This window comes from Kordiimonas gwangyangensis DSM 19435 = JCM 12864, from assembly GCF_000375545.1.
Taxonomy (GTDB): domain Bacteria; phylum Pseudomonadota; class Alphaproteobacteria; order Sphingomonadales; family Kordiimonadaceae; genus Kordiimonas; species Kordiimonas gwangyangensis.
Genome location: NZ_AQXF01000002.1, coordinates 115,203 through 345,888, shown reverse-complemented (window position 1 = coordinate 345,888; position 230,686 = coordinate 115,203). Strand labels below are relative to the sequence as shown.

At 55.4% G+C, this 230,686-nt stretch carries 228 protein-coding genes, 2 tRNA genes and 1 pseudogene (2 of these 231 only partly in view); 135 read left to right on the top strand and 96 right to left on the bottom strand.

Annotation, left to right across the window (positions count from 1 at the left end):
• Positions 1-564: the 5' end (the start) of a tyrosine--tRNA ligase gene (tyrS, locus tag B150_RS0106625; protein WP_020399113.1), read on the bottom strand. It extends 687 nt beyond the left edge of the window; the window shows 564 of its 1,251 coding nt (coding positions 1-564); the start codon lies at positions 562-564; its stop codon lies off the left edge, out of view.
• A 140-nt stretch (positions 565-704) separates the two neighbouring features.
• On the opposite strand from tyrS, the gene B150_RS0106620 reads away from it, so the two are divergent.
• Positions 705-1,871, top strand: a complete 1,167-nt coding sequence (locus B150_RS0106620) for an anhydro-N-acetylmuramic acid kinase (protein WP_020399112.1) — start codon at positions 705-707, stop codon at positions 1,869-1,871.
• A 50-nt stretch (positions 1,872-1,921) separates the two neighbouring features.
• Here the strand turns inward: B150_RS0106620 and B150_RS0106615 are convergent, their stop codons facing one another.
• Positions 1,922-2,569, bottom strand: a complete 648-nt coding sequence (locus tag B150_RS0106615; protein WP_020399111.1) for an alpha/beta hydrolase — start codon at positions 2,567-2,569, stop codon at positions 1,922-1,924.
• Between the two features lie 153 nt (positions 2,570-2,722).
• Between B150_RS0106615 and B150_RS0106610 the strand changes: the two genes are divergently transcribed.
• From B150_RS0106610 to B150_RS0106600, 3 genes are read left to right on the top strand one after another with little or no spacing between them, the layout of a single operon-like run.
• Complete coding sequence (locus B150_RS0106610) at positions 2,723-3,856, top strand: cysteine desulfurase family protein (protein WP_202899724.1); 1,134 nt, start codon at positions 2,723-2,725, stop codon at positions 3,854-3,856.
• Positions 3,857-3,858: 2 nt separating this feature from the next.
• The gene (locus tag B150_RS0106605; RefSeq protein ID WP_020399109.1) at positions 3,859-5,019 is read left to right on the top strand and encodes a cysteine desulfurase family protein; all 1,161 of its coding nucleotides are present in this window, start codon (positions 3,859-3,861) and stop codon (positions 5,017-5,019) included.
• Positions 5,016-5,354, top strand: coding sequence for a ferredoxin family 2Fe-2S iron-sulfur cluster binding protein (locus tag B150_RS0106600; protein WP_020399108.1), 339 nt, complete (start codon positions 5,016-5,018; stop codon positions 5,352-5,354). The genes B150_RS0106605 and B150_RS0106600 overlap by 4 nt, the downstream gene beginning before the upstream one ends.
• Here the strand turns inward: B150_RS0106600 and B150_RS0106595 are convergent.
• Entirely contained in the window at positions 5,351-6,955 is a 1,605-nt protein-coding gene (locus tag B150_RS0106595; protein WP_020399107.1) for a glycosyltransferase family 61 protein, read from the bottom strand. The genes B150_RS0106600 and B150_RS0106595 overlap by 4 nt on opposite strands.
• Positions 6,956-7,125: 170 nt before the next feature.
• On the opposite strand from B150_RS0106595, the gene B150_RS0106590 reads away from it, so the two are divergent.
• Complete coding sequence (locus B150_RS0106590) at positions 7,126-7,380, top strand: hypothetical protein (protein WP_020399106.1); 255 nt, start codon at positions 7,126-7,128, stop codon at positions 7,378-7,380.
• Between the two features lie 38 nt (positions 7,381-7,418).
• Here B150_RS0106590 and B150_RS0106585 read toward each other — a convergent pair whose 3' ends face one another.
• The 4 genes from B150_RS0106585 to rpsF form a co-directional block, all read right to left on the bottom strand.
• Positions 7,419-8,945 carry a replicative DNA helicase gene (locus tag B150_RS0106585; protein ID WP_020399105.1) on the bottom strand — a complete coding sequence of 509 codons (1,527 nt, stop codon included), beginning with the start codon at positions 8,943-8,945 and terminating at the stop codon, positions 7,419-7,421.
• Between the two features lie 252 nt (positions 8,946-9,197).
• Entirely contained in the window at positions 9,198-9,803 is a 606-nt protein-coding gene (rplI, locus tag B150_RS0106580; protein WP_020399104.1) for a 50S ribosomal protein L9, read from the bottom strand.
• Positions 9,804-9,827: 24 nt separating this feature from the next.
• The gene (gene rpsR, locus B150_RS0106575) at positions 9,828-10,058 is read right to left on the bottom strand and encodes a 30S ribosomal protein S18 (protein ID WP_020399103.1); all 231 of its coding nucleotides are present in this window, start codon (positions 10,056-10,058) and stop codon (positions 9,828-9,830) included.
• The gene (rpsF, locus tag B150_RS0106570) at positions 10,058-10,435 is read right to left on the bottom strand and encodes a 30S ribosomal protein S6 (RefSeq protein ID WP_020399102.1); all 378 of its coding nucleotides are present in this window, start codon (positions 10,433-10,435) and stop codon (positions 10,058-10,060) included. The genes rpsR and rpsF overlap by 1 nt, the downstream gene beginning before the upstream one ends.
• A 265-nt stretch (positions 10,436-10,700) precedes the next feature.
• Between rpsF and fabD the strand changes: the two genes are divergently transcribed.
• The 7 genes from fabD (at position 10,701) to gmk (ending at position 16,947) form a co-directional block, all read left to right on the top strand.
• Positions 10,701-11,639 carry an ACP S-malonyltransferase gene (fabD, locus tag B150_RS0106565; RefSeq protein WP_020399101.1) on the top strand — a complete coding sequence of 313 codons (939 nt, stop codon included), beginning with the start codon at positions 10,701-10,703 and terminating at the stop codon, positions 11,637-11,639.
• Between the two features lie 16 nt (positions 11,640-11,655).
• Positions 11,656-12,393, top strand: a complete 738-nt coding sequence (gene fabG, locus B150_RS0106560; protein ID WP_020399100.1) for a 3-oxoacyl-[acyl-carrier-protein] reductase — start codon at positions 11,656-11,658, stop codon at positions 12,391-12,393.
• A 241-nt stretch (positions 12,394-12,634) separates the two neighbouring features.
• Entirely contained in the window at positions 12,635-12,868 is a 234-nt protein-coding gene (locus B150_RS0106555) for an acyl carrier protein (protein WP_020399099.1), read from the top strand.
• Positions 12,869-12,975: 107 nt separating this feature from the next.
• On the top strand, positions 12,976-14,247 hold the full coding sequence (fabF, locus tag B150_RS0106550) for a beta-ketoacyl-ACP synthase II (protein WP_026168240.1): 1,272 nt from the start codon (positions 12,976-12,978) through the stop codon (positions 14,245-14,247).
• A gap of 150 nt (positions 14,248-14,397) precedes the next feature.
• Positions 14,398-15,297, top strand: a complete 900-nt coding sequence (gene mltG / locus B150_RS0106545) for an endolytic transglycosylase MltG (protein WP_162139667.1) — start codon at positions 14,398-14,400, stop codon at positions 15,295-15,297.
• A gap of 83 nt (positions 15,298-15,380) precedes the next feature.
• On the top strand, positions 15,381-16,268 hold the full coding sequence (locus B150_RS0106540; protein WP_020399096.1) for a YicC/YloC family endoribonuclease: 888 nt from the start codon (positions 15,381-15,383) through the stop codon (positions 16,266-16,268).
• Positions 16,269-16,287: 19 nt separating this feature from the next.
• Entirely contained in the window at positions 16,288-16,947 is a 660-nt protein-coding gene (gene gmk, locus B150_RS0106535; RefSeq protein WP_020399095.1) for a guanylate kinase, read from the top strand.
• A 6-nt stretch (positions 16,948-16,953) separates the two neighbouring features.
• Here the strand turns inward: gmk and rsmA are convergent, their stop codons facing one another.
• The 4 genes from rsmA to B150_RS0106515 form a co-directional block, all read right to left on the bottom strand.
• Positions 16,954-17,811, bottom strand: a complete 858-nt coding sequence (gene rsmA, locus B150_RS0106530; RefSeq protein ID WP_020399094.1) for a 16S rRNA (adenine(1518)-N(6)/adenine(1519)-N(6))-dimethyltransferase RsmA — start codon at positions 17,809-17,811, stop codon at positions 16,954-16,956.
• Positions 17,808-18,827 (bottom strand): 4-hydroxythreonine-4-phosphate dehydrogenase PdxA, encoded by a 1,020-nt coding sequence (pdxA, locus tag B150_RS0106525; protein ID WP_051078140.1) that lies wholly within the window; start codon positions 18,825-18,827, stop codon positions 17,808-17,810. Before pdxA ends, rsmA begins: the two co-directional genes overlap by 4 nt.
• Positions 18,828-18,834: 7 nt before the next feature.
• A complete protein-coding gene (locus B150_RS0106520) occupies positions 18,835-20,121 on the bottom strand; it encodes a peptidylprolyl isomerase (protein WP_155859962.1) in 1,287 nt (428 codons plus the stop codon).
• Between the two features lie 88 nt (positions 20,122-20,209).
• Positions 20,210-22,450: an LPS-assembly protein LptD gene (locus B150_RS0106515; RefSeq protein WP_238322563.1), complete on the bottom strand. Its 2,241-nt coding sequence runs from the start codon at positions 22,448-22,450 to the stop codon at positions 20,210-20,212.
• Between the two features lie 245 nt (positions 22,451-22,695).
• Here B150_RS0106515 and B150_RS0106510 point away from each other — a divergent pair, with 245 nt between their 5' ends.
• From B150_RS0106510 to B150_RS0106495, 4 genes are all read left to right on the top strand, one after another.
• The gene (locus B150_RS0106510) at positions 22,696-24,159 is read left to right on the top strand and encodes a leucyl aminopeptidase (RefSeq protein WP_020399090.1); all 1,464 of its coding nucleotides are present in this window, start codon (positions 22,696-22,698) and stop codon (positions 24,157-24,159) included.
• A 5-nt stretch (positions 24,160-24,164) separates the two neighbouring features.
• The gene (locus B150_RS0106505) at positions 24,165-24,614 is read left to right on the top strand and encodes a DNA polymerase III subunit chi (RefSeq protein ID WP_020399089.1); all 450 of its coding nucleotides are present in this window, start codon (positions 24,165-24,167) and stop codon (positions 24,612-24,614) included.
• On the top strand, positions 24,611-25,072 hold the full coding sequence (locus B150_RS0106500) for a GNAT family N-acetyltransferase (RefSeq protein WP_020399088.1): 462 nt from the start codon (positions 24,611-24,613) through the stop codon (positions 25,070-25,072). Before B150_RS0106505 ends, B150_RS0106500 begins: the two co-directional genes overlap by 4 nt.
• Positions 25,073-25,224: 152 nt before the next feature.
• Positions 25,225-26,106, top strand: a complete 882-nt coding sequence (locus tag B150_RS0106495; protein WP_020399087.1) for an alpha/beta hydrolase — start codon at positions 25,225-25,227, stop codon at positions 26,104-26,106.
• Here the strand turns inward: B150_RS0106495 and B150_RS19980 are convergent.
• Positions 26,018-26,884 carry a DUF417 family protein gene (locus B150_RS19980; RefSeq protein ID WP_020399086.1) on the bottom strand — a complete coding sequence of 289 codons (867 nt, stop codon included), beginning with the start codon at positions 26,882-26,884 and terminating at the stop codon, positions 26,018-26,020. The two genes, B150_RS0106495 and B150_RS19980, sit on opposite strands and share 89 nt — an antisense overlap.
• Before the next feature lie 61 nt (positions 26,885-26,945).
• Positions 26,946-28,844, bottom strand: a complete 1,899-nt coding sequence (locus B150_RS0106485) for an ABC-F family ATP-binding cassette domain-containing protein (protein ID WP_026168238.1) — start codon at positions 28,842-28,844, stop codon at positions 26,946-26,948.
• Positions 28,845-28,994: 150 nt separating this feature from the next.
• Between B150_RS0106485 and ndk the strand changes: the two genes are divergently transcribed.
• Positions 28,995-29,417, top strand: a complete 423-nt coding sequence (ndk, locus tag B150_RS0106480) for a nucleoside-diphosphate kinase (protein WP_020399084.1) — start codon at positions 28,995-28,997, stop codon at positions 29,415-29,417.
• Positions 29,418-29,496: 79 nt separating this feature from the next.
• Here ndk and purN read toward each other — a convergent pair whose 3' ends face one another.
• Together purN and purM are read right to left on the bottom strand one after the other, a co-directional pair.
• Positions 29,497-30,150, bottom strand: a complete 654-nt coding sequence (gene purN, locus B150_RS0106475) for a phosphoribosylglycinamide formyltransferase (RefSeq protein ID WP_025896871.1) — start codon at positions 30,148-30,150, stop codon at positions 29,497-29,499.
• Between the two features lie 5 nt (positions 30,151-30,155).
• Positions 30,156-31,262 (bottom strand): phosphoribosylformylglycinamidine cyclo-ligase, encoded by a 1,107-nt coding sequence (gene purM, locus B150_RS19975; protein WP_211205927.1) that lies wholly within the window; start codon positions 31,260-31,262, stop codon positions 30,156-30,158.
• A 195-nt stretch (positions 31,263-31,457) separates the two neighbouring features.
• On the opposite strand from purM, the gene B150_RS0106465 reads away from it, so the two are divergent.
• Genes B150_RS0106465 through B150_RS0106445 form a run of 5 tightly spaced genes read left to right on the top strand, consistent with a single transcriptional unit; the run spans position 31,458 to position 38,096 of the window.
• The gene (locus tag B150_RS0106465) at positions 31,458-32,507 is read left to right on the top strand and encodes a DUF2066 domain-containing protein (protein ID WP_162139665.1); all 1,050 of its coding nucleotides are present in this window, start codon (positions 31,458-31,460) and stop codon (positions 32,505-32,507) included.
• A gap of 21 nt (positions 32,508-32,528) precedes the next feature.
• Positions 32,529-33,641 carry an AI-2E family transporter gene (locus tag B150_RS19970; RefSeq protein WP_020399080.1) on the top strand — a complete coding sequence of 371 codons (1,113 nt, stop codon included), beginning with the start codon at positions 32,529-32,531 and terminating at the stop codon, positions 33,639-33,641.
• Positions 33,634-34,302 (top strand): HdaA/DnaA family protein, encoded by a 669-nt coding sequence (locus tag B150_RS0106455; protein WP_020399079.1) that lies wholly within the window; start codon positions 33,634-33,636, stop codon positions 34,300-34,302. Before B150_RS19970 ends, B150_RS0106455 begins: the two co-directional genes overlap by 8 nt.
• A 54-nt stretch (positions 34,303-34,356) precedes the next feature.
• A complete protein-coding gene (locus B150_RS0106450; protein ID WP_020399078.1) occupies positions 34,357-36,573 on the top strand; it encodes an RNA degradosome polyphosphate kinase in 2,217 nt (738 codons plus the stop codon).
• Between the two features lie 5 nt (positions 36,574-36,578).
• Complete coding sequence (locus B150_RS0106445; RefSeq protein WP_020399077.1) at positions 36,579-38,096, top strand: Ppx/GppA family phosphatase; 1,518 nt, start codon at positions 36,579-36,581, stop codon at positions 38,094-38,096.
• Here the strand turns inward: B150_RS0106445 and rnd are convergent.
• Entirely contained in the window at positions 38,093-39,277 is a 1,185-nt protein-coding gene (gene rnd, locus B150_RS0106440; protein WP_020399076.1) for a ribonuclease D, read from the bottom strand. The two genes, B150_RS0106445 and rnd, sit on opposite strands and share 4 nt — an antisense overlap.
• Positions 39,278-39,450: 173 nt before the next feature.
• Here rnd and aspS point away from each other — a divergent pair, with 173 nt between their 5' ends.
• The 16 genes from aspS to cutA all read left to right on the top strand — a co-directional run bounded on the left by aspS (position 39,451) and on the right by cutA (position 57,027).
• Complete coding sequence (aspS, locus tag B150_RS0106435; RefSeq protein ID WP_020399075.1) at positions 39,451-41,235, top strand: aspartate--tRNA ligase; 1,785 nt, start codon at positions 39,451-39,453, stop codon at positions 41,233-41,235.
• A gap of 89 nt (positions 41,236-41,324) precedes the next feature.
• Positions 41,325-42,872 (top strand): glutamine-hydrolyzing GMP synthase, encoded by a 1,548-nt coding sequence (gene guaA / locus B150_RS0106430; RefSeq protein ID WP_020399074.1) that lies wholly within the window; start codon positions 41,325-41,327, stop codon positions 42,870-42,872.
• Positions 42,873-43,037: 165 nt separating this feature from the next.
• Positions 43,038-43,838, top strand: a complete 801-nt coding sequence (locus B150_RS22200; RefSeq protein ID WP_020399073.1) for a phytanoyl-CoA dioxygenase family protein — start codon at positions 43,038-43,040, stop codon at positions 43,836-43,838.
• 174 nt (positions 43,839-44,012) lie between these two features.
• A complete protein-coding gene (locus tag B150_RS0106420) occupies positions 44,013-45,971 on the top strand; it encodes an LTA synthase family protein (protein WP_020399072.1) in 1,959 nt (652 codons plus the stop codon).
• Positions 45,972-46,124: 153 nt separating this feature from the next.
• On the top strand, positions 46,125-46,958 hold the full coding sequence (locus B150_RS0106415; protein ID WP_020399071.1) for a class I SAM-dependent methyltransferase: 834 nt from the start codon (positions 46,125-46,127) through the stop codon (positions 46,956-46,958).
• A gap of 10 nt (positions 46,959-46,968) precedes the next feature.
• The gene (locus B150_RS19960; protein ID WP_020399070.1) at positions 46,969-47,754 is read left to right on the top strand and encodes an FkbM family methyltransferase; all 786 of its coding nucleotides are present in this window, start codon (positions 46,969-46,971) and stop codon (positions 47,752-47,754) included.
• 166 nt (positions 47,755-47,920) lie between these two features.
• The gene (locus tag B150_RS0106405) at positions 47,921-48,310 is read left to right on the top strand and encodes a hypothetical protein (RefSeq protein WP_020399069.1); all 390 of its coding nucleotides are present in this window, start codon (positions 47,921-47,923) and stop codon (positions 48,308-48,310) included.
• A gap of 197 nt (positions 48,311-48,507) precedes the next feature.
• Entirely contained in the window at positions 48,508-49,359 is an 852-nt protein-coding gene (gene panB / locus B150_RS0106400; RefSeq protein WP_020399068.1) for a 3-methyl-2-oxobutanoate hydroxymethyltransferase, read from the top strand.
• 178 nt (positions 49,360-49,537) lie between these two features.
• Entirely contained in the window at positions 49,538-50,275 is a 738-nt protein-coding gene (locus tag B150_RS22195) for a tetratricopeptide repeat protein (RefSeq protein ID WP_020399067.1), read from the top strand.
• Complete coding sequence (locus B150_RS0106390) at positions 50,272-51,618, top strand: PQQ-like beta-propeller repeat protein (protein WP_020399066.1); 1,347 nt, start codon at positions 50,272-50,274, stop codon at positions 51,616-51,618. Before B150_RS22195 ends, B150_RS0106390 begins: the two co-directional genes overlap by 4 nt.
• A gap of 50 nt (positions 51,619-51,668) precedes the next feature.
• On the top strand, positions 51,669-53,114 hold the full coding sequence (gene der / locus B150_RS0106385; protein WP_020399065.1) for a ribosome biogenesis GTPase Der: 1,446 nt from the start codon (positions 51,669-51,671) through the stop codon (positions 53,112-53,114).
• Between the two features lie 71 nt (positions 53,115-53,185).
• A complete protein-coding gene (locus B150_RS0106380; protein WP_162139664.1) occupies positions 53,186-54,130 on the top strand; it encodes an ABC transporter substrate-binding protein in 945 nt (314 codons plus the stop codon).
• Between the two features lie 3 nt (positions 54,131-54,133).
• On the top strand, positions 54,134-54,862 hold the full coding sequence (locus B150_RS0106375) for an ABC transporter ATP-binding protein (RefSeq protein ID WP_020399063.1): 729 nt from the start codon (positions 54,134-54,136) through the stop codon (positions 54,860-54,862).
• Entirely contained in the window at positions 54,859-55,611 is a 753-nt protein-coding gene (locus B150_RS0106370; RefSeq protein ID WP_020399062.1) for an ABC transporter permease, read from the top strand. Before B150_RS0106375 ends, B150_RS0106370 begins: the two co-directional genes overlap by 4 nt.
• A 52-nt stretch (positions 55,612-55,663) precedes the next feature.
• Positions 55,664-56,695, top strand: coding sequence for a COX15/CtaA family protein (locus B150_RS0106365; protein ID WP_020399061.1), 1,032 nt, complete (start codon positions 55,664-55,666; stop codon positions 56,693-56,695).
• Positions 56,692-57,027 (top strand): divalent-cation tolerance protein CutA, encoded by a 336-nt coding sequence (gene cutA / locus B150_RS0106360; protein WP_020399060.1) that lies wholly within the window; start codon positions 56,692-56,694, stop codon positions 57,025-57,027. Before B150_RS0106365 ends, cutA begins: the two co-directional genes overlap by 4 nt.
• Here the strand turns inward: cutA and B150_RS0106355 are convergent.
• Positions 57,024-58,160, bottom strand: a complete 1,137-nt coding sequence (locus B150_RS0106355; RefSeq protein WP_162139663.1) for a nitrilase-related carbon-nitrogen hydrolase — start codon at positions 58,158-58,160, stop codon at positions 57,024-57,026. The genes cutA and B150_RS0106355 overlap by 4 nt on opposite strands.
• Before the next feature lie 11 nt (positions 58,161-58,171).
• Positions 58,172-59,182, bottom strand: coding sequence for an NADP-dependent oxidoreductase (locus tag B150_RS0106350; RefSeq protein WP_020399058.1), 1,011 nt, complete (start codon positions 59,180-59,182; stop codon positions 58,172-58,174).
• A gap of 279 nt (positions 59,183-59,461) precedes the next feature.
• On the opposite strand from B150_RS0106350, the gene rplM reads away from it, so the two are divergent.
• The 6 genes from rplM to B150_RS0106320 all read left to right on the top strand — a co-directional run bounded on the left by rplM (position 59,462) and on the right by B150_RS0106320 (position 63,404).
• The gene (gene rplM / locus B150_RS0106345) at positions 59,462-59,920 is read left to right on the top strand and encodes a 50S ribosomal protein L13 (RefSeq protein ID WP_020399057.1); all 459 of its coding nucleotides are present in this window, start codon (positions 59,462-59,464) and stop codon (positions 59,918-59,920) included.
• A gap of 5 nt (positions 59,921-59,925) precedes the next feature.
• Positions 59,926-60,402: a 30S ribosomal protein S9 gene (gene rpsI / locus B150_RS0106340; RefSeq protein WP_020399056.1), complete on the top strand. Its 477-nt coding sequence runs from the start codon at positions 59,926-59,928 to the stop codon at positions 60,400-60,402.
• A 212-nt stretch (positions 60,403-60,614) separates the two neighbouring features.
• Positions 60,615-61,277 carry a YiaD family glycine zipper/OmpA-like lipoprotein gene (locus B150_RS0106335; protein WP_020399055.1) on the top strand — a complete coding sequence of 221 codons (663 nt, stop codon included), beginning with the start codon at positions 60,615-60,617 and terminating at the stop codon, positions 61,275-61,277.
• Positions 61,278-61,375: 98 nt separating this feature from the next.
• Positions 61,376-62,065: an acetyltransferase gene (locus B150_RS0106330; protein WP_020399054.1), complete on the top strand. Its 690-nt coding sequence runs from the start codon at positions 61,376-61,378 to the stop codon at positions 62,063-62,065.
• Between the two features lie 115 nt (positions 62,066-62,180).
• Entirely contained in the window at positions 62,181-62,735 is a 555-nt protein-coding gene (locus B150_RS0106325) for an aspartyl/asparaginyl beta-hydroxylase domain-containing protein (RefSeq protein ID WP_020399053.1), read from the top strand.
• Between the two features lie 84 nt (positions 62,736-62,819).
• On the top strand, positions 62,820-63,404 hold the full coding sequence (locus tag B150_RS0106320; protein ID WP_020399052.1) for a hypothetical protein: 585 nt from the start codon (positions 62,820-62,822) through the stop codon (positions 63,402-63,404).
• A gap of 33 nt (positions 63,405-63,437) precedes the next feature.
• Here B150_RS0106320 and def read toward each other — a convergent pair whose 3' ends face one another.
• Positions 63,438-64,061: a peptide deformylase gene (gene def / locus B150_RS19950; protein ID WP_020399051.1), complete on the bottom strand. Its 624-nt coding sequence runs from the start codon at positions 64,059-64,061 to the stop codon at positions 63,438-63,440.
• Positions 64,062-64,172: 111 nt separating this feature from the next.
• Between def and B150_RS0106310 the strand changes: the two genes are divergently transcribed.
• The 3 genes from B150_RS0106310 to B150_RS0106300 all read left to right on the top strand — a co-directional run bounded on the left by B150_RS0106310 (position 64,173) and on the right by B150_RS0106300 (position 65,649).
• The gene (locus B150_RS0106310) at positions 64,173-64,709 is read left to right on the top strand and encodes a PAS domain-containing protein (RefSeq protein WP_020399050.1); all 537 of its coding nucleotides are present in this window, start codon (positions 64,173-64,175) and stop codon (positions 64,707-64,709) included.
• Positions 64,710-64,789: 80 nt separating this feature from the next.
• The gene (locus B150_RS0106305) at positions 64,790-65,152 is read left to right on the top strand and encodes a cupin domain-containing protein (RefSeq protein WP_020399049.1); all 363 of its coding nucleotides are present in this window, start codon (positions 64,790-64,792) and stop codon (positions 65,150-65,152) included.
• A gap of 71 nt (positions 65,153-65,223) precedes the next feature.
• Positions 65,224-65,649: a DUF4399 domain-containing protein gene (locus tag B150_RS0106300; protein WP_020399048.1), complete on the top strand. Its 426-nt coding sequence runs from the start codon at positions 65,224-65,226 to the stop codon at positions 65,647-65,649.
• Between the two features lie 40 nt (positions 65,650-65,689).
• On the opposite strand, the gene B150_RS0106295 is transcribed toward B150_RS0106300, so the two are convergent.
• Positions 65,690-66,259, bottom strand: a complete 570-nt coding sequence (locus B150_RS0106295; protein ID WP_020399047.1) for a hypothetical protein — start codon at positions 66,257-66,259, stop codon at positions 65,690-65,692.
• Between the two features lie 182 nt (positions 66,260-66,441).
• Between B150_RS0106295 and B150_RS0106290 the strand changes: the two genes are divergently transcribed.
• The 10 genes from B150_RS0106290 (at position 66,442) to B150_RS0106245 (ending at position 78,019) form a co-directional block, all read left to right on the top strand.
• Positions 66,442-66,783 carry a 5-carboxymethyl-2-hydroxymuconate Delta-isomerase gene (locus B150_RS0106290; RefSeq protein ID WP_020399046.1) on the top strand — a complete coding sequence of 114 codons (342 nt, stop codon included), beginning with the start codon at positions 66,442-66,444 and terminating at the stop codon, positions 66,781-66,783.
• A gap of 29 nt (positions 66,784-66,812) precedes the next feature.
• Positions 66,813-68,216 (top strand): M28 family metallopeptidase, encoded by a 1,404-nt coding sequence (locus tag B150_RS0106285; RefSeq protein ID WP_020399045.1) that lies wholly within the window; start codon positions 66,813-66,815, stop codon positions 68,214-68,216.
• A 186-nt stretch (positions 68,217-68,402) separates the two neighbouring features.
• The gene (locus B150_RS0106280; protein ID WP_026168234.1) at positions 68,403-70,487 is read left to right on the top strand and encodes a protein-disulfide reductase DsbD family protein; all 2,085 of its coding nucleotides are present in this window, start codon (positions 68,403-68,405) and stop codon (positions 70,485-70,487) included.
• A 1-nt stretch (position 70,488) separates the two neighbouring features.
• Positions 70,489-71,106, top strand: coding sequence for a redoxin domain-containing protein (locus B150_RS0106275; protein WP_020399043.1), 618 nt, complete (start codon positions 70,489-70,491; stop codon positions 71,104-71,106).
• A gap of 157 nt (positions 71,107-71,263) precedes the next feature.
• The gene (gene motA, locus B150_RS0106270) at positions 71,264-72,133 is read left to right on the top strand and encodes a flagellar motor stator protein MotA (RefSeq protein WP_020399042.1); all 870 of its coding nucleotides are present in this window, start codon (positions 71,264-71,266) and stop codon (positions 72,131-72,133) included.
• A gap of 99 nt (positions 72,134-72,232) precedes the next feature.
• Complete coding sequence (gene argC / locus B150_RS0106265; protein ID WP_020399041.1) at positions 72,233-73,360, top strand: N-acetyl-gamma-glutamyl-phosphate reductase; 1,128 nt, start codon at positions 72,233-72,235, stop codon at positions 73,358-73,360.
• Positions 73,357-73,947: a gamma carbonic anhydrase family protein gene (locus B150_RS0106260; protein ID WP_020399040.1), complete on the top strand. Its 591-nt coding sequence runs from the start codon at positions 73,357-73,359 to the stop codon at positions 73,945-73,947. Before argC ends, B150_RS0106260 begins: the two co-directional genes overlap by 4 nt.
• A gap of 137 nt (positions 73,948-74,084) precedes the next feature.
• Positions 74,085-76,214, top strand: coding sequence for a TonB-dependent receptor (locus tag B150_RS0106255; protein ID WP_020399039.1), 2,130 nt, complete (start codon positions 74,085-74,087; stop codon positions 76,212-76,214).
• An 18-nt stretch (positions 76,215-76,232) separates the two neighbouring features.
• Complete coding sequence (locus B150_RS0106250) at positions 76,233-77,300, top strand: PepSY-associated TM helix domain-containing protein (protein ID WP_020399038.1); 1,068 nt, start codon at positions 76,233-76,235, stop codon at positions 77,298-77,300.
• A 110-nt stretch (positions 77,301-77,410) separates the two neighbouring features.
• On the top strand, positions 77,411-78,019 hold the full coding sequence (locus B150_RS0106245) for a superoxide dismutase (RefSeq protein ID WP_020399037.1): 609 nt from the start codon (positions 77,411-77,413) through the stop codon (positions 78,017-78,019).
• 93 nt (positions 78,020-78,112) lie between these two features.
• Here B150_RS0106245 and B150_RS0106240 read toward each other — a convergent pair whose 3' ends face one another.
• Positions 78,113-78,700 (bottom strand): urate hydroxylase PuuD, encoded by a 588-nt coding sequence (locus tag B150_RS0106240; RefSeq protein WP_020399036.1) that lies wholly within the window; start codon positions 78,698-78,700, stop codon positions 78,113-78,115.
• A gap of 162 nt (positions 78,701-78,862) precedes the next feature.
• Between B150_RS0106240 and B150_RS22190 the strand changes: the two genes are divergently transcribed.
• The 3 genes from B150_RS22190 (at position 78,863) to B150_RS0106220 (ending at position 81,297) form a co-directional block, all read left to right on the top strand.
• Positions 78,863-79,693 (top strand): phytoene/squalene synthase family protein, encoded by an 831-nt coding sequence (locus B150_RS22190; protein ID WP_020399035.1) that lies wholly within the window; start codon positions 78,863-78,865, stop codon positions 79,691-79,693.
• Positions 79,694-80,053: 360 nt separating this feature from the next.
• Positions 80,054-80,920, top strand: coding sequence for a tetratricopeptide repeat protein (locus B150_RS0106225; RefSeq protein ID WP_162139662.1), 867 nt, complete (start codon positions 80,054-80,056; stop codon positions 80,918-80,920).
• 95 nt (positions 80,921-81,015) lie between these two features.
• Entirely contained in the window at positions 81,016-81,297 is a 282-nt protein-coding gene (locus tag B150_RS0106220) for a chorismate mutase (protein WP_020399032.1), read from the top strand.
• A gap of 17 nt (positions 81,298-81,314) precedes the next feature.
• On the opposite strand, the gene B150_RS0106215 is transcribed toward B150_RS0106220, so the two are convergent.
• From B150_RS0106215 to B150_RS0106200, 4 genes are all read right to left on the bottom strand, one after another.
• Positions 81,315-81,647 carry a TraR/DksA family transcriptional regulator gene (locus B150_RS0106215; protein WP_020399031.1) on the bottom strand — a complete coding sequence of 111 codons (333 nt, stop codon included), beginning with the start codon at positions 81,645-81,647 and terminating at the stop codon, positions 81,315-81,317.
• A 170-nt stretch (positions 81,648-81,817) separates the two neighbouring features.
• A complete protein-coding gene (locus B150_RS0106210; protein WP_020399030.1) occupies positions 81,818-82,903 on the bottom strand; it encodes a ferritin-like domain-containing protein in 1,086 nt (361 codons plus the stop codon).
• Between the two features lie 183 nt (positions 82,904-83,086).
• Positions 83,087-84,421 (bottom strand): ammonium transporter, encoded by a 1,335-nt coding sequence (locus tag B150_RS0106205; RefSeq protein ID WP_020399029.1) that lies wholly within the window; start codon positions 84,419-84,421, stop codon positions 83,087-83,089.
• Between the two features lie 12 nt (positions 84,422-84,433).
• On the bottom strand, positions 84,434-84,772 hold the full coding sequence (locus B150_RS0106200; RefSeq protein WP_020399028.1) for a P-II family nitrogen regulator: 339 nt from the start codon (positions 84,770-84,772) through the stop codon (positions 84,434-84,436).
• 246 nt (positions 84,773-85,018) lie between these two features.
• Between B150_RS0106200 and B150_RS0106195 the strand changes: the two genes are divergently transcribed.
• On the top strand, positions 85,019-85,597 hold the full coding sequence (locus B150_RS0106195) for a glutathione S-transferase family protein (RefSeq protein ID WP_020399027.1): 579 nt from the start codon (positions 85,019-85,021) through the stop codon (positions 85,595-85,597).
• Here the strand turns inward: B150_RS0106195 and B150_RS0106190 are convergent.
• The 3 genes from B150_RS0106190 to B150_RS0106180 all read right to left on the bottom strand — a co-directional run bounded on the left by B150_RS0106190 (position 85,594) and on the right by B150_RS0106180 (position 87,398).
• Positions 85,594-86,052, bottom strand: a complete 459-nt coding sequence (locus B150_RS0106190) for a hypothetical protein (RefSeq protein WP_026168231.1) — start codon at positions 86,050-86,052, stop codon at positions 85,594-85,596. The two genes, B150_RS0106195 and B150_RS0106190, sit on opposite strands and share 4 nt — an antisense overlap.
• 90 nt (positions 86,053-86,142) lie before the next feature.
• On the bottom strand, positions 86,143-87,243 hold the full coding sequence (locus B150_RS0106185) for a 2OG-Fe(II) oxygenase (protein WP_020399025.1): 1,101 nt from the start codon (positions 87,241-87,243) through the stop codon (positions 86,143-86,145).
• 65 nt (positions 87,244-87,308) lie between these two features.
• Positions 87,309-87,398: transfer RNA gene (locus tag B150_RS0106180), tRNA-Ser, on the bottom strand.
• 238 nt (positions 87,399-87,636) lie between these two features.
• Here B150_RS0106180 and gyrA point away from each other — a divergent pair.
• Positions 87,637-90,423 carry a DNA gyrase subunit A gene (gyrA, locus tag B150_RS0106175; RefSeq protein WP_020399024.1) on the top strand — a complete coding sequence of 929 codons (2,787 nt, stop codon included), beginning with the start codon at positions 87,637-87,639 and terminating at the stop codon, positions 90,421-90,423.
• A 63-nt stretch (positions 90,424-90,486) separates the two neighbouring features.
• Here gyrA and B150_RS0106170 read toward each other — a convergent pair whose 3' ends face one another.
• Positions 90,487-91,122: a LysE family translocator gene (locus tag B150_RS0106170; protein ID WP_020399023.1), complete on the bottom strand. Its 636-nt coding sequence runs from the start codon at positions 91,120-91,122 to the stop codon at positions 90,487-90,489.
• Between the two features lie 133 nt (positions 91,123-91,255).
• Here B150_RS0106170 and coaD point away from each other — a divergent pair, with 133 nt between their 5' ends.
• From coaD to tgt, 4 genes are all read left to right on the top strand, one after another.
• Positions 91,256-91,777 carry a pantetheine-phosphate adenylyltransferase gene (gene coaD, locus B150_RS0106165; RefSeq protein ID WP_035921971.1) on the top strand — a complete coding sequence of 174 codons (522 nt, stop codon included), beginning with the start codon at positions 91,256-91,258 and terminating at the stop codon, positions 91,775-91,777.
• A 53-nt stretch (positions 91,778-91,830) separates the two neighbouring features.
• Positions 91,831-92,322, top strand: coding sequence for a peptidylprolyl isomerase (locus B150_RS0106160; protein WP_202899711.1), 492 nt, complete (start codon positions 91,831-91,833; stop codon positions 92,320-92,322).
• 85 nt (positions 92,323-92,407) lie between these two features.
• A complete protein-coding gene (queA, locus tag B150_RS0106155) occupies positions 92,408-93,445 on the top strand; it encodes a tRNA preQ1(34) S-adenosylmethionine ribosyltransferase-isomerase QueA (RefSeq protein WP_020399020.1) in 1,038 nt (345 codons plus the stop codon).
• A 3-nt stretch (positions 93,446-93,448) separates the two neighbouring features.
• Complete coding sequence (gene tgt / locus B150_RS0106150) at positions 93,449-94,591, top strand: tRNA guanosine(34) transglycosylase Tgt (RefSeq protein ID WP_020399019.1); 1,143 nt, start codon at positions 93,449-93,451, stop codon at positions 94,589-94,591.
• Positions 94,592-94,596: 5 nt separating this feature from the next.
• On the opposite strand, the gene B150_RS0106145 is transcribed toward tgt, so the two are convergent.
• The gene (locus B150_RS0106145) at positions 94,597-96,066 is read right to left on the bottom strand and encodes an alpha/beta hydrolase (protein WP_020399018.1); all 1,470 of its coding nucleotides are present in this window, start codon (positions 96,064-96,066) and stop codon (positions 94,597-94,599) included.
• Between the two features lie 165 nt (positions 96,067-96,231).
• Between B150_RS0106145 and B150_RS0106135 the strand changes: the two genes are divergently transcribed.
• From B150_RS0106135 to B150_RS0106085, 11 genes are all read left to right on the top strand, one after another.
• A tRNA-Lys gene (locus B150_RS0106135) sits at positions 96,232-96,307 on the top strand.
• 169 nt (positions 96,308-96,476) lie between these two features.
• Entirely contained in the window at positions 96,477-97,610 is a 1,134-nt protein-coding gene (locus B150_RS0106130; protein ID WP_020399016.1) for a lytic murein transglycosylase, read from the top strand.
• A gap of 9 nt (positions 97,611-97,619) precedes the next feature.
• Positions 97,620-98,411 (top strand): septal ring lytic transglycosylase RlpA family protein, encoded by a 792-nt coding sequence (locus tag B150_RS0106125; RefSeq protein WP_026168229.1) that lies wholly within the window; start codon positions 97,620-97,622, stop codon positions 98,409-98,411.
• Positions 98,412-98,434: 23 nt separating this feature from the next.
• Positions 98,435-99,619, top strand: a complete 1,185-nt coding sequence (locus B150_RS19940) for a D-alanyl-D-alanine carboxypeptidase family protein (RefSeq protein WP_020399014.1) — start codon at positions 98,435-98,437, stop codon at positions 99,617-99,619.
• A complete protein-coding gene (tmk, locus tag B150_RS0106115) occupies positions 99,616-100,263 on the top strand; it encodes a dTMP kinase (RefSeq protein ID WP_020399013.1) in 648 nt (215 codons plus the stop codon). The genes B150_RS19940 and tmk overlap by 4 nt, the downstream gene beginning before the upstream one ends.
• The gene (locus tag B150_RS0106110) at positions 100,260-101,369 is read left to right on the top strand and encodes a DNA polymerase III subunit delta' (protein WP_020399012.1); all 1,110 of its coding nucleotides are present in this window, start codon (positions 100,260-100,262) and stop codon (positions 101,367-101,369) included. The genes tmk and B150_RS0106110 overlap by 4 nt, the downstream gene beginning before the upstream one ends.
• Before the next feature lie 30 nt (positions 101,370-101,399).
• A complete protein-coding gene (metG, locus tag B150_RS0106105; RefSeq protein ID WP_020399011.1) occupies positions 101,400-102,953 on the top strand; it encodes a methionine--tRNA ligase in 1,554 nt (517 codons plus the stop codon).
• On the top strand, positions 102,953-103,768 hold the full coding sequence (locus B150_RS0106100) for a TatD family hydrolase (protein WP_020399010.1): 816 nt from the start codon (positions 102,953-102,955) through the stop codon (positions 103,766-103,768). The genes metG and B150_RS0106100 overlap by 1 nt, the downstream gene beginning before the upstream one ends.
• On the top strand, positions 103,765-104,520 hold the full coding sequence (locus tag B150_RS0106095) for an MBL fold metallo-hydrolase (protein WP_020399009.1): 756 nt from the start codon (positions 103,765-103,767) through the stop codon (positions 104,518-104,520). Before B150_RS0106100 ends, B150_RS0106095 begins: the two co-directional genes overlap by 4 nt.
• Before the next feature lie 74 nt (positions 104,521-104,594).
• A complete protein-coding gene (locus B150_RS0106090; RefSeq protein WP_020399008.1) occupies positions 104,595-105,344 on the top strand; it encodes a retropepsin-like aspartic protease family protein in 750 nt (249 codons plus the stop codon).
• An 85-nt stretch (positions 105,345-105,429) separates the two neighbouring features.
• Positions 105,430-107,283: an ABCB family ABC transporter ATP-binding protein/permease gene (locus B150_RS0106085; RefSeq protein WP_020399007.1), complete on the top strand. Its 1,854-nt coding sequence runs from the start codon at positions 105,430-105,432 to the stop codon at positions 107,281-107,283.
• Positions 107,284-107,405: 122 nt separating this feature from the next.
• Here B150_RS0106085 and B150_RS0106080 read toward each other — a convergent pair whose 3' ends face one another.
• Positions 107,406-107,696: a helix-turn-helix domain-containing protein gene (locus B150_RS0106080; RefSeq protein ID WP_020399006.1), complete on the bottom strand. Its 291-nt coding sequence runs from the start codon at positions 107,694-107,696 to the stop codon at positions 107,406-107,408.
• Between the two features lie 564 nt (positions 107,697-108,260).
• Between B150_RS0106080 and ssb the strand changes: the two genes are divergently transcribed.
• From ssb to B150_RS0106065, 3 genes are all read left to right on the top strand, one after another.
• Positions 108,261-108,734, top strand: a complete 474-nt coding sequence (ssb, locus tag B150_RS0106075; RefSeq protein ID WP_020399005.1) for a single-stranded DNA-binding protein — start codon at positions 108,261-108,263, stop codon at positions 108,732-108,734.
• Positions 108,735-108,744: 10 nt separating this feature from the next.
• The gene (locus B150_RS0106070) at positions 108,745-108,942 is read left to right on the top strand and encodes a hypothetical protein (protein ID WP_020399004.1); all 198 of its coding nucleotides are present in this window, start codon (positions 108,745-108,747) and stop codon (positions 108,940-108,942) included.
• 247 nt (positions 108,943-109,189) lie between these two features.
• Positions 109,190-110,377, top strand: coding sequence for a hypothetical protein (locus B150_RS0106065; RefSeq protein ID WP_020399003.1), 1,188 nt, complete (start codon positions 109,190-109,192; stop codon positions 110,375-110,377).
• 32 nt (positions 110,378-110,409) lie between these two features.
• Here the strand turns inward: B150_RS0106065 and B150_RS19935 are convergent, their stop codons facing one another.
• Positions 110,410-110,784: a DUF6173 family protein gene (locus tag B150_RS19935; protein WP_020399002.1), complete on the bottom strand. Its 375-nt coding sequence runs from the start codon at positions 110,782-110,784 to the stop codon at positions 110,410-110,412.
• Between the two features lie 193 nt (positions 110,785-110,977).
• On the opposite strand from B150_RS19935, the gene B150_RS0106055 reads away from it, so the two are divergent.
• From B150_RS0106055 to B150_RS0105930, 25 genes are all read left to right on the top strand, one after another.
• Entirely contained in the window at positions 110,978-111,244 is a 267-nt protein-coding gene (locus B150_RS0106055) for a hypothetical protein (protein ID WP_020399001.1), read from the top strand.
• Complete coding sequence (locus tag B150_RS0106050) at positions 111,234-111,611, top strand: hypothetical protein (protein WP_020399000.1); 378 nt, start codon at positions 111,234-111,236, stop codon at positions 111,609-111,611. The genes B150_RS0106055 and B150_RS0106050 overlap by 11 nt, the downstream gene beginning before the upstream one ends.
• Positions 111,592-112,314, top strand: a complete 723-nt coding sequence (locus B150_RS0106045; RefSeq protein WP_020398999.1) for a hypothetical protein — start codon at positions 111,592-111,594, stop codon at positions 112,312-112,314. The genes B150_RS0106050 and B150_RS0106045 overlap by 20 nt, the downstream gene beginning before the upstream one ends.
• On the top strand, positions 112,307-112,984 hold the full coding sequence (locus B150_RS22185; protein ID WP_020398998.1) for a hypothetical protein: 678 nt from the start codon (positions 112,307-112,309) through the stop codon (positions 112,982-112,984). Before B150_RS0106045 ends, B150_RS22185 begins: the two co-directional genes overlap by 8 nt.
• A gap of 241 nt (positions 112,985-113,225) precedes the next feature.
• Complete coding sequence (locus tag B150_RS23225) at positions 113,226-113,363, top strand: hypothetical protein (RefSeq protein ID WP_020398996.1); 138 nt, start codon at positions 113,226-113,228, stop codon at positions 113,361-113,363.
• A gap of 25 nt (positions 113,364-113,388) precedes the next feature.
• On the top strand, positions 113,389-114,300 hold the full coding sequence (locus B150_RS0106025; RefSeq protein WP_020398995.1) for a hypothetical protein: 912 nt from the start codon (positions 113,389-113,391) through the stop codon (positions 114,298-114,300).
• 3 nt (positions 114,301-114,303) lie between these two features.
• On the top strand, positions 114,304-114,774 hold the full coding sequence (locus B150_RS0106020) for a hypothetical protein (RefSeq protein WP_020398994.1): 471 nt from the start codon (positions 114,304-114,306) through the stop codon (positions 114,772-114,774).
• Between the two features lie 2 nt (positions 114,775-114,776).
• On the top strand, positions 114,777-114,986 hold the full coding sequence (locus B150_RS0106015; protein WP_020398993.1) for a hypothetical protein: 210 nt from the start codon (positions 114,777-114,779) through the stop codon (positions 114,984-114,986).
• Positions 114,959-115,360 carry a hypothetical protein gene (locus B150_RS0106010; RefSeq protein WP_020398992.1) on the top strand — a complete coding sequence of 134 codons (402 nt, stop codon included), beginning with the start codon at positions 114,959-114,961 and terminating at the stop codon, positions 115,358-115,360. The genes B150_RS0106015 and B150_RS0106010 overlap by 28 nt, the downstream gene beginning before the upstream one ends.
• Entirely contained in the window at positions 115,353-116,171 is an 819-nt protein-coding gene (locus B150_RS22180; RefSeq protein WP_020398991.1) for a hypothetical protein, read from the top strand. Before B150_RS0106010 ends, B150_RS22180 begins: the two co-directional genes overlap by 8 nt.
• An 8-nt stretch (positions 116,172-116,179) precedes the next feature.
• Positions 116,180-116,452, top strand: a complete 273-nt coding sequence (locus B150_RS0106000) for a hypothetical protein (RefSeq protein WP_020398990.1) — start codon at positions 116,180-116,182, stop codon at positions 116,450-116,452.
• Positions 116,453-116,455: 3 nt separating this feature from the next.
• The gene (locus B150_RS0105995; RefSeq protein ID WP_020398989.1) at positions 116,456-117,541 is read left to right on the top strand and encodes a hypothetical protein; all 1,086 of its coding nucleotides are present in this window, start codon (positions 116,456-116,458) and stop codon (positions 117,539-117,541) included.
• Positions 117,541-118,749 carry a phage tail fiber repeat family protein gene (locus tag B150_RS0105990; RefSeq protein WP_020398988.1) on the top strand — a complete coding sequence of 403 codons (1,209 nt, stop codon included), beginning with the start codon at positions 117,541-117,543 and terminating at the stop codon, positions 118,747-118,749. Before B150_RS0105995 ends, B150_RS0105990 begins: the two co-directional genes overlap by 1 nt.
• Positions 118,749-119,066, top strand: a complete 318-nt coding sequence (locus B150_RS0105985) for a hypothetical protein (RefSeq protein WP_020398987.1) — start codon at positions 118,749-118,751, stop codon at positions 119,064-119,066. The genes B150_RS0105990 and B150_RS0105985 overlap by 1 nt, the downstream gene beginning before the upstream one ends.
• Before the next feature lie 11 nt (positions 119,067-119,077).
• Positions 119,078-119,557 carry a hypothetical protein gene (locus B150_RS0105980; RefSeq protein ID WP_020398986.1) on the top strand — a complete coding sequence of 160 codons (480 nt, stop codon included), beginning with the start codon at positions 119,078-119,080 and terminating at the stop codon, positions 119,555-119,557.
• A 61-nt stretch (positions 119,558-119,618) separates the two neighbouring features.
• On the top strand, positions 119,619-120,038 hold the full coding sequence (locus B150_RS19920; RefSeq protein WP_020398985.1) for a cell wall hydrolase: 420 nt from the start codon (positions 119,619-119,621) through the stop codon (positions 120,036-120,038).
• A complete protein-coding gene (locus tag B150_RS23220) occupies positions 120,038-120,208 on the top strand; it encodes a hypothetical protein (RefSeq protein WP_020398984.1) in 171 nt (56 codons plus the stop codon). The genes B150_RS19920 and B150_RS23220 overlap by 1 nt, the downstream gene beginning before the upstream one ends.
• Positions 120,205-120,429, top strand: a complete 225-nt coding sequence (locus B150_RS0105965) for a hypothetical protein (RefSeq protein ID WP_020398983.1) — start codon at positions 120,205-120,207, stop codon at positions 120,427-120,429. The genes B150_RS23220 and B150_RS0105965 overlap by 4 nt, the downstream gene beginning before the upstream one ends.
• Positions 120,429-120,596 (top strand): hypothetical protein, encoded by a 168-nt coding sequence (locus B150_RS23215; RefSeq protein ID WP_020398982.1) that lies wholly within the window; start codon positions 120,429-120,431, stop codon positions 120,594-120,596. Before B150_RS0105965 ends, B150_RS23215 begins: the two co-directional genes overlap by 1 nt.
• Positions 120,593-120,787: a hypothetical protein gene (locus B150_RS0105955; protein WP_020398981.1), complete on the top strand. Its 195-nt coding sequence runs from the start codon at positions 120,593-120,595 to the stop codon at positions 120,785-120,787. Before B150_RS23215 ends, B150_RS0105955 begins: the two co-directional genes overlap by 4 nt.
• On the top strand, positions 120,777-120,920 hold the full coding sequence (locus B150_RS23210) for a hypothetical protein (RefSeq protein WP_020398980.1): 144 nt from the start codon (positions 120,777-120,779) through the stop codon (positions 120,918-120,920). The genes B150_RS0105955 and B150_RS23210 overlap by 11 nt, the downstream gene beginning before the upstream one ends.
• Entirely contained in the window at positions 120,920-121,318 is a 399-nt protein-coding gene (locus tag B150_RS19915) for a 3TM-type holin (RefSeq protein ID WP_020398979.1), read from the top strand. Before B150_RS23210 ends, B150_RS19915 begins: the two co-directional genes overlap by 1 nt.
• Before the next feature lie 108 nt (positions 121,319-121,426).
• Positions 121,427-122,548 carry a hypothetical protein gene (locus B150_RS0105940; protein WP_020398978.1) on the top strand — a complete coding sequence of 374 codons (1,122 nt, stop codon included), beginning with the start codon at positions 121,427-121,429 and terminating at the stop codon, positions 122,546-122,548.
• Positions 122,549-122,601: 53 nt separating this feature from the next.
• Entirely contained in the window at positions 122,602-123,108 is a 507-nt protein-coding gene (locus B150_RS0105935) for a hypothetical protein (protein ID WP_020398977.1), read from the top strand.
• 86 nt (positions 123,109-123,194) lie between these two features.
• Positions 123,195-123,893 carry an SOS response-associated peptidase gene (locus B150_RS0105930; RefSeq protein ID WP_020398976.1) on the top strand — a complete coding sequence of 233 codons (699 nt, stop codon included), beginning with the start codon at positions 123,195-123,197 and terminating at the stop codon, positions 123,891-123,893.
• Here B150_RS0105930 and B150_RS23205 read toward each other — a convergent pair.
• The 7 genes from B150_RS23205 to B150_RS19910 all read right to left on the bottom strand — a co-directional run bounded on the left by B150_RS23205 (position 123,890) and on the right by B150_RS19910 (position 131,580).
• Positions 123,890-124,339 (bottom strand): helix-turn-helix domain-containing protein, encoded by a 450-nt coding sequence (locus B150_RS23205; RefSeq protein ID WP_155859959.1) that lies wholly within the window; start codon positions 124,337-124,339, stop codon positions 123,890-123,892. The genes B150_RS0105930 and B150_RS23205 overlap by 4 nt on opposite strands.
• Before the next feature lie 311 nt (positions 124,340-124,650).
• A complete protein-coding gene (locus tag B150_RS0105925) occupies positions 124,651-126,348 on the bottom strand; it encodes an AAA family ATPase (RefSeq protein WP_020398975.1) in 1,698 nt (565 codons plus the stop codon).
• 78 nt (positions 126,349-126,426) lie between these two features.
• Positions 126,427-127,188 carry a trypsin-like peptidase domain-containing protein gene (locus tag B150_RS23200; protein ID WP_155859958.1) on the bottom strand — a complete coding sequence of 254 codons (762 nt, stop codon included), beginning with the start codon at positions 127,186-127,188 and terminating at the stop codon, positions 126,427-126,429.
• A gap of 169 nt (positions 127,189-127,357) precedes the next feature.
• Complete coding sequence (locus tag B150_RS0105920) at positions 127,358-128,347, bottom strand: ComEC/Rec2 family competence protein (protein WP_020398974.1); 990 nt, start codon at positions 128,345-128,347, stop codon at positions 127,358-127,360.
• Between the two features lie 693 nt (positions 128,348-129,040).
• On the bottom strand, positions 129,041-130,114 hold the full coding sequence (locus B150_RS0105910) for an IS110 family RNA-guided transposase (RefSeq protein WP_020398972.1): 1,074 nt from the start codon (positions 130,112-130,114) through the stop codon (positions 129,041-129,043).
• Positions 130,115-130,340: 226 nt separating this feature from the next.
• Complete coding sequence (locus tag B150_RS0105905) at positions 130,341-130,718, bottom strand: hypothetical protein (protein WP_155859957.1); 378 nt, start codon at positions 130,716-130,718, stop codon at positions 130,341-130,343.
• 145 nt (positions 130,719-130,863) lie between these two features.
• Entirely contained in the window at positions 130,864-131,580 is a 717-nt protein-coding gene (locus tag B150_RS19910) for an SOS response-associated peptidase (RefSeq protein WP_162139661.1), read from the bottom strand.
• 198 nt (positions 131,581-131,778) lie between these two features.
• Here B150_RS19910 and B150_RS0105895 point away from each other — a divergent pair, with 198 nt between their 5' ends.
• Positions 131,779-132,936, top strand: a complete 1,158-nt coding sequence (locus tag B150_RS0105895; RefSeq protein WP_020398969.1) for a site-specific integrase — start codon at positions 131,779-131,781, stop codon at positions 132,934-132,936.
• Between the two features lie 532 nt (positions 132,937-133,468).
• Here B150_RS0105895 and B150_RS23610 read toward each other — a convergent pair.
• From B150_RS23610 to B150_RS0105880, 4 genes and pseudogenes are all read right to left on the bottom strand, one after another.
• Positions 133,469-133,813: pseudogene (locus tag B150_RS23610) on the bottom strand (TniQ family protein); the annotation flags it as partial.
• Positions 133,758-134,645 (bottom strand): TniB family NTP-binding protein, encoded by an 888-nt coding sequence (locus B150_RS0105890; protein ID WP_020398968.1) that lies wholly within the window; start codon positions 134,643-134,645, stop codon positions 133,758-133,760. The pseudogene B150_RS23610 and the gene B150_RS0105890, both read right to left, overlap by 56 nt.
• A gap of 9 nt (positions 134,646-134,654) precedes the next feature.
• On the bottom strand, positions 134,655-136,295 hold the full coding sequence (locus B150_RS0105885) for a Mu transposase C-terminal domain-containing protein (protein ID WP_020398967.1): 1,641 nt from the start codon (positions 136,293-136,295) through the stop codon (positions 134,655-134,657).
• A gap of 558 nt (positions 136,296-136,853) precedes the next feature.
• Positions 136,854-137,225, bottom strand: coding sequence for a hypothetical protein (locus B150_RS0105880; protein ID WP_020398966.1), 372 nt, complete (start codon positions 137,223-137,225; stop codon positions 136,854-136,856).
• 64 nt (positions 137,226-137,289) lie between these two features.
• On the opposite strand from B150_RS0105880, the gene B150_RS0105875 reads away from it, so the two are divergent.
• On the top strand, positions 137,290-137,499 hold the full coding sequence (locus B150_RS0105875; RefSeq protein ID WP_020398965.1) for a helix-turn-helix domain-containing protein: 210 nt from the start codon (positions 137,290-137,292) through the stop codon (positions 137,497-137,499).
• 629 nt (positions 137,500-138,128) lie between these two features.
• Here the strand turns inward: B150_RS0105875 and B150_RS22175 are convergent.
• Positions 138,129-138,680, bottom strand: a complete 552-nt coding sequence (locus B150_RS22175; RefSeq protein WP_162139659.1) for a thermonuclease family protein — start codon at positions 138,678-138,680, stop codon at positions 138,129-138,131.
• Between the two features lie 133 nt (positions 138,681-138,813).
• On the opposite strand from B150_RS22175, the gene B150_RS0105865 reads away from it, so the two are divergent.
• The 3 genes from B150_RS0105865 to B150_RS0105855 all read left to right on the top strand — a co-directional run bounded on the left by B150_RS0105865 (position 138,814) and on the right by B150_RS0105855 (position 141,881).
• The gene (locus B150_RS0105865; protein WP_020398963.1) at positions 138,814-139,914 is read left to right on the top strand and encodes an MrcB family domain-containing protein; all 1,101 of its coding nucleotides are present in this window, start codon (positions 138,814-138,816) and stop codon (positions 139,912-139,914) included.
• 236 nt (positions 139,915-140,150) lie between these two features.
• On the top strand, positions 140,151-140,660 hold the full coding sequence (locus tag B150_RS19900; RefSeq protein ID WP_020398962.1) for a YybH family protein: 510 nt from the start codon (positions 140,151-140,153) through the stop codon (positions 140,658-140,660).
• A 48-nt stretch (positions 140,661-140,708) separates the two neighbouring features.
• Positions 140,709-141,881 (top strand): alpha/beta fold hydrolase, encoded by a 1,173-nt coding sequence (locus B150_RS0105855; RefSeq protein WP_020398961.1) that lies wholly within the window; start codon positions 140,709-140,711, stop codon positions 141,879-141,881.
• On the opposite strand, the gene B150_RS0105850 is transcribed toward B150_RS0105855, so the two are convergent.
• Positions 141,878-143,584 (bottom strand): N-acyl-D-amino-acid deacylase family protein, encoded by a 1,707-nt coding sequence (locus tag B150_RS0105850; RefSeq protein ID WP_211205926.1) that lies wholly within the window; start codon positions 143,582-143,584, stop codon positions 141,878-141,880. The two genes, B150_RS0105855 and B150_RS0105850, sit on opposite strands and share 4 nt — an antisense overlap.
• A gap of 191 nt (positions 143,585-143,775) precedes the next feature.
• Between B150_RS0105850 and B150_RS0105845 the strand changes: the two genes are divergently transcribed.
• From B150_RS0105845 to B150_RS19895, 9 genes are all read left to right on the top strand, one after another.
• Positions 143,776-145,404 carry a TldD/PmbA family protein gene (locus tag B150_RS0105845; RefSeq protein ID WP_020398959.1) on the top strand — a complete coding sequence of 543 codons (1,629 nt, stop codon included), beginning with the start codon at positions 143,776-143,778 and terminating at the stop codon, positions 145,402-145,404.
• A 38-nt stretch (positions 145,405-145,442) separates the two neighbouring features.
• Positions 145,443-146,804 (top strand): TldD/PmbA family protein, encoded by a 1,362-nt coding sequence (locus B150_RS0105840; protein WP_025896201.1) that lies wholly within the window; start codon positions 145,443-145,445, stop codon positions 146,802-146,804.
• A gap of 91 nt (positions 146,805-146,895) precedes the next feature.
• Positions 146,896-147,600 (top strand): DUF4159 domain-containing protein, encoded by a 705-nt coding sequence (locus B150_RS0105835; RefSeq protein WP_020398957.1) that lies wholly within the window; start codon positions 146,896-146,898, stop codon positions 147,598-147,600.
• A 34-nt stretch (positions 147,601-147,634) separates the two neighbouring features.
• Complete coding sequence (locus B150_RS0105830; RefSeq protein ID WP_020398956.1) at positions 147,635-148,630, top strand: AAA family ATPase; 996 nt, start codon at positions 147,635-147,637, stop codon at positions 148,628-148,630.
• A gap of 54 nt (positions 148,631-148,684) precedes the next feature.
• Positions 148,685-149,545: a DUF58 domain-containing protein gene (locus B150_RS0105825; RefSeq protein WP_202899356.1), complete on the top strand. Its 861-nt coding sequence runs from the start codon at positions 148,685-148,687 to the stop codon at positions 149,543-149,545.
• Complete coding sequence (locus B150_RS0105820) at positions 149,546-150,850, top strand: BatA domain-containing protein (protein WP_020398954.1); 1,305 nt, start codon at positions 149,546-149,548, stop codon at positions 150,848-150,850.
• A complete protein-coding gene (locus tag B150_RS0105815) occupies positions 150,843-153,077 on the top strand; it encodes a DUF4175 family protein (protein ID WP_155859955.1) in 2,235 nt (744 codons plus the stop codon). Before B150_RS0105820 ends, B150_RS0105815 begins: the two co-directional genes overlap by 8 nt.
• Positions 153,074-154,924, top strand: coding sequence for a hypothetical protein (locus tag B150_RS0105810; protein ID WP_020398952.1), 1,851 nt, complete (start codon positions 153,074-153,076; stop codon positions 154,922-154,924). The genes B150_RS0105815 and B150_RS0105810 overlap by 4 nt, the downstream gene beginning before the upstream one ends.
• A 75-nt stretch (positions 154,925-154,999) precedes the next feature.
• Positions 155,000-156,214 (top strand): chondroitinase-B domain-containing protein, encoded by a 1,215-nt coding sequence (locus B150_RS19895; protein WP_162139658.1) that lies wholly within the window; start codon positions 155,000-155,002, stop codon positions 156,212-156,214.
• A 482-nt stretch (positions 156,215-156,696) separates the two neighbouring features.
• Here B150_RS19895 and B150_RS19890 read toward each other — a convergent pair whose 3' ends face one another.
• The 3 genes from B150_RS19890 to B150_RS19880 form a co-directional block, all read right to left on the bottom strand.
• On the bottom strand, positions 156,697-157,599 hold the full coding sequence (locus B150_RS19890) for an NTP transferase domain-containing protein (RefSeq protein ID WP_162139657.1): 903 nt from the start codon (positions 157,597-157,599) through the stop codon (positions 156,697-156,699).
• 149 nt (positions 157,600-157,748) lie between these two features.
• Positions 157,749-158,381, bottom strand: a complete 633-nt coding sequence (locus tag B150_RS19885; RefSeq protein WP_020398949.1) for a phosphatase PAP2 family protein — start codon at positions 158,379-158,381, stop codon at positions 157,749-157,751.
• Positions 158,381-159,334, bottom strand: coding sequence for a glycerophosphodiester phosphodiesterase family protein (locus tag B150_RS19880; RefSeq protein ID WP_020398948.1), 954 nt, complete (start codon positions 159,332-159,334; stop codon positions 158,381-158,383). The genes B150_RS19885 and B150_RS19880 overlap by 1 nt, the downstream gene beginning before the upstream one ends.
• 113 nt (positions 159,335-159,447) lie before the next feature.
• On the opposite strand from B150_RS19880, the gene mazG reads away from it, so the two are divergent.
• Positions 159,448-160,248, top strand: a complete 801-nt coding sequence (mazG, locus tag B150_RS0105785; protein ID WP_020398947.1) for a nucleoside triphosphate pyrophosphohydrolase — start codon at positions 159,448-159,450, stop codon at positions 160,246-160,248.
• A 3-nt stretch (positions 160,249-160,251) separates the two neighbouring features.
• On the opposite strand, the gene hflX is transcribed toward mazG, so the two are convergent.
• From hflX to dusB, 9 genes are all read right to left on the bottom strand, one after another.
• On the bottom strand, positions 160,252-161,625 hold the full coding sequence (hflX, locus tag B150_RS0105780) for a GTPase HflX (protein WP_020398946.1): 1,374 nt from the start codon (positions 161,623-161,625) through the stop codon (positions 160,252-160,254).
• The gene (gene hfq, locus B150_RS0105775; protein ID WP_020398945.1) at positions 161,626-161,871 is read right to left on the bottom strand and encodes an RNA chaperone Hfq; all 246 of its coding nucleotides are present in this window, start codon (positions 161,869-161,871) and stop codon (positions 161,626-161,628) included.
• A 173-nt stretch (positions 161,872-162,044) separates the two neighbouring features.
• Positions 162,045-163,484 (bottom strand): TrkH family potassium uptake protein, encoded by a 1,440-nt coding sequence (locus B150_RS0105770; protein WP_020398944.1) that lies wholly within the window; start codon positions 163,482-163,484, stop codon positions 162,045-162,047.
• Between the two features lie 6 nt (positions 163,485-163,490).
• Positions 163,491-164,864: a Trk system potassium transporter TrkA gene (gene trkA, locus B150_RS0105765; RefSeq protein ID WP_020398943.1), complete on the bottom strand. Its 1,374-nt coding sequence runs from the start codon at positions 164,862-164,864 to the stop codon at positions 163,491-163,493.
• A 37-nt stretch (positions 164,865-164,901) separates the two neighbouring features.
• Entirely contained in the window at positions 164,902-166,293 is a 1,392-nt protein-coding gene (gene ntrX / locus B150_RS0105760) for a nitrogen assimilation response regulator NtrX (protein ID WP_020398942.1), read from the bottom strand.
• A gap of 21 nt (positions 166,294-166,314) precedes the next feature.
• Entirely contained in the window at positions 166,315-168,678 is a 2,364-nt protein-coding gene (locus B150_RS19875; protein WP_020398941.1) for a sensor histidine kinase NtrY-like, read from the bottom strand.
• A 71-nt stretch (positions 168,679-168,749) separates the two neighbouring features.
• On the bottom strand, positions 168,750-170,204 hold the full coding sequence (gene ntrC, locus B150_RS0105750; protein ID WP_025896189.1) for a nitrogen regulation protein NR(I): 1,455 nt from the start codon (positions 170,202-170,204) through the stop codon (positions 168,750-168,752).
• Positions 170,191-171,294, bottom strand: coding sequence for a two-component system sensor histidine kinase NtrB (locus B150_RS0105745; protein WP_020398939.1), 1,104 nt, complete (start codon positions 171,292-171,294; stop codon positions 170,191-170,193). The genes ntrC and B150_RS0105745 overlap by 14 nt, the downstream gene beginning before the upstream one ends.
• The gene (dusB, locus tag B150_RS0105740; protein WP_026168226.1) at positions 171,294-172,280 is read right to left on the bottom strand and encodes a tRNA dihydrouridine synthase DusB; all 987 of its coding nucleotides are present in this window, start codon (positions 172,278-172,280) and stop codon (positions 171,294-171,296) included. The genes B150_RS0105745 and dusB overlap by 1 nt, the downstream gene beginning before the upstream one ends.
• Before the next feature lie 50 nt (positions 172,281-172,330).
• On the opposite strand from dusB, the gene B150_RS0105735 reads away from it, so the two are divergent.
• From B150_RS0105735 to B150_RS0105720, 4 genes are read left to right on the top strand one after another with little or no spacing between them, the layout of a single operon-like run.
• Positions 172,331-173,548, top strand: coding sequence for a bifunctional 2-C-methyl-D-erythritol 4-phosphate cytidylyltransferase/2-C-methyl-D-erythritol 2,4-cyclodiphosphate synthase (locus B150_RS0105735; protein WP_020398937.1), 1,218 nt, complete (start codon positions 172,331-172,333; stop codon positions 173,546-173,548).
• Entirely contained in the window at positions 173,548-174,066 is a 519-nt protein-coding gene (locus tag B150_RS0105730) for a phosphatidylglycerophosphatase A family protein (RefSeq protein WP_020398936.1), read from the top strand. The genes B150_RS0105735 and B150_RS0105730 overlap by 1 nt, the downstream gene beginning before the upstream one ends.
• On the top strand, positions 174,066-175,070 hold the full coding sequence (locus tag B150_RS0105725) for a YeiH family protein (protein WP_020398935.1): 1,005 nt from the start codon (positions 174,066-174,068) through the stop codon (positions 175,068-175,070). Before B150_RS0105730 ends, B150_RS0105725 begins: the two co-directional genes overlap by 1 nt.
• Positions 175,070-175,564 (top strand): CinA family protein, encoded by a 495-nt coding sequence (locus tag B150_RS0105720; protein WP_020398934.1) that lies wholly within the window; start codon positions 175,070-175,072, stop codon positions 175,562-175,564. Before B150_RS0105725 ends, B150_RS0105720 begins: the two co-directional genes overlap by 1 nt.
• Here the strand turns inward: B150_RS0105720 and B150_RS0105715 are convergent.
• The 11 genes from B150_RS0105715 to eno all read right to left on the bottom strand — a co-directional run bounded on the left by B150_RS0105715 (position 175,561) and on the right by eno (position 185,845).
• Positions 175,561-176,001 (bottom strand): type II toxin-antitoxin system RatA family toxin, encoded by a 441-nt coding sequence (locus B150_RS0105715; RefSeq protein ID WP_020398933.1) that lies wholly within the window; start codon positions 175,999-176,001, stop codon positions 175,561-175,563. The two genes, B150_RS0105720 and B150_RS0105715, sit on opposite strands and share 4 nt — an antisense overlap.
• A 57-nt stretch (positions 176,002-176,058) precedes the next feature.
• The gene (locus B150_RS0105710) at positions 176,059-176,688 is read right to left on the bottom strand and encodes a DUF3667 domain-containing protein (RefSeq protein ID WP_162139656.1); all 630 of its coding nucleotides are present in this window, start codon (positions 176,686-176,688) and stop codon (positions 176,059-176,061) included.
• Between the two features lie 190 nt (positions 176,689-176,878).
• A complete protein-coding gene (gene lipA, locus B150_RS0105705) occupies positions 176,879-177,793 on the bottom strand; it encodes a lipoyl synthase (RefSeq protein WP_020398931.1) in 915 nt (304 codons plus the stop codon).
• On the bottom strand, positions 177,793-178,404 hold the full coding sequence (locus tag B150_RS0105700) for a DUF5655 domain-containing protein (RefSeq protein ID WP_020398930.1): 612 nt from the start codon (positions 178,402-178,404) through the stop codon (positions 177,793-177,795). Before B150_RS0105700 ends, lipA begins: the two co-directional genes overlap by 1 nt.
• Positions 178,405-178,413: 9 nt before the next feature.
• On the bottom strand, positions 178,414-179,811 hold the full coding sequence (gene lpdA, locus B150_RS0105695) for a dihydrolipoyl dehydrogenase (RefSeq protein WP_020398929.1): 1,398 nt from the start codon (positions 179,809-179,811) through the stop codon (positions 178,414-178,416).
• Positions 179,812-179,814: 3 nt separating this feature from the next.
• Positions 179,815-180,174, bottom strand: a complete 360-nt coding sequence (locus B150_RS0105690; RefSeq protein ID WP_020398928.1) for a cupin domain-containing protein — start codon at positions 180,172-180,174, stop codon at positions 179,815-179,817.
• Positions 180,175-180,201: 27 nt separating this feature from the next.
• Positions 180,202-181,509, bottom strand: a complete 1,308-nt coding sequence (locus B150_RS0105685; protein WP_020398927.1) for a pyruvate dehydrogenase complex dihydrolipoamide acetyltransferase — start codon at positions 181,507-181,509, stop codon at positions 180,202-180,204.
• Positions 181,510-181,520: 11 nt separating this feature from the next.
• Positions 181,521-182,924 (bottom strand): pyruvate dehydrogenase complex E1 component subunit beta, encoded by a 1,404-nt coding sequence (locus B150_RS0105680; RefSeq protein WP_020398926.1) that lies wholly within the window; start codon positions 182,922-182,924, stop codon positions 181,521-181,523.
• A 14-nt stretch (positions 182,925-182,938) separates the two neighbouring features.
• Positions 182,939-183,970 carry a pyruvate dehydrogenase (acetyl-transferring) E1 component subunit alpha gene (pdhA, locus tag B150_RS0105675; protein ID WP_020398925.1) on the bottom strand — a complete coding sequence of 344 codons (1,032 nt, stop codon included), beginning with the start codon at positions 183,968-183,970 and terminating at the stop codon, positions 182,939-182,941.
• A 158-nt stretch (positions 183,971-184,128) separates the two neighbouring features.
• On the bottom strand, positions 184,129-184,452 hold the full coding sequence (locus B150_RS19870) for an FtsB family cell division protein (protein WP_162139655.1): 324 nt from the start codon (positions 184,450-184,452) through the stop codon (positions 184,129-184,131).
• A 118-nt stretch (positions 184,453-184,570) separates the two neighbouring features.
• Positions 184,571-185,845, bottom strand: coding sequence for a phosphopyruvate hydratase (eno, locus tag B150_RS0105665; protein ID WP_020398923.1), 1,275 nt, complete (start codon positions 185,843-185,845; stop codon positions 184,571-184,573).
• Between the two features lie 150 nt (positions 185,846-185,995).
• Here eno and B150_RS0105660 point away from each other — a divergent pair, with 150 nt between their 5' ends.
• Complete coding sequence (locus B150_RS0105660; RefSeq protein ID WP_020398922.1) at positions 185,996-187,522, top strand: M20/M25/M40 family metallo-hydrolase; 1,527 nt, start codon at positions 185,996-185,998, stop codon at positions 187,520-187,522.
• Here the strand turns inward: B150_RS0105660 and B150_RS0105655 are convergent, their stop codons facing one another.
• From B150_RS0105655 to tpiA, 4 genes are all read right to left on the bottom strand, one after another.
• Positions 187,523-188,311 carry a hypothetical protein gene (locus tag B150_RS0105655; RefSeq protein WP_020398921.1) on the bottom strand — a complete coding sequence of 263 codons (789 nt, stop codon included), beginning with the start codon at positions 188,309-188,311 and terminating at the stop codon, positions 187,523-187,525.
• 111 nt (positions 188,312-188,422) lie between these two features.
• Positions 188,423-190,054, bottom strand: a complete 1,632-nt coding sequence (locus B150_RS0105650; RefSeq protein ID WP_020398920.1) for a CTP synthase — start codon at positions 190,052-190,054, stop codon at positions 188,423-188,425.
• 120 nt (positions 190,055-190,174) lie between these two features.
• A complete protein-coding gene (secG, locus tag B150_RS19865) occupies positions 190,175-190,501 on the bottom strand; it encodes a preprotein translocase subunit SecG (RefSeq protein WP_020398919.1) in 327 nt (108 codons plus the stop codon).
• A 146-nt stretch (positions 190,502-190,647) separates the two neighbouring features.
• A complete protein-coding gene (gene tpiA, locus B150_RS0105640) occupies positions 190,648-191,400 on the bottom strand; it encodes a triose-phosphate isomerase (RefSeq protein WP_020398918.1) in 753 nt (250 codons plus the stop codon).
• Between the two features lie 253 nt (positions 191,401-191,653).
• On the opposite strand from tpiA, the gene B150_RS0105635 reads away from it, so the two are divergent.
• Both B150_RS0105635 and trpE read left to right on the top strand, forming a co-directional pair.
• Positions 191,654-193,579, top strand: a complete 1,926-nt coding sequence (locus B150_RS0105635) for a SurA N-terminal domain-containing protein (RefSeq protein WP_020398917.1) — start codon at positions 191,654-191,656, stop codon at positions 193,577-193,579.
• Between the two features lie 21 nt (positions 193,580-193,600).
• A complete protein-coding gene (gene trpE, locus B150_RS0105630; RefSeq protein ID WP_020398916.1) occupies positions 193,601-195,106 on the top strand; it encodes an anthranilate synthase component I in 1,506 nt (501 codons plus the stop codon).
• Here trpE and B150_RS19860 read toward each other — a convergent pair.
• Complete coding sequence (locus B150_RS19860) at positions 195,103-196,062, bottom strand: Gfo/Idh/MocA family protein (RefSeq protein ID WP_081611338.1); 960 nt, start codon at positions 196,060-196,062, stop codon at positions 195,103-195,105. The genes trpE and B150_RS19860 overlap by 4 nt on opposite strands.
• Positions 196,052-197,050 (bottom strand): divergent polysaccharide deacetylase family protein, encoded by a 999-nt coding sequence (locus tag B150_RS19855; protein ID WP_162139654.1) that lies wholly within the window; start codon positions 197,048-197,050, stop codon positions 196,052-196,054. The genes B150_RS19860 and B150_RS19855 overlap by 11 nt, the downstream gene beginning before the upstream one ends.
• A 224-nt stretch (positions 197,051-197,274) precedes the next feature.
• On the opposite strand from B150_RS19855, the gene B150_RS0105615 reads away from it, so the two are divergent.
• The 6 genes from B150_RS0105615 to lexA all read left to right on the top strand — a co-directional run bounded on the left by B150_RS0105615 (position 197,275) and on the right by lexA (position 202,272).
• On the top strand, positions 197,275-197,850 hold the full coding sequence (locus B150_RS0105615) for an anthranilate synthase component II (RefSeq protein WP_020398913.1): 576 nt from the start codon (positions 197,275-197,277) through the stop codon (positions 197,848-197,850).
• Between the two features lie 4 nt (positions 197,851-197,854).
• Entirely contained in the window at positions 197,855-198,892 is a 1,038-nt protein-coding gene (gene trpD, locus B150_RS0105610; RefSeq protein WP_020398912.1) for an anthranilate phosphoribosyltransferase, read from the top strand.
• A complete protein-coding gene (gene trpC, locus B150_RS0105605) occupies positions 198,885-199,679 on the top strand; it encodes an indole-3-glycerol phosphate synthase TrpC (RefSeq protein ID WP_020398911.1) in 795 nt (264 codons plus the stop codon). Before trpD ends, trpC begins: the two co-directional genes overlap by 8 nt.
• 127 nt (positions 199,680-199,806) lie before the next feature.
• A complete protein-coding gene (gene moaC / locus B150_RS0105600; protein WP_026168223.1) occupies positions 199,807-200,283 on the top strand; it encodes a cyclic pyranopterin monophosphate synthase MoaC in 477 nt (158 codons plus the stop codon).
• A 13-nt stretch (positions 200,284-200,296) separates the two neighbouring features.
• A complete protein-coding gene (locus tag B150_RS0105595; RefSeq protein WP_025896174.1) occupies positions 200,297-201,490 on the top strand; it encodes a molybdopterin molybdotransferase MoeA in 1,194 nt (397 codons plus the stop codon).
• Positions 201,491-201,585: 95 nt separating this feature from the next.
• On the top strand, positions 201,586-202,272 hold the full coding sequence (gene lexA, locus B150_RS0105590; protein WP_020398908.1) for a transcriptional repressor LexA: 687 nt from the start codon (positions 201,586-201,588) through the stop codon (positions 202,270-202,272).
• A 68-nt stretch (positions 202,273-202,340) separates the two neighbouring features.
• On the opposite strand, the gene B150_RS0105585 is transcribed toward lexA, so the two are convergent.
• Entirely contained in the window at positions 202,341-204,404 is a 2,064-nt protein-coding gene (locus B150_RS0105585; RefSeq protein ID WP_238322440.1) for a ComEC/Rec2 family competence protein, read from the bottom strand.
• A gap of 301 nt (positions 204,405-204,705) precedes the next feature.
• Here B150_RS0105585 and gltX point away from each other — a divergent pair, with 301 nt between their 5' ends.
• Both gltX and B150_RS0105575 read left to right on the top strand, forming a co-directional pair.
• On the top strand, positions 204,706-206,109 hold the full coding sequence (gltX, locus tag B150_RS0105580; protein ID WP_020398906.1) for a glutamate--tRNA ligase: 1,404 nt from the start codon (positions 204,706-204,708) through the stop codon (positions 206,107-206,109).
• Positions 206,110-206,166: 57 nt separating this feature from the next.
• The gene (locus B150_RS0105575; protein WP_020398905.1) at positions 206,167-207,453 is read left to right on the top strand and encodes a citrate synthase; all 1,287 of its coding nucleotides are present in this window, start codon (positions 206,167-206,169) and stop codon (positions 207,451-207,453) included.
• 169 nt (positions 207,454-207,622) lie between these two features.
• Here the strand turns inward: B150_RS0105575 and fabZ are convergent, their stop codons facing one another.
• From fabZ to B150_RS0105470, 21 genes are all read right to left on the bottom strand, one after another.
• A complete protein-coding gene (fabZ, locus tag B150_RS0105570) occupies positions 207,623-208,060 on the bottom strand; it encodes a 3-hydroxyacyl-ACP dehydratase FabZ (RefSeq protein WP_020398904.1) in 438 nt (145 codons plus the stop codon).
• A gap of 27 nt (positions 208,061-208,087) precedes the next feature.
• The gene (locus B150_RS0105565) at positions 208,088-208,678 is read right to left on the bottom strand and encodes an OmpH/Skp family outer membrane protein (RefSeq protein WP_020398903.1); all 591 of its coding nucleotides are present in this window, start codon (positions 208,676-208,678) and stop codon (positions 208,088-208,090) included.
• Between the two features lie 23 nt (positions 208,679-208,701).
• Positions 208,702-211,203, bottom strand: a complete 2,502-nt coding sequence (bamA, locus tag B150_RS0105560; RefSeq protein ID WP_020398902.1) for an outer membrane protein assembly factor BamA — start codon at positions 211,201-211,203, stop codon at positions 208,702-208,704.
• 109 nt (positions 211,204-211,312) lie between these two features.
• The gene (gene rseP / locus B150_RS0105555) at positions 211,313-212,422 is read right to left on the bottom strand and encodes an RIP metalloprotease RseP (RefSeq protein WP_020398901.1); all 1,110 of its coding nucleotides are present in this window, start codon (positions 212,420-212,422) and stop codon (positions 211,313-211,315) included.
• A gap of 38 nt (positions 212,423-212,460) precedes the next feature.
• Positions 212,461-213,633, bottom strand: a complete 1,173-nt coding sequence (locus B150_RS0105550; RefSeq protein WP_020398900.1) for a 1-deoxy-D-xylulose-5-phosphate reductoisomerase — start codon at positions 213,631-213,633, stop codon at positions 212,461-212,463.
• 10 nt (positions 213,634-213,643) lie between these two features.
• Positions 213,644-214,456: a phosphatidate cytidylyltransferase gene (locus tag B150_RS0105545; RefSeq protein WP_020398899.1), complete on the bottom strand. Its 813-nt coding sequence runs from the start codon at positions 214,454-214,456 to the stop codon at positions 213,644-213,646.
• Positions 214,457-214,467: 11 nt separating this feature from the next.
• Positions 214,468-215,211, bottom strand: a complete 744-nt coding sequence (locus tag B150_RS0105540) for an isoprenyl transferase (RefSeq protein ID WP_020398898.1) — start codon at positions 215,209-215,211, stop codon at positions 214,468-214,470.
• Between the two features lies 1 nt (position 215,212).
• A complete protein-coding gene (gene frr / locus B150_RS0105535; protein WP_020398897.1) occupies positions 215,213-215,776 on the bottom strand; it encodes a ribosome recycling factor in 564 nt (187 codons plus the stop codon).
• Between the two features lies 1 nt (position 215,777).
• Complete coding sequence (gene pyrH, locus B150_RS0105530) at positions 215,778-216,503, bottom strand: UMP kinase (protein WP_020398896.1); 726 nt, start codon at positions 216,501-216,503, stop codon at positions 215,778-215,780.
• A 225-nt stretch (positions 216,504-216,728) separates the two neighbouring features.
• Complete coding sequence (gene tsf, locus B150_RS0105525; RefSeq protein WP_020398895.1) at positions 216,729-217,655, bottom strand: translation elongation factor Ts; 927 nt, start codon at positions 217,653-217,655, stop codon at positions 216,729-216,731.
• A gap of 103 nt (positions 217,656-217,758) precedes the next feature.
• Complete coding sequence (rpsB, locus tag B150_RS0105520) at positions 217,759-218,553, bottom strand: 30S ribosomal protein S2 (RefSeq protein ID WP_020398894.1); 795 nt, start codon at positions 218,551-218,553, stop codon at positions 217,759-217,761.
• Positions 218,554-218,708: 155 nt separating this feature from the next.
• Entirely contained in the window at positions 218,709-219,482 is a 774-nt protein-coding gene (locus tag B150_RS19850; RefSeq protein WP_020398893.1) for an NUDIX hydrolase, read from the bottom strand.
• Between the two features lie 3 nt (positions 219,483-219,485).
• Complete coding sequence (dnaE, locus tag B150_RS0105510) at positions 219,486-222,995, bottom strand: DNA polymerase III subunit alpha (protein ID WP_020398892.1); 3,510 nt, start codon at positions 222,993-222,995, stop codon at positions 219,486-219,488.
• Between the two features lie 67 nt (positions 222,996-223,062).
• Entirely contained in the window at positions 223,063-223,743 is a 681-nt protein-coding gene (locus B150_RS0105505; RefSeq protein ID WP_020398891.1) for an ABC transporter ATP-binding protein, read from the bottom strand.
• Positions 223,736-224,983, bottom strand: coding sequence for a lipoprotein-releasing ABC transporter permease subunit (locus B150_RS0105500; RefSeq protein ID WP_020398890.1), 1,248 nt, complete (start codon positions 224,981-224,983; stop codon positions 223,736-223,738). Before B150_RS0105500 ends, B150_RS0105505 begins: the two co-directional genes overlap by 8 nt.
• A 27-nt stretch (positions 224,984-225,010) precedes the next feature.
• Positions 225,011-226,321, bottom strand: a complete 1,311-nt coding sequence (gene proS, locus B150_RS0105495) for a proline--tRNA ligase (RefSeq protein WP_020398889.1) — start codon at positions 226,319-226,321, stop codon at positions 225,011-225,013.
• Positions 226,322-226,763: 442 nt separating this feature from the next.
• Complete coding sequence (locus tag B150_RS0105490) at positions 226,764-227,567, bottom strand: phytanoyl-CoA dioxygenase family protein (protein WP_020398888.1); 804 nt, start codon at positions 227,565-227,567, stop codon at positions 226,764-226,766.
• Between the two features lie 145 nt (positions 227,568-227,712).
• Entirely contained in the window at positions 227,713-227,967 is a 255-nt protein-coding gene (locus B150_RS0105485) for a DUF1467 family protein (RefSeq protein WP_020398887.1), read from the bottom strand.
• A gap of 5 nt (positions 227,968-227,972) precedes the next feature.
• Positions 227,973-228,377 (bottom strand): methylmalonyl-CoA epimerase, encoded by a 405-nt coding sequence (gene mce / locus B150_RS0105480; RefSeq protein WP_020398886.1) that lies wholly within the window; start codon positions 228,375-228,377, stop codon positions 227,973-227,975.
• Positions 228,378-228,387: 10 nt separating this feature from the next.
• Positions 228,388-230,070: a ribonuclease J gene (locus B150_RS0105475; protein WP_020398885.1), complete on the bottom strand. Its 1,683-nt coding sequence runs from the start codon at positions 230,068-230,070 to the stop codon at positions 228,388-228,390.
• 8 nt (positions 230,071-230,078) lie between these two features.
• Positions 230,079-230,686 carry the 3' portion of a type III pantothenate kinase gene (locus B150_RS0105470; protein ID WP_020398884.1) on the bottom strand. It continues 166 nt past the right edge of the window, so the window shows 608 of its 774 coding nt (coding positions 167-774); its start codon lies beyond the right edge, outside the window; the stop codon is at positions 230,079-230,081.

Below are 230,686 nucleotides of genomic sequence, written 5' to 3'. Positions count from 1 at the left end.
GCCAAGCTCCATGAAGTCGTAGGCTTGCAGGATCATGTAGTTGAACTCGAGGAAGGTGAGCGGCTGTTCACGGTCAAGGCGCAGCTTCACGCTATCGAATGTCAGCATGCGGTTGATGGTAAAATGGGTGCCGATATCCCGCAGGAACGAGATATACTTGAGGCTGTCCAGCCATTCGCCGTTATTCACCATCATGGCGTCAGACGGGCCGTCACCAAAGGTGAGCATATGATCGAACGGCTTGCGGATGCCAGCCATGTTGTCAGCGATGATCTCATCGGTCATCAGCTGGCGGCTTTCGTCACGGCCCGACGGGTCACCAATCTTGCTGGTGCCGCCACCCATGAGCGCAATCGGCTTGTGGCCGGTTTTCTGCAGCCAGCGCAGCATCATGATCTGCACAAGGCTTCCCACATGGAGGGAGCGCGCCGTGCAGTCAAAGCCGATATAGGCAGCGATCGGGCCTTCATACATCTTGGCGTCCAGTGCTTCGAGGTCTGTCGCCTGATGGATAAACTCACGTTCGGTGAGGATTTGAAGGAATTCCGATTTTAGCCCTGTCATTTGATTTTGGTCCAGTTGATGACGGACACAATTTATTGCGTCCGGGTTACAGAAATTCATTTAAGAGCGGGCTGATGTAGCATAGGGTGGCCGCAAGGCAAAGCCTATACAGTCTCATACTATAGCGAAACGGGTAATAAATGGCAGTTTTGGGTGAACCGGGTGACGTGAAATGCGCCATCGGGCTGATGAGCGGTACGTCCATGGACGGCGTCGATGCGGCGCTGATTTATACCGACGGTGTGCGGGTCGAAAGGCTCGGGCCGTCACTGACGCTTCCCTACACCCCTGAAATGCGGGAGCAGATCCGCGAAGGCCTCCGCCTCGCTACCTCCTGCACCAACAACACGCCAGTTCCCGAGGCTATCAAACAGCTTGAGCAAGACCTGACCGACTGGCACGGCGACGCGGTTGAGGAACTGCTGACCGTTACCGGCCATAAGCCTGATGAGGTTGATGTCATCGGTTTCCATGGCCAGACGCTCACGCACAGGCCTGACCGGCGCTGGACATGGCAGATCGGTGATGGCGGGCGACTTGCTGGCCGCACCGGCATCAAGGTGGTGAATGATTTCCGCACGGCTGATGTTGCCGCAGGCGGGGAGGGTGCGCCCTTGGTGCCGCTATACCACGCAGCACTGCTCGCACGCTCCCGCCGGCAGGATGTTGTGGCACTTCTCAATATTGGGGGTGTTGCGAACGTTACCTGGGTGTCCTTCAAGAATAACCCGGCTGAGCCCGAGATCATTGCCTTCGACACTGGCCCCGGCAACGCCATGATCGACGACTGGGCCGAAATTCATACTGGTAGCCCGGTGGATACAGACGGCGTGCTGGCATCCCGCGGCCTCAACCATGAAGAAGTGGTGATGGGGCTGATGGCGTCACCATACTTCGATGAACGGCCACCCAAGACGCTGGACCGGGACGATTTTAATATTCAGGCCGTGCGTGGCCTATCCGCCGAGGATGGTGCTGCAACGCTGACAAATTTTGTTGTCGAATCAATCGTTTCCGCACAAAGCCATTTCCCAAGCCCACCTGAAGCCTGGTATATCACCGGTGGTGGCCGCCATAACCCCACGCTGATGCGCCGCCTGCGCCGCCGGATGCCTGTGCTCGTGGACCCCATCGAAGTATTGGGCCTGCGTGGCGACGCCATTGAAGCTGAAGCCTTTGCTTTCCTCGCTGTGCGCTCGGTGCGTGGCCTGCCGCTCAGCCTGCCTGAGACGACCGGCTGCACCGCGCCCACGACCGGCGGGGTGTTACACAAGCCAAGAAAGCGCAAAGCAGGTTGGCGTACCTAACAAAAAAGGGCACCGCTGGTGCCCTTATTCATATCTGATGTTGGCGGTGATTAGTCGCCAGCGCTCAAGCGCATGTTCATATAGCCGTTCACCGAAGCCATGAGATGGTTTAACTCATTTTCAAAGAAGTGGTTCGCCCCTTTGATATTGTCATGGTGGATGGTGATGGCTTTTTGGGTTTTGAGCTTCTCAACCAGTTTCTGGATCGAAATCGGCGTCACCAGATCGTCCTGATCCGCCTGAATGATCAGGCCAGAGGACGGGCAGGGCGCGAGGAAGGAGAAGTCATACAGGTTCGCTGGTGGCGCGACCGAGATGAAACCTTTTATCTCCGGGCGGCGCATCAGAAGCTGCATGCCAATCCACGCACCGAAGGAGAAGCCGGCAATCCAGGTGCCGGTCGAATTCGGGTTCATGGACTGAAGCCAATCAAGCGCGCTCGCAGCATCCGAGAGCTCGCCAATACCTGCGTCGAACTCGCCCTGACTGCGACCAACGCCGCGGAAGTTGAAACGAAGCGTCGCAAATCCGCGGTGCGCAAATGCGTGATACAGATAGTAGCTGATCTTCTCATCCATCTTGCCGCCATATTGCGGGTTGGAGTGCAGGACGAGAGCGACAGGCGCGGTTTCGGTTTTGCCGGGCTGATAACGGCCTTCAAGACGGCCGGCCGGTCCACTGAAAATAATTTCGGGCATCTGTGATCTTTTTGCGCTTTAGGTTAATTGTGCATGATATGGGCAAGGCCCACGATGGGTATTGAAACCCGTATATAGAATTTTGACACCGAATCGCAAGCAAACTCGTGCACGCACGTGAATTTAGAATTGAATGCGGCTAGGATGAAGCTTATGTCAGGCGCTATGAAAAGCATGATTTATCTTGATTATAACGCAACCGCGCCGATCCGCGAAAACGTGATCGCTGCTGTGGCTGGTGCTATGGCCACGGTGGGCAATCCTTCTTCGGTGCACGGCATGGGGCGTGCAGCGCGAGCGAAAGTCGAAGAGGCCAGAGCACAAGTGGCTGCGCTTGCAAATGCGCGCCCGCGTGACGTGGTGTTCTGTGCAAGCGGTACCGAAGCCAGCAATACGGTGATTCGCGGCGCAGGGGCAAAAAGTCTTATCCTGTCGCCGATTGAACACGACTGTGTGCGTGCCGCCGCCAAGGAAAGTGGGCTTCCTGTTTTTAAACTCAAGGTAAATGCGCACGGTGTTGTTGATCTTGCCGACCTCGCTCAAAAGCTCGAGGAGGCACCAAAGCCCGCGCTGGTCTCTGTCATGCTTGCCAATAATGAGATGGGCACAATCGAGCCAGTGGCTGAAATCGCAGAGATCGCCCACGCACATGGCGCACTTGTGCATACGGATGCAGTGCAGGCGGCTGGCAAAATGATGCTCGACCGCAAAGCGCTGGGCGCTGATTACCTGACGCTTTCCGCACACAAGATTGGTGGCCCGCAAGGGGTAGGGGCGATTATCCTCGCGCCGACTGCCCCGCTCAAAGCGCTTATTCCCGGCGGCGGGCAAGAGCTGTCCCGCCGGTCGGGGACCGAGAATGTGGCCGGTATTGCGGGCTTTGGCGTCGCCGCGCTCGAGTGTATGGCGGATATCGGCCGAATGGCGGAGCTTGGTGCCATGCGCGACCGGATCGAGCGCGAAGTGAAAGCGTACGGCAACGATGTGGTAATTGTGGGGGAGGGCGCGCCGCGCTTGCCGAACACCATCTGCATCGCCATGCCTGGCGTGAAGGGTGAAACCCAGGTCATGCATTTTGACCTGAACGGGATTTGTGTGTCTTCTGGCTCAGCGTGCTCCAGCGGTAAGGTGAAAGTCAGCCATGTGCTGACCGCGATGGGATACGGTGCCGATGTTGCTGAAGCGTCAATCCGCATCTCGCTCGGTTATGGCACCAAGGAAAGTGATGTTGATGCCTTCCTGAAGGCATGGACATCGCTCTACGACCGTATCCGGTCACGGAGGTAAGCGTGACGGTTAAAACCCCGGTATATTTGGACTATCAGGCAACCACGCCGCTCGACCGCCGCGTGCTTGATGCCATGATGCCCTATCTGACCGAGGTTTTTGGCAACCCGCACTCCAGCACTCACGCTTTTGGTTGGCAGGCGGAAGCCGCGCTTGATATCGCCCGCGAGCAAGTTGCGGGGGTTATCGGTAGCGCGCCAGAAGAGATCTATTTCACTTCCGGTGCCACGGAAGCCAACAACCTCGCACTCAAGGGCATCATGGACGTCTGGGGCAAAAAACGTCCGCATCTGGTGACTGTTGCAACCGAACATAAGTGCGTGCTTGAAGCCGCAGCGGCATGTGAACGTGCCGGTTACCGGGTGACGGTGCTACCGGTGGGGGCGGGTGGCCTCATCGACCTGGATCAGCTCTCAGCGGCGGTATCGGACGAAACCGCGCTGGTGTCGGTGATGGCCGTGAATAACGAGATTGGCGTCATTCAACCACTTGCTGAGATTGGGCAAATCGCCCATGCGCATGGCGCGCTTTTCCACACAGATGCCGCACAGGCGTTTGGCAAGGTACCACTGGATGTAGACGCCATGAACATCGACCTGATGAGCATTTCGGGGCACAAAATTTATGGGCCCAAAGGCATCGGGGCGCTTTATAAACGTAAAGGGCGCCAAACCGCGCTGACACCACAAATGAGTGGTGGAGGGCAGGAAAGCGGCGTTCGTTCGGGCACCCAGGCACCAGCGCTCGTTGCCGGCCTCGGCAAAGCGGCGGAAATTGCGGCCAATGAGATGGCGCAGGAACAAGGCCGCCTCGCGCAACTGATGCAGGGCTTCAAGTCGAAACTCGTGGCCGCGATACCAGACCTGATCATCAATGGTGATGAGGATGCACGATGGATCGGCAACCTGAACATCACAATACCGGGCGTGGACGGCGATTTGCTGCTCGCCAGCGTCCGCACGCTTGCGGTTTCAAGTGGTGCGGCCTGCGCCTCTGCGGTTAGCGGCCCATCCTATGTGCTTGCAGCCCTCGGTCGCACCGATGCTGAGGCACAAGCATCGCTCAGGATCGGTATCGGCCGTTTTACCACGGTAGAAGAAATGAACTATGCCGCTGATACACTTGTGTCAGCCATCACGAAGCTGAAAGGACAAGCTGCATGAGCCAGGTAACCGTGACGTTCATTCACGCCGACGGCAAGGAGCAGGCGGTAACGACCGAGGCTGGCGCAACCGTACTTCAGCTCGCCCACGAAATCGGGCTTGAGATGGAGGGCGCATGCGAAGGCAATATGGCGTGCTCAACCTGCCATGTGATTGTTGACGATGCTGACTTTGACAAGCTGCCTGAGGCCAGTGAGGAGGAGGAAGAAATGCTCGACCTTGCGCTTGGCCTCACGGCGACCTCCCGCCTTGGATGCCAGGTCGTCCTCACGCCAGAGCTTGACGGTCTTCGGCTGCACATCCCGCAAGCAACACGGAATATGATGGGCTTCTAGTCCGCCTCGAGGATCTTTTCAAACTGCTCGTTGATGATTTTGGCGATGCTGTTCAGTGGCTTGGTCATCAACTGTGCGCGGAAATCATCACCCGACATATCCATATCACCATGGATTGGCTTGTGCATATGCCGTGTCGCACGCCAGACCACGACGATGTCTGAGCTGCGCACACGCGCCATGCCCACGGTGGGGTAATCATCATAGAGCCGTGCAAGAAAGCGTTCGTTGGTGTTTGAGCCGCCCTCAATGATCCAGAAGCTCTTTGGTGTGGACAGCGTAAGACTGGCGTTGAACGCGCGCACCATCTCATCAAGCTTGTCGTGGGTGCGGAAACAGAAAAGCGAGATGGAGCCGCCCACGGGACGCGTGGTCAGGAACTGATCAGCGGTCATCTCCATGCGGCTGATCCCGGCTTTCTCAAGCGGTGCAAGGTCAAAGTCCATGCGCTCGCCCACAACAACGGCGCGCGCGGGTTTGGCGTGCACCGTCATCGAATTGACGGACGGCCAGAATTCCACGCAGGTGCGGGGCCTGTAAAAACCGGCGATCGATTTTGTGATATTCTCAAGGCTGCGGGGCAGCTCCTGCCACGGCTTGTTCAGCCGTTTTGCGCCCAGCTCTTCGAGTGGCTGGTCGAAGTTCGCCCACACCCAGTTGGCTTCCCATTTCATCAGGCCAGAAGACCATTGCAGGCGCTTGGGCCCAAGAATGCGCTGCTTGAGGTTCAGCACGTCAGCGATGAGGCAGTAGTCGAAATTCACCTTGTCGGCGCGCCCCATGATGGTCACACGCCCCTGAAATTCAGGGATCAGGACAAGTGTGTGCAGGGCGGAGCCTTCGATGCCAGCGATATGCTCAGCGTCTGCCAGCATATCGACCTGTTCGCGGATGGAATGTTCCTGCGGGTGGTAAAGGGTCCAGCCGTTGAGCTCCAATATACGCTCGAACTCAGGCTCGTTGAACACAATGCCTTTGTCGAGCTTGGTGCGCGACAGCCAAACCTTCTTGCCTTTCACGGGCGCACAGGCACCACGCACTTTAAGTGCTTTGGTCTGCGGCTCAGTATAGCGGGTGTGGATGATGTAGCCGTCGTGCGGCACGAACAGTTCCTCAACGCTCGTTTGCTCTGTGATGATGTGCATCGGGTTTTTGACGCCCAGCAGATCAAAGAGCTCGCGCTGCATCGCGTTGAATTCACCCTGATTGTGAACGCCAAGCCACAGGATGGGCAGGTCAGGGTTTTCCTTGATGTACCAGAGCCGTGACAAGCTCTCGAGCAGGAAGTGACCATAGTGCGGGAACAGATAGCCCGCAAAGATGTATTGGCCTTTGAGGTGATGCTTGGTCTCGCCAACCTCACGTGGCAGGTTCATGCGCGAGGTATTGATTTCGGTGCCCGTTTTACGGTCCCAGTCACCATTGATGAGCACAGCACCTTGCCTGTACTGACGGATCAGGAACGCGTGTTCAATAGGCTGATGATCCCGGTCGAACACACCACCCTTGGCACCGCCCGCAAGAAATGCCTGGTCCTCACAACCGTGCAGTGGCAGCAGGATCGCGTCAGTGTAACAGGGGGTGTCAGGTGTGGTCGTCACGGCAAACTCATGCAATCAGTTGTCAGGTGTATGTGTGAATATGGAACATTGCCGGGCTTGGCAAGACATCAGCGTCTTTAATCTTGAACCCACAATATTGAAATTGCCGTTGCACGAGTGCATATTCTCAAAGTGCGGAGTTAAAAGAAATAAAAACGCGAGGAATGACCATGACAAGGAATATGATTTTCGGCGGCGTGCTTGTGGCAGTGGTGGCCATGATGGCGATCAGCTATCTGTTTTCGCCTAAGGACACCTCCAGCAGTGATGGCTGGGGCATGAAGGTCACTGTATCGGGGGACGATATCGTGATTGAAGAAAATACCGTGCGCACGTCAAACGGCGACGTGAATTGCCGTAAAAACGGTGGTACGGTTACCGTCACCCGCGAAAGCGGTCAGGAAGTGACCATCATTTGTGATTGAGTGATTGCACAGTCTGCCCAAACAGTCTGCCCTGAGCGCTATTCAAAGCGCTCGGGCAGGTGATCGTCGTCCACAAGGTCGGTAAAGCGGGTGCATTCTTTCTCGAACGCAAGGTGCACGGTGCCTACCGGGCCGTGACGCTGTTTACCAATGATAACCTCAGCCTTGCCGTATAGCGCCTGCATCTGCGCTTGCCACTCGGCATGCTTGGTCTGCTCGCCTTCGCCCGGCTGTTCCTTTTCCTTGTAATATTCTTCACGGAACACAAACATCACCATATCCGCGTCCTGCTCGATGGAGCCGGATTCACGAAGGTCAGACAGCATTGGGCGCTTGTTCTCACGCTGCTCCACCGTACGGCTAAGCTGTGAAAGGGCGATAACCGGAACATGAAGTTCTTTCGCCAAACCTTTGAGACCACGGGTAATTTCCGAAATTTCCTGCACACGACTTTCGCTCGCGGTACCTTTGCCAGACCCACGAAGAAGCTGAAGGTAATCGACCACGACAAGGCCCAGGTTGTGCTGGCGCTTGAGCCGTCGCGCTCGGTTCCTCAGTGCTGCGATGGTTAGCGCAGGCGTGTCATCGATAAAGAGTGGCGTGTCCTCAAGCTCAATTGCGGCCCGCGCAATGGCTTCGAACTGGTCTTCCTTCAAGTGACCCTGACGCATCTTGTGTGACTGGATCGGCTCCGGGCCATTATAGTTACGGTTCGCGACATCTGAGAGAATACGGGAGGCCAACTGGTCGGCAGACATCTCGAGGCTGAAGAAACACACAACCGCACCCTTTGAACGTTCGTGCGGGATACCTTCACGTTTGTCTTGCGCGTAGCGTTTGGCAGCATTGAAGGCGATATTGGTGGCCAGTGCCGTTTTACCCATAGCGGGACGACCGGCAAGAATCACAAGGTCAGAGTTGTGCAGGCCGCCAATTTTCTCGTTGAGGCGCGTGAGGCCCGTGTCGATACCCGACAGGCTGTCTGGGTCCTTGTACGCATTCTCGATGTTCTCAACCGCGGTGCGAAGCGCGCGGGAGAAGGGCTGTGCACCGCTCTCAGCTTGGCCAAGTTCGGCGAGGTCAAAAAGCTGCTTTTCAGCGTCTGAAATCTGCTCGCTCGCTTCGGCATCAACCGGCGCATCATAGGCGTCGTTGACCATTGTCTCACCAATCTGGATGAGCGCGCGGCGAAGCGCGAGATCATAGATGGTACGGCCATAGTCTTCGGCGTTGATGATGGTGGCGGCAGATGCCGCAAGGCGAACGAGGTAGCGCGCGCCGCCAACGTCCTTGAGCGCCTCGTCATTTTCGAAATAGGGTTTCAGTTTAACCGGATCTGCGATCTGGTTTTTGTCCATCAGCTTAAGGACTGCAGAATAGATGCGCCCGTGAACCGGCTCATAGAAATGCTCAGGCAGCAAAAAGCCCTGTACCTTCTGGGCAGCTTCATTGTTGACGAGGATCGAACCCAACAGTGCCTGTTCCGCCTCGAGGTTATGGGGCGGTTGGCGGTAGGTCATCGAGTCTTGTTCGTCGTTGGCAGCGTCAGATTTGAGCGCTTCCATGGGTAAGCCTCCGTTGGTGGGCGTTTCTTCCTGAGCCCGGGATTTATTCATCTGCGAGTCTGTGCCGCTGTCCCGGATGTGGCGGGCACCATCGCACAGGGCAGGGTATCACAAAACAGCTAATTCGGGTTATCCACCGGGAAGTTTTCCACAGGGGTATAACTCTGGGGATAACTTGGGGATGCCATGTCTTCGGGCAAAGAAAAAGGCGGCCAGAAAGCCGCCTTTTCCTGAATTTGATGTGCGAGAAGCTTACGCGTCAGCTTTGTCAGCGTCTGCAGCTACTTCTTCAACCGCTTCTTCCGGAGCTTCGTCTTCGAAGAGTTCTTCAACGTCGTCTTCTTCAACGAAATCTTCGTCGTCAGCGAGGCCGGTTACAGCCGAACCCGTTGCGAACTGGGTCTCAGCTTCAGCGTCACTGCGTGCGATGTTCACAACAACCGTTTTCGAAACTTCCGGGTGCAGACGGATTACAACGTCGTGCAGGCCGAGGGTTTTGATTGCGCGGTCAAGAACAACTTGGGTACGGACAATTGCAACACCAGCTTCGGTAACAGCTTCAGCGATATCACGGCTCGAAACCGAACCATAAAGCTGACCGCTTTCACCAGCAGCGCGAACCATGACGACCTTGAGGCCTTCCATTTTCGCAGCAACGGCTTCAGCGTCTTTGCGGCGCTCGAGGTTTTCTGCTTCCAGGCGAGCCTTGTCGGCTTCGAACGCAGCTTTGTTCGACGCGGTAGCGCGAAGAGCTTTGTTCTGCGGCAGCAGGAAGTTACGGGCAAAACCGTCACGGACAGTTACGATATCGCCCATCTGGCCGAGTTTCTCGACGCGTTCCAGCAGGATGACTTCCATTTTATGTCTCCTTGGGGTGAGCGATTAGCTGACGATGAACGGCAGCAGGGCGATGTTACGGGCGCGTTTGATCGCTTTAGCGAGCTCACGCTGTTTCTTTGCGGAAACAGCCGTAATACGGCTCGGAACGATTTTGCCGCGCTCAGAAACATACTTCTGAAGCAGTTTTACGTCTTTGTAATCAATTACTTGTGCGTTTTCGCCGGAAAACGGGCAGGTTTTGCGACGACGGAAAAATGGACGACGAGCAGCCATTAGCGGGGTTTCCTTTCGCCACGAGGCTCGCGCGGACCGCGGCGCTCTTTATCAGCTTTAGCGCGAAGAACGATGCTTTCGCCTTCTTCGAGTTCATCAACGCGGATGGTCATGAAACGAATAACGTCTTCATGAAGGCGTGCTTGACGCTCCATCTCAGCGACCGCAGCGTGCGGCGCATCAATGTTCAGAAGAACATAGTGGCCTTTGCGGTTTTTCTTGATTTTGTAAGCGAGGTTCTTGAGACCCCAGTATTCGGTCTTAGCGACCTTGCCGTCATTCTCCTCGATGATCTTGGAGAGATCGGCCGTGATGCCTTCCACCTGCGAGGCGTTTACGTCTTGCCGCGCGATGAAAACATGCTCGTACGTAGCCATGTTTTGCTCCTGTATGCTGATCGTTCACCGGTCGCGATGACGGGTGCCTCCAGCTTTCCTTAACAAACATCCTGTGCCATAAAGCGTGCGAATAAACACATCAGCCCAGACTCAGGACGCGCCTCTATAACGCTGCATATTGCCAAATGCAAGGGAAAGCCTGCATTTTGCGAATTAATTGCTGTAAAGTCTTGCGTGGACGCTACGGCTTATGCCATTTGGCCCTAGATCACAGAAGATCAGAAGGGCAATTGGAGGTGCTGATATGACCCGTGCACTCGTGTTCCCTGGCCAGGGCAGCCAGTTTGTGGGAATGGGTAAAGCGCTCGCGGACGCTGAAAAAGCGGCGAAGCTTGTATTCGAAGAGGTAGATGACGCGCTTTCGCAGCATCTCTCCAAATTGATGTGGGACGGGCCTGAAGAAGATCTGCGCCTGACCGAGAACACCCAACCAGCCCTGATGGCCTGTTCGCTCGCGGTTATCCGCGTGCTGGAAGCCGGTGGCGTGAAGGTTGAAGATATCGCGAGCCATGTGGCTGGCCACTCCCTTGGCGAATATTCCGCATTGGCAGCAGCCGGTGCATTCTCCGTTGCTGATGCTGCGCGCCTGCTGAAGCGCCGCGGCCAGGCCATGCAGCGCGCTGTGCCGGTGGGCGAAGGCGCGATGGCCGCCATCCTTGGCCTGAGCCTCGAAGATGTGAACGCTGTTGTTAAAGAAGCCGCTGGCGATCAGGTTTGTGTTGCTGCAAACGACAATGCTGACGGGCAGGTCGTTGTGTCCGGCCACAAGGAAGCTGTCGAACGCGCGATTGAAATTGCAAAAGCAAAGGGCGCCAAGCGTGGCCTGCTGCTGCCTGTGTCTGCACCATTCCATTGCCCGCTGATGAAACCAGCGGCTGATGAGATGAAGGAAGCGCTCGCGGACGTGACGGTGAACCGCCCGGTTGTGCCGGTAATCGCGAACGTGATTGCAGCGCCGATCAGTGAGCCTGAAGGCATCCGTACACTTCTTATTGAGCAAGTTACGGCAAGCGTGCGCTGGCGTGAAAGCGTTGCCGCCTTCTCGTCACTGGGCGTGCATGAAGTTGTTGAAGTTGGTGCCGGCAAGGTACTCACGGGCCTCGTGCGCCGTATTGATAAAGAACTGGCTTGCGTAAACCTGCAGGACCCGGCGGATATCGAAGCCTTTACGGCAACGCTCTAAGATCAGGGGAATTTGAATGTTTGACCTTACAGGCAAAAAAGCGCTCGTAACTGGCGCGACCGGCGGCATTGGCGCCTCAATTGCCCGCACGCTTCATGCAGCAGGCGCTGAAGTTGTCATCTCTGGAACCCGCGCAGAAAAGCTGCAGGATCTCGCCGCTGAACTTGGTGAGCGGGTGCATGTGATCGCGGCGAACCTTTCGGACCGTGCGAGCGTGGACCAGCTTGCAAAAGAGGCTGCAGACGCCATGGGTGGCATTGATATCCTCGTGAACAACGCTGGTATTACAAAAGATACGCTTGCCATGCGCATGAAGGATGAGGACTGGGACAGCGTCATGCAGGTCAACCTCGAAAGCTCCTTCCGTCTGATCAAGGCAACCATGCGCGGCATGATGAAATCCCGCTGGGGCCGTGTGGTGAACATCACCTCGGTTGTTGGCGTGACCGGCAACCCGGGTCAAGCGAACTACTGTGCATCCAAGGCCGGTATGATTGGTATGTCGAAAGCACTGGCGGCTGAGCTTGCGAGCCGCGGCATTACTGTGAACTGTGTTGCACCCGGCTTTATCGCGACCCCGATGACCGACGTACTCACGGACGAACAAAAATCTGCCATCACTGGTGGCATCCCTTCGGGCGAGCTTGGCACGCCGGAAGATATCGCAACCGCAGTCTTGTATCTGGCGTCACCAGAGGCCAAATATGTGACCGGTCAAACCCTCCATGTGAATGGCGGATTGGCGATGATCTGATCTTGTCCGTCTTTATGCCATTTTTGATTGGCAGGATGAGACGGAACTTGATAGTGGTGAGGGCTGAGGCGCTTGCCACAAAAACATAACAGAGTCTTCTCAAAGAGGGGAAACTGTGTTACTAGCGCCCTCGATGCGGGCGATCTGGCGCAAGATTGCTAGGATTTCCGCAACACGAGGGGGCTTCATAAACTAGGGACTGTCCCCTTACATTTCGGTGTAGAAAACGAGGAAAAAAGCAATGAGCGATATCGCCGACAAGGTGAAAAAGATCGTAGTTGAGCACCTTGGTGTTGACGAAGACAAAGTAACCGAAAACGCCAGCTTCATTGACGATCTGGGCGCAGACAGCCTTGATACGGTTGAACTGGTCATGGCGTTCGAAGAAGAATTCGGCATCGAGATCCCGGATGATGCGGCTGAGAAAATCCAGACCGTGAAAGACGCGATCGACTTTATTAGCGCGAATTCCTAAGCTGGATCTGCTATTTCATGGGGGCAACAGCCGAGCCGGTTGAGGTTGGCTGTTGCCCTTTTTCATTTTCTGTCTTTTTGGGCTGGTTATAAATTGAGGATCGACAGATGAGACGAGTGGTTGTGACAGGTCTGGGAATGGTGTCGCCGCTGGCAAATGGCGTCGATGAAACCTGGAGCCGACTTATCGAAGGTCAATCTGGCGCAGGTCAAATCACACAGTTTGACGCAAGCGATTACCCTTGCCGCATCGCGTGCGAGGTTCCGCTTGGCGACGGGTCGAACGGCACTTTCAATGCTGACGACTGGATGGCGCCGAAGGATCAGCGCCGCGTTGATACATTCATCGTATTTGGTATGGCCGCGGCCATGCAGGCAATCCGCGACGCTGGCTGGGAAGAGCCGGGCGAAGAAGAACTGCTGCGCACCGGTGTCATGATCGGCGCCGGCATCGGCGGCCTGAAGTGGATTTCCGAATCCTCCATCCTGCTGCACGAGCGCGGCCATCGCCGCATCAGCCCGCACTTTATCGCGGGTTCGATCATTAACCTCGTGTCCGGCAACGTGTCGATCAAATACGGTTTCAAAGGTCCGAACCACGCGGCTGTAACCGCATGTTCGACCGGCGCACACTCCATCGGCGACGCTGCACGCCTCATCATGCTTGATGATGCGGACGTAATGGTCGCGGGTGGTGCAGAAGCCTCGATTTGTGCAATTGGCATGGCGGGTTTTGCCCAGGCTAAAGCACTGTCGACCAAATATAATGACACGCCTGAAGCGGCATCCCGCCCGTGGGACAAAGGCCATGACGGCTTTGTCATGGGCGAGGGCGCAGGCATCGTTGTGCTTGAAGAGCTTGAGCATGCGAAGAAGCGCGGCGCGAAAATCTACGCTGAGATCGTCGGTTACGGCATGTCCGGTGACGGCTATCATGTGACCGCGCCGGCGCCAGACGGCAACGGTGGTTACCGTTCGATGCAGGCTGCACTGAAGCGCGCGGGCCTCAATCCTGAGGATCTCGATTATATCAACGCGCACGGCACCTCAACGCCGGTTGGTGACCCGATCGAGTTTGGTGCAGTGAAACGTCTGCTCGGTGACGCGGCGTCCAAAGTTGCCATGTCCTCGACAAAGTCGTCCATCGGTCACCTCCTGGGTGCCGCTGGTGCTGTTGAGGCCATCTTCTGCATCAAGTCGATTGAGACCGGTGTAATTGCGCCGACACTCAACCTGCATGAACGCGCAGAAGGCTGTGACGGCATCGACCTCGTGCCGCTGGTGGCGCAGGAGCGCAAGGTGAAGGCCGCATTGTCGAACTCGTTCGGCTTCGGCGGCACCAACGCTTCGCTCGTGGTGCGGGAATACAACGGCGACTGATTTTCGCCCTGAAAGATAAAAGACCGGCTTTGGTGTTGGTGGGAAGGCTGATAGGCTAACTCCATGACCCAAAGCCGGTTTTTATTTGTCCTGAGCCTAGCTATAGCGCTGGCCCTGATCATGGGTGGCGTGGCAGTTGGTGTTGTCCGCATGATTCTCATCGCGGATATCCCGGCTACCCAAACAGAATATTTCTACATCAAACGCGGCAGCGGCCTGTTGCGCGCCAGTTATCTCGCTGAAGAGCAGGGGCTGGTGAAAGCCCGCTGGCACTTCTTGGCAGCTGCAAAGACTCTGGGTATGGAGCGGAGTCTGCAGGCCGGCGAGTATGAGGTGCATCCGGGCATGTCGCTTAAAGCCGTGTTTGAGAAAATCGCCCGCGGTGAGCGCTATATGCGCCGCATCGCAATCCCTGAAGGACTGAGCGCCAAAGAGGTTGACCAAATCCTGCGTGACAGCTTCGGGCTGGAGCTTGAGAGCTTGTCACTTGCCGCAGAAGGGCACCTTTTGCCTGACACCTATTTTTATGAGCGGGGTGACAGCGCAACGACTGTCCTGAAGCGCATGAAGGACAAGCAGAATGAGCTGCTGACCAGGCTTTGGGAGGAACGCGCGCCCGATTTGCCGCTCGATAGCATGGAAGACGCTATCATCCTCGCCTCCATCGTTGAAAAAGAAACCGGGGTGCCGTCTGAACGCGGGAAGGTCGCTGCGGTTTTCATCAACAGGCTCAAAAAAGGTATGCGGCTGCAATCCGACCCTACCGTCATATATGGCATCACCGAAGGCCTGCCGCTCGGGCGGGGGCTAACGCGCGCTGAACTCAATGAAGTAACACCCTATAACACTTACCGGGTTGCAGGCCTGCCGCCGACGGCCATTGCAAACCCCGGCGCTGAGGCAATCCGCGCGGTGCTGAACCCAGATGATGTGCCGTATCTCTATTTTGTTGCTGACGGCACCGGTGGCCACGCCTTCGCGACCAGCCTTGAAGACCATAACCGCAATGTTGCGCGCTGGCGGGCGTATGAGCGAAATTCGCGTCCCTGACCATTTCATCAGGATTTTGGGGTGCCGTTTCACGCATTGCTCGACTATAGTGCGTGGCTAAATGTTCAGTGGAAGGAATATATATGCCGCTTAGCAGCATGACCGGATTCGCCCGCAGCGCAGGGGAAGGCGCAGGGTTCCGGTGGAACTGGGAAATCAAAAGCGTTAACAACAAGGGACTTGAGATTCGGTGCAAGCTGCCGCAGTTCCTTGACGGCTTTGACCTTCAGATCAAAAAGATCGTATCCGCAGCGCTCTCGCGCGGCTCGATCTTCATTTCGCTGTCGGCCATTCGTGACGGCGACGAAGCAACCTTCGAGATCAACGAGGAACGCCTGAAGGCCCTCATCGATGTTGCGGCTAAATACGGCGGGCAGGGTGGCATTGCACAGGCCAGCATTGACGGCCTTCTGGCGATCAAGGGCGTGGCAGACCTTACGATCAAGGAACTTAAGGAAGAAGAGCGCGAAGCCCTTGAGGCAGCGCTCGAAGGCTCCCTCGCGGCGCTGCTGACTGACCTCAAGCGCGCGCGTGACGACGAGGGCACGCGCATGGCAAGCGTGCTCAAGTCACAGCTTGAGGGTATTGCGCGGCTTTCGAATAAGGCACGTTCTGTGGCCGGCGACCGTGTGAAAGCAATGGAAGAACGATTCCTCGCGCAATTGGCGCGGCTCCAGAATACCGACAAGCCGGTATCGGATGAACGCCTGGCGCAGGAAATCGCTATACTTGCTGTCAAAGCGGACATTCAGGAAGAGCTGGACCGCCTGGATAGCCACGTTGAGGAAACCTACAATCTGCTCGCGAGCGACAAGCCCGTGGGCCGTCGGCTTGACTTCCTCTGTCAGGAATTTAACCGTGAAGCGAACACTTTATGTTCCAAATCCAGCGATTCGGCATTGACGAAGATCGGCCTAGACCTTAAGGCACTGATCGACCAATTCCGTGAACAAGTTCAAAACATTGAATGACAGGTGACAGGCAAGCCCTATGACCGCAAAATCAGTCTATTCCCGTCGCGGGCTTATGCTCGTTATCTCCTCGCCGTCTGGTGCCGGTAAAACCACGCTGACGCGCCGTCTGCTCGAGGAAGACAATGAAATTGTCATGTCGGTGTCAGCCACCACGCGTGAGCCGCGCCCGGGCGAAGAACACGGCAAAGACTATTATTTTGTCACCCATGAACGCTTCAAGGAAATGATCGAGCAGGACGAACTGCTGGAGCACGCTGTGGTGTTCGGCAACCGCTACGGTACGCCCCGCGGCCCCGTGATGACTGCGCTCGGTGACGGAAAGGACGTGATTTTTGATATCGATTGGCAGGGTGCCCAGCAGCTTGATTCGAGCACACGTGCCATTGACCTTGTGCGGATATTTATTCTACCGCCGTCTGTTCGTGCACTCGAAGATCGCTTGAAGAAACGCGGTCAAGATACTGAAGAAACTATCAAAAAGCGTATGGCACAGGCGGAAGCCGAGATCAGCCACTGGGCAGAATACCAGTATGTCCTGATCAATGACGACCTGGATGAAACGTTTGAATCGCTCAAGAGCATTATCCGTGCAGAACGCCTGCACAGGGAACGTCGGCCGGGCCTCTCGGAATTTGTGCGTAATCTTCAGGCGGAACGCCGCGGCGACGCTGAATAATCCGGCCTATGCGTCCCGCATCTCGGCGTAGGTGCGAGCGAGGCGGACATACTCTTCCACACTCACATCTTCTGCGCGGCGGGTTTCGTCGATATCCGCCTTGGCCAAAAGCTCGCCCGCGTTTACGGGCAGGCTTTTAAGGCTCGCGCGCAGCATCTTGCGGCGCTGGCCAAAAGCACGCTCCACCACAAGCTCAAGATCTTTGAGTTTCACGGTCGCGTCCAGCGGCTCACTTGGCTCATAGTGAATGACGGCGCTTGCCACCTTGGGGGGTGGCGTGAAGGCTGCCGCGGGCACATTGACGGCGATACGCACCTTGCCGCGCCACTGTGCAAGGACCGAGAGGCGCCCATAGGCTTTGCTGCCCGGTTTTGCGACAATACGTTCCGCCACTTCGCGCTGAAACATCAGCGTAAGGCTTGCGAACCAGGGCTTCCACTCATCAAGCGTCAGCCATTTGATGAGAAGCATTGTGCCCACATTATAGGGCAGGTTGGACGCAATACGCAGTGTCTCGCCCGGTTGCGGCGCCAGCAGCGTGGGCTCGTCCATATCCAGCGCGTCACCTTGGTGCACGGTCAGGCGACCGTCGTAAGCCCTTGATACTTCCGCGAGCGCGGGCAGGCAGCGTTCATCCATTTCAACAGCGACGACCCGTTTGGCGCCTTCTGCCAATAGGCCGCGTGTCAGGCCGCCGGGGCCGGGGCCGACCTCATAGACAACACTATCCGCAAGGTCGCCAGCGACGCGCGCAATCTTGCGTGTGAGGTTGAGGTCGAGAAGGAAGTTCTGGCCAAAAGACTTTTTGGCCCGCAGGTCAAACTCGCGAATAACCTCACGAAGTGGTGGTAAGGCATCACTCATACGGAGGTCTCGTTTTTCGCCATCTGCCAAGCCGTGCGAATGGCAGCGAGCATGCTGTCTGTCCGGGCTTCGCCTTTGCCTGCCAGCGGCAGCGCCGTACCATGGTCAGGTGAGGTGCGGATGATGGGTAATCCGAGTGTGACATTCACGCCGCCCCAGAAATCCAGTGTCTTGATCGGGATAAGTGCCTGATCGTGATACATGCACAGCACCACATCGTATTTTTTGCGCGCGTCGGCATGAAACAGCGTATCGGCGGGCTGAGGATCAGTGACATCAAGCCCTTCATCGCGCAGAGCCCAGACGGCCGGCATGATATGTGTGCCTTCTTCCATGCCCATGGCACCGCCTTCACCCGCGTGAGGGTTGAGAGCCGCTATTGCGATCCGCGGTTTCGTGATACCAAACCGGCCGCGAAGATCATGGGCCGCCACCATGCCAGCATGCGTAATGGCACCTGCCGTGAGGTGCTTGGGCACATCTTTCAGCGCAACATGGATGGTAACCGGGATTACCCGCAACTCGTCAGTCGCCAGCATCATGACGGAAGCCTTGTCATCCAGCCCGCAGCGCCGCGCGAGATACTCGGTATGGCCCGGCGCGGAAAATCCCACTTGGTAAAGCGCTGCCTTGTGAATGGGTGCAGTCACCACGGCCGACACGTCGCCATCAAGGGCAAGCGAAACAGCGGTATCTATCGCTTCAACTACAGCAGCACCATTGGCAGGGTTCAGTGTTCCGGGTACGACGGCTTCAGCGATGGAGACCGGCAACACAGGTAAGCTTTTTGCAAAAATGCTGTCAGCGTCACTAGCACGTTCGATCCTCGTAATTGGCAAATCGGCATCGACAGCATGCAATGCCTCAGGCGCGCCTACATAAACGAACGGCGGCAAGCCAATTGCTTCGCGCTCACGCCATAGGCGTGCGATCAACTCGGGCCCAACCCCTGCGGGCTCTCCCATTGTGATGGCAAGAGGAGCAGGGCCGCGCTTATCTGTGGTTGCCCGGCTCATGGTACGATTAGCGGTAGTCGATGATGGCTTTCCTGCGCAGGTCACGCAGGTAACGACGGCCCATCATGGACAGACGCTGCTGTTCCATCTGGCTGTAGATGTCATCGAAGTTTGGTTCCTGAACCGTAGGCTCCGTGCGGCTACAAACAAACAGCACACGCATGCCGTCGTCCATGGTTATGACCTCGCTTGCCTTGCCAACTTCAGCATTTTCAACAACGCCACGGATTTCCGGCTGGAGGTCACGCAGGCGCAGGTTGCCGATCTCGTTCCTGCCATCAGCACCGGACTCCTCAGCATAGCGCGGAACATCCGCACAGCTAGTTTCCTGATTGTGCAGGCCCTCGACAACTGACCGGAATTTGCTCGCGGCAGCTTCGTCCTGCATCTTTTCTGTCGTCAGGTGCACCTGACGAAGCGTTAATTGCGTATCAAGCGGGTCGGCCGTAAGGATACGACGACGGTCACGCTGTGCCAGGATCACATAACCACCAGCAGTACGGATTGGTGCCGACACGTCACCCACCGGCATTTCGTTGATTGCCGTCGCATAGGCCGGATCCATGTCTTCAGCCGTGATCCAGCCGAGGTCACCACCAACTGCGGCGGTTGAGGAGGCGGAAAGCTGCTGCGCCAGATCCGGGAAGGATGCACCTTTTTTGATACGGTCCACGAGCTCTTCTGCGTTCGCGCGAACACTGGCTTCCTGCTCAGGGTTGTCAACCAGCAGAACAATTTCCGCGAGACGGTATTCAAACTTGCCGCGGTTGTCATAAATGCGCTGGATGTAAGCTTCTACTTCTTCATCCGACACGTTCACGAAAGAGCCGAGGCGACCCTGCACGAGCTGGGACCAAGCGATCTCAGCTTCCATCTGGTCAAGCATGGTCTTTTTACTGGAGCCAATACCGCGAAGCGCTTGCTCAAGCTGTTCTGGTGTCTGGTTGAGACCTTGCGCGCGGCGACGGAAGAATTCCTCGAGCTGCGCGTCCTCGATTTTCATCTCAACGGTTGCAGCTTCCTGGATCTGGAGCTTCTCATCCACCATGGAGCGGATAACCTGCTCACGAACCTTAAGGAATTCCTGCTCGCTCGAGACACCGCCGGCAACTGCGATCACAAGGCGAAGACGCTGGTTGATGTCAAAGCTGGAAATTGGTTCGTCGTTCACCAGCACCTCAATGCTGTTGATCGCCTGCTGGCTCATGGCCGAGCCTGCGAGGAGTGCTGCCAAGCTTACGCCAGCAACACTGTTGCGAACCAGTTTCCGTGTTTTCTCAATAAGTCTCGCCATGCCCAAACTTTACATCTCAAAAATTTTCAAATCGGGCCACTCCCGCCCTTTGTATGGATAGCCTTTTAGACGCTTTCAAGGCGCGGTTCTAGCCCAAATTCTTCAATTTCAACCGGAACATAATGGAAGTGCCCGGTTCTACGTCACGGTCACGCGTGAAGGTTTCCCGCCAGCGCAAGCCCAGCTCAATACATTCGTTGTTGTAGGAGACGCCCACGTCATAGCGAACGCCGCCATCATTCTCGACCACATATAGAGGGTTGCCGGTGCCTACATCAACCGTTCTAACCGTCGCACCCGAGAGACGATGGGTGAAGCCACCGTCAAGGCGCCAGTTGCTGTTGATGTTATAATAGGCGCTGGCGCGGATTTCCTCACGGTCCTCGCGCGTCACGATATTCATGTCGCGGTCTAGTTTGAGGTAACCGGCTTGCATACCCACAACATTGCCGCGCATGGCAAGCATAAGCTCGTTGCGGCGAACCGCGAAGCTTTGCTCATCAACACGGTAACGGTGTTCGAACTGCAGCCAGTCTTTGTAGCTTACCCGCGTGCGTCCAACGATGTTGGAAACGTCACCCTCAAGGCCGGCGCCGTCAGCAAATACAGTGTCCGTACCGGTAATACGCCAGGACTGGCCGAGCATCACATCGGTCGACCATTCCTGGCCGTCGTAGCGCCACTGCATACCGTAGGTCACGCGGCTGCCTTCTTCCCACAGGTCATAGCCAGACGCCCGGTCAGCCGAGAAGAGGTTGAGGTCATTGAGCTCAAACGCCCGGCTATCCTCGTTCACGATGTTATCCGGCGTGCCGCGGCGCGGTGATACCGTCACTTCCACGATGGGTTCGATGGTGTGGCTGCTGCCACTTTCCATGAACTTCACCAGCGGCCAGGTGACGCTGACAGTACCGCGCACAAGATTGCGCCACTCGCTGCCGTCGCCCGTGCCGCCAAAGGTGCCACCAAAGACCGGATCGTCTGGCCGGTCAATGTCACCAAGATTGTAGGCGTCGGTGCGGGCGTAGGCTTCGAGGTCAACCACAAAGCCCTTCGGGGTGATATAGCGTCGCTCCCAACTTGCGGACAGCGATGCCCGTTGCGTGTCAAGGCCGTCACTGCGGCGCAGCGCGAGCGCATTGCCCTTGATACTGATGGTGCCGCCAAAGGGCGCGAAATCAGGAATGTATTCCGCGTCAAGCAGCGGCAGGGCGTGACCGGTCAGGCCCGAAATATCCTCAACCCGCAGGCCTTGGAAACCGACCGTGCGTACAGACACGTAGGAGCGGTCGTAGAAGCCCTCGAGCTTGTATTCGCTGACGAGAGTATCCGCATCGGAAAATTCATAGCGCCGCAGATAGGTATCGTCCGAGGCCCAATTGACCTGGTAGGTCGAGCGCCAGCGTTTGGAATGGTTGAAATAGCCATCCGAGCTGAAATGGCCGCGGAATTCGTGTTCGCCCGTCTGGTTACCATTGTCGTCCCGGCTATCGGTATAGGTGACGCTGCCGTCCATTTTATATTGGCCGAACCCAAGGTGGTGGCGATATTCGCCCGCAAGCACAAGACCTTCCTTGGTGGTAAGGATCGGTGTAATGGTCGCGTCCTGACTATCATTGAACACATGATAATAGGGCAGGCCTACAACAAAACCGAGGTTCCGTGTGGTCTGGATATCAAGCGGTAGCAAGCCGCTCGCACGGTCAACAGTTGGATCGGGGTGCGAAAAATAGGGTGTCCACAGGATCGGCACGCCGAATACTTCAAGCGATGCGTTCTTATAGTACAGCCGCTTCTTTTCCTTGTTGTGGACCACACGCACGGCCTTGATCTGCCAAAGCGGTGCCTTGCCGCTGCCGTCCGCACAGACTTCGCACGGACTGTAGACCGCGAGGTCAAGGGTCGTGGTACCGGTTTCGCCGTCACGCACTGCATCAGCCGCCGCGACTTGCGCGCCGTCTTTCATCAGCAGCCGAACGTCTTCCACAAAAGCATCACGGAGCGAATCTGACAGTATAACACGGGGGGCGATGATGCGTTCACCGGTTGGTGTGGTCATCTCGACGGCGCCGGAGGCTTCGGCCGTACCCGTGCGCTCGTTATAGATGACCTGGCCGGCTTCGAGGGTAAAGCCGTCGCGCTTGAGGAGGACACGGCCCGTCGCGATAACGCTGCCGGTTTCGGCATCATAGGTGAGGCTATCGGCAGAAAGCTCGACATTGTCTTCAGCTGGTGCATCGTCCTGCGCGCGCAAAGGTAGCGACAACAGTATTGTCGACCCCATCAGCCCCGCAAGGATGAGCGACTTTCCCGAAACAATATTCCTCATAAGCACCGACGCGGTTCCACCGTTATTTTGTGTCTTGATAGCGGTTGCGCATTGGCTGCGCAATAATGAACGTCCATCCCCCGGCTTCTGCGCCGAACTTTCCTGCTGGATCGACCAAAAATGTGGCGATTTCACGAGCACCACTTGAACAAAAGCGCGGGAAGGGGCATTAGGTTGGGTGAGGTCGGCCCGGGCACGTCTCATGGGCCGGAAGTAAATGAAATTCAAAAAGAATAGAGGTTCCCATGCAAATCTCCTTTGCTGCACTTGAAATGCCGGTTTCTGGCGCTGTTGCGCTTCTTGTAGAGAAGGACAAGCCGCTTGCCGGTCTTGCGGCGGAAGCAGACAGCAAAACCGGTGGTGCGCTCTCAAAAGCGATGAGCGCATCGCGTTTTGACGGTAGCGCAGGACAAACGCTCGACATCGTCGCCCCGAACGGCCTGTCGGTGGACCGTATTCTTCTCGTGGGTCTCGGCACCGCGGCAGACAAAAACACGCAAGACTGGACCGAAGTTGGCGCCGCAGTTGTGGCTGCCCTTCTTGGTTCCGGCAGTGCTGCGGTTACGGTCCTCGCCGAAGCAGGCGCGGATGCTGTTGCGATGGCCGAAGGCGCGCTTCTCCGCTCCTACCGGTTCGATAAATACCGCACCAAAGAGCCTGAGAGCAAAAAGCCGACCCTGAAGGCTGTCACTTTCGCCACGGACAGCAAGGATGCAGAGAAAGCATTCGCGCCGCGCAAAGCAGTTGTAGACGGTGTGTTCTTCACCCGTGACCTGGTGTCCGAACCGGCCAACATCCTGCACCCCGAGAGCTTTGCTGACCGCATTGGTGAGCTCAAGGACCTCGGCGTTGAGGTTGAAGTGCTTGGCGAGAAGGAAATGGCCGAGCTTGGCATGGGCTCGCTTCTCGGCGTGGGGCAGGGCTCCATCCGCGAGAGCAAACTGGCCATCATGGTCTGGAACGGCGGCAACAAGGGCGACGCGCCTATTAGCTTTGTCGGTAAAGGCGTGACTTTCGACACCGGCGGTATTTCGCTCAAGCCGGGTGAGGGCATGGAGCAAATGAAATGGGACATGGGCGGTGCCGGCACCGTTGTTGGCCTGATGAAGGCGCTCGCGGGCCGTAAGGCGAAAGTGAATGTGGTTGCCGTTGTTGGCCTTGTTGAGAATATGCCGGACGGCAATGCCCAGCGCCCGGGCGACGTAGTGACCTCTATGTCTGGTCAGACAATTGAAATCCTGAACACGGACGCCGAGGGCCGCCTCGTGCTCGCAGATGCGCTCTGGTACACGCAAGACCGTTTCAAGCCGAAGACCATGATTGACCTTGCAACACTGACGGGCGCGATCATCATCACCCTCGGTCATGAGCATGCTGGCATCTTCACCGATAATGAAGAGATCGCTACACAGCTCAGCAAAGCTGGCCTCGATACCGGCGATAAAGTCTGGCGCCTGCCACTTCACAAGAATTACGACAAGATGATCGACTGCCCGACGGCGGATATGAAGAACATCGGCGGGCGTGCCGCTGGTTCGATCACTGCTGCGCAGTTCCTGCGCCGGTTCACCAACGATGTTCCGTGGTGCCATATCGATATCGCTGGCACGGTCTGGTCTGAGAAAGACCTGCCGCTTTCCGAGAAAGGCGGCACCGGCTACGGCGTACGTCTTCTCGACCGCTTTGTCGCTGACAACTACGAAGGTTAATCAGCGTGGCTGAGATCCGTTTCTATCACCTGCAGAACCAGACGCTTGAGGAAGCCCTCCCCAAGCTGATGGAGCGCGTGGTGGACGCGGGTTTCAAGGCTGTCGTCAAGCTACCTGCAAAAGGGTTGATGGAAACAGTGAACAAGGTCTTGTGGGATTACGATCCCGCAAGTTTCCTGCCGCATGATATCGAGGGCTGCGAAAGCCCCGAAGAGCAAACCATCTTCCTCACCACCGGGGACGAAAACCCGAACGGCGCCACCGTTCTCGTGCTGGTGGACGCAGTTAAAAGCCCCGACATCAGCAAATATGATCGTTGCCTTTATATGTTCGATGGCCGTGATGAAGGCATCGTGGCTGAAGCCCGGTCTGACTGGAAAGCCTTCAAGGATTTTGGCGCAGAGATGTCATATTGGCAGCAGCGCGAAATGGGTGGCTGGGAGCAAAAAGCGTGACGAGCGCACCTGTGCGGCACGAAAGCCTGCCGTATTATATCTCGACAGACATTACCGAGTTTGACTTTGACCGCGTACATGCGTGGCTTGCGGCCAGCTACTGGGCCAAAGATATTCCCATGGACATATGCCGCCGTGGGTTTGAAAATTCGCTTTCCTTTGGCTTGTTCCATGAGCACGACGGCCAGATGGGCTGCGCCCGTATGATCACCGACCGCGCCACTTTCGCTTACCTCGCGGATGTTTATATTTCCGCAGAAACACGCGGCCAGAAGCTCGGCCGCTGGATGATGGATGTGGTCATGGCGCATCCGGACCTACAGGGCCTGCGCCGTATGATGCTTGCCACGAGCGACATGCACCCGCTTTACCGTCAGGTGGGCTTCACTGACCTCGCCAAACCAGAGATCATGATGGAAATCACGGTGCCGGATATCTACACACGCAAGAAAGACTAGCGTTCAACCGTTCGTCTTGATGCTTTCATTATATCCCGCCAATTCCATTCCTACCGCTTTTTTAGCCGCCTCCTTCTAACCTGATAGTGAAGCAAAGCCACAAAGGGCTTTAGCGACAATCAGGCGGGAAGCCCTTCGTGGAGGCAGTGGCTATGAAAAGATTTCTGAAATGGTTTGTTGGCAGTTTGCTTGCGGGATACGCCATGGTGATGGGCGCGGCATATGCCTTCCAGGAACATCTGATGTTCTATTTCGAGCCGGTCGCAGACGACTATGAATATCACTTCACCCTCCCGCATGAAGAGGTCTTCCTGAGCGCTGATGACGCGCAGTTGCACGGCATTCTGTTCAAGAACGAGCTGATCAGGACAGGCAGCCGCCAGCAACGTGATCTCGTGATTTACTATAAAGGTAATGCCGGGAACGTTGGCAGCTCGGAGAAGCCCGCAAAAATCTTCCTTGATATGGGCTATGATGTGCTGTCGATGGACTACCGCGGTTTTGGTAAAAGCCGGGGTGAGCTTTCGGAAGCCAACCTGCTTGCGGATGCTGAGGAATGGTATGATTGGGCCGCCGCTCGCTATGGCCACAACCACATACGTGTGGTGGGTTATTCGTTCGGTACAACGTTCGCAAGCCATATTGCGGCAGCCCGGAACGTTGAAAACGTCATGCTGTTCGCCCCGATGAAATCCATCGCGGATATGGCTGTGCGTCGCTATCCGTTCCTGCCAGAGTTCCTGACCAACTATCCGCTCAGGAGTGATGAGAAACTGAAAGCCGCATCGGGCCATATCGTCATCTATCACGGCACCGCGGACGAAGTTGTGCCCTTTGCATCAGGTGCCGGCCTCAAGGAGGTGCTGGGTGAGGATGACGAGTTCCTCGTGATCAAAGGGGCGGACCACTATAATGTCGCGCTCCAGCCCCAGGTGCTGGCGGACGTTAATGCCCGCTGGTCGCTGCGCCGCGCACTGACAGCACAAAACATGCAGCCAGGAGCGGCAGGTCTTTCAGAAGAAACAGCCCGCTAGAGGCCAGGTACGGAAAACCACCCATCTTCGCGTTCCATGCGGGCGCGAAGGTGACGAGGAAGCTGAGCGTGACAACAAAAGTGAACGCCGCAAGCAAATAGCCTAGCGTGAAGAGCTTGCGGTTCCACCAATAAGCACTCAGCAGCAGCACGGTCACCAGCTCAATCACGCCGATCACATTCGATGCGCCTTGTTTGCTGAAATGCTCGGTCAGCCACCAGTTAAATACCGGGCTGGTTTTCAGGAGCGGTTCGACACCAGCCGCTTCAGGCGCGGTGAACTTCATGCCACCAATCCAACCCAGCACCAGAATAAGACCCAGAAGCATGACGGTTTCGGCATGGCGAATGCCCAGCCGCCATAGCGCGAGGCCAAGCAGCGTGACATATTTGATGATGCCTTGTCCCGAGCCGATCGCCGGGAATCCGCCAAGGCTATCAATCCAGACGTTATTGGTGAACATCAGGCTGAGCGCGCCAAGGCTATAGGCTACCACGAACCAGTAAGCGATGCGCTTGACCCGGTCTGGAACTGAATATAGCGCGATCAGCAGGCCGGAAAGCGCCTGAAGGCCGCCCAAGCCCCACATGATATACTGTTTGTGCTTGAGCAGACTGCCAAGGAAAGCATGCCCGGTGAGCCAGCGTTCCACAACCGGCGCGCTCGCGCCCGAGATGTTCATCAGGCCGAACCAGATGAGCAATACCGCGAGCGATAGCGTGACAAAAACTTCGGTGAATGTGCGACCGGGCCGCAGGCGTTCTGCAAGTGCAAACAAGGATGCCCCCTTGGGTAATAAATTTGCCGCAGTAGGCCGCAAGCTTACGGGTGGGTCAAGCCTATGACGCGTCGTTCACAGCGTCTTGAGCTTCCGTGTAGGCTTCCTCCGCCAGCATCCAGGCTTCTTCCGCTTCTGCAATCTGTGCGGTCAAATCGCCCGCGAGTTTTGAAAGCTTCGCCACCTTGTCTTCCTGACCGGGTTCATAGAGGCGGGGGTCGGCAAGGCGCGTGTCCACACGGTCTTTCTCGGCCAGCAGCTTTTCAAGCGCGGCTTCAGCCTTCTCGGACGCACGTTTGAAGGGCGCAAGCTGGCGGCGCAGTTCAGCGGCGTTCTGGCGGGCTGCCTTTTTCTGGTTCTCAAGTTTGGGGCCGCGCCTGTCAGCACGTTCGCCGGAGCGTTCCTTGAGGAGATGCTGGCGGTAATCCTCAATATCGCCCTCAAAGCGCTTCACATCACCTTTTTCCACGATCCACAGCCGGTCCACGCAGGCCTCAACAAGGTGACGGTCGTGGCTGATCAGAAGCACCGCACCGTCATAATCGTTGATGGCATGGATAAGCGCTTCGCGGCTGTCCACATCAAGGTGGTTGGTCGGTTCGTCAAGGATGATGAGCTGCGGCGCTTCGAAGGTGGCGAGCGCGAACATCAGTCGCGCTTTTTCGCCGCCCGACAGCGATTCGACCGGCCTGTCCGCCTTGTCGGCACCAAAACCGAAGGCACCAAGGCGGGCGCGCACTTTGGCTTCAATCGCATCCGGCATCATCTTCTGCAGGTGATCATAGGGCGATGCTTTGGCGATAAGCTCGTCAAGCTGGTGCTGGGCAAAATAGCCGACCTTCAGCACGCGGCTCTTGCGCATCTTGCCTTCCATTGGCTCCAACTTGTCAGCCAAGAGCTTTGCGAAAGTGGATTTACCATTGCCGTTCGCGCCCAGAAGCGCAATGCGATCATCCATGTCGATGCGCAGGTCAAGTTTCTTGAGGATCGGGTTGCCGACCTCATAGCCCACGCTGGCTTCCTCAAGCGCAATAAGCGGGGAAGAGAGCGGGTCTGGCTTCGGAAATTTGAACGGGATCGTATGTGCCTCGACCATCGTGGCGATGGGTTTCATTCTCTCAAGCGCCTTGAGGCGACTTTGTGCCTGCTTGGCCTTGGATGCTTTAGCCTTGAAGCGGTCCACAAATGCCTGAATATGCCGGCGCTCGGCTTCCTGCTTGGATTTGAGCGCCATCTGGCGCTCCATCAGCTCGTGCCTGAGTTCCTCAAACCGGTCATAGCCGCCGGTATAAAGGTTCAGTTTCGACTGCTCCAGATGCACGATATGCGTGACGGCCTTATTGAGAAGGTCACGGTCGTGGCTCACGATCAGCACCGTATAGGGGTAGGTGCGCAGGAAATTCTCAAGCCAGATCACGCCTTCGAGGTCGAGATAGTTCGTTGGCTCGTCAAGCAGCAGCAGGTCAGGCTCGTTGAACAGCACACAGGCAAGTGCGACCCGCATGCGCCAGCCGCCCGAATAGCTGGAACAGGGCCGCGCTTGGGCCTCGGTGTCGAAGCCAAGGCCGGAGAGGATCGTAGCAGCGCGGGCTTCTGCCGTGTGCGCGCCAATATCGGCCAGCCGGTTGTGAATTTCCGCCACACGCGCCGGGTCCGTCGCGGTTTCAGCTTCAGCCTCAAGCGCTGTCATCTCATGATTTGACTGCAGCACAGTCTCAAGCAGCGACTGCGGGCCACCGGGCGCTTCCTGCCCCACATGGCCGATGCGCGCCCGCGGCCTGATCTTGATCTCGCCGGATTCGGGGCCAAGCTCACCAAGGATCATCTTGAGGAGCGTTGATTTGCCCGCACCGTTCTTGCCAACAAAACCCACCTTGTGCCCGGCAGGAATATGCACGGTCGCGCCGTCAAACAAGAGGCGGTCAGCAATACGGAAGGTTATGTCATTAATGTGCAGCATGGCGCGCGGAGTATCACATGGCTGGCGCGCAGGCAATGGCACAAAAGTGGCACAGTGCGCGCACATGCACGCAACGCTTGGCTTTCCGTGCATTTGCAGCTATAAGGCCCGCGAATCTGTTAAACCCCATTATAAAAGGGATTAGTCACAATGGCTGTGCAACGTACTTTTTCGATCATTAAACCGGACGCTACCAACCGTAACCTGACCGGTGCTGTAAACGCGAAGCTTGAAGCTGCTGGTCTGCGCATCGTAGCTCAGAAGCGTATCCACATGACGCAAAAACAAGCTGAGACTTTCTACGCTGTTCACTCCGAGCGTCCGTTCTTCGGTGAGCTCGTTGAGTTCATGACCTCCGCACCGGTTGTTGTGCAGGTTCTCGAAGGCGAAGACGCAGTTGCGAAAAACCGCGAAGTTATGGGCGCGACCAACCCGGAACAAGCTGCTGAAGGCACGATCCGTAAAGAGTTCGCTCTCTCGATCGGCGAAAACTCCGTACACGGTTCCGACAGTGAAGAGAACGCAGCGATCGAAATCGCTCAGTTCTTCGCTGGCAACGAGATTGTTGGCTAATCCAGCCAGGGAATTCGTTTGCGAATACAGAAAGGCCGGGAAACTCCCGGCCTTTTTTGTTGTCTGGATATGATGCGCGTCAGGCGAGGGGGCTGATGAGGCCTTCCGTGGGCAGCGCCACGTCTTCCTTCACAATCACCTTGTTGCCCGACACACGCGCCTTTCCCTCGGCAATCAGCTTTACAGCGGCCGGATACATACGGTGTTCGTACGTGAGTGTTTTGGCGATCAGGCTTTCTTCCGTCTCATCTGCCGCAATCGGAATAGCGGTTTGCATGATGATGGGGCCGTTGTCCATCTCGGGGCGCACGTAGTGGATGGTGCAGCCAGCGAACTTCACCCCATCCTCAAGCGCACGGGCATGCGTGTGCAGGCCTTTGTATGACGGCAGCAGCGACGGATGAATGTTGATCATACGGTCTTTCCAGCGGCCAACAAAGTCAGCGCCCAGAAGGCGCATGAAACCGGCGAGGCATACAAGCTGGACCTTATGGTCCGTCAGGCAGTTGTGCACCGCATCCTCAAACACCGCGCGGTCGTCATAACCCTTGTGGTCAATGCAAACGGCCTTGAGGCCAGCATTGCGCGCGCGGTCGAGGCCTTTGGCGTCAGGACGGTTCGAGATCACAACCTCGATCTTCGCGGGATAATCAGCCTGCGCGCAGGCGTCAATCAGCGCCTGCAGGTTGGTGCCGCTGCCTGAGATCATTACACCAAGACGAAGTTTGCTCACGTGCTTCAAGCCTCTGCAGTGATGGCGGACCAGTCCACCTTGGCACCCCAGGTACCAGCCTTGCCGGTCACGCGGCATTTTGGTGAGCCGGAACCCGCGACGATCTTGCCGATGGTGTAAACGGTCTCGCCCTCAGCTTCAAACAGCGCTTTGGCAGCGTCTGCATGCTCGGGCGCGACCACAACAACCATGCCGATGCCGCAGTTGAACGTGCGGGACATCTCAGCCGTGGCAATATTGCCTTCGCTCTGCAGCCAGCCGAATACGCCGGGCAGGGCCCAAGCGCCGCTGTCGATTTCGGCCAGAGTGTCCTTCGGCATTACGCGCGGTACGTTTTCAAGGAAACCGCCGCCAGTGATGTGCGACAGCGCCTTCACATAACCCTTGCGAACGCCTTCAAGGCAGCTTTTCACATAAATCTTGGTCGGTGCGAGTAGCGCTTCACCAAGGCTCAGGCTGTCGTCAAACGGTGCCTTGTCAGCATAGTTAAAGCCCTTGTCGCCAACAATGCGGCGGATGAGCGAATAGCCGTTCGAGTGTGTGCCGTTCGAGGCAAGGCCCAGAAGCACGTCACCTTCCGCCACCGTGGAGCCGTCAATCATGGTGCCGCGCTCGGCCGCGCCCACGGCAAAGCCTGCGAGGTCATAATCCTTGTCGTGGTACATACCCGGCATTTCAGCCGTTTCACCACCGATCAGCGCACAGCCAGCCTGGCGGCAGCCTTCAGCAATACCGGCGACAACGTCCGTCATCTGCGCGACGTCAAGATGGCCTGTTGCCATATAGTCAAGGAACAACAGCGGCTCAGCGCCTTGCACAACAAGGTCGTTCACACACATGGCCACGAGGTCGATGCCCACTGTGTCATGTTTGCTGGCATCAATGGCGACCTTCAGTTTGGTGCCCACGCCGTCGTTGGCAGCAACGAGGATCGGGTCCTGAAAGCCTGCCGCGCGCAGGTCAAAAAGACCGCCAAAACCGCCGAGGGAAGCATCAGCGCCGGAGCGGCGGGTGGATGCCGCAAGTGGCTTGATGTTTTCGACAAGTGCTTCGCCAGCGTCAATGTCCACGCCAGCCTGTTTATAAGTGTAGGATTGAGTATCTTGTGCCACGATGAGACCTGTCCTGCCGCAATAAAGGCAAATTTGACTGCCAGCCTAAGAGCACTGGCAATTGCCTGCTCAGTTGCTATAAGGGGGCGTTATAGGGGCGCCGCGCCGGTTATGAAAGACTTTATGCATAACTATTTCAAAAATAGCACAGTTTTCCATCATGCTTTTGCGTTAATTCTGGGAATTATGCTCTGTGTGGCGCACGCGCCGCAGAATGCGCGGGCAGCGGAAGATGTGACCGACCGCCTATTCACCATCCGCGATATCAAGGTTGATGAGACATCCTCAACTGCCAGCCGCGCGCGGGAGACCGCGCTGGAGAAGGCTGAACTGCAAGCTTATCAGACCCTCTTGCGCAAGCTGGTTCAGGAAGAAGGTCGCGCTAAGCTGCCTGTGCTGAACCGCAACCAGATTCAGTCTCTCATTACAGCCATTGAAGTGGTTGATGAGCAGTCGTCTTCCCGCCGCTATCTGGCGACCCTGAATGTACGTTTTGAGCCGGGCCTTGTGAGCCAGTTTCTGGCTGACAACAATGTGCCGCACGTTCTCAGTACAGGGCAGGGTATCCTTGTGCTTCACGGTCACCGTCGCGGCCTGACCGAGATTCTGTGGGAACAGGACCCCGTGATCATGACCGCGCGCGATAAGGTGGACTGGGTTAACCGGATTCGCCAGTATGTTTTTGCCCGTGGCGAGATTAGCGAACGCGCCGCCATCACCTTCCGTGAAGTGCAGTCGCTTCAGGCCAAACAGGCAAGGGAAGTCGCTAAGATTTACGGGGTGCGCGACGCGCTGATGATCGCAAGTGACTGGTACCGCACGCCTTATGGACCCGTGCTCGCCTACCGCTACCTTTCGACCGATGGGAACATGGAAGGCGAGGGCCGGATTGAAGAGGTGGACAATGAAGCTGAGGCCGTTGCCGCCATGTATGAAGCGGTGCTTGATGCCATCGACACCGCTTGGCGCGGCCAACTGCTTGTGGATACCGGTGTTGAAGGGCATCTTGAGATGCTGGTGCCGACCACAAACCTCGCTGTTTTGACCGAGGTTCAGCGTAAACTGGAGGAGGTCTCGCTGATCCGCGCTGTGCACACCATTGAGATTGGCTTGCCGTTCAGCCGCATAGCGTTTGACTACACCGGACGCGAGGAACAGTTGCAGCTTGCGCTGCGCTACGCCGGGCTGACACTTGGGTTTTATGGGGATGAAAGGTTACTCGCGCCGAAAAGCGACGACGAGTAACCGGTTTTAAGGGGGGCAAACATGAACAAGTGGTTCTGGATTGGCGGTATCGCTGTCACCGCGCTGTTTTTTTACCTGACCAGAGGGATATTGCTGCCGTTTCTCGCGGGTCTTGCCGTCGCCTATTTCCTTGATCCGCTCGCTGACCGGCTTGAGGCGCGTAAGGTACCGCGCAGTGCGGCTGCGGCTATCGTTATCACCATCTTTTTCCTGCTGATTCTGGCGGTGATCATCGCCTTCTGGCCGATCATGCAAAGCCAGATTGTGGCGGCGTCGAAAACGCTGCCAGAGACACTGGCCACCCTCAAACCCAAGTTCAATGAGTGGATGGATGCGATTGCCACCCGCTTCAATCTCGATATGCCGCATGATGTTGATGGCCTTGTCTCCACCTTCTCCGACGAGATTCTCGTCAAGGTGCGTGAAGCCGCGACGGGGGCTATCAAAGGCAGCATCGCGGTATTCAACATTCTCTCCCTTGTCCTGATTACGCCGGTGGTAGCCTTCTATCTGCTGCGCGACTGGGACCGCATCATCGCCAAGATCGATAGCTGGCTGCCTGAACCGACAGCGAAAACCGTGCGTGAACAGGCCGAGAAGGTGGATACGGTACTTGCGGGCTTCGTTCGTGGGCAACTGCTGGTAAGTAGCTGCCTTGGTATTCTTTATGCTGTTGGTTGGGCCATTGTCGGGCTTGATTTCGCCATTGTACTCGGCCTGCTCGCGGGCGTTATGTCCTTCATTCCCTTTGTGGGTGCGCTTTTCGCCGGTGTTGTGGCGGTTGCCATGGCCATCGGCCAGTGGGGCTTTGACCCGGTGAATATCGCACTCGTGATCGGCGTGGTGCTTGTAGTGCAAACTCTTGAGGGCAGCGTAATATCACCCAAGCTTGTGGGGGACCGTGTTGGCCTTCACCCGGTGTGGGTTCTGTTTGCGGTCTTCGCCGGTGGTGAGATTGCTGGTTTTGTCGGTGTATTGGTGGCGGTACCTGCCGCGGCCGCAATCGCCGTGCTCGTGCGCTTCTATATAGATCACTACCTTGATCACTATGAACTGCAGCCTAAGGCCTCCGTGCCGCAAGCGAGCGAACAACCGGCCCATGTGATTGTTGAGAGTAAGGATACCGATGGCTGAGGAAATTTCCCAGATTCCGCTGGAACTGCCGCACAAACCCAGTTTTGCCCTAGAGGATTTTGTTGTTTCCAGTTCAAACGAGGCGGCATTCGCGCTCCTTGAAAGCTGGCCGGAGTGGCCTTCGCATGCGTTTGCGCTTGTGGGGCCCGCATCGTCAGGTAAAACCCACCTCGCGAGCGCCTGGGCACAGCGTAGCGGAGCCACGACTGTTGATATCAGCAAGCCGCTTGATGAATTGCCAACCGGCAAGCCGGTGCTGGTTGAAGATGCGGACCAAGCAGGCCGTGATGATAACAGTCTCTTTCACCTCTATAACTGGACAAAAGAGCAGGGCACCAGCCTGCTGGTCACCGCAAAATCGGCTCCCAACCTCTGGGATGTGGCCTTGCCGGACCTGCGCTCCCGCCTCGCTACTTTTACGGTGGCTGAACTTCATGAGCCGGACGATCATCTGCTTATGGTTCTTCTGGTAAAATTGTTTTCAGATAGGCAGTTACAGGTCGATCTTTCAGTGATAGGTTACATATTGCCGCGGATTGAACGCTCCTACGAGGCTGCCAAACAGCTTGTGGACGAGATCGACCGCAGCGCGCTCGCGGAAAAGCGCAAGATCACCCGCCCGCTCGCCAAGGCTTGCCTTGAAGGGCAGGCGCGGCAATAATTGTAACAAAGCTAAGCTAAGGCAACGCATTCCCTTGAATGCAGGAGCAAAATCATGGCCGACGGCGACCAGAAGCAAAAAGTAGAAATCGAAGCGAAAAGCGCTGATAGCTTGCCGTCACGGGAAGATATTCAAGCAGCTCTTGCCGCAACGCCGAAGTCAGAACGCTTCCTGAACCGCGAACTTAGCTGGCTTCAGTTCAATATGCGCGTGCTTGAAGAAGCAGAGAATATGCGCCATCCGCTCCTCGAGCGGCTGCGCTTCCTGTCGATCTCAGGTAACAACCTTGATGAATTCTATATGGTGCGCGTTGCGGGCCTTAGGGGCCAGACCGACCTCAAGATCGAGGTGTGCTCGGACGACGGTCTTACGCCATGGCAGCAGCTTCAGCAGGTCAATGACCTCGCGGAAACCCTGATGGCCAAGCAGCAGCAAGTTTGGGCGCACCTCAAGGAAGAAATGCGTGACAACCGCATCCTCGTGCTTGACGGTGACAGCCTTGATGACGGTGATCATGAATGGATCGAGAGTTATTTCCTTGAGAACATTCTACCTGTACTGACCCCCATCGCGGTCGATCCCGCACACCCGTTCCCGTTTATCCCCAACCTTGGGCTGACTATGGCGCTCACCATGGTGCGCAATACGGATAACAAGGCTATGGTGGCACTGTTACCGGTACCTAAGCACGTGCAACGCTTCATCCGCCTGCCGGGCCAAGGTGATGTGCGTTTTATTCCGCTCGAGCGCATGATGGGCCTGTTCCTTGACCAGCTTTTCCCCGGTTACCGCTGTGAGGGCAGCGGCGTGTTCCGCGTGGTGCGTGACAGCGACATCGAGATTGAGGAAGAAGCGGAAGACCTTGTACGCGTTTTCGAGAGCGCGCTGAAGCGCCGCCGCCGCGGCAAGGTTATCCGTCTCAAGATCGATTCGGGCATGCCTGAGAAGCTCCGCAACCTTGTGATTTCCAAACTCGACGCCGACGCTGAGACAGTTGTGCTTGTGGACGGCATCGTGGGCGTGAACGACACCAGCGAGCTGATTGTTGACGATTTCCCCGAGCTCAAGTTTGTACCCTATAACCCGCGCTATCCTGAGCGTGTCCGCGACTTTGGTGGCGACATTTTTGAAGCAATTGCAGCAAAAGACTTCGTCGTTCATCACCCTTACGAGTCGTTTGAAGTGGTGCACCATTTCCTGCGCCAAGCCGCGCATGACGACAATGTGGTTGCTATCAAACAAACGCTATATCGCGCGGGCTCGCAGTCGCAGATCATCCGCGCGCTGATTGAAGCAGCCGAAGCTGGCAAGTCCGTTACCGCTGTGGTGGAACTCAAGGCGCGGTTTGACGAAGAACAGAACATCAAGTGGGCGCGTGACCTTGAGCGCGCCGGTGTGCATGTGGTCTTCGGCTTCATTGACCTAAAGACCCACGCGAAAGTGTCAATGGTGGTGCGGCGCGAGAACGGCAAGCTCCGGAGCTACTGCCACTTCGGTACCGGCAACTACCATCCGGTCACCGCGCGTATTTATACCGACCTGTCGTTTTTCACCGCCGATCCCGCCATCGCGCGGGACGCCAACAAGATGTTCAACTATCTGACCGGCTATGTGGAGCCAGTGGGGCTTGAGAAGCTTATTCTGTCGCCGTTCGCACTCCGTGACCGTTTGATCCGGCTGATTGATGCCGAGATTGAAATCGCCCGCAGCGGCCGCCCCGGTGCCATCTGGGTGAAGCTGAATTCACTCCTGGATGCCAAGATCATCGACAAGCTCTATGAGGCCTCCTGCAACGGCGTGAAGATCGAGTTGATCATCCGCGGTATCTGTACATTGCGTCCCGGCATCAAGGGGCTTAGCGAGAATATTCGCGTGCGTTCCATCGTGGGGCGCTTCCTTGAGCACGCCCGTATCTGCTGCTTCGGCAATGGCCATGGCCTGCCGTCACGCCAAGCCAAGGTTTACATCTCATCCGCCGACTGGATGCCGCGGAACTTTGACCGCCGTGTTGAGACTTTGGTGCCGATTGAGAACCCTACGGTTCATGACCAGATCATGGGGCAGGTAATGGCCGCCAACCTCAAGGACAACGCACAAAGCTGGACGATGAATTCAGATGGCTCCTTTGACCGCGTTGTGCCAAAAGAGGGCGATAAAGAATTTATTGCGCACCACTATTTTATGACCAACAGTTCGCTTTCTGGTCGTGGTAAAGCCCTTGGCGGCGACCGCAAGATCGAGCCGGTCATCGCGTATGACGTTAAGGAATAGAGTATATGTTTGAAGCCGTTGCGCACGTGGACCAGTATCTGGCGGTAATCGATATTGGCTCCAACTCCGTGCGGCTTGTGGTCTTCTCCGGCCTGCGCCGGGTGCCGGATACCATTTTCAACGAAAAGATGATGTGTGGCCTGGGCGCTGAAGTTGGCGCGACCGGGCGCATGGGCAAGGACGCCATCAAACTCGCCATCTCGACGCTCAAGCGCTTCAAGGCACTCTGTGACCAGATGGAGGTCAAACATATTCACGCGCTGGCTACAGCCGCCGTACGGGACGCGAAAAACGGACCTGCCTTTGTGCGTCAGGTCAAACGCGAGTGCGGGCTTGAGATCACCATCATCGACGGTACGGAAGAGGGGCGTTATTCGGCACACGGTGTGCTGTCGGGCGAACCGCGCGCAACCGGCCTGATGGGTGACCTTGGTGGCGGCTCGCTTGAACTCGCTCAGATGAAGGACGGTCAGGTGCTGAACACCGTCAGTCTTCCCATCGGCCCGCTACGGCTCATGAGCAAATTTGGCACGAACCGGCAGAATATCAGACGGTACCTGAGGCAGCAGTTTGCAGGGATCGACTGGTTACCACAGTGTACCGGCCAGAACCTTTATATGGTGGGTGGTGCCTGGCGGAATATCGCCAAGCTGATGATGCGCGAAAAATCGAACCCGCTGCCCATCCTGCACGGCTATCGGTCCAGCAGGCGGGAGTTCACCGACTATTGCCGCAGGCTCAGCCGCCTCAGACCGCAGGATATCCCGTTTGGTGGTTCACTCACCGAAGCGCGGCGCGAAGTGCTGCCGGTTGCCAGCATCATTATGGCTGAAGTTTTGGCTGCCATCCGCGCCAAGGCTGCAGTGGTGTCCACTTATGGTCTGCGCGAAGGTTTCCTTTTCGACATGCTTGATGAGGATGCCAAGGCGATGGACCCGTTCCTATTCACCTGTCATGTTCTCTCAGCCGAACGCTGCCGTTTCCCTGAACACTCAGAGACCATCTACCAGTGGACACGCCCGCTATTCCACCGGAAAACCGCAGACCCTGAGCACCGGGACAAATTGCATCACGCCATTTGCCTGCTCGGCGATATCGCGTGGCGCGGCCATCCGGACTTCCGCGCTGAAAAGGCTGTAGAAACTGTACTCCATGGCCATTTTGTCGGGCTGAGCCACCGGGACAGGGCGTATCTCGCCGTTGCACTCAATCAGGCGTATGGTGCCGCGATCGATGCGCCGCATGTGGCGCATATCCTGCCGCTCCTGAATATCAGCGAGCTCTTGGAAGCAAGGATGATGGGGGCAGCACTCAGGCTCGCTCAGCGGCTTTCGGGCGGTGCGGTTACAGCGCTGACTGTCTCACGCCTGCGCCTTAGCAAAAGCAAGCTCTATCTGGGCGTGCCGCGCGCGTACAAGGACATCACCAACGATGTGGTGTTAAAGCGCCTGACGCAACTCTCGCAACTGATGGGCCGCCGGCCGGTGATTGAGTTCCCGAAGGACTTGAAGGCGCCGTCTTAAGCGCCTTCACCGTCCTCAAGCTCTTCTTCAGCCACCAGTTCCACCACGTCGATATCGCCGTCACGTGCGGTGAGGCCAAGGTTGCCTTGCATGAGTTTGACGGCATCAGCGCCGAAAATCTCATAGCGCCAGCCATGCATGGCCTTGATGTCGGTTGTGTCTGGTTCCGCGGCCCAATTCTCGAGGTCCTGCGCGTTAGCAACCATACGGGCAGCCACCTTGGCATCCTGACATTTGATCTTGAGCAGAACCTTCAGAAGGTCGGCCATCGGCGGTGTCGCAGGGCGCGGCTTGGCGCGCTCGATCTGTGGCAAGTCCTTGTCCGGTATGTTCATGCCTGCCTCAAGCGCTTCCATCAGGCTTTTGCCTGCGCGCGAACGGCTGAAGCCTTTGGGCACGCCGCGGATACGGTCAAGCGCTGCTTCGTCCTTGGGCGGGTGCGCGGCGATCTCGAACAGCGTTTCATCCTTGGCGACACGGTTGCGCGGTAGGTCACGCTCCTGCGCCTGACGCTCGCGCCACGCCGCCAGTTCCTTCAGAAGACCGAGGAAACGGGGTTTATTGGTGCGAACCTTGAGGCGCTGCCAGGCGTCTTCGGGCTGGATTTCATAAATGGACGGATCGCGCAGGATCGCCATTTCCTCATCCACCCAGCGCTCACGGCCGGTGGCTTTCAGTTCCTTCGAGAGGCGGCGATAGATGGTGCGCAGATAGGTTACATCACCAAGCGCATACTGGAGCTGCGTTTCTGATAGCGGGCGCTTGGACCAGTCGGTATAGCGCGCCGATTTATCAAGCTGTGCCTTCGCGATTTTGGTGACCAAAGTCTCGTAGCCAACCGAATCGCCGAAGCCACAAACCATCGCCGCAACCTGTGTATCGAAAAGCGGGGAGGGCAGCTTGCCCATCATCTGGTAAAAAATCTCCAGATCCTGGCGGCATGCATGCAGAACCTTGAGAACTTTTTCGTTCATCAGCAGGTCCATCAGCGGGCTCAGGTCGAGGCCTTCCGCCAGCGGATCAATCGCATGTGCGCCTTCATCATCGGCCACTTGCACAAGGCAAAGCATGGGGTAATAGGTGTTGTCGCGAAGAAACTCGGTATCGACTGTGACAAAGTCGGCCTTGGAGAGACGCTCACAAAGGGCCTTTAGTTCATCGGTGTCCGTTATCGGCAGCATGCAAATATCCGTTGTTGTTTGCGGCATCTAATACACAAGGATGGCGCAGCCGTCACCCTTTCTCTACAATCCTCATATCGTGGTCTTGACATTCGGGGCCATTCATGCGCTTTTCCGGGCCAAATTTGTACGTATTTTCGTACTCAACAAAGACTAAAAGATCGTAGGACAACATGCACGCATATCGTTCGCACACCTGTAACGAACTTCGCCACGCCAACGTGGGCGAAACTGTCCGCCTTTCTGGCTGGGTACACCGCAAACGGGACCATGGCGGTCTCCTTTTTATCGACCTGCGCGATAATTATGGCATCACCCAGCTCGTGTTCGATACCGATAGCGCTGCTTTCGCTGGCGCCGAAACCGTGCGGTCGGAAAGCGTGATCCGTATCGATGGTCGTGTGAAAGCCCGTACAGCTGAGACAGTCAACAAAGACCTCGCCACGGGCGAAGTGGAAATCTTCGTTGATGACCTTGAAGTTCTGTCTGCGGCTGGTGACCTGCCGATGCCGGTGTTTGGCGATACCGAATACCCGGAAGACATCCGCCTCAAGTACCGCTTCCTCGACCTGCGTCGTGAGCGTCTGCACAAAAACATCATCATGCGTTCGGGCGTGATCAACAGCCTGCGCCGCCGCATGATCGAACAGAACTTTACCGAGTTCCAGACCCCGATCCTGACGGCGTCCAGCCCTGAAGGCGCGCGTGACTTCCTCGTGCCGGCACGCCAGCACCCGGGCAAGTTCTATGCGCTGCCGCAGGCACCGCAGCAGTTCAAGCAGCTGATCATGGTTTCCGGCTTCGACCGCTACTTCCAGATCGCGCCTTGCTTCCGTGATGAGGATGCGCGCGCTGACCGTAGCCCGGGCGAGTTTTACCAGCTCGACGTCGAGATGAGCTTCGTGACCCAGGATGACGTGTTCAACGCGATCGAGCCTGTGCTCGTTGGCGTGTTCAAGGAATTCTCCACGAAAAAGATCACCGAAGCACCGTTCCCCCGCATCGCTTATAAAGACTCGATGCTCAAATACGGTAACGACAAGCCTGACCTCCGTAACCCGATCGAGATCCAGGACGTGACCGAGATTTTCCGCGGCTCCGGCTTCGGCATCTTCGCGAACATGGTTGAAAACGGCGCTGTTGTCCGTGCAGTTCCGGCCCCTGAGGCTGGCCTGCAATCGCGTAAATTCTTTGACGGCATGAATGACTGGGCAAAACGCGAAGGTTTCGCGGGCCTCGGTTACATCAACATCAAGGACGGCGTACCGGGCGGCCCGATTGCCAAGAACCTCGGTGAAGAGCGCACGAAGCAGCTTCTTGACCAGCTTGGTCTTGGTGCCAACGACGGTGTCTTCTTCGCTTGCGACAAGGAAGCCGGTGCTGCGAAACTTGCAGGTGTTGCGCGCACGAAAGTGGGCGAGGACCTCGGCCTCATCTCTGACGATGAGTTCAAGTTCTGCTGGATCGTCGACTACCCGATGTTCGAGTATAACGAAGACGAAAAACGCGTCGACTTCTCGCACAACCCGTTCTCCATGCCGCAGGGTGGCATGGAAGCCTTGGAGACGATGGACCCGCTCGACGTGCTCGCATACCAGTACGATATCGTTTGTAACGGTGTTGAGCTGTCGTCTGGCGCGATCCGGAACCACCGTCCGGACATCATGATCAAGGCCTTCGGCATTGCGGGCTACGATGAAGCGACCGTAGAAGCGCAGTTTGGCGGCATGCTGAACGCGTTCAAATACGGCGCACCGCCACACGGCGGCCTCGCACCAGGCGTTGACCGTATGGTCATGCTGCTGGCGGACGAGCCGAACATTCGTGAAGTGATCCTTTTCCCGATGAACCAGAAGGCGGAAGACCTGATGATGGGCGCGCCGTCCACTGTCAGCGCCAAGCAGCTCCGGGAGCTACACATTCGCTGCGTCGAACCGGCGAAAAAGGAAAACAGCTGAGTTTACGAGATGGGGCCCACGCGGCCCCATCTTGCCATTAGGGCAGGGCGCAAGGCCCACCTTCACCACCACCAGAACGAGACCGGTTGATGAACGATAAAATCCTCATTCTCGATTTCGGTTCACAGGTAACCCAGCTTATTGCGCGCCGCGTGCGTGAAGCCGGTGTTTACTGTGAAATCGTCCCCTTCAATAAAGCCGATGAAATCATCGACAGCTTCGGTGCTGCCGGTGTCATCCTCGGTGGCGGCCCTGCAAGCGTTACCCATGAGGATACGCCGCGTGCGCCGAAGCGCCTGTTTGAGATGGGCCTGCCCATCCTCGGCATCTGTTATGGCCAGCAAACGATGGTGGCGCAAATGGGTGGCAGCGTTACAAGCTCCGATCATCAGGAGTTCGGCCGCGCCTTCGTTGACGTAAAGGAACCCTGCGCGCTGTTTGACGGTGTCTGGAACGTTGGCGACCGCGAACAGGTTTGGATGAGCCACGGCGACCATGTGGACCGCCTGCCGGAAGGCTTCAAGGTTGTTGCAACGTCGGAAGGCGCGCCTTTTGCCGTTGTCGCCAACGACGAGAAACGTTTCTATGGCGTACAGTTCCACCCTGAAGTGGTACACACCCCGCACGGTGCGCAACTGATCCAGAATTTTGTTAAGAAAATCTGTGGCTGTTCTGGCGAATGGACCATGGCCAGCTTCCGCGAAACCAAGATCAAGGAAATCCGCGAGCAGGTTGGCGACAAGAAGGTCATTTGTGGCCTCTCCGGCGGCGTCGACAGCTCGGTCGTTGCCGTGCTCATCCACGAAGCCATCGGCGACCAACTGACCTGTGTGTATGTCGACCACGGCCTGATGCGTCAGGGTGAGAGCGATCAGGTCGTGAACCTGTTCCGCGAGCACTACAACATCAACCTTGTGCACAAGGACGCGTCTGAGCTGTTCCTCGGCGCACTTGCGGGCATCAGCGACCCTGAGACCAAGCGCAAGACCATCGGCAAGCTCTTCATCGATGTGTTCGAGGAAGAAGCCAAGAAAGTGGGCGGCGCGGACTTCCTCGCGCAAGGCACGCTTTATCCTGATGTGATCGAAAGTGTTTCCTTCATTGGCGGCCCCTCGGTGACCATCAAGTCGCACCACAATGTGGGCGGCCTGCCTGAGCGTATGAACATGGCGCTCGTGGAGCCGCTCCGCGAACTGTTCAAGGACGAAGTCCGCGCGCTTGGCCGTGAACTTGGCCTGCATGAAGACTTTGTTGGCCGCCACCCGTTCCCGGGGCCGGGCCTCGCTATCCGTATTCCGGGCGAGATCACGCGCGAGAAGGCTGATATCCTCCGCAAGGCTGACGCCATCTACCTTGAGGAAATCAGGAACGCCGGTCTTTATGACACCATCTGGCAGGCATTTGCCGTGCTGCTGCCGGTCAAGACCGTTGGCGTGATGGGTGACGCGCGCACTTACGACCACGTTTGTGCCCTGCGTGCAGTGACCTCCACGGACGGCATGACGGCGGACTACTACCCGTTCCCGCACGACTTCCTCGGCCGTGTTGCCACCCGCATCATCAACGAAGTGCGCGGCGTGAACCGGATTGTGTACGACATCACGTCGAAACCACCGGGAACCATTGAGTGGGAATAAACTCAATAAGAGGGCGCACCATCCGGTTGCGCCCTCTTTTTTGTCCTGCAGGCCCGTGTGTAATATGCAACAAATGCCATAGCATCATGGCCTTTGCTTTTTATTCGAGCGCAACTTATATGTTTCCCCAGTGGAATAGGCAGCAGTGCTGCATATTTAGGGGGAATGTTCGAGATGTCGTTTTGGCCGGTGTTTTCCCGGGCGCAGGTCCGCAGCTTTCATGAGCGCGGGTTCCTCGTATTCGATCCCGGTATCAAACAACCGGATATCGACGCCATTATCAAACGAACGTGCGAACTCTATGAGCCAAGTGAAATAAGTTCACAGGGGCAGGGTGGCTATAAACACGGAACGCGTTTAACCGACGTCCATTACGGAATTGCGGCAGCTCGGCGCATCGCGACGGCACCAAAGGTGTTGCGTGGCCTGAAACAGCTTTTCGGGCGGACGGCTCTGCCGTTCCAGACTTTGAATTTCCCGACAGGCACCGAGCAGATGGCTCATTCGGACACCATCCATTTCAATAGCATGCCCAGCGGCTATATGGCAGGTGTGTGGGTGGCACTCGAAGACATTGACGAAGATAATGGACCACTTGTCTATTATCCCGGCAGCCACAAGTTGCCGGAATACCGAATGCAGGATTTTGGCCTGCGCTCCAGCTATGACGATTATTGGCTGTATGAGCAAGGGATTGAAAGGCTGGTGCAAAAGCATGACCTTCAGCCTGAATATGGCCTGATCAAAAAAGGTCAGGCAATCATATGGCACGCCAATCTGCTGCACGGCGGTGCGGCGCAGCGGGACAATAGCCGTAGCCGCCATAGCCAGGTCACGCATTATTTCTTTGAGGGCTGCCGTTATTATACGCCAATGAACAGCACGCCTGACGCGCCGGATTTCAGGACACCCGAGTGGATCCCGCGTCAGCCCAACAGGCTGGACAGGCTTAAAGCGTTCTTTTAGCTCGCGCTTGAAATCGGGGCCGGGGATATTTCCCATACAACCGGAGTGTCGGATGCACATTGCCTGAGGGTGTGTGTTGGGGCAGCAGGAAACGCGAAACACCTTATTGCCTCTTTGTACACAAACAGCTACGCATTTCGAGGGGCTAGTGCTGAATGCGGAGAGGAAACCAACGTGCGATCCGGCTTACACAATAAATTCTGCGTCATTCTGGTGATGGCCTGTTTTGGGCCGCCGGCACTTGTCTCCGTGCTTGGCACCATTCACTATGTGGACCGGACGAATTTTGGCCTGCTGGATAATCTGCTCCTAATTTCCCCGCAAGTTGCCTCCTACCTTGTGCTCGCCGTCGGTGCGCTCTTGAGCGCGCAACTGCTTTGGCCCGGTGCCACCCGAACGGCGAAACTGACTTGGGCAATGCTTTGCATTTTTCTGTCGCTCAATGCCCTGATGCTCGAACTCAATGGCCTTGCATATAAGCTCACCACCGGGGCAAATGATTTTGACTATTCGCTGGTGTTTCATTCCATACGGAACATGGATGACCTCTGGCCGGTTTTTTCAAGCGTTATCAACCCGGCACTCGTTGCAGTTCTCGCCGCGCTCGGTGCGCTCTACATAGTTGCCCTGATCTGGATCTCCGTGAGGTCGGTTACCGAAGGTCCGGTGCACCCGCGTGCGGTGCACCTCGGCGGCGGAGCTTTACTGGTTGCCGCTGTGGCATGTGCCATAGGTATATACGGCCATACTTTCCCCGGGCGGCCGGGGCGACTAACGATCTCCGCAGCCCCGCCGCCAATTGCACTATCGGCAGTGATGCGCAGTTTTGCCAAGGTTCACGCGCTCTCAACCGATCAGGACACCGCGCCAATTCGCTCACAGTTTCCCACCGATATGGGCCTCAAGCTGCCTGACGAGAAAAAGGCACTGCCAAATATCGTGCTGATCATTGGCGAAAGCACCGGGTACAAACATACGCTCGGCCTTGATATGGAAGAGACCCATACGCCTTTCCTCAAAACACTCGCGGCGGCCGGCACGGAATTTGTGAATACCTATTCCTATATTCCGCATACATCCAAATCGATTGTCAGCATCCTTTGCAGCATTGAGCCGTCCTTCAACCTGCCGGTTATCGCAGGCAAGCTCAAAGGCGGGTTGCCGGTGCGCTGCCTGCCAAAACTGCTTGGCGATGTTGGATACAGAAGCGTGTATCTTTCGACCGTCACAGGCGAGTTCGAATATCGCAAACGTTTCGTTGAGAACGCAGGTTTTGACGTGAGTTATATGGAAGATGAAATTGCGTCGCCTGAATATGAGAAGAACAATTATTTTGGCTACGAGGAAGATGCGTTGCTGCCGCATACCGCCAAAGTGTTTGCGGACACGAGCGGCGAACCACTGTTCATGACGATCCTTACGCTGACACCACACCATCCCTATATCCCGCCGTCACATTTTGAGGCCAAGCAGCTGTCAGACGATGAGGAAAAAAATGGCTACCTGAACGCCCTCAGGTACCAGGATGTGTTTCTCGGCAAATTGTACCAACAGGTTGAAGAGGCTGGCCTCAAAGACAATACGGTGTTTGTCTTTGTTGGTGATCACGGCGAGGCCTTTGGTGAACACGGCTTGAAGCAACATGACGCTGTGCCGTTTTTTGAGACACTAAGGGTGCCTTTTGTAATTGTGGGCGCCGGTATCGAAGCGGGGTTGAGGGTCACCAAGAATGTCTCGCTCCTCGATGTTTTGCCAACTTTGGTAGATATCTCTGGCGCCGAGCCAACCGGCAATTTCGACGCATATGCCGGAACGTCGGTATTTTCCCGCCCCGCGGATCAACCCGTATTCTCCTACTGCTACCGAGAAAAATACTGCGCGTCCATGGTTCAGGGGCGCTGGAAATACGTGCATTATTTTGGATACGCGCCAAACCTATTTTTTGACCTTGAGACTGATCAGTTGGAGCTTTTGCCGCTTGCCGTTGAGGGGAACGAAACAGCCGAACGCATGGAAAAAGAACTCATTGCGTATGTCGACGCCGTGGAAGCCTACCAGCGCGCATTTCTCAGCCAGAGTAGTTGGTGGAATGTAAACGCGTCTAACCCGCCGCCAGCTACCCCAGCAAATTAGTCAGTGTAACGCCGCGCGCATGATCTGAGATGTGCTCGGTTCCAAACGACCCAGCTTTGGGATGAGCTTTTTCATGCGCACTGCGGTTTTAGATTTCCCGCGGGGGATGCGCGCGCTAGAAAGAACCATATCTAGCTGGGAGCCGAGAGACTAATGGACTTGAACGCAATAAAGGACATTCGCGAAAAATTTGCCACACGTGGCTATGGAACCATTCATGCCGAAGAGGCCATTTTCATCCGGTCTTTGATTGAGGAGCATCGCCCAACCAACTTCCTCGAACTGGGAACAGCGTCTGGCCTTTCGTCAGGTTATATCTGTGCGTTCATGGAAGAATTTGGCGGCGAAAGTTTCACCACGGCTGATTTTTCTGACACCTTTTTTGGTGACCATTCGAAGGAGATCGGCTTTCTGATGCACGAGGGCTACAAGGGGGGCAATCTGCAGATAGCCAAGCGGCCATTTACCATTTCCCTCGACATCTACGATGAAGGTCGCTCTTACGACATGATGTTCGTGGATGCCAATCACATGCATCCGTGGCCAACGATCGACACCGCTGTGCTTCTGCCACGTCTTGGCCGCAGCCGCATAATGATCCACCATGACTATCTGCTGTTTGCGCTTCAGAAGCAGGTCAAGGGTATTGGCCCCAAATATCTCTATGATCAGTTTGCGCCGGAGCACCGCCATTTAGCCCATAACTCCGGCGGCAATATCTTTTATCTCCGCGCATCTGAGGAGGTTAGCGAGCACAGCAAATCGTTGGCGGAGAGTTTCCTGCTGCCTTGGTCCATCAACGATGATCCCTTCTCTCCCAATGTGAAGAATGCGGTTTTTAACGGCCTGAAAGACCGTTTCGAGGCGATCCTCAGCCGCCACTACGATAAAGTTGTCCTCGAGGCTTTTCAGGAGGGTTACGCCCGGCATACGGAGCGTTTGGCGAACCGCCAGCAACTTATCCGCATGGTGCGGACCGTGGTATAGGGAGGCTGGCATGACGGGACAACCACCCAAGAAGCCTGAAAAGACCATTCTTGAGACAGTGAACCACTTTCTCACGAGCCACCCCGAGCTTGTGGCTCCTGTTCAAACCATCGTTTCGGAGAAATGGGGCAGGCACCCCTACGATGTCAATTTCATCTATGAACTGAATAAAAGCCTGCTCGCAAAATCTGAAGCCCAGTTGCGGCAGGATATTTTTGTGCTGCATCACCTTGGTTTCAAGCGGGATGGTTTTTTTGTCGAGTTCGGCGCAGCAAGCGGTCGTGCGCTCAGCAACACCTACCTGCTGGAAAAAGAATTCAACTGGTCTGGCATCGTTGCGGAACCTGCTCGGCACTGGCATGAGATGCTTGCCGCGAACCGGAGCTGCCATATCGAGACAGCGTGCGTCTGGCATACCAGTGGCGAGCGGTTGATGTTCCTTGAGGTGGCGAATCCGGAGCTCTCCTCCATTGATCATTTCGCCGACGCAGACAGCCACGCAAAAGACCGTAGGGAGGGTCACAACTATGAGGTCGAGACCATTTCCCTCATGGACCTTCTGGAGAAGTATGACGCCCCAAAGCGGATTGACTATCTCTCGGTCGATACGGAGGGCAGCGAATTTGAAATCCTGCAGGCGTTCGACTTTGGCCGCTATGATATAGAGGTCATTACGGTAGAGCATAATTTCACAGCACAACGGGACGAGCTCTATAGGCTGCTCACCAGCAATGGCTACGTCCGTACACTGGAGCATATCTCACGTTTTGATGACTGGTACATAAAGCGCACCTAGCGGCGACACGCCTGCAATATCGGCCTTGCATTCTTGCCCTTTACCATTAAACCTTTTGGGTGAATTTAATGATGGCGCTAACAAGGGAAATTTCATGCGAGTGTTGGGACTTCTGATCATTCTTTTGGTCACAACTGTTAGCGCCGCAGGCGAGGGAGACAAACCAGTGTTCAACGAAAAAGACTTCGAACAACTTCGATTTCTGGAAGGTCGCTGGGTTGGCACCGCGCCCGACGGCACCAAGTTCTACGATCAATATGATTTTGAGAGCGCTACGACCATACGGTCGCGTCGCGCGACAGATGACAGCTTCAGCGCGTTTTCGGATGGCAGCACTGTAACACTGTCCGATGGAGAGATCCTCTCAACCTGGGGCGAATTTATCTGGGCCGCGACTGCCGTGAGTGCTGACGCAGTGAAGTTTGAACCACGCAATGCGCCAAGTTCCTTCTCGTGGCTTCACAAGTCTGACAGTGAGATTGAAGTCGTACAGGAATGGACCGACGAAAAAGGCCAGGAACAACGCTATTCGATCACCCTCGGCCGGATGGAATAGAGATACACGCATTGTAGCCTGCGATATCGGCGAACACTACGGCAACAGCCGTATATACCGCAGCAGTTAGAAAAGCTTGCGCACGCTTATGCTGGACTTTTAGGCCCATAAACCAATATGTAGGGGCAAGTTTAGTTTTACGCCATAACGTAGGGACGCACCGTCCGGTCGGGCGGTGCCTCTGGAAAGCGAGTATCATGTCGACCGAGCCCAAAGACACCGTTATCGACGCGCGCCCAAAGCGGCAGCAAACTGCCAAAAACATTTCCAAGATGAAAGGCGGCACGCCCATCGTGTGCCTCACCGCCTACATCACGCCCATGGCAGCGCGGCTTGATAAATACTGTGACCTGCTTCTCGTGGGCGACAGTGTGGGTATGGTTCTTTACGGCCTTGAATCCACGCTTGGTGTCGATGTGGAGACCATGATCCGCCATGGCCGCGCAGTTTGCCGCGGTGCCAAACAGGCCCTGGTGGTGGTCGATATGCCCTTTGGCTCCTATGAAGAATCGAAAGAACACGCCTTCCGCAATGCAGCACGCATCCTGTCCGAGACTGGTGCTGGTGCAGTCAAACTTGAAGGCGGTGTGGAAATGGCGGAAACTGTGCGTTTCCTCACACGCCGCGGTGTCCCGGTGCTTGGCCATGTCGGCCTGATGCCGCAGTCTGTGAACACCAACGGCGGTTATGGCGCTCGTGGTCGCAGTGTCGACGAATGGCAGCCCATTATTGATGACGCAAAAGCCATTCAGGATGCCGGTGCCTTCGCTGTGGTGCTTGAGGGCGTTGCAGAACCGTTGGCCCGCAAAGTGACTGAGGTACTGCATGTACCGGTCATCGGCATCGGTGCCTCGAATGCGTGCGACGGCCAAATCCTCGTGACCGAAGACATGCTCGGCCTCTTTGCTATCAACCCCAAATTCGTCAAGCGCTACACAGAGCTCGCGGCGGGCATTGAAGAGGCTGTGGACGCCTACGCACGCGAAGTGCGCACCCGCGCCTTTCCGGGCGAAGAACACACCTACAAAATGCGCGGTTCAAATAGCTGAACCACTGCCGAAAAAAGACCATAATTCGCTGCGCAGGTAATTAGTGTTTTCTGGGTTTGCGTCTGGCTTCCGCTTTGGCTATTGTAGCGGCCAAATCGCGAGGCCTAGGCCTGAATTTTAATGATTAATAGACGCTGTCTCCACCCAACGAGAGGCGGCATTGTCTGGGGAGTATAGTGTGTCGGACCTGAATTCCGATCTTCTCACGCAGGAAGTCGATGACGAGGTGCGCCGTGAGCGCATGCTCAATCTTTGGAAAGCTTACGGCAAATTTGTGATCGGTGGCGCTGTCGCTATCGTTGCCATTGTTGCAGGTAACGAAGGCTATAAGGCCTATGTCACGTCGGAAGAGCAAAAGAACTCAACGGCTTTTGAAGCTGCTGTCGAGGCCGCTGGCCGCGACGGTGCCGATGCCGTGAAGGTGTGGGAAGATGCCGCCCCAACGCTTGGCAGCGGTTATGGTGCACTTGCCAAACTTCAGCTGGCCGCCGCCGCAACCGAAGCCGGTGACCTAGACCGCGCCATTGCGGCCTATGACGCCGTCGCGAGTGATAGCAGCACGGATGAAGCCGTACGCGCCTTTGGTGACCTGCAGGCAGGCATGCTGCTCGCGGGCAAGAAGGGTGACCTCGACGGCGCCAAGGCTCGCCTCTCCACAATCGCGCAGAAGGGCAACGCCTGGTATTACAGCGCGCAGGAGCAGCTTGCGCTGATTGACATTCAGCAAGGCAACCTTGACGACGCTCTGTCCAAATTCACGCTTCTTGCCGATGATGCGGAAACACCGCAATCAATCCGTGGCCGGGCAGGCGAATTCCGCAGCTTTATCGAAGCCAAGCAAGGCATTGCCGTGCCTGCAATGGAAGCACCCGCCGACGAAGCTGAAGCAGCAGCAGAAGAAGGGGATGCACAATGAGCACGCCGATGAAAACCGTGCTGCGTTACAGCCTTCTTGGTGTGATGACCGTGGCACTTGCGGCCTGTAGCGGCGGCAACAAAAAGCCACGCGGCAAATATGACGACGAGGGCCGCGAACGTATTCCGATCCTGACCTCGACACAGATTCTTGACGCTGACAGCGCGATCTCAAGCCTGCCGGTTGTACTGCCACGCCCCTACACCAATGGTAACTGGGCACAGGTTGGCGGCAACGCGGCGCACCGCATTCAGCACCTCGCCCTTGGCGATACGCTCAAGGTTTCCTGGCGCCGCAAGATAGGCCCGGCAAACGAGAAATATGAGCGTGTTGTCAGTGGACCGGTCTCGGCCAACAACACGGTATTTGCTGTTGACGTGAAAGGCGGCGTGACCGCTGTTGCGCTCTCGGACGGCCGTGTGCTGTGGCAAAACAAGCTCGAAAACCTGTCGGACGAGCGTAGCGATGTCGGCTTTGGCGGCGGCGTTGCTTACGCGGACGGCAAAGTATATGTCACGAGCGGTTACGGCGTTGTCGTAGCGCTTGACGCGGCCTCAGGCCGTGAGGTCTGGCGCTACAAGGGCATGATCCCGTTCCGCGGCGCACCGACAGTTGGCGGCAACAAGGTATTTGTTGTCACGCACGATAACCAGATGCTTGGCCTCAACGCCGCTGACGGTTCCGTCCTATGGGAGCAGGTTGGCATCGCGGAAAGCGCGGGCATGCTTGGTGCGGCGAGCCCGGCTTTTGACGGCACGGCGCTTATCGCAGCGCTGTCATCGGGTGAACTTATTGCACTCCGGGGTGGTAACGGTCGTATCCTCTGGCAGGATGCGCTCTCGAGCTCCACACGTCTGACGCCACTGGCATCACTGTCGGACATCGACGGCGAGCCGGTGATTGATGGCGGCAAGGTTTATGCGGTCAGCCATTCCGGCAGCATGGTTGCGATTGACATGCGCACGGGCGAACGCTCGTGGGAAGCGGATATCGCTGGCGTGAACATGCCGTGGGTTGCGGGCGACTTTGCCTTTGTATCCACCATTGACGGTCAGGTTGTTGCCGTAGCCCTTGGTGATGGGCGCGTTCGCTGGGTTGCCCAGCTTCAGCGCTTCGAGAACCAGGAAAAACGCCGCGACCTGATCAAATGGAACGGCCCTGTACTTGCAGGCGACCGCCTTTTGGTGACCAGCAGCCACGGCTATGCCGTCAGCCTGTCGCCTTATACCGGTGCAACGCTCAGCGCGGTTGAAATGCCTGCGGGTAGCTCAACGGCACCAATTGTTGTAAACGGCACATTCGTTGTGCTGACAGATGAAGGTGAACTGGTAGCCTACCGCTAGGCTGCCAGATACCGTGAAGCCCCAAGGGGCTTAGCCGAAAGTAAAAAGTCATGGGCTTTACCATTGCCATTGTTGGTCGTCCCAACGTTGGGAAGTCGACGCTGTTCAACCGTCTGGTTGGCAAGAAAATCGCTATTGTCGACGATACGCCGGGCGTCACGCGGGACCGCAGGCGCGCCGAAGGCAACATTGCCGACCTCGAATTTGAGGTGATCGACACCGCAGGGCTTGAGGAGGGCGACGAAGACAGCCTTCAGGGACGCATGCGCAAACAGACCGAGATCGCGCTCAAGGAAGCTGATATCGCGCTGATGCTTTATGATGCACGCGCGGGCGTCACCTCGATGGATGAACACTTTGCCCTGTGGCTGCGCCGCGGCAACAAGCCGGTTATCCTCGCCGCCAACAAGTGCGAAGGCAACGCGGTCATCGACAATATCTACGAAGCCTATGCGCTTGGTCTTGGCGAGCCGATTGGCCTTTCGGCTGAACACGGTGAAGGCCTTGGCGAGCTGTATGCTGCCATTGTCGCGACGCTCAAGGAACTTGGCATCGACCCCTATGAGGGCGAAGAGGATGAATTCGCTCACGGGCGCCCCAAGAACCTCGACCTCGGCCCGACCGAAGGTGACATGGCCTATGAGTTCATCGACCCCGAAGACGAGGAAGAGATCAAACCACTTCGCCTCGCCATCGTAGGCCGCCCGAACGCCGGTAAATCCACGCTCATCAACGCGCTTGTCGAAGATGACCGCCTGATCACCGGCCCGGAAGCTGGGCTCACACGCGATTCGATCGCGGTTGATTGGGAATGGGAAGGCCTGCCGGTCAAGCTGTTTGATACCGCGGGCCTACGCCGCCGTGCACGGGTGACTGAGAAGCTCGAAAAGCTCTCGGTCGCCGATACGCTGCGCGCCGTGCAGTTCGCTGAAGTTGTTGTGCTGCTTCTGGACGCGGAACTGGGCATCGAGCGGCAGGACCTCAAGATCGCTGAGAAGGTGGTTGAAGAGGGCCGTGCCCTTGTGATCGCGCTCAACAAATGGGACGCGGTTGACGACCGGCTTGAGACCCAGCGCCAGCTCAAGGATGCGCTCACGCGCAGCCTGCCGCAGCTTAAGGGCGTGCTGGTGGTCAATTTCTCCGCGCTGACGGGTGCCGGTATTCACAAGCTTATGCCTGCGGTTGCGGAAGCTTACGAAATCTGGAACGCGCGTATCCCGACAGCAGCCTTCAACCAGTGGCTGGCAGATACGCTCGAGAAGCACCCGGCACCGTCGGTGGCTGGCCGCCGAATCAAAATCCGCTACGGCGCACAGATCAAGACCCGCCCGCCAACCTTCCTGATGTTCTGTAACCGCCCGGACGACCTCCCGGACAGCTACAAACGCTATCTGGAGAATGAACTCAGGCGCGACTTCAACCTGCCGGGCGCACCGATCCGTATTCTGCTCAAGAAGGGCAAGAACCCGTATGAGAGCAGGCGCAAGAAACGCTAGGCGCGTTCAAGCTTTATTTTGACGTTGGCAAAAGCCGCATTATGATCATGGTCATGAGGCGGCTTTTTCTTATGATATCCATGGTGGTGTTTGCCAGCACGCTCGCGCGCGCTGAGGAGACCGCCATTGTTTTTGCGACCGACTGGAAAGCGCAGGCGGAGCACGGCGGCTTTTATCAGGCGCTGGCCAAAGGCTTCTACAAGAAGCGCGGCCTGAACGTCACCATCCGCCCGGGTGGCCCGCAGACCGACAACCCACGCCTGATGGCCGCCGGTGCGCTTGATATCGCCATGGCGTCCAATAACTTCCAGCCACTGAACCTGATGGCAGCGGGAGCCGAAGTGAAGGTGGTGATGGCCTCGTTCCAGAAGGACCCGCAGGTCCTGATGGTGCACCCCCATGTGGAGGCGAGCAGCATCGCCGACCTTAAAGGCATGCCGGTCTTTATCTCCGACAGCGCGGTTGCCACCTTTTGGCCGTGGCTCAAAGCCAAGTTCGACTTTCAGGATGGCCAGATCCGCAAATACACCTATTCGCTGGCGCCGTGGCTTGTGAACAAAAACACCGTGCAGGAAGGCTATTTGTCGTCCGAACCCTTCACCGCGGCTGAGAACGGTGTCGAACCCAAGGTGTTCCTGTTCGCTGACGCTGGATACCCCGGTTATGCGGGCATGGTGATGGTGCGTGATGCTTATATGGTTGAACACAAGGACGCCGTACGGGCCTTCGTGGCCGCCAGCATTGAAGGCTGGCAGGACTATCTGTGGGGTGACGCAAGCGCCGGCAACGCGCTTATCCTCAAGGACAACCCGGAAATGACACCAGAGCTGATCGCCTTCGCAATCGGCATGATGCGCGAGAATAATATGCTGGGGGACAAAGATACCGTCGGCCAGATGGATGCCGCGCGCTGGCAGCGTTTCTATGACGAGATGTCCGCGCTGGATATCGTCGACCGGGGGCTTGATGTCAGCAAAGTCTACACCCTTGAATTCCTGCCAGGGCAGGGCGAATAGCCAATGCTCAGCGCCACCGACCTTCATTTCACTTATGCTGAAAGCGACAGGCCGGTCATCCGGGGCATCTCATTTGATTTGAAGGCAGGCGAGATTGTCTCGCTGCTGGGACCGAGCGGTTGTGGCAAATCGACCATTCTGCGGCTTGTGGCGGGCCTTCTCAGCCCCGAAAGCGGAATGATTACGTGGCCTGCAGGCGAGAAACGGCTTTCCTTCGTTTTTCAGGACGCCGCACTGATGCCATGGGCCACGGTAACAGAGAATGTGCTGTTGCCGCTGAGCCTTAAAAACACTGTCGGCGAGAGCGATGTTGAAAAAGCCCATGATATGCTGGCAGCCGTGGGGCTTGAAGGGTTTGACAAGCGTTACCCGCATAAGCTCTCAGGGGGGCAGCGCATGCGGGTGTCCATCGCCCGGGCATTGATCGCACACCCGGAGTTGTTGCTTCTTGATGAGCCTTTTGCAGCGCTTGATGAAATCCTGCGATTCCAGATGAACGAAATGCTGCTCAAGCTACGCCGAAAACAAGGCTGGAGCGCACTGTTTGTGACCCATAGCGTCTATGAGGCAGCCTATCTTTCTGATCGCGTTTTCATCATTAAAAATGGCACGATAGAAGGTGAAGTTAAGCCATCACTTAATCGAGATTTGCCATCATTCGAGCAGCGTGGCTCGCCCGAATTCTCCAAAGCTGTATCGCGTATCTCCAAACTGTTGGAGGCGCGGCGATGAAACGGGTTTTACTGCCACTTCTGGCTTTGTCAGCCATTATCCTCGCTTGGCATCTTTGGGTCGCCTCCGGCAATGTGCCGAAGTTCATTCTTCCCGCACCGGGCGCGGTCGCTGGCGCACTTATTGACAACTTTGGCCCCTTCATGCTGGCAGCGGCGTCAACGTTCAAGGTCACGCTCATCGCGCTTACGGCGGCAGTGATCAGCGGTGTCGCGCTCGCGCTGGCGTTCAGCCTCAGCCGCACCGTTGAAATGACCGTCTACCCATTTGCTGTCATCCTGCAGGTCACGCCCATCGTTTCCATCGCGCCGCTGGTGCTGATCTGGGTTGGTATTGATAATGTGGAGCGCGCGCTGGTGATTATCGCCTGGCTTGCAGCCTTTTTCCCGATCCTCGCCAATATGTCGGCGGGCCTGCGCGCTGTGGACAAGAATTTGAGCGAGCTGTTCACTTTGTACGGCGCCACACGCTGGCAGCGTTTCTGGCGGCTTTTGTGGCCCACAGCCATGCCGTATCTGCTCGCGAGCCTCAAGGTTAGCGGCGGTTTTGCACTTATTGGCGCTGTGGTGGCGGAGTTTGTGGCCGGTTCTGGCGGTGCGACCGGCCTAGCGTGGCGCATTCTTGAGGCAGGCAACCGGCTGCAAACAGAGAAAATGTTCGCTGGCCTCATCCTTCTCAGCGTTATGGGCGTATGTATTTTCTATAGCTTCGCCGCCCTTGAACGCTGGCTCCTCGCGTACCGGCGCTGACGCGGCACAATGTCACTTGCCCACGCACGCGGAAGAGGGTAGCAAACCAACCATGATGTTCCAGACAAACGACAGGGACCGCAAGGCGGTCGGCATATGGCTTCTATTCATGGCGACAATCGTTTTCGCCATGGTGGTTGTGGGCGGCGCAACGCGCCTGACGGAAAGTGGGCTTTCGATTGTTGAGTGGAAGCCCGTCACGGGCGCCTTGCCACCCATTGGCGAGGCTGAATGGCAGGCTGAGTTCCAGAAATACCAGACAAGCCCTGAGTATAAGCTCAAGAACTACGGTATGAGCCTTGAGGAATTCAAAGGCATCTTCTACTGGGAATGGGCGCACCGGTTGCTTGGCCGCCTGATCGGCCTGTTCTTCTTTGTGCCTTTTGTCTGGTTCTGGGTGCGGGGCCGCATTCCAGCAGGCTACAAACCACGCCTGATTGTGCTTTTTATCCTTGGTGGCCTTCAGGGTGCACTCGGTTGGTATATGGTCAAATCCGGCCTTGTGGACGAGCCTGCGGTGAGCCATTACCGGCTAACGGCGCACCTATCGCTCGCGCTGTTGATATTCGCGGCGCTGTACTGGACGGCGCTGTCGCTACTCAATCCGCAGCCTGAGCGCACGAGTGGCGCGCTCAAGAAGCTGAGCCACAGTTTCATGGCGGTTCTGGTGCTGCAGATCGTGATGGGCGCGCTGGTTGCCGGGCTGAAGGCGGGCCACATCTTCAACACATGGCCGCTGATGGGGGACACTTTTGTGCCCGAAGGGCTTTTGGTGATGGAGCCGGTATGGCGCAATTTTCTCGACAACGCGGTTACCACACAATTTGACCACCGGATCGGCGCCTACGTGTTGACTGCGCTGGTGTTGGCGCTGCTCTACATGGCGCGTGGACAGAGTTATCGGCTCAAGAAAGGCGTTTATGCCTTGACGCTTGCTGTTGCCGTACAAATGTTTCTAGGTATAACGATGCTTCTCAAAGAAGTACCTGTCAGTTGGGGAACAGCCCACCAGGGTGGCGGTGTCCTTGTACTGGCAGCAACAATATACCTGATGCATATGCAACGCGGGAGGACAGCGAAGTGAGTGAAAAACAAGAATATGTAACCATTTACATGATGGCAGAGAGCGAAGATGTGGCCGTTCACATTGCAACGGCACTGGTCAAGGACCGCATCGTTGCCTGTGCAAACGTAAACCCGGGGACACGTTCGATCTATGAGTGGGATGGTATCATCCAGCTCGATAACGAAATTACCGTCTTCATGAAAACCACGGCCGAAATGGTCGAGCCTGCCATGAAGGTGATCAAGGAAATGCACAGCTACGAAGTGCCGTGTGTAACCGTTTCACCAATTGTGGATGCCAATCCGGACTATCTGGACTGGATCAGCCAGCAGGTTGGCGAAAAGAACTAGTCAAGCCACAGGTTATAAAGGGCGGCACCGTCATCGCCGCCCCTACCCACATGCAGGGTGCCATCTTGCCAAATAAGTGCGCGGCCCGCGCCTTTTTGCCCCCACATATTCCCTTTCAGAAATACATTCATGCCAAAGCGGATGTTATGCTTAGCAGCTTTTGCGGGCAGGGCGTATTTTATCCAGGCCTCACCTTCCGTGATGCTGCCAACATCTGATTGCCAGCCGTGCGTTTGCGGCATGTCGCCCTGATAGCCTTGCCACGGCGCGTCCCATGTGGTGCCGGTCAGGAAACTGGGCACGAGCAGCAGGTCAACGCCGCTTCCTGCCAAATAAGCTGTGGTGTCTTCAAACCAGCTGTCCGCGCACACGAGCACGCCGAGGGTACGGCCAGCCACAGGGAAGGTGGGCAGAAACTCAGCTTTCGACGCTTTAGTGAAGCCAATCTCGCTCGGAACAGGGTGCACCTTGCGCACGGCATCCTCAATCGGCTTGCCATCTGGCGTAAAGACAAAGCTGGCGTTGAAGATGGGGCCATGGCCATAGCTCAGGGTATCCGGGTAGATGCCCGGCGTCATGATGGCTGACGAGCCTGTGACGAGTGTAACGCCAAAACGCTTTGCGAGGCTTGAGTATACGTCATAAAGCGCTGCCGCTACCTCAGGCGTACGGGTACGAATGAGGGCTGCTTCCCACTGGCTTTCATCATCAAATATGAACAGGTTTTTCACCATGCCGACAAGGTTATGGCTCATGATCGGCAGCATGGCGGCTGACGTGTCCTTGGCTTCATACACGCGGCTTTTCTGGCCCATAGCCAACAGCCATGTCCCGATATGTTCCGGCAATAGCACGATGGTATTCTCACCAATCCAGCCCTGGTGTGCTGCGATCTCAAGATAGCCCGCGAGCTTGGCCTCGAACCGCGCTGGCGTCGCGTAGTCGAGCGGCTCCATATAGGGTTCGATGCCCACAACGTTGCCGCGCCCCTGGTCAGTACCGAAGCTCGCAGACACTTTCATGTATAGGGAAGGGGTAGCCGAAAGGTCGGGCTTGAAGCCCGGCCAGAAAAGGTAGAAAGCGGCGACCATAGTCACCGCCAGAAGTACCAGTGTCTTTTTATATTTCAGCATCACCATCCTGATCAGGCGTCAGAAAGCTTGACCACCTGCTTTCCGAAGTTGTTGCCCTTGAGTACGTCGATAAAGGCTTGCGGCGCATTCTCAATACCTTCAGCCACGCTCTCGCGGTACTTCAGCTTGCCTTCCTTGAGCCAGCCGGCACCAACGCCAATCCACTCTTTGCAAAGCTCGGGGTAGTTGGAAACGATGAAACCCTGCATCTTCACGCTGCGGCCCACAAGCACAAAGAGGTTGCGGGGGCCAGCCGGCATATCATCAAGCGTAGAGTTATAGGCAGAGATAAGGCCACATAGCGCAACCCGGCTGTTGAAGTTGAGGTTGTTGATCGCCGCCTCGAGAATCGGGCCGCCAACATTCTCGAAATATACATCAATACCGTCCGGGTTCGCGGCACGCACGGCCTTGTGCACATCTTCCGTCTTGTAATTGAAGGCGGCATCGAAACCGAGGTCGTCCTTGAGGTAAGCCACCTTGTCGTCCGAGCCCGCGCTACCAGCCACATGGCAGCCCATGTTCTTGCCAATCTGGCCAACGACCTGACCCACGGCGCCAGACGCGGCCGAGACAAAAAGCTGCTCACCTTCCTTGAGGCCAGCCACGCCCTTGAGGCCGACATACGCTGTCATGCCCGGCATGCCAAGAATGCCGAGATAATAGGAGAGGGGGGCAAGCTTGGGGTCAACCGGCTGGAAGCCAGCGCCGTTTGTCGTCATATAATTGGCCCAAAGACCCATGCCTGTCACATAGGCGCCTTCCGGGAACTTGCCGCCGTTCGACTTGATCACCTTCGCCACGACACCAGCTTGCAAGGGCTCGCCAATCTGGAACGGGGGTACATAGCTTTTGGCGTCGTTCATACGGCCGCGCATATAGGGGTCGACCGACATATAGACCGTCTGAAGCAGCATTTCGCCTTTTGCGGGCTCCGGCACGTCCGTCTCATGAAGTTTGAAATTCCCGGGTTCAACCCAGCCATTTGGGCGGCTCGCGAGAAGGATTTGCTTGTTGCTCATGGTGTCTTGTCCTCCAGTTTTTGCTTTAGGCATGATATGGGGCAGGCAGGCAGGTGGGCAAGGCGGGGCAAAAACAGGCAAAAATGATGGGGTATTTATATACCGTTTTATCAAGCTGTTGTTTTTATTATATTATTTCGCGAAAAGCCTGAAACAAAGCATTTGACAGCGCTCAAAATATGCATATATTCCCGGCCAATGCGCAGCGATCCCCTGTATTCGGGCTCGTGTGCGTTTGAGTTTAACACCGGATTTCCGGTAACCGAGGCAAAAATTGCGATGAAAACTTATTCCGCAAAACCTTCGGAGATCGAGAAGAAATGGCTCGTAGTTGACGCACAGGACGTAGTCCTCGGTCGTCTGGCACAGGCCATTGCTGTTGTTCTTCGCGGGAAACACAAGCCCACGTACACCCCGCACATGGATTGCGGTGACAACGTGATTGTTATCAACGCTGAAAAAGTAAAGCTGACCGGCAAGAAACTTGCTGACAAGGTTTACTACCGTCACACTGGCCACCCTGGTGGTATCAAGTCCGCAACTGCTGGTGAAATCCTCACCGGTCGTTTCCCGGAGCGTGTGATCGAAAAAGCTGTTGAGCGCATGATCCCGAAAGGCCCGCTGGGCCGCCAGCAAATGCGCAACCTGCGCGTCTATGCCGGTACCGACCATCCGCACCTTGCGCAAAACCCCGAGGCTCTCGATGTTGGCGCAATGAACCCGAAGAATAAGAGGTAAGCGACATGGCCGACCTTCAGGATCTCAAAGAAATCACTGGTGCAGCTGACGCTGCTCTCGCCGCAACCGAAGAGCGCAAGCCGGTTGTTGACGACCAGGGCCGTTCCTACGCAACCGGCAAGCGTAAAGACGCTGTTGCTCGCGTATGGGTTAAACCGGGCTCCGGTAAAGTGACCGTAAACGGCCGCGACCAGGAAGTGTACTTCGCACGTCCGACGCTCCGTCTCATCGTGAACCAGCCCTTCCAGGTTGCTGGCCGCGAAAACCAATATGATGTTATCGCTACCGTAAAAGGCGGCGGTCTTTCCGGCCAGGCTGGCGCGGTAAAGCACGGCATCTCCAAAGCGCTTCAGCTCGCTGAGCCGGAACTGCGCGGCGCCCTCAAGGCTGCTGGCTTCCTTACTCGCGACAGCCGCGTTGTTGAACGTAAGAAGTACGGCAAGGCAAAAGCCCGCCGGAGCTTCCAGTTCTCCAAGCGTTAAGCGCACACGAGTTTTTGTTCCGAGTATCAGTTTCGAGTACCACGATATTCTGTTCAGAGTATCAAAAGGCCGTCCCCCGGGGCGGCCTTTTTGCATTTGGCGAGACGTTTGCCATATTTATCACTTCTTTACGCGTCAGCATTTCTCTTAGGGCCGAATGTTTATGAGGATGAGGCTAGCATCCGACAAAATGTTGATCTGAGGAGCGCAAGATGCACAGGAACATGAAAACCATCAGCCTTCTGCTGGGCAGTGTCTTTATTGTACAGGCTTGTACGACCGACCCCTATACGGGTGAGAAAAAGGTATCCAACACCGCAATCGGTGCCGCAATCGGCGCAGCCGCGGGTGCCGTGGGCGGCGTGATTGTTGGTGGGTCCAACAAGCGTAAGGCAGCGCTGATTGGCGCCGGCATCGGTACCGTTGTGGGTGGCGGTGTTGGGTTCTACATGGACCAGCAAGAGAAAAAATTGCGCCAGCAGCTTCAGGGTACAGGCGTGCAAGTGGTACGTGACGGGGACAATATCATCCTCAATATGCCGGGCAATATTACCTTCGATACCGATAGCAGCGTGGTGAAGGCGGACTTCATGGATGTGCTGCACTCGGTCTCCCTCGTGCTGGATGAATATGAAAAAACCTATGTGGATGTGATGGGTCACACCGACAGTACGGGCTCCGACAGCTATAACCTTCAGCTTTCGCAGAACCGTGCCGAGGCTGTCGCCAGTGTGCTGACCTCAAAGGGTGTTGAGCCAGTACGCCTTGTTGTGCGCGGCTTTGGTGAGCAGTACCCGATCGCATCAAACGATACGCCGAGCGGTCGCGCGCAGAACCGCCGTGTCGAGATCGCGCTGTCGCCGGTTGTGGAATAACGTGCGCAAGGCCTCGCTCATATCGAAGGCTGGCATGCCCTGCCGATCCTGTTATATGTATCAACCGAGATACATGAACGAGGGGGCAGGGCATTCCCATGCGGCAATTTCTGGCAGCGAACGACATCGAAAACGGAGCGGTCCTTGGCATCTATGGCGCGGGCGGCTTCGCCCGGGAAGTCATGCCAATCCTGGCGCGCAGGTTTAAGGACACGGGCCACGCGCTGAAACTCGTTTTCATCGAGACAGAACCAAAGGCCTCTCAGGTCAACGGCTATCCAGTCGTCTCTGAGGAGGCCTTTTTTGCCCTTGATGCCAGCAAACGCTATTTCAACATCGCCATCGCGGATTCAAAAGCGCGCGAGACGATTGCCGAGCGCTGCATCAGCCGCGGCGCAGCACCGCTGTCCCTCGCATCACACAGTGCCGACTTTCTGGACGCGAATACCATCGGTGAAGGAGCACTCTTTTGCGCGAACACGGTTGTCACGTCCAACGCTCGCATCGGCCGCTTCTTCCACGCCAATATATATTCCTATGTTGCCCACGACTGCGTAATTGGTGACTTTGTCACCTTTGCCCCGCGCGTCAGCTGCAATGGCAATGTACATATTGAAGACCATGCTTATATCGGCACAGGCGCCGTGCTCAAACAAGGCAGCCTTGAGAGGCCGCTACGTATTGGCAAAGGCGCCATCGTTGGCATGGGTGCCGTGGTGACAAAAGACGTGCCCGCTGGTGCCGTTGTCGTGGGCAACCCGGCACGTCCGCTTGAGCGAAAAGGCTAACGTCCCTTCGTCGGCACTAAACCAGTTATATATCATTGGTTTATATCCTTCGTTGACTACCCTGCCAGATTATGGAGAATGACCGCTGTTGTGTCGTACAGAGAGGTAGTTTTCCATGGATATCGGCGTACCGATCCGGGAGCTTGGCGCAGTTGAATGCCAGGCGCTTATTTCACACGTTCAAACGCTGAAACCTGAGGTGTGGGACCTCTGTGATATTCGCCAGAAACGCTTTGACGTGCACCGACACACCAAATCCATTGTGATGATCTTCTCCGAAGGCTGGCCAGACATCCGGCTGGCCCGTTATCCGGGCTGGGACGTGGTGGCTCATCTTGCCATGCCTATCATCGAGAAAATTGTACGTGATCATTACCCGCCGGGCGGCGCGATCATCCGCGCCATGGTGGCAAACCTTGTCAAAGGTGGCGTCATTGAAGAGCACTATGATGCAGCACCTTCATTTGCGGTTGGCCACCGTATCCATGTACCGCTTCAGACTAATGACGGCGTTGTGTTCACCATTGACGGCGAAAATTACAAACTTGAGGTCGGTCAGGGCTATGAGCTCAACAACCTTCTCGACCATAGCGTTGTGAATGAGGGCGGCGCTGACCGCTATCACCTGATCTTCGACTATGTGCCGCCACAGGACGGCTTCATCCAGTAGCTTTCACAGCCCAGTCTTTACAGCAAAACTGATGCTCAGTACCGTCAGCGCCAATCACAATAATGGGCATGCGAGGAGACTGGTATGAAGAGAGCGCTCATAAGCGTTGCAATGATGGCCGCCATCAGCTTTGGCGCGGTCGCCACAGAGCTTGAGATCACGACAGAGAACAACCACGAGCGCGAGATCGCGACGGGCGAGGCCATTCAAGACTTTGTCGACAGCCACGATGTCTCAAGCTGGATGTTCACGAACAGGCTTCATGTCGATCTGCGCACCATCCCGCACAGCCACCCGGTGCTGACCCTGCACACTCGCAACCTTGAGTACCTGCCCAGCCTCTATTCCACCTACCTGCATGAACAGATCCACTGGCATCTCACCGCCAACCGTGATGCGACAGAAGCCGCCAAGGCCGAGATCGCCAAGCTTCTGGGCCCGGCAAAAACCGGCTTTCCTTATGGCTCAGACGACGAAGATGCCACCTACATGCATGTGATCGTCTGTTATCTGGAGATTGACGCCATGAGAAAGATCTTTGGCGATGACACGGCTGCCGAGGTCCTGGCCTATTGGCAGAAAGATCACTACACGTGGGTATATGAACAAGTGGCGGCGCACCGCGATGCGCTGGGCGCGATCATCGACCGCCACGGTCTGCGCATTTAAAAGTACTCACTGGCCGCGAGCGACCCACGACCTCTAATGGTCGTGGTCACAGTCCGGGCCATGCACATGACCGTGATCATGGTCATGATGGTGGTGGTGGTGGTGATGATGATCGTGACCATGGCTGCAGCCTGGGCCGTGCACATGGAAGCCTGACTGCTTCACATATTTCTGCATCTTGCGGATAAGCACGTCGCGCTTCATTTTTGAGAGATGGTCAAGGTAGGTGCGGCCATCGAGATATTCCATTTCATGCTGCAGCACGGTAGAGAGCCAGCCGTCACAATCGAGCGATTGTTCATTGCCCTCGAGGTCAAGATAGGTAACACGCACGGCATCAGGGCGCGTCACTTCCGCCGAAATGCCGGGAAAGCTAAGCGAGGCCTCTTCACGCGTCGTCGTCGCATCCGATTTCCAGACAATCTCCGGATTGATGAAGACCATTGGCTCACGTTTGCCTTCAAGCTGCAGATCAAGCACCACAATGCGTTTCAGAAGGCCGACCATGTTGGCGCCAACCCCGATGCCCCGGTTCATATACATGATGTCCAGCATCTGCCGGGCAGCATCGCGGATTTCATCATCCACTTTGGCAACAGGCTCAGCCTTTTTGCGGAAAATCGGGTTAGGGGCGATCACAAGCTCAAGGGTCGACATAAATAGAGTGCTTTCTGGTAAGATCATTTTAACGTCCGGCACATTACGCTCAATCTCGGGAGTTGAACAGCCGCCTTTTAGCGCTGTCATGTGTAAAGTGTGGGAGTGGGAATGTCGTCATTCCAAAGTAGCGTATCGGGTAAAATCAATCACGGACTTGCGGGTTTTGATGTCACGCCGCTGGGCGCTGGTGAAAGCGCCAGCTTGAGCGATGACGCTGCGTGGCTCTTGGACTATATTCATCGCCGCACCGGGGACGGCATGCGTTTTGCCGCGCGTGCGGCGCTCAATCCGGCAGAGATGAAGCGCATGCTGCCCTATGTGCTGATCCTTGAGCCTAGCCGTTCTGCCACCGGGACACTGCTTGATATCAAGGTCCGACTGATGGGCACCAAAGTTTCCTGGTTTTACGGCGAAGCAGGCGGCGGCACCGTACGCAATTTCGCCGACCATGTAGCCGCGAAACGCGCACTTGAGCTCGCCAACATATGCCTCGACACCATGGGGCCGGTCGTTGGACGCTCCCACCGGAAGGATCCTTCAGTGCCGTATTTTGGCGTGACTGTGCTCATGGTACCGCTCGCGGATGACGGGCATATCATCAGCCACTTCTTCGCCCATGTGCATATTGATAGTGTCGAAAAATAGCAATGTGATCACATTTTTCTTGCGCTTTATCTCGGCAAAGGCGAACGTCACCACATCCAGACATAAACGCGGCAAATCCCATGTCGGCACACGGCGTACTCAATATTGACCAAACTAAAGCAAACATCGACGAAGACCCCGTGGCCGCAGAGAAGCTGATCGCCGGCTCTCCGCAGCAGCGGACGGAAAACCACTTCACCTCGGCGGACGAGAAGTTCTTCACCGGCTTCTGGTCCTCAACGGCTGGTAAGTGGCGCGTGGACTATACCGGCGAAGAAGAGTTCTGCCACTTGCTTGAAGGCGAGGTTGTTCTGACGGACGAGAAGGGTAGCGAAAGCCGCTTCGTTGCTGGCGACCGCTTCACCATCGCGGAAGGCTTCAAAGGGACGTGGGAGACGGTAAAAGACTGTCGTAAACTCTACGTTATTGCTTTGAAGGGCTAACGTGCCCACCTAGCCATTAACCATGAGATATGAAATAGTAGGGCGTTATCAAAATTGCTCGGAGATGTTTCATGAAAAAAATGCTGATTGCTCTTGCCCTTGGCGCGTTCATGCCAGCCGCAAGTGCACTTGCCAATGATGCGACGCCGTCAGCCGAAGGTGCTGCGGTTTATTTCATCACCCCGCAAGACGGCGACACAGTCAAAGGCCCTGTGACAGTGCGTTTTGGCCTTAAAGGCATGGGTGTTGCCCCTGCGGGTACGGACAAGCCGAATACCGGGCACCATCACCTGATTATCGATACGGATTTGCCGCCGCTGGATGAAAACATCCCGATGGATGAAAACCACATTCACTTTGGTGGTGGTCAGACCGAAACCACAGTCACGCTTGCGCCGGGCACTCATACGCTCCAGCTGCTTCTGGGGGATATGAACCACATCCCGCATAATCCAGTGGTCAGCTCCAAGAAGATCACCATCACCGTCACGGAATAGCCTTCCGTAACGGTAATGATATAGCTCTACGGTGCGCCGCTTACCTGCCGAAGGTTGGCGGCGTTTGCTTCTGAACGGTTACTGGTTCAGCGAGGCGTTGCCGTGTGACCGACCCCAGTGGTGACTGGAAGGAGCCATTGCGGTCAAAACATTGACGCAGCATTTGGTCAGCGCGAGTGCAACGGGTCTGCATGCGCGCGTTGACAATATTGCTGGTTTTGAGCTTTGCCTGCGTGGCATTGGCGCGCTGTTCAAACTGCAAAAGCTCGGCGTTCAAGAGCTCGTATTGTGCTGCGAAGTCAGCGTCATGCGTTGCAATCGTTACAGTTTTGGCGTCGCCTTCCGGCATGTCATCCAACTGATATTGAAGTGAGACTGACAGTGCCTCGCTACACGTAAGCCAAGCATCCACATCGCGCAGGAACGCCTTGCCTTTGCGGGTCAGCGCCTCGGGGCGAGACGCCTGACGTACTTTAGCTGGCGCCTCCGGGACAGCACCACACACAGAGGTGAGGCCAGCATCATCCATGGATGCAGGTTGGACAGGGCTTGCGGCATAGATTGGTGCACCAAGAACAACAGCAAGCGTGAAACTGTACAAAGATTTCATGTCAATCACTCCTTGTGTCTATACAACCCCATGGTACCGCAATTGCGAATCATTACAAGGTAGGAATCGTTCTTGTTCTTGAAGTGCCAGGTGCAACTGAACGCGGAAAATACTGTTTGCGCCATACGCGCCCCTCAGTATGGTAGCGGGCATCATGTAATTGCTTTCAAGGGACGGGCCACATGCCACATCTGGTGATTGAGTATAGCGATGCCGATTTTGACGCCAAAGCAGTGGAGCAAATGATGCTTGCGGCCCACAAGGGTGCGCTGGCGTCTGGCCTTTTTGGTGAAGATGACATCAAAACCCGCGCCTATGCCTGCAGTCATGGCCTTGTGGGCGGCAAGCCCGGCAGCTTCATTCATGTCACCGTGTATCTGCTGTCTGGCCGTGATCACGCCACGCAGAAACTGCTTGCCAACACGCTTCTGGATCATATGACCGCCGCCGGCTTTGCGCCTCACTCACTGAGTGTTGATTGCCGTGACATGGACAGGGCGGTCTATAGCAAGATAACCAGATAACCGACCATAAACACAAAAAGGGGGGACTGATGAAATTCAAACAGTCTGTTTTCACCGCGGCTGGCATTCTGGCGCTCTCGGCGTCCGGCACACTGGCCGATGACCACCTTGATCCGCCAACCGAAGTCCAGCGCTTGCACACAATGGTGGCTGAAGTTTCGGCTGGCCGCATTGAGGCGGATATCCGCAAGCTCGTTTCCTTCGGCACCCGCCATTCACTGTCCGATACCAAGTCGGAAACCCGGGGCATTGGTGCGGCACGCCGCTGGATTGAGGCGGAGTTCAAGCGCATCAACGAGGGCTGTACCGCCAAGCTTGAGGTTTACACCATCTCTGACACCGTCACCGGCCGGCGTGTACCGGAACCGACCGAAATCGTGGACGTCATCGCCGTTCAGCGCGGCATCCTTGACCCCGACCGTGTTGTCATCATGTCGGGCGATATCGACAGTCGTGTGTCTGATCCGCTCAATTTCACCGATGACAGCCCCGGCGCGAACGACAATGCCTCAGGCATGGCTGGCACTATGGAAGCCGCGCGTGTGCTGTGCCAGACCAAATTCCCGGGCACCATCGTCTATGCAGGCCTCTCGGGCGAAGAGCAGGGGCTTTATGGCGGCCGTATCCTCGCCGACCACGCCAAGGAAAAAGGCTGGCGCATCATGGGCGTGCTCAATAACGACATGATCGGCAATATCGAAGGCATCAACGGTGTGGTCGACAACACAACCGCGCGTGTGTTCTCCGAAGGCACCCGCGATAACGAAACCGCGGAAGAGGCCCGCATTCGGCGCTTCTCGGGCGGCGAGGTTGATAGCCCAAGCCGCAATATCGCCCGCCTTGTGGACCGTTTGGCGGACGACTATATCCCCAACCTCGATGTCATGATGATCTACCGGCTGGACCGCTTCAGCCGTGGTGGGCACCACCGTCCGTTAAACGAAGCCGGCTGGCCCGGCGTTCGTATCATGGAAACCAACGAGAATTATAACCGCCAGCACCAGGACCTGCGTACCGAGAACGGCATCAAATACGGCGACGTGATCGAGGGCGTGAACTTTGACTATGCCCGCAAATTGACCGCACTCAACGTTGTGACCTTGGCTTCCATGGCCGGCGCGCCGCCATTCCCTGCGGATGTGAAGCTTTCGGGCGCGGTTCAGCCGTCCACCACCATCAGCTGGGATATCCGCGGTGACGAGAAAGAACGCGCGAACCTCAAGGGCTTCCGCATCTACTGGCGCCTGACCACCGACGCCCAGTGGCAGTGGAGCCATTTTGTACCCGCCGACACGCGCACCCATACGCTCGAGAATGTTGTCGTAGACAACTATTTCTTCGGCGTGGCATCGGTCGCTAATGATGGCCTCGAAAGCCCGGTCGTATTCCCGGGCCCCATGGGCGCATTTGACAGCGTCAAAGCAGCCGAGTAAAATTGCTTTTAGAGTAAACGAGGCCCGTGCATACCCTTGTGCGGGCCTCGTGATTTTTCCGCACAAGTTCCGCGCATTCCCCGCACAGATCCCGCACACTTTTCGCACACTTCTGACACAGATGTGACGTGACGAAATTCAGCCGCGTGCTATACATCAATCTCACCAATCACCAGTGAGGTTCCTGTGCTAAAGCGACTGATTTCCTTGATGTTCTGCCTGTCACTGTCTCTGGCTGCGCCGATTGCGGTTCATGCTGCGACACCACTTGCCGAAGCGTCGGATAGTCATAGCACCATGCGTGTTTATGCCGAACGGAATGGGCTAAAACCATCGTCTTCTCAATGGCTTGCGGTTGAAATTGAACCCCGTGAGGGCTGGCATTCCTACTGGCAGAACCCTGGCGACAGTGGCGCCGCACCCATTCTTGACTGGCAGTTGCCGGCGGGTGTCACGGCGGGTAAGCCTTTGTTTTCAGTACCGGAAATCATTCCCGTAGGTCCGCTCGCGAACTATGGTTATCACGGTGCGTCTGTCATGCTGGTGAAGCTTGAAACCGGTGCGCAGATCGAAGATAAGCCCTTGATTTTAGAGGCTGAATGGCTGATCTGCGAGGTCGAGTGTGTACCGCAGTTCGCCACGCTCACGTTGGACCGCACACAGGGCAGCGGTGACAAAGTCACTGAAAACACTGAGCTTTTTGTCAAAACTCGCGCAAAACTGCCGGAACCGTCCTACTGGTCATCCTCGCTTGAAGTCGACGATGAAGCTTCCATCCTCACCGTCTTCATGACACAGGGCGATGTGGAGGGCATTGAAAGTACTCACTATTTCTCAGGTCAGGACGGTGTCGTTGCCTATGCAGCGCCACAGTCATGGAAGTGGGCTGATGATGGCCTCAAGCTCTCCATGCCGCGCGAAGAAGGTACCGCAACTCCTTCAAATGCAAGCGGAATTCTGGTTCTGAATTTGGCAGGTGACCGGCGTGTTGGCTTCGAGATTGAGCCCAAACTGACCACCATGGCAACCGCGCCAGATAGCCAGACAGTCATCCTGCCGGATGCCGCCAGCATGCCACTTTGGCAAGCCGCGCTTTTTGCGCTGTTTGGCGGACTGATCCTGAATTTGATGCCGTGCGTGTTCCCGGTCCTGTCGCTCAAGGCCTTCGCTTTTCTGTCAGCCAACTATAAAACCGAGGCAAACCGCCGTCTTGAAGGTGTTGCCTACACCCTCGGCATTTGGGTCAGCTTTATGGTGATAGTGGGCGTGCTGGTAGCGTTAAGGGCAGGGGGCGCAGCCATCGGTTGGGGCTTCCAACTGCAGGAACCGCTGTTTGTCGCGCTGATGATGGTGCTCATGACCTTCGTCGCGCTGTCTCTCTCCGGCTTCTTTAACATCAGCTTTGGTGCAGAAAGCGCCGGCCAAACGCTCGCCGCCCGCGAGGGAATCCAGGGCGCCTTCTTCAAAGGTGTACTCGCCGCACTGGTCGCCACGCCTTGCACTGCGCCACTGATGGCGCCAGCCATCGGTTTTGCGCTTACCCAGCCGCTTATTACCGTGTTTGTGGTGTTCAGCCTGCTAGCCATTGGCCTTGCGCTGCCGTTCCTAGCCCTGTCCTTCATTCCCGCCTTCGCGCGGTTGATGCCAAAACCCGGCGCTTGGATGGAGAAAATGAAGGAAGCACTGGCGTTCCCGCTTTATCTCACGGCTGCATGGCTCCTCTACATCTTTGACCGTCAGGTCGGCGCGGTCGCTACGCTTCTGCTGCTTGCGGGACTTATCACCAGCATTTTTGGCATCTGGCTCTCCAAACAAGGCGAGGGCAAAGTATTACGCGCTTTCGCTATTCTGTTTGTGTTGGGTGGCGTGGCGTTTATTGCCAGCAAGCCTTGGGGCGACCTCACGGAACAAGCGGCGGAGGTCGCAGAAGATAGCCAGCCCTATAGCGACCAACGTGTTGCGGAACTGGTGGACGAGGGCAAGCCAGTCTTCGCCTATTTCACCGCCGATTGGTGCATCACCTGCAAAGTGAATGAACGTGTCGTGCTCGCAACAGATGAAGTTCAGGCGGCATTCAAAGGTGGTGGCATCACTGTGCTGAAGGGCGACTGGACCAACAGGAACGCAGAAATTGCCGCAGTGCTGGCGCGCTATGGCCGTGCAGGTGTGCCGCTGTACCTCTATTTCCCGGCAGGCAGCGGCGAAGCCGTAGTGCTGCCGGAACTACTGACCAAGGGCGCTGTATTCAGCGCAATCAACGGGAGTGAATAGAATGAAAAGCTCTATATCAAAATTACTTGTGCTGTTTTCCTTGAGTGCTGGTTTAACTTTTGGTGCCCTCGCTGATCCGGTCGTCGGCAAGGAAGCACCGCTCTTTGAGGGCACCACAAGTGGCGGGGCCACCATCAGCCTTGAGGACTTTCGTGGCAAGCCGGTCATGCTTGAATGGACCAACCACGAATGCCCCTATGTGAAGAAACACTATAACAGCGGCAACATGCAGCGCACGCAGGCAGCGCTAACCGAAGATGGTGTTACGTGGATTTCCGTTATCTCCAGCGCACCAGGCCAACAGGGTTATGTGAGTGCGGACGAAGCCAATGACCTAAGCGAAAGCCGCGGCGTATATGCGGATTACATCGTGCTGGACCCCGACGGCACCATCGGCAAGCTCTATAAGGCCAAAACGACACCGCATATGTTCCTGATCGATGCTGACGGCACGCTGCAGTACATGGGCGCCATTGATGACCAGCCATCCGCGCGCGAATCCTCACTCGAGGGCGCCAAAAACTACGCGCTTGCCGCATGGGAAGCGTTGAAGGCTGGCGAAACAATTGCTGAAACCAGCACCAAGCCTTACGGCTGTTCAGTCAAATATGCGGACTGAAAACGTCCCATTGCGGAACACATGCCCTTAATTTCATGAAGTTACATGGAATTAAGGGTGTGTTAAGCCTATTGATTGAGACTGAATGCACTGTAAGATGCATTCATCCGGCACTTCGGATGGGGCTTGAATTTATAACGCGGGGCAATCACACCGTATGTTCCTGATAATTGGTCTAGTTGTCGTCCTTGTGATGGTATTCGGCGGGTTTGCCCTTGCGGGCGGCAAGTTTGGTATCATCGTCAAAGCGTTGCCGTTTGAGCTGATGATCATCTTCGGCGGCTCCATCGGCGCATTCATCAGTGCCAACTCGACCGGGGTTATCAAGAAGTCGCTTGGCGGCATCGGCAAGGTGATGAAGGGGCCACACTGGAAAGCGGATGACTACCGCGACCTTCTGTGCCTCATGTTCCTGCTTTGCAAGACCATCCGGACAAAGGGTGTCGTCGCGATCGAGGCGCATATCGAGAACCCCGAAGAATCCAAGATTTTCCAGCAGTTTCCGCGCATCGTTGAGGATCACCATGTTGTTGAGTTCATTTGCGACTATGTGCGCATGCTCACCATGAACTTCGATGATCCGAACCAGATGGAAGACGCGATGAACGCGGACATCGAAAAACACCACGCCGAAGAGCACGAGCCGCAGCACGCGCTGCAAACCATGGCCGACGGCCTGCCGGCAGTAGGCATCGTCGCGGCGGTTCTGGGTATCATCAAAACCATGGCGGCGATTGCTGAGCCTGTGGAAGTGCTCGGCGGTATGGTCGGTAGCGCGCTTGTTGGTACCTTCCTTGGTATTTTCCTCTCATATCTGATGATTGGCCCGATTGCCGGTCGTCTTAATCAAATCCTGCAGGAAGACGGGCAGTTTTTCACGATTATCCGTATCGTGCTTGTCTCGCAACTTCAGGGCAACCCGCCGCAGATTTCTGTGGAACTGGGCCGACGTAACGTGCCGTCGCACCTGATGCCAACATTTGTTGAGCTGGAGGAAGCGATTGCAGAGTTGCCGCCAGACATCTGATATTTTACAAAAAAATCAATGACGTCAGCGCGGCCATGCCTCAAAATGGTCGCGCTTTTCGCTATATAGTGTGCATCAAACATGCAAAGGGTCGATACAATGCTTGAAAGCAAGAAATTCCGGGTCGGTATTCTAGGTGCCAGTGGCTACACGGGGGCTGACCTCGTACGCCTTCTTGTGCGTCACCCCAATGTGGAGATCGCGCTGATGACGGCAGAGCGAAAGGCCGGCATGCCGATTGGTGACGTATTCCCGCACCTGATGAACCTTGACCTGCCGGACCTTATCGGCATTGACGAAGTTGAATGGCCTGCGGTCGAGCTTGACGTGGTATTCTGCGCGCTGCCGCATGCCACGAGCCAGGAAGTTATCAAAGGCCTACTGCACGCGACGAATCATAGCCTCCTTGACGAGATGATCGTTGAAACACGGGCTGACCTCGCATCCTCGTTCGAAGGGGAAGTAAAAGTTGTCGACCTGTCAGCCGATTTCCGCCTGCGCAACGTTGACACCTACGCCGACTGGTATGGCCGCGAACACGGCGCACCTGAGCTGCAGCCCAAGGCTGTTTACGGTCTGCCGGAGCTGAACCGTGAGGCAATCCGCGGTGCGGCACTTGTAGCATGCCCGGGCTGTTACCCGACGGCAGCGCTGCTGTCGCTCGTGCCGCTCCTGCGCGGCAAACGCATCAAGGGTGAGGATATCATTATTGACGCCAAGTCGGGCGTGTCAGGTGCGGGTCGTTCGCTCAAGGAACCGAACCTCTTTGTTGAAGTGTCTGAGGCTATGCACCCATACGGTGTCGGCCATCACCGCCACATGCCAGAGATCGAGCAGGAGCTTTCGCTTGCTGCAGGCACAGAGGTTTCCATCAGCTTCACGCCACACCTCGTGCCGATGAACCGGGGCGAGCTTGAGACCATCTATGTGAAACTTGAGGACGGCCAGACAGCCGCCAGCATCAAGGACTATCTGGTAGACTTCTACAAAGATGAGCCGTTTGTTTCTGTGCTGCCTGAGAAGGTTATGCCCGCCACCCGTATGGTTCGTGGCTCCAACGGCTGCGTGATCAACGTGTTTGAAGACCGGCTGAAGGGCAGGGCAATTGTGATTGCCGCGATCGATAACCTTGTGAAAGGCTCGTCCGGTCAGGCAATCCAAAACATGAACCTCATGCTCGGCCTGCCAGAAGGCACAGGCATCGAACAGGTTGCCATGTTCCCATGAGTGGGGGTCAGCGCCCACTTTATAAGGAAACTGCACTTGGGGGGCGGCTCACGCCCTTCAAAGGCATGTGGCCGCGTGTTGCGGGCGATGCCTACATCTTCCACGGCGCCCAAGTGGTTGGGGACGTGGAAATTGGCCCAGGTACAAGCGTCTGGCACAACTGCGTGCTGCGCGGCGACGTAAACTCCATCCGCATCGGTTCGCGTTCCAACATCCAGGACGGCACCGTCATCCATGTCAGCACACGCACCTTTCCCACAACCATTGGCAACGACGTGCTGGTGGCGCATATGGCCATGCTCCATGGCTGCACACTCAAGGACAATGCCTTTGTCGGCATGGGCGCAATTGTGATGGACAATACGGTTATTGAGAGCGACGGCATGCTCGCGGCCGGTGCCATGCTCACGCCGGGCAAAACGGTGGGAGCAGGGGAGTTGTGGGCAGGCTCACCAGCCAAGTTCATGCGCAAGGTCACCGACGCAGAGCTTGAGAAGAATCGCAGCATGGCCGAGCATTACCGCAGGCTCGCGGACCAGCACCGGCTTGATAGCTTAGGCGAGAGCGCAGACAAGCCGTATCCCTGACAGACTGTGGTCATTTTGTCTCAGGTGCGGCTTTCCTGTATTCACGCTATTGCAAAGCATTCGCATTATTAGTAATTGACGCTTCAGATAAAGGCTGAAGGCGCACAAGCGCCAATAAGGTTCAGAGGAGCGTTACCATGGTTTCCAACCATAATCTGTTTGTGTCGGCACTGCTTTCGAGCGTGCTGGTTGCCCCTTATGCTGTGGCAGAGGAAGTTAGCCCGGTTGAAGAAGTGCTGGTGTCAGCAACACGCACACCGAAGCCGGTGAGCAGCATCCCCAACATGGTGACTGTGATCAGCGCGGAAGACCTTGAGGAGCAACTCACGCTCGCGACAGACACGTCCGGCATCCTCGCGAATCTGGTGCCCGGCTTCTCACCAAGCCGCCAGAAACTGAGCGGTTTTGGTGAAAGCTTCCGTGGTCGCAGCCCGCTTTACCTGATTGACGGTGTTCCGCAATCGAACCCGCTGCGTGATGGCTCCCGCGATGGCTATACCATTGATATGGCGGTGGTTGAGCGTATCGAGGTTATCCACGGCGCGAACGCCATCCAGGGTCTTGGTGCCACGGGTGGTATCATCAACTTTGTCACCAAAAAGCCGGATGATAGCGGCGACCTGAAACTCGGCATTCAGGCAGGTATCACCACGACTGACGATTTTGAGAGCGATGGTTTTGAATACCGCGGCAGCGTGTACGCGACGCAGAAAATCGGCAAGTTCGATTATCTCGCCTCTGTCAGCTACCACAAACGCGGCGTGATGTATGATGGCGAAGGCCGCACCATTGGTGTGGACCAGACGCAAGGCGACCTTGGCGACAGTGAACAGCGCGACTTTTTCGCCAAACTTGGTTTTGAGCCAACAGAAGACCAGCGCATCCAGTTCACCATCAACGACTTTGAACTCTCGGGCGACGGTGACTGGGGCACGGTGGCCGGCGACCCGGCCACGGGCACACCGGCGACGGCCGCCAAAGGCGCGCTTGAAGGTGAGCCTGCGACCAACGATGTGACCACCATGTCGCTCGACTATAGCAACAAGGCTGTTGCGGGCGGCACGCTGACCCTGCAGCTGTATGCGCAGGACTTCCGCTCCAGCTTCGGTGGCGGCACCTTTGGTAGCTTCCAGGATCCGGCCATTGCGCCGGTTGGCACACTGTTCGACCAGTCGGAAAACAATTCCGAGAAGAAAGGCGCACGCCTGACATGGGACAAGCAGAATATCGCGGACAGCGGTGTGAACATGTTCACCGGTGTCGACTATCTGCACGATAAAACCTTCCAGCGCCTTATGTTCACCGACCGCAACTGGGTGCCAGAAACCAAGTTCGAGAATATCGCACCGTTTGTGCAGGCTGAATTCCCGGTGAGCGAGATGATCACCGTATCTGGTGGCCTGCGCTACGAGAATGCCAAGCTGAATGTGGACGACTACCAGACACTTGCCGGCAACCGCAGTGATTTCCAGGTACTGACCGTTGGTGGTGGCAGCCCGTCGTTTGATGACCTGCTGATCAACGCCGGTGTTGTGATTGAGCCCGTGGCTGGCTGGACCTTCTATTCGTCCTACTCCGAAGGTTTCACGATGGCCGATGTTGGTCGTGTCCTGCGCGGTATCAATACTGAAGGTGTGACGGTCGATGACCTCTTTGACCTCAAGCCGATCAAGGCCGACAATATCGAGCTAGGCACCACCTTCACGTCTGACCGCTTCTTCGCACAGGTCAGCGTGTTCCAGTCCAAATCTTCGGAAGGCGCACGTTATGTGGCTGATGCGGACGGTTTCCTGCGTGTGCAGCGCGAGAAAACCCGCATCCGTGGCCTTGAAGCGCTGGCTGAATATGCGGTGACGGAAGAGTTCCGCGTCGGTTCGAACCTCGCGGTCCAGAAAGGCCGTGTGGACACCAACGACGATGGCGTACTCGATGCCGACCTTGATGCGGTAAACATCGGACCGAACCGCCTGAATGTGTTCGCAACCTATGCCTACGGCGACTGGTCGGGCCGGGTGCAGCTCTCGCACCTCTTTGACCGCGACTTCACCAATGCGGCAGACGCACTTGCTGCAGAATTCAACGGCTACAGCCTTGTAGATCTGTCCATGTCCTATCGCATGGAGGCAGGCAAGCTGCAGCTTGGTGTCCAGAACCTCTTTGATAAGCAGTATATCACGTATTATTCGCAGGCTGGCACGACCCGTGGCGACCGCTATTTCGCAGGCCGTGGCCGCGCGATCACGCTGTCTTACCAAGCTGATTTCTAAGCTCGGGTAGCCTGGAACATGCGCCGCACGCTCAAACGTCTTCACCAGCTCGCCGGTCTCCTGATCGCCGTATATATGCTGGTGATGGCAGGAACTGGTGCGGCGCTGACCTATAAAGACCAGATCCTCGCGCGGTTCATTCCTGAAGTGCGCGGGGAGGTCGTCGCCTTGTCGCCCGAAGCTCAGGCGGCAAAACTGGCGGAGATTGAAGGTCAGTATGCCATAATTGGTGTGCGTTCGGTCAAGCTGCCGCGCCCCGGCATGAATGCCTACAAGGTCTACCTCAAGGACAAACAGGAAATCCTGTTGAACGCCGATAGCCTTGTCCCGGTGAATGATCCGCTGGGCATGGTAGGCTTCTTTACTGTGCTTTTTGATATTCACCACCGGTTGGCGGCTGGTGAGACCGGCGAGGAGATTGTTGGTATCCTCGGCATCGTCGCCACGCTGATGCTCTTGAGCGGGGTATATCTCTGGTGGCCGTGGCGAAAAGGCTTTCGCATCCGCAATGTCATTCCGGCAAACGGCAAAGCGAGCGCGTACCGACTAAGCCACGTGACATTGGGCGCGATCGTCGCGCCACTCCTGGTCCTGAACACCATCACTGGTGCCGCGATGATCTACTCCACGCCTGTGCGGAATGGTCTGACAGCAATGTTTGGCGGTGAAAAGCCGACCCGCACTCAGGTGGTGGAACTCGCAGCGGAACCAAAGCGCGCACTGTTCAGTGGCAAGGCTTCGGAATTCCCCGATGCCCTCGCCACCATCTACATTCCAAAACGCACGGAAGAGGGGCCTTATAGCCTGCGTCTGCAGATGCCGCGTGAATGGCACCCCAATGGCCGCAGCACAGTTACAGTGAACCCTCAGGCTGGGACGGTCAGTTTTTACGACGCACCCGAAGCCGGCCTTGGCCACAATATCGCTGACAGCATCTACCCGCTGCATTCTGGTAAAACCGGTAGCGCTATCTGGCAGTTCATTGTTGTGCTCACGGGGTTGGGCGGCTTTTTCCTCGCTTATGCCGGGGTCAGCGCTTACCTGAAGCGCAAACGCGCACGCCGCGTGGTGGCTGCCACCAAATAATAATGAAATTTTGATGCCTGTGGCATTGATTTTGCCCCCTTGTTTCGATAGCAAGACATCCCAACTTATTGCCCACCAATGTTTTTTGCTAAAACGAGAGGTATAGAATCATGAGTTTTGAACTGCCTAATCTCCCCTACGCGCAGGACGCACTCGAGCCGCATATTTCGGCGGAAACCCTGGGCTTTCACCACGGTAAACACCACAATGCCTATGTAACCAACCTGAACGGACTTGTTGCAGGCACCGAGTTTGAAGGCAAAAGCCTTGAGCAAATCATGGTCGCTACAGCGGGCAAAGCCGACAAAGCCGGTATCTTCAACAACGCCGCACAAGTGTGGAACCACACTTTCTACTGGCACTCCATGGCGCCAAATGGTGGTGGCGAGCCAACCGGCGCGCTGGCTGAAAAAATCAATGCAGATTTTGGCAGCTATGCTGATTTCGTGGACGCCTTCAAAAAAGCTGGTGCAACACAGTTCGGGTCCGGTTGGGCTTGGCTTGTGCTCAATAAAGACTGCAAGCTTGAAGTCACCAAAACGCCAAATGCTGAGTGCCCGCTGACCGATGGTCACACGCCGCTTCTGACGATGGACGTTTGGGAACACGCTTATTACCTCGACTACCAGAACCGGCGTCCGGACTATATCGAGACTTTCCTCGGTAAGCTGGTGAACTGGCAGTTCGCGGCTGCAAACCTTTCTGCTGCTAAGGCATAAGGGCGGCCCGCCAGGCTGAGAGAAGAGCGCCGATGCAATGAAAAAGGGCCGGGGAGATTTCCCGGCCCTTTAAATTTGATGAGTAGTGAGGCTTTACCAGCCAGCGCCACCGTTCTGGCCGCTCACCATGCAATAGAGCATGGGGATAGACAGAAGCGTGTTGGTACGGCTGAACAGCATGGCTTTGCGCGCTGCAGCCGGTTTGGCAGCTGCATCAGCTTCCACGATACCTAGGGCCACCTTCTGGTTCGGCCAAATCACAAACCAGACGTTGAACCACATGATGATGGCGAGCCACATGCCGATACCGATCGGGCGGAAGTTCTCAGACAGCGAAAGCGCGTCAACCACATAGCCATTGGCTGTCGCGAGCCATAGGCCGCTTGCAAGTGTGAACATGGCGCCCCAACGGAACCACCAAAGTGCTTTTGGAGCGATATGTTTGCCAATAGCAGGTTTAAGCTCGTCCGGGATGGACGGCATGGTTGGTATTTGAACAAAGTTGAAATACCAAAGGAGACCAATCCACATCACGCCCGAGAGCACGTGAATATAGCGCGCAAAAAACGCAGGATCAAAAGCGACGCCGGCAAAACCCTTCGTCATTATTGCAATAATGACAACGACCAGAATGAAGCCAGCGATGACCGTATTCTGAAGTGAACCCAGAATTTTATCCATTTCCTAACCTCCCCATTGCGAATGCAATTCCCTAAATGGAACCTAAATCTTACTGCTGAGGTCATGTTTTAACAAGCAAAACGAGTTTCGGCCCAAACGCGTGCAGACTTCACGCAGCAAAAGCCTGTTGCTTTTGGCCCGCCAAATCGCCATCTTCCGCGCATGCAAAACCTGACCGACATTACCGAATACTGCCGCGCCATGACGCGCGAGGATGATCCCGAACGCTATTATGTGAGCCTGTTCGCGCCCGCAAGCGCGCAGCCACATCTTTGGGCGCTGTTTGCCTTCAATCAGGAGGTGGCAAAGACGCGTGAGAGTGTCTCTGAGCCCATGATTGGTGAAATTCGGCTGCAATGGTGGCGTGAAGCGCTTGAGGGTATAACGGCAGGCACACCGCGGGAGCACCTCGTTGTTCTCGGCCTGAATGCTATTCCAAATTTCAGCACTATCAGGCCGCTGCTGGATACGGTCATCGACGGCCGGGCGAGGGACCTTGAGATGGAGGTTGAAACCGGCATCTCAACGCTTGAAGGTTATGCCGATATGGTGGGGGGCGCGCTTCATGAAGCAGCAGCCCGCATAATTGTTAATGATTTGAATGAGACCGATGCCGAACTCGTGCGCGCCAGCGGACGCGCTTGGGCGATGCTCGGGGTCCTGAGGGCATTACCGTACCAAATCGCAGATACAAAGGCTTTCTCAGTCACGGGTGCTACCACGCAGGGCCTGACAGGTCGGAGCGCACAAGAGCTTGAAGAACAGCTGGAACCACTATTGACACCGGCCAAGACCTATGTGGACCGGGAAATCATGTACGCTTCCGGCAAACCGACCGATAAATCTGTCAGGCCAATGCTCGCGATCAACGCGCTCACACGCAGGCACCTGAAAGCCCTCAAGCGGGCCGGCGGCAGCCCGTTTAGGATGGCGGACCATGAAGATGGCAACCTGCGCAAACTTGTCGCGTTGGCCGCATATCATATTTTCTAGAAACACTTAAAGCCCGCAAAGCTGAACTTTGCAGGCCAAATGATTATATGGCAAGCGCTAGGCTTGGATGTCTACTTTTTCACCCACGCCAGGGCCGGTCGAGGACGGCTCAACCTCTTTGCGTTCAACAGCAGAATCCTCTGCAGCTTTACGCTCTGACGCAGCTGACTCAAGTGACCCGGATCGACCAGCCGAAAATACTTCAGCACTGCTCGCCGTGGATGCGCCTTGAATATCCATATTATTTGCTCCAACAGCGTGCGTTTACCCATGACACACGCTCTCTCAACACTTAAGACTATACCCTATATGGGCATAAAACCCAAGAATTAAAGGATTCGCGCTTTTCAGGGGAAAATGATGCGTTGTTTCAAACCTCTATGCACTATCGCGATGTCGCTTACGATGCTCTCGGCCTGTACGACTGGCCCATCAAAGCATGCAAACGAGGGTGTTGGCCCAGTCTCGGTAGAGGCGCGCAACAATCTCGCCAGCAACAATCCCGAAGGCTTAGTGAAGGTTGGCGAGGGCTTCGAGCGGGCGGGGGATTATGCTGGTGCGCTGGCGCTTTATGAACAGGCGCTTGCAGCAGCACCGGACCTCGTTAGTGCGAAGATAGCGCTCGCGCGCGTGCTCATTCCGCTTGGTAAGGCGAGTATCGCCATCGCGCAGCTCAAAACACTGCTTGAGCAGCACCCGGATTCCCGCGAAGTAAGAGCTGAATATGTTGAGGCACTGATCGCGAACGGCCAATACGTTGACGCAAGTGAAGCATTTGCACCACTTCTTGGCGCTGGCGCTGCACGTCCTGAGATGCTGGACCTCGCAGGAAGGCTTGCGTTTGTGGGCGGTGAGAAAGAGGCCGCGCGGCAATATTTCGACCTTGGGCTCCAACAAAACCCTATCCAGGGCGACCTGCTTAATCACCTTGCACTTTCCTATGCCATTGACGGAGAATTTGAGACGGCCGTTGCCATATTAAAGAAAGCTATGGACCGACCTGAAGCACAGCTGAGCGCGCAAAAAAGCCTCGCAAGCATCTACGCTCTTTCGGGCCAGAAGGATGCCGCCCTGCATATCGCCCGTGGAGCCATGACCACCGAAGAAGCAAACAGCTTGCGCTCTTTTTTTGAGCTGTTGCCAAAGTTGAACGCGCAGGAACAGGCTGAAGCCTTGATGTTTGACCGTATCCCCAAGTCAGCACTGGAACGCCTTAAACGTCCGTGAGGCAATTTGCCCCTTGTCGGGAAAGTCGCATCGCGCTAACAACCCCTCGCAAGCAAGTTCACAAGTGGATGAAGTCGTTGAAACAGTGCCAGAACATGAGCGAAGTCAGGGAAGAGATCGACCGCGTTGACCGGGAGATCGTGCCGCTTCTTCTGGAAAGGCTTGAGTATATCAAGCAGGCAGGTCACATCAAATCTGACCGCGGCACTGTGCGTGACGAATGGCGCATTGAAGATGTGGTCAATAAGGCCAAAGCCAAAGCTGCCGAACATGCGGGCAACGAGAGCTACATCGAAGACATTTACCGTCACCTGATCGAATGGAGCATCGCGCACGAATTTGTCGTATGGGACAAAGTGAACTCCAACGACAAATAATCACGCGCGGTCTGTAATCACGCGCGCTCTGACTGGCAGCGTGTGCAAAAGAGCGTGGTGGGATCAATTTCCAGACGCCTTTCAGCGATAATATCGCCGCATTCCTGACAGTAGCCGAATTCGCCATCGTCCAAGCGCGCGAGCGCGGCATCAAGCCGCACAAGCATCTGCTGACGGCGCGCGCCAATAGCCTGGTTCATGGCCTGACCCTGCAGCGCATCCATGCGCGACAGGCGACCGACACGGCTCTGGTCAAGTTCGACAGCACCACGGCCTTCACGCGCCGCAGCTTCAAGATCAAGCAGTTCCTGCCTGAGCGATAACAGTCTTTCTCGCCAAGAGTTGGTCATGTTGAAGATTCTATAAATAGTGTAGGGGTCTTGCCAAGAAGAGGCGTAACAATAATTAGGTTTATTTTGACTTGCGCAGGCGTATACTCAGCGGGAGTAATCCATGTCCGATGGCATGGCATTGCTTAACCCAGAGGGCTTACCCCCATCGCCCTCTGGGTTTTATTTGCCTATTCTGCTGCAGCAGTTTTCCCGAGCTCAACCATTTCATCCACATGACCACGACGTGCGTCATGCTCATCCGCCACCGCCATATCCTTAGCTTGCATCGCGTCAATGTCGATATTGGCAAAGCCGAGAATACCCATGTCGCCATAGGCACTCTGGATTTTCTCACCCCATAGGCCGATGTCTTTCACGACAGGCACAATGCGGCTGAAAAGGTTGGTGCGGAACATTTTCATGGTGTCGCTGTTCTCGAGAAACGCCAAACATTCCTTCACCGGATACCCCAGCGTTTCCCAAACCTCTGCGTTCTGGAAACGGTCCCGCATCAGGTAGCAGGCCTCAATCAGGAATTCCTCGCGCTCATTGCGCTCATACTGCGTCAGCTCAGGATAAAACTCACGCAGGGCAAGACGACCAAAGGCAACGTGACGTGCTTCATCTTGCATCACATATGCGTTCACTGCCGAGGCGAGGGGGTCCTTGCCGTTATCGCGTATATTGGCGAATGCCGCCAGCGCGAGTCCTTCAATCACCACCTGCATACCAAGGTAGGTCATGTCCCAACGGCTGTCGCGCAGCACCTGATCAAGCAATGTTTTCAACGGGCCGGTGATCGGGTAGGCAAGGCCGATCTTGTCTACGAGCTTCTTGTAGCTCTCAACATGCCGCGCTTCGTCCATCACCTGCGTGGCAGCATAAAACTTGGCTTCTGTGTCAGGTACGTTGGTGACGATCTTGGCGCTGCAAATAAGCGCGCCTTGTTCACCGTGCAGGAACTGGGAATTGCTCCAGGCGGCTTGGTGCCGTAGCGCTTCACCCTGTTCCTTGGCGGACATCTTCATGAAGAAGTCAGCGCCATAGAGAGGGAAATACTCAATTGGAATACCAAGCGGGTTGTCCGGGTCCATCTCATGGCTCCAGTCAATCCGGCTATCAGTATCCCACTGCATGGTTTTGCCTTTGGAATAAAGCCCTAGCAGATCTTTCCGGTCGTCACTGTATTGCCAGTTGAAAAGGGCCTCAAAATCCTGAGGCACCTCCCAAGCGGAATCTTCAAGCGCATTCACATAAAGCGGATCTAAAGCCATGAAACTCCCTCCCGGCCACACACTGGTAACGATACACGTTATAGTCTAGGGAATAAACGCGGGAGCGGCAAGAGCATTGACAATCCTATCAATAGGTCAAAGACAAATAAAAAGGCAGCCGCGCTAGGCGGCTGCCGAGTTGACCAGGGAGAGAAGGGCTCCGAGGTTGATTTGTGTTTGGTCCTACACGCTCAGCTTCTGTGAGCCGCGACCAAATTCCGGATAAGCTTCGAGGCCAAGTTCAGCGAGGTCGGAACCAACTTCCTCTTCCTCTTTGGAGAGGCGGATACCGATGGTGAACTTGAGCGCGAACCATACGATGGCACTAGTTACCAGCACAAAGGCACCGATCGAGACAACGCCGAGCGCCTGTACACCGAAGCTTGCATCAGCGTTCGTAAGCGGCACAGCCATAGTGCCCCAGATACCGCAAACAAGGTGTACGGAGATCGCGCCAACAACATCGTCGATTTTCAGCTTGTCAATTGCCGGTACCGCGAAGACCACCAGCACGCCACCAACAGCGCCGATAAGTACCGAGAAGACTGGGCCTGGGGTATCCGGGCCAGCAGTGATGGACACGAGACCCGCAAGCGCGCCGTTCAGGACCATCGAAAGATCGACCTTCTTGTAGACGAGCTTGGTCACGATCATCGCAGCAACCACACCGCCAGCAGCGGCCATATTGGTGTTTACGAAGATATTGGACACAGCGGCGGCATCAGCGGCAGAACCAAGCGCAAGCTGGGACGCGCCGTTGAAGCCGAACCAGCCGAGCCAAAGAATGAACGTACCAAGCGTTGCGAGCGGCAGGCTTGAACCCGGCATCGGACGAGCACGGCCATTAGCATCGTATTTCCCAATACGCGGACCGAGGACGATGGCACCCATGAGCGCTGCCCAACCGCCGCACGAGTGCACGATGGTGGAACCGGCGAAGTCGACGAAGCCGGCTTCAGAAAGCCAACCGCCGCCCCACTGCCAAGCACCCTGAATCGGGTAAATGATGGCGGTCAGCACAACCGTAAACAGCATGAACGGGAAGAGCTTGATGCGCTCCGCGACCGTGCCGGATACGATGGATGCTGCCGTCGCGACGAACACCATCTGGAAGAAGAAGTCGGAAGCAGAGGCATAGCCTGCGTCAAAGCTTGCACCTTCTTCTGCCAGAGCGGCGCCGTCATCAATAAACCAAGTGGTAAAAGAACCGATATAACCGCCGTCCACGCCATCATACATCAGCTTGTAGCCCACAAGCAGGAACATGATGCACGCAACCGCATAAAGCGTAACGTTCTTGAGGCAGATTTCCGCAACGTTTTTGGAGCGGACGAGGCCAGCTTCGAGCATGGCGAAACCCGCAGCCATCCACATCACAAGGAAGCCGCCGATCAGGAAGAGCAGAGTATTAAAAATATAGACCGATTCAGAGGATACCTCTGCGGACGCTGGAACCGTCAGCATGGTCGCCCCTAGGCCGGCCAGTATGAGTTTTTTGGGCATGAATTTATCAACCATGAGTTAGCTCCCTTAAAGCGCTGCAGCGTCGGTTTCGCCGGTCCGGATACGGATGACTTGGCCGAGGTCGAGCACAAAGATCTTGCCGTCGCCGATCTGGCCCGTGTGAGCTGCCTGTTGCACAGCTTCGACAACCTGGTCGGCAATCGCATCATCTGTTGCGATTTCAAGTTTCACTTTCGGCAGGAAATGCACTTCGTATTCAGCGCCGCGATAGATCTCTTTTTGGCCCCTTTGACGGCCATAACCTTGCACTTCGGTGACGGTCATGCCGTTGATACCGATCTCGGCAAGCGCATCACGGACAGGATCAAGCCGGTGCGGCTTAATAATGGCTATGACATATTTCATAATCGCTCCCTATGGCTGGACGTGGTTCAGCCTTATAGAGCAGCTTCTGTGCCAGATTTTTATTTCCATATATTTCAGGTATTTAGGTTAGAATTGACCAAATATGTCAAAAGCAATATGCCTAAAAAATAGCATCTGCACAAAATTTAATCACAAAGGAAAACTTGGCCAATGCCCCGGAAATACTGACGCAGGCACAGAGAGGTTTCGTGATAGTTTCGCCATCATCTTAGCGAGGGACGATATATGAAGGTTTATGGCGATATGCGCTCAGGCAACTGCCTGAAGGTCAAATATGTGGCGGACAAGCTGGGCATTACACATGAGTGGCAGGAAGTTGACGTGCTGTCCGGCTATACACGGACGCCAGAATTTCTGGCATTAAATCCAGCAGGCCAAATCCCGACGGTGATCTTCGGCGAGGGGCAGGTGCTGGCACAGTCCAACGCTATCATGCGCTACCTAGCCAAGGGTAGCGCGCTTATTCCGACCGACACGTGGCAGCAGGCTCAGATGGATCAATGGTTGTTTTGGGAACAATATAGCCACGAACCAACGATTGCCGTAGCCCGCTTCATTCGCGCCATTAAAAATCTGCCGGCGGATCAGGTCCCGCCCGGCTTGATGGACCGCGGCAATGCGGCCCTTGATGTGATGGAAAAACATCTGACTGAGCGAAACTGGTTTGTTGGCGATGCGTGCACACTCGCTGACATTGCGCTTCTGGCCTATACCCAGTTCGCGGAAGAGGGCGGCTTTTCGCTGGAAAACCGCCCCAACATTACCAATTGGATTGCAAGAGTGCGTGCCGAACTGGCGGCTTAGTTTTCTGGCTGGGGTTCGCTTTGAACGGCTTTGCGCTGGTTTTCAACGATGCGCTCAGGCCCGGTTTCACTGCACCCACGATAAAGAACCGAGAAAACCTCCTGCGGCGTCGTTGCCTGACCTGTCATCACAAGCTGGAACGATAGAAAGCCGGCTGATGCACCGAGGTGCTCAGCCGCATCATCACCAATCTTTTTCATGGCGGTTTTCACGCGAACATTACCGACGCCTTCGACGGTTTTGTTCATCTTCTCGAGCAGCGCCTCATCGCGGCCACTGATCAGGTCCACGACCTGTTGCAGCTTCAAGGGCAACAGGAACTCTACCGCAGCTGCGCCCACGTTGCCGTAGTAAAGGCAGATTTCCTTATCGTCTTCAGCGTCGGCAGTTGCTGAGGAGGGAAATATCGTCGCCGTCGTGAGAAGGCTGGCTGTAAGCAAGGCAATTTTTTTCATCTTTTCCTCCGCTCGGATCATGGTGCGAGAATAGTTCCCGTGATCTGAACTCAAGCTGAACATAAATTGCGGCTTTTTGAAAGCAATGCGCTAACGCTGCACACCGACCACGTTCGCCCGGTTTTGCAGGCGCACTTCCGCGTCCGCATCACCATAGAGGAATGGCAGCGTCGCGTAACGTGTTCCAGCGGTTACTGGCATGGCCTCATGAAGCAGTGAGCAGGAAAACACAACGGCACCGCCAGTGGGCGCTTTATAGGTTCGCATACCGAACTCAGGGAAACGAAGCTCGCCGCCCTCAAAATCTTCGGCATTCAAGTTGATGGTGACGGCAAAGCGCCGATGAGCCGTGCCGCTCGTTGTATTGTCCCGGTGAGGCTTGAAGAAACCCTGGCTTTGACTGTCGTAACAGGCAACGATATAGCGCTCAATGCGCGTTGCCTCATATTGGAATGCCTTCTTGAGTTCAGGCACAAGGCGCGTCACAAGCGACGATCTGAGCCCAACTTTGAGCCGCTCATCGACAATATTGACGTCCATCCGGCGTTTGAAGCTTGGGTCCGTCATGCCGACAGTTTTATTGCCCTCTGCGCGCATAAAACCGCTCTCCTGAGCATCGCCAGCTTTATAATAGTCAATCAACGCACGACAGAAGGACGGTGACAGAACACGCGGCACCATCAGAACCGGCGCCCATGGGTCACTGGTGGCTGAGGCGTGCTGACTTGGGGCTGGCAAGCGATCCATCTCCGCATAAAAGCGGTCAAACTGAGTGAAATCCCCGTGCGAATATACCCTGAGCGTGGGGTCAAGCACATACCAGCGCGGTTTGAAGCGTAGTTGGCCGTTCTCAGCATCCCGCGTCAGCACACCGTAGGACCTGGCAATATCCCAGTTCTCATCGTGAAAAATGCGGGCAGGGCGAAACGCCTCCAGCACAGAGTTATCTTCCCAATCTGCTTTTGAGTTGGACACACCAAACATAACGCAGCGGTCGTCCGGCCAGCGTTTTACTTTTGTGGACATCTCTTTCAGGCGGTCGCGCACACCAGGCAGGTCAGCATTGCCGAAAAACACCAGGACAACAAAACGACCGCCAAGGGAGGAAAAATCAAAACGTGGGTTAATGGGTGCGGGAGCAACAAACCAAGGCGCAGCTTCGCCCCATTCAACAAGCTTGGAAGTGTTCATTTGAAGGCCGCGTCCCCAATCGTGTGACGCATTCGCGTCTGTAACAGCCATCTAGGAGATTCGTGTGGCGGGCAGGGTGGGATTCGAACCCACGAAGGGCTTGCACCCTTGCCGGTTTTCAAGACCGGTGCATTCAACCGCTCTGCCACCTGCCCGGTGTACACGAACGCTAGGATCAGGCGAGGGTTTTAACGACAGTTTCCGCGTTCGTCCAGCCCAATTATCCTCTTAAAAAATTTGGTGACCAAATTCGTTGCCTCATGCCTTGCACCACACAGCCGGAGTTGGTAGACAGGTCTATCTTTCCTACAAGATTTCGGGGGTTCATGAGATCTAGTAGGCTATATGTTCTGGTTTGAAGCCGAAAAGGCTGATTAAGACAAGGGGCTGCTGGTGAGCGACAATACACCCATTACGCCGGAAGAGCGGGACATCCAGCCAATCACCATCGAAGAGGAGATGAAGGCGTCCTATCTTGATTACGCGATGAGCGTAATCGTCTCCCGGGCGCTTCCCGATGTGCGTGACGGCTTGAAGCCGGTTCACAGGCGCATTCTCTACTCGATGCATGAAAATGGCTACGAATGGAATAAGCCGTTCCGCAAGTCCGCGCGTATCGTCGGGGACGTGATGGGTAAATACCACCCGCACGGTGACAGCGCGATTTATGACGCACTCGTGCGTATGGCGCAGGACTTCTCTATGCGTGCGCCGCTTGTAGACGGCCAGGGCAACTTCGGTTCGATGGACGGCGACAGTGCTGCGGCCATGCGTTACACTGAAGCCCGGATGGATAAAGTATCTTCGATGATCCTCGCGGACATCGACAAGGATACGGTCAACTTCCAGGCCAACTATGACGAAAGTGAGCACGAACCTGTTGTGCTCCCGGCGCGATTCCCGAACCTCTTGGTGAACGGCGGCACCGGTATCGCTGTCGGCATGGCCACGAACATTCCGTCTCACAGTCTCGGTGAAGTCATCGACGGTGTTTGTGCTGTCATTGATGACCCTGAAATCGACACCCTTGGCCTGATGCAGCATATCCCGGGGCCGGATTTCCCGACCGGCGGCATTATCCTTGGCGCTGGCGGTATCCGCCAGGCGTATGAGACCGGCAAGGGCTCCATCATCATCCGCAGCCGGAGCCATGTGGAAGAGATCCGCAAGGACCGCTGGGCGATTGTGATCACCGAGATCCCGTATCAGGTGAATAAGGCATCAATGATCGAAAAGATTGCCGAATGTGTGCAAACCAAGCGCATTGAAGGCATCTCGGACATTCGTGACGAATCTGACCGTGACGGCGTGCGCGTTGTTGTTGAGTTGAAGCGCGATGCGGTGGCAGACGTTGTTCTCAACCAGCTTTACCGTTTCACGCCCGTGCAAACGAGCTTCGGTATCAACATGCTCGCGCTCAATGGCGGCCGTCCGGAACAACTTTCGCTCAAGCAGGTACTGCAGGCCTTCATCGATTTCCGTGAGGAAGTCATCACCCGCCGTACCAAATATGAGCTGAACAAGGCGCGCGACCGTGCGCACATCATGGTTGGCCTTGTTACTGCTGTCGCGAATATCGATGAGGTTGTTGCAACCATCCGTCAAGCCACTTCACCTGCGCAGGCGCGTGAAGCGCTCGCGGCCCGTAAGTGGGACGCGGCGGAAATCCTGCCGTATCTTGAACTGATCAACGAAGCGGGCAATGTGAATGACGACGGCACCTACCAGCTGTCCGAAATCCAGATCAAGGCAATCCTTGACCTGCGCCTGCACCGCCTGACTGCACTTGGCCGGGACGAAATCGGCGATGAGCTTGAAACGCTCTCCGCTGCTATCCGTGAATACCTCTCTATCCTGCAATCGCGTGAGAAACTCTATGAAGTGCTGCGTGGCGAACTTGACGCCGTACGTGCTGAGTTTGCTGACGAACGCCGGACAGAGATCGACGTCAACGCCATTACCGGCTTCGACGACGAGGACCTGATTGCACGCGAAGACATGGTGGTGACGGTAACACAGACCGGTTATATCAAACGTGTGCCGCTTTCGACCTACCGCGCGCAGCGCCGCGGCGGTAAGGGCCGTTCGGGCATGCAGACGAAGGATGAGGACTTCCTTTCCACCGTCTTCGTGGCTGATACGCACACACCTGTACTGTTCTTCTCGAACCTTGGTCAGGTCTATAAAATGAAAGTCTGGCGCCTGCCGCTTGGCACGCCGCAGTCCAAGGGCAAAGCGGTTATCAACTTGCTGCCGCTCAAACAGGACGAAACCATTGCGACCATCCTGCCACTTCCGGAAGATGAGGCAAGCTGGGACGAGTTGCAGGTCATGTTCGCAACGGCTTATGGCAACGTACGCCGCAACAAGCTCTCCGACTTCTCAAATGTGATGTCGAACGGCAAGATTGCCATCCGTTTTGCAGACGAGAGTGACAAGCTGATTGGTGTCGGTGTTTGCACCGAAAACGACCACGTGCTTCTGGCGGCCAAAGGTGGCCGTGCGGTACGCTTCAAGACCACAGACGTTCGTCTGTTCGCGGGCCGTACATCAACCGGTGTACGTGGCATGCGCTTTGGTGAGGGTGACGAAGTTGTTTCCATGCACATCATCAACGGCACAGACGCCACAACGGAAGAGCGGGATGCCTACCTGCGCGCTGCTCCATGGAAATCTTCGGCAGATGCGGATGATACCGCAGCGGAAACACCCGCGGACACTACCGTCCTGTCGCCGGAACGCATGGCCGAACTGGAAGCGTGTGAGCAGTTCATCCTCACGGTCACCAACAAAGGCTTCGGCAAGCGCACCAGCAGCCATGAGTACCGCCTAACCAACCGTGGCGGGCAGGGCATCTGGAACGTGCCGTCGAAGGATCACCTGCGCGAGCAGATCGGCGATGTGGTGGCCGCGTTCCCGATTACGGCTGACGAACAGATCATGATGGTGACAGACCACGGCAAGCTTATCCGCACACCTGTGCATGATGTGCGCATTGCAAGCCGCAACACCAAAGGTGTAACCCTCTTCAAGGTTGCTGACACTGAGCAGATTGTGTCTGTTGCCAAGCTGCAGGAAACCGATGAAGACGAAGAAGCCGATGAGGCGCTGGAGGGTGCCGTCGACGCTGATGTGGCCGCCCAGGGTGCTGTCGCAGAAGAAGGCGACACTGAAAACTAAGCGTTAGCTTTAGGCGCGAACGAAATAATGGCCCGTCCGGTGCAAACCCGGCGGGCCATTCCTTTATGTGTTGAGCAGGATCAGTCCAACAGCGCCGAGCGCCAGAATGGTGCCTGATATCCGGTTGATAAGCTGCATGGTGCCCTTTTTCTGCAAAAGGCGCTTGGCAGCGCTCGCTGCCAATACCCAGCAGCAGTCCAGAAGCGGCGCGACGATTGCAAACGTCACGGCGAGCATAATCAACTGCGGCATAGTGTCCATCTCGGGCGAGATAAACTGCGGGAAAAACGCTGCAAAAAACAGGATGGCCTTCGGATTGGTTGCCGCCACCAGAATGGACGCCCTGAATGCCTTCATCGGCGTGCGAGCGATTGGCTGGCTGTCAGCGCCCGTCGCATCACGGGACTTCATGAAAGATTTTGCTGCGAGATATATCAGGTACGCCGCCCCTGCATAACGGATCGCGAGCAGAATATCGTCTGAGAAAAAGCCAATCACCGCACCAAAGCCGGCGGTATAAATTGCTAGGTAAACAACAGCCACAGAAGCCGCACCCAACACCACAGCAAAGCCGTGCCTTGCGCTCTCATTGAGGGTTTCAGCAATAACGAGGCTGACAACAGGGCCAGGCGTAAGCACCAGAATGAATATAGCGCCGATGAAGAAGGCATATAAAACGGGATCAACCGGTAAAAGCATGAATTTCCTCGCGTGCTAAAAGCCTTGCGGCACTTCGGTCTTGTCTTTTGATGTATATTCGGGGATGTTGCAGCAAAGTTTTACACAAGCAAACTCTTTCCGTCACGCATGGAGGGGGTTTAGGGGAGGTATCGTGGGTAGAAAGCGCGTTGGTCTTTATCCCGGCACATTTGATCCAATCACCAATGGGCATCTGGATATTATAAAGCGAGGGTTGCGCCTCGTTGACCGGCTTGTCATTGGCGTCGCCACAAACCCGAGCAAAGACCCGCTGTTCTCGCTTGATGAGCGCGTGGCGATGGTTGACCGGGAAGCTCGGCCTCTGGCTGAAAGCCTGGGCGTCGATTTTGAGGTTGTTCAGTTTGACGAGCTTTTGATGCATTTTGCTGCCCGCGTTGGCGCAGATATCATCATCCGTGGCCTGCGCGCCGTTGCCGACTTTGAATATGAATTCCAGATGACCGGCATGAACTATCAAATCAACCCGGAGATCGAGACAGTGTTTCTGATGGCTGACCCCAAGTATCAGACCATCGCATCGCGTCTCGTCAAAGAGGTCGCCCGCTATGACGGTAAAATCACCAGCTTCGTACCACCAGAAGTGGCGCAGGCGGTGGTGAAACGTGTAGCCGAGCGTAAACAACGTCCTGAATAGGCATCGTAACAATGAAGCGTTTTTTTATAGTACTTCTGACAATGGTGGGTCTTATGAGCGAAAACACGGCAGCCTTTGAGCTGGATAAGGAAAACACTCTGTATCTTGATCTCGAGGCAGGGCGGGTCGTTATTGCCATGCGTCCTGACGTGGCACCGAACCATGTGGCCCGTATCAAGGAACTGGTGCGCGAAGGTTTTTACGACGGTGTGATTTTCCACCGTGTGGTATCCGGCTTTATGGCGCAAACTGGCGATCCGACCGGCACGGGCCTTGGTGGGTCTGGCAAAAACCTGGAAGCCGAGTTTAATAACCTGCCGCACATGCGTGGAACTGTTTCCATGGCGCGGGCAACGGACCCGAACAGTGCCGACAGCCAATTCTTCATCTGTTTCAACCGCTCCGCATTCCTCGACGGCGATTATACCGTCTGGGGCCGTGTGGTCAGCGGCATGGAATTTGTCGATACCATCGCGGTTGGCGAACCGCCGGCTGAGCCGAGCAAGATCGTCAAAATGCAGGTCGCGGCAGACGTCAAAGAATAGAGCGCGCAGCCTATAAACGGTTCAAAGGCACCTTCGGGTGCCTTTTTCTTGTGAAGCGCCCCCGATTTGAGTAAAAGCCCGCCTCATGAACGTAGAGCTTTTTGATTTCGACCTTCCGAAGGAAAACATCGCCCTTAGGCCCGCAAGCCCGAGGGACGCTGCACGCATGCTTGTCGTGCGCCCTGGTCAGGCACCTGAGCACGCTGGCGTCATAGACCTCGCTTCATTCCTGGGGCCCAATGATGTGCTTGTATTCAACGACACGCGGGTTATCCCGGGGCGCCTTACAGGCAAACGCGGCGAAGCCAAGGTTGAACTGACCCTGCACAAGCGAGAGAGCGATACAGTCTGGCGCGCGTTCGCGCGTCCCGCACGCAAATGCCGGCTTGGTGACCTGCTGGATTTTGATGGTCTGCAGGCCGAAGTCATTGCGGTTGGGGACGAGGGGGAGCGTACGATCCGTTTTGAGGTCGAGCAATCCTCGATGACCAAAGCGCTTGAAAGCCACGGCGTTATGCCCTTGCCACCTTATATCGCCAGCCAACGTGCTGTGGATGAGCAGGACAAAAGCGATTATCAAACCGTTTTCGCGCGCAACGATGGCGCGGTTGCGGCACCGACCGCAGGCCTCCACTTCACAGATCGGCTACTTAAATCACTTGATGACAAAGGCATTCGCCGGCTTGGTGTAACGCTCCATGTAGGTGCGGGAACATTCCTGCCGGTAAAGGTTGAAAATACCGACGACCACAAAATGCACAGCGAGTGGGGCGAGATCACGCCAGAAGTTGCGCATACGCTGAACGAGGCCCGCGCAAACGGCGGGCGTATTGTCGCCGTAGGCACGACGTCACTGCGCCTGCTTGAGAGCGCTGCAGATGACGACGGCATCATTCATCCGTTCTCAGCAGACACAGACATCTTCATCACGCCCGGCTACCGCTTCAAAGCGGTTGACGTGCTGATGACCAACTTCCACCTTCCGTGTTCAACGCTGTTCATGCTCGTTTCGGCTTTTTCGGGCCTTGAGACCATGCAAAACGCGTATGATACCGCAATCAAGGACGGCTATCGCTTCTATTCCTATGGCGACAGCAGCCTTCTGTTCCCGGCTAAAGGATAATCCATGAAACCGCGTTTCCAGTTTGATATTCATGCGACGGACGGCGCAGCCCGCACCGGCGTCATTCAGATGAAACGGGGTGAAATCCGCACGCCAGCCTTCATGCCTGTGGGCACAGCGGGCACAGTGAAAGCGATGCTCCCCGAGAACGTGCGTTCCACGGGCGCAGATATCCTCCTTGGCAATACCTACCACCTGATGCTGCGGCCGACAGCCGAACGCGTGGACCATCTGGGCGGGCTGCATAAATTCATGAACTGGGACCGGCCGATCCTGACCGATTCCGGTGGCTTTCAGGTAATGTCGCTGACTCAGCTCCGTAAGATGAGCGAAGAGGGTGTCACCTTTCAGTCGCATCTGGATGGCCGCAAGATTCTGCTGTCGCCTGAACGCTCAATGGAAATCCAACGCCTGCTTGGCTCCGATATCGTGATGTGCTTTGACGAGTGTACGCCGTTCCCTGCGACATACGATGAAGCCAAAAAGTCCATGGAGCTTTCCATGCGCTGGGCGAAACGCTCCCGGGATGGCTTTGATAGCGGCGCAGACCACGCGGCGCGGTCAGCCCTCTTTGGTATCGTTCAGGGCAGCGTGTATGACGACCTTCGTTTCCGCTCCATTGATGCCCTTCAAGAAGTAGGCTTTGACGGTTATGCGGTAGGTGGCCTCGCCGTAGGTGAGGGGCAGGAGACCATGTTCAAGGTCCTCGACTTCACCATGCCGCGCATGCCGAAAGAAACACCGCGCTACCTGATGGGTGTCGGCAAACCTGATGACATTGTTGGTGCCGTTGAACGCGGTATCGATATGTTTGACTGCGTGATGCCAACACGGTCTGGTCGCACGGGGCAGGGCTTCACCTGGGGCGGTGCCATCAATATGAAAAATGCGCGGCACAAGGACGACCCACGCCCCATCGTGGAAGGCTGCGCTTGTGCCGCCTGCAAAAACTACAGCCGCGCCTATGTACACCACCTTATCCGGGCTGGCGAGATCCTGGGCGCCATGCTGCTGACGTGGCATAACCTGCAATTCTATCAGGATCTAATGGCAAACCTGCGCGCCGCCATCGCTGAGGGCAAGCTCACGGAATATGCCAACAAGTTCCGCACGGATTATGTGAGCGGCGACATAGACCCCATTTAGGAGGCCTACCGCCGCATCACAGGCGTGTAGAACTTGAGCTCCAGTTCCTTTTTGCTGCAGGATGTTTCCGGCAGCACGCCATCTGCAATAAAATGCGCCACATCTTGCAGCACGCAATTCCGCTGACTGTGCACGATGTGCCCAAGCGGCTCATATGTCTGATGGCGCATGCCGGGAAACGCCGCTGCAACCACATCATAAGGTGTTACCGGGTCCAGACCACCGGAGAGGACGAGCGTGGGCACCTCGTGCGGCATGGCCGGCACTGGCAATACATCGGGAGCACTGAGCCCCAGCGCATCACAAACATACCTTTGGCGCCATTCCAGATAATCGACAAATGGCGAAAGCGCGGGGTAGCTGGCGCTGTCCGCTTCCAGAGCAGCATACCACGCTTCAAGCGGCAGTTCCGAACACCTTACTGCGTGGTGGAAACCTACGTTCAAGCTTCCCCCGGGCCTAAGAAGCTGGCTCAGCAGCAACCCAAAACGTTTCTTGAGAGTTTCATCATTGTTGGACGCCGCAATATACGGCAGCAGCTCCATACGGTCCGGCGAACGCATGGCCATGAATGTGGTAATCAGCAACTGCTCCTGCGTTGGGCGCGCATATGCGACCACTTCACGGCTATAAAGGTCTCGCAGCGCGAGGGGTTCAACACCGTCACGCTGGAACAGTGCAATCTGTTCCGGCAGTTTGCTTTCCATATGGATACGCAGAGCAGGGCACAGGTACTCATCACGGCAAAGCTCGCTCAAACGTGTCAATGCCTCGTGAAAGTTTTTGCCGGTGTGCCAGAACTTCAGAACCCAGGGTGTTTCAGGCGAATCAAGGATCAGTTTTTCGATGGCATGGCGGTCCTTCTCGCTGAGAGAAAGCGCAACTCTAGCGCCGTATGATTCGGCCATAACAGCCCATTTTGAAATACCAAGCGCTTCCCTGAGCTCCTTCAACCTCGCTGCTTGCGCCTCGGTAGAAACCGCAGTCTTTACCGCTTCCCCGACAAAGACTTGAGCGAGACAGGCTTCAAGCCGCGCCTCCTGCAAGGGCCGCGTATAGAATGTTGCATCTCCGGGCGCGCGAGCGACGCCCCACTGCGCATCATCAAGGTCAGTCCGGCGGCAATCAAGCGATGGGAAACTATCCGCAGTGTCCGGCAACAAAACCGCACGCCCGAACGTATTTGCCAGCAATCCCATGTGGGGAATATGAATTTCGGCGCGCCCACCGGGCCCACCGAGCAGATAAAGTAGCGGCGGAATTTTTTTTGTCCCCTCGGGACCGGGAATCAAAATCAGCTTGATCCGATTTTCGGACCACACACAGCGCGTAACCGCATTCAAATCATTATAAATAAGCTCGCTGCATTCTTTTTCATCAGCAGTTGGGGCAACCGCGTCATTGCTTCTCACGGCGCCCGCCGAAGGGAGCGTGAAAAGGGTGACAGCCAGCAGCTTTGTTATTATTTTGTTCATCGGTAAGGGCCTATTATTCCTCGCTGAAAATCATGTTTTCAGCATAGCGAAAGATGGCCGTCAGAAAAAATTCATTTTCTTTGACACTTTTGCTTGACGGTCCGGAATGATGGCCCTATGGTCCGCCGCGTTCCCGGGGAAGACCCCGGAAATCCACTGAAAAGTGGGCCCGTAGCTCAGCTGGTAGAGCAACTGACTTTTAATCAGTAGGTCACAGGTTCGAACCCTGTCGGGCTCACCATTTTAAAAAGGCCGGTGCCATTGTGCACCGGCCTTTTTCAATTTCCGCACAAGCATACATCTCTTTCGGTTACGCCCTCAAATTGCCTCCTTTCTAGCCTTGTTTTTCAAGTGTGGTACGGCCTAAAGTAGGTCCGTATTTTGTTCCCTGGGAGAGGAGTTCACACCACATGCAGATCGGGCGTGGGTTTTGCCATATTTTGTTAATGCTTGGCTTGTCAGGCGGGCTTTCGGGATTTTCCGTTGCTTATCAGGAGAATCAGCCGGCACCAGCAACAAGCGAACAGAATATATCGGAGCAAGCCGCCCCAAGTGGTGAAGACACCGCCGCCGCGCAGGCTGAAGCCGCAGAGGCCGCGGCTTTTAAGGAATGGCTAGACGGTGTCGAAAAAGAGGCGCTTGAGCGTGGCATCCGTGCCGAGACGCTTCAGCAGGTTCTCCCGCATATCACCCCGATCAAGCGCGTGATTACGAACGACCGTAACCAACCGGAGATCAAGCAGCCCTATGCGGCTTATCTCAACGCTCGTGTCAGCCAGTGGCGCAAGGACAAGGGTGCCGTAATGATGGCCGAACATTCCGAGGCCCTTCAGTCCGCCGCGCAAAAATATGGTGTTCAGCCGCGCTTCATTGCGGCCATATGGGGTATTGAGACCAACTACGGTACCGTCCCGCTCAGCTACTCGGTGTTCGATGCTGTTGCTACGCTGGCCTACGATAAACGTCGCGCTGCGCGGTTCCGCAGAGAGCTTTTTGCCGCGCTCGAAATTCTCGACAAAGGTTATGCTTCCTATGACCTGATGAAGGGTTCCTGGGCCGGCGCCATGGGACAGCCACAGTTCATGCCCGAAGCGTACCTTCAATATGCTGTTGATCATGACGGTGACGGCATGCGGGACATCTGGGAAAGCAAAATCGATGTTTTTGCCTCGATCGCGCATTACCTGAAATCCTACGGCTGGGACGAGGGCAAGACATGGGGCCGCAAGGTCAAGTTGCCGAAAGGCGGCGAAAAAACACTTCAGGGTGCGCAAGCCGATGGATTGACGCCAGCGAAATGGTGTCAGGCCTATAAAACCCTGGGCGTTTGGCGCGACCTGCAGGAATGGCAAGAGCTTGGCGTTCGCCGCATCACCGGCAAAGACCTGCCAGAACGGTCGATCCCTGCCGCACTTGTTGTTGCGGACGAGGGAGACGATGAAGGCTATCTTGTATACAGTAACTTCTGTTCGGTTATGCGCTATAACCCGTCGTTCAAATACGCACTCGCTGTCGGCCTCCTGTCCGACGCAATCAGCAAGTAGGGCATAGTGATGCGGATACTTCTTGTTTGCTTGGTCTTTGCACTCGCGGCGTGTTCCTCAGGTTCACGCGAAGTAGGGCCAAAGGGCCGTATGCCGCAAGACGGCGAACTGCCTGTCGGTGACCAGGGCGTAAAGCGCAAAGTAGGTAACCCCTACAAAGTGGCGGGCGTCTGGTATCATCCCAAGGAAGACCCATACTATGACGAGACGGGCTATGCCTCCTGGTATGGTCCGGACTTTCACGGCAAGCGTACGGCAAACGGCGAACAGTATAATATGAACGCAATGACCGCAGCGCATAAAACCTTGCCGCTGCCGACGTTTGTCAAAGTCACAAATCTTGAAAATGGACGGTCCATTGTACTCCGTGTCAATGACAGGGGGCCCTTTGTTAAAAGCCGTATCATTGATGTCTCGCGCCGGGCAGCGCAGCTACTTGGCTTTGACCAGCAAGGTGTCACCAAGGTGCGGGTGCAGGCGCTCGATGAAAATGGTAAAATCGCCAAACGGAAAGAGGGGGGCGAGCCAACTTATGCGGACACTCCTTCAAGCACCACTGACGGCGGGCACTTTGTACAGGTTGGCGCCTACAGCCAGCGAGAAAACGCTGAAGTTCAGATTAAACGCCTTGAGGCACGCGGGCATGAAGCCAAGCTTGACCGGGCGGTGACCAACGGACAAAGCCTCTGGCGCGTACGGATTGGCCCCTTTGCTGAGAAATTGCTCGCGCAGGAGAAGCTTGACCGCGTCATGGCCGACGGGTTCTATGAAGCCCGCATTTTTACAGAAACCGGAAGATAACCCAGTAAAACCAAGGGAATACCATGCAGTTCAAGCTGAAAGCGACACTGACAACACTTCTCCTGAGCGTATTCGCACTGACGTCGCCTGTCGCGAGTCAGATGTCTACGCCGGCGGAACATGCAATCCTGCTCGACGCCTCGACCAACAGCGTTCTTTTTGAAAAAGATCCTGACGCGCCGTTCCCGCCGGCATCCATGAGCAAGTTGATGACTGTCTATCTCGCGTTTGAGGCTATCAAAAACGGCACCATGCGCCTTGAGGATGAAGTGGTTGTTTCGGACCAGGCATGGCGTGATTGGAACAACCGGGGTTCCACGATGTTCCTGCGGGCGCGGGACGTGGTAACCGTAGCAGACCTTCTCCGCGGTATTATCGTGCTTTCCGGCAATGATGCATGCGTGGTGCTGGCTGAACATATGGCTGGTTCACACGATGTGTTTGTTGAGTGGCTGAATGCCAAGGCCAAAGAACTTGGCATGACCGGCAGCCATTTTGAAAATGCCAATGGCTGGCCTGAGGAGGGGCATGTTATGACTGCCCGGGACCTTGCGACACTCTCGCTTCACCTTGCGACTGACTTCCCGGACCTCTATCCAATTTTTGGTGAACGCGAATACCTCTACAAGGATTTCGAGCGTAACAAATATAACCGCAACCCACTGCTTGGTCGCTTCCCGGGCGCAGATGGTCTGAAAACGGGCCACACTGAAGAGGCGGGCTATGGTCTTGCTGCTTCCGCAGAGCGCGATGGACGCCGACTTGTACTTGTTGTGGCGGGCTTGACCTCACAAAACGAGCGCATGCGCGAGAGCACGCGCCTGATGCAATATGGCTACCGTAATTTCGATCACTACCCGCTGTTCCGTGCCGGTGAAACGGTTGATTACGCCGAGGTTTGGCTCGGTCAGGAAGCCACCGTGCCCATGGTTATCGGCCAGGACGTTGCGATTACAATGTCACGCAGCCAGCGCGCACAAATGGAGGTAAAGATCGAGTACAGCAATCCGGCACCGGCCCCGATCAAAAAGGGCGACCAGATTGGCGAACTCGTGATCGAAATGCCGGACCGTGGTGCATTCCGTGCACCGCTCCTAGCAGGTCAGGACGTTGCAGAAGTTGGCGGTCTTGGCCGCATTGGTGCAGCATTTGAATATCTGCTCTTTGGCTCGTCGGGCTCCAAAACACCGGAACCACAGCCACAATGACGCAAGCTGCAAGGTTTATCACCTTTGAAGGCGGGGAAGGGGCTGGAAAATCCACCCAGATCCGCCTTCTTGCTTCGTGGCTAGAAAGCCATGGTATAGAGGTCTTGCTCACGCGGGAGCCCGGCGGCTCTCCAAGTGCGGAACTCATTCGGGGACTGCTTCTTAAGGGTGATGTTGATAAGTGGCTACCAATCAGCGAAGCACTACTTTTGGCAGCCGCACGCGCCGATCATATCGAACGCACCATCAAACCTGCGCTCGCCGCCGGTAAATGGGTCCTGTGTGATCGGTTTTACGATTCCAGCATCGCCTATCAGGGCGCGGCTGGGGGCCTTGGCATTCAGCGCGTGAGAGACATTCAGCAAATAGCCTTTGGTAATATGCGCCCAGACCTCACAGTCATACTGGATCTATCCATTGAAAAAGGACTAGCGAGAGCCTTGTCGCGCGAGGGGGCAAAGTCCGATATGGAAGACCGGTTTGAGCGTATGGACAAATCCTTCCATGAAACGCTGCGACAAGCATTCCTGGATATTGCGGCGGAAGAACCAGAGCGCTGCTGTGTGATTGATGCCGACAACACGATTGAGCATATTCAGCACAGCATCAGATCCATCCTTGAAAAGCGGTGTAAACTTGCATGAGCGATGAGACTACAAAATCGCTGTTCCATCCAAGGGCCACAGAACATCTTTTTGGCCATGAGGCCGCCGAACGGCAGTTCCTTGAAGCGTTCAACGGTGAGCGACTACACCATGCGTGGCTGATCACTGGTCCCAAAGGTATTGGCAAAGCGACACTTGCGTGGCGTATTGCGAAGTTCCTTGCTGCTCAGCCTGCAGAAGACGCTGGTGCAGGCCTGTTTGGCGAAGCACTCCCCACTCTCGCTGAAAGCCTTGTTACAGACAGCCAGAACCCTGTGATCCAGCGGGTCGTGTCTGGTGGACACGGCGGTATTATTGTTGCCGAGCGCACTGAGAATGAGAAAACAGGCAAACTGAGGAACGACATCGTCATTGATGATATTCGTAAACTCATCGGCTTCTTCTCGCAAACAAGCGCGGAAGGTGGCTGGCGGGTTGCGGTCGTCGACGCGGCGGATGAAATGAACGTTAATGCGGCCAACGCGCTCCTCAAGCTTCTTGAGGAGCCTCCTGCCAAATCGATCCTTATCCTTGTGGCTCACTCGCCGGGCAAACTGTTGCCCACCATTCGCAGCCGCTGCAGGACGCTGAAGCTGAAGCCATTAGGCGAAGACAGTGTTCGTGCGGTGCTCGCACTGCAGCATCCAAGCCTTTCGCCCGAGGAGCTGACCGCACTCGCACGCCTTTCCAATGGGGCACCGGGCAGGGCGATGGAACTCGCTGCGCTCGGCGGAGTAAATCTATACAAACAAATGGCAGGGTTCCTGACCTCCTTGCCAAGGATTGATATCCCTGCGCTCCATACATTGGCGGGCCAACTAGCGGCCCCAAAAGCCGATCAGGAGTACCGCCTTTTTGTCGCCATGCTGCTGGATTGGCTTGAGCGTTTGATCCGCCAAGCGGCGAGTGGTGTGGCCACGACGGACGTGATGGCAGGTGAATCCGCCGAAATGATGCGAATTTCCACGCTCACCGGGCTTGATCAGTGGATGGACCTGTGGGAAAAGATGGGCCGTTTAATCGCGCGGGCTGACGCCGTCAACCTTGACCGCAAGCAGGTACTTGTTCACCTGTTCAGCTCCCTTGGAACGCTTGCACGCGCGTAAATCAGTTCAAAAGCAATTGAGAAGACAATTATGACCGGCCGCCCGACCTATTATGTCACGACCCCCATCTATTATGTGAACGACAAGCCACACATTGGCCATGCGTACACCACGCTTGCCTGCGATGTGCTTGCGCGCTTCAAACGCCTCGATGGTTTTGACGTAATGTTCCTGACGGGCACCGATGAACACGGCCAGAAGATTGAACGTTCCGCCGAGAGAGCAGGTGTGGATCCGCAAACCTTCTGTGACCAGGTATCGCTGAAATTCAAAGAGCTCACCGAAGCCATGAATTTCTCCAACGACCAGTTCATTCGCACGACGGAAGAGCGGCATAAAAAATCGGTCCAGCACCTCTGGAAGGTTCTTCAGGAGAAGGGATTCATTTACGAAGACCGTTATTCTGGCTGGTACTCCGTCCGAGATGAGGCATTCTATGCGGAAAGCGAGCTGATCGAAGGGCAGGGCGGCGAAAAACTGGCCCCGACTGGCGCGCCGGTTGAGTGGGTCGAAGAACCCAGCTATTTCTTCAAGCTCTCTGCATTCGAAGACAAACTGCTTGAGCTTTATGACAACAATCCAGACTTCGTGATGCCCAAAAGCCGTTTGAACGAGGTACGCAGCTTTGTCAAAGGCGGCCTTGAAGACCTCTCGGTCTCGCGTACCACGTTCAACTGGGGTGTTAAGGTGCCAGATGCGCCAGGGCACATCATGTATGTGTGGATCGATGCGCTTGCGAACTATTTGACAGCTGTCGGGTACCCGGACACGGCAGCCGCGGACTATCAGAAGTTCTGGCCCGCGAACGTACATATTGTTGGTAAAGATATTCTGCGCTTCCACGCGGTATACTGGCCGGCGTTCCTCATGGCGGCCGACCTGCCGCTTCCGAAGCGCGTGTTTGCGCATGGCTGGTGGACCAACGAGGGCCAGAAAATCTCCAAATCGCTCGGGAACGTGATCGACCCGTTCGAGCTCATTGAAGAATACGGCTTGGACGCCACCCGCTTCTTCCTGCTGCGCGAGGTACCCTTCGGCAATGATGGTGATTTCTCACGCCGTGCATTTGTGCTCCGCTGCAACGCCGACCTTTCGAACGGGCTTGGCAACCTAAGCCAACGCACACTATCGATGATTCACAAAAATTGCGACGAGGCGCTCCCTGTACCAGGTGATTTTAGCAGTGAAGACAAAGAGTTGCTTGGCAATATTGAGAAAACACTTGATGTTGTCCGCGGTCATATCGACAATCAGGCATTCCATCTGGCGCTTGATGCGATCTGGACCCAAGCAAGCGCTGCTGACAGCTATATTTCTGTTCAGGAACCCTGGAAGCTTAAGAAGACCGACCCTGAACGCATGAATACTGTGCTCTATGTGCTCGCGGAAGCCATTCGCCAGCTTGCCATTCTCGCCCAGCCTATCATGCCTCAATCCACTGATAAGCTGCTGTCCCAAATTGGCGTCAGTGAACGTGGCTTCGACCAGATCGGCCAAGCAGGGCGCCTTAAACCCGGGATTGCTATCCCCAAGCCGGAAGGTGTGTTCCCACGGTTTGAATTGCCGGAAGAAAGCACCGACTAATGCCGGAATACGGATATATCGTCGATAGCCACTGCCACCTGAACTACAAGGGTTTGCGAGAGGACGAGGCTGGTGTGATTGAACGAGCCCGCGCAGCAGGTGTTGGCTGCATGCTGGCGATCAACACCAAGCTCAAGGAATATGACGAAGTCCGTATCATCGCTGAAAAATACGATGACGTGTTTGGTACCGTCGGTATTCACCCCCACGAAGCTGAGAATGAGCCCGACGTGGCGGTGCAGGAGCTAATAAAACGCGCCGCACACCCGAAGATCGTCGGTATCGGCGAAACAGGGCTGGATTATTATTACGACAACGCCCCGCGCGACATGCAGAAGGTCAACTTCTGTGCCCATATCTCGGCAGCCCGCGAAACAGGTCTTCCGGTGATAGTACACACGCGTGATGCAGATGACGACTGCATCAAGATGCTCTCCGACGAAATGGCAAAGGGTGACTTCAAAGGTGTGATCCACTGCTTTACTGCAAGCCAGCGACTGGCGGATGCATGCCTTGAGATGGGTCTCTATATTTCCATTTCCGGTATTGCGACCTTCAAGAGCGCGCGCGACCTGCAGGAAACCGTGAAAACACTCCCCATGGACCGCCTGCTGGTGGAGACTGATTCTCCATTCCTCGCACCGGTACCGCATCGCGGCAAGACATGCGAGCCGGCTTTCGTCATGAACACGGCAGAGTTTGTCGCTGACCTGAAGGGTGTCTCATTCGCTGAGCTTCAAGAAGCGACAACGGCAAACTTCTTCCGGCTCTTTGACAAGATCACCCCACCCAAATTAGCGGGCAAGGCAGCATGAAATTGACCATCCTGGGCTGCGGCACTTCAGGTGGTGTTCCCAAAATGCCCGAATACTGGGGTGCGTGTGACCCCAAAAACCCAAAAAACCGTCGCCGCCGGGCAAGCGTACTTCTGGAAAGTGGTGGAAAGACAATCCTGTTCGATACGACGCCCGACCTGCGGGAGCAGATGCTGTCCGCAAAAGTAGGGATGATCGACGCGGTATTCTATACCCATGATCATGCGGACCATACCCATGGCATTGATGACCTGCGTGGTTTTTATCAGACCAGTGGCGAGCGGGTACCAGTGTATGCGGATGCGCAGACCCTATCCATTCTAAGGCACCGGTTTGACTATATTTTTCGCAGCCAGAATAACTATTCCGCAATTTGCAAGGCGAACACAATCACCGGGCCTGTATCGGTCGGTGACATGAAAGTCATACCGTTCGAACAGGGACACGGCGGTGGCATCAGCCTTGGCTTCCGCGTGGGCGATTTTGCCTATTCGACTGACCTGAACAGGCTCCCAGAATCTGCCTTTGACACACTTGCTGGCGTCAAGGTCTGGGTTGTAGATGCCTTGCGCTACAAAGAGCATCCGACACACTCGCACCTCGCACAAACGCTTGAGTGGATTGAACGCGTGAGGCCTGAACGCGCGATCCTGACGCACATGACGTGGGACATGGATTACGAAACACTATGTCGCGAGCTTCCAGCAGGTGTCGAGCCCGCATATGACGGCATGACCGTCACGCTTACGTGACCGCGTCCGCTACAAAGTAGCTTGGCCTAAGCGCCTGCATCTTTTATGTTTCTAGCTCCGAAACGGAGTAGACGATGCGGCGCGACCCTTGGCAGGTACCAGATAGTGAGCGAGAGCAGGGCAACCATCCTGCGGATCGTGATTATCACGCCAATCCGTCTCGCTGGCTCAGGCTTATCGTTTTTGTTGCCGGCATGGCCATGCTTCTTTTTGGGCTGTCGCTCGCGTTCCCTGTGGATATGTCGATGGACCCCTATCTTGTTAGAGGATTGATCATCATCTTCATATTTGGCGGCGCAGCGGCATTCTGGAGCCGCTCGAGCATTGCACGCATCGCAAAGTTCGCTGGGATCTGGGCGTTAATCATCGCAGGTATCGCCGTCTTCTACCTGTACCGTTCGGATCTTGGCACACGCTTCATGAGTGCAATTGACCCTAGCGGGGTAATGGTCACAAGCGAAGGCATGATGCTTCACCGGGCACAAGACGGCCACTTTTGGCTTCGGGCTGACGTAAATGGCGTTCCAGTGCGTTTCATGATCGATACAGGCGCCTCAAATGTCGTGCTAAGCCCGGAAGATGCTCGCAGGGTAGGGATCAACACGGGACTTCTCGACTTTAGCGGCATTGCAAGCACAGCGAACGGCAATGTTAAGTTCGCCCGCGCAACAGTCTCGCAGGTCAATGTGGGGGATGCCGTGTTTTACGATGTGCCTGTAACAGTGAATGGCGCTGATATGCAGGGTTCGCTACTCGGAATGTCAGTCTTGCGCCATTTCGGTAGTATCGAATTTCGTGGCGACACGCTGATCTTGCGGCAATAAATCCTAATCAGCGGTTGAACTTGCCACGGCCAATGCCATATTTTCTAAATTAAATTATTTCAAAAATACACCTTAAGGCGCAGGAATGAAAGAAGAGCAGGCCGCAGCGACAACAGCGCGGAAAAAAGACAATCACTGGAAAACTGTGAAGAGCCTGCTGCCTTACCTCTGGGTTGCTGGTCGTGGTGATCTTAAAGTACGCGTCGTTGGCGCGTTGGCACTGCTCGTACTCGCCAAATTGCTTGGTGTCTACGTTCCATTTCTTTTCAAAGACGCAGTCGACGCTTTAACCGGGGGAAAAGGCGACATAGACGCGAGCACAATTGCGCTTGCGGTTCCCACCGGCCTTATTCTGGGCTACGGCACCGCACGTGTTCTAAGCCAGTTATTTGGCGAGCTGAGGGACGCGGTTTTCGTTAAAGTCGGTCAGCATGCGTTGCGGCAGATCGCACTCTCAACCTTCCGGCACCTTCACGCATTGTCGCTTAAATTTCACTTGGAACGTAGAACGGGCGGGCTGAGCCGTATCATTGAACGGGGAACCAAGGGGATCGATTTCCTGCTCCGTTTCATGCTGTTCAACATTCTTCCAACATTACTCGAAATAGCGCTGATTTCTGCCATTTTTTGGCTAAAGTTTGGTTTTTTGTACGCCCTTATTACGTTTGTCTGCCTTGCAAGTTATATCTATTTCACCATCGCCATCACCGATTGGCGGCTCAAATTTCGCCGTGAAATGAATGACCAGGACACTAAAGCGAACACCAAGGCGATCGACAGCCTGCTCAATTTTGAGACGGTCAAATATTTCACCAACGAAGAGCATGAGGCCCGCCGGTTTGACACCGCGCTCGCGGCCTACGAACAGGCCTCAGTCCGTAGTCAGCTATCGCTCACATTGCTGAACGTCGGGCAGGGCATTATCATATCCCTTGGTCTTGTGGTTGTACTGTGGATGGCGGCCCAAGGTGTGATCGACGGTCGGTTCACAATCGGCGAGTTTGTCCTCGTGAACTCACTTCTGATACAGATTTATATGCCGCTTAACTTCCTCGGGTTTGTGTACCGCGAAATCAAACAGTCTCTGGTGGATATGGAGAAAATGTTTGAGATTATTGCGACTGAATCCGACGTGCGCGACGGCGATAGCCCAGAGATCTTGAACGTCGCGGGCGGTGAAATCACATTCGAGGATGTTCATTTCCGCTATCACAAGGATCGTCCGATCTTGAAAGGCATTTCGTTCCGGGTGCCGAGCGGAACGACAACAGCCATTGTGGGGCCGAGCGGTGCTGGCAAATCGACTATTTCCCGCATTCTTTTCCGTTTTTATGACATTGCTTCGGGCAAAGTCAGCATTGATGGACAGGACGTGGCAGACGTTAGCCAGGTTTCGCTGCGCAGCAAAATCGGAGTGGTTCCACAGGATACAGTGCTTTTCAACGACACCATTCGCTACAACATCCGCTACGGACGTCCGGAAGCAAGTGATCAGGAAGTCGAAGAAGCGGCCAAGCTGGCCCACATCCACGATTTTATTGAAAGCCTGCCTGAAGGTTACGACACGGAGGTCGGCGAGCGTGGCTTGAAGCTCTCAGGTGGCGAAAAGCAGCGCGTCGCGATCGCGCGCACGATACTGAAAAACCCGCCAATCCTTTTGCTCGACGAAGCAACATCAGCGCTGGATGGGCATACCGAGCGCGATATTCAAGCGTCACTTGACCGCATCTCTGAAGGACGCACAACACTGGTCATTGCGCACCGGCTTTCAACAATCGTGAACGCCAATGAAATTCTGGTGCTTGATAATGGCAAGATCGTCGAACGCGGAAACCATCAAGCGCTTCTGAAATTGAAAGGACGATACGCCGACATGTGGCAGCGTCAGCTAGAGGCGAACGAGGCAGAACAGAAGCTGATCGCACTTGAGGAAGCCTAGGCGATTGTATCATAAGCATAATTTATATTTCCCATAATATAAATTGGTATGGGAAACGATGGCACTTTGTACTTAAAACGTTCTTCCTGTTACGTCTTAATCAAAACCGCAGAAATCTGCCGCTAAGCTGCCATATGAGAGTGGTGTTGAATCAACTTTTGATAGGTTGTCGCGGCAGCGTGTTCATTGCGGCTAACTGACCGCCACCAGCCCAATTCGAGTAGGGCAATTTCGGCGTCCATGCCTGCAAACTCAGCTAATTTGACCATACTTTCCTCAGAGGGGATTGCACGTCGAGTGCGCCAAGAACCCACGGCGGCTAGTGATAATCCAAGTGCGGTTGAAAGCTGTCTATCGGACTTAAAGCGCTTTTTCGTCAAAGCCCTATCTACATAGTCATCAATAGAATGCATTTCTAAATCTCCTCTTCACCATCAACAAATAGCATGAGTTGACAGATGCCGCAAATTGTGGCGGTCAATAGTGCGTAACGACAAATGATGTTTGTTGTTGCAACTCCCCCATCGGAACGGGGCCGGGCGGTACCTCCTCTTCACAAAAGGCCGCCCGCGCTTCGGGAGAGCGGGAGAACGGGCACGATACGGGGACGGTTATGACTACAGGCTCAACACGTCATTCAGGTGGCGTTCATCAAATCGAAGCGGGCGATTGCTCGCAGTTTTTCCAGAATTCTTTCGTCGCGGTGTTGTCTGAGCCTGACACATCGCAGACCGGGCAGCCGAACGCCCCCCGGCTGCCCGGTCATCCTTACGCTCAGACGCCATCAAGGTCGGTGGCGTGTGACCGTATGGGCTGGACACCTATGCGGGCTGTGACGAAGCAAGGGCGGCCACTGGTGGCATTTAAAGCTGCTAGTGGCCGTTCTTCTCAAATCTAAACCCCTTGCTTTTGAACAGCCCTTGTCCCCAAGCCGCGAAGCGGCGCGGAGCTTCAACCACAGCAACGGAGAACAATCCATGTCAGGTAGTGTTAATAAGGTAATCCTAGTCGGCAATCTTGGGCGCGACCCAGAAGCGCGCACGATGAATGACGGCGCACTGGTCGTTAACCTCTCAATCGCGACCGGTGAACAGTGGACCGATAAGACAAGCGGCGAGAAGAAGGAGCGGACAGAATGGCACCGCGTCGTGATCTTCAACGAACCTCTTGCAAAAGTCGCACAGCAATACCTGAAAAAAGGCTCGTCCGTTTACATTGAAGGCCAGCTTCAAACCCGAAAGTGGACTGATCAGCAGGGCATTGAAAAATACACCACTGAGGTAGTGTTACAGCGCTTTCGGGGTGAATTGACCATGTTGGGTAGTAGTGGCAAGGGCGGGCCGGGTTTTGCCGGTGACGCTGACGCATACGGCACCACTACGACCAAGAGCCAAGCCGGTGGTGGCTTCGGCGGTAACCGATCTGACCTTGACGACGAAATCCCCTTCTGAGGCGTGAGCGATGAAATCCACCTCACAGCTTCACCAATGCCCGACCTGTGACCGTATTGTTCGCGGGCCGGGCTTCTTTCAGCATGTTCGCAAGTGCCGGAAGCAAACGGACCTTGTGAACCAGCTACAGCACGCGCCGGTCAACCGCTACACCATTTCAGGCGGCAAGCTTTACCACAGCACTGGCAGGGAAGTGGGCGCTGTATGAGCCGCGACTTATTCCCATGCCCAGTGAAGGACTGCCCCGGCTTGAGAGATGCCGGGGCGCACTTCTGCCACTCACACACCCTTAAAACGCCACGGACGCATCTTAGCGACCTCGCATGGTTCAACCGTGTTGGGGCAACAGATAGCTATACCCGCGCCATTAAAGCCGTTTCCGCTATCCTAAAAAAATCTGACACCCCCGCCCCCCTAACAGGGGGTGTCAGACGTACAGAACCCCGGAAAACAGCGTGAAGGAACGGAATGCACCACAGATCGGACTTGCTCCCATACCGGAAGGATATGGGAGGCTTTTGGTGCATGGTTTTGACTGGTGGCAAGAGTGCCTGAATTTGCGCTTTCCGGGTGATCTTTGGGAACGCCTGAAAAAGCAAAAACAGCGGGCGGCGGAACTGGACGATAGGCGTAAAACGCCGATTGCATTTGATCTTGCGGAAACGACGTTTCAGCTAATGCCGACCGGTGCCAAGGGTGGCAAGGAATTTATCCTCGTAAATGACGATTTCCGAATTGAGATAGGTTCTCCAAAACGGGAATGGTCCTTTACGTGGCGCGCCACCTCAGCCGCGATATGGTCAAAGGGTATCGCTGCCTTAAGGCAAGAAATGTATGGAATGCTTGAATATGCGGGCTGTATGCCTCAAGACCCGGCAGATTTTCAACGCCTCACGCGGGTGGACTACTGTTTTGATATCCATAGCAGGCGGTTCACAGGTGAAATGTACCCGCGCATTGCAAAGCAGACAGTATGCCCAAAAGAAACAAAGGTTCGGGGAGACTGGGTAGTGCAGGGCGATCAGGTTGAAACGCTGACCATAGGCATGGGCGCAACCTGCCAAGTGCAGATATACGACAAAACAAAAGAGATCACTGAGGCCAGTAACAAAACGTGGCTCTATGATACGTGGGCCTTAAATCCTGAAACCGGTGAAATTGAAGAACGCGACGAATGGCGCGACGTGTGGCGGGTGGAGATCAGGTTGCGCGGTGACTGGTTGAAGGACCGGAAGGCAAACACCCCCGAAGCGTTCTTAAAAGACCGTTGGAAGCTTCTGTCAGATGCGCTCTATAACCGCCGCTTATGCCAGCCCACTAAGGATAGCAACCGGCGACGGTGGCCGCTCCACACGCTTTACAGCATGGTATTACGTGAAATTGGCAACCCTACAGAATTCAAACCCATTGACCGGCGCGCTATGGGACGTGCAGACGTACTTGACAAGCAAATGCTTCAAAACCTTGCGGGCACATGCCGTTCCCTCGTAATGCTGCGCTTGAGAGAAAACGGCGCATTTGATGAGCAAGAAGCAGATGACGTATTAGCCCAGGCACTGAAATTGATGCTTGGAGATCGGGAACATGCGGAGAAGATTAGGCGCGCTTTAGAGCGGTACGCCCTTGTTGATGCTCCGGTATGAAGTTGACAGATCAGAAACTAGTTTTTCGCCAGCTATTCTATCTCAAAGCCGACCTTGAAGGGCTCTTCTGCTAGGCTTTCAACTGCAACTAAGGCCACATTTAATTGGCTCACATGCTGCACGAGCCTGACCCGGTTACCCTCCGCACTTAGGCCATCAAAGATAATCAAATGGGGGTTGGAATACGTGATTGTGCGAATATGAATAGGCTCGCTGCTCATGTGGGCGAGCATTCGCATACCCACTTCTTTTCCATGTTCAAGCGTCTCTTCAAAGTCCCGCAACCATACCTCCAAATCGTCAAATATGGTTTGTGCCGGGTTGTTTCTCCGTGCCGACGCTCTGGTGATTTCTTCCAAATCATTTTTCATTGTCCGGCTGAGTGCCTCAAGATCATATCGGCTCATTGAATTTCCTTCCATTCCACCAGACAGATCATCACCTAGTCCCTTAGATTAGAGCAAGTACTTTGAATGCTCAAACCTTGAGTATGCACTTAGTCGGCGATCTTTCTTAAACTGATTGCATTATTTTACGATTAAAGTAATATTTCGCTTCCGAATGGGGGATTTTATTCAAGCTTAAGCGAGATAAAATCCCATGCACAAACACCCTATCGACTTTCAACTTCCCCTCAATTTGGGGCGTATCAAAGCCCTTATTGAGCACAAGCCACTCGATGCTGAACATATCCTGCTGATTGTTCACATTGAGCATGTGCCGCCAGCCTTAAAGCTTTTCGTTCCCAAAGAATTCAAAGACGGCCCGATCACAAAACCGGTGAAGCGTTCGCTTATCCGGCAGATATGCGGGCAGGGTATTGAATGGGCCAATGAACCGGCTGAGGGCGCGGCCAATGCTGAGTGATTGGCTTATCCCTTTGCCGCCTGACGCGACCGCACCGGCTGCGCGTGGCAACACTAAACGGGCTATTGGCCTGTATCCCTGTATCAACAGCGGCCACTGTGGCGAGTTCATCTTGGTCAAGTTGGACAACCGCGGCTGTCCCTATGGCACTTGCTCTCCGGAAGAAATCACCGTCAAGGGGTGCCGCAAGCGTTCCGTCAAGGGTGCGCCTGAGGACATACCGCCCCAGACCTATGAAGCCTATCAGGCGGCGCTAGAGCGCGTGCAGGGGCTGCATGAGGTGCCGGAAAGTTATATCCGCTATCTGGAAGCCGAGTGGAACCGGTTCGAGAAGGGGAGGGCTACCGATGCAAGCGAATGCGCTTAAGCTCGTTCCCACAGCCAACCGGGCGACCAGTACCGGTCCCGACCTGTCGGCACCGGTCGAACCGGTTGAACCGGTCGCAAAACCGGTATTTGAGGCACCAAAGCCCGCCAATGACCCGTTTCTGGGGCTGATCAGTGGCACCGCGCCTGACCCGTCAACCGAAATCCCGACCGGTCCCGAACCGGCGCGACCGGTTGAAGATGTCGAGGCCGAGCCATGGCAACCCAAGGTACTGGACCTAGACAGCGCCCGCGAAGATACCGGCCCCAAATATCTGGACTATGACCAGCGGACCGGCACCGTGAGCGTGAGCAATATGGCCGAGGCCGAGTTCGTAGAATGGTGGGCCATTGATGTTTGGGAAGCTATCGCCGCCATAGGTGCCTTTGTCCCGGCTTTGGGGCTGGACCTGTCGGAACTGCGCACCAATGAAGCCGACTATGACCAAGCCCGGCAGGCTGCAAGGCACCTCTATAAAATCGCGCTCCGCAATCCCAAATGGCTGGGCTGGATGATCTCAGAAAATACCGTGTCATTCGGTGACTGGATTTTCTGCGTCAGCTTCTTTGGCGGCAAGGGCCTTGCCGTGCTTTCCATCATCATGGAGAAGAAACGCGAGTGGGCCGAACGCAGGCGGGCCAAGAAATACTGGTATGATGACCGGTCGGGACCGGTAGAGGCGAAAGGGGGCGAGCATGGCTAAGTTTGGCCGTATCGGTCTCTTTGGCCGCTCGCAGTCCGGTAAATCCACTATGATGGACCGGATTTTGCGCCATCACCGCCGCGTCATCCTGTTTGACGCGCTCCCGGCTCGTGCTGCCAATGCCGCGCAAGAGGGTTACACTCAGATCACCAGCGTTTCGGACCTGATAGAAGCCGTGCAGGCGAACTATTGGGACGGCTTCCGCTACTGGTTCAAGCCCGACGACGACGAGGATTATCTAGTCCTGTCCCTGTCGGATATTTCCAAGTTCATGGTGGACCACCAGAACCAGAACGCGGACCGGTACGGGTTCGACAATATCCCCGAGCTAACGCTTGCCGTTGATGAAATGGCCGACTGTTTCCCAAACCATAACCTATCCAAGAAGCTCAACGGCTTCTCGCGTATGTGCCGGTCGGGGCGTCATAGCCGTATTCATCTGGTGGGAGCCACACAGCGCCCGGCTGAGGTGTCCACCAAGTTCCGGGGCCAGCTTGAAAAGCGCTTCCTGTTTAACCTCACTGAACCGGCAGACCTTCGGGCCGTCGCGGAAATGGGGGCGGCAAGAGGGCGCGAACTGGCGGACGCTGTGAGCCTTCTCAAGCCCCTTGAATATATCCGCATGGAGAACGGCGCGTACACACGCGGCAAGCTCTCATTCCCCGGCTGACCGGTCACAACCGGTTCTCACCGGTCGGGACTGGTTTTTTCGCCGGTCCCGACCGGTTTTTTCCCCGACCGGTCGCACCGGTTTCATCTGTTCTAATCGCCATCGACTTCAACTGAGGAGCGCGAAAAGTGGCCTTGTCTAGCGACAAACTAATTCAGGCGATCATTGTTTCTGTCGTCGTTTATGCACTGACCAAGCCTTTCACGCTCTGGATAGACCAAGCATTTGAAAGGACAGACAAGTGAAGTTCACCAAAAACGATACCAAGACGCTGATTATCGTCATTCTGGCGGTCCTCATCGTTGGCGGTCTCCTCTGGGTTGGCGACGAATATGATGTGCCAGTCCTGAAAGACCTTCACGAAGCCTTTGGCGGTTAACCCTTCAACTTAAGGAGCAACAGCCATGGCAGGCTTTAAAGAATACCGCCGCAATCCAAAATCCATGTCGGATGTGGCACCAAACGGCACCCCCATTGTGAATTTCCCGACTTCGGTGGGGCAAATTGATCATTTTGATCTTGTTCACTCGCTGGGCGGCACCCTGAGTTCGCAGGCGCTGATCGAAGCCAATATCATCAGCTATGAACTGATGTTTGGCGGTGACAGCTTCGGCACCTACAAGCCCGCAAACGTGAACATGCTGAACGCCTTCTATGGCCGCGCATTTGAAACGGGTTTCCTCACGCACTTCTTCACCGAAGAATGGCGGCAAAACACGGCGGAAGCCGAAATTTCCGCATTCGTTCCGGGCCTCTTTGTTGACCCGGCGCTTCGCCTTGTTCTGGGCAATGGCGCCAGCCCGGCAATCACGCACTGGCTGCAAACCGAGGGCCTTGGCGCCAAAGGTCGCCAAAGTGTGAGCGTGGCACCGGAAGGCGTTGCAACGACGCTTGAGAAGCGTGGCTTCCCCGGCCTCATCAAGCACCTTGAACAGCATGTGGATATTCAGGCGTCTGGCGCGACTGAAACCGACTTCTTCTTTGAGCGGTCGGCAAACGTCATTCGCGGTTGGCACTTCAAGGGCGCGAACATTACCGGCATTCGTATGCTGGTGGATGAGCAAGAAGTGCTGAACTTCGCCACCAAACGCGCCCTTGACCACAAGCTTGAGCGCCGTGGCTTTGTGCCTCAAGACGACGTGTGGTCAATCGTGCCGGAAGCCCTTGCAGGCTCCGCGCTCGCGCACTTCCGCAAGGACTATGGTTCGGCGCCGAATGAAGTGCTGTTCAAGATCAAAACCAGCGACATGACCGACGCGAATTTGCTCGTTGAACAGTATGAAATGCCGCCGCTCCGCAGCAACATCGGAGGCTAGACCATGCCTGATGAATTTTCCATTGGCGGCAGCTTTGCCAAAGAGCCGGGCTACGAGTTTGGTGGCCTGCTCGGTGGCGGGTTGGGCAGCCTCGCGGGTTCGTCGGGCAGCTTTGGGCTGGGGGTGGGTTCGCTGAACCCATCCTACACCTACTCGGCTGACCCGGTAGCAACCAGCGTCCCGAAAACCACCACGTCAAGCGGTTCTTCCTCAAGTAGCGGCTCGGGCCTTGGTGGCATCCTGTCAACGGCGCTCGGTACGGCCACCAACTGGCTTGGCAGTATCGCGACACTCGATATTTTCGGGCGCGCTCAGGACAAGGGCTTGGCAGGCGGCGGCACGACGGCCACCGGCACCACGACCACCACGCAACAACCGGTCATGACCGGTAGCGGTTTGCCTTCTTGGGCAATTCCGGCAGCGATTGGCGGCGGCGTTCTCCTCATCCTGCTTGTTCTCATGATGAGGAAATAAAAATGTTTCCGGGCATCGGCGTAGGCGAGAACGGAAGCTTTTCACTTGGGGCCGATGGCGGCCCCATCAATAGCAGTGACCGGTTCACCAATAGCTTCGACACCGGGAACTTCTCTTTGCGCGGTGACAGCGCATTCAACCAAGCAATGCTTGTACTTGTCGGCGTGGCCGTAGGGATTTTGATATGGCAATTCGTTTCCAACCGCTCCTAGCTTTCGATAACCGGGCCAAGCAAGGCTTTGCCCGAATTGAGAAGGGCAGCACGCTTTCGTTTTATATCGCGGAACATGCGGCAGGCCGCGCCGCGCTCTTTGCCGTCATGGACGGTGACAAGCGCGTGGGTTCACTTCTCCTGAGTTCTGAAGCGAAGCCAACGAGCGGCGAAAAAATCCTTGCGGTCATGGCCGCGAGCCTTGAAGGCAAGGTTGACAAGATTATCAAGGAAGGCCGCGCTTTCCTGAATGATTACGCCAAGCGCACAGCGCACCACACGGTCAAATATTACACCAGTTCACCGCGCCTCGCGGCGGCGTTCCTGCAATCGGGCGCTCGCGCCAAAATCACGTGGAACCCCTATAATGGGTAGCACGCGCCGCAGCCAAGAAAACACGACGAACCAGATTGATAGCCGTCAAATCCATGAAACGGTGAACAATACGGAAATCGACTATGAGCTTGACGTTGATAACTCCCAAGAGGACAGCAACAACGGCAACATCTTGGCTCAAGGTAATGTGACCATTGAGAGCGAGGCGGCGGCTGTTGCGGCCAGCGAGGCGGCAGCGGCGAGCGCCGAGGCAGCCGCCCGCGCCGCCGAAGAAATCTTTGAGAGCGCAGCCCGCGCACAGGAAACCCAAATCCGCGCCATGGCCGAAGCCTCTGCCGGGAACGCGGCGGCAGCGGAACGGCTGGCCGAAGAAGCCCGCCGCCTTGGCGAAGGGGCGTTTGCGAGCGCGGAACGCCTTAGCGAACAAATGCGCGAGCTTGCGGAGCATTCCAACAACAGCGTGACCGACACGGCGCGGGACGCCATTGACGCTGCGCTCTCTGCATCGCGTGAAGCAATTGACGCGGCTGTGGCGATGAACCGGGAAGGCGCGGAGCTTACCGAAGCTGTGAACGCGGCCAGCCTAGAGGCAAACGAGCGTGTTGTAGAGGATGCGCTGTCATCCGGTAGGGCTAGCCTTGAGCGGGCGCTTAAGTTCGCGGACGACGCGGCGGACGGCAACCGGGAAACCCTCAAGGATGCGTTTGAACTGAACTCGTTCGCCCTTGGCAAATCGTTTGAAAGTACCATTGGCGGCTTTGCCGAAACGCAACAGAAAACCCTCCTGATTGGCCTTGGTGTCATCGCCTTTATGGGCGTGCTCATCGCCTTCATGACTAGCCGGAAATGAGGTCACCCATGATCAAGCTTTCAAGCGCCAAAAACGTAACCGTGCGATCTGACCGCGCCGTCATTCTGGTGAGCGCAAACCCGCGCCGGAAGGTGTTGAACGTTACAGCCGGTGACTTTGATGTCTGGGTCGGGCAGGTGGACGTTCGCCCGGATACTGAACAAAATAAAATCCCGGCAGGCACGCGGGGCGTGTTCAAAGATATCCAGTCTGAAATCTGGGTCATCGCGGGCGGTGAGAACATCGGCAAAATCAGCTTTTCCGAAGAAGTCGAGGTCTAACCCATGGCGGAGATTTACGACGGCATCACAGGAGAAGAACTGGCGGCAGCGCTGGCCGGTAAATCTGACGCCGGCCACACGCACGGGCAATACCAATCTCAGGCGCAGGCCGATGGCCGCTATTACCAGAAAGGCGAAGTTGATACCGCACTGGACGGCCTCACCTCCGAACTGAACGGCATCAGTTCCACGCTGGGCAACATCAACGCGGAACTTGACGCGGTTGGCGGCGCTCTTGCGAGCAAAGCAGAGGCGAACCACGGCCACACACTCGCGAGCCTCACAGACGTAGGCGAAGAAGCTCCGGCAGACGGCGAAAGCCTTGTCTGGCACGCGGGAGTTGGTGAGTGGCGTCCCGCGCTCTTGGCCGGTGGTGGTGGTAGTGGCGGCGTGACTGACCACGGCGCATTGACCGGGCTTGGTGACGACGACCACCCGCAATACCTGAACGCGACGCGGGGCGATGCTCGCTATTATGTGCGGGCCTATATCGACACCAATTTTTATACCAAAGCGGCCATTGATACTGCGCTCGCAGGCAAAGCAAGCGCGAGCCACGGCCATACGCTCGCAAGCCTCACGGACGTGGGCGAAGAAGCCCCGGAAGACGGTGAAAGCCTTGTCTGGCACGCAGGCGTTGGCGAATGGCGCCCGGCGACGATCTCAAGCGGCGGCGTGACCGATCACGGTGCGCTTTCGGGCCTTGGTGACGACGATCACCCGCAATACCTGAACAGCACGCGGGGCGATGCCCGCTATTATACCAAAGGGCAGGTAGACGCAGCACTGGCGACGAAAGCCCCGGCGATTTCGCGCGTGCGTGTCACGGCCAACCACACAGCGCAGCCAGAGCAAATCATTGCCGCAGATAGCGACGTGGGGCCAATCACCATCACCGCCCCGGCGAACCCGGCCGATGGAACGTTCTTCTTTGTCGGTGACGCGGGCGGCAATGCGGCCCTCAACAACATCACTGTGAACTTCGGCGGTGAACAGTTTGACGGCGCGGTGCAAACGTTCGTGATCAACGTGAACACCTTTAGCACTGGCTTCCTCTATAACGGCAGCGAATGGGAGCTTTTCGGCTAATGGCTAAGGCGAGCGACCTTTTTGCAAGTGGCGTATCCAATCACGCGGGCCTGACCGGGCTGGGCGCTGACGACCACCCGCAATACCTGAACAACACGCGAGGCGATGTCCGTTACTACGGCAAGGCCGCGATTGATACGGCACTGGCAGGCAAGGCAAACGCCAGCCACGGCCATACGCTCGCGAGCCTTTCTGACGTGGCGATTTCGGCCATCGGAGACGGCGAAGTTCTGGTGTGGAGCGTGTCTGGCTTCATTAACCGCACCTTGACTGAGGCAGGCATTGCAGCCGCGAACCATAGTCATGCTTGGAGCGCCATCACCGGCAAGCCTTCCACCTTCACACCGACCGTTCACAGCCACGCCATTGCGGATGTGACCGGGCTACAGGCAGCCCTTGATGCCAAGGCGGCCAGTACACACGGCCATGCCGTGGGCGACCTCTCAAACGTGACCATTACGTCAATTGCGGCGGGTGAAGTGCTGCAATGGGACGGCTCCAAGTTCATCAACCGCACTTTGGGCGAGGCAGGCATTGCAGCCGCGAGCCACAGCCACACCAAGGCGGATATTGGCCTTGCGAACGTGGACAATACGTCGGACGCAGACAAGCCCGTTAGCACGGCCACACAGGCGGCACTGGATGGCAAGGCAGCCACGAGCCACAGCCACGCGATTTCAAACGTGACAGGCCTTCAGGCGGCACTGGACGGCAAAGCGGCATCGAGCCACGCGCACACCTTCGCGAGCCTGACCGGCAAGCCCACGACCTTGAGCGGCTACGGCATCAGCGACGCGGCGACAGCGAGCCACTCACACACTTGGGCGGCCATCACAGGCAAGCCCTCAAGCTTCGCGCCTTCGGCTCACAGTCACCCGATTTCGGACGTGACCGGCTTACAGGCAGCACTGGACAGCAAGGCCACTCATAACCGGGTAGTGGTTACAGCAGCCCACACCGCGACGAATGAGCAAGTGGTTGCTGTGAATAGCAGCGCCGGGGCGATCACGATCACCGCCCCGGCCAGCCCCGTGACAGGCACCTATTTCTATGTCGCGGACGTGGGGGCGAACGCGGAAAACAACAACATTACTGTCGATTTTGGAGCGCGGAGTTTCAACGGTTCCGCTCAGGACTTTGTTCTTGATGTGAGCGAGTTCGGAACGGGCTTCATCTACATCGGCTCAACTTGGAGGCTTTTACGGTAATGGCGAAAGCAAGCGATCTCGTTGGTGGTGGCACCGACTTTACCATTCCTACAGACGCGAGTTACGGCACTGGCGACGGCTGGCTCATTGACCCCGCGCTGAATACCAGCGGCGTGCTCATTTACACGCTGACGGCTCGCGGTTCGGCGGTATCGACCGAAGGCCATATCGGCAGCAACAAGGCCAACTATCTAGCCAATCCCAAGGTGTGGAGCGACGTAGACGGGTCGGTGGTTCTTTCGAGCCTCAAGCTCGCACCGGGCGTAGGCCTATACACCACTAACAGTTGGACCTTTGTCCTGTTCAAATATCTTTGAGGCGCGAGACTATGAAAAAGACACGGGAAACCCTTAACCGACTGCCAGACAATACAGTGATTGCCCTCCGGGTTTACACCGATGGCGAAACCCAACGCCTCTATATGTGGCAGCAAAGCGCTCAGGGCATTGTCACGCTCAAGGTCGACGGCGCGGAACCGGTGCCGGTGTCTGCCATTTTTGATGGCGACACCGAAGAAACCTCAACACCGGCCACGCTCTCCAAGGTTGCCTTTATGGATATGGCTTACCCGCTTCTGGGCGCTGGCCTCGCTGGTGTGCAGCGTTACGGCGAAGTGCTGACGCAAGCGAAGGCGAGCGCGGCCCCGCTCGTGGTTGCCGCCATGGAGCGCTACACCCACGCGACCGAGTTTGAGCGCGACGATGTAGCGGCCTTTCTTGACATTCTGGTGGCTGATAGCGGCGTGGACCTGACCAGCGCCGAACGGGACACGGTAGTGGGCGGCTGGCCCGATGAAACCGCAGCTTAAACTTATTCTAGCTGTCGGCTTCCTCTTGGTAGCTGGCGGCGCTCTAGCTTGGAGAAAACTTGTGCGCAATATTGAACTTCCCGCCCGTATCGCATGGGGCGAGGCCCGCGACCAAGGCCGCGACGGTATGCAGGCGGTGTTGAATACCATCGACAACCGCACGCGCATGGACCTGTTTAACGACAACCGCGACGACTGGTGGGGCGAGGGCTACGCCAATGTAGCCACCAAGGCAGCACAGTATTCGGCATATAACGAGAATGACCCGAACCGGGCCAAGCTTGAGGCCGTGACCGACGCTGACCCGATTTTTGCGGAAGCTGTTGAGCTGGCGTCCCTCATGGTGCGCGGCCAACTACCTGACCTCACGGGCGGTGCGACGCATTACCACAACAACAAAATCAAGCCTCCGTTCTGGACCAAGAACGCGACGGTGACGGCCATCATTGGCAACCACATCTTCTACAAAGGGGTGGCCTAATGCCCGCGCTTCTTCTCTTGTTCGCCGGTGGTGGAGTAGGGGCGTGGCTTGGCTCCCAAGCTGATGATGCCATTGAAACCGTGACCGGCGAGCGCGGCGGCATCCCTTGGCTGCAAATGCTTCTCCTCGCGGCTGTCGCTTTCTATCTCTGGAAATGGACCCGGAAATGAACGGCTTTTACTATGTAAGTACCTATATAGCCGACCAAATCCGCGACCTTTTGGGGATGGAAAGCGACACCGCGACGGTGACGACGCGCACGCTTTCAGGCGATCAGGCCGGGCAAACCGCTATCAAGGTGACCGAAGGCAACCGCGAGCCATGGCTTTGGGCCATCATCGCGCTTTTGGTCGGGGCGCTGATAGCGCTGGCCGTGAAAGGTCGCGGCTAATGACCATTGAACAGCTTCTAATCATCGCATTTGGCACCCCCACAATCGGGCTTCTCACCGGAATATTCTTCCGCATGGGAAAGCTCGAAGTCAGCACCGCAGGGCTGAAAGAAGACAACAAGGCAATCTGGGTTGAGATCAACCGGCTTAAGGAGAAACTTGCATGAAACTCTATCAACGGAAAAAGCGCATTCAGGCAATGTCACAAATCGCCCAGGCGCAACCAAACCCCTATGAGGCCATGAGCCACGACGAGCTTGTTCAAGCTGGCCGTGCGGCGGGCCTTCCACCCTTCTGCGGCGGCTGGCCGCGGGAAACCATCATCAACAAAATCATGGAGACTGCACATGGCAACTAAACGTAAAACCACCAGCCGCCGCACGACGGCACTCAAACCCGGTACGCGCCGTGTGAAAGGCCGCGTAGTGCCGAAGAAAGGTTATAAGTTCGTCAAGAATGGCGGCGGGCGCGCAATTAAGGCTCGGGGCTAATGGGTATCCCGATACTGGATACCATTCTGGATGTGGTCAGGGGTCCGCTTGATAAGCTGGTCCCTGACAAAAACCAGAAGATGCAGCTTGAACACGAGGTCACCATGGCCGTGTTGAGTTCGGGTTTGTCACAAATGGAAGTCAACAAGCAGGAAGCCGCCCACCGGTCGGTATTTGTTGCAGGCTGGCGCCCGGCTGTCGGTTGGGTCTGTGCAGCCGCGCTCGCTTGGCACTTTATGCTCTATGACCTTGCGGCGTGGCTCCAGCTTGCGTTCTTCCCTGAGACACCGCCGCTGCCAGCCCTGAGCGGCACCGGTGAGCTGGTGACCGTGCTATTTAGTATGTTGGGTCTCGGTGGGCTCAGGAGCTTTGAGAAGATGAGGGGACTCACAAGGTAAGACCGTCCTCGTACATTGAACACTATTGACCTGAAATGGTAATCGCTTAATAGTGTTACCAATTATCGTTACAATTGTTCAGTTTAACTAGTTCCATGGGGGTGGGCGTTGAGCAAAATCGACCTAAACACAAGGTTTATCTCTGAAAACCACAAAGTATTTGTTTTGCATCCGGGTAAACGGAAGCGATTTTACGAAGACTTTGCTGAGCGCAATGCCGTATTTCTGGACATTCCCGGTACTCAATTACCTCAGAACCTTGATCTGGAGAATGTGCGCCATCGAGCAGCGATTTATATGGGAAGGCACATCGGCCAGTGGTATCGGAATTCACAATCCACCAAAAATAAGCCGTCCTCACAAATTTCAGCCTATTTGAACAAAGTCGCTCAGCAATCCACCATCCCGCGCTACATGTCAGAGGCAAAAGCTCTGTATCGTACCGCGAAACCCGGTGATCTGGTCGTTGTTCCGGGCAGCGGATATATGTCGCGCGTATTTATTGGGGAATTTACAGATACGTTCGACCCGGCACATAGTGTTGCCGCTCGGATTTATCCTGCCGACCCCATTCCAGCAAGAAATGTGAAATGGATACATACACGCCAGATCAAAGCCCATTTCTCTGATCGCTTGATTAAACTCATGCAAAACCGGCAAGCGTTGATCGAAATTAGCGATATTGCAGAGAAAAAGGAAATCTATGATCTGTGTTATAAAGAGTACAATCTCGGTGACGAGGCGCAAGGTAGGATCAGAGTAACCAAGTCTCATATCGACCTTCGGGACATGGTCGATGCAAATGATTTTGTTTCTTATTTCGTAGCAATGTACTCTGCCAAACTGCGTGGCGAACTGCCTGAGTTTATGGGCCTTGATTGGAAGGCCGCAGCAGAAGAATTTTACGATAGGGACTTATTAACTGATACCAGCTATAGTATTAACTCGCCGGGTTGGTTAAAGCTACGCAGTTCCAAGTTTGTGTTGCCCGCTTTTGTAGGCGTATTGTTAACGCTGGCGTCCTCGGGGGCAACTCTGGATCAGGCTAAACAGATAGAAATTTCTAACAGTAGTATGGTCACCAACAATGAGTGTGTACTTGAGATTTCTCAGACGGTGCGCGAAACCCTAGAAATGATGAATGCTGGGGAGTGGGAGCGTATATGTCGGGAAATGAAGGAACTCGAAAAGAATGTGGGCTTGGAAAGTACCATGACTTTGAAGCCCTAACTGACTTTTGGGTTCTCTGATGCCCTTCTTTAGGCGACCGAAAGGCACTTGTGATGTCTGGCGATAGAAAAAATGGAAATGGTGGTTCGGGAATGTTGTCCAAACTGGACATATCCAATCTTATCTCAGGTGCACTGGGTAGTCTTATCGTACTTTTAGCTACATTTCTTATGCAAGCAGACCAGCGACAAAAGGACAGTTTGGAGAAAGAGATTGTCTATGCAGAAAGAATGTCGGCTGACCTAACAAATGAATTTGCGAAACTCACCCTGCGTGTCGCTGAAACTAGGGGAATTCCTCAAGTGGATAAAATGACTGCGCTCGACAAGATGTCAGAGCTTTATCAAGCAGTTGGTCGGGTCGAAAGTCGCATTACGGTTGTTCCTGTAGAACTTCAGGAATATAAGTCCGCACTCAACCAGCTTCGATCTACAATGGTTTCTGCCGACAATTTCATGGAATTCAAACCAGTCTTAGAGGCAATGGGCTCGGTTAAGGAGGCGGAAATTCGCGCCTTTTCTTGGTTGGCGACGGAAGCTGCAATAAAAAGATCCAGCTAACCTCCTACGTAATATCCAATTGATTTACTCTACATGTTCCTGATATGTTCTCATTCAAGAATGGGAACATTAAGATGTGTGGACGGATGCAGCTCGAAGAGCCACCAACGTGGGAACAGCTTCACGGCTATTACAGCACCTTTGCTGGTCCACAGTTTAAGAATAAACGAACACCGGGCGACGTGGCACCCACAGACCGTGCGCCAATCATCGCTTTACGAAATGGCGAGCGGCGCATGGCCGAAGCTCGTTGGTGGCTTGTGCCTGAGTGGGCGAGGGACCTCAAGCAGACCAAGCACCACATGTTCAATTGCCGGGACGACAGGCTCCGGGAAGCCCACGAGGAGTTCAAACGAACAAGGCGCGTGAACGGTCCGTTCCTAAAGCCCTTTCTTCAAGGCAGGCGCTGCCTGATCCCTGTGAACGGCTACTATGAATATTTTCAGGGTAAGCCTGTCCAGTTCGTCATGAAAGACCAGCCCATATTTGCCCTTGCTGGAATATGGAACTGGAACCCAAATATAAAGACGCCTGATTGGCCGGGCGGTGTCGTATCCTTCACTATGGTCACGACCGAACCCAATCGCCTGGCCAAAATGTTTCACCACCGTATGCCGGTCATTCTGGACCCATGTGACTATAATCAGTGGCTAAGTCCCAACACGCCAGCCTATGAAGCTTTGGCTATGCTCAGACCGTATCGAGGGACGGGGTTGAAAGTGAAACCCTTTGAACCCGTTGACGACGGGCAGGCGGACTTGTTTGCTGATGAGCGAAGGGGCTAACGCCCCTTGCTAACTTCAAGTAATCTATTAACTGTACGCACGCTACAATTGAGTTTTCTAGCAATTTCGCCATTTGAATAGCCGTTCCTGCGCATGCGCCGTGCCGTTGTTCGCCTCGCGCGTAATTGCGAACGTTCAACTCGTGGCTTGATTTCCCGCCACAGAAAGCGGGAGTGTTCATCAGGCACACCATAGTGGCGCAGTTCGCAAATAGCCTGATCTAATGATTTGCCATGTTCAATCATCATCGCCACAAGCACGTCCACGTGTCGGCGGTGTGTTATTGCAGCAACAGTTTCTAGTTTTTTGCGCTTTTTTTCTTCGGCTGAATTTTCTAATTGACGGGCCAAATCAGAAAAAACTTTGCTCATGAAAATAGCCGCGTCAGGATGAATATCAGTGATAAGAAGCCGCCCATCAGGCGACAGATTAAAATACTCGTTCATACAAACTCCCCAATAGTGGGAAGAGCATTTTCAAGTTCTGTACCATCACGGGGTCACAAATAGTTTAGCTGCGACACGGACTTATTAATATTTCCCATAATATAAATTATGCGCTTTATGTTGTTACGACTACCTTCCAACTTGAAGCCCTTGCCATTGTGACGTGTCACTAAACTTGTCACTGGTGTGTTGTGACGTGTCACTAAACTTGTCACTGGTGTGTCACAGTTGTGTCACCTTGCGTAAATGTGCAATTTTCGGAAAGAACATTGAGAATCGAAAGCTTAACTAACTTTCGTAATATTGCTCTGCTAATGGCCTGATAGCACACTTCGCACAAATTGCCGTATCTGGCTGAATTCTTCTTCATCGAGCGAAAATTGTTCAAGAACTCTTTGGACAAATTTAGGCCCATGACCGCCAACATCTTGAAAAAAATTTTCAATCTCGCCTACCCGCACAAGGTGAATGCCAATACCTCTTAGATAACATTCTATCTTATTATAGGAATCTTGACCCACACCTTGTGGTATAACTGCGTGTCCACCCTTCTTGACAATTTGCCAAGGTTTATTCTGGCGAAGCAGATCGTTGATTTCTCCTTTCGGTAACTCCTGTCCAGCAGTTGCCGTCAGGAGTGATCCAATGTCGCACCTAATCTCGTCAGCCGTTTTGGCAGAAACTCCGTCCCGAACAACCGTGTCGAGTTTCTGCCAATCTGTTTCGATATCCGCCCACTTGCCCCCAAAGGAGCTAACTGTTCGCTTCAGGTGTTCCTTATCCGCTAGCAAATCAATATCTAAGATACCACTTGTTTCCACCCCCAGTTTCCTCATCGAGGCTGCGGCTTTTGTAATGCCCGATTTGCCATTACAGGGAAAGAATGCGACGTCTATCGAGATTTCGCCAAGTTCACGCAGGAACTCTGCAACTATATTGTATAACTTGCAGTCGGCGTCCGCTTCACACAGTACCGCTAATTCATGGAATATACCGTCCATTATGTTTGAGTATCTCAACTCTGGCGTTTTCCTTAGCTCAAAGACTTCGCTCGGGTTTATTTCATGTGGGTGGTTTTGATGAGCTCCACGTGTGATCCTTATTATCCGTACCTTTGATGTTTCCTGATCCAAAAGCCCCTTCAATAAGTCGATGCTATGGGTTGCCAAGATCATTTGATTTGGCGCTTCCTGGCCAAACATTGTACCTAGCCGTCGAGCTTGTGGGGGGTGTAAAAATGCCTCTGGTTCGTCTATCAATGTAATATCGTGTCTTGTGACTAGAGTTTCCAAAAGCAATCCTGCAAAACAGCGCATCCCGTGGCCCTGTTCTTGCAACGATGGTAACTTACGTACCTTTTCGACGTAGGCTGGATCTATAACTTGTTGATTGGCTTCTAACTCTGGCTTAACGCCAACATGAATGGGAATTACCGATCCGCCCTTATAGTCAAGCACCAAATCCTCGCCAAAAACTGACTTAAATAAGATAGACGTTTGGGCAAGCAGCTCGTTGCTGTCATACAAAAAATGGCTAGGCTTCTCACCTTGCTGGTTGGGTTGGACATGTTGTTGATTCTTGGTTGAGTCTAACCTGGAATCTGCATCGATTAGCTTACAGCAGAAAGGTGCCAGCTGACCCAAAAATTCAATCTCATCTTTTGCTAGGTAGCTTTCAGCCCAATCAACGACAATTCTATATGGACCTGCCATCAAGGTATTGGCAGACCCTTTTCCCAATTGGAAATTCTGTTCCCAGGCCGTCTTGAAGTTAGTCGCATCAGAAGTTCGGCCAATCGAAATATTAGTTACACAAATCGCATTAATGTTATCGGTGAGATTAGACCTATGAATAAGATTTCGGATGTCCATTAATGCTCGCGACTTCCCTGCATTATTGGGGCCAACCATTACAACGATTTCTTCCGATTCAAGTTCTATCTTGGTGCCATCAGAAAAGCTGATTTCCCTTATAAAGACTTTGGGGATCACTTCCTTTTCTTGCTGCATTGTGGTCACCGCCCCGCTGGAAGTTGACTTCTAAAATTATTGCCAGAGTGTCGATTTAATGAGGTCTCAGAAAACTCCCTAATCGGATATTTCAATATCGTCGAGCAGTTCCAAAATTGCACTGGCTTTCCATACTATTCCTAAATCAGACTCTGGATTTATGCGACCGCTATATATTCCCAAGAAACGGGCAACTGGTCCATTAAAGGCAACAGTGCTACCATCTTGCATTGACACCATTCCGCCTGAACGATGCGCAATTACAGCCGACCCAGATTGGCCTGGCCTAGACCTACAATCAATCAAGAACGTTGGGAGGTCGGCGTAATCTACAAAATGCTCAGTTGCCTGGAATCCAGTAGCCCAAATTGCGAGAGACCCTCCCCCTCTCAAACCGAATGGAAACCCAACTACACTCACGGTGTCAGCTGGTCCTACAAATATATCTGGACCAGGATCTTGCAAGCTATATGGATATATTGCCACGTCCTCCAATTCGGTTAGCTCTAGCGCTACGAAATCCGCTGTGGCCTCCAACGTTGGATGTTCAAACCATAACGGTTGACCTTCTTCATCTAGAAGGCGTTCGGTTTTTGGTGACCAGCTCCCTAGTCTATTATGCACATTATGCATAATGATTACTTCGTTTGGAATACCACCAGTTGGCGATAGCGGTTGTCCATTATCTTGTCGACGACCAGTTACATTGTGGCGATTGGTAATAAGAAAGTTGACCCCTTCTTTTTCGACCACAAAGCCACTGCCAGTAGCAAGAGGTTGCCCATTGAAACACATCTGTATGAACAGCGATTTTACGGAAAATTCTGAGATTGCAGGCATGTTGGTTTCACCTATTTGGCACCCAAAGAGAGAAATTTATGCAACCTATACAATAATAACACGGTCTAGTTAAAGCCCTTACTTTGAGGGCATCTTAGTGACTTCGCAATCATCAGCAATTAAGTCTTTTCAATTTACTATCGATAACTATCACTTATCGATACGTGCATCACCATTCCAGCAGGTAATTATCGCATCCGCCAGGGCGATCCTCATCGCGCCCAAACCTATCCGCAACCGCGCATCCAGCCGCGTCGCTTGCGTCCGTACGCAGAACCCGAATCCCCTCACCTTCCAGGAAAGACACAATCTCTGCGTCCGGCAGGGTGACAGTCTGATACTTTTTCGGCCCACCAGAAATCAGCGCAATCTCGGGCGACACATGGCGCACGAACTCAGCCCGGGAGGAAGTCTTGCTGCCGTGGTGGCCCACTTGCAGAATGTCCGTGTCGATGAGTGCCGGGTAATGCTCGACAAGATGCTTCTCCACATCGCCAAGAGCCGCAGACGGCAGCTCGCGCGGACCAGACTCTGCGTCTCCGACCAGGAGAAGCGACTTCGATCCGAGGTCCATGCGGATCACGATTGAGTTCTCGTTGAAGTCACCACCTGCATGACCGTTGGCGTGGAGGATGGTGAAACTGGCCGTATCATCAAGTTTGATCACATCACCCTCGGCAAACTGCCGCCAGGTGTGGCCGGAGAGGTCATGGTTTTTCCGGACCTTGATCTGAGGCGGCTGGGGCGGCGCAACGGCGGTGTTGTAAGCAAGCCCCTGCTCTGCAGCTACCCGTTCGATGATGCGGTCATAAAACACGGTGTCGTTGATAGCACCACTGTCCCACATATTCGCGACTGCATAGCAGTCGAATACATCATCCATGAGGGAACCGTGATCGTCGTGGGGGTGTGATAGCACCATATGGTCAATGCGGCGCTCCGGGAGGTTTGCGACCGGCCAGGGGTCACTGTCCGGCACACATTTCTTGGCGCCAGATGGGCCCAGCGCAGCATAGAGATAGGCTATAACTCGACTTTTGCTGCGGCCGCTCGATTGGTTGCCAGACTTATCGTCGGCAGACCCTGCGTCATAGAGCAGATTCCAGTCGTGGCCTTGAACGAGCACCGATAGCCCTGTTCCAACGTCAATCAGATGCAAACGGTAGTGCCCCGCATCTGGCGGTGTTGCAGATAAATCTGATGCGCTCGATACTTGCCTAACTTGAATGGCTTGAGCGTGAACTAGTGATTGGCATGCCGACAAGCTCAGTGCCAGCGCCAAGCCACGGACAATATTCCGCAAACCATGAGAGTTCATCGTTAGCCCCCTTCTCCCTCTAAGGCGGCATAGTAGCAAAACTCTCTTTAATCGCGAACTAGAAATAGTTTGGGTGACAAGAAGCCTGCTGGGGCAGGCCGGACGCGCACGCGTTCATCGGCTTTTGGTTAGCCTGACTGCTGATCGCGGCAACGGCGAGCCTTTGTAACGAAGCCACTGACGAGCAATTGGCGGTTTCGTTCGAGGGTGCGGTAGACCCTGTTCTCCACCGTGATGCTGTCGCCGTTCTGGGCCACATATGTAATGGCAGCGGGACTGTGCTCCATTCGCCCCTCAACGAACTGGATTGCATCTCTATATGCCGCCAGATGCGCCGCACATTGTTTGGGAGGTACGTTGAGTACATGCTCCGGCGCCTTGGGCGCTGTGCCTTTCGCATTAGCCGCCGGTACCGTTAGAGATCCGCAAAAACAGAGAAGAACTGCTGACATGAAGACGCACGTGCGCATAGACATCTCCCTCAATCACTGAGGTAGTGTAGCATGCATTCGCGAAATGGATAGGATTACGTTTCTATTGGAGGTGGCGCTGACAACCTTCCACCAAGCGCGCAAAATTGACCGCCGAGAAGTCGTCGACAGGCTTACCCGATTTCAGGGCATAATAGATGAAACACAACAGTTTGCGCGCGGCAGCCGTTCGGGCCTTTCGGTAACCTTTTCGGCCCTTGATGCGGTCATAAAAGGCCCTCAAGCTGACATTATGCACGAGTGTTCGATTAACGGCCATGACCAGGGCCGCCCGCGTCCGCGTGTCACCTGCTCGTGTGATGCTGCCCGACTTGAAACGGCCAAACTTGTCCCCTTTGGCCGGCTTGCCATCAGACAGGCGGGTGCGTGGCACTATGCCCAAAAACGAGCATAGCGCTTTGGCACTGTCAAAATGCTCGACGCCATCAATATTGCTTTGTAGGAGCGCTACAGTGATCGGGCCAAAACCTGGGATTGCGTTCAAGATTGCGTAGCCAGGCATTTGCTGGCTGCATCGATTGATCTCGGCATCCAGAAGGTGAACGTTCTCTACAAGATGATCCAGCTGCCCACAGTAGCTTTCATAGGCCAACCGGTCGCCTATCTCGAAGTCCTCAAACGGCTGTGCCAAACGGGCTTTCCGCGCACGCAACACGCGGCGTTCGATGTGGATGCCATTCAGTGAGAGGAGGTTATGAAGGTGCACGAGAAACGCCACCCTGTGCCGGATCAAAAGCTCACGGGCAATAACAAGGGACCGCAATTGCATTGCAGCGTCGCTGCGAAACCGGGCCACAGGCAAGATGTCTTTCTCAAGGCCATATGCCAGCATCCGCGCATCATGCCGGTCGGTTTTCTTGATGGAGCGGGTGATGAGAGCGTACCCATTGGCGTTCACATCAACGAAGCGGCGCACTTTTTGCTGTAGTTTTTTGGCCAGAACTCGGCTCATGCCCATGGCCTCAAGGGCGACTTCATCAAAACAGCTTACAGTCTCGAGGAACGCAGTTTCGCCGTCTGGTGTGCTGGGAAATTCCCGCACACAGTCGCCGCCGTCAACGGAACGATAACAAACGGTGAACTGCGCTTTGTGATAGTCAATGCCAATATATGCCATTTGTCGCTCCGGGTTTGCAGGAGCGGGCTGATCACACCAATGGGCAACACGAATTTTATTCAATCTTTGACCCGGTAACGCGTCATCGCTAGTCGTGCTGGCGGAGGTCCCAACGAAGCCGCAGCGTATTGCGTTCTACGAAATGCAGGCGATCAGCCCATCCCATAATACCGAAACTGCAACCATATGTCTCTTGTTGATCCGGAAACTGGCTTTGAGCAGCCGATCAAGGCTGCTGGCCAGTGTCCTTGCATCCGCTGGACAGGGCAGTGATCTGGGCGCTGAGGCGGCTGACGTCCGGGTGGCGTTCCTGTAGCCCGAGCTTTTTCAGGTTGTCGCGTTCATTTTCAAGCCGCTCGATGCGAACGGCACAGTTGCCGTCTTGCGCTGCTACAGTCGCCGCAAGGGGCATGAGCTTTTCGTCAACGAGCTTGGTCAGCGCATCGAGCTTGCCGCTGAGAACGGCATTTTCTTTCTTGAGCAGCAACACCTCATTTTCAAGCTTCACGACGCGCGCCGCCGTTTGTTCGGGCGTTTCAGCGACAGCAGATGCTGCTGCCGAGAATGAGAGCACTAAAAATACTGTGGTGATATGTGTCCGCATGGTCATCTCCCCCTAAGATCATCCGGCGCCCCAACGCCGCTTTTGGTGATCGTATCGCTCATCCGCAGATCGAGCCCCGAGCATAAATCCATGAAAGTCACTTGTCTTGGTTTTTTAATCCGGGGAAAAGTGCCCTGCCCGTTCTCTAGAACATGCTGGGCTGCAAGGTGTCATAGCGCGACAAGGGCGGCGCGACCGCCCGAACCGCAAAGTTATCGCCGTCATAGGGCCGCATCAAGGCAATCACCTCTTCCATGTCACGTTTGGGATCAAGCCACACATCATAATCTTCGGGCCTGACGATCACCGGCATGCGGTCATGAATGGGCGCAGCAATGGCATTGGGTTCCGTGGTGATCATGGTGCAGGAAATCACCCCTTTCGGCCAATCCGGCGTGCGCACCTTGGGGGCCCACTCCCAGAGGCCCGCGACCGAGAAGATCCACTGGTCGGTGAGCGTGAACAGATAGGGTTTGCCGTTCTTGAACTCATAATAGCCATTGACCGGCATCAGGCAGCGCCGCCCTTCCTTGAACGGAGCAAGATAGGCTGATCCCTTATGCAAGCTGAGCGAAGGTGGCAGGGCCTGCCACCAGCGATACTGCTCGATCAGATTGTCCGCCCGGGCATTGAACATTTTATAGCGGCTCTTGAGCTCAGTCGCGAAACTGGGCACCAGCCACCAGCGTGCTGTGGTGATACGGTGCTCACCGTCCCGGAGCGCCACAATGGGCACAGGATCACCCGGATTCATATCACCCGGTCGCCAGTCCGGGTGGCTCCTCTTGATGGTGAAAGCGCTATAATAGGCGTGTATCTCCGCCCAGGTCGGCGGGTTCTTGCTTTGCATGCGTCCACACATGATCTGGCTCCTCATTTCAGGAGAGAACATATCAAGAACAAATGGTAAAATCGACACACTTATTACGATTACCGTAATCTATCATCGGTATTGGGTCTGATGGGTGGTCCAGTTGGTTGGTCCGGGTATGGTTTTTCGGCTTTTGATTTTATGTCCGATAACTTGTGCTTATCGGCCATAAATGTGGTAAATTGCGCCATGGCCCAGGCTCCAAAATCGCCGAAATCGGGCAAAAAGCGCCCGCCATCGCCGAAACGTCAGGCGGTGCCTCAAAATGCACCCTTTGGCGCGGCTGAAGAAAATGCTGCGCTCCTCATGGGTTGGCTGCCGGTCCAGCAAGCGCTCAAGCAGGACCTCGATGCGGTCTATGCTCGGGCGCAGAAACTCACCCAAATGGCGCGCTCGGAAAACACTCGCCGCGCCTACCGGACGGCGTGGCGCCAGTATGAGGACTGGTGCAAGGGTGTCGGCGTTGAACCGCTTTCTGGTGATCCCGGCACCGTGGCGCTCTATCTCTCGCACTTATCCATCAAGGTCCAGCCGGTCACGCTCAAAGCACGTCTGGCCGCGATCTCGGTGGCGCACCGGCTTGCAGGCCGTACGCTCGATACCCGCCACGAAGCCATCCGGCTGATCCTGCGGGGCGCATCTCGGGAGAAAGGGCTCGCCCCAAAGCGGCAGGCCCGACCGCTCCACTACAGCGCCCTGCCCGCCTTGATGGATACCTTCGACAGAACGCCGCTCGGCATTCGAGACAAATGTCTGGTGCTCATTGGCTTCGCAGCGGCGCTCAGACGCACCGAGATCGCCGATCTCGACATCAAACATGTCACCATAGCCGCAGAGGGCGTGACGATTACCCTGCCCCGCGCCAAGGGCGACCGGCTCGGGCGCGGCGAAAGCGTTTTTGTCTCGCGGCACGATGACGACCGGCTGTGTCCTGTCAAAGCCCTGGAGGACTGGCTGGACTATTGCGGATCAGCCCCCGGCCCGGTTTTTCTGCGCGCCAACAGAAACAATACTTTCCGCAGCACCGGCATCAGCGAGAAAACCGTCAACAGGATCGTGAAGGCGCATGTTGGCACACTCGGCCTGGACGCCTCAGATTATAGCGGCCATAGCCTGCGCGCGGGCCTTGCCACGTCTGCTGCTGAGGTGGGGTGCGACCTCAAGGCAATCATGATCCAGACACGGCTGAAAAGCGCGCGGCAGGCGATGATTTACATTAGGGATGCGGAACGACGGCGCCGGAGTGTGACGAAACAACTGTTTGCGTCAGGGGCTGTAGCTGAGCCAGGTGCCCCGGCTGCCAGCACTTGGCACGCGCCATCAACCAGGACCACGCCGGATCACTGAAACAAGAGCGAAACGGGTGCTCGTGCGCACCCCAATGGCCAAGGACCAAAAGCCCTGCCACCAGATAAAAGCGCCGGTCAGCCACTGATACTAAGTCGCTCATGCGCAGAAAATCCTTGGGGCCCTCACCATATGCATAGAATCTGCGTTGCTCACGCTGGAAGAAATACGGTGCCTGCGAAGCCCAAGGGCTGACTGTGTCTAGAAGGAAACTGACATCCTTCCCCGCGGTAAATGCCGGAAGCTGTGTAAAGTTCCGAAAAAGAGCAGTTGCCACATCATCAAGAGGATCAAAACAGGCTGGCACCACTGTATCACTCTCGCGATGAAGGGATAAAAGCTGAACAGACAAGTTACTTAGAAGTCCCAAGAGAGATTGATAGGCTTTAGTGGTTGTCCGATACCGATCATGTTGATGGTCCCGCACCAAACGCGAGAGCGTTATTAGCGACGCTTTGGCGGGCCAGTCGTGAAGCGCTACCCCGTGGTCGTGGCAGATTAAACTAGCCCAGTTAGCCCAGATTTGGCGACCATAGACTTTATCCCTGCCCTTCGCCAGATCCTCAGTCCAACATTCAAAGCAATAAATATCATACCGGTCGCAGCAAATGCCGCCCCTACTGGCAGCCTCCATTGCTTGCAAGGTTTCAAAAGGTATATCCGTCAGACTGGACAATTGCGCAATATGATCGTGGGTCATCGCACCACCCAAGATATCTCGGTCACATAAACCACTATCCTGAAATATGGTCGCTAAAAATGTTCTCCGGTCATGCTCATTGGCTTCAGCTAACCGCTCTAACCATGAAAGCAGGGTTTCATCAGGTAGAGGGCGGCAGGCGAAAGTGACGGGTGCGACTGATCCTTGCTGTAACATTGAGAACCCGGGCCGTGGTGAGATATTCCTCGCCTTCACGCAAGGCTTCTTTCGTTGCATCCTGGAGCGCCGCAAGAATACCGCCGGTAACTCCTTCTCCGAATCTGATGAGCTCATTGACGATCTCCATATCTTGGTAAATAGCTTCGCTATACCCCTCCCTTAGAGGCATGTTTTCCAATATGCTGTGCACTAGCTGCTGGGCTTCGCTGTCAGGCTGCCACACTGGCAGCTCGAACTTTCGGAAGCGCCGCTGTAGCTGTGAATCCCGTTGAAAATATGCCTGTAATTCCGGCGTGCCGGAAACCACCACTGGACGCCTCAGCAATCCACTGATCAGCTTGGCTACTTCGAGGGTCTGGCCGCACTCCTTACTTGTGCTTTCCTTAATCCGTTGCAACTCATCGAGGAGGACGATCAGGATGCCAAGGTTTGGCAATTGTTTTGCTGCATAGCGAACCATGCCGCCCAAACTAGTATCCGATGGCACCAGCCCAGCCTGACACAAAATTTCGTACATCAGCTCTTCCGGTGTCGGCGGGATCGGCGTTTCTACAAATAAGACCGGTTTTCTCAGCGTGCCAGTTGTCGCATCTCGCGCTGGCGGATGGCGATGCAGCAGTTCCTTCAAGATCCGCGTTTTGCCGATGTTACTCTCGCCAACAAGAAGGATGCACCGCGGTCGATCATCGTCTGGCATGGCCATCAGGTCTTCGAACTCGTTTAGCGCCTGTATTGCGTATTTCAGAGGCCACCAAACCGCCAAATGGAGATAATAAATACGCTCTGCGACTGAAAGTTTGAGGACAGTATTCCAGCTTTTGTCAGTCACCCTACCCTCCTATGATCGATGAAAAATGATTGCTGGCCGAACATGTCGCGAGTCTCGCGGTAGCGGCGAGGCAGTATAAGGGCGCGCAGATGACCTCTCTGCTTGAGGCTGCAAACGCTCTTCCCGTTGAGCCTGCTGACCTCCGTTAAGGTCGGGGAGCGCGAGCTGCGCCTCCAAAAGGTCGGCAGCCAATTCAGTCTGACGTTGGTCCTCGTGAGGCCTACCTTTGCGTGCTCTAGTCTGGTTCCAGACCTCCCAATACCGGCATGACGTTTCATACGGGGCCAGCGGGACTTCGAGATGATCAAAGGTCCCATCAAGACTGACGAAAATCCGACTAAGGTCATTGTCTTGCCAACCAACCAGCACTTTCTGGCCAAGGTAAGGAGCAAGTCTGTCGCAATGATACCAGCGGTGTTTGAGTACGATGCCAGCGGGCCGCACATCGCGTTTGTCCCGTTTAAGAAAGGCCCTCTGTGCCTGTAACCTTAGATCGTGTTTTGGTACGGAGACGATATTTTCCTTAAGCCGACAGAACTGGTCATAAGGACTGCAACCCAGCTCGTGGTGAACGGTCATATGATATCGCAAGATATTGAGTGCAATCCAGGTTTCGAAGGCGTCGATGGACATCACCGCCTTTTTCTCGGCTGGATAGTCCTTGCGCTGAACCACATTGCTGAAGGTGGTCCCAGGCAACATGTGGACATTCGCCATGAAGCGTCCAATAACGCGTTCAATATGGCCCCCATAGTGGGGCGAACCGATAGGACGAGGGATACCCTTCATGCCGAGATACATTAACCCTCTTTGAAAACGCGGTGACAAAAACTCCCGCGCATTGTCAAATCTGACAAACCGAGCCCCACCGTACAGCGGCCAGGGGTCAACAATTCCTTTCTCAACGAAAGGTTCAAGAGAGATTCCCAAACGCTCCAAAACGATCTTTTTAGGGGTACACCCCATGAGGATTGTCAGTGCACAGGCTTCCACATTGGGTTTGGTAAGGCTAAGATAATAGCCGTAGATACAACGGGTTGCGACATCGATGGCTAGAGTCAGCCAGGGACGTCGGATGCCTAAACCGAACTCTCGAAGGTCGCACATCATATCAACCATCGTATGGTCAATCTGGATATGCTCGAGCGGTGTCCTCGTGACAAGTTTGCCTGGAAGCATCTTCTGACGCTTGGCTCCTGATTTGTCGCGCCTGGTAGCATTCTTTTCGGACTGCGGGAGATCATTTAGGCGCCGGTAGAGGGTGGAGAGTGATATCTCCGACGTGTTTTTCTCGCGGCAGGCCTTGTTGATCAGCATCAGGATCTCTGTCAGCGATAGATCCTCCGGACGCTCAATGTAATAACGCAGCAAATAGTCCCGAATGATTTCCTCGGTTTCTTGTGGGACGCGTCCTTGTCGCTTGTGACATATGGCCTGATATTTTCGCGGTAAAAAGTGTTCAACCGACATATCTGGCCTAAACTGGGACAGTTTGCGGTAGATCGTGCGCTTGTCATAGCCCAAGCCTAGACCAACGGCTGCCGCCAGACCCTTGGAAACAGTTGGTTTCGCATATAGTTCCTGAATAGAAAGATAGACTCTGTATGCCCGCTCCAGGACTCTTGTTGGTATTTTCTCTACGCTCGACATGGCTACTCCTTTTGGCAAAGGCATGTAAAAACCTGCGCCACGAAACGAATTAATTCCGTGATTTGAGCACTGTGAAATGTTGTTGCGGATAAGAAACGCGGCTAGCGTCGCTACTGAAAACCGATCTCAAGGAGTGCGGTTATTAGCGAACGGCCTGCTTACACGCCATGGTATTTTGTATTGAAACTATTCCCATACGACCTCCTGTGTGTCGCTGTGTCGGAATATTTGAAGTCAGTGTCCGGAAGCATGTCAAGCATGCTTTGGTCGCAGCTGATAGTATTGGGATATATCAGGCACTTACAGGTCAAACTTAAACTACCTGAATCGGCGCCTATCTGAGTTCAATATATTGAAAACGAAGCCGACTCAACCAACCAGATATGGCCAAATACTATATATTTCATATAGTTAGTTCATACAGCGTACTATGCCTGAATTTTTTGCATTATGTATTCTGGCGTACTTTCCAATGTGACCTTAGAGAGATTGAGACGCCATGGAACCCGGCGAGCGGAGCAAAAAGAATGAGCGACGACTAACGCTCATGCGGCGTGCTTACCAACGGTACCCTTCATCTACTTCAAGAGCTTTGATCTCTTTAAAAGCGTCATAATGCTCGGCAATAAATGCTTCAGCAGCAACTTGGTTTCTGTATGTGCTGCCTGATACGTTAAGCTCCAACGTCTTCGCTATAACAGCGACAAAACGGGCTTGCGCAGGCGTCGGAGCACGAAACTCTTTCCTGAGAGCTGAATTGAGAATTTGATCTAACGCATCCCAGGACTTCGCTGACAACTCAAACGAGAAGCCTTCTTTTATTTGCATCGCAATGTTCTCAGCCAAAACACGACGAACGGAAACGTATGCCGTGGCGTCAGCAACCATCATAGGCACGCTAACTCTAGCCAATGCCTTTCGAGTGTTCATCAGCGCCCCCTTTTGTGGACTATCGTCCGTGGTGTTATAGTCTACAAACTTCACAAATGCACGTATGGAAATACATGCTGCACTTGCTAGAAATGTCAGAAAACGCAGAACCGAGCTGGGGCTGTCGCAGGAAGCCCTTGCAGATGCAGCAGGCCTTGACCGCACTTACATCAGTGGCATTGAACGAGGGCTTAGAAACCCGACCATTGAAGTCGTTTCCAAACTGGCATCGGCACTCCAGCAGCAGCCCGCCGCCTTACTTGTCATTAAATGACAGCCCGCACCTTACCAGGTAAAATCGATTGACATGTTCACGTTCTACGATATCGTCAGCTTCGCTAGGCGGTGAGCTTCGTGAGCTAACGCTTCCCCTCGCCGTATTGTGCGAAAGGCCCGCTGCATGCGGGCCTTCTGCATAACAGCCAAAACTCCATTCTGCCAACCTGAGACGCTCCCGCTACCATTCGGTCAGTGAAGTCATGGAGGTCATACACCTCTCTTGCAAATCTCCGCGCGAAATACGAGTGGCGCCTTTGGTTCGAGTTTAGCAAAAAGCTAAAATCACAAACAAGATAGCAGTCTATCGCTCTTCTGTGTTGTTGCCCTATTGTTGAATTGCATCTGGAAAGCGCACTCACCCTTTATGGGGCGCCACCGAACCCTTAAGTGCATCTACACCTGCTTTTGCTTGACTCCCTTTTGCCAACCACCAGTTCTTGAATTGGCTTAGACTATTACAGCTAAAAAGGCCTTCAATATGGCTATAATAAGTATCCAGGTCCTGTCGATAGAACAGTGCCTCCTGGTCAATAACGACATTTGTAAGATCAATTGATGAGTGGTTGCTGACGTCAGGCAATAGCCTCACATCGCTCGAGAAGGGCCGTCCATTTACGTCGAGTGCTAGGAGCACCAACCTTCGCGGTAGCCGCCGTCGTAGCGCCGGGCCTTGCCTTCGCTCAACATGATTTGGTTTAAATTTGTGCCATTTTCATCGAACACGACGCCTAGGATTCTGCCGTAGCGGTCTTTGCCGTGTTCTTCGATGCTCACGCGAGGGCCGACAAGCGAACGCAATAGGTCGCGCTGTTCAAGGGCTAGCTCATGTTCATAGGGACATTCGGCTGTTTTGAGCTCAGCTGTATCTATGCCGAGAAGCCTGACACGTTGTTTAGTTTTTTGGCCGTCGGAGTTAGGGACAAAGATTGTGAGCGTATCGCCATCATAGACATGATCGACCTCATACACGGTGGAGTCGTAAGAGGAGAAGGAAAAGCTTTCCCGGTAGACAGAGCTTGCAATGACGCCGGCCGTAACAATGGCCGCGAGCACAATGACCTTTGAAGGACGCCAAGGTGATTTTAACCGAGCGGGGTGTGACCACGTTTCATAGACGTGGCGTTTCTGTGCCCGTGACACACGATTGCGGCCAAAACTATTTCGTTTGATAGCCAATGATCGGAAGCCCACCCCAAAGTACAATTATGACGGACACAATAACAGCTGTATATTGCGGATCAAAGGAACCCATAAAATTGCAGCAAATGTAATGTTTGGGCTTCCGTTAGACCAGAATTAAGGGGGTAGTGTGAATATTCTTCTCGATGTTTTTGAAAATTACGAAGCGACAAAAAAGGCGACAAAGGGAAAAACAAATTCGATCGGGGCTCCAGATCAAATCGCGCTAAAACAGCTGATACCTGATTATTTTCAGGAGCTTCTGTCTCAGCTGGGTAGGGCTGATGAGTTTGCTGTCAAAGGGTCGTTTGGAAATTCAAACATGGCACGTGTGCCGTGGGTTGGGGTCTTCAACCTCAAAGTTACCAACACCGCACAGCAAGGGTTTTACATCGTTCTGCTGTTCTCCGAGGATATGCAGTCTTGCTACCTGAGCCTCAATCAGGGGTTCACTGCCTTTATCAACGCCTACTCGGCTTCAACGGCAAAGCGGAAGATTGCAGAGGCCGCCAGACTAGCACGGCGTTCTATTGATATAGCGGAAGGAGCAACACCGGGCGTCATTGACCTTTCTGCCACGGGTAATCTGGGTGAAGGGTATGAAAAAGGTGCTATCGAGAGTTTCTGGTATGAACGGGACAGCTTGCCAACCGCTGCCCAACTAGCTCGGGACTTTGGTATTCTGCTTGAGCACTATGACGCCCTGACAACTGTCGTAGAGACCTCGCTTCAAGAGCTCTTACCAGCCAATGAGGATACCTACCAGCAAGCTGTGCTCGAGCGAGCGGCGTCCAAGCGGAAGAAAAAGGAAGATGTCGAGGCCAGCAAGCCTGTGCCTCGTTTGAATTCTAATAGGATTCAACAATATGCGCGGAGCCCGTCAGTAGCAGCAGAAGCGATTGAGCGGGCAGACTTTAAGTGTGAGGTTGATCCATCCCATAAGACCTTTGTTTCCAGTTCGAAAAGTCGGCCTTATGTTGAGGCACATCATCTTGTGCCCATGAGCACCCAATCAAAGTATGAAGTGTCACTGGATGTCGTCTCAAATATCGTAGCACTCTGCCCTTTGTGTCACCGTTCACTTCACCATGCACGGGCCGACGAAAAGAAACAACCGCTCTCACAGCTCTATCAGGCGCGAGCTTCTCAACTACAGGCGCAAGGCATAGTTATTAGCTTTGATGTTCTTCGAAGGATTTACAGCTCTGATCTTATAGACACTGAGGACTGACATATTGATTTACTCTGCCTACAGCGTCGCGACCTTTTCATTTAAAATGTCACTATCCACAGTGACATTTTAAATGCACAACTGTAGCAAGAATTGATGAGAATTGTTGTTTTGGGCTGGTGACAGTCAATAATAACTAATTGAATGAATTAATGTTACGGTGACATCGTTAGGGAGGCGTCACAGCCATATTGTATACGCTTGCCTCTCAATCGTTGTATTCGAGGAGCGAAACCATGATGAAACGCCTATCGGCTGTGACAGCGGCTGTATTTGTCTTGGCGGCAACGTACAGCGTACAAGCCACACAGGTCCCATCCGAGGTTGAGGCACAAGCAAAGACGGAAATCCTCGCTGTCGTTACCGCAATGGAACATGCTTGGAACAGCGGCGATTTCAAAGGCTACATGAACGGCTTTGAAAACCCTGGTGTAAGGTTCGTTTCCAAAGGACGCATAAAAGGCGGATGGCAAGACGCACTAGATAATTACGTGAAAAACTATGGTGGCGCGCCTGACGGACGTGGCGAGCTGCGTTTCTACGATATGACCGTTGAGGTCTATGCACCCGACGCTGCGCTTCTGATCAGCCACTACCATCTTGAGCGCGCGGATCACCCACAAGAAGGCATCAACACCCGCCTTTTTCGGAAAATAGACGGACGCTGGGTGATCAGCATGAACCACGTATCGTCGTTTGAAGCCCATGCGGGCGAGCCCGGCACAGAGGGTGTGCCTGAGCGCTGATATGCACCCTATTCTGCGCCAAGACCACCCAATCAAGGAACTACGAACATGTTATCAATCATCCTCGCTGCAGCACTACAGGTATCAAGCCCCACCAATTCGGCTATAGACCAGTTTAAAGAGACCGGCACGCTGACGGCGCCCAGCCCAACGTCGGAAGGCGATTTTCCACCCGCATTGCAGCCCGCGCCCGAACCTGCCCCACAAAGCCTTGATTGGCCCACGAGCGAAGGGGATTACACTGTTCGTGATTTCAAATTTCGGAGCGGCGAAAGCCTTGCAGAAGTGCGCCTTCATTATACTACGCTCGGCCAACCACACCGTAATAAAAATGGTGAGATAGACAATGCAATCATGGTATTACATGGCACAGGTGGTAGCGGTAAGCAATTTCTGGTGCCGCAATTCGCAAACTTGCTTTATGGGCCGGGTCAGCCTCTAGACATCACAAAATATTGGATCATCCTGCCGGACAATATTGGCCACGGTGCATCAAGCAAACCTTCGGACGGCCTGCGTATGGCTTTCCCCAGATATGACTATGACGACATGGTCGAACTGCAACATAAATTGCTGACAGATGGCTTGGGTCTCAAGCATATCCGTTTAATTTTCGGAACGTCGATGGGCTGCATGCATGGCTTTATTTGGGGTGAAACCTACCCCGACTTTCCGAAAGCACTGATGCCAATGGCCTGTATGCCCACGCAGATCGCGGGGCTGAACCGCCAATGGCGACAACTGACGATGGACGCTATCACAAGCGACCCTGCATGGATGGGCGGCGACTATAAAACGCAGCCAGTTCAGGGCATTCGGACCGCCTCCTCCATCCTGTTCCTTGCAGGTTCCCGGCCGATCAACAATCAGGCGCTGAACCCAACGCGAGACCAGGCGATAACCTCGGTGCGTAAAGCGATCGAGTTTGATATGGCCCGCCGTGACGCCAATGATTTCCTCTACCAGTTCGATAGCTCGCGGAATTATAATCCTTGGCCAGAGCTTGAAGCAATCAAGGCACCCACGATGTGGATCAACTCGGCCGACGATTTTATCAATCCCCGCAACTTCCCCTACCCGGAATGGGCTGTGGAGCGAAATCCAATCATCGAGTTCCGCCTAATCCCCGAAAGTACCGAAACCCGGGGCCACGGCACCCATACGTGGGCAAAGTTCTGGATTGAGGACCTGAAGGCATTGCTGGCGCGTACGGCGGACTAGTCCTCGCACTTTTCTTTCCTACGTAAGGTTTCGCCCGCCAAGACGTTCATATCGAGCGAGCCTTCTTTAACGACGAGTTTGCCGTTTACCAGGAGGAATTGCACGCCCGTTGACAGTTCCTCCGGTGCAGCATAGGTCGCATTAGAGCGGAAAGCGAGGGGGTCAAAGGCGACGATGTCCGCCTTGTGGCCCACCTTCAGAAATCCGCGGTCCTTGAGCCCAAAACTGTCAGCAACGAGCCCCGTGTTCGAACGGATGAACTGAGCCTCCGAGAGGACCTTCTCGTCACGCACATAGGTTTGGTATTTCTCCGGATACGTCCCAAATTTCCGAGGGTGCCCGGTGCTGCCATCTGAGCCTGTCATGACCCAAGGCTGACGCATGAAATTGCGAATATCCGCTTTATCCATATTGAAGGACGCAACTGCGGCATCCCCTTCCCTGATGATGCGCAGTGCGGCATCAATATAAGACATTGCCCAACCGTTGGCGATTTCCTCTAGCGTACGCGCTTCAAGCGCCTCTACATCACCGACAATAAGAAGACTTGCCGCACCGCCACGCCGGCGCAGGTTTTCTGCCATTTCATGTTTGATATCTACAAGCGTTGTTGGGTCGTCAAACCGACGGAGCATGGCGTCTCTTCCGCCGGCAAGCGCCCAGCGTGGCATGAGGCTGGCAGCGATGCTCGTCCCGGACGCGGCCCACGGATACTGATCAGCAGTGACGTCAATGCCATTTTTTCGCGCAGCTTCAACGGCTTCTATAACTTGAGCGCTTTGGCCATGTACATCCACGCCCAGCGCCTTGATATGCGAAATATGTGCAGGAATTCCCGCCTCGCGTCCGACCGCAATGGCCTCGTTCACAGCGCCAACGAGACCTATAGTGTATGTGCTTTCATCACGAATATGGCTGTCATAAACCCCGCAATATGGCTTTGTTGCCTTTGCGAGCAGCACAACTTCGTCCGTCGTTGCGAAGCTACCTGGCGCATAATAGAGCCCTGAGGAGAGCCCCAAAGCGCCCTCCTCCATCGCCTTCTCCACAATCGCCGACATTCTCAGCAGTTCATCGTGGGTCGGTGCGCGGTTCTCCATGCCAAGAACCGCACGCCGAACGCTACCATGACCAACATAAAGCGCTACATTTGTGCCGATGCCTTGAGATTGAAGTGTGTCAAAAATTTCGCCAATATTGATTGGTCCGCCACCGTCGTTCCCTGCAAAAACTGTGGTAACACCTTGCGTTAAGTAATTGATATTTTGATGTTTATCGAGATTAAGCAGATCATCAAGGCTATGGGTGTGCGGGTCAATGAAGCCGGGCGCTACAATGAACCCATCGGCGTGCAATATATGTTTACTGCGCGCGAGTATGTCATCGCTCGCAGGCCCAACATAAGCGATCTTATCGCCTGATGTGGCAACCACATAGGATTGGGCCCCGCCCGCGCTACCGTCATAGACATTACCGCCTACAATGAGAAAATCAAAGGAATGCTGCGTAGCATCAGCTGGCAATGGCACCATAAGGGAACAATACATTGCAGCGACGAGGCCGAAAGCCGCATATGCCCAAGCGCGCCGCGTTCCGTATGCATTCATTTCCGTCTCCCATCCCCTCAGTCCGATAAATCGTTTCACCGCACGACAAAGTGCGTTGATCGAATTTTTGTAGCCGCCCAACGCACACTTGTTCAACTTTCTTTCGCCTTGACGACTTGAAGAATAAAAAACAGGCTAAGTCTTGGCACTGCGTTGGGGGGTGGAAAGTCATTTACTCACATTACCACTCTGCCTACCATCGCGTGTACTGGCGGGCGACACCGGGGAACGTCAACACCCCTATCGTCCGCTCCGGGGAACTGAAACGCAAACAAAAGGCATAAAAAATGGACAGACGGCAATTTATCAAAATCGCTGGCGCTGGCATGGGGGCGATGATGCTGCCAATCAGCGGGCGTATGGTCTCGGCTGAAGCACTGCTTGAGCCCGGCGTTGATGTCGCAGTCAAGAAGCGCATGGCTAACATCGCGCTCAACGCGGCAACCGCCAAAGGCGCAAGCTACGCAGACGCCCGCATTGGGCGCTATCTGAACCAATTCATCACGGCGCAGGAAAAACGTGTAGACAACATCGTAAACACTGAATCATACGGTATCGGTGTTCGCGTAATTGCGAACGGCACATGGGGTTTTGCATCCACATCGGACATGACAGACGATGGCATTGCCAAAGCAGCTGAAGCCGCAGTTGCTGTCGCAAAAGCAAACTCCAAATTCCAGACCGAGCCCGTACAGCTCGCACCTGTGAAAAGCTACGGTGACGTGGCCTGGAAAACGCCAATTGAGAAAAATGCGTTCGAGATTCCCGTGAAAGACAAAGTTGACCTCCTCATGGAAGTCAACAATGCAGCGCTGGACAACGGCGCGAATTACATCACCTCGATCCTTTTCCTCGTAAACGAGCAGAAATATTTTGCGTCGACCGAGGGCTCCTATATCGACCAGGACGTGCACCGTCTTTGGGCGCCTTTCTTCGCGACTGCGGTGGGCCAGCAAGGCTTCAAGCAGCGCCAAAGTCTCGGTAACCCGGTGGGCCGCGGCTTCGAATATCTTGACGGCCGCCCAGAAGACAAGATTGTCATTCAAGGCGCCAACATCGGCTACCGCGACACCTACGACATGGTCGAGGATGCGCGCGAAGCCGGCAAGCAGCTGCAAAAGAAACTTGCTGCCAAGTCTGTAGAGCCAGGAAAATACGACCTCGTGCTCGATCCGCACCACCTGATGCTGACCATCCACGAAAGCGTCGGCCACCCGCTTGAGCTCGACCGTGTGCTCGGCTACGAGGCCAACTATGCGGGCACCAGCTTCGCCACGCTCGACAAATGGAAGAGCGGCACGTTCGAATATGGCTCCAAGATCGTGAACCTGTTCGCCGACAAAACCCAAGTTGGCTCGCTCGGCTATGTTGGCTGGGACGACGAAGGCGTAAAAACCAAAGAATGGGATCTCGTGAAAGACGGTGTGCTAGTGAATTACCAAGCAATCCGGGACCAGGCCCATATCATTGACGAAAAAGAATCCCATGGTTGCTGCTACTCGCAAAGCTGGCGCGATGTACAATTCCAACGCATGGCCAACGTATCGCTCCGTCCGAATGAAGAAGACGTGAGCGCGGATGAGGTTATCGCCGGTGTTGAAAAAGGCATCTATATTGCCGGCCGCGGTTCCTTCTCCATTGACCAGCAGCGCTATAACTTCCAGTTTGGCGGTCAGCTGTTCTATGAAATCAAGGACGGCAAGATCGTCGACCAAATCGAAGATGTCGCCTACCAGTCCAACACGCAGGAGTTCTGGAACAGCTGCGTTGCCATGGCTGGCAAGTCCGACTATCGCCTCGGTGGTTCCTTCTTTGACGGCAAGGGTCAGCCCTCTCAGGTCAGTGCGGTTTCGCACGGCTGCCCGACCACCCGTTTCAATAATGTCAACGTCATCAACACTGCACGCAAGATTTGATGCGGCGATTGGCAACCAAGGAATTATAGAGGTTTATCATGGCTATTATGACAAGAGACGAAGCCAAGGCGCTGCTCACCAAAGTGGTCGCCTACTCCAAAGCGGAATCGATCGAATGTAACCTGAACGGCGAAGTCAGCGGCAACATCCGTACTGCTCGCAACTCGGTCAGTACCGCAGGTGAACTCAATGACACGATCCTGACCGTGCAATCGACGTTTGGTAAAAAGACCGGCGTTGCAAGCACCAACGAGTTTACGGACGCAGCGCTTGAGCGTGTGGTCCGCCGCTCGGAAGAACTGGCACAGCTTGCACCCGAAAACCCGGAGTTCATGCCGATCCTCGGCCCACAGGACTATGTGGATGTGAAAACCTACTTCAAGTCCACGGCCGATGTGAACCCGAACTGGCGGGCGAATGCGGCAGACGCCAGCATCTCGATCTCCAAGGAAAAAGGCCTCGTGTCGTCAGGCTTCCTGAACGACTCCGCCACTTTCGCGGCGATCATGAACAGCGCTGGCCTGTTCGCCTACAACCAAGCGACGGACATCAACTTCTCTGCCACCATCCGTACCGAAGATGGCAAGGGTTCCGGCTGGGTTAGTCGTGATTTCCACGACGCCAGCCTGATGGACACCCGCGAGGCGTCTGAGATCGCAGCGCAAAAAGCGATGGCAAGTGCGGACGGCAAGGCGATGGAGCCGGGCAAATACACCGTGATCATGGAACCGGCAGCGACCGTCCAGCTTCTCCTGAACATGTTCAACTCCATGGACCAGCGGCAGGCAGATGAAGGCCGCAGCTTCCTCACGAACAAGTCGGACGATCCGGACGCGCCGAAAAACAAACTCGGCCAGAAGATGTTTGACGAACGGGTCACCATTTACACCGACCCGCAGGACCCAGATACCCCGACCCATCCGTTCGCGGGCGACGGTGCTGCCTTCAACCGCACCGAATGGATCAAGGACGGCGTTGTCAAAACCATGCCGAACTCCCGTTATTGGGCGCAGAAAACTGGCATGCCTTATGTACCAACCCCATTTGTTGGTGGGGGTCTGTTCGGTGGTAGCCCTGCGATTAACATGGTTGGCGGCAGTGAGAGCCTTGAAGACATGATCAAGGGCACCCGTCGTGGTGTGCTTGTGACCCGTCTCTGGTACATCCGTCAGCTTGACCCGCAATCACTGATGTATACGGGGCTGACCCGCGACGGCACCTTCTATATTGAAGACGGTGAGATCAAATATCCGATCAAGAACTTCCGCTTCAACGAAAGCCCGGTCATCATGCTGAACAACCTCGAGGCGCTTGGTAAACCACAGCGCATTCAAGGCTGCATGATCCCGCCGATGAAGATCCGTGACTTTACCTTCAGCAGCCTGTCTGACGCGGTTTAAACCGGGTCAGACAAGCAACCTTATGAACGACCTGGCGCGAGGGGGCTGTATCACGCCCCCTCCCCTCGGGTAATTTGTAATGTGAACAATTGTGCATCGTAGAACTTTCATAAAATCACTGGGCGCCCTTGGGCTACTGCCAATCGCAAGTAAAGTTGCTGCGCAAACGCAGCTTCAGAACGACTATGATTTCTATTTCACGCGCCTCAGCTATGAGTCCGGGGATTGGGAAGTCGACGAGCGAACACCGGCAAATATCCTGAATTCGCTGATCGAATACACAACCATACGGGTTGACCTTCAGGAGCGCGTAATCGCTCTTGAAGACCCACAGATGCTCATGTCGCCATTCTGCTACATGGCAGGGCACAGGTTGGTCGAGTTCAACCCGGCGGAACGCCAAAACTTTGAAACCTACGTCAGAAATGGCGGCTTCGTTTTCGTGGACGACTGCAACCACGACATCGACGGCCTGTTTGCGCGCACATTCGAGCAGCAAATGGCGGAAATATTTGGTGAGGAGGCCCTACAGAAAATACCGGACGATCACCCGATCTATTCGTCCTTTTTCAAGTTTGACGGCCCGCCAAATACCGGGCTGGAGCTGAATGGATGGGGTGACGATCTTGTGCACGACTACCTGAAAGCCATTGTTATCAATGGCAAAATTGCAGTCCTATACAGCAATAAGGACTATGGCTGTGAGTGGGACTACGACTTCAGGAACAAACGTTGGCTCAGGGTCGACAACACTCGGTTTGCGGTCAACATCGTCGTCTATGCAATGACGGCTTGATGTTACTCCACACATAAGACATGCGAGAAAAAAGATGGACGAACAGACTGTAAAAACAAAGATCAGCCAGCTTGATCAGGTCGTGAGCGAGGTTGGCAAAGTTATCGTTGGCCAACGGGAGATCATTGAGGAGCTGCTGATCAGCATCCTTGCCGGCGGGCATTGCCTTCTTGAAGGTGTACCGGGGCTCGCGAAAACGCTGATGGTGAACACGCTCGCCAAAACCCTCGCGCTTGACTTCCACCGGGTGCAGTTCACGCCGGATTTGATGCCGAGTGATATCATTGGCACCGAGATCCTTGAGGAAGACCACAGCACCGGCAAACGCTTCTTCAAGTTCCGTAAAGGGCCATTGTTTACCAACATTTTGCTGGCCGATGAGATCAACCGCACGCCCCCAAAAACGCAAGCCGCCCTTCTTGAAGCCATGCAGGAGCATAGCGTCAGCTACGGCAGCGAACGGTATGATCTTCCCAAACCTTTCTTCGTACTTGCAACACAAAACCCGGTTGAACAGGCTGGTACATATCCCTTGCCTGAAGCACAACTTGACCGCTTCCTGATGTTCATCCGTGTAGGTTATCCTACCGAAGCAGACGAAGTGGAGATCCTGAACCGCACAACAGGCTCCTATAAAGCGGAGCTCAACAAAGTGCTTGAGGGCGAAGATATTGTCGCGCTGCAAAAGCTTGTCTCGACCGTTGAGATTTCACCTGCGCTGCTGACCTATGTTGCTCGCATTGTACGAGCAACAAGACCACAGGAGAGCAGTGTTGAGCTTGTTAAATCCTATGTCAAATGGGGTTCCGGCCCGCGGGCCGGCCAGGCACTTGTGAAATGTGCGAAAGCAAAAGCACTTCTGAGTGGCCGGTATGCCGTGACCCTCGATGACATCCGATTTGTATCAAATGCCGTTCTGCGCCACCGGGTGCTCCTGAGCTTCCAGGCCGAGGCGGAGGATATCAAGGTAGAAGACATTATTGCCGCGCTCTTCCATGAAGTGAATGTGCCAACAAGCCCAATGAGCTGATCTCGGCAAATGGAACGTTTCATAGATCCCAAAACCCTCGCGAGGGTGAAAGATATGCCGCTTATTGCCAAGACGGTGGCAGATGGATTCCTGCACGGAATGCATCAAAGCCGTCAGCGTGGCGTAGGCATAGAATTCAGCCAGTATCGCTCTTATGAAGACGGCGATGACCTTGGGCGTATCGACTGGAAACTGTTCGCCCGCTCAGATCGTTATTTTGTCAGGGAGGCAGAGCGGGAAAGTGAAATTGCAGTGTGGTTCCTTCTGGATGCCAGTGCATCAATGGATGTCACCTCGCGTACCGACACCTCAGAGCCGCGCTGGTCAAAACTTGACTATGCTGCGCATCTTATCGCGACGTTGTCCTATATCGCGCACAGGCAGGGAGACCGCATCGGCCTGCTCGCACTGTCGAGCGAAGGTCATCACGTCATTCCTCTTGGAAGCGGCGAGCAACATTGGACCGCCCTCCTCCTCGAACTAGCGCGCATTCGAGCGCGCAAGAGCTTTCCCGCCAATGGTAACATTATGCCCGTACTCAGACCGCTTCAGGTGCCTGGGCTCGTTTTTGTCATTAGCGACTTCTTTGAACACGAGACAGAGATACTGGATGTGACCCGCTCACTTACAGGTCGGCACACCGAAGTCGTTGCGGCGCAGCTTGTCAACAATGCCGAAATCGATTTTCCATACAGTGGGATTATCCGTTTCGAAGACGCTGAAACAGGCGAGCAAATACGCATTTCCGCAAGCGATGCGCGCACACATTATCGGGCAAAACGCGCGAATTTTGAAGCCGCACTTGAGCAAAGTCTCGGGCAAATGTCTGTCACGAAATCTACTGTTAACGTGGACGAACCAATGGATGCCTCCATTTTCGACTTCTTGAAAAGTAGAATGAGGGTGGAACGATAGATGAGCTCGCTTTTTGGCATGTTCCACTTCGCAAATCCGCTCGGCTTGCTGGCACTGCTGGCGGTTGCGGTTCCAATACTGATTCACCTCCTTAACAAGAGTAAGGGAAATCTTGTTGTCGTAGGGACCCTCGATTTTATTCGTGGCGCAAAGAGCAAACGTGTCACGGAGGTCAAGCTAACAAACCTGATATTGCTTCTCCTTCGTATTGCGATACTTGCCCTAGCTGCATTGTGTGTAGCCGAACTGATGTCAACCAAAGGAAAAGGAACATCGGAAAGCAGCGTATTTGTCACCCCTGCGTGGGCCCAAAAGGCGTCGAGAGAAGATTGGCTATCGGCCTTCAGCACAGCCGGTAGCGGAACAGCAGGCATTTTATCAGGAGATGTAAAATCAATTAATATCAACGATATAGATGATGTAGTTGATGTTAATAATCAAAACTTCAGCGTTGCTGGCACACTGCTAGGGGAGCTAAGTGAAAAGCAATACAACGGCCCAGTCCACGTATTTGCAACAAATAAGGCATCGGATTTATCTGACATCGGTGCACTTGGTAACTTTGACATCGTTTGGCACATTGATGAGGCGCCATCACCGACTGACGCTGACCAGCGGGTACTTTCAATTATTCTGATAAAAGACAACGATTTTGGCCAGCAGGCTGCCGATATCGCGAAAGCCATTCGGACACTATCAGAGCATCGGTCCATTTCTCTCGATTTGCAGGTATTCAGCGCGGAAGAAACGCCCAGCCAAGAAAATGGAGAAATTGATTGGCTGATCTGGGCAAGCCGGAAGGACCTGGGGGCATGGCCCCGGCAACTGAAGGCTGGTGGTCGTATTTTAAAACTTTCACCCGATACTACTGAAAGCGGTACGCCGGAGAATATATCGCTCGGTAGTTACCCCTTCACTCAATTCCGCGCAAGCGTTTCGCCATCCAAGGCTCATCAGGGCAAGGACATCTGGCAAACAGTAGGCGGGGTGCCTTTGCTCACGCAGGCACATAACTCGCAGGGGAAAGAATACGAGTTGCAATTCAGCCTGTCGGACGGACCAGACAGTTTGAGCAAGCAGCCGGAGTTTCCAATCGTGTTGTTGTCGTTGCTAATGAATGACCGCGACGAGTTGCACCAGAGATATCCTGCTGCAACGGTAAACGCGCCAGTACCAACGGAATCGGCAGACACTGAAATCTCAGGTTTACGCCAGCCCGTACCTACCCGCTTATGGCTAGCTCTCATTCTGATAGCCCTTTGGTCTTTGGAACGTTATGTGAGCGAAAGGGTCCGCCATGACTGATCACGGTTCGCTTTCGGTCAAAATCCGGCAAGCAAGACACCTAATGCAGCGGCGCTTGATACTGAGAGTTGGTCTCTACTGGGTGCCGTCAATGTTTATGGTCTTTGCTGCTGCGCGTGTTCTTGGCACTACGCCCATGTTGTCAGCATGCATCGGCCTTGCCGTTTTCGGCACCTGTTGGGCAATCCATCTGGTCTTGAACAGGCCCACGCTCAGCGAGCTTGATTTCCTGCTCTATCTCAATCGCACTTCGCCAGACCTCGAAGAGAGCGCGCAATTGATGGCGTCCACCTCGGCGGAGGACCTGCTGTTGCACCGGCTGCAAAGGGAAAAGATTAAACCACGGCTTCTCCATCACCTTGAAAGCCGCGATCTTTGGTTGCCAGCCCTCGCAAACACGCACCGCATGCTTGCATTGAGCCTGGCCCTGACAATCGCCGCTGCCGCCACGTTTGTAGGACCAATTTCATTTGATTTTTCACCAGCATCAGATCCGCGAGAACTGGCGGTAGCACAATCCGAGAACAATAAACTGCCGACACTTCTCGCAGTTCAAGTTGATGTTACTCCGCCGGCTTACACGGGCCTATCCACCACAAGCGGCCAGAGCCTCAATATTGAAGCACTGGAAAACAGTGAAATCCGCATAACTGCGTCGTTTTCTGATTCCGAGGCCAAGTATGAACTATTACCCTCAGGTGGCGCGGCCATGGCCTTTGTCGCTCAAGAAGGAAATGACTTCGTTGTTACACTTCAGGCCGAACGAACAATGCTTTTCCAGTTCGCTGTGAGGGACAACGATCAGAGCCAAACATTGGACAGTATTTACACGCTGAGTGTGACAAGAGACAAAAAACCAGCGATCCGTATTTTAGATCCCAAATCGACCACTCTAGAGTTTTCGAAAACGGCGGAGCCTGTATTTCAACTTCGTTCGCAAATCCAGGATGACTTTGGCATTGCAGAGACACAAATTCTGGCCTCCGTCGCGAAAGGCACAGGTGAAGCTGTAAAGTTCCGTGACGAAGTATTTTCCTTTGAAAAGAAAAATGTTGGCCCTGAAGGGGACGAATACATCAAAAATTGGGACCTACGTACGCTGGGCATGGAGCCAGGAGACGAGCTTTATTTTGCGGTTGTTGCCACTGACAATCGAACGCCGGAGGCCAATACCTCAAAATCTGCGACCGTTATAATTCGCTGGCTTGACGAAGCAGAAAATGAGCTGGCAGCGGACGGAATCGTAACCGACTTCGTTCCTGAATACTTCAAAAGCCAACGTCAAATCATCATCGAAACCGAGCAATTGATTGCAGATGGACCCGTCCTTAATAAAACGACGTTTAAAGAGACATCCTATGGACTTGGACAGGCACAAAGCGACCTGAAGCAACGCTATGGGCAATACCTTGGGGACGAATTCGGGGAAGGCCCTGGCGAGCAGCTATCCAGCGTTTCCGAACCAACCGCTGAACATGGCAATGATCACGACGATCACGAAGGTCGGGAAGAACGCCCCGATGTTGGACACGACCATGGCGAGACCACGCGTCTGGGACAATCGCGAGAAGGCGCTTCCGAACTCGTTGCAAAATTTGGGCACGCACATGAGGAAGCCGACATTGGGCCCATTGCAAAACGCGACCCCAAAACGTTGATGAAAAAAGCGGTGAATGAAATGTGGCAGGCTGAACTGCATCTGATGCTGGCTGAGCCAGAGAAGGCCCTGCCCTTCGAATATGAAGCGCTGAAGTTCCTGAAGTTGGCCAAACAAGCGGACAGGATCTATGTCAAACGTCTTGGCTTCGAGCCACCTCCGGTAAGTGAAGAAAAACGCCTGACCGGTGAGTTGAAGGATATACAAAGCCGGAGCGACATCATCCGCGAGGAGATTGCGCCAACAGAAGATCAGGTTTTGATCCAAAAGGGCTTCATCTTCCTCAATGAGAATAACGAATTCACCGATGAAGCCCGCGCCATCCTCGAAGAACTAAGCGCATACTTTGTGAAAAGCGCAGAGGAGAGGCCTGCCTTTATTGCGCATGCCGCCGCCATTGAAAAAATACTGTTATCGAAGTCCCTCACACCGGCCGACTGTCGTGACTGCAAATCAAAGGTTCAAGCAGCGCTTTGGGGGCTTCTTTCAGCGCCTGTTTCGGCCCCGCAGCCCAGACGTAGCTTCTATTTTGAACGGGACCCGGTGATTGAAAGTTGGGTACAGCCATGACCTTCGCAATTCCTATAACCTGGCTGATATTGGCTTTGCCATTTTGCGTCGCCACCGTATTGGCTTCATACAAGGCTGCTTGCAAGAGAACCACCAACAAAAAGCGGCACCTTGCGGTAGTCGGCCTGAACATCGCCGCATACGCAGCACTGTTGCTCCTCCTGTTTGACCCACAAACAACCGATAGCGAGCCGCTCAAGGTTACGGTCATTACGGACCAGGATGCCTTGCCTGACGAGGCGCAGAAATTTGAGACATATAGCGCCCCTTGGCTATCAAAAGCAGTAGAGGGTGCGCCGCGCTTGCCAAGCATTTCCGCGCTTCCACATATAGCAAACTCTCCTGATACTGTTCACCTTTTAGGATATGGATTGAGGGAAGCTGATTGGCAAAAACTTGACAGTCGTTTGAAAATTGAATGGGACACACCGCGTGATGCTCCAACCGGTATCATAGATGTCAGGTGGCCCAAAGTCGTGTATGTGGGTGACACTTGGACGGTAACCGGCACCTTTGAGGCCTCTCAGGCAGCAGAAGAGAGCGAAATTTTCAAAATTGCGCTGGCTGATCCGGCCGGCCGCGAGATCTCAATGCAGAAAGTCCGGGCAGGTGGTCGTTTTTCGCTATCCGCCAGCACACCCCTGCCCGGCCCCATCACCTATACATTAGAGGTGACGGATCGGGAGAGCACGGAACTTGATAAGGAACACATTGCGCTATCGGTAACGTCGCCGGTAACAACCAAGATTCTATTGCTTCAATCTGCGCCCGGCTTTGAGGCCAGACACTTTTCTGCATGGGCACACAGCTATGGTGCGCAGATCACTGCGCTGAGCACTGTGAGCAAGGGTCGCTACATCATAGCGGGCTCCACAGAGCCAGCGGCCGCGTCGGAAGGGATGCTTCAGTCTTTCGATTTTTCAGCATTTGATATTGTGGTCATGGATGGTCGGGCTTATTCGGACCTTACAGACACGCAGCGCCTTGCTTTGGACACAGCTATAGTCAACGGCCTAGGCCTGTTTATCCAAGCCGACAGCGCTTTGGTACAGCAGCTGCAGGAACAGCCGGACAATCTTTTAACGGGCATTTCCCTCGTTCCCTCAGAAAGTCGAACAAATGCAGTTAGGCCTCAGTGGCCAACACAACTTTCCGAAAGTGACGTTGCCCTCCCCACCTTACCTGTTTCTGCATATGTCGAGGGCTGGGCACCACTCGTCGGTAGCGAGCAAAAAGGCCCCGTCAGTGTTGTCAAATCATATGGCCTTGGCCGCATCGCTGTTTCATGGTTGCGGCAGTCATATGCTTGGGTCCTTGCCGGAAACAAAGGCATATATTCTTCATACTGGACATATATTGCTGGCAAAGTCGGGCGCACAACCGGTGCTGCGCGCCTGATACCCCACGCGGACAATTTGCTTCCACGATTGGGAGACCGCCTGGCAAATTGTGGCCTCGTCAACAATGTGAGCGCTTCTGTCCAGATAGAACATGTCGGAGCCAAGCTTACGCAAACCCAAACTCTTGCAGCTGATCGCTTCTCATCTGACAGGGCATGTTCCTTTTTTGAACCTCAGAACACAGGCTGGTATCGCCGGTCACTGTTGAACACTGATGGCAAATCTTTGGATAGCGATTATTTTTATGTCTTCGACAATAATGATTGGGCTGCCAATTTTGCCTGGGAACGCCGCACGGCCACCAAACTTCGTGTCGGCGCACAAAAGCCGGATCAACTGACAAAGGCAAGGGTAAACACCCGCAGCTTGTTTAGCTCGGCGCTCTTAGGAATACTCTTTATAGTGTGTGCCTGTCTTCTGTGGACCGAACGAAAGCTTGCGTCGTAAACTTGCCGTTGAGCCCAAAGCCGCAGAAGGTTAAAATAAGGCATAACCTTTATGCAGTTTTCCCGGGGGAGCAGAATGAGAACAAACATCATCGCGGCTTTTTGCTTGGCACTGCTGTCCATTACAGCTGTGCGCGCCGACGAAATCCTTATTGCGGATGATGATTTCAACAAATATGTCAAAACCGCCAAACCTGGCGATATATTTGCTGTTTATCCCGGCCTGTACAGACTTCCCCGCACAATTGAACTCTCCGCAAGTGGGACTGCTGCCGCGCCAATAACCATTCGCCCCGCTACAGCAGGGAAAGTGACAATTCAGGTCCCTGTTACGATAGGCTTCAAAGTGACGGGCAGTCACTGGACAATTGAAGGTGTGGAATTTGTAGGCGTATGTGAAACGGACAATAATTGTGAACATGCATTTCAGATCGTCGGCGATGCCGATCATATAACTATCAAAAACAATCGCCTGATAGATTTTAATGCCGCAATTAAAGGCAATGGCAAAATCATAGATGATTTGCAGCAGTTTCCTGACCATGTGACAATTGAGGACAATTATATCTACAATCGACGCCCTCGCGAGACCGGTAATCCAGTCACACCTATCGATGTCGTAGGCGGACAGCACTGGGAAATAAAACACAATTTCATTGCTGACTTTGCTAAGGCTAAAGGCGATAAAATTAGTTATGCAGCCTTTCTTAAAGGTAATTCGGATCATGGCCTCTTCGAGCGTAATCTGGTCATTTGTGAATGGCGTTCATCGGGAGGTGTTCGTTTAGGGCTGTCCTTTGGAGGCGGAGGCACTAAGGATCCACGCTTTTGTCAGGGCCGCTCCTGTACCATTCAGCATTACAAGGGTGTAATGCGTTCCAATATTATTTTGAACTGTCCGAACGATGTGGGGATCTATCTCAATAGCGCAGCGAATACCGAACTTATTAACAACACCATCCTGAATACAGCCGGTGTTGACGTACGTTTCTCAGGCAGCTTCGCGACTCTCGCGAATAACATTATTGAGGGACGGGTCAAGGAACGCGATGGCGGGCGTTTCCGCGAAGTGAATAACGTTGTTGAACCAGACTTGGACAACTTCTTTCCCGGCCTCGCAACTTACAATCTATCCCCAGAGGACCCCGAAGATCTAATGCGAGCCGCAGACGATTTTCCGGGTGTAGATTTCTGCACAGGAAAATCACAAAGCCGATGGCTAGGCGCAATGACACAACCGGCGCAATGCAGCATTCCCGAAATGTTGTCAAAAATCATTGCCCAAGAATAATACGACGCCACATATAACAAGTAATGAAGCGTCATGCTGACTGCTTCATTACGCCTTCATATGAAGAAATTATTAAACCATAGATTGGTATTTAAAATTTTAACGATTTATTGAAAGTTATAGTTTTAAATGCGAAGGAAGATAGAGGGTCATTAAGAACCTGCGATTAGATCACTAACTTCGTTTCCACGGTGCAATCTATGACAGCGACTGACAAATTCTGGGGTTTCTTCCTACTGTTTTTTATAGCACCAGCGACGTTGGTTGCCTATTTCCATGCAACAGCGATTGCTGTCGTGCTTGCTGGAATTATGCTGCTTGTGGGTGTACATCTGATGAGCCGCCAGAAGCGTCGTTGTCACGCCTGCGGTCAGATATTTAACCTCAATATAAAGCGATGGGTTCTGCTAAGCCGCAGAAAGCTGGACTGCCCGCGGTGCAATTCCCGCATTCGCAAGTCCAGCTGATTAGCTTCCGATCAATCAGTAGGCCAGCGCCGCAGCCGCGGTTTCTCGCATCCTGAGTATCTCGCTCACTTGTTCGTAGTCGAGTGCTGTATCAACATCAATTGCGGCTTCAGCAAAAGGCAACCGCACTGCGCGTGCATCTACCCCAAGCACACTTGACGCGCGCTCGAAAGCCTGATCAACCGTAAATCTCTTGAACAAGAGCCCAAATAGATTCTTGTAACCGAACGCTTTAAAAAGCTGCCAGGGCTTCTTGCGTTTTTGTTCAATAGCCCGCCAGAATTGAAGCACGGGCAGCGCTTCTTCTGTAAGGAACGCGAACAAGTTGGCACCGGAGAGCTGCGTTTCTCTGAAAGGCAGATATGTGCGCTTGGAGCCAGGGTGTGCCGCCTCCAGATAAGAGCGTTCCACAAACCCAACGGCCAAGCCTTTACGGCTGCGTGCGTCATTGCAAAACTTGTCTACCATTTCGGAAGTCAGCAAAGCATGGTCTGCTGTGGTCACCAGAAACGGCCATTCAGCCTGCGCGCCTTTAATCGCGGCATCAACGCTGCAGCAGATCGTATCGGCACATGGCTTCACCTCAATCGCAACATCGCCCACTTCCTCTTGAAGCGTCGGGCATGCTGCAAACAGCAACTCAGGTTCGTCAAATACGATCACGATACGCTTTACCGATCCAGAGAATGCCAGCGCTTTCACGACACGGGAGATCATTGGTTCACCGCAAATGGGGACCAAAGCTTTAAACTGTCCGCCGATTAGTGCTGCAACAGGATCATCATCGCGACGGGTTCCAGCCAAAACAATAGCCGTGAAATCGCGACTGTTCTGGTTTTCCGCACTACGAATTTTCGGTTTATTTGACCAAACTGGGCGTGTCTTAGCCTCAAACTCATACATGGCTATTTCGTTCATATACCCCATTCCCCCCTAAAAAACCCCTGAACCAATAACTTAGGCTCGGTACTTATTTAAACGGCCACTCCCCCAAGCGCCGTTTAACACTTTTGTCATATCATCCTTAGCCGGTTACGCGTTGAAAGGCAACGTTGTGCAGGGGATTTCTAAACGACATCTTTCTTGTAGCTCAGTTTTTCTTGCCAAATGGTTACCCACGTAAATGTAACGAGCCAACTGGCGATGACGTCTGTCGGCCAATGCACGCCGAGATAGACACGGCTAATACCGGTCGCTAGCGCTACCAGAAGTACGACCACAACAGCCGGCGTGCGTAGGTGTCGCGGCAAAAACCCGCGCAAAATCATAAAGATAAGCAAGTAGATGCCGAATGATCTGATGGCGTGCCCGCTCGGGAAACTGTTTGTCGATGCATGCACAAGGTGCTCAACAATATCGGGGCGCGCCCTGCCAAACAAAAGTTTCAACAGTGGGCTCAGCAGAAACAAGCCCACCAACGCCAGACTGCCCCAAACAGCCAGTTTGCACGCGCCACGCAGAAGCACATAACCGATCGCAAGTACAGCGGCTACAATCGCGGTTATACTGTCGCCCAGATGGGTTACGCCAGTCATGACAGCAACCATAGTCTGCCCGCCTACCGGCGCCAGACTGTCGTCCCGAAACATAAGCAACCCTGCTTCGTCAAACGGCGCCAAAGCTCCAGAGAATGTAAGCACCATCCAGACACTGAAGAGCACAGCAAAAAGCAATGGCATTGCAAAAGACTTTGATGACATCAATTTTCCTTCGAGAGCGCAGCCGGGCGACGCACAAAATAAAATAGATTTGGATTTCGGATCAGCCCCTGCACTGCCCAAAATCTGTCGGTCGCAATAACATCAACGCCGAGCTTATATATCGAGAGATACTTCTGGTCCGCGCCTGAAACCGCAAGCTCTTTATCGAGGGCAAAGGTCCCCGAGATTGTCCGCCAGCCCTCGGCGTGCACAGCTGCATAGAAGCTTTCCGCCTGCTGCCGAGTTCCGGTCCATGCGATGACTCTCGACGGCTCAATACCGCTCGCTTTCACAGCCGCAATATCTTCCTCATCATACATGGAGATGGTTTGCATCATCCAGGGCGCAATCTCGTAATAGCTTTTGGCTTGATCGAGGGAGTAGGTAATCGCCACTGCATAGTCTTCAGCACCCGCAGCCTTCACCGCGGCCGCGACTTTAGCAAAATCTGTCCCTCTCTTGATATCAAGCGTCAGGATTGCCTTGCCTACTGCCCAAGACAGCGCCTGCTGCAGAGTTGGCACTTTATAGCTTGTCGCCACACCCTCGTTGTCGACAAGTTGCAACTTGAGAATATCGTCGAGCGTTTTATCTGTGACGCCACCCTGCCCGGTTGTCGTGCGGTCCAGCGTATCGTCATGCATGAGGATAAGGCTTCCGTCGCGAAGCTCGGCAACATCAACCTCCATGAGACCAAAACCGTACCGCAACGCATTATCCATCGTCTCAATCGCGTTTTCCGGATACCCGGGTGCCGGTCCGCCCCGGTGGTGACTAACCAGCGGCACACGCATCGGATGGTATCTGAAGAAAGCTGGCAGACCGCCGGAAGGCACTTCGATATAATATCTGACATCCGGGTCAGTCGGCTGAGGGACGGTCTCCGCCGACACTGTCCACGACAAAAAGGTTGCGACAATGAGCGCAACAAAGGTACGGAAAATATTCTGCATCAGCACGACCCCTTCAAAATTCAGCTCGGTACTTGACCCGCACTACTTAAGGCATGAAGCTGGCTCATATTTCAACCGAATTACCGAGATTTTTAATGGCAACGAAATATTCAATGGATGACCTTCTTCAAATCATGGCGCGCCTGCGCGCGAAAGAGGGCGGATGTCCGTGGGACGTGGAGCAAACGTTTGAGACCATAGCGCCCTACACCATTGAAGAAGCCTATGAGGTTGACGAGGCGATCCGCGCTGGCGACATGGAAGCGCTTAAAGACGAACTGGGTGACCTGTTGTTCCAAGCTGTTTTCCATGCCCAAATGGCAGCGGAAGAAGGCCTGTTCTCCTTCTCGGATGTTGTGCAAAATGTGAGCGAGAAGATGGTTCGCCGCCATCCGCATGTCTTTGGGGATGCGGATATTGCGACCGCCGACGCACAAGTTGGCGCATGGGAAGCCCAAAAGGCTAAGGAACGTGCGAAAAAGGCAGCGTCAGAAGGACGTGCGCCCTCAGCGTTGGACGGCGTCTCCATCAGTTTGCCCGCTCTTCTCCGTGCCGTGAAGCTGCAAAAGCGTGCAGCACGTGTCGGCTTTGATTGGTCGGAAACCACTGACGTACTGGCAAAAATGCAGGAAGAAGCAGCCGAGCTTGTCGCAGAGGTCCATGCGAACGAGCCCGACCGCGCGCGCATCAAAGACGAACTGGGCGACCTGTTGTTTGTGATGGCGAACCTTGCGCGGCATCTTGACGTTGACCCGGAGGAGGCCCTGCGGGGCACCAACGCCAAGTTCGAGCGTCGCTTTCATAAAATCGAAGAACTTCTCGGTAAAAAAGGAAAATCCCCAAAAGAATCCACTCTTGAAGAAATGGATTCCCTTTGGAACATCGCCAAAGCTGAGGAGAAGGCAGCGCAGTAAAACTCAGCGCTGCCTGCTTTTGTACTTCGCCCATGCAACGGGGTCGACATAGACCTCGTAGTAGACGGCCTTTTCCCGATGTTCCTCGACAACAATCCGGCTGTTGGCGTGAAGCCAAGCCTGGGTCGCACCGTCACTATAGGGTACCTCCACCTTCAGGCGCATGTCTGCGCTGCTGAGTGTGAGGTCGATCGCCTCAAGCAGCCTGTCACAGCCGTCGCCGGTCAGGCCAGAAATAGCGACTGTCCGCGGCACCCGTGCATCAAGGGTTACAAGTGCGTCACGCTCATCCTGGGGCATCAGGTCGATCTTGTTCAGTGCTTCAACGAACGGCGTGCCCTCGCCTTCCTCAACAAGCTCTACGCCCAACTCACCCAACACCGCTTCCACATCGAGCTTCTGTATCTCGGTGTCCGGGTGCGACGCATCCCGCACGTGCACAATGAGATCCGCTTCGCAGACTTCCTCGAGCGTAGCCCGGAATGCAGCAACAAGCGTTGTTGGAAGCTCAGAGATAAAGCCCACAGTGTCAGACAGGATAATCCGCCGTCCACCGTCCAACTCTACCGCACGCATCGTGGGGTCGAGCGTGGCGAACAGCATGTCTTCGGCCAAAACCTCAGCTTTTGTTAGCCGATTGAACAGCGTTGACTTGCCCGCGTTGGTATAACCGACAAGTGCAACGATTGGGTATGGCGCTTTCTGGCGGCCTGCGCGATGCAATGTGCGGGTCTTGGTGACCTGCTCAAGCTGACGTTTGATGCGCGTGATACGGTCCGCGATGATTCGGCGGTCAGCCTCAATCTGCGTTTCACCAGGTCCGCCCATGAAACCGGAGCCGCCGCGTTGACGCTCCAAGTGAGTCCAGGACCGGACGAGCCGGCTGCGCTGATACTCAAGGTGTGCAAGCTCAACCTGAAGCTCACCCTCTTTTGTACTGGCGCGGGCTCCAAAAATCTCAAGAATCAGAGCCGTCCGGTCAATCACCTTGGTTTTGGTTTCACGCTCAAGGTTGCGCTGCTGGCCGGGGCTCAGCTCACAATCAAAGACCAGGAGATCGATCTCATGCTCTTTGACAAATTCCTTAAGTTCTTCGATTTTACCTGTGCCGATAAGCGTCGCGGGACGGCGTTCACGCATGGCGATGATTTCGCCGCCAACGAGCTCAACATCGATAGCCTCTGCAAGGCCCATAGCCTCCGCAAGGCGTGCTTCTGGCGAGCGTTTCAGGTGAGATGTGTCAGCGCGATCACGCATGAACGGGTGTACAACATACACCCGTTGCTTGGCTTCCTGATCCTGCAGGTAGCCAAGTCCTTCTGTCGACCAGCCGCCACCCGACCGCTCGGCCGAACGGTCTTCAGTCTTGTTTGCCAATTAACCCTCTAGGTCTTTTTCCGGCTCAAACAGTTGCACTGGGCCAGACGGCATCACGGTAGAGATTGCATGCTTGTAAACAAGCTGGGAATGCCCGTCCCGGCGCAACAAAACACAGAAGTTGTCGAACCAGGTGATAACTCCCTGAAGTTTAACACCATTGACTAAAAACACCGTTACCGGCGTCTTGGATTTGCGAACGGCATTGAGAAAGACGTCCTGGAGGTTCTGATTTTTTTCTGACATGGACTGTCCGTTTTCTTTATTTGATTTTCTAATTATATCAGCCTTAAGAGCGATAGCCCGCACCGCCTTGTTTTTAGCTCCGGTAAAGCCATAGTTTTTCCCGTCACCAGCGATTACGCGCGGTTACATATATGTCAGACGTTGCTGGTTTTGGTCAACAGACTTTACGATAATTATCCGCGCCACATGGATTTTGCGAAAAGTGCCAGAAAAAGGGACGCTTCGACCCTGCCAATCAGCATCAAAAACGATAACAATATATAGTCGCTATCCCTGAGACCGGAGAAGCCGGGAAAATATGGGTCGATGACACCAGCGAGTGGCGCGGACAGCGTCATGGAAGACAAGGTAAGCGCGACAGCCTCCTGAAAGCTGATGCCCAGAATTGCCAAAATCAGGGCCCCGATGGTGAACAGGAATACAAAACCTCCAAGCAAAAGCCAGACGGCTTCGATATCTTTGCTCTCCACCGGTCCGCCATCAAATTTCTGCAACCTGACGCCGTGCGGATGGGCGAGCCGGTCGACCTCCCCTCGCCCGAGCAAATAGATAACCGCGACGCGCAACTGCTTGAGCCCGCCAGACGTGCCCGCAACGGAGCCCCCGATACAGGTCAGAACGATAATGATAATTGTGACAGGAAGCGCGCCGCCAATGCCGGGATCATACTGTGTTTGAAACCCAGTGGTTGCCAACGCCGACATAGCGGCAAACATGCTTCCCCACAACGAGCCAATGTCATAATTTCCGGACAGCAGATAGAGGACAAGTGTACCCAGGCCTGCAATGATCAGTAGTGAGCGTGTCTCCTCACCAAAGGTTCCCGCAACCTTCAATTGCTTGATACGCGCATAATGAAGGTCCCAGTTCATGATGGCTATCAACGAGAAAACCAGAACTATAAACTGCACCCAACCATTGCTTAGCACATGCCCGGAATTCGGTGAAATGCCGGTGGTACTAATCGCAGCCATGGCAAGCATGGCCGCGTCACCAAACGACTGACCACCGAACATAAGAAGCAGGCAGCAGAGTGCGGTCACGAAAGCATAGAGCGGGAAAAGTGACTGGGCCGTTGCACGCAGGCGCGGATAGCCTTTGTCACTATCGCCATATGGCAATGCGGAACGGTGCAACTGAAGCCCGCCGCTATTGAGCGCCGTCAGCAGGGAAAGCGTGATGCATATTGCCATGAAGCCACCAAGCCACGCCGCAAGCAGTCTCCATAACTGCAAAGAGCGGTATTCTTCCACGGCCCCTTCATAGGCACTCGCGCCTGTCGTCGTGAGAAGCGACATACCTTCATAGAAAGCGGGTACCAGTCCCGCATCCGGGAACAGGAAAAAGAACGGCAGACCCGCTGCAAAAGCGAGACAAATACCGCCCACAATCGGCAGCAGGATCGTGAGCTTGCGCATGCGCACTCGTTCAGACGACCTGAAACCAAGGTAGAGCGAACCGCCCACCAGCAGCACGATGGAAATCGAAGCAAAAAAGCCGCTCGCCGCTTCCCATTCCCTGAGAAAGAGCGCAACAAAAAACGGCACAAGCTGCGTTATTGCCAGGATAATGATCCAACAGCCAATCAGGTAAAAAAGGCGGCTCGTCCACATGTGAGGCTAGAACAGGTCCGCGCGCGCGGAAAAAAGCTGCTCGATCTTCTTCACCGCTTCAGAAAGCGCGAGGATCACGACGCGGTCACCGCCTTGCAGCACAGTATCGGAGTGTGGGACAATAGCGTCTTCATCACGAACGATCATGCCGAACTTCACATCGCCATGTAACCGTAATTCGCCAATTGTCTTGCCTGCAACCACTGATCCTTCAATGACCTCAGCCTCGATGATCTCGGCCTTACCTTCAAAGATACTGTAAAGATCGCGAATGCGGCCGCGGCGAATGTGCCGCACAATCGATGAAACCGTCGTTTCGCGTGGGTCGAGCGCCACGTCAATCCCGAGCGAACCAACAAGGCTTGCATAGATCGGGTTGTTCATAAGCGTAATAGCGCGCGGGCAGCCCTGCTGCTTGGCGAGCAACGACGACAGAATGTTCACTTCGTCATCGTTTGCCACGGACACAATCGTGTCAGCCTGCGAAATATTGGCTTCCTGCAGGATTTCACGGTCCAGCGCATCCCCATTGATGACAACGGCGTGCTTCAGCTTTTCAGCAATGATCGCCGCGCGTTCCTTATCAAATTCAATGATCTTGACGTTGGTTTTGGCGTTATCCTCCAAAAGGCGTGCGAGGAAAAGACCGATATTACCACCACCTACAATCACAAGTCTCTGGGCCGCTTTTTCCTCATGCCCGAACACCGCCATCGTGCGCTCAGACATTTTGGCATCAACCGCGATATAGATCGCATCACCGGCCTGAAGCTGGTCATCGCTGCGGGGCACAAAAATCTTGTTTGCTCGAACAACAGACATCACCGTTGTCTGCAAGTTCGGGAACAGCTCCGTGAGCTGGCGGAGCGGTGTCTCAATTACCGGGCAGTTTTCGTCAAGCACCAAGCCGATCAGGCGCACCTTGCCGTCAACAAAGGGTACCATGTTGAAGGCACCTGGCACCTGCAAGCGCCGGTGCAATGCCTGCGCAACCTCAAGTTCAGGTGAGATGATCACGTCGATAGGCATATTATCGCGCGAGAACAGATCAGCCCACATGGGCTTGAGGTAAGTCTGGTTACGGATACGCGCCACTTTTGTCGGTACACTGAAAAGCGAACTGGCCACCTGACAAGCCACCATATTGACTTCATCTGACCATGTAACAGCGACAAGAAGTTCAGCATCCGCTGCACCAGCTTTAGCAAGCATCGACGGGTCAGACGCATGCCCAACGAGCGCCTGAATATCAAGCGATTCACTGATCTTGCGGATCAGTTCCGGTGACCGGTCGATCACCGTGACATCATTCTGTTGGTCAGCTAGGTGCTTCGCGATATTGAAGCCAACCTGCCCCGCGCCACAGACTATTACTTTCATATAGTTATACCACTTTTCTGAAGTAGAGGATTAAATATCACTCTATCTCGTCGCCCTTCGCGCTACCTGTGAGGCCAAGCGATTTGAGCTTTCTATGCAGCGCAGAACGTTCCATGCCAATGAAGGCCGCGGTTCTGGAGATGTTTCCGCTGAACCGGTTGATCTGCACTTTCAGATATTCTCGCTCAAATGCTTCGCGCGCCTCCCGCAGCGGTGTCGTCATAATGGCGCTATTGCCACCCGAGTGCAACAAGTCGCTTGAGCCAGACCGTATCTCTTGCGGCAGTTGCTCGGCCCCTATTTCACCATCGAACTCGTCCGAACCCATGATCACCAAACGTTCCATGATGTTCTTGAGCTGGCGCACGTTGCCGGGCCAGTCGTATGACTGAAGGGCTGCGATTGCATCATCCGCGAGCCGTACCTTGGGCCGCCCGGTGGCTTCAGCGAGTGCATCGAGGAAGTTCTGCGCCAGCATTGGGATATCTTCGCGACGCTCAGCGAGCGACGCCATCTTAAGCGGCACCACATTCAAACGGTGATAAAGATCCTCCCGGAAGCGGCCCTCACGAATTTCGTTCGCGAGATCCTTACTGGTCGCCGAGATAACGCGGACATCGACCTTTACACCCGTATTACCACCCACACGCTCAAACGCCTGATCCGTCAGCACCCGCAGAATCTTCGCCTGCGTCGGCAATGGCATATCGCCCACTTCGTCAATAAACAGTGTGCCACCGTGTGCACGCTCAAAGAGGCCGGTTTTTACCACGCCGCCGTTTTGTTCGACCCCAAAGAGCTCCTGCTCCATGCGGTGCGGCTCCATCGATGCCGCGCTCACGACAACAAAGGCGCCCCCGGCCCGGTGGGACCGTGCGTGAATCTGCCGTGCTGCGACCTCCTTGCCGGAACCGGACGCCCCATGAATCAGTACGCGGCTATTGGTCGAGGCAACTTTTTCAATATTCTGCCGCACAGTATTGATCGCGTGGCTTTTGCCCGTGATATCAACCGAGAATGCTGAGCGCTTCTTTAGCTCCTCATTCTCGCGGCGCAAGCGGTCTGCCTCGGTCGCACGCTGAATGGTCAAAAGCAGATGTTCCGCCTCAAAAGGCTTTTCAATGAAGTCGTACGCACCCTTCTTGATGGCAGCGACTGCCGTTTCAATATTGCCGTGGCCACTGATAACCACCACCGGAAGATCGCGGTGACGGGATTTAACCAGCTCAAGAATTTCAAGGCCATCAAGTTTACTGCCCTGCAGCCAGATATCGAGCACCATAAGTGACGGCAAACGCGCTTCAATTTCCGCGAGGCCACTGTCACTGTCATGTGCCGTGCGCGTTGCATATCCCTCATCCTCCAGGATGCCGGATACCAGCTCACGAATGTCTTCCTCGTCATCAATAATGAGAATATCAAGTGCCATAAGTGGCAAACTCCCTAGTATTTACTCGGCGGCCGCCGGGCCGCTTCTATTGTTTTTCTCATCAACTGCCGCGTCGTCGGCCTTCAAGGCACGCTTCTCTAGCGCGGAGTGCGAGAACACCAGTACAGCCCGGGCACCAAGCGGCGCACGGTCTGCAATTCTGGCAATTCCTCCGTGTTCTTCCATAATCCGGCGTACGATCGCGAGACCGAGACCGGTTCCTTTTGCCCGAGTGGTCACATAGGGTTCCATCAGGCGGTCCTTCTGGTCTTGCGGAAGACCAAGACCGTTATCATCAACTCGGATTTCGGTGCGGTCACTGTCCTGAATAAGATCTACCTTGATAAGGCCAGGCTCTACCGTATCTGCGCCACTTTCCATATCCCGCTCAATACGAGCGGTAACTGATTCAACAGCGTTCTTCAGAATATTTGTCAACGCTTGCCCAACCAGTCGCCCATCGCACTTGAGCGGCTGTACCAAGTCTGGCATGCGGGTCGTGAATTGAATGCGGCTTGCTGCCACGTCCTGAAGGAACACAGCTTGCTTTAGCACATCGGCAATGTCGGCTTCCTTCAAAATCGGGGCTGGCATACGGGCAAAAGATGAAAACTCATCGACCATGCGCCGCAGGTCACCCACCTGCCGGATGATGGTATCCGTACACTGACTGAAGACCTTGGTGTCGCTAGCGATTTCCTTGAGGTATTTCCGCTTCAGTCGCTCGGCAGAGAGCTGGATCGGGGTCAGTGGGTTTTTGATCTCATGCGCAATGCGTCGCGCAACGTCCGCCCACGCGGCTGTCCGCTGGTCAGCCAGCTGTTCCGTCAAATCATCAAAGGTAATCACATAGCCGCCGATTGTATCTGTGTCGGCGTGCCCACGTTCCACAAAGACACGCACCAGAAGGGTCCGGGTCTCGCCCTTCACGTCAATCAGCACTTGGCCCTTCACTTCACCGGCGGCACTTTCTTCACCCTGGCGGAGCAACTCGCTAAATTCCGGGATAATTTCGTGCAAGCGCTTACCAATAAGGTCCTCGTAGGCCACGCCCAGCAAGTTAGCGGCAGAGCGGTTAGGTAGAAACACCGTACCGTCCTGCTGCAGCCCAATGACGCCAGCTGATACACCCTCCAGCACCTCCTCAAGAAAGCGCCGGCGTTCATCCAGTTCCTGGTTTGCTTCAATCAACGCGTCCTGATGGCGCGCGATCTGGTCGGTCATGCGGTTAAAGGCGCGGCTAAGCATACCTACTTCATCACTTGTTGGCGGGCTTGGGACACGAGCACCAAGATCGCCCTGCCCCACGCGTTCCGCAGCGTCCACCAGATTGGAGAGCGGCGTCACAAGTTTGGCCGAGAACCAAAGGCCAATCCAGATTGCCGCTAGCAGGATGAGGAGAGCCACAATGATAAAGACCACATTGAACTGCAGCTGAATATTGCTGCGCTGGCCTTCCAGGCTCTCGTAATCCGCCACTGCCGAGCGTGTTGCTTGCAGGTAGCCAAGAACCTGAGGGTCGAGGTCTCGCGCGATATAAAGATAGGTCGGACGCAGGAAGCCATTCAGCTTGGTCATTCCAACAACGGTGTTGTCCGCGGTGTTGGAGGCGACAAAAGTGCCGTCCTGCCGAACCCTATCAAGCATGCTTTTCTGCAAGCGCGAAGTGGTGAGTTCCAACCCTTGGTTTGCACGGGCTACAACCGCACCTTCCGTATCGAGGTCCTGCATTTCAATAAGCAAAACTTCAGACAAAAGACGCGTGTTCAGCGCGCTGTAGGCAACTTGCTGGAGGGTCATATTATCTGTCTGCTGAAGCGGTGTCAGCCTGTTGAAGGCAAGCGCGATGGCCTGCATATCCTTCTCGATCGTCGCTCGGTGCTCGATCATGTAGGTTTCGGCAACTTCAAGTGAGTTATTGAGCGCAGACCGCACCTTGTCGCTGAACCATGACTGGATGCCAAACTCAAGGAACAGGGCCGAGAAAACCGTCATGATAATCGGTGGCACGATGGCAATCGCGATAAAGAAGCTGGTCACCTTGGTTTGCAGACGAGAACCTGCAGCCATGCCCTTGCGAGACAGCCAGATACGTACAAACCAACGACCAATGGATACCCCAAGCGCAAGGAGTAGCGCGAGATTGATGGCCAGCAGCACGCGCATGGTGCGCCCCGATGCCAGTTCAAACGGCCCCGACTTGCGTGACATAACGATATAAGTGGTGATCGCTGAAATAACAGCGAGAACTGATAGCAGGATCTCTATCCGACCAGCGAGCTTAAGTCGCCGAGCCCACAGCATAAATTTGGCCCAACGGCGGCCGGGCAGCTTGGGTGCCCCGCTCGAAATATCAGGCGATTCTGGCGACGTGTTATTCGACATTCGGCCTATGATGCATATTTGCCACTATTGTTCCAGATATATCACACACTGAAATGCAATTGTGGCAAAGTTTAGGGCGTACGAGCATGCACGGAAATGTCGAGTTCACGGATTTTCTTGCGCAAGGTGTTACGGTTCAAACCGAGAAGCTCCGCGGCTTTCACCTGATTCCCGTTCGTTACCTGAAGTACTTTTTGAATGAGCGGGCGCTCTACTTCACGCAGAATGCGCTGATATAGGCCTGCGGGCGGCAATCCATCCTCATGGTAATCGAAGTACTGATCAAGGTGCAGCCTGATGGTCTGCCCCAAATTACCGCCACTCACATCTGCCATGATGCTCATGGGCCCACCCGCCATCTCGGACGTGGAGCGGTCAAACTCGGCCTTGATCACGGAGCCCGAGATTTCTTTACCGGGATACAGCGCACAAATTCGCTGGAGCAGATTCTCAAGCTCCCGCACGTTTCCCGGCCAATCGAACGATTGCAGCGCTTTCTTGGCACCATCGGTCAAGCGCTTCTGCGGCAGGCCTTTGTCCACTGCTTTGCGAAGGAAATGCTCGGCGAGGTCAGGGATGTCGCCGGGTCGCTCCCTCAGCGCGGGCAGCGAAATCGGGACAACGTTCAAACGGAAAAACAAATCTTCCCTGAAATCCCCTGACCGCACCATCGCCTGAAGGCTTCTATTGGTAGCTGCAATGATGCGCACGTCGGCCTTGATGCTCTTCTGACCACCAACTGTGCGATATTCACCTTCCTGCAGCACGCGCAGCAGCCGGGTCTGCGCTTCAAGCGGCATATCGCCGATCTCATCCAGGAACAATGTACCGCCCTTGGCTTGGCCAAATCGGCCAAGCGTACGCGTTTCAGCACCGGTGAAAGCCCCTCGTTCATGACCGAAAAGCTCACTCTCAATCAACTCACGCGGAATGGCTGCCATGTTGACAGGCACAAAGGGGTTGTTGGCGCGAGGCCCGTGTGCATGAAGTGCGCGGGCGACCAGCTCCTTACCGGTACCGCTCTCCCCCGTGACCATGACCGTCAGGTCGGTTTTCACCACCCGAGCCATCGTGCGGTAAATCTCCTGCATCGCTGGCGAGCGGCCGATAAGGATATTCTCATCGCGCTCATAATCGCCACCGACGAGTGTTGATTTTTCTTTAAGTGCCTTCTTAACAATTGATATTAACTCATCAATATCAAAAGGTTTTGGCAAATAATCGAAAGCACCATTGTTCGTCGCAGCCATCGCTGTTGAAAGTGTGTTCTGCGCACTCATGATGACGAAAGGCAGGTCGGGGCGCTTCTCAAGAAGCCCCGGCAAAGCATCAAGGCCACTACCTGACGGCATCATGACGTCAGATATCACCACATCACCTTGCCCCCGCTCGACAAGCCGGTGCAACTCAGGCAGGTCATCTGCCTCAATCACCATCCAGCCTTCCTGGCGTAGTGCTTCGCCAACCACCACGCGAATAGCAAGGTCATCGTCTGCAACGATGATAGTGGGTTTAGTTCTCGTCACGTCTCATATCCTCTTCAAGTGCAAGCTGCACTTTGAAATGCGCTCCACCTTGCGGGTGATTATCACAGGTAACCGTGCCCTCCATGTCGCTCACGTAACGCGCGACAAGCGCGAGGCCGAGGCCGGTACCACCCTCTTTACCGCTCACGAATGGATCAAACAGGTGACCGCGCAGGTGAGTTGGGATGCCCGGACCATTATCCTGCACCGTTACCTCAACAGGTAAGCGTATACGCTCGCCCGACCGGCTTGTAAGCCAGATACCGTGCTTGTAAGCCGTTGTAATGGTAATGTCTGCTGTTGGACCCGCCGCCTCGACTGCATTTTTCACCAGGTTCAGGAACACCTGTACCAGCCTGTCATAATTGCCGAATACTGGCGGCAAAGAAGGGTCGAACCTTGGCCTGAATGAACACTTGGCGGCAAAGCCTGCCACAGCGACGCTGAGCACATGATCCAGCACTTCGTGGATATTCACAGCTTCATTGGTATGGGCATGCGGTGAACTGAAGGTTTCAAGCTCGTCGACCAATCCTTTGATGCGGTCCACTTCTTTAACGATAAGCTCCGTCAAGCGCACATTCTTGCTGTCCTGCGCTCGCGCCATAAGCTGTGCTGCCCCGCGAATCCCTGACAGTGGATTCTTGATCTCATGCGCGAGCATGGACGCGAGACCGCTGACAGACCGCGCCGCCGCTTCCATCTCTGCACGCTTTTCAAGAAAAGCAGTAATACGGCGCGGTTGCACTGAGAGAATGATGTAATCTCCCTCCCCGTGGGGGTGCGCATGCATGTCCATCAGTTCAATATCGCCGATCGGCGGCATCACTGAAACATCATAGCTATTGAGCGGGGTATTTTCTTCGCGCGCCCGGGTCACGAGACCGTCGGCGGCATAGCCTACGCCTCGAAGGTGGGCAATCGGACTGCCGCAAAGGCTCTCGCGGCTGCGTTCGAAGATGGTTTCTGCCTGCGCATAGACATCTTCGACCAAATTGTCGGGACCAATAAGAAAAATAGCCTGGCTCAGGCTGTGCAATACATCCTGAGCGCTGACATCTTCCCCCGAACTGCCCCCCGTTTTGCCCATCAGGCTGCCATTTGTTCACAGAGCGGCAGATAAAACTCCTTCAAGGCTTTTTTCACATCCGCCGGATCGTCCATACGGTTGATCTCATTGCGGAAATCGGCGGAACTGTGCAAGCCCTTGGTATACCAGCCAAGGTGTTTGCGCGCGATGCGGACACCGCCTTCAACGCCGTAATGGTGCAGCATCTCTTCATAGTGCTCGAGAACCGTGTTCATCTGATCTTCAAGCTCCGGGTCTGCAATACGCTCACCTGTGCGCAGATATGTCATGACCTGATTGATAAGCCAGGGCTTGCCATAGCAACCACGACCGATCATCACGCCATCTGCCCCAGAATCAGCAAGCGCTTGATCCGCATCCTCAAACGTATTGATATCGCCGTTGACGATAACAGGGATGTTCACCGCCTGCTTCACAATGCCAACCTTCTTCCAGTTGGCATGACCTCGGTACATCTGGCAGCGGGTACGGCCATGGACCACCACCATCTTGATGCCAGCTTGTTCAGCAATCTTGGCAAGTTCCGGCGCGTTGAAGCTGGCGTCATCCCAACCGAGACGCATCTTGAGCGTCACTGGCAGTGATACGGCATTCACGGTTGCATGGATAAGCTCACCCGCATGATCAAGATCCCGCATCAACGCAGAACCGGCATGGCCATTCACAACCTTTTTCACCGGGCAGCCCATGTTAATGTCAATGATCGCGGCGCCACGGTCTTCATTGAGCTTGGCAGCCTGCGCCATCTTCTCGCCTTCGCAACCGGCGAGCTGAACCGACATCGGAAATTCTTCAGCGCAGTTGGTCGACATTTTCATGCTGCTTTGGGTCGCGCGGATCATGGCCTCAGACGCGATCATTTCAGACACGACAAGGCCCGCGCCATACTGTTTTACGAGGCGCCGAAACGGCATATCCGTCACCCCCGACATGGGTGCGAGAATAACTGGATCTTTGATTTCTACCGGTCCAATGTTAAGAGCCATCAATCTTTACCTAGTTTTACGCGTCACTGCCTAAATATTGGGCACAGCTTATGCCAGAAGTCATGACAAAAAGCCAGACTCAGATTACGCAACCGAGCCAACACAAAATTGCAGTGCTAATTGTAGCCGCTGGCCGCGGTGTGCGCGCGGGCGGTGGATTGCCCAAACAGTACCGCAAATTGGCTGGACGGCCTGTGCTCGGCCATACCCTGAAGGCTGTTCGGGATGCCTGCCCCAGCGCAATAATCCAATGTGTTATTCACCCTGACGATCGTGAACTATTCAACGAAGCCGCGCAGGGTCTGGCTGAGCGCGAACCGGTTCATGGTGGCAAAAGTCGGCAGGAAAGTGTCATGCTTGGCTTGCGCGCGCTGGAAACCGAGAAGCTCGATTTTGTACTGGTGCATGACGCCGCTCGCCCCTTCGCAGACGCCGCCATTTTCGAACCCGTACTGGCGGCTCTCGAACAAGGGCATAAAGCAGTGGTGCCGGGCGTGGCGGTTGTCGATACCCTGAAAAAGACTGAGGGCCACAGAGTTACCCATACCGTTGACCGCAGCGGACTCGTCGCCGTGCAAACGCCGCAGGGCTTCCCCTTTGCTGAACTACTGGCAGCACACGCGAAGGTATACGATCAGGAACTGACCGATGATGCAGCTGTCATGGAAGCCGCAGGCCATTCGGTCACAACCGTTCCCGGTGCTGAAAACAATTTCAAACTGACGACTGCAGCAGATTTCACGAAAGCGGAGCATATGCTGATGATGGCACAGGCCGATGTTCGCACCGGCATGGGGTATGACGTTCACCGCTTTGAAGATGGGCGTGACCATGTCTGGCTATGCGGTGTGAAAATCCCATTTAACAAAGGGCTCAAGGGCCATTCAGATGCAGACGTGGGTCTGCACGCGCTGACAGACGCCATTCTTGCCGCCATCGTCGATGGTGATATCGGTCAGCATTTCCCACCGAGCGACAATCAGTGGCGCGGCGCGCCAAGTGACGTGTTCCTCACGTTTGCACGCGACCGCGTCCTCGCGAAAGGTGGCAGCATTGCCCATGTTTCCGTCTGCCTGATTTGTGAAAGACCGAAGATCGGCCCACATAACGGACCGATGCGGGCACGTATTGCTGAACTACTTGGCATCGGCATTGAGCGCGTCAGCGTTCAGGCAACCACAACCGAGAGACTTGGTTTCACCGGCCGGGAAGAAGGCATCGCTGCCCAAGCAACGGCAACAGTGCGCCTCCCCTTCAAGGACATCTGATGGTCAAAGTATCGCTTCGCACATGGCCCGCACGTCGTAAGTCACCCAGTTTCTGGGTGGTTACCGGCGCCGGCGTCGGCATGGCCCGCCCCGCGCCCGGTACATGGGGTTCGGCTTTTGGTCTTGTTCTCGGATACGCCATGCACCTTGGTGGGCTGGGTACGATGGGGTTCCTTGTTTCCGCAGTCGCCATCACCATTCTGTCGATTTTCGCGATCAACATGATCGAGCGTGAAACCGGAATTCATGATGCGCCAGAGATTATCATCGACGAGGTTGCGGGCCAATGGCTGGCACTCATCCCTGCCCTTTATTTTGAGCCGTCACTCATGCTCTACCTTTTGGCATTCCTGCTGTTCCGGCTGTTTGATGTCGTTAAGCCATGGCCTATCAGCTGGCTCGACCGTCACGTCAGCGGCGGCTTCGGTGTGATGGTGGACGATCTCGTGGCTGGCATTATGTCGGCCATTAGTATATGGCTTCTTCTAACAACGGGTTTGTTAGATGGTTTTATTTAATGGTCAGCGCTACTAAAGAACGAGTTACCACCCTTTTCCCCGGATTTGTAATTTGCCTCACTGTTGGCCTTGCCGCCAACTTCCTTGGCGAGCACTACGGTGCGCCAGCGATGCTGTTTGCGCTGCTGCTCGGTATGGCGCTGCATTTCCTCTATGAGGATCCCAAGTGCCAGCCTGGCATTGCCTTCACTGGCACCACCATTCTCCGCATCGGCGTTGCCCTCCTCGGCTTCCGTATCGCTTTTTCTGATGTCATGGCGCTCGGCTGGCCGACAGTTCTCCTGATGGCAGCTGGCATTGCCACAACTATTATTGTCGGCATTGTGCTCGCGCGGCTCTTTGGCCTTAAACATCGTTTTGGCGCCCTTACGGGCGGTGCGGTAGCAATTTGTGGCGCGTCAGCCGCACTTGCCCTCTCGGCGGTCATGCCCAAGTCTGATGAGCAGGAACGCGATACTGTGTTTGCGGTTATCGGCGTCACTGCGCTCTCGACCCTAGCGATGATTGTTTACCCGATGCTATCTGGCCTTATGGCGATGAACGACGCCGAAGCGGGCATTTTCATCGGCGCCACAATTCATGACGTGGCGCAAGTTGTTGGTGCGGGCTACTCCATCTCGACCGAGGCTGGCGATCTGGCAGCGCTCACCAAGCTTATGCGCGTGGCCATGCTGCTGCCTGTCGTGCTTGTGTTTGTTCTGGCGTTCCGCGCATCACAAAAGGGCGACACGGGTCAGGCAAAACCAAAACTACTGCCGGGTTTCCTGGTTGCCTTTGTGATTTTTGTCATCCTGAACAGCCAGTTCGCAATCCCCGCAGAAGTTAAATCAGGCCTGACAGAGATCTCTCGCACCTGCCTTGTGACAGCAATTGCCGCCATCGGCCTCAAAAGTAACCTGCGCAGTATTGCCACCTTGGGCTGGCGCCCTGTATTATTGATGGTCGCTGAAACAATCTGGCTCGCGGGCCTTGTGCTCCTGTGCCTACCCATGACAGGAACCTGATGTTTTCACAGGAAATCCACGACCTTGCCACCGAGGTGCTTGAGGAAGCGCGTGCGCGTCACCTGATGATTGCCACAGCTGAAAGCTGCACGGGCGGCCTGATCTCAGGCGCACTGACGGAAATTGCGGGCTCTTCGGATGTCGTTGACCGTGGTTTTGTCACCTACTCGAACGAGGCCAAAAACCAGATGCTTGGTGTTAGCGCTGAAAGCCTGACACGATTTGGCGCAGTTTCAGAAGCGGTCGCAAAGGAGATGGCTTTTGGTGCGCTTGCAAATTCACGTGCTGATGCATCGGTCGCTGTCACAGGCATTGCAGGCCCCGGTGGCGGCAGTACGGACAAGCCTGTCGGGCTGGTTTATATCGGAGTAGCCAGCCAAGGCTGCATGCCCCGCGCCATCAAATGCCAGTTTGGCGATATCGGCCGCACACAGATACGCACAGCTACAGTTATTACGGCCCTTACCGAACTTCTTGTTGAAATCCGCGGTTAGGCTCCGGCGCCATATACCTCATTGGCACGCGCCTCAAACGCATGAACCATCTTCTTGCAGGCTTCGCCAAACAGGCCACCGATCATCTGATTGAGCATACGGTTCGCAAATTCGAACTCGACTTCGAAATCTATCAAACACGCATCCGGACCTTCGGGCACAAACCGCCAGTGGTTATAGAGCCGCTTCATCGGCCCCTTGATATAATCCACATCAACACGGGTGCTGGGCTCGTAGCGCACACGTGACGTGAAGCGTTCGCTGAACATCTTGAAGCCAATGATCACATCGGCGTCGAACTGACCATCCTTGCGGTTATAGACACGCGCACCAGTACACCACGGCAGAAATTCCGGATATTTGGCAACATCCAGAACAAGCGAAAAAAGCTGTTCCTGCGTGTAGGGCAGTATCTTCTTTTCAGCAAAATGCGGCACGGTGAACCTCTTTATTTTGCTGGGGTTATAACGAGCAAAACCTGTCCGGACAAGGGCTTAAGCCAAGCGTACGAACCAGAGCCACGCGACGGCATATACCAGCCCCATATAGACAAACGAAGCCACACTGACATAGCTGACTGATGCCCAGAAGCCGCGACCGAAAAACCGCATGGTACCGTAGATATAGACGGTGTTTGTCAGCAGGAATGCCGGCAGCAAGCCCATAAAATAGATATACATATTGAAAAGCGTGCCAAAGACGCTGAGGAACGCGCCGTGCCCCACGATGAAGCACATAAAGCTGAAATTATCGGCGTAGCTGTAGGGAGCGCGGCGAAAGAACAGCTTCGCTACCAGTGCATAGATTGGCACCGCCACCAGCGACATGACATTCAGGTATTTGGACAGAAACTCGACCACCCGCACAAACGCCGGATCATCTGGCACATCGGAAACGAGACCAAAAAGAATGCCTTCGCTTAGCGCACGGATTTCCCCAGTCGAGATCGTCAGAGTGATCGAAAGTGCAATAGCCGCAAGGCAATAGCGGATCGGGTTCACATAGCTGGCGCGCTTGCCACCAACGTAATCCTTGGCTACCTGCCCAGGATTACGTGTGAGGTCGACAACGGTGCGCCACAGCTTGGAATCGAGCCGGACAATGGTGTCCACGGTCTCTGACACCAACTCACCCGCGTCGAGGCTGCTGCCTCGGTCCCTCTGGCCGCATTCACTGCAATACTGGCCATGCAACGTCCTGCCGCAGTTCCGACAATTAGACCCGGTCGCCACTTGAATATCTGCCATAAAGTGAGAGCCCTCCCCGACCAGACTGTGTCGCGGAGGGGTTCCTTAGTCAAGCAAAGCGATGCGACTATTCGGCAGCTTTGAGCTGGCGTTCACGCGCGGCCCGCAGCTTGGCAAAATCGTCACCCGCATGATAGCTCGACCGCGTGAGCGGCGTGGAGGAAATCAACAGGAAGCCCTTGCCTTTGCCCATACGCTCATAGGATTTGAACTCGTCCGGCGTTACAAAGCGCTCAACCTTCGCATGACGCGGCGTTGGTTGCAGATATTGGCCAATGGTCATGAAGTCGATATCCGCCATGCGCATATCGTCCATCACCTGGCTAACCTCAAGACGTTCTTCGCCAAGGCCAACCATAATGCCGGATTTGGTGAAAATGGACGGGTCCACTTTCTTGACTGTCTCCAAGAGGCGTAGCGAGTGATAGTAGCGCGCGCCCGGGCGAATCTTCGGATAGTTCCGCGGTACGGTTTCAAGATTGTGGTTGAACACGTCAGGCCGTGCCTCGGCGACCATTTCAATGGCGCCCGGCTTGTTCCGGAAATCCGGCGTCAGTATCTCGATGGTGGTTTTTGGACTGTGTTTGCGCAGCTGTTCGATCACACGCACAAATTGGCGCGCCCCACCATCATCAAGGTCGTCACGGTCAACGGACGTGATCACGATGTGATTGAGGCCCATCTGCGCACAGGCAATGGCCGTATTTTCCGGCTCCATGGGATCAACCGCCATCGGGCGGCCGGTTTTCACATTGCAGAAGGCGCAAGCGCGGGTGCAGGTATCGCCAAGGATCATGATCGTGGCGTGCTTCTGCTTCCAGCATTCACCGATATTCGGGCATGCGGCTTCTTCACAGACGGTGTGCAGCTTCAGGTCGCGCATCATCTTGCGGGTCTCCGCATACTCCTTGCTGACCGGGGCCTTGACCCTGATCCAGCTTGGTTTGCGCTGATACTGACCTTGTTTTTCGTCTGTGCTCATTACTTGTCATCCAACTCGTAAGCTTTGCGCAGCCAACCGATGAAATCGTCATCGATCTGCTCGTCTGCCGTTACCCCAATTACGTGGGTAATGCGGTCGCCTTTTAAAGCCCCGCCGGTATCCTTGATGCGACTGGACAGTTCGCCATCATAACGCCCAAGCGCGAGGCCCACATCCAGCCGTGTCTGCGTAGCAGCTTTTACCTGAGCGAATACGTGATGTCTATAGATCGGCACCATGGTCTTTGTCGGGCTCACGCCAACGTCATTACCAAGCGTAGTTAAATGCGCGATCACCTTTTCTGCGAGCGGCCTCAAGGCTTCCTTCTTACCTGAGAACTGTGCATCAAAGAGTTCCGGTGCGCGGGCCAGATAGGCATCACCATCGTAGTCCTCAGGCGTTTCGCCAAGCGCATAACTCGCCAGCAGCCATGCCGTCGGTTTACCTAAGCCATGCTCGGCCTTCAGCTTGGCACCGAGTGCATTAACCTCCGCAAGGCCATAGCCACGTGCCACATCCGCCCAGGCATCAGGGTTCATGCCCGTGCGCTCCTCCATATTGGCGAGCATCGCCTGAATGTGAGAAACGCTTGGGTGAACCCTGAATTTCATCTCTGGCTCCTAGAAGTGGATGGCCTTGCCGTAGGCGTCGAGCACACTTTCGTGCATCATCTCAGAGAGGGTCGGGTGCGGGAAGACGGTGTGCATCAGTTCCTGCTCCGTCGTCTCAAGCGTGCGGGCTACCGCATAGCCTTGGATGAGTTCCGTTACCTCGGCACCAACCATGTGCGCGCCCAGCAGTTCGCCGGTTTTCTTGTCAAACACGGTTTTAACCATGCCTTCCGGTTCACCGAGGGCTACCGCTTTACCGTTCCCGATGAAGGGGAAGTTGCCAACACGCACCTCATAGCCCTGCTCTTTCGCTTTCGCTTCGGTCAGGCCAACAGAGGCCACCTGCGGGCGGCAGTAGGTACAGCCCGGAATGTTGCCTTTGTCCATCGGATGCAGGCCTTTGACGCCGTTGATTTTTTCAACAGCGACAATGCCCTCGTGCGATGCCTTGTGTGCAAGCCACGGTGCGCCAGCCACGTCACCGATTGCCCAGAAGCCGTCCACACCGGTCTGACCCCATTCATTGGTGACGATATGGCCGCGGTCAACCTTGATGCCCACGTCTTCAAGGCCAAGGCCTTCCACGTTGCCGGTGATACCGATGGCGATGATCACACGGTCAACGGTGATCTCTTCTTTTTTGCCGTCGGTCTCAACCACACACGTTACGCTGTCCTTGCCCTTCTTGAGCTCGGTCACCGATGCTTTGGTCTTGATGGTCATGCCCTGTTTCTTGAAGGATTTTTCCGCGAACTTGGAGATATCGGCATCTTCGACCGGCAACACGCGGTCCATCATCTCAACCACGGTCACATCTGAACCCAGCTCGTTGAAGAAGCTTGCAAACTCGATCCCGATGGCGCCGGAGCCGATCACCAGCAGCTTTTTCGGCATGGTGTTGGGTGCAAGCGCATGTTTGTAGGTCCAGACAAGCTCACCATCCGCCTTCAGGTGCGGCAATTCACGCGCGCGGGCACCGGTGGCGATGATCACATCCTTGGCGGTGAGTTCTGTCGTCTTGCCGTCCTTGCCTTTGACAGCAACCTTGCCTTTACTAGCAATTTTGGCTTCGCCTTCGATGTGGGTCACTTTGTTCTTTTTGAACAAGGACTTGATGCCACCGTTCATCTGCTTGGCAACGCCGCGACTGCGTTTCACAATCGCATCCAGGTCAAAGTCCACCTTGTCGATCTTGAGGCCATAGTCCGCCGCGTGTTTGGCAAGATGGAGCACCTCGGCCGAGCGCAGAAGCGCCTTTGTCGGGATACAGCCCCAGTTCAGGCAGATACCGCCCAGATGCTCACGCTCCACACAGGCCACTTTCATACCCATCTGTGCGCCGCGGATCGCCGCCACATAACCGCCTGGGCCGCCCCCAATTACAACAAGGTCAAAACTCTCAGCCATAGCTTAAATCCTTTCGGGATTTTCCACGCGACGTGGATCGTCAACACCACCTGTATGGTCGGTGGTGGCTTTTTCAATCAGTAGAATGCTGCAAACCTCAGGCGCATAGGGCTTGTGCTCAACACCCTTTGGCACGATCACCATCTCGCCCGGCTCGACCCAGACCTGACGGTCGCGGTAGTCCATGCGGAAGCGGCCATCGACAACGAGGAAAAGCTCATCCTCGCCCTCATGCGCGTGCCAGACAAAGTCACCTTCGATCTTCGCCAGCTTCACATGATAGCCGTCAAGCTCACCCACAAGCTTCGGTGACCAGCGGTCACTGAAGCCCGTGAGTTTTTCTTTGAGATTTACAACGTCCATTCCAGCCGTCCTTAACCCGCCTGCTACTTAAAGCAGCATCGTGATCGGGTCTTCGATGTAGCTCTTGAAGGCGGCGAGGAACTCGGCACCCACGGCACCGTCCACGGCGCGGTGGTCACAGGACATGGTGCAGCTCATCACGGTCGCGACAGCAAGTGCGCCATCCTTGACAACCGGGCGCTGCTCACCTGCGCCAACAGCAAGGATCGCACCCTGCGGCGGGTTAATCACCGCGCCAAATTCCTTGATGCCGTACATACCGAGGTTGGAGATGGAGAAAGTGCCACCAGCATAATCCTCGGGCGCAAGCTTGCCGTCCCGCGCGCGGGTGGCCAGATCCTTGACCGATTTGGAGATATCGGCGAGGCCCATAGCGTCCGCACCGCGCACCACCGGGGTCACGAGGCCGCCATCAATGGCGACCGCGACGGAGATATCCGCACGCTCGTACCAGAACATCTTGTCACCAGCGAACTGAACGTTGGCGGCAGGTACTTTCTTGAGCGCAAGTGCAGTCGCGCGGATGATGAAGTCGTTGACCGACAGTTTCACACCGCTGTCAGCCAGCTTCTCATTCAGCACCTTGCGCTGCGCGAGGAGATTATCCAGCTCACATTCGATCGTCAGGTAGAAGTGCGGTACGTGCTGTTTCGATTCCGTCAGGCGGCGCGCAATGGTCTTGCGCATGTTCGACAGACGCTCTTCACGGTACGGGATATTGTCGTGCGGGCCGTATTCCGGTGCAGATGCGGGTGCAGCAGCAGCCGCTTTCGGCGCATCTTTGGCAGGCGCTGCGGCTTCGGCCTTGCCAGTGCCTTTTTCCATCGCCGCTTCAACGTCGCGTTTCACGATGCGGCCGTTCGGGCCGGTGCCGTCAACTGCCTTGAGATCAAGACCTTCTTGCGCGGCGATACGCTTCGCAAGCGGCGATGCTTTCACCCGGTCACCGTCCGATTTGGACGGCTTATTCTCGGCCTTCGCAGGCTTGTCATCAGAAGATGCTTTTGCTTCTTCCTTCTTCTCAGGCGCGGGTGCTGGCGCAGCCTCGGCCTTTTTGCCCTCGGACGGTACTTTTACGTCAGCGACGTCTTCACCCTCTTCCGCGAGCATGGCGATGATTTTGCCAACAGGCACATCGTCCGTACCTTCTTCAACAAGGATTTTCGCGACCGTGCCGTCGTCGATCGATTCAACTTCCATCGTCGCTTTGTCGGTTTCGATTTCAGCGATCACGTCACCGCTCTCAACCTTGTCGCCTTCTTTCACCAGCCATTTGGCAAGTGTGCCCTTTTCCATCGTGGGCGAAAGTGCAGGCATGAAAATTTCGATAGCCATGGTCTTTCCCCTTAATCCGCGTAGCAAACCGCTTTGGCGGCTTTTACGATGTCTTTTGCGTCCACAACCGCGGCTTTTTCGAGGTTGTTGGCATACGGCAGCGGCACGTCCGCGCTATTCACGCGGGTGACCGGTGCGTCGAGCCAATCGAACGCTTTTTCCATCAACTGTGCCGACACATCGGATGCGACTGAGCACTGCGGCCAGCCTTCTTCAGCGACCACGCAACGGTTGGTTTTCTTCACGCTCTCAATCACCGTCTCGATATCGAGCGGACGAATGGTGCGAAGGTCGATCACCTCTGCGCTGATGCCCTCTTCCGCCAGCATGTCGGCGGCTTTAAGCGCCTCGCCCACGGTAATGGAATAGCTGACAATTGTGACATCGCTGCCTTCACGGTAGATGCGTGCCTTGCCGATTGGCAGTACGTAATCGTCGAGCTCCGGTACTTCGAAGCTTTCGCCGTACATCAGCTCGTTCTCAAGGAACACAACCGGGTTCGGGTCACGGATCGCAGCCTTGAGGAGGCCCTTGCAGTCCGCGGCGTCATAGGGCGCGATGACCTTGAGGCCCGGCACGTTCGCGTACCATGACGCATAGTTCTGGCTGTGCTGCGCGCCTACGCGGCTTGCGGCACCGTTCGGCCCACGGAATACGATCGGGCACGACACCAGACCACCAGACATATAGCGGGTTTTGGCAGCCGAGTTGATGATGTGGTCAATCGCCTGCATGGCGAAATTGAATGTCATGAATTCGATCACCGGCTTGAGGCCCGCGAAGGCCGCACCAGCACCAAGACCGGCAAAACCGTGCTCGGTGATCGGCGTATCAATCACGCGCTCAGAACCAAATTCCTGCAGCAGGCCCTGGGTTACCTTATAGGCGCCCTGATATTCCGCCACTTCTTCACCCATGACAAAAACGTCGCCGTCCTTGCGCATTTCTTCGGCCATGGCATCGCGCAGCGCTTCACGCACCGTCAGCTTGACCATATTGGTGCCTTCCGGGATTTCCGGGTCCAGCAGGTTTTCGCTTGAGTGCACGGCACCCGCGAATGTGGTTTCCTGCTCGTCGGGGTCCTCCTTGGTGGAGGATGGGATTTTTTCTTCTTTTTTGTCAGACGCTTTGTCGTCTGACGAAGAATCAGCATCAATGTTTTTCGGGTCTTCACCCTCTTCCGCCACAATCGCGATCAGCTCGCCGACCGGCACATCATCGGTACCTTCAGCAACAACGATTTTCGCGATGACGCCTTCGTCAACCGCTTCCACCTCCATGGTTGCCTTGTCGGTCTCGATCTCTGCGATCACGTCACCGGATTCGATGCTGTCGCCTTCTTTTACGAGCCATTTTGCAAGTGTGCCCTTTTCCATCGTGGGAGACAGGGCCGGCATGGTGATTTTAATTGCCATGATTGGATGCTCCCTTACGCCAGCACATCGGTATAGAGTTCAGAAAGTTCAGGCTCCGGGCTTTCCGTCGCGAAGGTCGCAGCGTCTGCCACAATGGCCTTAACTTCCTTGTCGATATCCTTGAGCGCGGCTTCATCCATGATGCCCGCGTCGAGGATACGCTGTTTCACCTGATCGATGGCGTCGTGCTCGGCGCGCATCTTTTGCACTTCTTCCTTGGAGCGGTATTTCGCCGGATCGGACATGGAGTGACCACGGTAGCGGTAGGTCTTCATCTCAAGGATGAACGGACCCTCGCCCTTGCGGCAGTGTTCAACCGCTTCGTCCATGGCGGCGCGCACTTCAAGCACGTTCATGCCATCAACCTGCTTCCCAGGGATTTTGAAGCTTTCACCACGGCGGTGCAGTTCAATCTGCGAGGATGAACGGCTCACGCTTGTGCCCATGGCATACTGGTTGTTCTCGATGATGTATACGACCGGCAGGTTCCAGATACGCGCCATGTTGAAGCTCTCGTAAACCTGGCCCTGGTTCGCGGCACCATCACCGAAGTAGGCGACTGCAACATTATCCGACTTACGATATTTGGCAGCGAACGCGAGACCGGTACCGAGCGACACTTGCGCGCCCACAATACCGTGACCGCCGTAGAAGCCGCGCTCAGGGTCGAACATGTGCATCGAGCCGCCTTTACCACGTGAGCAACCGCCGGAGCGACCGGTCAGTTCAGCCATCACGCCCTTGGGGTCGGAGCCCGCGGCAATCATGTGCCCGTGTTCACGGTAGCCGGTGATAACAGAGTCGCCCTCTTTGAGCGCCGTCTGAATACCGACAACAACGGCTTCCTGACCAATATAAAGGTGACAGAAACCGCCGATCAGCCCCATGCCGTACATCTGGCCGGCCTTCTCTTCGAAGCGGCGGATGAGCAGCATTTGGCGATAGAATTCAACAAGTTCATCATTGGACGCTTCGTAAAGCGCCGGGCCCGAATTGCGGCGACGACTGCTGGCCGCCGGCTTTTTTGTAGTCTTTTTCGTAGTCATTTCGGCCTTCCAGATAAAGGTGCCAGAAACTGGTGTTGGCAGGATGCCCCGCGTGAGAACGCGTAGGCACAATGGATAGCGCCGATTTTAGTAATTTGCAATAGAGTATAACCCATTGAAATAATGGGATTTTATTTGATTAACTTGATTTTAGTTAATCAGCGCCCTGTTGCCGGAATAAAGACAATAACTTCGTCCGGATGGGTGAAACCAAGGCGCAGGCGAACCTGCTCTTCGAGCATGTCCGGGTCGATTGTACGGTTTGCGAGTTTCGCGGTGCGCGCTTCAAGCGCTGCACGTTCTGCGGCAACGTCTTCAGCGAGCGCAGACAGCTCCTGCTGCTGCACTTCAAGGCGCTTCAGCGCCGCAAGGCTATTGTCGCCCTGGAAAGCGTGGAATGCAAAATACCCGAACAGGAAAAGCCAAACACCGGCCATCCATGCCTGCCCAAGATACCTTGATATTTTTCCGACTCGTTTCATGATTCGAATCATCTCATAGGCGAATCAGGTGAGCAAGAGAAAAATGTGATTTTCGTGAAGATTTTCGCCCAAGAATCAAAGGCCTTGGCACAATGGCCAAGGCCTTCAAAAAGCGATTCTAACCCTTGAGGATCGAGCGACCCGCGTAGACCGCCGACGCACCCAGTTCTTCCTCAATACGGATGAGCTGATTATATTTCGCGAGCCGGTCCGAGCGTGCGAGCGAACCCGTTTTGATCTGGCCACAGTTCATGGCAACAGCGAGATCAGCAATCGTCGCATCCTCGGTCTCACCCGAACGGTGGGACATCACAGAGGTGTAGGACGCGCGGTGCGCCATATCCACCGCCTTCATGGTCTCAGACAGCGTGCCAATCTGGTTCACTTTCACGAGGATCGAGTTGGCCACGCCTTTCTCGATACCTTCAGCAAGGCGCGCCGGATTGGTCACGAACAGGTCATCACCCACGAGCTGCACTTTGTCACCGATACGGTCGGTCAGCATTTTCCAGCCTTCCCAGTCATCTTCGGCCATGCCGTCTTCGATGGAGATGATCGGGTATTTCGCAACGAGGTCAGCGTAATAATCTACGAGGCCAGCGCTATCGAGCGATTTGCCTTCGCCCTTGAGCTCATACTTGCCGTCCTTGAAAAACTCGGTCGAGGCCGCGTCGAGCGCGAGGTACACATCTTCGCCCGGCTCATAGCCCGCGCTCTTGATCGCCGCTACGATGAAATCAAGCGCATCAACGGTGCCGTTGAGGTTCGGCGCAAAACCGCCCTCATCACCCACGTTGGTGTTATGACCAGCGGCCGACAGTTTCGACTTGAGCTCGTGGAAGATCTCGGCCCCGATACGGATCGCGTCACGTACGCTGTCCGCATTCACTGGCATGATCATGAATTCCTGAACATCAATCGGGTTGTCCGCGTGTTCGCCACCATTGATGATATTCATCATCGGTACCGGCAGAACGTGCGCGTTCGGGCCACCAAGGTAGCGGTAAAGCGGCAGGCCACAGCTTTCTGCACTCGCTTTTGCCACCGCGAGCGAAACACCGAGAATGGCGTTTGCACCAAGACGGCCCTTGTTGTCTGTGCCGTCGAGGTCGCGCATGGCTTGGTCAATAGCCAGTTGGTCTTCACTTTCAAGGCCAACGAGCGCATCGAACAGTTCACCGTTTACGGCTTCAACAGCCTTCAGCACACCCTTGCCACGGTAGCGACCACCGCCATCGCGCAGCTCTACAGCTTCGTGGGCCCCGGTAGACGCACCGGACGGTACGGCAGCGCGACCAAACGCGCCGTCTTCCAGAATGACATCCACTTCAACAGTGGGGTTACCGCGGCTATCGAGGATCTCGCGGCCGATGATATCGAAGATCGCACTCATGGGCTTGTTCCTTAAATGCTGAAAAGGGGAATAAAGAATTTACGGGCGGATTGTTACCTGTTCATGCCCCCATTCGCAAGATCAAGCGGGATTTCCACTGGAAAAAGTCTCGCCCGGCACTAAAGTCGTGGCCAACAGGGAGGACAAGCCATGAAGAAATCCAATTTGCTGAAATCACTTTGCCTTGGCGCAACCATGCTGGTGGCACCTGCATCCACCGCGGATGATATGGTCAAGGCATATGTAGACGCCAACGCGCATCGGATCATGGCTGACTTCCGGGATTTCCTCTCCATGCCGAACGTGGCGTCCGATACGGAAGACATGATGAAAAACGCGCGCTGGATTACCGGCTATATCGGCAAGCGCGGGTTTGAGAGTGAGATAGTCTCCGCCGGCGGCGCACCCTATGTGATTGCCGAACGCAAAACCGAGGGCGCGACCAAAACGGTGCTGATTTATGCGCACTTTGACGGCCAACCAGTCGCGCCTGAGAATTGGGCCACCCCACCCTTCAGGCCAACCCTGCGGGACGGCATGGTCGAATCCGGCAGCAAGACTGTTGCGTGGCCCGAGGCTGGCGAACCCTTCAATCCGGAATGGCGCCTGTTCGCCCGATCCGCCGGTGACGATAAAGCGCCAGTGATCGCCCTTATGGCTGCCCTTGATGCGCTTGATAAGGAAGGCATCAGCCCCAGCGTCAACATCAAACTGATTCTGGACGGTGAGGAAGAAGCAGGCTCCCCCACCCTTGGGAGCATTCTTGAAGCGCATGGCGACAAGCTAGAGAGTGATCTTCTTCTCTTCTGTGATGGCCCCATGCACCAAAGCCGCCAGCGCCAGCTTGTTTTTGGTGTACGCGGCGCGATGACAGTTCACCTCACGGCCTATGGTCCCAAGCGGCCGCTCCATAGCGGTCACTACGGCAACTGGGCACCAAACCCCAATGACCGCCTTGTACATCTGCTTGCCAAAATGAAGGACGAGGAAGCGCGTATCCTGGTACCCGGCTACCTGGACGATGTGCGGCCAATCACAGAAGCCGAACAACAAGCCATAGACGCCCTGCCCCGTATGGACGAAGCGCTGAAGGATGACCTCGCGCTTGGTGACACCGACGGCGACGGGAAACGGCTTGAAGAATTGATCATGTCGCCTGCCATTGTCATCAAGGGTTTTGAAGGTGGCGGCACGGGTAAAAAATCCCGCAACATTATAATGCCGAGTGCAACAGCCTCGCTGAACCTGCGTCTTGTACCCGATCAGACGCCTGAAGGTGTTCAGAAGTCACTGAATGATTTCTTCGAATCCGAAGGCTTTTGGCTCACCGACAGTGACCCGACCGACGAGGAACTCAAGACACATGAAAAAGTACTCAAGGTCGAATGGGTGCCGGGTGGCTATGGCGCTTTCCGCAGCAATCTCGATAGCCCGGTCGCACAGAAACTTATCGGTATCCTGAACGATATTGACGGCAAGCCGACCCTGCTTACGCCAACCATGGGCGGCAGTTTGCCGATCTATCTGTTTGAAGAAGCGCTTGATGCACCGATTATCCTGCTGCCGATTGCAAACCACGATAATAACCAGCACGGACGCAACGAGAATATCCGCCTGCAGAACCTGTGGAACGCAGTGGCGGTCTATGCAGCTGTGCTAAAGGACTTCGGCAAATAGTCAGAGCTGATAGTTGTCCTCAAGCGCGTAGAAAAGCGAGCGGATGCGGGAGATGAAGGTGGCTGGGAGGTCACGGTTAATGCCCTTCTGCATCAGCACTATCTGTGCTTTGAGTTCGGAGAGTTCGGCACGTTTCTCTCTGCTTTCAGGCTCAACGTTCAGGCGGATTTCTGCCTCGCTGAGCAGCGCTTCAAGACGCGGTAAGGTCCACATCGGGAATGTTGCGGAATAGTCCCTGAGATCGAGAAGCGCATCATTCAGGTCGCGCCAGTTCATATTGGCGCCAAGCACCTGAAGTTCCTGCACCCTTATTTGAAGGCGCGTGCTTTCCTGCTGTTCACCCCTGATGAAGGCGTAGGCGCGGGCAGCAGCAAAAAACTGTGCCGACATATCGTATGCACCGACAGCCGCAACACCATGTGCAGCTTCAATATTAAGTGACATGATCATTGCTGGCGCTACGGTCTGGTTTGCTGCGATCGCTTCCTGCCATAAGGCAACTGCGCGACCTTTATCACGCGCGGCGCTGGCCGCGCGGGCACGGATCAGGCTGAACTGCGGCGTCAAGACCGCGACATCCTGATGGTACCGGTTCAGGTCCTGCCACACACGCTCGATATCCCGGTAGCGCCTACGGAGGGTCTCTTCGTCTTGCACATAGGCAAATTCGGCCACAACAGCTTCTGCATTCTGCCACGCGATTGCTGCGCGCTCCTCATCATCGGCGGCATATGAAACGCTGCTCAACATCAATGCTGCTGCGACTATCAAGGCGATCTGTCGGATCATGGCCCTATTCTCCCGAAACTCTCTAGGCAGGTATATTTTACCTCAGCACATCCAGAATGCAAAAAGGGGGCCGATTGGACCCCCTTCGCATAAAAATCTGATTTTCTTCGCTTAAACCAGCCGGCTCTGCTTCACCGCAGCTTCGACAAAACTTGCGAACAGCGGGTGCGGGTCAAACGGCTTGGACTTGAGCTCAGGGTGATATTGCACACCAATAAACCAAGGGTGCCCCGGAATTTCCATAATCTCAGGCAGTTCACCATCTGGCGACATGCCGGAGAAGAGCACACCAGCTTCTTCAAGCTGTTTCACATAGCCGATGTTTACCTCATAGCGGTGACGGTGACGCTCTGAAATCTCGGTCTTGCCGTAAATCTCGGCAACCTTGGAACCTTCCTTGAGACGCGCTTCATAAGCGCCAAGGCGCATGGTACCACCGAGGTCGGTTTCTTCCGTGCGCGTCTCGATGCTACCATCCTCGCGCACCCACTCAGTAATAAGGCCTACAACCGGGTTCTTTTGTTCTTCGAACTCGGTCGAGCCTGCGTCTTTGATCCCGGCAAGGTGACGCGCGGCTTCAATTGTCGCCATCTGCATGCCGAGGCAAATACCAAAATACGGGATACCGCGCTCGCGGGCAAACTTGGCTGCTGCGATCTTACCTTCCGTGCCACGCTTACCGAAGCCGCCCGGCACAAGAATCGCATCAACTTCCTCAAGTTGGGAGATCGCGTCTTCGCGTTCGAACACTTCGGACTCGAACCACTCAATCTTCACCTTCACCTTGTTGGCGATACCACCGTGGATGATGGCTTCGTTGAGCGACTTGTAAGCGTCCTTGAGGCCAGTGTATTTACCTACAACAGCGATGGTCACTTCGCCTTCCGGGTTCTTGATCCGGTCTACGATGTTTTCCCAAGGTGTCAGGTCAGGCTTCTGGCTGTGCGCAAGGCCAAATGCCTTCAGCACTTCAACATCAAGCCCTTCCTTGTGATAGGAAATTGGCACTTCATAGATGGTGCTGACGTCAAGCGCCGGGATAACCGCGGTTTCCGCCACATTGCAGTAGAGGGACATCTTGCGGCGTTCACCATCCGGAATAGGATGCTCGGACCGGCAAACAAGGATATCCGGCTGGATACCGATAGATCGCAGGTCGCGCACACTGTGCTGTGTCGGTTTGGTCTTCAGCTCACCAGCTGCAGCCAGATAAGGCACCAGGGTCAGGTGTACAAAAATCGAACGGCCCTTGCCAAGCTCGATCGAGAGTTGGCGAATGGCTTCCATGAACGGCGCGGCTTCAATGTCACCAGCGGTACCCCCGATTTCACAAAGCATGAAATCAATACCGTCCTGCTGCGCGAGCGCAAATTCCTTGATCGCGTCTGTTACGTGCGGAATCACCTGTACCGTGCCGCCAAGGTAATCACCACGGCGCTCTTTCGCGATAATCTGCTGGTAGATACGGCCGGACGTTATGTTATCGCTCTGGCGCGACGCAACACCCGTGAAACGTTCATAGTGACCAAGGTCGAGGTCGGTTTCGGCACCGTCGTCCGTTACATACACTTCGCCGTGCTGGTACGGGCTCATCGTGCCCGGATCCACATTCAGATACGGGTCAAGCTTGCGCAGGCGAACCGAATAGCCGCGAGCCTGCAACAAAGCACCGAGCGAGGCCGATAGAAGGCCTTTACCCAAGGAACTAACCACACCACCGGTAATAAAAATATAGCGCGTCATGAAGCCTCTCATTAATCCAAAAAGCACATGGCGACCCAGCAGCCTCAAGCTGGGAAGCGTCTACCAATACTTGCTTACATAAAGAGAAGCGGGGGCTCTTGGCCCCCGCTTTGAAGTCTCTTAACCTTCACCGTCCTCGGGAACGGTTGGTATTTCAGGAAGTTGGTTGCCCGTGTCTTCCTGGTTCTGCTCGACCGCGGCGTCAAGTACTGCGTCGTCGCCACGTTTGCTGGCAGCAAACCAACCAAGGAGGAGTGAGTTTGCAAGGAAGACAACTGCAAGCCATTTTGTGGTCTTTGTCAGCAAGTTGCCAGCGCCCCGTGCGGTCATCATGCCGCCCTGGCCGCCGCCAATTCCAAGCGCACCACCTTCAGAACGCTGGAGCAGAATAACTGCCACAAGCGCGATCGCGACAATCAGGTGGATGACTAGCAATACGGTTTCCATAAAACCTATCCTACAAACTCGTATGATCCTGACGACCGAGTATACTCAATCGGCCGACTATTCAAAGCGCGGTTTCTATCCCATGAAGGCGGCCTTTGCCAAGCTTAAATTATGGCCTTTGCCGACTTTCTTTCAAGATTGGCGCCTCAGTTCCGATAAGCGTCGATAATACCGTTGAAATCCGTGGCCTTGAGGCTTGCACCACCCACAAGTGCACCATTGACGTTAGCCGCCGCCATCAGTTCATGGGCGTTCGACGGCTTGACCGAGCCACCGTAAAGAATAGCGAAGCCCTCACCTGCGGCGCCAAAACGCTCATTCAGCGCCTCGCGGATCGCAGTATGCACTTCTGCCACATCGTCCGTTGTTGGTGTACGGCCAGTCCCGATAGCCCAAACAGGCTCGTAGGCCACGATGGTGTTCGAAGGCGTCGCAGCTGCAGGAAGCGAGTTTGCCACCTGCCCCAGCACTACATCGAGTGTGCGACCCGCATCGCGCTCCGCCTCTGTCTCACCAACACAGACGATGGCTTTCAGTCCTTCAGCATGCACCGCTTCTGCTTTTGCTTTCACAAGATCGTTGCTCTCGCCGTGATCTGCGCGGCGCTCTGAGTGGCCAACGATCACATATGTTGCACCAGCGTCCTTGAGCATCTCTGCAGAGATATCACCTGTATGCGCGCCGTTTTTGGCGGTGTGGCAGTCCTGCGCGCCGATGGCAATTCCTGCCGCCGAGGCGGCCGCAAAGGCAGCGACAAGCGTAAAGGGTGGGCAAATCAGAACGTCACAGTCCGCCGTGCCGCCTTCTTTAAGCAAATTTGCGAGCGCTTCAAGTTCAGCTTGGCTTGATGCCAAGCCGTTCATTTTCCAGTTACCTGCAACCAGAGCAGTCGGTTTCATATTGGGGCCTCATTATATTTTCTTTTAAGAAAGTTTTATGGCCGCGTGATTAGCAAATTGGCATCCCCTTGACCAGATTTTCCGGCCAGATCTATCGCAGTTAAATGGGCATGGTGGCTTACCTTAGCCGAATTCTGCTATTTCCCATGTTGCGAGTGCGAGAAAGCATGCTTATGATGCGCGCCCTAAAGCCGGTGGCGTGTTGCCACCAACAACCAATAATATAGCGTATTACCGACGGGAGCACGGGTGCATGCTGTTTAATCTTCGTGGGGCACTTGACTCAATCTTTGTGAAAGTTCTTCTGGCTGTGCTGATCGCCGCATTTGCGATCTGGGGTATCGGCCCTGGCATGCTTGCCGGGAACACAAGAACTGTTGCAAAAGTTGGTGATACGGAAGTTCCGACACAAGCGTATGCGAATGCGGTCCAGCGTCAGGCACAGCAACTGCAACAACAGTTTGGTGGCCAGATGAGCACGGACCAAATCATCCGTATGATGGGTCTTGATTATAACATCCTTAACCAGATGATCGGCGATGCCGCCATTTCAGAGCATATGCGCGAAATGGGCCTGCGCGCGACCGAAACGCAGGTTGCACAGGAAATTCGCTCCTTCGAGGCATTTCAGGCGCCGGACGGCAGCTTCAGCCCCGAAATGATGGAACGTGCGCTTCAGAATGCTGGTTTTACCAAAGACGAGCTTTACCGTGACCTGCGTCGTGGTGTTGCGCGCAACCAGCTTCTCGGTAGCCTTGGCGCAAGCACCCTTCTGCCGCGTTCGATGGCAGAACAGCTTTATGTCTGGCAAGCTGAGCGCCGCCGTGCAGCGATGATCAATTTCGCCGCTAGCGACATTGCAGAGATAGCTGAGCCAACCGCAGAGGAATTGCTCGCGCAGTATGAAGCGACCAAAGCGGCTTACATGACGCCGGAGCGCCGGAGCTACCGCTACATCATGCTGACGCCCGCGCAGTTCACCGACCAGGTTGAGCTGAGCGAGGACGACATTCAGGCCGCGTATGAAAACCGCGCCGATGAGTACATCACGCCAGAGACACGCGACCTGCTGCAAGTAAGCTTCCCGACCGAGGAAGAAGCCGTCGCATTTGCAGACAAAGTAAAAGCAGGTGCTGACTTTGCGACCACAGGCGCAGAAGAGACTGCTTTTACCACTGAGGAAATCTCTCTCGGCAGCAATACCCGCGATGAAGTTGCTTCCACGTTCAATGCTGAAACCGCTGAAACGGTTTTTGCGATGGATGAAGGTGCGGTATCCGCCCCAATCGAAGGCATCGCAGGCTGGAGCGTATTCAAGGTCGCCGGCATCACAGCAGGCTCCAACGTAGCGCTTGCTGATGTGCGCGACGAACTTGAACAAACCCTTCGCGCCGAGCACGCGGTCGACCTGATGTTCGACTATATCCCGACGCTTGAAGATGCCATCGCTGAAGACGGTAGCCTCAGCCCCGTTGCCGAGAAACTTGGCCTCTCTCTCGCAACTGTAACTGGCGTCGATGCGCAGGGCAAAAACGCGGCTGGCGACGCTGTTGTCACGCAGCAGAACGAATATGCGGTCATGCAGGATGCTTTCCAGCTTGAAATTGGTGTTGAGCCGCAACTCAAGGACATTGATCCGCGCGATAATACCAAAGGCATCTACCTTGTTGAACTGGCCGAAGTTCAGGAACCGGCTGAGCGTGCATACGAGGAAGTGGCTTCGCAGGTACGCACCGCTTGGGAAAATGACGCCCGGCAGCGCCGCGCAGGTGAGATCGCGGACGAAGCGAAGGCTCGCCTGATGGCTGGTGAAGATGCCGAGAAAATCGCAGATGAACTCGGTGGCACCTCCTTTGACGCCAAAAACGTCAGCCGTACCGCGGAAGGCAACTCGGGTCTGTCGCAAAACATCCGCCGCCTGATTTTCGACCTGCCGGTTGGTGAGGTTGATGCCGAGCGCGCAGCTGACGGCAACGGCTATGTTGTTGTGCGTGTGGACGGTGTTATGCCCGGCGAGCCTGCAAACAATGCCGCCGCTGTGGACGCTCTGCATGCGCAACTGACCGAACAGTTCCAAGGCGAACTGTTCCAGGAATATCAGGCGTATCTGCTCGACAAATACAAACCCGAGGTCAACCGCGCGATCGTGCAGCAGCTTTTCCGCAGCGAAAGCGAGTAACGCACAGTGGCAAATGGTCCCTTGGCTGATGTCGTGAATGAAGAAGAGTTTGCCCGTCTGTATGGGACGGGCAAAGCTCAGGTCTTGGCCAAAACACTGGTTGCAGACCTCGATACACCGGTATCCGCCTACCTGAAACTCGCACGGGGCGAGCGTTACTCCTGCCTTCTGGAATCCGTTGAAGGCGGCGAGACCCGGGGCCGTTATTCCATCATTGGCCTAAGGCCAGACCTCGTGTGGCGCACAGAAGGCGACAATGTCCGCATCTGCCGGAATGCCGAATATAGCGACACCTATGAAACTCTGGCCGAAAAACCACTTGAGAGCCTACGTAGGCTGCAACAGGAAAGCCTGATCGATCTTCCCCATCCCTTGCCCCCAATGGCCGCGGGCCTCGTGGGTTATATGGGGTATGACATGGTCCGGCAGATGGAAAAGCTGCCAGCCGCCAAGCCAGACCCGCTCGGCCTCGCCACCTCCATCTTCATTCGCCCGACGATTATGGCGGTGTTTGATAGCGTCACGAACCTCATCACTCTCGTAACCCCGGTTCGTCCTAGCTCCGATATGTCGGCAAATGAGGCGCAAAAAGCTGCCGAAGCGCGACTTGATTCCATGCTGGACCGGCTGGAGGGCCAAATCCCGCTGATGCCATCAGTGGCTATGCCGGAAATGCAGGAAGCTGTATCCAATACCGGGCGCAAGCGTTTCTACGACATGGTAGAAAAGGCGCAGGACTATATCCTTTCCGGCGACATTTTCCAGGTGGTACTGAGCCAGCGTTTCTCGATGCCGTTTGAGTTGCCGCCCTTCGCGCTATACCGCGCGCTAAGGCGCACCAACCCGTCGCCGTTCATGTATCACCTCGCCTTTGAGGATTTCGCCATTGTGGGTTCAAGCCCTGAAATTCTGGTGCGCCTGCGGGACGGTGAAGTGACAATCCGCCCCATCGCTGGCACCCGCAAGCGCGGCGCGACGCCGGAAGAAGATATTGCTCTCGCGGAAGACCTGCTTTCGGATCAGAAAGAGCTGGCAGAGCACCTGATGCTCCTCGACCTCGGTCGGAACGACGTTGGCCGGGTCGCCAAACCGGGCACCGTGAAAGTTACTGCGCGCAATACGATTGAGCACTACTCCCACGTCATGCATATCGTCTCCAACGTGGTGGGCGAACTGGACGCAAAACGTTTTGACGCCATCGATGCCCTCTCTGCAGGTTTCCCGGCAGGCACAGTCTCTGGCGCCCCCAAGGTTCGCGCCATGGAAGTGATCGACGAGCTTGAGGTGGACGCCCGTGGCCCCTACGCAGGCAGTGTCGGTTATTTCAGTGCCGGCGGCGACATGGACACCTGTATTGTACTGCGCACCGCCATCGTCAAGGACGGCGTGATGCACGTTCAAGCAGGTGCCGGCGTTGTCGCAGACAGTAGCGCAGAATCTGAGTTTCAGGAATGTGAGAACAAGGCGCGCGCGCTTGTCATGGCCGCCAAGGAAGCCCTTCGTTTTGCGCGTTCAAACCGCGGCTAGGTCGCCAGCGCCATAAAGCTGTCCAGCATTTCATTGACGTAGAGCCCATCTGAGGCAGTCGCATATCGCGCATACGGTGCGCCTTGTAGGCGCGCGACAAGCGCCGCAGGGCCGTCAGACGCCTGCGACCACTGACCATCCATCAAGGTCACCGGTTCGCCGCTTTCGTCGTATTTGCCAAGCGTGCGCCCCCGCAGCCACAGGCTACCGAGTTCGCCATCAGCCCTGATCTCAAAACGAGGGCCGGTCATCTCTGCGCTCGCAAAGATGCGAACAAGCGCGCCCCCGCTGGCGGTCGCAATGGCTGTACCGCCCACATCTGTGTCATAGCCCGCCTTATAGCGAAGCACACATGCCCTGGGCTTCAGTCTGCCAGCAAGCATGGTAGCAACATCAATGGCTTGTGAGGCGATGTCCCCGAATGATCCATAGCCGAAACGCGCGCGATCGCCAAACATGGGCCAGTCATCGAGCCAGCCGTCCAGACGCCCGGTGTGCCCGAACGAAAGCGACAGATGTTTCAGCGCCCCGATTTCACCCGCTTCGATCAAGGACTTCAGGTTCAGCATCAAGGGATTGAGGCGCGCGAAAAAACCGACCGCAAACAGGTCACCAAAGGGTGCCGCCAACTGCGCAAGTTCGCGTGCATCGGTCGAATCCAGCCCCAGTGGCTTGTCGATATGAACAGCCGGCACTTTGCCTGCACAAGCCGCGACGAGAGCCTTGTGGTCCCTTGTATCGCTCGTGATGATAGCCAAATCAGCGTTGGGGAGGTTTTTAGTATCTGACAAAACCGGGGCACTCAGTTTTTTCGCCATTGCCCGAACGTATTCGGCTTCCCTGCCCCAAACACCGACGACCTCCAGATCGTCCCGATTTGCCAGGAAGTCGCTATTCCCGCGAATGTGGCAATGTTCGCAACCCAGAACCAGAATCTTGAGGCTGCTAATGTTCATATCCTGCCTCGCGATTCTCTGTTAGCGACGCGTGCCGTGCAGCCTCCTCTCGCGCCACGAGCTGGCTGATGGGGACTAAAGTAACCTTGGTCCCGTCCGCAGACTTCTCCCATTTCGCGAGCGTTTCGAGGGTCACTTCATAGGGATGACCAATGGCGACAGCATAGCCGCGCAGCTCTGCAATACGTTCAGCTTTGGCAAGCTGCTCCAGAATCGGCCCTTCCTCACGAACGTTATCCAGGAATATATCCCGCGCGATATAGGGCACACCGGTCGCCTTTGCTGCCCGCACGCCAATGCTTTTTGGCGATGTCAGGCTATCTAGGAACAACCGGCCATCATGACGCAGCCGCACCATTACCCGCACCATCGCGCCCGCATCCTCTGTAAGCGCACTACCCATATGATTATTGATGCCAACATAGCCGTTAAAACGCTGCAGATTCCATTCCAGTCGCCTCGTGAACTCCTCGGGCGCAAGGCCAGTCAACAGCGCATTGGTGCCCGGGTCCGCGTCCTGGCTTCGGGGCTGCATGGGCATGTGCACCATCAGTTCATGCCCTGCGGCGCGCACAAGGCGTGTCTGTTCAGGCAGGTTGTCAGCATATGGCAGGTAGGCAAGCGTATATGGACCGTCCATTTTGGCGAGTGTATAGCTCGCCTCCTCCGCCAACCCTAGATCGTCGATCACGATGGCAAGCATCGGCTTGGCGCTCTCGGCCCAGTGTGCCGCAAATAGCCGCCAAGCGGGTTCTGGTTGGATCGGGGCGGGTTTTGGTTCTTCCTTTTCCGGCAACTCAGGCTTTGTGGGCATTTCCTTCATCGGAACCAGACGGTCGATGTCGTTGATCGGCATCTCCGAGCTCTCGCCGTTCATGGCCTCAAGGATGGCGACAACTTCAGCATCCGTCGCACCATTCTCAACCGAGGGAGCGACCTGATCTTCTTCCTCGAGAACCAGTAAAAGCGCGCCAATGCTGGCTGCCACAACACCAACATAGAGCACGACGGCAAAGCGCTTGAAACGCTGCCAGGGTGACCTTGGTTTGTGACTGTCATCGTGAGAATTTAGATTTTTTTGCCTGAACACGCTCTGGTACTTCAATTATTCTTGTGCCTGCCGCTTTTTGGCGCGCTCGCGCCCGTCCGCCATTGACATTCCCCCCGAAAGCCGCATTGTCCAAATGTTTCAAGAATCAGGGACTTTGTTGAATGTATATTCTGATCGATAACTACGACAGCTTTACCTACAATTTGTACCATTATCTGGTGGAATTGGGGGCAAAAGTTGACGTGTGGCGTAATGATCAGATCACCGTTGCCGAAGTCGCAGCAAAACGCCCAACCGGCATCATCATCAGCCCCGGCCCCTGCACCCCGAATGAAGCGGGCATTTGCCTTGAGTTGATTGATGCACTCAAAGCTGACATCCCTATGTTTGGCGTGTGCCTGGGCTTCCAGAGCATGGGGCAGGTTTTTGGTGGCAACGTATGCCGCGCGCCTTATGTGATGCACGGAAAAACCAGTTGGATTACCCACACCGGCAAGGGCGTTTTCAAAGGTTTACCAAGCCCTTATGAGGCAACGCGCTACCACAGCCTGATTGTGGAGCGCGACAGCATGCCTGACTGCCTTGAGGTGACAGCGGAAACTGACGACGGCCTTGTGATGGGCCTGCAGCACAAGGAATTCCCACTGCACGGCGTACAATTCCACCCTGAAAGCATCGCGTCCGACCATGGTCACGCACTCCTCAAGAATTTCCTGACGATCTGCGAAGGACGATAAGCCCATGTCAGACCTCAGACCTATCCTCGCGAAACTCGCTGACGGCGCTGTGCTTGATGCGACTGAGGCCGAGCAAGCCTTTGAAATCATTATGTCTGGTGCGGCGGACCTCGCGCAGATGGCCGCCTTCATCATGGCACTACGCCTGAGGGGCGAACAGGTCGATGAAATCGTGGGCGGTGCCCGCGTCCTCCGCACCAAAGCAGACAAAATCAAGGCCCCTGTGGGCCATATCGACACCTGTGGCACAGGTGGTGACGGTATCGGAACCTACAATATTTCAACGGCTTCCGCGATTGTCGCCGCGGCCGCTGGTGCCGTGGTTGCCAAACATGGTAACCGGTCAGTCTCGTCCAAGTCGGGGTCGGCGGATGTATTGATGTCCCTCGGCGCCAATCTGGAAATGACGCAGGCCGCAAATGAAGAATGCCTGCGCGAGCATGGTTTTGCTTTCATGTTTGCACCTTCCCACCACCGGGCCATGCGCCACGTGGCACCCGCACGCGCAAGTCTTCAATTAAGAACAATCTTTAACCTATTGGGGCCACTAGCAAATCCTGCACAGGCAAAACGTCAGGTACTTGGTGTTTTCGATCGAAAGTGGCTACGCCCGATGGCCGAAGTTCTGCAGAAACTCGGCAGTGAGCATGTCTGGGTGGTGCATGGTAGCGATGGCCTTGATGAGGTGACGGTCACCGGCCCCACATATGTTGCAGAACTCAAGGACGGCGAGATCACCGAATTCGAAGTCAGCCCGGCCGATGTTGGCCTGAACACCAGCCATATCAATGCCTTGAAGGGTGGCGATGCAGATGTAAATGCGCAGGCGATCCGGGATCTCCTGGACGGCCAGCCATCCGCTTATAGGGACATTGTGCTCATGAACACCGGGGCAGCGCTGGTGGTTGCAGGACTTGCCGGCAACCTGCAGGAGGGTGTGGACAAAGCGCGCGCGACAATCGACAGCGGTAAAGCAAAAGCGACGCTAGAGCAATGGGTTAGCTTCACACAGGCCCATGCGCCGGAGAAAGACGATGCGTGATATCCTCGCTGAAATCTGTGATCGCAAACGTGAACATGTTGCGGAGGTGAAATCCCGAATTCCGCTGTCCGATCAAGAGGCTATGGCCGCTGAGGCCGAAGCGCCACGCGGTTTTATAACCGCGCTCAAGACAGCGCGGGCAGCGGACCGCTATGGTTTTATCTGTGAAATCAAGAAGGCGAGCCCTTCCAAAGGCCTGATCCGGCCCGATTTCGACCCGGCCTCACTCGCTGCAGCCTATGAAAAAGGCGGCGCTTCCTGCCTGTCTGTGCTCACGGATATCCCTTATTTTCAAGGACATAACGACTATCTGAAGGCCGCAAAGGCCGCGTGTGCGATACCTGTGCTGCGGAAAGACTTCATGGTTGACCCCTATCAGGTCACCGAAGCACGTGCCTTGGGTGCGGACTGTATCCTCCTCATTATGGCCGCATTGGACGACAGCCTTGCCGCTGAACTTGAGGACGCCGCGCACGGTTACGGCATGGATGTCCTGATCGAGGTGCACGATGGCCCTGAGCTTGAGCGCGCACTTAAATTAAAATCTGAGCTAATCGGCGTAAACAATAGAAACTTAAAGACAATGGAGGTGTCGATAGAGACCACATTGTCCTTGGTTCCCACCTATGCTGACAAACGAATTGCGGTCGCGGAGTCCGGCCTCGCGACCGCTGATGACCTCGCGCGCTGCGCTGAAGCAGGCGCTGGTTGTTTCCTGATTGGCGAGACCTTCATGCGCCAGGCGGATGTCACCGCCGCTGTACAGGCACTGCAAAAAACAGGCTGAAACTGACAGCCATTCCGTGCAAGACTATTGAAAATAGCCTCCGCACACTGTGCACGAAGTGTGCGGAATGTGTGCGGAGACTGTGCAATAAATTGTGCGGTTTTCACGGCAAGAATACGGAGCCCCAATGAGCGATAAACTCAGTCATCTTGACGACAAGGGATCGGTCCACATGGTCGATGTTGGCGACAAGAATGTGACCAGCCGGATCGCTGTCGCGGAAGGCTATGTTGAGGCAGAAATCGCAACCCTAGACCTTGTTTTCAAGGGCGAGCTGCCCAAGGGTGACGTGATCGCGACGGCAAAACTCGCAGGCATCATGGCCGCCAAAAAAACCAGCGACCTCATCCCCCTATGCCATCCGCTGCCCATCACTGGCGTGAAGATGGCCATTGAACGTGTTTCAGACACCCGGGTGCGCATAGAGGCGCGGGTCAAGGTCTCAGGCCAGACCGGCGTGGAAATGGAAGCGCTGACAGCGGTCAGCGTAGCCGCCCTCACCTTCTATGACATGGCCAAGGCGGTCGACAAAGCCATGCGGATCGAGGGGATTCGCCTGCTCAAAAAAGAAGGTGGCAAATCAGGCACCTATGAAGCCAGTTAAAGCCGGGAACATCATGATCACTGTCGAAAAAGCCTTTGAACGTATTGTCATGAATGCAAAACCGCTGACCACGGAACGGGTTGCGGTGGCCGAAGCCTCAGGTCGCGTACTTGCCGCCCCCCTTGCAGCGCGCCGCTCACAGCCCGGCGCGGACCTCTCCGCCATGGACGGATACGCGGTCAGAAGCGCGGACCTTACGGGCGACATGCGGGAACTGTCAGTTGTCCGTGAAAGTGCAGCAGGTGCGCCTTACGAGCATGAATGCAAGGCAGGTCAAGCCGTCCGCATCTTCACTGGCGCCGTGGTGCCGAAAGGCGCGGACCAGGTGGTTATTCAGGAAAACGTTGAAGCACGTGACGGCCGCATCTTCACCCGTGAAGCCGCAGAACCTCACAAGAACATCCGCGCCATGGGCATTGATTTCCTTGAAAAACAGGTAGTGCTGGACGCCGGCACTTTCCTGACGCCCAAGTCGCTTGGCCTCGCCGCATCAGCTGGGCATAGCCACCTGATGGTGCACCGCGCACCGCGTGTTGCCATTCTCGCCACCGGCGACGAACTGGCAGACCCAGCCAAGGCAAGCTTCGCGCCGCATGAGACTGTCAACAGCACCGCGCCCCAGCTTATGGCCCTGTTCCGCGACGCTGGCGCTGACTGCAGCTATATCGGGCAAGCAGGCGACAGCCTCAAGGCGCTGCAGGACACGATCAAGAAAGCCAAGGGTGCAGACCTTCTCATCACCCTCGGCGGCGCATCGGTGGGCGACAAGGACCTGATGCAACAGGCCCTGGCGCAGGAAGGCATGAGACTCGATTTCTGGAAAGTTGCCATGCGCCCCGGCAAACCGCTGATATTTGGCCAGATTGGCGACATGCGCGTGCTAGGCCTGCCGGGCAATCCGGTATCCGCCTTTGTTTGCGCGCTGCTGTTCGCAAGGCCGCTGATTGACCAGTTGATGGGCCGACCAGCACCACTGCCACAGGGTGTACCGCTGCCGCTGGCGGCTGATATGCCCGCAAACGGCCTGCGCCAGCATTATGTTCGTGCACGCCTCATCGGTGTGCCTGGCAGCCGCGCGCTCGACCCCGCTGTCGATCAGGACAGCAGCCTCCTCACTGTGCTCGCGCAAAGTGACGGCCTTATCATCCGCGCACCAGAGGCACCGGCCGCCAAAGCGGGTGACTTTGTTCCGTTCCTGCCTTTCTGACCGTCAAAAAGCCGCATGTTCCCATGAGGCCTTGACAATCAGCCAAAAGGTGAACTAAAAGAGAACATACCGAAAACAAAACGCGGAGAGAAGCGATGCTCACGGCGAAACAGCACCAACTGCTTGTATTCATTCAGGAACGACTGGCAGAAAATGGTGTGTCCCCGTCTTTTGACGAGATGAAAGATGCCTTGGGCCTCAAATCCAAATCAGGCGTGCACCGGTTGGTGAATGCGCTTGAGGAACGTGGTTTCATCCGCCGCATGGCAAACCGTGCCCGTGCGCTTGAAGTGATCAAGATGCCGGAGAAACCCGCGACAACGACCGCAAGCAATGTGGTTGCCGGGAATTTTGGCGCGAGCCCGAAAGCAGCCACCCCGGCCCCGCAGGAAGATCACAGTATCGAAATACCGCTCCATGGCCGTATCGCAGCTGGCACACCCATCGAAGCGCTTGAGAACCGCGACAGCTTTGTTTCCGTCCCCCACGGCATGCTTGGGCGCGGCAACTGTTATGCGCTTGAGGTCTCTGGCGACAGTATGATTGAGCTTGGTATTCTGGACGGCGACACTGTGGTGATTGAAAGCACTGAGGTCGCGCGCGACGGCGAAGTGGTGGTGGCCCTTGTCGACCGCGAAGAAGCAACGCTCAAGACCCTGCGCCGGAACGGCCGCTTTATTGAGCTGGTGCCAGCGAACCGTGACTATAAAACCCAGGTGCTGGAAGCCGACCGGGTGAAAGTCCAGGGGCGGCTTGTGGGCCTTTTGCGTACCTACCACTAGCTTTCAGGCAAGTGGGCGATAGTTCCACCTCGATAGTTTAAAAGAATTTCAAAAGGCCATGGCGCGTATCAGTGCCACGGCCTTTTTCCTTGGGGTTTTGACCAGCGGAACGTCATGGCCTCATCTTCGCCCTCGGAGTAATAAACCGCAGCCACGCCAAAACGCTCAAAACTTTCTTCATAGAGATACACGCCGCTGCCCGCGCAGTAACGGTGCCAACGGCGTGGCCCCACCACAATATCGCCCGCAGCACACGCCTGCCTGAGCGCGGACATGGATTTAAGTACAGTCACGTAGCGCTCCCCGCCAAGGCCAGTGCGGCAGGCGCTTGCATCACAGTGGCGGTGCAACACCCCGGCCGCTGGCTCCTGCGCAAGGCCCCAGTAGCGACGCCAGTTCTCGTCCCGGTAGCTGTCACGCCTGCCGCCAATGATCAGTAGCCTGCCGGACGCCTGATCAGCACGGGCAATCACCCTGCCCTGATTGTCCACCATCACGTCTGCAACTGGCCCAAAAGGCAAACAAAGCAGCGCTATATAACCAGATAGCAATATAATGGAGGCGATGCGCTGCCGAATGAGCAGAAGAGCCGCAAAAACCATTGACGCGACAATCAGATAAAGCTCGCCGGGTGCGCCTGCGCGGTACACAGCATAAGGGAATGCCGCGAAATAGTGCGCGAGTTGAATGACTTGGTCGAGCCCAACCCCAAGCGCCCACACCGGCCACTCATGGAGGCCAAGCGGCATCAGGATGATACTGATAAGCGCAAGCGGCATGATCGCCGCGCTCATGATCGGCACCACAACGATATTGGCAATGATGCCGATCAGCGAGAGTGTCTGGAAATGGTAAAGCGCGAAGGGTGCAATCGCCACCTGAGCCACAAGGCTGGTGAAGCCCATGAAAAAGAGGAAACGCAAAAATCGTCGGATCAGCCCTGCATCGCCGCGTGTAGTCAGACCGCGCCGTGACAGCACTTCATAGACAGCCACCAGTGCAGCCGTCGCCGCAAACGACATCTGAAAGCTGACACGGAGAACAGCTTCAGGCCAGATGACCAGCACCGCAAAAACTGCTAGCGCAATGGACCGGAGCGACATCACTCGCCGGTCAAACAATACCGCAAGCAGCGCGACACTGATCATGATAAAGGCGCGCACCGTGGCAATTCCCATACCTGAAAGCAGCAGGTAACAAATGGCGATAACCCAAGCGACGACGGCAGCCACCTTTTTAGGCCGTACCCTCAAGGCGACCGACGGAAATGCAGCCACCAGATATTCAATGACAAAAAACGCCGCGGCGGTAATGAGGCCCATATGAAGGCCCGAGATCGCGAGAAGATGGGCAAGGCCTGCATCGCGGATAGCCGCCGCCGTTTCTTCACCGATGAAATGCCTATCGCCAACGGTCAGCGCGACCGCAACAGCGCCGGACTGCCCCGGCAAGAGCCGCATCAGCTCATTGGATATATGGTCACGCAGCCTTTCTGTCGTCCGGGTAAGTGCTGATTCCGCCAGCACATCATCGCCAAGAACAGTGATCGTGGAAGCGGCATAACCTTCGGCGCCAATGCCCTGAAAGAAGTCAGCCCGGCCAAAATCATAGCCACCCGGCACCACGGGGGGCGACGGCGGCGTCAGGATCGCCTTCAGGCTAATCCGAGTACCGCGCTCCAGTTCTTCAGGCGCCCTTGTTCGTACGATCAGGCGGATACGGCTTGGAAGCCCCGCGGTTTGCTCATCGAGCCTCAGTGGCACGACATCGAGCCGCGGTGCCCGGTCTGGCCTTCGGTCGAACGCCTCGACGATGCCTTCAATGCTGACAAAACGTTCCTGAGTGAGCTTGGGCGCGCTCACCAGTTGCACGCGCAGGCTGGAGAGCGTAAGCGCAAGTATCGCCACCATCAGCAACTGCGCAGGCAGTGATCGCCACGCGCGGCGAATAGATACCAGCAATACTACAACGCCAAATATTGCCAGATTACTCGTGAATGCAGGGGGCTGGAACGAAACGGCAATATAGAGGGCACAAACGGCGCCAAATATTGCAGCGCACAGTATGATGCGCCATTCGCCGTGCAGGTGTTTCGCGGCACTGTTCGCGGCCCGATTTAGAGGGCGCGACATTATGTCGTGTGCGGCACGCAACACATTGGAAACACGGCCCTTCAGGTTCATGACACCCTCAACCTGCCAGTATCCCGAACTGCCATTTTGCCTTGCCCCCTCGACATCCCCGCATCGTCACCACATATGTGTCCATACCGACGCCCATTAGATAATTTTTTTTGCGCTGCGGCAATTTGTGTTGTCAGAAAACTTGTGCTACAAGCCTCTCAAGCTTTCTTCACCGACGCCACCAAACATTTCCGGCGTTGGTATTTTGTTTGAAACAACAAAGGTTTAGTTCCTGAGCATGCAAAATGACATGCCCAAAGTGGTAACGCGGTTTGCACCGTCCCCAACCGGCTTCCTCCACATCGGCGGCGCCCGGACAGCCCTTTATAATTGGCTCTTTGCTCGCCACCATGGCGGCGACTTCCTGCTGCGTATCGAGGATACGGACAAGAAGCGCTCCACCGAGGAGGCGATTGACGCCATCCTCAAGGGTATGCGCTGGCTTGAGCTTGACTGGGATGGCACCGCCATCAGCCAGGCATCACGTGCCGACCGCCACCAGGATGTGGCGCTTGAGATGCTTGCGAACGGCAAGGCTTACCGCTGCTACGCCAGCACGGAGGAGCTCGCGGAAGCACGCGAGACTGCCCGCGCTGAGGGCCGCAACTTCCGCGGTGACCTGTGGCGCGACCGCGACCCGGCTGAAGCGCCTGAGGGCGCACCCTATTCTATCCGTATCAAGATGCCCCGCGAAGGCGAGGTGACGATCCATGACGCGGTACAGGGCGATGTGACGGTAAAGAATGCGGAACTGGATGACATGATCATCCTGCGCTCCGACGGCACGCCAACTTATATGCTGGCTGTGGTGGTGGACGACCATGACATGGGTATCACCCATATTATCCGCGGCGACGACCATCTGAACAACGCGTTCCGCCAGTATCAGATTTTTGAAGCCATGGGCTGGGATGTGCCGGTGTTCGCGCATATTCCGCTTATCCACGGCATGGACGGCAAAAAACTCTCGAAGCGCCATGGTGCGCTCGGGGTTGAAGCTTATGAAGAAATGGGTTTCCTGCCGGAAGCGATGCGCAACTATCTGCTGCGTCTCGGCTGGAGCCACGGCGACGATGAGATCATCTCGACCAAGCAGGCGATCGAGTGGTTCAACCTCGAGAGCGTTGGCCGTGGGCCCGCGCGCTTCGATTTTGACAAGCTTGATAACCTCAATGGCCACTATATTCGCGAGTGTGATGCAGAACGCCTCTTGTCAATTGTGAAAAGCGGACTAGAAAATACTCTGGACCGCGCGCTCGAGAGAGCCGAGATTGATCGGTTGAGCCGCGCCCTGCCCGCGCTCGCCGAACGCGCCAAGCGCCTTCCGGAGCTTGTCGAGAGCGCGTCTCTTTTTTGTAACACACGCCCGTTAGAGCTAACGGAAACTGCCGCCAAGCAACTGACAGACGATGTTCTGCCCGTGCTTGAAAAAGTGGCGAAAGAATTGGAAGCCGTCACCGAGTGGAATGGCCCGGTGATTAAAGCTGCCATTATGTCTTTTGCGGAAGCAGAAGACCTTAAACTTGGCAAAGTGATGCAGCCGATAAGGGCCGCCGTGACGGGAGGGAAACAGTCCGGCGACCTCGTTGAGACCCTGGAGATATTAGGCCAGGACGAAACGATCGGCCGCTTGAGGGACCGCGTTGCCGCGTAATCCTTTGATCTGCCTCCTGGGGGGTGGACAGTTGAATTTTGAGAAGGAGTAAGGACCATGTCTAATGATCCCCTTAAACTGGCCGGCGCCGGTGCTGACGTCGACCTTCCTGTTATGGAGGGGTCTGTTGGTCCAAAGGTAATGGACATCCGGAAGCTTTATGCACAAACCGGTATGTTCACCTTTGACCCGGGTTTTACGTCCACAGCCAGCTGTGAATCGAAAATCACCTATATCGACGGTGAAAAAGGCGAACTGCAGTATCGCGGTTACCCGATCGAGCAGCTCGCTGCCAACAGCGATTTCATGGAAGTTTGTTATATCCTCCTGTTCGGCGAGCTGCCGACCAAGGCGGAAAAAGAGAAATTTGTCCATGACATCACCCACCACACCATGGTGCATGAGCAGCTTCACCGCTTCTTCACCGGCTTCCGCCGTGATGCACACCCGATGGCGATCATGGTTGGCGTTGTTGGTGCACTGGCTGCTTTCTACCATGACAGCACGGACATCAACGATCCGCACCAGCGCATGGTGGCAAGCTACCGCCTGATCGCGAAGATCCCGACCATTGCAGCGATGGCCTACAAATATTCTGTTGGCCAGCCGTTTGTTTACCCGCGCAACGACCTGTCGTACGCCGGTAACTTCCTGCACATGATGTTCTCGGTGCCTGCAGAAGAATATAAAGTGAGCCCGACGCTTGAAAAAGCCATGGACCTCATTTTCATCCTGCACGCCGACCACGAGCAAAACGCGTCCACGTCGACCGTGCGTCTCGCAGGCTCTTCGGGCGCTAACCCGTTCGCTTGTATCGCAGCTGGCATCGCTTGCCTCTGGGGTCCGGCACACGGCGGTGCCAACGAAGCTTGCCTGAACATGCTTCAGGAAATCGGCACTGTGGACCGTATCCCGGAGTTCGTGGCACGCGCCAAGGACAAGAGCGATCCGTTCCGCCTGATGGGCTTCGGTCACCGCGTTTACAAGAACTTCGACCCCCGCGCGACCGTCATGCGCGATACCGCACACAAGGTTCTGAAAGAACTGGGTGTGGATGATCCGCTGTTTGACGTTGCGATGGAACTTGAGAAGATCGCCCTTGAAGACCCCTATTTCGTAGAGAAGAAACTCTACCCGAACGTGGACTTCTACTCCGGCATCATCCTCAAGGCGATGGGCTTCCCGACCGCCATGTTCACCGTGCTTTTCGCCCTCGCCCGTACCTCGGGTTGGGTAGCGCAGTGGAAAGAGATGATCGAAGACCCGACCCAGAAGATCGGTCGTCCGCGTCAGCTCTACACCGGCGCGCCGAAGCGCGACTATGTGCCGGTCGACAAGCGCTAAGCTTTCGACACAAGACAATACGAAAGGCCGGTCATTTGACCGGCCTTTTTTTTGCCTGATAAATACCGCCCGCCCTAACCAATCATCGCTGACACCTACGAGCACAAAGCAATAAAAAAGGCGGCCCGTGGGACCGCCTGTTTCACTGTCTAAGCTGTGAGCCTTGGACTTAGTTGCCGCCGAGCATCGCTGTAAGCTGGGCTTCCGTGGCAAGTTCGCCATCGACGTAAGCCTTGGCGTCAAATTTCCACACAGCCCCCCGGCCGCGGATTTTGACAAGCTTCATCTCAAGCCGGTCACCAGGCACCACCGGGCGGCGGAATTTCGCGCCGTCGATTGCCATGAAGTAGACCACCTTGCCTTTGGCGTCATCGCCGAGGAAGTCGATGGCGAGGCAGCCGGCGGTTTGCGCCATGGCCTCGAGGATCAACACACCCGGCATAACCGGCTTCTGCGGGAAGTGACCCGGGAAGAACGGCTCGTTCATCGTGACATTCTTGATGCCAGTACCGCTTTCGCCCGGCACGATATCAACAACTTTGTCCACCAACAGGAACGGATACCGGTGCGGTATCAGTTCCATGATTTTTTCGATATCGAATGTCATCATTCAGCCCCTTGGATGACTATCCGCTTACTGCTTTTTCGGCTCAGCCGGTGCAGCGTCAGCCGCTGGTTTCGGCAGGTTGTTGAGCACAACGTTCGGCAGCTCCGCGTCCAGCTTCTCAATGAACTGGGTCGTCACGTCGATACCGGCAGCGGCACCAAGCAGGACACGCTTCGGCATGATAACCTGTGCGTTACGCTCTGCAAGCAGGCTGCGGATAACCGGCTGGCGCGCGCGCTCAACCTGTACCAGTGCTTCCTGACGAAGTTGGTCAAAGACATACTCGAGCTGGGCCAGTTCCTGCTGGAAGCGGATGTAAGTACCCTCGAGCTTCTTCTTCTCTTCTTCGTATTTGTCGTTGCCAATGATGGCTTTGCGCTTCTCGAGGTCAGCGAGTTGCTGCTCAAGCGCACCACCACGGGTTACCATCTGACGGCGCTGAAGGATGCTTTGGCGCAGCTCGTTGGTCTGAAGGTTGAAGTCTTTGTATGCGGCAGCTTCACGCTCCACACGCTCGTCATCGACCGTGAGGATCTGAGCCGACGCGCCTGCTGTCAGGCCAATAGTGGCCATCACGGCGAGTACGCCAAATTTGAAAGATTTAAACAACTTACCCATTTTTCTATCCCTATGATCTATTTTTAGAATGTCGTACCGACATTGAACTGAAGGGTTTGTGTGCGGTCGCCAAGCTGCTTGGAAAGCTGCTTCGACAGGTCGATCCGGAACGGACCGAAGGGCGACTGCCACGAGAAACCAATACCAAGCGAAATCCGCGGCTTGGCGCTGTTGCCCGACAGACAGTCGAGGTTCAGGCCAGAGAAATCGCTCTCTGCTTCTGCCGCATCAAATTCAGCCTGCGTGAAGGTACACGCCGGAAGCGTATCTTCCTGTGCCCGGAACAGCGAACCAACATCAAGGAACGCCGAGGCGTTGATGCCGCTTTCAAGTGCTGCGTCACCAAGCGGGAAGAAGAGTTCACCGCGACCGATATAGTAGGCCGTACCACCAAGCGCATAGTTGTTGCGGAAGTCACGCGGACCCATACCGGAGGTATCGAAACCACGGATACGTGGGCCACCGATAAAGAACTTGTCCGATAGGCGTACATCCTGGCCAATGCCGTTGATGATACCGGCTTCACCGCCAAGGCGGAAGGTCCAGCCTTCCCAAGGCGTCCAGTAGTTATCAGTCGTTACGCTCGAACGAAGGTAACGCACGTTACCGCCGAGGCCCGCAAAGTCCTGACTGAAGTAGAAGTTATGACCACGTGTCGGACGGATAACGCTGTTCCGCGTATCGAAACCGATGGTGTAGCCAACGATCGACTGCCAGCGTTTGCCAACCGATTCAGCGTAGCTTGGCGGCAGCGCAATCAGGCGTTCGTCAACATCAAGGGTACCATCGCCGTTGGTATCATAGTCGAGGTCATCAACTACGCCGTCGCCGTTGTTGTCATAGAAGCTGACACGGCGGTCAATCTCATCCTGATCGGTCAGGCCATCAGTGTAACGAGCTGTTCTGAACGAGTTATAGTAAGAACTGATACCACTTTCCGTGATGTTCACATCGTCCTGACGCAAGGTGTAGCGCGTGGACAGGGTCCAGTACTCGTTGACCGACATACCGCCACGTAGCGAGAAGCCGTAGGACGTGGTAGAGAAGATCGAACCATATTCGGTCGAATCAATCTCACGGGCGAAGAGGTCAAAGCCTGCCGCAACGTTCCGGCCACCGAAGTATGGCTCGGTAAAGCCGAGGTCGATTTCCTTACGAATGCCCGACATCCGAAGACCAAGGCGCAGGTCCTGCCCTTTACCCATCAGGTTACGTTCGCGGATCGAGAAGTCGAAGATGAAGTTCTCCAGGCTCGAGAAACCGGCACCAAGGTTCAACTCACCCGTTGCCTGTTCTTCGACCTTAACGTCAATGACCATGCGGTCCGGCTGGCTGCCCTGGATTTTCTCCATCTCGACTTCACGGAAGAAGTTCAGACGGTTCAGGCGGTTCTCGGACCGTTTCACGAGTGCAGAGTTGAAGGCATCACCTTCCTGCAGGCGAAACTCACGGCGGATCACACGGTCAAGCGTACGCACATTACCGGTGATGTTGATACGCTCAACATAGACACGCGGTGCATCAAGTACGCGGAAGGTGATATCAATCTTGCGGCCTTCACGGTCCCGCTTGATGGTTGGGCGAACGTCCACAAACGCATAGCCCAGAAGGCCAGCGGCGTTCGAGAGGGATTCGATCGTCTTCTCAATCGCTTCCGCGTTATAGGTATCGCCTTCACGCATAAGAAGGAAGGCACGGAACAGGTTGACGTTCACGTCGCGGATTTCACTTTCCACGTCGATCTTGCCGAACTGGTAAATCTCGCCCTCTTCCACCGTGAAGGTGATGAAGAAGTCTTTCCGGTCCGGTGTCAGCTCTGACACGGCGGAGATAGTACGGAAGTCAGCGTAACCTTCGTTGAGATAGTGCTGCCGCAGTACCTGCTGGTCATAAGCCAGACGGTCAGGGTCAAACGTGTCGTTCGAGGTGAAGATTTTCCACCAGCGCGCCTGTTTGGTCGCCAGCACATCACGCAGGTCACCGTCCGAGAATTTCTCGTTACCGATAAATTTGATCGAGCTTACCTTGGTCTTCGGGCCTTCCTGAATTTCAAACAGGAGGTCAACGCGGTTCTGCTCCAGCTGAACCACCTTGGGCTCGATGATGGCAGCAAACCGGCCAGAACGGCGGTAAAGCTCAAGCATACGCTGAACGTCGGAACGCACCTTGGCGCGGGTGAACACCATACGCGGACGAAGGCGGACTTCTTCCAAAAGGTCTTCGTTATCGAGGCGCTTGTTGCCCTCGAAGACCACGCGGTTGATGATCGGGTTCTCAACAACGCGAACAAGAAGTGCACCCTGCACTTCCGAGAGCTCCACGTCGGAGAAAAGGCCAGTTGCAAAGAGTGTCTTGAGGCTTTCGTCAAGCTTTACAGGGTCAAACGGATCGCCAGGGGCGACAGAGAGGTAGGACGCAATCGTCTCAGGCTCAACGCGTTCGTTACCGACCACACTAATCTGGCGGATGATTGGTACCTGTTGTGCAGCCGGTTGCTGTGCCTGCGCTGGCACAGAAAACGACATTCCCCCTACGGTGAGCGCAAGAATAAAGCGCCACGTCAACGACATCTTAAATAAACGCAACTTTTCAGCCCATTCTTATTTTTTCGGCAACTTTGGCGGTGAAATTGGCCTAGAGTGCCATGGATTGCAAGTCATTCAGTGTTACAAGCAGCATAAAAATCAGCATGAGAGCAAATCCGGCGTAAAAACCGGCTTCCTGAGCCTTTCTGCTGAGCGGCGAGCCCTTGATTGCCTCAAGCCCGTAATAAAGCAGATGGCCACCGTCAAGCACCGGTATCGGCAACAGGTTCAGAATGCCGAGGTTGAGCGACAGAAGCGCCAATATCCAGACAAAGCTCTCAAAACTGATGTGGGCTGCTTCCCCCACCATGTTGGCGATGCGAGCAGGCCCGCCAAGTTCCTTCACCGACCGCATGCCCATGATCATCTGGCCAATGGTGGTGAAAATTGTATCGGTCATCACAACGGTCTGGCGCCCGCCCTCATAGAGCGCGCCAAGCGGACCAAGCTCGACCCGTTTGATGTCACCTGACGTCACGCCAAGCTGGCCATACGGGTAGCGGTTGCCAAAACGGTCTTCCATATAGGCAATACCGAGGATGACATTCACGCTCTCGCGCACGCCGTCCCGCTCAACGAGCACATTAATGTCAGCGCCCGGATAGAGGCGCACGATGCCGCCTATATCGGAAAAACGCTCAACCTCTTCACCGTTGATGGCAAGGATTCGGTCACCCGGCTGAAGCCCAGCTTTCGCCGCCGCCGATTCTTCGGCCACCGTGTTGATGACCGGCTCGGCGATACCAATACCGTACGAGAGGTAAAAGGCGGAGAAGACAAGCGCTGCCGCGATGAGATTGATCGCGGGACCCGCGAACACAATCAGCGCGCGCTGCCACAGCGGCTTGTAGTGGAAACAGACCGCACGCTCTTCCTCCGACAGCCCTTCCGGAATGTCGCCAGGGTTGCTGGCTGCAGACGCGTCGCCAAAGAATTTCACATAGCCACCGAGCGGAAGAACGCTGATTTTCCAGCGGGTTCCGTTTTTGTCAGTCCGGCCGATAAGCTCCTTGCCCATGCCGATGGAGAAGGTATCCACCTTCACGCCAAACAGACGTGCCATGGCGAAATGTCCCCATTCGTGAATGAAAACAAGAATGCTGAAACCGCCAATGAAAGCAGCGATCGTAAAAAACAGGCCTGGGCCTTCGGTTTCCATGGCTATCCCCGGTCTTACCTAAAACTATTCCACTCTGCCTAGTGAGCCCGCTTAGCCAAGTGCTGTGCGGCCTCCCGACGTGCCATTTTATCTATTTCGAACACATTCGAAAGCGATTGTGGCGCTTTAATGTCGCATGAGGTCAAAGTGTCGCTGACAATGGCGGGAATATCAACAAAACGGAGCCTATTCGCAAGGAAAGCCTCAACCGCCACCTCATTGGCCGCATTGAGGACCGCGGGCGCAGCACCACCGGCCATCATAGCGTCCATCGCCAGCTTGAGGCAGCGGAACACCTCAAGGTCAGGCGCCTCGAAAGTGAGCGAGCCAATCTCGGCAAGCGACAGGCGCTTCACCGGCGCATGCATACGCTCAGGCCACGCGAGGCTGTATGCGATGGGTGTGCGCATATCGGGCGAACCAAGTTGCGCGAGTACGCTGCCGTCAGCGTATTCCACCATCGAATGGATCACCGACTGCGGGTGCACCAGCACTTCAATCTGCGTCTTCTCGATGGGGAACAGATGATAGGCTTCGATGATCTCAAGGCCTTTGTTCATCATCGTCGCGCTATCGACTGAAATCTTGGCGCCCATATCCCAGTTCGGGTGGGCTACGGCCTCCGCTGGTGTGACTGTACTGAGGCTCTCAAAGCTGCGACCACGGAATGGGCCGCCCGATGCAGTCAGGATGATTTTCTCAACCCCGCAGGAGCGCTCGAAGTCAAACACCTGGAAGATAGCATTGTGTTCGCTGTCCACAGGCAAGAGCGTCGCACCGTGCGCCTTTACCTCTTCCATGAGGAGGTCACCTGCACAGACAAGGCATTCCTTGTTCGCAAGCGCCACCGTCGCGCCGCGCCGCACAGCCGCCATGGTGGGGCGGAGGCCCGCAGCGCCAACGATGGCCGCCATCACAATCTCTGCGTCTCGCTCAGCCGCCTCGATAAGGCCACCCTCACCCGCCGCAACTGCGGTGCGGGTGCCCGCCAGCGCAGCCTTGAGGTCAGGCAGCAGGCGCTCATCCCCGATCACCGCAAGCTCTGCTCCAAATTCAATGGCGAGAGCCGCAAGCTCTTCAACCCGACTATAAGCAGTGAGCGATACAACGCTGAAATTAATCGAATTTCTACGAATTAGATCGAGAGTGCTTTGCCCGATGGAGCCCGTGGCACCAAGGATGGAAATACGTTTATGCTGGTGCTGGGACATGTTCGTTCAACTATTCAAAACCAAAAAGCGGCGCGAGGAAAAAGAGCACCACAACAGCGGGCGCAACAAATACAAGGCCATCCACCCGGTCAAGAAGGCCACCATGGCCCGGGATAAGGCCGCCCGAGTCCTTCACGCCAAAATGACGCTTGATCGCGCTTTCCAGAAGGTCGCCCACCTGCGCCCATACGGCGAGAAACGCCGCCGCAACAGTGACAGCAACCGGATTTTCTGTGAACGGGTAGATCACGTTCATCAGATAGCTGACGACCGCACTCAGCACCATGCCGCCAATCAGGCCGGCCCAGGTCTTCTTGGGGCTGACGCGCGGCGCGAGCTTTGGCCCACCAATGCCCTTGCCAGCAAAATAGCCACCCACATCCGTCGCCCACACCACAAGCAGTATCCACAGCACCCAAAGCCCACCAGGCCCTGCACGCACCCACCAGAGGGCGGCAATGGGAAACGCGACATAAGCGATGCCAGTGAGAAGCCAGCCGATACGGGAAGAGTTGTTGCCAATCAGCACGCAACCAAGCAGCGCGAGGCTCGTGAGGAACGCAAAAAAGATGGTGATGGACGGGAACTGCCCGCTCATCTGCGCTGCAATCATCAGGATGAGGAGCGCGACCGAGCCAACCTTGGCAACAGGTCCCTGCCCACCTGTAAGAGAACACCACTCAAGCATCATCAAAGCGCCACCAAGCGCCAGAAGCGCCGCGAACCAGTACCCACCCATATAGACAGCGCCAAGCACCGGCGGCAGCAGCAGGAGCGCGGATACAACGCGCTGGAAAAGATTATCGGAGAGACCGAGAGGCATCTATCGTCCCGTCATGGTCTGGCGCCAAAGCGCCTGTTGCGACCGAGGAAATCCTCAACCGCCAATTTAAACTCGGCCTTGGTGAAATCCGGCCACAGAATATCTGGGAAGGAAAACTCGGCATAGGCCGCCTGCCACAAGAGGAAGTTCGAAAGCCGCTGTTCCCCGCTCGTCCTGATAATGAGGTCCGGGTCCGGTATGTCATGGGTCCAGAGCGCTGACGATACGCGGGCCTCATTGATATCTTCCGGCGAAAGCTCACCTTTAGCGACCGCCTGCGCGAGCTTTTGCATGGCCGCGACGATCTCATCCCGGCTGCCGTAGCTGAGCGCAATTACAAGGGTCATGCGGGTATTGGCGGCCGTCTTTTCCTCCGCCTTGTCGATCATCGAGATGATGTCAGCCGACAGCCGGTCACGCCGCCCGATGATGCGGAGCCGTATGCCCTGCTTGTGAAGGGTCTTGATCTCACGCTGCAGATAGAGCTTGAGAAGGCCCATGAGGTCAGAGACCTCTTCCGCCGGGCGGTTCCAGTTCTCGGATGAGAAGGCATAGAGCGTGAGATACTGCACGCCGCACTCAACGGCGCCTTCAATGGCTTCGCGTACGGCGTCGGCACCTTTACGGTGCCCCTGCGCGCGCGCCTTGCCATGTTTCGTCGCCCAGCGGCCGTTGCCATCCATAATGATGGCAACGTGGGAGAGCGCACCGGCGTCGCCGGTCTCTGTCACTATTTGCTGGGCGCTCGTCGCCATATTAGACCTGCATGATCTCTTTTTCTTTGCCCTGCAACAGCTCGTCGATCTTCGCGACATACTTGTTGGTCAGGTCCTGGACTTCATCAGCATACATCTTGTGATCGTCCTCACTGATGGATTTGTCCTTTTCCATGCGCTTGAGCTGGTCCATGCCGTCACGGCGCACATTGCGCACTGCGATACGAGCCTGCTCGGCATATTTGCCAGCTACTTTTGCAAGCTCGGCACGGCGCTCTTCGTTGAGTTCCGGAATCGGGATACGTACGAGCTGGCCGTCAAGCATCGGGTTAAGGCCGAGGCCAGAGTTGCGGATTGCTTTTTCAACCGCAGACGCGTTCGACTTGTCCCACACCTGTACGCTAAGCATACGGGGCTCAGGTACGGAAATGGTACCTACCTGATTAAGCGGCATTTGAGAGCCGTAAACATCGACAACAACGGGGTCGAGCATGTTGGTGGTCGCACGGCCAGAACGAAGGCCGGCAAACTCGTGCTTCAGCGCGTCAACCGCGCCCTTCATGCGGCGTTCGATATCGCCAAGGTCCAGATCTTCATCACTCATATTATTGCTCCTCACCTACGGTGGTGCATACTCCCTTGCCCTGAAGCACGCTCACGAGCGCGTCTTCTGCGTGGATCGAGAACACCACAATCGGAATATTGTTTTCGCGGCTCAGCGAAATGGCGGACGCGTCCATGACCTTGAGGTCGTTGGTCAGCACGTCCATGTATGACAGGCTCTCGTAGCGAGTGGCCGTCGGATCGAGTTTGGGGTCGGCGGTATAGACGCCGTCCACCTGCGTGCCCTTCAGGAGCGCGTTACAGTTCATTTCTGCCGCGCGAAGAGCCGCTGCTGTGTCTGTGGTAAAGAAGGGGTTGCCGGTGCCGGCCGCGAAAATGACCACACGGCCTTTCTCGAGGTGACGGATGGCGCGGCGGCGGATGTAAGGCTCGCTCACACTGGCCATCGGGATAGCCGACAGTACGCGAGTATCAACGCCGATCTTCTCAAGCGCATTCTGGAGCGCGAGGGCGTTCATCACGGTCGCGAGCATGCCCATATAGTCTGCTGTCGAACGGTCGAGGCCCTCCGCCGCGCCCTTGAGGCCACGGAAGATGTTGCCACCACCCACAACGATACAGACTTCGGTGCCAATTTCGCGTGCGCGTTTCACTTCACGGGATACACGAGCCGCCGTTTCGGGGTCGATCCCGTAACTGCCGTCGCCCATCAGGGCCTCACCCGAAAGCTTCAGAAGCACCCGTTTATATTTAGGCTCACTGGACATCGCCTGAATTCTCCCCTGTGCCAATCGCCCGCCGCAGCTTATCCGCTCGGGCCGTCAAAGGCTACCGTGTTTTATCTAAAATTTTTCCGGTACTTAAGCAGAAATTGTCCTGCCTGGGCATTATGCCTCACCGGAGACACTTTGCAGTTATTTTTACGCGGATACCGCGCATGAAAAAGCCCGAGAGAAAGCTCCCGGGCTTTTGTCTTTTGACAACTGTTTGGCTTATACGCCAGCAGCAGCAGCAACTTCAGCAGCGAAGTCGTCTTCTTTCTTCTCGAGGCCTTCACCCATTTCAACACGGGCGTATGCAACAAGTTCGATATCGGTGCCAGCGTCTTTGGCAGCTTTCTTGATCACGTCAGCGATTTTGGTTTCGCCGTCGATCACGAAGACCTGGTTCAGAAGAACAACTTCTTCGTAGTATTTACGCATACGGCCAACGATCATCTTCTCGATGATTTCCATCGGCTTGCCGGATTCTTTTGCTTTCTCGATCTGAACCTGCTTCTCACGCTCCACGAGCTCTGGGTCGAGGTCAGCTTCAGAGAGCGATGCCGGGTTCGCAGCAGCAACGTGCATAGCGAGTTGCTTGCCGAGAGCTGCGAGAACGTCTTCGCTCGCGTCAGACTTGAGTGCGATCAGAACCGCGATTTTGCCCATGCCTTCAACAACAGCGTTGTGAACGTAGGAAGCAACGAGGCCTTTTTCGACTTCAAGAACAACAGCACGGCGGATGTTCATGTTCTCGCCGATGGTAGCGATATTGTCCGTCAGGACTTCGCCAACCGGCTTGGATTTGCCCGGGTAGGTCGCAGCTTTGATGGCTTCAACGTCGGTGCCAACTTCGAAAGCAACACCTGCGAGGTCGCCAACAAATTTCTGGAATTTGTCGTTACGAGCCACGAAGTCGGTTTCGGAGTTTACTTCGATCACAGCGGCTTTGGTGCCTTCAGCTTTAACAGCCACGAGACCTTCAGCAGCAACACGGCCAGATTTCTTCGCAGCAGCAGCGAGACCTTTGGTGCGCAGCCAGTCAACAGCAGCTTCGAGGTTGCCGTCGGTTTCAGCGAGCGCTTTTTTACAGTCCATCATGCCTGCGCCGGATTGTTCGCGCAGTTCTTTAACGAGAGCAGCGGTAATTTGTGCCATTTGGATTTCCCCTTACAGCCCATCGGGGGCCAAAGTTCGGTCATTAGGTAAAGAAACGCCCCCGGTGGGCGCATGGCTCACCGGGAGCATTAGATGAGAATTGTTACTCTGCGGTTGCAGCGTCAGCGGTTTCTTCCGCTGCGGCTTCCTCAGCAACTTCCTCAGCCGGAGCTTCAGCAGCAGCACCAAGGTCAACGCCCTGTGCCGTGAGCTCAGCCTGAATACCGTCGAGAGCTGCGTCAGCGATGAGGTCGCAGTACAGACGGATAGCGCGGGTTGCGTCGTCGTTGCCCGGTACCGGGTAGTCAACGCCGTCCGGCTTGGAGTTGGTGTCGATAACGCCAACAACCGGGATACCGAGACGGTTAGCTTCAGCAATCGCAAGGTCGTCGCCGATTACGTCAACGATCACGAGGATGTCCGGCAGGCCGCCCATGTCCTGGATACCACCGAGCGAAAGCTCGAGCTTGTCGCGCAGACGGGTCAGTTGCAGGGTCTCTTTCTTGGTGAGACCGGTGTGCTCTTGACCGAGTTGCTCGTTCAGCTGCTTCAGGCGCTTGATGGACTGGCTGATGGTCTGCCAGTTGGTCATCATGCCGCCGAGCCAGCGGTGGTTTACATAGTACTGGCCGCAACGCTTTGCAGCTTCAGCAATGATCGGGGAAGCCTGACGCTTGGTGCCTACAAACAGCACACGACCGCCGCCTGCAACAACGTCGCGAACAGCTTGGATCGCGCGGGTCAGGTACGGAACGGTTTGCGAAAGGTCAATGATGTGGATCCCGTTGCGCTCACCATAGATGAACGGCGCCATTTTCGGGTTCCAACGGTGGGTCTGGTGACCAAAGTGTACGCCTGCTTCAAGCAGAGCGCGCATATCGACTTGCGGCATAGCCATGATACTACTCCTTTTCCGGTTCAAGCCTCCGTGAGGTGTGCGCCAGACGTTTCCGAAGAAACCCATTCTGACACCGGATGGCGGCCCGCCAACTCGACAGGAAGCCTACCCCACGTGTGAAGTCGGGCGTGCTATAGGCCTATACGGGGCGAAGATCAAGGCTTTTTTGCAGTTCCACCAGCTTCGACAGCAATTTCCCGGCCCGACGCTTCAGTAACGCCGTATCCGGTCGCTTCATCGATCTGGAGACGTACACCAGCCGCGTCCATGTTGACGACTGGTAGCGTGCGCACCACCCGCGCCCGCCGCGCCTGTCGCATAGCGTCAGCCACCGTGCTGGAACGCGCGAGTTTGGTGAGGTTCAGCCGTGTCGGGAACATGAGCGGCACCTTGTCCTCTTCCCAATCAGCCAGCAGCTTGCGGGGGCACACCCAGCGCAGGGACACGGCCTCATTACCGTCGTGCTTGGCGTCCTGCCCGTTGTGAGGTGCGATATAGAAATGGGTATCAAAGCGGCGCGGCATCGGCTCAGGCGTTACCCAGTGGGCAAACGGCACCATGGAGGCGATATCGAGCTTGCCGCCGGAATAGCGAATGAGATCCGCGAATGCGAGGCCCGGCGCGAGGATAGCACGGCGCACGCCGTTGATCTGCAGGATGCCCGCTTCTTCATAAAGTTCCCTCAAGGCAGCAACACGGAAGGAGAAATCGCGGAACACACCGCGGCCTGTGGTGATGCCTTGCCAGCGCCAGTTCTGCTCGTCTGTCCGGTCGACCTTGCCGCCGGGGAATACAAAGGCACCAGGCGCGAACTTCATGGTGGCCGCGCGTTCAGTCATCAGCACTTCAAGCCCAGCTTTGCCGTCCCGCACCAGAATGATTGATGAGGCCGGAAGTGCCGGCGCAATGCGTCCCCTTGGTCCCCCCATGACTTAAACCTCCTCGACTGCGAGTACGCCCATCTCGGCGGCGACCGCTTGTTTCAGTTCCGGCGTGATCTTGTAGCGCCCGGTCAGGCGGAACTCGGCATAGCGTTTATTATCAGCCACCGGCACACGGATGGTCACCTTGCCCTGCCCGCCTGCCTTGCGGTCCAGCGCAGCTTTAATGGGGCCAAAGGCTTTACCCTCTTCAATGTCGATAAAGAGGCCTTTGCTAGAGTGCGCGGCCACCATCTCAAGGCTTTCAATGCCGCGGAGCGACAAGCCGATGCTGTCGTCGTCATCACGTTTCCTGATCTGGACCGAAACAACAACAGGAGAGCCGTCATCAACAAGTGAGCGGATGCCATCAAGGTCATCTTCAAATGCCATGATCTCGAACGCGTCCGAGCGGTCAGAGAGTGTGAGACGGCCAAACTTGCTGCCGCGTTTGGTGTTGCCTTCGCGGTAACCCGCGATAGCACCCGCCATGCGCACGGTCTGGCCAACAAGGCCAGGATCGTTATAAACCTCGCGCGCCGGGATGATGCGCTCACGCTCGAGGATTTTCTCGTACGTATCCAAGGGGTGCGCGGAGATATAGAAACCAACAGCGCTCTTCTCATTCTCAAGCGTTTCTGTGTCGGTCCAGCCGCGCACGACCGGGAGGCTTGGCCGGTCAACCGACTTGGCCATGTCGCCCCCAAAGAGGCTTACCTGATCGCTCTCACGCTCCTTCGCCTGCATTTGTGCGACCCGCATGATGATCTCAGCAGCGCCATACGCTTGCGCACGGTCATCCAGCAGGCAGTCAAACGCACCGGCGGATGCGAGGCGTTCGATCTGGCGTTTGTTCAGGTATTTGGGGTCGATACGCTCGGCAAAATCGAAGATGTCCTTGAATTCGCCGTTTGTCTTGCGTTCCTCGACGATGCTTTCCATCGCCTTTTCGCCCACGCCCTTGATGGCACCAAGGGCATAACGCACGCCCTGGTTGTTGCGCGGGTCATCACCCTCGCAGTAAGGCTCCGCCACCTTCTCCACCACAAAAGCCACATCTGACTTGTTGATGTTCGGCAAGAGGAGCGGAATTTCGGAACGCTGAAGTTCCTGCTTGAAGGCGGCCAGCTTGTCGGTGTTGCCCATATCAAGCGTCATGATCGCAGCCATGAACTCTACGGGGAAGTTCGCCTTCAGGTACGCGGTGTGATAGGCCACAAGCGCATAGGCAGCTGCGTGCGACTTGTTGAAGCCGTATGAGGCGAACTTTGTCACGAGATCGAAGATATAGCTGGCTTTCTCGTAATCGATGCCACGCTCGACCGCGCCGTCACAGAAGCGACCGCGCTGCTTGTCCATCTCTTCCTTGATCTTTTTACCCATCGCACGGCGGAGAAGGTCCGCCTCACCGAGGCTGTAGCCGGACATCACCTGCGCGATCTGCATCACCTGTTCCTGGTAGATGATCACGCCGTAGGTCTCGCCGAGTATCTCCTCAAGGATCTCGTGCGGGTATTCCACTTCCTCGCGGCCGTGTTTGCGGTTCACGTAAGTGGGAATGTTGTCCATCGGACCGGGGCGGTAGAGCGCCACGATAGCGATGATATCCTCGAACTTATCGGGCCTGAGGCCCTTCAGTACCGCACGCATGCCGGTACTCTCGAGCTGGAACACACCGGCGGTATCACCGGCGGCGAGGAGCTTGTAGGACGGCGCATCATCAAGCGGCACTGACGGCAGATCAACGATGATACCGCGTTCCTTGATATAGGCGACAGCCCGGTCCAGCACCGTCAGCGTCTTGAGGCCAAGGAAGTCGAACTTCACGAGGCCCGCGAGCTCCACCCATTTCATGTTGAACTGGGTTACCGGCATGTCGGACTTCGGGTCGCGGTAGAGCGGCACAAGCTGGTCAAGCGGCCGGTCGCCAATCACCACACCCGCCGCGTGGGTGGAGGAGTGTGCGTAAAAACCTTCAAGCTTGAGTGCCCGGTCCATAACCCGGCGGGTCAGCTCGTCGTTATTGATCTCGGCCTGCAGGCGCGGTTCGCTATCAATCGCTTCCCGAAGTGACATGGCATTGCCGGGGTCATTCGGGATCATCTTTGACAGACGGTCGGTCTGGCCGTGTGGCTGCTGCATGACGCGCCCGCATGCCTTTACAACCGCGCGGGCCTGCAGCTTACCGAAGGTAATGATCTGCGCCACGTGGTCGTAGCCGTATTTATCCTGCACGTATTTGATCACGCGCTCGCGCTTGTCCTGACAGAAGTCGACGTCAAAGTCGGGCATGGAGACACGTTCCGGGTTCAGGAAACGTTCAAACAGCAGTGAGAAGCGCAGCGGATCAAGGTCGGTGATCTTGAGCACCCACGCAACCACAGAGCCCGCGCCCGAGCCCCTGCCCGGCCCCACCGGAATGTCGTGGTCCTTGGCCCACTGGATAAAGTCGGCAACGATCAGGAAGTAGCCGGGAAAACCCATCTGGTTGATGATGCCAAGCTCATAATCAAGCCGTTCCCAGTATTCCTTCTCCCACTCCTGATCCTTGCCGGGCGTGAGGCCTTCTTCCTTGGCCTTGAAGTCCAGCCGCTCGCGCAGGCCCTTCTCCGATTCTTCGCGCAGCATGTCAGCTTCCGACACATCCATGCCGCTGGTGAAGTTCGGCAGGAGCGGATCGATCTTGTCCACCTTGAAGGCGCAGCGGCGAGAAATATTAATAGTATTTTCAATCGCTTCCGGGAGGTCGTTAAAGAGACTAATCATCTCCTCACCACTCTTGAACCGGAATTCCGGGTTCAGTTTTCGCCGGTCCTGCACGGCCACATAGGTGCTCTCCGCCATACAGAGAAGCGCGTCATGCGGCTCATACATATCCGGCCCCACAAAGAAAGGCTGGTTGGTCGCAACGATGGGGAGATCATGCTTGTAGGCGAAGTCGAGGAAGTCTTCTTCCGTCGCCTCCTCATTGGGCATGCCGTGACGCGCGATCTCGACATAGAGCCGGTCGCCAAACAGCTTCTTGAGGTCAAGGAGGCAGCTTTCAGCACCGTCCTTGTTGCCCTCAATCAGGAGCGCGCCCACAGGCCCCGATATGCCGCCGGTGAGGCAGATGATGTCTGCTGTCAGGCCTTCGAAATTCTCGAACGGGAACTGAACGCCGTCCTGCGGGTCGCTCTCGAGGTGTGCCTTCGAGACAATTTTCATCAGGTTCTGGTAGCCAAGCTGGCTTTGCGCCAGAAGCACAAGCTGATCAGGTTTGGCCGCCTTCTTGCCCTTGGCGGTATGGTCCTTATAGGGGTTCTTCACATGAAGCGTGACGCCGATGATGGGCTGCACGCCTGCGTCTGCGGCGTAGGACGAGAACTCAAGCGCGGCAAACATATTGTCGGTGTCGGTCATGGCGACCGCCGGCATCTTGTGGCCAACGCACTGCTTCACCAGATCCTTCACATGAATCGCCCCTTCAGAAAGCGAATATGCCGTGTGGACCCGAAGATGAACAAAGCCAGCGTGGCTCATACACCGAACCTCATGAAAGACAGGAAATCAATTGATGTGCCCAGCCTACAAGGCCGGGCATGGATACTCAAGCGCTATGGAGCACGCCTTCACGCAGCGTGAGGCGGCGGTCCATCTTGGCCGCGAGTGTCACGTCGTGCGTGGCGATAAGGGCCGCGAGGCCACGTTCCCGCACCAATTCAACAAACAGGTCAAACACCTTGCCGGCCGTGGCTTCATCCAGGTTGCCGGTGGGTTCGTCCGCCAGCAGAAGCACAGGGTCACCCACAAGCGCCCGCGCGATGGCGACACGCTGTTGCTCACCCCCTGAAAGTTCGCTTGGGGTATGATCAAGACGCTCCTCAAGCCCAACCTGCACGAGGATTTCCCGCGCGCGTTCATTGGCTTCCTTCTCAGACGTACCGCCGATGCGAAGGGCCATGGCCACATTCTCCACGGCAGTGAAGTCCGGCAGAAGATGATGGAACTGATAGACGAAGCCAAGCGACTGTTGCCTGAGCTTGGCGCGCGCTTCATCCTTCAGCGTCGTCGCTTCGCCGCCCGAGATATAGACCGATCCTTCGTCGGTCTGGTCAAGAAGGCCAGCAATCTGCAGAAGTGTCGACTTGCCGGAACCAGATGCCCCCACAAGCGCGACAAGCTCACCAGACTGAACGCTGAGGTCAATGCCGCGCAGCACTTCAACCACCTTGTGGCCTTGGCGGAATGCGCGTTCGATGCCAATAAGTTCGAGAGCCGGCTTATTCATAACGAAGTACCTCCACCGGGTCGATCTTGGCGGCGCGGCGCGCCGGAATGATGGTGGCCGCGAACGAGAGAATAAGCGCAAGACCAACCGTGAGACCAGCTTCCACGATATTCACCTCAGCCCTGAGGCTGGTGATAAAACGGACCGCCGGGTCCCAGACCTGAAGGCCAAAGGCTTTCTCGATAAAGGTTTTGATGGCGTCGATGTTGGCGATAATCAGCCACGACAGCAGGCTGCCTGACACAATGCCGGCGGAGCCCACAAACAGCCCGATGGTGACAAAGATGCGTTTGATCGATGCCTGTGTGGCCCCAATCGTGCGCAGGATCGCAATATCCGGGGACTTGTCCTTCACCAGCATAAACAGGCTGGAGGAAATATTGAACACCGCCACGAGGATAATGAGGCCCACGATGAGGAACATCATCACCCGTTCGGTCTGCAGTGCGCCAACAAGGCTCTGGTTCAGCGACCGCCACGTGCGCACGTAAGCCCGCTCACCCACAACCGCGCCGATCTCCGGCCCGACTGTATCCACGGCGTCCGCGTCCCTGAGCATGATCTCGATATTCGCGACGCTGTCCTCAAGCCGGAAGAAGCGCTGCGCTTCCTCAAGCGGCATGCCAATAAAGCTTTCGTCGAACTGGTAAACGCCAATTTCCACAACCGCAACAACGGGATAGGAGAGATACCGGAGGGTCGAGCCAAAGGGTGTTGCGACCGACTTGGGGCTTACAATGGTGACCCGGTCACCGGCTGTAACCCGCAACCGGTTCGCGAGCTGGTAACCAAGCACAAGGCCCACTTCCTGCGGTGCGGCTTCAACCACACCGGCCTTCACTTCGGCAATGCCAAGCTTGTCAGCGGTGAAATATTCGTCCGGCAGGCCACGGACGATGGCGCCCCAGGCGTCCCCCTCGTTCGTCACCATGACCTGATTTTCACTGAAGGGCATCATCTTGACGATGTCATCCCGGTCTTTGAGATCATCCATGATTTTCTCGTAGCCGGAGAGCTGGCCGCCGTAGCCCTGAATAAGGATATGGCCGTGATAGCCAAGGATCTTGTCCATCAGCTCCGCGCGGAAGCCGTTCATCACCGCCATCACCACAATGAGCGCGGTAACACCAAGCGCAATGGCGGTAACGGAAAGAACCGCAGTGACGGAAATTACCCGGTCCCGTTTACGCGCCAGCATATAGCGCATCGCGACCGACCATTCATATCCCCGTGCCAGCACGCGGCTCCTCCCCTCGTTTTATAGGCCTCAGGCTGTCAGTTTAGCGACAGCGTCTTCTGGCGACAACTCGACCCGCTCGCCGGTCTTGCGGTTCTTGAGCTCGACAACGCCGTTCTCAAGGCCGCGCGGACCAACTGCAAGCTGCCAAGGCAGGCCAATCAGGTCCATATTGGCGAACTTGGCACCCGCGCTCTGGTCACGGTCATCATAAAGAACCTCAACACCCGCTTTGGTGAGCTCCCCGTAGAGCTTGTCACAAGCTGCTGTGCAGTTCTCGTCCTTGAAGCGAAGGTTCATGAGACCAACCTTGAACGGGGCCACGCTTTCGGGCCAAACAATGCCGCCGTCGTCATGACACGCTTCAATGATGGCACCAACAAGGCGGGACACACCCACGCCGTAGGAACCCATCTGAACGGTGACAGTCTCGCCATTCGGGCCCTGTACGTTTGCACCCATCGGTTTTGAATATTTTTCACCGAAGAAGAAGATGTGGCCAACTTCAATGCCGCGACCGTTCACAAGCTTGGACGCATCAACCGGGCAATCTTCCGGCTTGTGGATTTCGTCCGTGGCCGCATAAATGCTGGTCCACTCATCCACAACGGCTTGCAGGTCATCACCCTCGCCCGCGTCAATCATCGGGTCAAGCGCATCAAAGGCCTTGTCGAAGAACACTTCGCTCTCGCCGGTTTCCGCGAGCACGATGAACTCGTGACTGAGGTCACCACCAATGGGGCCAGTGTCCGCGCGCATCGGGATAGCCTTGAGGCCAAGGCGCGCGAAGGTGCGCAGGTAAGCCACGAACATGGCGTTATAGGACTTGCGGCCGTCTTCTTCGGTCAGGTCAAAGCTGTAGGCGTCCTTCATCAGGAATTCGCGGCCCCGCATCACGCCGAAGCGCGGGCGAATCTCGTCCCGGAACTTCCACTGAATGTGATAGAGGTTCTTCGGCAGGTCCTTGTAGGACTTCACTTCCCGGCGGAAAATGTCCGTGATCATTTCCTCGTTGGTCGGGCCGAACAGCATCTGGCGTTCGTGACGGTCTTCAATGCGCAGCATTTCCTTGCCGTAATCGTCATAGCGGCCGCTCTCGATCCAGAGGTCGGCAGCCTGAATGGTCGGCATCAGAAGTTCCTGCGCGCCCGCGCGGTCCTGCTCTTCGCGTACAATCTGCTCAATCTTCCTCAGTACCTTGAGGCCCATTGGCAGCCAGCTATAAATACCGGCCGCACCCTGCCGGATCATACCGGCGCGCAGCATCAGGCGGTGGGAGGCGATTTGCGCCTCGCTGGGGGTTTCCTTCAGAGTCGGCAGAAAATAGCGGCTTAGACGCATGGCTTACTCGTTTTATTCATTGGCATTTTTGAAAGCGGACGACAGCCGGCCCCGGCAGTGTCCTTCCTGTGCTTCTTTTGCCGCTCCGCACGGTGAATAGCAACGGGTTTCTTGAAAATTATCCGGCCCGCGCGCGCAATATTCGGTCAATTTTGCGCAATTTAAGGATGCACATCGCGTCAAATGTTGCACCGATGCAACAGACGCCTCAAACAAACACTACATCTAGTGTTTCTTCATCTCTAAATTGGTGACACCGGCGGGGGCAAGCGCATAGCTTCGGTGATGCGCAGAGCTGAAACCGGTTCCACGCTATGTGGCCCACGCTCAGGGAGGAACTTTGCGCTATAAAATATAGGTAAGTTCAAAGAACTACCGATTTATAGATTAGGAAAAGCAAGGCATCGCGCCTTGCTTTTTCATTTTCAGGCTTTGACCAGCTCTAACCACATAGCGCTTGTGCGATAACCTGCCCGACCGGGAAATTTAGCGCGTCCGCATCGCCAGCACTCATGTCCGGGATCGGCAACAGTGGAGGCTGCGCAAGGAAGCGCGGGTTCTGCCCTTTGTGTGCCTGGGCTGAGTGCACAAGGAACGGATGACAGAGATACACGGTCCCTGCGGTCCCGGTTGCGAGGACTTCCTTGCACCCGCTCGTATCTGAAAACCCCTCTTTCGCAAGCTCACGCAGGGTCAGACCCTCATCACCATGTTTGGCCAACTGTCGCGCTATTATATGGTGTGAGCCAGCGCGAATACGTGTCGGCCCATCTTCACCTCCCACATCGGAAAACAGGAATAGCATCAGCAGCATGCGGCCACGCGATACAATGTTTGCACGCCACTCCATGAAGTCGGAATTCTCATACCCGAAGCTGACATCAACATGCCAACCTGCATCATGGGGCTCGCTCTCGGAAGGAAAGCGCACAACAAACGAGCCCATCGCGCCGGGGCGCTGCCATCGCCCCTGCCCCACAAGCTGGTCATAGGCAGCGCGCAGCCTCGGTGTATTGGCGGCGGCAACGAAAGGCGCCTGGCTATACATACCAAGCCTGACGACAGGCACTGACCACGCTGCAGGGTTCAACGGGTCCATCCCCATATCCTGCCAGAGAATGGAACGGGCGTCATCTGCAAGGCATGGGGGGAAAGCGTGGTCAAGCCGGATGAAACCCTGCTCGACAAATTGTGCAATATCGTTTTGGTCCAGTGCAAGCTGGCCAGTGTTCTCAACTGATGTCATGACAAATAACCTTACTGGCCTGCCAAAGCTGGCAGGCTGATCAATCAGGGAAGCACGCTTCCCGTGGCGCGGTGAGCACTCAGGCTCGGGTCGTGCCGGTCAGGGTATGTGTCATGCAATAGAACATTGGCTTTGGTATCCGTTATCAGACGTGGGGCTGACGGAAGGTGATCAGGTCACTGGTGGCGAGGAAATAATAGGCCACCGTCAGAACAAAGGCGATCACCGTTGTGATCAGCATCTTTTTCTTCAGGTTCGGATTCACGGGTGCCGCCGGTTCGGTGCCGGGCACAAATTCTTCCGGGCTTTCATGTTGCGAACGCACACCGACGGGCAGTGCTGCAAAGAACACCATCCACCAGGCGATGACGTAAACGAGGATAATGGTCGCGATATTCATGGTGCTTATACCTCCTCGATCTCGACAAGGGTGCCGCAGAAGTCTTTGGGGTGCAGGAACAACACAGGCTTGCCGTGTGCGCCAATTTTTGGCTCACCGTCGCCCAGAACGCGCATGCCGTCAGCCTTCAGCTTGTCCCGCGCAGCGATAATGTCTTCCACCTCATAACATACGTGGTGCATGCCGCCTGAGGGATTATTCGCGAGGAATTTGGCAATGGTGGAGCCTTCGCCAAGCGGGTGCAGGAGCTCAATCTTGGTATTGGGCAGGTTCACAAATACCGTTGTCACACCGTGGTCCGGCAGGTCCATCGGCTCGGATACATCCGCGCCGAGGGTATCCCTGTAGACCGCAGCGCCCGCCGCAAGGTCTGGCACCACAATGGCAACATGGTTCAGCTTTCCAATCATCGCTACTTCCCTACTTCCTGAATTCCAGCTCGCCGCGCCTGTTAATCAGCGACGCAACGCCCGGGTTCTTGCCCACCTCGCGGCGGCAGAAACGCCTGACCGCTATGCGGATTACATCTTCAACCATCGTATCCGACAGGCGCGATGGTTTCGCCATCCGCTCAAGGCCGTCCTCGATGGCGTCCAGCATGCCGTCATAGAACACGTCGTCGTCCTGCTTCGGCAAGCCAAGAATGGCAATCAGCGGCTCGGCCGCCAAGGTGCCGTCCCGGTCGAAAACCACACTCACGGTCACGAAGCCGTTCACTGCCGCACGCCTACGGTCGGCGATGGCCTCATCAGCAACCGAGACAATGGTGTTGCCGTCCAGTGCCAAGCGTCCGACCGGCGCTTCGTCAACAAGCTTCAGGCCTTTTTTGCTGATCTCGATTATATCGCCGTTCTTGGGCACAATGGTATGTTTGATGCCCAGTTCGCGCGCATATGCCGCATGGCGCTGCAGGTGCCGCGCTTCGCCGTGCACAGGAATAACGGCGAACGGCTTGGTCCATTCATACATGCGCTTCAGTTCCGCGCGGCCCGGATGGCCGGAAACGTGAATGAAAGCGTCCTTCTCCGTCACCACATTGATGTGTTTGATAGCAAGCTGGTTAAAGAGCTGACCCAAGACGATCTCGTTGCCCGGGATAATCTTGGATGAGAACACCACATTGTCGCCGGGGCTGAGTTGCAGGTTCTTGTGATCATCGCGTGCGATACGTGCGATGGCCGCGCGTGGTTCACCTTGGCAGCCTGTGCAGGCGATCAGGATTTCATCCTTGGGCAGATAGTCAGCGTCTTCCTCGTCCACAAGCGGCGGGAAATCGGTCAGATAGCCTGTGGCTTTTGCTGCCTTGTATACCCGCTCCATGGAGCGCCCCAAAAGCACCAAGCGGCGACCGGTAGACTTGGCAACCTCGCCAATTGTCTCAAGCCGCGCCACGTTCGAGGCAAATGTGGTGATCACCACGCGGTTTTTCATGCCCGCGACAAGTTCCTTGAGGCTCTCGCGCACTGCGGCCTCGGAGCCGGATTCGCTTGCGTTGAACACGTTGGTGCTGTCACCCACAAGCGCCAGCACACCCTTATCGCCCAGTTCCGATAGCACGGGTGACGGGCACGCCGGCCCAATCAGCGGCCTGTCATCAAGCTTCCAGTCGCCTGTGTGGAAGATCGTGCCCTTGGATGTCTCGATCGCGAGGCCATGCCCTTCAGCGATGGAGTGCGCGAGCGGCACATACCGCACCTTGAAAGGCCCAAGTTCGAGCGTCTCAAGTGCATCTACAATATGCAGCTCAACTTGATCGAAGAGCCCGGCTTCCTTGAGCTTGTCTTCCACCAGTTCAGCCGTGAACGGTGTCGCGTAAACTGGGCAACGGAATCGTTCCCAAAGGTACGGCACCGCGCCGATATGATCCTCGTGCCCGTGCGTGAGCACAAGGCCTACAAGATCTTCCTGTTCGTCTTCAATGAACACAGGGTCGGGGAAAATGAGGTCCACCCCCGGCAGGTGAGTGTCCGCGAAGCTCATGCCGCAGTCGACCATCAGCCATTTGCCTTTGTGGCCGTATAGATTGAGGTTCATCCCAATCTCGCCCGAGCCACCGATAGGCAGGAACAAAAGCCGGTTGTCGTCTGGTTTCATATAAGCCATTCGTCGTCCTAGTTGTTGCGCTCAAAGATAAGGCGCAGGCCCTGAAGTGTCAGGTCCCCCACGACGTCGCCGATGGCGTCGGTATGGTTGGCGAAGACGGGCGCAAGTCCCCCGGTTGCCAAAACCTTGATATCCTCACCATGCTCGCGCTTGAGCCGCGATACAAGGCCTTCGATCATGCTAACATAGCCCCAGAAGATGCCTGATTGCATGGCTTCTAATGTGGACTTGCCGGTCACCCGGTCGCTGGTCGGCGCGCTCACTGCAATACGCGGCAGCTTGGCCGCCGCTTGGTGTAGCGCGTGGAGCGACAGGTTGATACCGGGGCAGATGATGCCGCCAAGGTATGCGCCGTCACGGCCAACCACGTCAAACGTCGTCGCGGTACCGAAGTCAACGACTACGAGCGGGCCGCCATAAAGCGCGTGCCCGGCAACCGCGTTCACGAGCCTGTCAGCGCCCACTTCGGCAGGGTTCGTGACACGCACATCAACACCAAGCTCAACCCCCGGCGTGCCGACAATGAGCGGCTCACAGCCGAAGTATTTTTTGCACAGCTGGGTCAGCGGCCACACCACCTGCGGCACAACGCTCGCGATGATCGCCCCTTTGACCG

Coding starts and splice junctions, on each gene's coding strand:
- B150_RS0106620 (WP_020399112.1), top strand. CDS start 705: ATGGCAGTTTTGGGTGAACCGGGTGACGTGAAATGCGCCATCGGGCTG.
- B150_RS0106615 (WP_020399111.1), bottom strand. CDS start 2,569: ATGCCCGAAATTATTTTCAGTGGACCGGCCGGCCGTCTTGAAGGCCGT.
- B150_RS0106610 (WP_202899724.1), top strand. CDS start 2,723: ATGTCAGGCGCTATGAAAAGCATGATTTATCTTGATTATAACGCAACC.
- B150_RS0106600 (WP_020399108.1), top strand. CDS start 5,016: ATGAGCCAGGTAACCGTGACGTTCATTCACGCCGACGGCAAGGAGCAG.
- B150_RS0106590 (WP_020399106.1), top strand. CDS start 7,126: ATGACAAGGAATATGATTTTCGGCGGCGTGCTTGTGGCAGTGGTGGCC.
- B150_RS0106585 (WP_020399105.1), bottom strand. CDS start 8,945: ATGGAAGCGCTCAAATCTGACGCTGCCAACGACGAACAAGACTCGATG.
- rplI (WP_020399104.1), bottom strand. CDS start 9,803: ATGGAAGTCATCCTGCTGGAACGCGTCGAGAAACTCGGCCAGATGGGC.
- rpsR (WP_020399103.1), bottom strand. CDS start 10,058: ATGGCTGCTCGTCGTCCATTTTTCCGTCGTCGCAAAACCTGCCCGTTT.
- rpsF (WP_020399102.1), bottom strand. CDS start 10,435: ATGGCTACGTACGAGCATGTTTTCATCGCGCGGCAAGACGTAAACGCC.
- fabD (WP_020399101.1), top strand. CDS start 10,701: ATGACCCGTGCACTCGTGTTCCCTGGCCAGGGCAGCCAGTTTGTGGGA.
- fabG (WP_020399100.1), top strand. CDS start 11,656: ATGTTTGACCTTACAGGCAAAAAAGCGCTCGTAACTGGCGCGACCGGC.
- B150_RS0106555 (WP_020399099.1), top strand. CDS start 12,635: ATGAGCGATATCGCCGACAAGGTGAAAAAGATCGTAGTTGAGCACCTT.
- fabF (WP_026168240.1), top strand. CDS start 12,976: ATGAGACGAGTGGTTGTGACAGGTCTGGGAATGGTGTCGCCGCTGGCA.
- mltG (WP_162139667.1), top strand. CDS start 14,398: ATGATTCTCATCGCGGATATCCCGGCTACCCAAACAGAATATTTCTAC.
- B150_RS0106540 (WP_020399096.1), top strand. CDS start 15,381: ATGCCGCTTAGCAGCATGACCGGATTCGCCCGCAGCGCAGGGGAAGGC.
- gmk (WP_020399095.1), top strand. CDS start 16,288: ATGACCGCAAAATCAGTCTATTCCCGTCGCGGGCTTATGCTCGTTATC.
- rsmA (WP_020399094.1), bottom strand. CDS start 17,811: ATGAGTGATGCCTTACCACCACTTCGTGAGGTTATTCGCGAGTTTGAC.
- pdxA (WP_051078140.1), bottom strand. CDS start 18,827: ATGAGCCGGGCAACCACAGATAAGCGCGGCCCTGCTCCTCTTGCCATC.
- B150_RS0106520 (WP_155859962.1), bottom strand. CDS start 20,121: ATGGCGAGACTTATTGAGAAAACACGGAAACTGGTTCGCAACAGTGTT.
- B150_RS0106515 (WP_238322563.1), bottom strand. CDS start 22,450: ATGAGGAATATTGTTTCGGGAAAGTCGCTCATCCTTGCGGGGCTGATG.
- B150_RS0106510 (WP_020399090.1), top strand. CDS start 22,696: ATGCAAATCTCCTTTGCTGCACTTGAAATGCCGGTTTCTGGCGCTGTT.
- B150_RS0106495 (WP_020399087.1), top strand. CDS start 25,225: ATGAAAAGATTTCTGAAATGGTTTGTTGGCAGTTTGCTTGCGGGATAC.
- B150_RS0106485 (WP_026168238.1), bottom strand. CDS start 28,844: ATGCTGCACATTAATGACATAACCTTCCGTATTGCTGACCGCCTCTTG.
- ndk (WP_020399084.1), top strand. CDS start 28,995: ATGGCTGTGCAACGTACTTTTTCGATCATTAAACCGGACGCTACCAAC.
- B150_RS19970 (WP_020399080.1), top strand. CDS start 32,529: ATGAACAAGTGGTTCTGGATTGGCGGTATCGCTGTCACCGCGCTGTTT.
- B150_RS0106455 (WP_020399079.1), top strand. CDS start 33,634: ATGGCTGAGGAAATTTCCCAGATTCCGCTGGAACTGCCGCACAAACCC.
- B150_RS0106450 (WP_020399078.1), top strand. CDS start 34,357: ATGGCCGACGGCGACCAGAAGCAAAAAGTAGAAATCGAAGCGAAAAGC.
- B150_RS0106445 (WP_020399077.1), top strand. CDS start 36,579: ATGTTTGAAGCCGTTGCGCACGTGGACCAGTATCTGGCGGTAATCGAT.
- rnd (WP_020399076.1), bottom strand. CDS start 39,277: ATGCTGCCGATAACGGACACCGATGAACTAAAGGCCCTTTGTGAGCGT.
- aspS (WP_020399075.1), top strand. CDS start 39,451: ATGCACGCATATCGTTCGCACACCTGTAACGAACTTCGCCACGCCAAC.
- guaA (WP_020399074.1), top strand. CDS start 41,325: ATGAACGATAAAATCCTCATTCTCGATTTCGGTTCACAGGTAACCCAG.
- B150_RS22200 (WP_020399073.1), top strand. CDS start 43,038: ATGTTCGAGATGTCGTTTTGGCCGGTGTTTTCCCGGGCGCAGGTCCGC.
- B150_RS0106415 (WP_020399071.1), top strand. CDS start 46,125: ATGGACTTGAACGCAATAAAGGACATTCGCGAAAAATTTGCCACACGT.
- B150_RS19960 (WP_020399070.1), top strand. CDS start 46,969: ATGACGGGACAACCACCCAAGAAGCCTGAAAAGACCATTCTTGAGACA.
- panB (WP_020399068.1), top strand. CDS start 48,508: ATGTCGACCGAGCCCAAAGACACCGTTATCGACGCGCGCCCAAAGCGG.
- B150_RS0106390 (WP_020399066.1), top strand. CDS start 50,272: ATGAGCACGCCGATGAAAACCGTGCTGCGTTACAGCCTTCTTGGTGTG.
- der (WP_020399065.1), top strand. CDS start 51,669: ATGGGCTTTACCATTGCCATTGTTGGTCGTCCCAACGTTGGGAAGTCG.
- B150_RS0106380 (WP_162139664.1), top strand. CDS start 53,186: ATGATATCCATGGTGGTGTTTGCCAGCACGCTCGCGCGCGCTGAGGAG.
- B150_RS0106375 (WP_020399063.1), top strand. CDS start 54,134: ATGCTCAGCGCCACCGACCTTCATTTCACTTATGCTGAAAGCGACAGG.
- B150_RS0106370 (WP_020399062.1), top strand. CDS start 54,859: ATGAAACGGGTTTTACTGCCACTTCTGGCTTTGTCAGCCATTATCCTC.
- B150_RS0106365 (WP_020399061.1), top strand. CDS start 55,664: ATGATGTTCCAGACAAACGACAGGGACCGCAAGGCGGTCGGCATATGG.
- B150_RS0106355 (WP_162139663.1), bottom strand. CDS start 58,160: ATGCTGAAATATAAAAAGACACTGGTACTTCTGGCGGTGACTATGGTC.
- B150_RS0106350 (WP_020399058.1), bottom strand. CDS start 59,182: ATGAGCAACAAGCAAATCCTTCTCGCGAGCCGCCCAAATGGCTGGGTT.
- rplM (WP_020399057.1), top strand. CDS start 59,462: ATGAAAACTTATTCCGCAAAACCTTCGGAGATCGAGAAGAAATGGCTC.
- rpsI (WP_020399056.1), top strand. CDS start 59,926: ATGGCCGACCTTCAGGATCTCAAAGAAATCACTGGTGCAGCTGACGCT.
- B150_RS0106335 (WP_020399055.1), top strand. CDS start 60,615: ATGCACAGGAACATGAAAACCATCAGCCTTCTGCTGGGCAGTGTCTTT.
- B150_RS0106330 (WP_020399054.1), top strand. CDS start 61,376: ATGCGGCAATTTCTGGCAGCGAACGACATCGAAAACGGAGCGGTCCTT.
- B150_RS0106325 (WP_020399053.1), top strand. CDS start 62,181: ATGGATATCGGCGTACCGATCCGGGAGCTTGGCGCAGTTGAATGCCAG.
- B150_RS0106320 (WP_020399052.1), top strand. CDS start 62,820: ATGAAGAGAGCGCTCATAAGCGTTGCAATGATGGCCGCCATCAGCTTT.
- def (WP_020399051.1), bottom strand. CDS start 64,061: ATGTCGACCCTTGAGCTTGTGATCGCCCCTAACCCGATTTTCCGCAAA.
- B150_RS0106310 (WP_020399050.1), top strand. CDS start 64,173: ATGTCGTCATTCCAAAGTAGCGTATCGGGTAAAATCAATCACGGACTT.
- B150_RS0106305 (WP_020399049.1), top strand. CDS start 64,790: ATGTCGGCACACGGCGTACTCAATATTGACCAAACTAAAGCAAACATC.
- B150_RS0106300 (WP_020399048.1), top strand. CDS start 65,224: ATGAAAAAAATGCTGATTGCTCTTGCCCTTGGCGCGTTCATGCCAGCC.
- B150_RS0106295 (WP_020399047.1), bottom strand. CDS start 66,259: ATGAAATCTTTGTACAGTTTCACGCTTGCTGTTGTTCTTGGTGCACCA.
- B150_RS0106290 (WP_020399046.1), top strand. CDS start 66,442: ATGCCACATCTGGTGATTGAGTATAGCGATGCCGATTTTGACGCCAAA.
- B150_RS0106285 (WP_020399045.1), top strand. CDS start 66,813: ATGAAATTCAAACAGTCTGTTTTCACCGCGGCTGGCATTCTGGCGCTC.
- B150_RS0106275 (WP_020399043.1), top strand. CDS start 70,489: ATGAAAAGCTCTATATCAAAATTACTTGTGCTGTTTTCCTTGAGTGCT.
- motA (WP_020399042.1), top strand. CDS start 71,264: ATGTTCCTGATAATTGGTCTAGTTGTCGTCCTTGTGATGGTATTCGGC.
- argC (WP_020399041.1), top strand. CDS start 72,233: ATGCTTGAAAGCAAGAAATTCCGGGTCGGTATTCTAGGTGCCAGTGGC.
- B150_RS0106260 (WP_020399040.1), top strand. CDS start 73,357: ATGAGTGGGGGTCAGCGCCCACTTTATAAGGAAACTGCACTTGGGGGG.
- B150_RS0106255 (WP_020399039.1), top strand. CDS start 74,085: ATGGTTTCCAACCATAATCTGTTTGTGTCGGCACTGCTTTCGAGCGTG.
- B150_RS0106250 (WP_020399038.1), top strand. CDS start 76,233: ATGCGCCGCACGCTCAAACGTCTTCACCAGCTCGCCGGTCTCCTGATC.
- B150_RS0106245 (WP_020399037.1), top strand. CDS start 77,411: ATGAGTTTTGAACTGCCTAATCTCCCCTACGCGCAGGACGCACTCGAG.
- B150_RS0106240 (WP_020399036.1), bottom strand. CDS start 78,700: ATGGATAAAATTCTGGGTTCACTTCAGAATACGGTCATCGCTGGCTTC.
- B150_RS22190 (WP_020399035.1), top strand. CDS start 78,863: ATGCAAAACCTGACCGACATTACCGAATACTGCCGCGCCATGACGCGC.
- B150_RS0106225 (WP_162139662.1), top strand. CDS start 80,054: ATGCGTTGTTTCAAACCTCTATGCACTATCGCGATGTCGCTTACGATG.
- B150_RS0106220 (WP_020399032.1), top strand. CDS start 81,016: ATGAGCGAAGTCAGGGAAGAGATCGACCGCGTTGACCGGGAGATCGTG.
- B150_RS0106215 (WP_020399031.1), bottom strand. CDS start 81,647: ATGACCAACTCTTGGCGAGAAAGACTGTTATCGCTCAGGCAGGAACTG.
- B150_RS0106210 (WP_020399030.1), bottom strand. CDS start 82,903: ATGGCTTTAGATCCGCTTTATGTGAATGCGCTTGAAGATTCCGCTTGG.
- B150_RS0106205 (WP_020399029.1), bottom strand. CDS start 84,421: ATGGTTGATAAATTCATGCCCAAAAAACTCATACTGGCCGGCCTAGGG.
- B150_RS0106200 (WP_020399028.1), bottom strand. CDS start 84,772: ATGAAATATGTCATAGCCATTATTAAGCCGCACCGGCTTGATCCTGTC.
- B150_RS0106195 (WP_020399027.1), top strand. CDS start 85,019: ATGAAGGTTTATGGCGATATGCGCTCAGGCAACTGCCTGAAGGTCAAA.
- B150_RS0106190 (WP_026168231.1), bottom strand. CDS start 86,052: ATGAAAAAAATTGCCTTGCTTACAGCCAGCCTTCTCACGACGGCGACG.
- B150_RS0106185 (WP_020399025.1), bottom strand. CDS start 87,243: ATGAACACTTCCAAGCTTGTTGAATGGGGCGAAGCTGCGCCTTGGTTT.
- B150_RS0106170 (WP_020399023.1), bottom strand. CDS start 91,122: ATGCTTTTACCGGTTGATCCCGTTTTATATGCCTTCTTCATCGGCGCT.
- B150_RS0106160 (WP_202899711.1), top strand. CDS start 91,831: ATGAGCGAAAACACGGCAGCCTTTGAGCTGGATAAGGAAAACACTCTG.
- queA (WP_020399020.1), top strand. CDS start 92,408: ATGAACGTAGAGCTTTTTGATTTCGACCTTCCGAAGGAAAACATCGCC.
- tgt (WP_020399019.1), top strand. CDS start 93,449: ATGAAACCGCGTTTCCAGTTTGATATTCATGCGACGGACGGCGCAGCC.
- B150_RS0106145 (WP_020399018.1), bottom strand. CDS start 96,066: ATGAACAAAATAATAACAAAGCTGCTGGCTGTCACCCTTTTCACGCTC.
- B150_RS0106130 (WP_020399016.1), top strand. CDS start 96,477: ATGCAGATCGGGCGTGGGTTTTGCCATATTTTGTTAATGCTTGGCTTG.
- B150_RS0106125 (WP_026168229.1), top strand. CDS start 97,620: ATGCGGATACTTCTTGTTTGCTTGGTCTTTGCACTCGCGGCGTGTTCC.
- B150_RS19940 (WP_020399014.1), top strand. CDS start 98,435: ATGCAGTTCAAGCTGAAAGCGACACTGACAACACTTCTCCTGAGCGTA.
- tmk (WP_020399013.1), top strand. CDS start 99,616: ATGACGCAAGCTGCAAGGTTTATCACCTTTGAAGGCGGGGAAGGGGCT.
- B150_RS0106110 (WP_020399012.1), top strand. CDS start 100,260: ATGAGCGATGAGACTACAAAATCGCTGTTCCATCCAAGGGCCACAGAA.
- metG (WP_020399011.1), top strand. CDS start 101,400: ATGACCGGCCGCCCGACCTATTATGTCACGACCCCCATCTATTATGTG.
- B150_RS0106100 (WP_020399010.1), top strand. CDS start 102,953: ATGCCGGAATACGGATATATCGTCGATAGCCACTGCCACCTGAACTAC.
- B150_RS0106095 (WP_020399009.1), top strand. CDS start 103,765: ATGAAATTGACCATCCTGGGCTGCGGCACTTCAGGTGGTGTTCCCAAA.
- B150_RS0106090 (WP_020399008.1), top strand. CDS start 104,595: ATGCGGCGCGACCCTTGGCAGGTACCAGATAGTGAGCGAGAGCAGGGC.
- B150_RS0106085 (WP_020399007.1), top strand. CDS start 105,430: ATGAAAGAAGAGCAGGCCGCAGCGACAACAGCGCGGAAAAAAGACAAT.
- B150_RS0106080 (WP_020399006.1), bottom strand. CDS start 107,696: ATGCATTCTATTGATGACTATGTAGATAGGGCTTTGACGAAAAAGCGC.
- ssb (WP_020399005.1), top strand. CDS start 108,261: ATGTCAGGTAGTGTTAATAAGGTAATCCTAGTCGGCAATCTTGGGCGC.
- B150_RS0106070 (WP_020399004.1), top strand. CDS start 108,745: ATGAAATCCACCTCACAGCTTCACCAATGCCCGACCTGTGACCGTATT.
- B150_RS19935 (WP_020399002.1), bottom strand. CDS start 110,784: ATGAGCCGATATGATCTTGAGGCACTCAGCCGGACAATGAAAAATGAT.
- B150_RS0106055 (WP_020399001.1), top strand. CDS start 110,978: ATGCACAAACACCCTATCGACTTTCAACTTCCCCTCAATTTGGGGCGT.
- B150_RS0106050 (WP_020399000.1), top strand. CDS start 111,234: ATGCTGAGTGATTGGCTTATCCCTTTGCCGCCTGACGCGACCGCACCG.
- B150_RS0106045 (WP_020398999.1), top strand. CDS start 111,592: ATGCAAGCGAATGCGCTTAAGCTCGTTCCCACAGCCAACCGGGCGACC.
- B150_RS22185 (WP_020398998.1), top strand. CDS start 112,307: ATGGCTAAGTTTGGCCGTATCGGTCTCTTTGGCCGCTCGCAGTCCGGT.
- B150_RS0106025 (WP_020398995.1), top strand. CDS start 113,389: ATGGCAGGCTTTAAAGAATACCGCCGCAATCCAAAATCCATGTCGGAT.
- B150_RS0106020 (WP_020398994.1), top strand. CDS start 114,304: ATGCCTGATGAATTTTCCATTGGCGGCAGCTTTGCCAAAGAGCCGGGC.
- B150_RS0106015 (WP_020398993.1), top strand. CDS start 114,777: ATGTTTCCGGGCATCGGCGTAGGCGAGAACGGAAGCTTTTCACTTGGG.
- B150_RS0106010 (WP_020398992.1), top strand. CDS start 114,959: ATGGCAATTCGTTTCCAACCGCTCCTAGCTTTCGATAACCGGGCCAAG.
- B150_RS22180 (WP_020398991.1), top strand. CDS start 115,353: ATGGGTAGCACGCGCCGCAGCCAAGAAAACACGACGAACCAGATTGAT.
- B150_RS0106000 (WP_020398990.1), top strand. CDS start 116,180: ATGATCAAGCTTTCAAGCGCCAAAAACGTAACCGTGCGATCTGACCGC.
- B150_RS0105995 (WP_020398989.1), top strand. CDS start 116,456: ATGGCGGAGATTTACGACGGCATCACAGGAGAAGAACTGGCGGCAGCG.
- B150_RS0105990 (WP_020398988.1), top strand. CDS start 117,541: ATGGCTAAGGCGAGCGACCTTTTTGCAAGTGGCGTATCCAATCACGCG.
- B150_RS0105985 (WP_020398987.1), top strand. CDS start 118,749: ATGGCGAAAGCAAGCGATCTCGTTGGTGGTGGCACCGACTTTACCATT.
- B150_RS0105980 (WP_020398986.1), top strand. CDS start 119,078: ATGAAAAAGACACGGGAAACCCTTAACCGACTGCCAGACAATACAGTG.
- B150_RS23220 (WP_020398984.1), top strand. CDS start 120,038: ATGCCCGCGCTTCTTCTCTTGTTCGCCGGTGGTGGAGTAGGGGCGTGG.
- B150_RS0105965 (WP_020398983.1), top strand. CDS start 120,205: ATGAACGGCTTTTACTATGTAAGTACCTATATAGCCGACCAAATCCGC.
- B150_RS23215 (WP_020398982.1), top strand. CDS start 120,429: ATGACCATTGAACAGCTTCTAATCATCGCATTTGGCACCCCCACAATC.
- B150_RS0105955 (WP_020398981.1), top strand. CDS start 120,593: ATGAAACTCTATCAACGGAAAAAGCGCATTCAGGCAATGTCACAAATC.
- B150_RS23210 (WP_020398980.1), top strand. CDS start 120,777: ATGGCAACTAAACGTAAAACCACCAGCCGCCGCACGACGGCACTCAAA.
- B150_RS19915 (WP_020398979.1), top strand. CDS start 120,920: ATGGGTATCCCGATACTGGATACCATTCTGGATGTGGTCAGGGGTCCG.
- B150_RS0105935 (WP_020398977.1), top strand. CDS start 122,602: ATGTCTGGCGATAGAAAAAATGGAAATGGTGGTTCGGGAATGTTGTCC.
- B150_RS0105930 (WP_020398976.1), top strand. CDS start 123,195: ATGCAGCTCGAAGAGCCACCAACGTGGGAACAGCTTCACGGCTATTAC.
- B150_RS23205 (WP_155859959.1), bottom strand. CDS start 124,339: ATGAACGAGTATTTTAATCTGTCGCCTGATGGGCGGCTTCTTATCACT.
- B150_RS0105925 (WP_020398975.1), bottom strand. CDS start 126,348: ATGCAGCAAGAAAAGGAAGTGATCCCCAAAGTCTTTATAAGGGAAATC.
- B150_RS23200 (WP_155859958.1), bottom strand. CDS start 127,188: ATGCCTGCAATCTCAGAATTTTCCGTAAAATCGCTGTTCATACAGATG.
- B150_RS0105910 (WP_020398972.1), bottom strand. CDS start 130,114: ATGGCATATATTGGCATTGACTATCACAAAGCGCAGTTCACCGTTTGT.
- B150_RS0105905 (WP_155859957.1), bottom strand. CDS start 130,718: ATGCGGACACATATCACCACAGTATTTTTAGTGCTCTCATTCTCGGCA.
- B150_RS19910 (WP_162139661.1), bottom strand. CDS start 131,580: ATGTGTGGACGCATGCAAAGCAAGAACCCGCCGACCTGGGCGGAGATA.
- B150_RS0105895 (WP_020398969.1), top strand. CDS start 131,779: ATGGCCCAGGCTCCAAAATCGCCGAAATCGGGCAAAAAGCGCCCGCCA.
- B150_RS0105885 (WP_020398967.1), bottom strand. CDS start 136,295: ATGTCGAGCGTAGAGAAAATACCAACAAGAGTCCTGGAGCGGGCATAC.
- B150_RS0105880 (WP_020398966.1), bottom strand. CDS start 137,225: ATGAACACTCGAAAGGCATTGGCTAGAGTTAGCGTGCCTATGATGGTT.
- B150_RS0105875 (WP_020398965.1), top strand. CDS start 137,290: ATGGAAATACATGCTGCACTTGCTAGAAATGTCAGAAAACGCAGAACC.
- B150_RS19900 (WP_020398962.1), top strand. CDS start 140,151: ATGATGAAACGCCTATCGGCTGTGACAGCGGCTGTATTTGTCTTGGCG.
- B150_RS0105855 (WP_020398961.1), top strand. CDS start 140,709: ATGTTATCAATCATCCTCGCTGCAGCACTACAGGTATCAAGCCCCACC.
- B150_RS0105845 (WP_020398959.1), top strand. CDS start 143,776: ATGGACAGACGGCAATTTATCAAAATCGCTGGCGCTGGCATGGGGGCG.
- B150_RS0105840 (WP_025896201.1), top strand. CDS start 145,443: ATGGCTATTATGACAAGAGACGAAGCCAAGGCGCTGCTCACCAAAGTG.
- B150_RS0105830 (WP_020398956.1), top strand. CDS start 147,635: ATGGACGAACAGACTGTAAAAACAAAGATCAGCCAGCTTGATCAGGTC.
- B150_RS0105825 (WP_202899356.1), top strand. CDS start 148,685: ATGCCGCTTATTGCCAAGACGGTGGCAGATGGATTCCTGCACGGAATG.
- B150_RS0105820 (WP_020398954.1), top strand. CDS start 149,546: ATGAGCTCGCTTTTTGGCATGTTCCACTTCGCAAATCCGCTCGGCTTG.
- B150_RS0105815 (WP_155859955.1), top strand. CDS start 150,843: ATGACTGATCACGGTTCGCTTTCGGTCAAAATCCGGCAAGCAAGACAC.
- B150_RS0105810 (WP_020398952.1), top strand. CDS start 153,074: ATGACCTTCGCAATTCCTATAACCTGGCTGATATTGGCTTTGCCATTT.
- B150_RS19895 (WP_162139658.1), top strand. CDS start 155,000: ATGAGAACAAACATCATCGCGGCTTTTTGCTTGGCACTGCTGTCCATT.
- B150_RS19890 (WP_162139657.1), bottom strand. CDS start 157,599: ATGAACGAAATAGCCATGTATGAGTTTGAGGCTAAGACACGCCCAGTT.
- B150_RS19885 (WP_020398949.1), bottom strand. CDS start 158,381: ATGTCATCAAAGTCTTTTGCAATGCCATTGCTTTTTGCTGTGCTCTTC.
- B150_RS19880 (WP_020398948.1), bottom strand. CDS start 159,334: ATGCAGAATATTTTCCGTACCTTTGTTGCGCTCATTGTCGCAACCTTT.
- mazG (WP_020398947.1), top strand. CDS start 159,448: ATGGATGACCTTCTTCAAATCATGGCGCGCCTGCGCGCGAAAGAGGGC.
- hfq (WP_020398945.1), bottom strand. CDS start 161,871: ATGTCAGAAAAAAATCAGAACCTCCAGGACGTCTTTCTCAATGCCGTT.
- B150_RS0105770 (WP_020398944.1), bottom strand. CDS start 163,484: ATGTGGACGAGCCGCCTTTTTTACCTGATTGGCTGTTGGATCATTATC.
- trkA (WP_020398943.1), bottom strand. CDS start 164,864: ATGAAAGTAATAGTCTGTGGCGCGGGGCAGGTTGGCTTCAATATCGCG.
- ntrX (WP_020398942.1), bottom strand. CDS start 166,293: ATGGCACTTGATATTCTCATTATTGATGACGAGGAAGACATTCGTGAG.
- B150_RS19875 (WP_020398941.1), bottom strand. CDS start 168,678: ATGTCGAATAACACGTCGCCAGAATCGCCTGATATTTCGAGCGGGGCA.
- B150_RS0105745 (WP_020398939.1), bottom strand. CDS start 171,294: ATGGGCAAAACGGGGGGCAGTTCGGGGGAAGATGTCAGCGCTCAGGAT.
- dusB (WP_026168226.1), bottom strand. CDS start 172,280: ATGGCTCTTAACATTGGACCGGTAGAAATCAAAGATCCAGTTATTCTC.
- B150_RS0105735 (WP_020398937.1), top strand. CDS start 172,331: ATGCCAGAAGTCATGACAAAAAGCCAGACTCAGATTACGCAACCGAGC.
- B150_RS0105730 (WP_020398936.1), top strand. CDS start 173,548: ATGGTCAAAGTATCGCTTCGCACATGGCCCGCACGTCGTAAGTCACCC.
- B150_RS0105725 (WP_020398935.1), top strand. CDS start 174,066: ATGGTCAGCGCTACTAAAGAACGAGTTACCACCCTTTTCCCCGGATTT.
- B150_RS0105720 (WP_020398934.1), top strand. CDS start 175,070: ATGTTTTCACAGGAAATCCACGACCTTGCCACCGAGGTGCTTGAGGAA.
- lipA (WP_020398931.1), bottom strand. CDS start 177,793: ATGAGCACAGACGAAAAACAAGGTCAGTATCAGCGCAAACCAAGCTGG.
- B150_RS0105700 (WP_020398930.1), bottom strand. CDS start 178,404: ATGAAATTCAGGGTTCACCCAAGCGTTTCTCACATTCAGGCGATGCTC.
- lpdA (WP_020398929.1), bottom strand. CDS start 179,811: ATGGCTGAGAGTTTTGACCTTGTTGTAATTGGGGGCGGCCCAGGCGGT.
- B150_RS0105690 (WP_020398928.1), bottom strand. CDS start 180,174: ATGGACGTTGTAAATCTCAAAGAAAAACTCACGGGCTTCAGTGACCGC.
- B150_RS0105685 (WP_020398927.1), bottom strand. CDS start 181,509: ATGGCTATCGAAATTTTCATGCCTGCACTTTCGCCCACGATGGAAAAG.
- B150_RS0105680 (WP_020398926.1), bottom strand. CDS start 182,924: ATGGCAATTAAAATCACCATGCCGGCCCTGTCTCCCACGATGGAAAAG.
- pdhA (WP_020398925.1), bottom strand. CDS start 183,970: ATGACTACGAAAAAGACTACAAAAAAGCCGGCGGCCAGCAGTCGTCGC.
- B150_RS19870 (WP_162139655.1), bottom strand. CDS start 184,452: ATGAAACGAGTCGGAAAAATATCAAGGTATCTTGGGCAGGCATGGATG.
- eno (WP_020398923.1), bottom strand. CDS start 185,845: ATGAGTGCGATCTTCGATATCATCGGCCGCGAGATCCTCGATAGCCGC.
- B150_RS0105660 (WP_020398922.1), top strand. CDS start 185,996: ATGAAGAAATCCAATTTGCTGAAATCACTTTGCCTTGGCGCAACCATG.
- B150_RS0105655 (WP_020398921.1), bottom strand. CDS start 188,311: ATGATCCGACAGATCGCCTTGATAGTCGCAGCAGCATTGATGTTGAGC.
- B150_RS0105650 (WP_020398920.1), bottom strand. CDS start 190,054: ATGACGCGCTATATTTTTATTACCGGTGGTGTGGTTAGTTCCTTGGGT.
- secG (WP_020398919.1), bottom strand. CDS start 190,501: ATGGAAACCGTATTGCTAGTCATCCACCTGATTGTCGCGATCGCGCTT.
- tpiA (WP_020398918.1), bottom strand. CDS start 191,400: ATGAAACCGACTGCTCTGGTTGCAGGTAACTGGAAAATGAACGGCTTG.
- B150_RS0105635 (WP_020398917.1), top strand. CDS start 191,654: ATGCTGTTTAATCTTCGTGGGGCACTTGACTCAATCTTTGTGAAAGTT.
- B150_RS19860 (WP_081611338.1), bottom strand. CDS start 196,062: ATGAACATTAGCAGCCTCAAGATTCTGGTTCTGGGTTGCGAACATTGC.
- B150_RS0105615 (WP_020398913.1), top strand. CDS start 197,275: ATGTATATTCTGATCGATAACTACGACAGCTTTACCTACAATTTGTAC.
- trpD (WP_020398912.1), top strand. CDS start 197,855: ATGTCAGACCTCAGACCTATCCTCGCGAAACTCGCTGACGGCGCTGTG.
- trpC (WP_020398911.1), top strand. CDS start 198,885: ATGCGTGATATCCTCGCTGAAATCTGTGATCGCAAACGTGAACATGTT.
- moaC (WP_026168223.1), top strand. CDS start 199,807: ATGAGCGATAAACTCAGTCATCTTGACGACAAGGGATCGGTCCACATG.
- B150_RS0105595 (WP_025896174.1), top strand. CDS start 200,297: ATGATCACTGTCGAAAAAGCCTTTGAACGTATTGTCATGAATGCAAAA.
- lexA (WP_020398908.1), top strand. CDS start 201,586: ATGCTCACGGCGAAACAGCACCAACTGCTTGTATTCATTCAGGAACGA.
- B150_RS0105585 (WP_238322440.1), bottom strand. CDS start 204,404: ATGTCGCGCCCTCTAAATCGGGCCGCGAACAGTGCCGCGAAACACCTG.
- gltX (WP_020398906.1), top strand. CDS start 204,706: ATGCCCAAAGTGGTAACGCGGTTTGCACCGTCCCCAACCGGCTTCCTC.
- B150_RS0105575 (WP_020398905.1), top strand. CDS start 206,167: ATGTCTAATGATCCCCTTAAACTGGCCGGCGCCGGTGCTGACGTCGAC.
- fabZ (WP_020398904.1), bottom strand. CDS start 208,060: ATGACATTCGATATCGAAAAAATCATGGAACTGATACCGCACCGGTAT.
- B150_RS0105565 (WP_020398903.1), bottom strand. CDS start 208,678: ATGGGTAAGTTGTTTAAATCTTTCAAATTTGGCGTACTCGCCGTGATG.
- bamA (WP_020398902.1), bottom strand. CDS start 211,203: ATGTCGTTTTCTGTGCCAGCGCAGGCACAGCAACCGGCTGCACAACAG.
- rseP (WP_020398901.1), bottom strand. CDS start 212,422: ATGGAAACCGAAGGCCCAGGCCTGTTTTTTACGATCGCTGCTTTCATT.
- B150_RS0105550 (WP_020398900.1), bottom strand. CDS start 213,633: ATGTCCCAGCACCAGCATAAACGTATTTCCATCCTTGGTGCCACGGGC.
- B150_RS0105545 (WP_020398899.1), bottom strand. CDS start 214,456: ATGCCTCTCGGTCTCTCCGATAATCTTTTCCAGCGCGTTGTATCCGCG.
- B150_RS0105540 (WP_020398898.1), bottom strand. CDS start 215,211: ATGGCGACGAGCGCCCAGCAAATAGTGACAGAGACCGGCGACGCCGGT.
- frr (WP_020398897.1), bottom strand. CDS start 215,776: ATGAGTGATGAAGATCTGGACCTTGGCGATATCGAACGCCGCATGAAG.
- pyrH (WP_020398896.1), bottom strand. CDS start 216,503: ATGTCCAGTGAGCCTAAATATAAACGGGTGCTTCTGAAGCTTTCGGGT.
- tsf (WP_020398895.1), bottom strand. CDS start 217,655: ATGGCACAAATTACCGCTGCTCTCGTTAAAGAACTGCGCGAACAATCC.
- rpsB (WP_020398894.1), bottom strand. CDS start 218,553: ATGGCTATGCCGCAAGTCGATATGCGCGCTCTGCTTGAAGCAGGCGTA.
- B150_RS19850 (WP_020398893.1), bottom strand. CDS start 219,482: ATGGGGGGACCAAGGGGACGCATTGCGCCGGCACTTCCGGCCTCATCA.
- dnaE (WP_020398892.1), bottom strand. CDS start 222,995: ATGAGCCACGCTGGCTTTGTTCATCTTCGGGTCCACACGGCATATTCG.
- B150_RS0105505 (WP_020398891.1), bottom strand. CDS start 223,743: ATGAATAAGCCGGCTCTCGAACTTATTGGCATCGAACGCGCATTCCGC.
- proS (WP_020398889.1), bottom strand. CDS start 226,321: ATGCGTCTAAGCCGCTATTTTCTGCCGACTCTGAAGGAAACCCCCAGC.
- B150_RS0105490 (WP_020398888.1), bottom strand. CDS start 227,567: ATGACATCAGTTGAGAACACTGGCCAGCTTGCACTGGACCAAAACGAT.
- B150_RS0105485 (WP_020398887.1), bottom strand. CDS start 227,967: ATGAATATCGCGACCATTATCCTCGTTTACGTCATCGCCTGGTGGATG.
- mce (WP_020398886.1), bottom strand. CDS start 228,377: ATGATTGGAAAGCTGAACCATGTTGCCATTGTGGTGCCAGACCTTGCG.
- B150_RS0105475 (WP_020398885.1), bottom strand. CDS start 230,070: ATGGCTTATATGAAACCAGACGACAACCGGCTTTTGTTCCTGCCTATC.